212 protein-coding genes and 6 tRNA genes (2 of these 218 running past the window's edge) are annotated in these 230,686 nt (G+C 33.5%); 95 read left to right on the forward strand and 123 right to left on the reverse strand.

What is annotated here, in order from left to right; all coding sequences use genetic code 11:
- From LO744_RS15815 to LO744_RS15870, 12 genes are all read left to right on the forward strand, one after another.
- On the forward strand, positions 1-124 hold the end of the coding sequence (locus tag LO744_RS15815; RefSeq protein ID WP_079464064.1) for a PadR family transcriptional regulator. 206 nt of this gene lie to the left of the window's left edge; only the last 124 of its 330 coding nucleotides appear in the window; its start codon lies off the left edge, out of view; it ends in the stop codon at positions 122-124.
- 11 nt (positions 125-135) lie between these two features.
- Positions 136-1,827 carry a PspC domain-containing protein gene (locus LO744_RS15820; protein WP_230671049.1) on the forward strand — a complete coding sequence of 564 codons (1,692 nt, stop codon included), beginning with the start codon at positions 136-138 and terminating at the stop codon, positions 1,825-1,827.
- Between the two features lie 394 nt (positions 1,828-2,221).
- Positions 2,222-2,821 (forward strand): 1-acyl-sn-glycerol-3-phosphate acyltransferase, encoded by a 600-nt coding sequence (locus tag LO744_RS15825; RefSeq protein WP_230671051.1) that lies wholly within the window; start codon positions 2,222-2,224, stop codon positions 2,819-2,821.
- Positions 2,822-2,920: 99 nt separating this feature from the next.
- Positions 2,921-3,355, forward strand: a complete 435-nt coding sequence (locus LO744_RS15830) for a PaaI family thioesterase (protein WP_230671053.1) — start codon at positions 2,921-2,923, stop codon at positions 3,353-3,355.
- 116 nt (positions 3,356-3,471) lie between these two features.
- Entirely contained in the window at positions 3,472-3,930 is a 459-nt protein-coding gene (locus LO744_RS15835; RefSeq protein ID WP_230671055.1) for a protease complex subunit PrcB family protein, read from the forward strand.
- Positions 3,931-3,993: 63 nt separating this feature from the next.
- On the forward strand, positions 3,994-4,458 hold the full coding sequence (locus LO744_RS15840; RefSeq protein ID WP_230671057.1) for a protease complex subunit PrcB family protein: 465 nt from the start codon (positions 3,994-3,996) through the stop codon (positions 4,456-4,458).
- A 51-nt stretch (positions 4,459-4,509) separates the two neighbouring features.
- The gene (locus tag LO744_RS15845) at positions 4,510-5,538 is read left to right on the forward strand and encodes a hypothetical protein (RefSeq protein WP_230671059.1); all 1,029 of its coding nucleotides are present in this window, start codon (positions 4,510-4,512) and stop codon (positions 5,536-5,538) included.
- 106 nt (positions 5,539-5,644) lie between these two features.
- On the forward strand, positions 5,645-6,709 hold the full coding sequence (locus LO744_RS15850; RefSeq protein WP_230671061.1) for a hypothetical protein: 1,065 nt from the start codon (positions 5,645-5,647) through the stop codon (positions 6,707-6,709).
- Between the two features lie 122 nt (positions 6,710-6,831).
- Positions 6,832-7,869, forward strand: coding sequence for a hypothetical protein (locus tag LO744_RS15855; protein WP_230671064.1), 1,038 nt, complete (start codon positions 6,832-6,834; stop codon positions 7,867-7,869).
- Between the two features lie 2 nt (positions 7,870-7,871).
- Positions 7,872-8,975: an RNA polymerase sigma factor gene (locus LO744_RS15860; protein ID WP_230671066.1), complete on the forward strand. Its 1,104-nt coding sequence runs from the start codon at positions 7,872-7,874 to the stop codon at positions 8,973-8,975.
- A 13-nt stretch (positions 8,976-8,988) separates the two neighbouring features.
- On the forward strand, positions 8,989-9,876 hold the full coding sequence (locus LO744_RS15865) for a hypothetical protein (protein ID WP_230671069.1): 888 nt from the start codon (positions 8,989-8,991) through the stop codon (positions 9,874-9,876).
- Positions 9,877-9,900: 24 nt separating this feature from the next.
- A complete protein-coding gene (locus tag LO744_RS15870) occupies positions 9,901-10,878 on the forward strand; it encodes a chorismate-binding protein (protein ID WP_230671071.1) in 978 nt (325 codons plus the stop codon).
- Between the two features lie 130 nt (positions 10,879-11,008).
- Here LO744_RS15870 and LO744_RS15875 read toward each other — a convergent pair whose 3' ends face one another.
- The 9 genes from LO744_RS15875 to LO744_RS15915 all read right to left on the reverse strand — a co-directional run bounded on the left by LO744_RS15875 (position 11,009) and on the right by LO744_RS15915 (position 19,348).
- Positions 11,009-11,203: a hypothetical protein gene (locus LO744_RS15875; protein WP_230671072.1), complete on the reverse strand. Its 195-nt coding sequence runs from the start codon at positions 11,201-11,203 to the stop codon at positions 11,009-11,011.
- Positions 11,204-11,206: 3 nt separating this feature from the next.
- Complete coding sequence (locus tag LO744_RS15880; protein ID WP_066681434.1) at positions 11,207-11,809, reverse strand: MarC family protein; 603 nt, start codon at positions 11,807-11,809, stop codon at positions 11,207-11,209.
- Positions 11,810-11,852: 43 nt separating this feature from the next.
- Entirely contained in the window at positions 11,853-13,589 is a 1,737-nt protein-coding gene (locus LO744_RS15885; RefSeq protein WP_230671074.1) for a BatD family protein, read from the reverse strand.
- Entirely contained in the window at positions 13,589-14,323 is a 735-nt protein-coding gene (locus tag LO744_RS15890) for a tetratricopeptide repeat protein (protein ID WP_230671076.1), read from the reverse strand. Before LO744_RS15890 ends, LO744_RS15885 begins: the two co-directional genes overlap by 1 nt.
- An 88-nt stretch (positions 14,324-14,411) precedes the next feature.
- Entirely contained in the window at positions 14,412-15,419 is a 1,008-nt protein-coding gene (locus LO744_RS15895; protein ID WP_230671078.1) for a vWA domain-containing protein, read from the reverse strand.
- Positions 15,419-16,411 carry a vWA domain-containing protein gene (locus tag LO744_RS15900; protein WP_230671079.1) on the reverse strand — a complete coding sequence of 331 codons (993 nt, stop codon included), beginning with the start codon at positions 16,409-16,411 and terminating at the stop codon, positions 15,419-15,421. Before LO744_RS15900 ends, LO744_RS15895 begins: the two co-directional genes overlap by 1 nt.
- Positions 16,404-17,300 (reverse strand): BatD family protein, encoded by an 897-nt coding sequence (locus tag LO744_RS15905; RefSeq protein ID WP_230671080.1) that lies wholly within the window; start codon positions 17,298-17,300, stop codon positions 16,404-16,406. Before LO744_RS15905 ends, LO744_RS15900 begins: the two co-directional genes overlap by 8 nt.
- Positions 17,301-17,380: 80 nt before the next feature.
- Positions 17,381-18,244: a DUF58 domain-containing protein gene (locus LO744_RS15910; protein ID WP_230671081.1), complete on the reverse strand. Its 864-nt coding sequence runs from the start codon at positions 18,242-18,244 to the stop codon at positions 17,381-17,383.
- 99 nt (positions 18,245-18,343) lie between these two features.
- Entirely contained in the window at positions 18,344-19,348 is a 1,005-nt protein-coding gene (locus LO744_RS15915) for an AAA family ATPase (protein ID WP_230671083.1), read from the reverse strand.
- Between the two features lie 251 nt (positions 19,349-19,599).
- Between LO744_RS15915 and LO744_RS15920 the strand changes: the two genes are divergently transcribed.
- The 7 genes from LO744_RS15920 to LO744_RS15950 all read left to right on the forward strand — a co-directional run bounded on the left by LO744_RS15920 (position 19,600) and on the right by LO744_RS15950 (position 26,771).
- Complete coding sequence (locus LO744_RS15920) at positions 19,600-20,070, forward strand: DinB family protein (RefSeq protein ID WP_230671085.1); 471 nt, start codon at positions 19,600-19,602, stop codon at positions 20,068-20,070.
- 32 nt (positions 20,071-20,102) lie between these two features.
- Positions 20,103-20,492: a four helix bundle protein gene (locus LO744_RS15925; protein ID WP_230671087.1), complete on the forward strand. Its 390-nt coding sequence runs from the start codon at positions 20,103-20,105 to the stop codon at positions 20,490-20,492.
- Between the two features lie 50 nt (positions 20,493-20,542).
- Positions 20,543-21,283, forward strand: coding sequence for a 23S rRNA (guanosine(2251)-2'-O)-methyltransferase RlmB (rlmB, locus tag LO744_RS15930; protein WP_230671089.1), 741 nt, complete (start codon positions 20,543-20,545; stop codon positions 21,281-21,283).
- 98 nt (positions 21,284-21,381) lie between these two features.
- Positions 21,382-22,428, forward strand: coding sequence for a DUF6263 family protein (locus LO744_RS15935; protein WP_230671091.1), 1,047 nt, complete (start codon positions 21,382-21,384; stop codon positions 22,426-22,428).
- An 88-nt stretch (positions 22,429-22,516) separates the two neighbouring features.
- Positions 22,517-22,744, forward strand: coding sequence for a hypothetical protein (locus tag LO744_RS15940; RefSeq protein WP_262908807.1), 228 nt, complete (start codon positions 22,517-22,519; stop codon positions 22,742-22,744).
- Positions 22,745-22,808: 64 nt separating this feature from the next.
- Entirely contained in the window at positions 22,809-25,355 is a 2,547-nt protein-coding gene (locus LO744_RS15945; RefSeq protein WP_230671093.1) for a YfhO family protein, read from the forward strand.
- A gap of 123 nt (positions 25,356-25,478) precedes the next feature.
- Positions 25,479-26,771: a glycosyltransferase family protein gene (locus LO744_RS15950; protein WP_230671095.1), complete on the forward strand. Its 1,293-nt coding sequence runs from the start codon at positions 25,479-25,481 to the stop codon at positions 26,769-26,771.
- Between the two features lie 36 nt (positions 26,772-26,807).
- On the opposite strand, the gene LO744_RS15955 is transcribed toward LO744_RS15950, so the two are convergent.
- Positions 26,808-27,443: a hypothetical protein gene (locus tag LO744_RS15955; RefSeq protein WP_230671097.1), complete on the reverse strand. Its 636-nt coding sequence runs from the start codon at positions 27,441-27,443 to the stop codon at positions 26,808-26,810.
- 249 nt (positions 27,444-27,692) lie between these two features.
- On the opposite strand from LO744_RS15955, the gene LO744_RS15960 reads away from it, so the two are divergent.
- Both LO744_RS15960 and LO744_RS15965 read left to right on the forward strand, forming a co-directional pair.
- Positions 27,693-28,655, forward strand: a complete 963-nt coding sequence (locus LO744_RS15960) for a YpdA family putative bacillithiol disulfide reductase (protein ID WP_230671099.1) — start codon at positions 27,693-27,695, stop codon at positions 28,653-28,655.
- Positions 28,656-28,658: 3 nt separating this feature from the next.
- The gene (locus LO744_RS15965; RefSeq protein ID WP_230671101.1) at positions 28,659-29,396 is read left to right on the forward strand and encodes a hypothetical protein; all 738 of its coding nucleotides are present in this window, start codon (positions 28,659-28,661) and stop codon (positions 29,394-29,396) included.
- Here LO744_RS15965 and LO744_RS15970 read toward each other — a convergent pair.
- From LO744_RS15970 to fbp, 5 genes are all read right to left on the reverse strand, one after another.
- Complete coding sequence (locus LO744_RS15970; RefSeq protein ID WP_230671103.1) at positions 29,393-29,782, reverse strand: hypothetical protein; 390 nt, start codon at positions 29,780-29,782, stop codon at positions 29,393-29,395. The two genes, LO744_RS15965 and LO744_RS15970, sit on opposite strands and share 4 nt — an antisense overlap.
- A gap of 831 nt (positions 29,783-30,613) precedes the next feature.
- Positions 30,614-31,783 (reverse strand): MFS transporter, encoded by a 1,170-nt coding sequence (locus tag LO744_RS15975; RefSeq protein WP_262908841.1) that lies wholly within the window; start codon positions 31,781-31,783, stop codon positions 30,614-30,616.
- 392 nt (positions 31,784-32,175) lie between these two features.
- Positions 32,176-33,849 (reverse strand): glutamine--tRNA ligase/YqeY domain fusion protein, encoded by a 1,674-nt coding sequence (locus tag LO744_RS15980; RefSeq protein ID WP_230671107.1) that lies wholly within the window; start codon positions 33,847-33,849, stop codon positions 32,176-32,178.
- A gap of 241 nt (positions 33,850-34,090) precedes the next feature.
- A complete protein-coding gene (locus LO744_RS15985; RefSeq protein WP_230671109.1) occupies positions 34,091-35,095 on the reverse strand; it encodes an o-succinylbenzoate synthase in 1,005 nt (334 codons plus the stop codon).
- The gene (gene fbp, locus LO744_RS15990) at positions 35,096-36,112 is read right to left on the reverse strand and encodes a class 1 fructose-bisphosphatase (protein WP_230671111.1); all 1,017 of its coding nucleotides are present in this window, start codon (positions 36,110-36,112) and stop codon (positions 35,096-35,098) included.
- Positions 36,113-36,431: 319 nt separating this feature from the next.
- On the opposite strand from fbp, the gene LO744_RS15995 reads away from it, so the two are divergent.
- From LO744_RS15995 to LO744_RS16025, 7 genes are all read left to right on the forward strand, one after another.
- Positions 36,432-37,670, forward strand: coding sequence for an aspartate kinase (locus LO744_RS15995; protein WP_230671113.1), 1,239 nt, complete (start codon positions 36,432-36,434; stop codon positions 37,668-37,670).
- Positions 37,671-37,691: 21 nt separating this feature from the next.
- Positions 37,692-39,533, forward strand: coding sequence for a lysophospholipid acyltransferase family protein (locus LO744_RS16000; RefSeq protein WP_230671115.1), 1,842 nt, complete (start codon positions 37,692-37,694; stop codon positions 39,531-39,533).
- Positions 39,534-39,641: 108 nt separating this feature from the next.
- A tRNA-Phe gene (locus LO744_RS16005) sits at positions 39,642-39,714 on the forward strand.
- Between the two features lie 101 nt (positions 39,715-39,815).
- Positions 39,816-40,991: a thioredoxin family protein gene (locus LO744_RS16010; RefSeq protein ID WP_230671117.1), complete on the forward strand. Its 1,176-nt coding sequence runs from the start codon at positions 39,816-39,818 to the stop codon at positions 40,989-40,991.
- Positions 40,992-41,000: 9 nt separating this feature from the next.
- Positions 41,001-41,651: a DUF3575 domain-containing protein gene (locus LO744_RS16015; RefSeq protein ID WP_230671119.1), complete on the forward strand. Its 651-nt coding sequence runs from the start codon at positions 41,001-41,003 to the stop codon at positions 41,649-41,651.
- A 12-nt stretch (positions 41,652-41,663) separates the two neighbouring features.
- Positions 41,664-41,870: a hypothetical protein gene (locus LO744_RS16020; protein ID WP_230671121.1), complete on the forward strand. Its 207-nt coding sequence runs from the start codon at positions 41,664-41,666 to the stop codon at positions 41,868-41,870.
- 223 nt (positions 41,871-42,093) lie between these two features.
- Positions 42,094-42,166: transfer RNA gene (locus LO744_RS16025), tRNA-Phe, on the forward strand.
- Positions 42,167-42,259: 93 nt separating this feature from the next.
- Here the strand turns inward: LO744_RS16025 and LO744_RS16030 are convergent.
- The 10 genes from LO744_RS16030 to LO744_RS16075 all read right to left on the reverse strand — a co-directional run bounded on the left by LO744_RS16030 (position 42,260) and on the right by LO744_RS16075 (position 53,736).
- A complete protein-coding gene (locus LO744_RS16030; RefSeq protein ID WP_230671125.1) occupies positions 42,260-43,228 on the reverse strand; it encodes an ISAon1 family transposase in 969 nt (322 codons plus the stop codon).
- A gap of 4 nt (positions 43,229-43,232) precedes the next feature.
- A complete protein-coding gene (locus tag LO744_RS16035; protein WP_230669284.1) occupies positions 43,233-43,586 on the reverse strand; it encodes an ISAon1 family transposase N-terminal region protein in 354 nt (117 codons plus the stop codon).
- A 62-nt stretch (positions 43,587-43,648) separates the two neighbouring features.
- On the reverse strand, positions 43,649-44,257 hold the full coding sequence (locus LO744_RS16040; protein ID WP_230671129.1) for a DUF417 family protein: 609 nt from the start codon (positions 44,255-44,257) through the stop codon (positions 43,649-43,651).
- A gap of 70 nt (positions 44,258-44,327) precedes the next feature.
- Entirely contained in the window at positions 44,328-45,203 is an 876-nt protein-coding gene (locus LO744_RS16045; protein ID WP_230671131.1) for an AraC family transcriptional regulator, read from the reverse strand.
- A gap of 520 nt (positions 45,204-45,723) precedes the next feature.
- Positions 45,724-46,155: a hypothetical protein gene (locus tag LO744_RS16050; protein WP_230671133.1), complete on the reverse strand. Its 432-nt coding sequence runs from the start codon at positions 46,153-46,155 to the stop codon at positions 45,724-45,726.
- A gap of 6 nt (positions 46,156-46,161) precedes the next feature.
- Positions 46,162-47,280: an efflux RND transporter periplasmic adaptor subunit gene (locus LO744_RS16055; RefSeq protein ID WP_230671135.1), complete on the reverse strand. Its 1,119-nt coding sequence runs from the start codon at positions 47,278-47,280 to the stop codon at positions 46,162-46,164.
- Between the two features lie 4 nt (positions 47,281-47,284).
- Positions 47,285-50,443: an efflux RND transporter permease subunit gene (locus LO744_RS16060; RefSeq protein ID WP_230671137.1), complete on the reverse strand. Its 3,159-nt coding sequence runs from the start codon at positions 50,441-50,443 to the stop codon at positions 47,285-47,287.
- 19 nt (positions 50,444-50,462) lie between these two features.
- A complete protein-coding gene (locus LO744_RS16065; protein ID WP_230671139.1) occupies positions 50,463-51,845 on the reverse strand; it encodes a TolC family protein in 1,383 nt (460 codons plus the stop codon).
- Between the two features lie 85 nt (positions 51,846-51,930).
- Positions 51,931-52,359 (reverse strand): HYC_CC_PP family protein, encoded by a 429-nt coding sequence (locus LO744_RS16070; protein WP_230671141.1) that lies wholly within the window; start codon positions 52,357-52,359, stop codon positions 51,931-51,933.
- A gap of 117 nt (positions 52,360-52,476) precedes the next feature.
- The gene (locus tag LO744_RS16075) at positions 52,477-53,736 is read right to left on the reverse strand and encodes an exo-beta-N-acetylmuramidase NamZ family protein (protein WP_230671143.1); all 1,260 of its coding nucleotides are present in this window, start codon (positions 53,734-53,736) and stop codon (positions 52,477-52,479) included.
- Positions 53,737-53,740: 4 nt separating this feature from the next.
- Here LO744_RS16075 and LO744_RS16080 point away from each other — a divergent pair, with 4 nt between their 5' ends.
- A complete protein-coding gene (locus tag LO744_RS16080; RefSeq protein WP_230671145.1) occupies positions 53,741-54,970 on the forward strand; it encodes an ABC transporter permease in 1,230 nt (409 codons plus the stop codon).
- Positions 54,971-55,511: 541 nt separating this feature from the next.
- Positions 55,512-56,495, forward strand: a complete 984-nt coding sequence (locus LO744_RS16085; protein WP_230671147.1) for a PLP-dependent cysteine synthase family protein — start codon at positions 55,512-55,514, stop codon at positions 56,493-56,495.
- 193 nt (positions 56,496-56,688) lie between these two features.
- Here LO744_RS16085 and LO744_RS16090 read toward each other — a convergent pair whose 3' ends face one another.
- The 3 genes from LO744_RS16090 to LO744_RS16100 are packed head-to-tail and all read right to left on the reverse strand — an operon-like array spanning position 56,689 to position 58,481.
- Positions 56,689-57,225, reverse strand: a complete 537-nt coding sequence (locus tag LO744_RS16090; RefSeq protein ID WP_230671149.1) for a hypothetical protein — start codon at positions 57,223-57,225, stop codon at positions 56,689-56,691.
- 32 nt (positions 57,226-57,257) lie between these two features.
- A complete protein-coding gene (locus LO744_RS16095) occupies positions 57,258-57,560 on the reverse strand; it encodes a chaperone modulator CbpM (RefSeq protein WP_230671151.1) in 303 nt (100 codons plus the stop codon).
- A 3-nt stretch (positions 57,561-57,563) separates the two neighbouring features.
- Positions 57,564-58,481 carry a DnaJ C-terminal domain-containing protein gene (locus LO744_RS16100; protein WP_230671153.1) on the reverse strand — a complete coding sequence of 306 codons (918 nt, stop codon included), beginning with the start codon at positions 58,479-58,481 and terminating at the stop codon, positions 57,564-57,566.
- 178 nt (positions 58,482-58,659) lie between these two features.
- Between LO744_RS16100 and LO744_RS16105 the strand changes: the two genes are divergently transcribed.
- Positions 58,660-59,859: a dicarboxylate/amino acid:cation symporter gene (locus tag LO744_RS16105; protein WP_230671155.1), complete on the forward strand. Its 1,200-nt coding sequence runs from the start codon at positions 58,660-58,662 to the stop codon at positions 59,857-59,859.
- A 122-nt stretch (positions 59,860-59,981) separates the two neighbouring features.
- Here LO744_RS16105 and LO744_RS16110 read toward each other — a convergent pair whose 3' ends face one another.
- The 3 genes from LO744_RS16110 to LO744_RS16120 form a co-directional block, all read right to left on the reverse strand.
- Positions 59,982-60,368 carry a DUF779 domain-containing protein gene (locus LO744_RS16110; RefSeq protein ID WP_230671157.1) on the reverse strand — a complete coding sequence of 129 codons (387 nt, stop codon included), beginning with the start codon at positions 60,366-60,368 and terminating at the stop codon, positions 59,982-59,984.
- Positions 60,369-60,635: 267 nt separating this feature from the next.
- The gene (gene adhP / locus LO744_RS16115) at positions 60,636-61,673 is read right to left on the reverse strand and encodes an alcohol dehydrogenase AdhP (protein WP_230671159.1); all 1,038 of its coding nucleotides are present in this window, start codon (positions 61,671-61,673) and stop codon (positions 60,636-60,638) included.
- Between the two features lie 406 nt (positions 61,674-62,079).
- Positions 62,080-63,609: an aldehyde dehydrogenase family protein gene (locus LO744_RS16120; protein WP_230671160.1), complete on the reverse strand. Its 1,530-nt coding sequence runs from the start codon at positions 63,607-63,609 to the stop codon at positions 62,080-62,082.
- A 179-nt stretch (positions 63,610-63,788) separates the two neighbouring features.
- Here LO744_RS16120 and LO744_RS16125 point away from each other — a divergent pair, with 179 nt between their 5' ends.
- Complete coding sequence (locus LO744_RS16125; RefSeq protein ID WP_230671162.1) at positions 63,789-64,709, forward strand: helix-turn-helix domain-containing protein; 921 nt, start codon at positions 63,789-63,791, stop codon at positions 64,707-64,709.
- 238 nt (positions 64,710-64,947) lie between these two features.
- Here the strand turns inward: LO744_RS16125 and LO744_RS20390 are convergent, their stop codons facing one another.
- From LO744_RS20390 to LO744_RS16180, 12 genes are all read right to left on the reverse strand, one after another.
- Positions 64,948-65,079 (reverse strand): hypothetical protein, encoded by a 132-nt coding sequence (locus tag LO744_RS20390; protein ID WP_262908808.1) that lies wholly within the window; start codon positions 65,077-65,079, stop codon positions 64,948-64,950.
- A 140-nt stretch (positions 65,080-65,219) separates the two neighbouring features.
- Positions 65,220-67,730 (reverse strand): M1 family metallopeptidase, encoded by a 2,511-nt coding sequence (locus LO744_RS16130; protein ID WP_230671164.1) that lies wholly within the window; start codon positions 67,728-67,730, stop codon positions 65,220-65,222.
- Between the two features lie 27 nt (positions 67,731-67,757).
- Positions 67,758-67,976, reverse strand: coding sequence for a hypothetical protein (locus tag LO744_RS16135; RefSeq protein WP_079464113.1), 219 nt, complete (start codon positions 67,974-67,976; stop codon positions 67,758-67,760).
- A gap of 63 nt (positions 67,977-68,039) precedes the next feature.
- Positions 68,040-68,342, reverse strand: a complete 303-nt coding sequence (locus tag LO744_RS16140) for a hypothetical protein (protein WP_230671171.1) — start codon at positions 68,340-68,342, stop codon at positions 68,040-68,042.
- Positions 68,339-68,590 carry a hypothetical protein gene (locus LO744_RS16145; protein ID WP_230671173.1) on the reverse strand — a complete coding sequence of 84 codons (252 nt, stop codon included), beginning with the start codon at positions 68,588-68,590 and terminating at the stop codon, positions 68,339-68,341. Before LO744_RS16145 ends, LO744_RS16140 begins: the two co-directional genes overlap by 4 nt.
- Before the next feature lie 45 nt (positions 68,591-68,635).
- Positions 68,636-69,430, reverse strand: a complete 795-nt coding sequence (locus LO744_RS16150) for a thymidylate synthase (protein WP_230671175.1) — start codon at positions 69,428-69,430, stop codon at positions 68,636-68,638.
- A gap of 152 nt (positions 69,431-69,582) precedes the next feature.
- Positions 69,583-70,332 (reverse strand): SDR family NAD(P)-dependent oxidoreductase, encoded by a 750-nt coding sequence (locus tag LO744_RS16155; RefSeq protein WP_230671177.1) that lies wholly within the window; start codon positions 70,330-70,332, stop codon positions 69,583-69,585.
- A gap of 328 nt (positions 70,333-70,660) precedes the next feature.
- Entirely contained in the window at positions 70,661-71,101 is a 441-nt protein-coding gene (locus tag LO744_RS16160) for a GreA/GreB family elongation factor (protein ID WP_230671179.1), read from the reverse strand.
- A 241-nt stretch (positions 71,102-71,342) separates the two neighbouring features.
- Positions 71,343-72,623 (reverse strand): alpha-amylase family glycosyl hydrolase, encoded by a 1,281-nt coding sequence (locus tag LO744_RS16165; protein WP_230671181.1) that lies wholly within the window; start codon positions 72,621-72,623, stop codon positions 71,343-71,345.
- 278 nt (positions 72,624-72,901) lie between these two features.
- On the reverse strand, positions 72,902-73,504 hold the full coding sequence (locus tag LO744_RS16170) for a plasmid pRiA4b ORF-3 family protein (protein ID WP_230671183.1): 603 nt from the start codon (positions 73,502-73,504) through the stop codon (positions 72,902-72,904).
- 132 nt (positions 73,505-73,636) lie between these two features.
- Entirely contained in the window at positions 73,637-74,668 is a 1,032-nt protein-coding gene (locus LO744_RS16175) for a sensor histidine kinase (protein ID WP_230671185.1), read from the reverse strand.
- A 44-nt stretch (positions 74,669-74,712) separates the two neighbouring features.
- Complete coding sequence (locus LO744_RS16180) at positions 74,713-75,390, reverse strand: response regulator (protein ID WP_230671187.1); 678 nt, start codon at positions 75,388-75,390, stop codon at positions 74,713-74,715.
- 188 nt (positions 75,391-75,578) lie between these two features.
- Here LO744_RS16180 and LO744_RS16185 point away from each other — a divergent pair, with 188 nt between their 5' ends.
- From LO744_RS16185 to LO744_RS16200, 4 genes are all read left to right on the forward strand, one after another.
- Positions 75,579-78,152 (forward strand): TonB-dependent receptor domain-containing protein, encoded by a 2,574-nt coding sequence (locus tag LO744_RS16185; protein ID WP_230671189.1) that lies wholly within the window; start codon positions 75,579-75,581, stop codon positions 78,150-78,152.
- A 28-nt stretch (positions 78,153-78,180) separates the two neighbouring features.
- Positions 78,181-79,341 carry a hypothetical protein gene (locus tag LO744_RS16190; RefSeq protein ID WP_230671191.1) on the forward strand — a complete coding sequence of 387 codons (1,161 nt, stop codon included), beginning with the start codon at positions 78,181-78,183 and terminating at the stop codon, positions 79,339-79,341.
- Positions 79,342-79,430: 89 nt separating this feature from the next.
- A complete protein-coding gene (locus LO744_RS16195) occupies positions 79,431-80,459 on the forward strand; it encodes a hypothetical protein (RefSeq protein ID WP_230671193.1) in 1,029 nt (342 codons plus the stop codon).
- A gap of 218 nt (positions 80,460-80,677) precedes the next feature.
- Complete coding sequence (locus LO744_RS16200) at positions 80,678-81,847, forward strand: hypothetical protein (protein WP_230671195.1); 1,170 nt, start codon at positions 80,678-80,680, stop codon at positions 81,845-81,847.
- A 65-nt stretch (positions 81,848-81,912) separates the two neighbouring features.
- Here the strand turns inward: LO744_RS16200 and LO744_RS16205 are convergent, their stop codons facing one another.
- From LO744_RS16205 to LO744_RS16235, 7 genes are all read right to left on the reverse strand, one after another.
- Positions 81,913-82,758, reverse strand: coding sequence for a helix-turn-helix domain-containing protein (locus LO744_RS16205; RefSeq protein ID WP_230671197.1), 846 nt, complete (start codon positions 82,756-82,758; stop codon positions 81,913-81,915).
- 72 nt (positions 82,759-82,830) lie between these two features.
- Positions 82,831-83,496: an ankyrin repeat domain-containing protein gene (locus LO744_RS16210; RefSeq protein ID WP_230671199.1), complete on the reverse strand. Its 666-nt coding sequence runs from the start codon at positions 83,494-83,496 to the stop codon at positions 82,831-82,833.
- A gap of 18 nt (positions 83,497-83,514) precedes the next feature.
- Positions 83,515-84,846 carry an amidohydrolase gene (locus LO744_RS16215; RefSeq protein ID WP_230671201.1) on the reverse strand — a complete coding sequence of 444 codons (1,332 nt, stop codon included), beginning with the start codon at positions 84,844-84,846 and terminating at the stop codon, positions 83,515-83,517.
- 180 nt (positions 84,847-85,026) lie between these two features.
- Complete coding sequence (hemL, locus tag LO744_RS16220; RefSeq protein WP_230671203.1) at positions 85,027-86,310, reverse strand: glutamate-1-semialdehyde 2,1-aminomutase; 1,284 nt, start codon at positions 86,308-86,310, stop codon at positions 85,027-85,029.
- A 79-nt stretch (positions 86,311-86,389) separates the two neighbouring features.
- The gene (locus LO744_RS16225) at positions 86,390-87,448 is read right to left on the reverse strand and encodes a glucosaminidase domain-containing protein (protein ID WP_230671205.1); all 1,059 of its coding nucleotides are present in this window, start codon (positions 87,446-87,448) and stop codon (positions 86,390-86,392) included.
- Between the two features lie 67 nt (positions 87,449-87,515).
- Positions 87,516-88,424, reverse strand: coding sequence for a 1-aminocyclopropane-1-carboxylate deaminase/D-cysteine desulfhydrase (locus LO744_RS16230; RefSeq protein ID WP_230671207.1), 909 nt, complete (start codon positions 88,422-88,424; stop codon positions 87,516-87,518).
- A gap of 224 nt (positions 88,425-88,648) precedes the next feature.
- Positions 88,649-88,975 carry a hypothetical protein gene (locus tag LO744_RS16235; protein WP_230671209.1) on the reverse strand — a complete coding sequence of 109 codons (327 nt, stop codon included), beginning with the start codon at positions 88,973-88,975 and terminating at the stop codon, positions 88,649-88,651.
- A 30-nt stretch (positions 88,976-89,005) separates the two neighbouring features.
- Between LO744_RS16235 and LO744_RS16240 the strand changes: the two genes are divergently transcribed.
- The 3 genes from LO744_RS16240 to LO744_RS16250 all read left to right on the forward strand — a co-directional run bounded on the left by LO744_RS16240 (position 89,006) and on the right by LO744_RS16250 (position 91,708).
- Positions 89,006-89,185, forward strand: a complete 180-nt coding sequence (locus LO744_RS16240; RefSeq protein WP_230671216.1) for a DUF5522 domain-containing protein — start codon at positions 89,006-89,008, stop codon at positions 89,183-89,185.
- Positions 89,186-89,190: 5 nt separating this feature from the next.
- The gene (locus LO744_RS16245) at positions 89,191-89,718 is read left to right on the forward strand and encodes a DUF4136 domain-containing protein (protein ID WP_230671218.1); all 528 of its coding nucleotides are present in this window, start codon (positions 89,191-89,193) and stop codon (positions 89,716-89,718) included.
- Between the two features lie 196 nt (positions 89,719-89,914).
- Entirely contained in the window at positions 89,915-91,708 is a 1,794-nt protein-coding gene (locus tag LO744_RS16250; RefSeq protein ID WP_230671220.1) for an endonuclease, read from the forward strand.
- A 380-nt stretch (positions 91,709-92,088) separates the two neighbouring features.
- Here LO744_RS16250 and LO744_RS16255 read toward each other — a convergent pair whose 3' ends face one another.
- The 11 genes from LO744_RS16255 to tssO (LO744_RS16305) form a co-directional block, all read right to left on the reverse strand.
- Positions 92,089-93,045 carry a hypothetical protein gene (locus LO744_RS16255; RefSeq protein WP_230671222.1) on the reverse strand — a complete coding sequence of 319 codons (957 nt, stop codon included), beginning with the start codon at positions 93,043-93,045 and terminating at the stop codon, positions 92,089-92,091.
- Positions 93,046-93,256: 211 nt separating this feature from the next.
- A complete protein-coding gene (locus LO744_RS16260; RefSeq protein WP_230671224.1) occupies positions 93,257-93,724 on the reverse strand; it encodes a hypothetical protein in 468 nt (155 codons plus the stop codon).
- A 132-nt stretch (positions 93,725-93,856) separates the two neighbouring features.
- A complete protein-coding gene (locus tag LO744_RS16265; protein ID WP_230671226.1) occupies positions 93,857-94,342 on the reverse strand; it encodes a hypothetical protein in 486 nt (161 codons plus the stop codon).
- A gap of 71 nt (positions 94,343-94,413) precedes the next feature.
- Positions 94,414-95,190: a hypothetical protein gene (locus LO744_RS16270; protein ID WP_230671228.1), complete on the reverse strand. Its 777-nt coding sequence runs from the start codon at positions 95,188-95,190 to the stop codon at positions 94,414-94,416.
- Positions 95,191-95,200: 10 nt separating this feature from the next.
- Complete coding sequence (locus LO744_RS16275; protein ID WP_230671230.1) at positions 95,201-96,136, reverse strand: M23 family metallopeptidase; 936 nt, start codon at positions 96,134-96,136, stop codon at positions 95,201-95,203.
- Between the two features lie 16 nt (positions 96,137-96,152).
- On the reverse strand, positions 96,153-98,180 hold the full coding sequence (locus LO744_RS16280; RefSeq protein ID WP_230671232.1) for a hypothetical protein: 2,028 nt from the start codon (positions 98,178-98,180) through the stop codon (positions 96,153-96,155).
- A gap of 18 nt (positions 98,181-98,198) precedes the next feature.
- Positions 98,199-98,702, reverse strand: coding sequence for a DUF4280 domain-containing protein (locus LO744_RS16285; protein WP_230671234.1), 504 nt, complete (start codon positions 98,700-98,702; stop codon positions 98,199-98,201).
- A 93-nt stretch (positions 98,703-98,795) separates the two neighbouring features.
- A complete protein-coding gene (gene tssR / locus LO744_RS16290; RefSeq protein ID WP_230671236.1) occupies positions 98,796-101,195 on the reverse strand; it encodes a type VI secretion system protein TssR domain-containing protein in 2,400 nt (799 codons plus the stop codon).
- A gap of 48 nt (positions 101,196-101,243) precedes the next feature.
- Positions 101,244-102,155, reverse strand: coding sequence for a PKD domain-containing protein (locus tag LO744_RS16295; RefSeq protein ID WP_230671238.1), 912 nt, complete (start codon positions 102,153-102,155; stop codon positions 101,244-101,246).
- 37 nt (positions 102,156-102,192) lie between these two features.
- Positions 102,193-102,711, reverse strand: a complete 519-nt coding sequence (tssO, locus tag LO744_RS16300) for a type VI secretion system TssO (protein WP_230671240.1) — start codon at positions 102,709-102,711, stop codon at positions 102,193-102,195.
- Positions 102,712-102,733: 22 nt separating this feature from the next.
- Positions 102,734-103,264, reverse strand: a complete 531-nt coding sequence (tssO, locus tag LO744_RS16305) for a type VI secretion system TssO (protein WP_230671243.1) — start codon at positions 103,262-103,264, stop codon at positions 102,734-102,736.
- 178 nt (positions 103,265-103,442) lie between these two features.
- On the opposite strand from tssO (LO744_RS16305), the gene LO744_RS16310 reads away from it, so the two are divergent.
- The 7 genes from LO744_RS16310 (at position 103,443) to LO744_RS16340 (ending at position 109,823) form a co-directional block, all read left to right on the forward strand.
- The gene (locus LO744_RS16310) at positions 103,443-104,114 is read left to right on the forward strand and encodes a response regulator transcription factor (protein ID WP_230671245.1); all 672 of its coding nucleotides are present in this window, start codon (positions 103,443-103,445) and stop codon (positions 104,112-104,114) included.
- A 140-nt stretch (positions 104,115-104,254) separates the two neighbouring features.
- Positions 104,255-104,545: an HU family DNA-binding protein gene (locus LO744_RS16315; protein WP_034674127.1), complete on the forward strand. Its 291-nt coding sequence runs from the start codon at positions 104,255-104,257 to the stop codon at positions 104,543-104,545.
- A gap of 297 nt (positions 104,546-104,842) precedes the next feature.
- Entirely contained in the window at positions 104,843-106,402 is a 1,560-nt protein-coding gene (locus LO744_RS16320) for an Rne/Rng family ribonuclease (RefSeq protein ID WP_230671247.1), read from the forward strand.
- A 170-nt stretch (positions 106,403-106,572) separates the two neighbouring features.
- The gene (locus LO744_RS16325) at positions 106,573-107,199 is read left to right on the forward strand and encodes an NUDIX hydrolase (protein WP_230671250.1); all 627 of its coding nucleotides are present in this window, start codon (positions 106,573-106,575) and stop codon (positions 107,197-107,199) included.
- 28 nt (positions 107,200-107,227) lie between these two features.
- Positions 107,228-108,034 (forward strand): lysophospholipid acyltransferase family protein, encoded by an 807-nt coding sequence (locus tag LO744_RS16330; RefSeq protein WP_230671252.1) that lies wholly within the window; start codon positions 107,228-107,230, stop codon positions 108,032-108,034.
- Positions 108,035-108,041: 7 nt separating this feature from the next.
- Positions 108,042-108,476 (forward strand): hypothetical protein, encoded by a 435-nt coding sequence (locus tag LO744_RS16335; RefSeq protein ID WP_230671254.1) that lies wholly within the window; start codon positions 108,042-108,044, stop codon positions 108,474-108,476.
- A gap of 9 nt (positions 108,477-108,485) precedes the next feature.
- Positions 108,486-109,823 (forward strand): UDP-N-acetylmuramate--L-alanine ligase, encoded by a 1,338-nt coding sequence (locus tag LO744_RS16340; RefSeq protein ID WP_230671256.1) that lies wholly within the window; start codon positions 108,486-108,488, stop codon positions 109,821-109,823.
- Positions 109,824-109,911: 88 nt separating this feature from the next.
- On the opposite strand, the gene LO744_RS16345 is transcribed toward LO744_RS16340, so the two are convergent.
- Positions 109,912-110,637, reverse strand: a complete 726-nt coding sequence (locus tag LO744_RS16345; protein ID WP_230671258.1) for a hypothetical protein — start codon at positions 110,635-110,637, stop codon at positions 109,912-109,914.
- Between the two features lie 337 nt (positions 110,638-110,974).
- A complete protein-coding gene (locus LO744_RS16350) occupies positions 110,975-112,030 on the reverse strand; it encodes an NAD(P)H-dependent flavin oxidoreductase (RefSeq protein WP_230671259.1) in 1,056 nt (351 codons plus the stop codon).
- A gap of 107 nt (positions 112,031-112,137) precedes the next feature.
- On the opposite strand from LO744_RS16350, the gene LO744_RS16355 reads away from it, so the two are divergent.
- From LO744_RS16355 to LO744_RS16420, 14 genes are all read left to right on the forward strand, one after another.
- The gene (locus LO744_RS16355; protein ID WP_230671262.1) at positions 112,138-112,575 is read left to right on the forward strand and encodes a GNAT family N-acetyltransferase; all 438 of its coding nucleotides are present in this window, start codon (positions 112,138-112,140) and stop codon (positions 112,573-112,575) included.
- A gap of 70 nt (positions 112,576-112,645) precedes the next feature.
- A complete protein-coding gene (locus tag LO744_RS16360) occupies positions 112,646-115,048 on the forward strand; it encodes an erythromycin esterase family protein (RefSeq protein ID WP_230671263.1) in 2,403 nt (800 codons plus the stop codon).
- 59 nt (positions 115,049-115,107) lie between these two features.
- Positions 115,108-116,511: an MFS transporter gene (locus LO744_RS16365; RefSeq protein WP_230671265.1), complete on the forward strand. Its 1,404-nt coding sequence runs from the start codon at positions 115,108-115,110 to the stop codon at positions 116,509-116,511.
- Positions 116,512-116,649: 138 nt separating this feature from the next.
- Positions 116,650-117,525 carry a pirin family protein gene (locus LO744_RS16370; protein ID WP_230671271.1) on the forward strand — a complete coding sequence of 292 codons (876 nt, stop codon included), beginning with the start codon at positions 116,650-116,652 and terminating at the stop codon, positions 117,523-117,525.
- A gap of 138 nt (positions 117,526-117,663) precedes the next feature.
- Entirely contained in the window at positions 117,664-117,981 is a 318-nt protein-coding gene (locus tag LO744_RS16375; RefSeq protein ID WP_230671274.1) for a GNAT family N-acetyltransferase, read from the forward strand.
- A gap of 75 nt (positions 117,982-118,056) precedes the next feature.
- Entirely contained in the window at positions 118,057-118,956 is a 900-nt protein-coding gene (locus tag LO744_RS16380; RefSeq protein WP_230671276.1) for a pirin family protein, read from the forward strand.
- 33 nt (positions 118,957-118,989) lie between these two features.
- The gene (gene blaCPS, locus LO744_RS16385) at positions 118,990-119,862 is read left to right on the forward strand and encodes a CPS family subclass B3 metallo-beta-lactamase (protein WP_230671278.1); all 873 of its coding nucleotides are present in this window, start codon (positions 118,990-118,992) and stop codon (positions 119,860-119,862) included.
- 40 nt (positions 119,863-119,902) lie between these two features.
- Complete coding sequence (locus LO744_RS16390; RefSeq protein WP_230671280.1) at positions 119,903-120,433, forward strand: NADPH-dependent FMN reductase; 531 nt, start codon at positions 119,903-119,905, stop codon at positions 120,431-120,433.
- A gap of 168 nt (positions 120,434-120,601) precedes the next feature.
- Positions 120,602-121,000: an OsmC family protein gene (locus LO744_RS16395; RefSeq protein WP_230671282.1), complete on the forward strand. Its 399-nt coding sequence runs from the start codon at positions 120,602-120,604 to the stop codon at positions 120,998-121,000.
- A gap of 2 nt (positions 121,001-121,002) precedes the next feature.
- The gene (locus LO744_RS16400) at positions 121,003-121,284 is read left to right on the forward strand and encodes a GNAT family N-acetyltransferase (RefSeq protein WP_185114093.1); all 282 of its coding nucleotides are present in this window, start codon (positions 121,003-121,005) and stop codon (positions 121,282-121,284) included.
- 299 nt (positions 121,285-121,583) lie between these two features.
- Positions 121,584-123,158, forward strand: a complete 1,575-nt coding sequence (locus tag LO744_RS16405; protein ID WP_230671284.1) for a sodium:solute symporter — start codon at positions 121,584-121,586, stop codon at positions 123,156-123,158.
- 26 nt (positions 123,159-123,184) lie between these two features.
- Positions 123,185-124,186 carry a WG repeat-containing protein gene (locus LO744_RS16410; protein ID WP_230671286.1) on the forward strand — a complete coding sequence of 334 codons (1,002 nt, stop codon included), beginning with the start codon at positions 123,185-123,187 and terminating at the stop codon, positions 124,184-124,186.
- 351 nt (positions 124,187-124,537) lie between these two features.
- Complete coding sequence (locus LO744_RS16415) at positions 124,538-125,389, forward strand: transketolase (protein ID WP_230671288.1); 852 nt, start codon at positions 124,538-124,540, stop codon at positions 125,387-125,389.
- Between the two features lie 70 nt (positions 125,390-125,459).
- Complete coding sequence (locus LO744_RS16420) at positions 125,460-126,404, forward strand: transketolase family protein (protein ID WP_230671290.1); 945 nt, start codon at positions 125,460-125,462, stop codon at positions 126,402-126,404.
- A 173-nt stretch (positions 126,405-126,577) separates the two neighbouring features.
- On the opposite strand, the gene LO744_RS16425 is transcribed toward LO744_RS16420, so the two are convergent.
- The 3 genes from LO744_RS16425 to LO744_RS16435 all read right to left on the reverse strand — a co-directional run bounded on the left by LO744_RS16425 (position 126,578) and on the right by LO744_RS16435 (position 132,432).
- A complete protein-coding gene (locus LO744_RS16425) occupies positions 126,578-126,967 on the reverse strand; it encodes a hypothetical protein (RefSeq protein WP_230671292.1) in 390 nt (129 codons plus the stop codon).
- 68 nt (positions 126,968-127,035) lie between these two features.
- Entirely contained in the window at positions 127,036-127,506 is a 471-nt protein-coding gene (locus LO744_RS16430) for an Lrp/AsnC family transcriptional regulator (protein ID WP_066678756.1), read from the reverse strand.
- A 129-nt stretch (positions 127,507-127,635) separates the two neighbouring features.
- Complete coding sequence (locus tag LO744_RS16435) at positions 127,636-132,432, reverse strand: translocation/assembly module TamB domain-containing protein (protein ID WP_230671294.1); 4,797 nt, start codon at positions 132,430-132,432, stop codon at positions 127,636-127,638.
- 4 nt (positions 132,433-132,436) lie between these two features.
- On the opposite strand from LO744_RS16435, the gene tsaD reads away from it, so the two are divergent.
- From tsaD to LO744_RS16450, 3 genes are all read left to right on the forward strand, one after another.
- Positions 132,437-133,453, forward strand: coding sequence for a tRNA (adenosine(37)-N6)-threonylcarbamoyltransferase complex transferase subunit TsaD (gene tsaD, locus LO744_RS16440; protein WP_230671296.1), 1,017 nt, complete (start codon positions 132,437-132,439; stop codon positions 133,451-133,453).
- Positions 133,454-133,648: 195 nt separating this feature from the next.
- A complete protein-coding gene (locus LO744_RS16445; protein ID WP_230671298.1) occupies positions 133,649-134,059 on the forward strand; it encodes a hypothetical protein in 411 nt (136 codons plus the stop codon).
- A gap of 78 nt (positions 134,060-134,137) precedes the next feature.
- The gene (locus tag LO744_RS16450) at positions 134,138-134,836 is read left to right on the forward strand and encodes an RsmE family RNA methyltransferase (protein WP_230671300.1); all 699 of its coding nucleotides are present in this window, start codon (positions 134,138-134,140) and stop codon (positions 134,834-134,836) included.
- Here the strand turns inward: LO744_RS16450 and LO744_RS16455 are convergent.
- Both LO744_RS16455 and LO744_RS16460 read right to left on the reverse strand, forming a co-directional pair.
- Complete coding sequence (locus tag LO744_RS16455; RefSeq protein WP_230671302.1) at positions 134,829-135,365, reverse strand: hypothetical protein; 537 nt, start codon at positions 135,363-135,365, stop codon at positions 134,829-134,831. The two genes, LO744_RS16450 and LO744_RS16455, sit on opposite strands and share 8 nt — an antisense overlap.
- A gap of 27 nt (positions 135,366-135,392) precedes the next feature.
- On the reverse strand, positions 135,393-136,064 hold the full coding sequence (locus tag LO744_RS16460) for a TrmH family RNA methyltransferase (protein ID WP_230671304.1): 672 nt from the start codon (positions 136,062-136,064) through the stop codon (positions 135,393-135,395).
- A gap of 84 nt (positions 136,065-136,148) precedes the next feature.
- Between LO744_RS16460 and LO744_RS16465 the strand changes: the two genes are divergently transcribed.
- The 4 genes from LO744_RS16465 (at position 136,149) to LO744_RS16480 (ending at position 139,677) form a co-directional block, all read left to right on the forward strand.
- A complete protein-coding gene (locus LO744_RS16465) occupies positions 136,149-137,165 on the forward strand; it encodes an asparaginase (RefSeq protein ID WP_230671307.1) in 1,017 nt (338 codons plus the stop codon).
- 61 nt (positions 137,166-137,226) lie between these two features.
- Positions 137,227-137,313: transfer RNA gene (locus LO744_RS16470), tRNA-Ser, on the forward strand.
- A 558-nt stretch (positions 137,314-137,871) separates the two neighbouring features.
- Positions 137,872-138,786 (forward strand): hypothetical protein, encoded by a 915-nt coding sequence (locus tag LO744_RS16475; RefSeq protein WP_230671309.1) that lies wholly within the window; start codon positions 137,872-137,874, stop codon positions 138,784-138,786.
- A 159-nt stretch (positions 138,787-138,945) separates the two neighbouring features.
- Positions 138,946-139,677, forward strand: a complete 732-nt coding sequence (locus tag LO744_RS16480; protein ID WP_230671311.1) for a hypothetical protein — start codon at positions 138,946-138,948, stop codon at positions 139,675-139,677.
- Positions 139,678-139,792: 115 nt separating this feature from the next.
- Here LO744_RS16480 and LO744_RS16485 read toward each other — a convergent pair whose 3' ends face one another.
- Positions 139,793-140,857, reverse strand: coding sequence for an IS110 family RNA-guided transposase (locus tag LO744_RS16485; protein WP_230671313.1), 1,065 nt, complete (start codon positions 140,855-140,857; stop codon positions 139,793-139,795).
- Between the two features lie 268 nt (positions 140,858-141,125).
- On the opposite strand from LO744_RS16485, the gene LO744_RS16490 reads away from it, so the two are divergent.
- The 5 genes from LO744_RS16490 (at position 141,126) to LO744_RS16510 (ending at position 144,690) form a co-directional block, all read left to right on the forward strand.
- Entirely contained in the window at positions 141,126-141,641 is a 516-nt protein-coding gene (locus LO744_RS16490; protein WP_230671315.1) for a hypothetical protein, read from the forward strand.
- Between the two features lie 151 nt (positions 141,642-141,792).
- On the forward strand, positions 141,793-142,446 hold the full coding sequence (locus LO744_RS16495) for a DUF4279 domain-containing protein (RefSeq protein WP_230671317.1): 654 nt from the start codon (positions 141,793-141,795) through the stop codon (positions 142,444-142,446).
- A gap of 191 nt (positions 142,447-142,637) precedes the next feature.
- Positions 142,638-143,159, forward strand: a complete 522-nt coding sequence (locus LO744_RS16500) for a hypothetical protein (RefSeq protein WP_230671319.1) — start codon at positions 142,638-142,640, stop codon at positions 143,157-143,159.
- A 174-nt stretch (positions 143,160-143,333) separates the two neighbouring features.
- On the forward strand, positions 143,334-143,885 hold the full coding sequence (locus LO744_RS16505; RefSeq protein ID WP_230671321.1) for an ASCH domain-containing protein: 552 nt from the start codon (positions 143,334-143,336) through the stop codon (positions 143,883-143,885).
- A gap of 247 nt (positions 143,886-144,132) precedes the next feature.
- Entirely contained in the window at positions 144,133-144,690 is a 558-nt protein-coding gene (locus LO744_RS16510; RefSeq protein ID WP_230671323.1) for a hypothetical protein, read from the forward strand.
- Between the two features lie 377 nt (positions 144,691-145,067).
- Here LO744_RS16510 and LO744_RS16515 read toward each other — a convergent pair whose 3' ends face one another.
- From LO744_RS16515 to LO744_RS16535, 5 genes are all read right to left on the reverse strand, one after another.
- On the reverse strand, positions 145,068-145,766 hold the full coding sequence (locus LO744_RS16515; RefSeq protein WP_230671325.1) for a hypothetical protein: 699 nt from the start codon (positions 145,764-145,766) through the stop codon (positions 145,068-145,070).
- A 905-nt stretch (positions 145,767-146,671) separates the two neighbouring features.
- Entirely contained in the window at positions 146,672-148,114 is a 1,443-nt protein-coding gene (locus LO744_RS16520) for a TolC family protein (RefSeq protein WP_230671327.1), read from the reverse strand.
- On the reverse strand, positions 148,101-151,295 hold the full coding sequence (locus LO744_RS16525; RefSeq protein ID WP_230671329.1) for an efflux RND transporter permease subunit: 3,195 nt from the start codon (positions 151,293-151,295) through the stop codon (positions 148,101-148,103). The genes LO744_RS16520 and LO744_RS16525 overlap by 14 nt, the downstream gene beginning before the upstream one ends.
- Before the next feature lie 87 nt (positions 151,296-151,382).
- On the reverse strand, positions 151,383-152,465 hold the full coding sequence (locus tag LO744_RS16530) for an efflux RND transporter periplasmic adaptor subunit (RefSeq protein ID WP_230672534.1): 1,083 nt from the start codon (positions 152,463-152,465) through the stop codon (positions 151,383-151,385).
- A 144-nt stretch (positions 152,466-152,609) separates the two neighbouring features.
- Entirely contained in the window at positions 152,610-152,999 is a 390-nt protein-coding gene (locus tag LO744_RS16535; RefSeq protein ID WP_230671331.1) for a hypothetical protein, read from the reverse strand.
- A 246-nt stretch (positions 153,000-153,245) separates the two neighbouring features.
- Between LO744_RS16535 and LO744_RS16540 the strand changes: the two genes are divergently transcribed.
- A complete protein-coding gene (locus LO744_RS16540) occupies positions 153,246-153,626 on the forward strand; it encodes a hypothetical protein (RefSeq protein ID WP_230671333.1) in 381 nt (126 codons plus the stop codon).
- Positions 153,627-153,657: 31 nt separating this feature from the next.
- Here LO744_RS16540 and LO744_RS16545 read toward each other — a convergent pair whose 3' ends face one another.
- The 8 genes from LO744_RS16545 to LO744_RS16580 form a co-directional block, all read right to left on the reverse strand.
- A complete protein-coding gene (locus LO744_RS16545) occupies positions 153,658-154,689 on the reverse strand; it encodes an NAD(P)/FAD-dependent oxidoreductase (protein ID WP_230671335.1) in 1,032 nt (343 codons plus the stop codon).
- 188 nt (positions 154,690-154,877) lie between these two features.
- Positions 154,878-155,816, reverse strand: a complete 939-nt coding sequence (gene porN, locus LO744_RS16550) for a type IX secretion system ring subunit PorN/GldN (protein WP_230671338.1) — start codon at positions 155,814-155,816, stop codon at positions 154,878-154,880.
- Between the two features lie 18 nt (positions 155,817-155,834).
- Positions 155,835-157,424, reverse strand: coding sequence for a type IX secretion system motor protein PorM/GldM (gene porM / locus LO744_RS16555; protein ID WP_230671340.1), 1,590 nt, complete (start codon positions 157,422-157,424; stop codon positions 155,835-155,837).
- 41 nt (positions 157,425-157,465) lie between these two features.
- Entirely contained in the window at positions 157,466-158,158 is a 693-nt protein-coding gene (porL, locus tag LO744_RS16560; RefSeq protein ID WP_230671342.1) for a type IX secretion system motor protein PorL/GldL, read from the reverse strand.
- 54 nt (positions 158,159-158,212) lie between these two features.
- Positions 158,213-159,628, reverse strand: coding sequence for a T9SS ring complex lipoprotein PorK/GldK (gene porK / locus LO744_RS16565; protein ID WP_230671344.1), 1,416 nt, complete (start codon positions 159,626-159,628; stop codon positions 158,213-158,215).
- A 108-nt stretch (positions 159,629-159,736) separates the two neighbouring features.
- The gene (glmS, locus tag LO744_RS16570; protein ID WP_230671346.1) at positions 159,737-161,590 is read right to left on the reverse strand and encodes a glutamine--fructose-6-phosphate transaminase (isomerizing); all 1,854 of its coding nucleotides are present in this window, start codon (positions 161,588-161,590) and stop codon (positions 159,737-159,739) included.
- 36 nt (positions 161,591-161,626) lie between these two features.
- On the reverse strand, positions 161,627-163,252 hold the full coding sequence (locus LO744_RS16575; protein WP_230671348.1) for a DUF4270 family protein: 1,626 nt from the start codon (positions 163,250-163,252) through the stop codon (positions 161,627-161,629).
- Between the two features lie 11 nt (positions 163,253-163,263).
- A complete protein-coding gene (locus LO744_RS16580) occupies positions 163,264-164,034 on the reverse strand; it encodes a glycogen/starch synthase (RefSeq protein WP_230671350.1) in 771 nt (256 codons plus the stop codon).
- Between the two features lie 168 nt (positions 164,035-164,202).
- Here LO744_RS16580 and panC point away from each other — a divergent pair, with 168 nt between their 5' ends.
- Entirely contained in the window at positions 164,203-165,051 is an 849-nt protein-coding gene (gene panC, locus LO744_RS16585; RefSeq protein ID WP_230671352.1) for a pantoate--beta-alanine ligase, read from the forward strand.
- A gap of 90 nt (positions 165,052-165,141) precedes the next feature.
- Here the strand turns inward: panC and LO744_RS16590 are convergent.
- The 3 genes from LO744_RS16590 to LO744_RS16600 form a co-directional block, all read right to left on the reverse strand.
- Positions 165,142-165,214, reverse strand: a tRNA-Lys gene (locus LO744_RS16590).
- Positions 165,215-165,293: 79 nt separating this feature from the next.
- Positions 165,294-165,376: transfer RNA gene (locus LO744_RS16595), tRNA-Leu, on the reverse strand.
- Positions 165,377-165,411: 35 nt separating this feature from the next.
- Positions 165,412-165,484, reverse strand: a tRNA-Lys gene (locus LO744_RS16600).
- A 116-nt stretch (positions 165,485-165,600) separates the two neighbouring features.
- On the opposite strand from LO744_RS16600, the gene LO744_RS16605 reads away from it, so the two are divergent.
- Positions 165,601-166,116, forward strand: a complete 516-nt coding sequence (locus LO744_RS16605; RefSeq protein WP_230671354.1) for a shikimate kinase — start codon at positions 165,601-165,603, stop codon at positions 166,114-166,116.
- A 16-nt stretch (positions 166,117-166,132) separates the two neighbouring features.
- Here the strand turns inward: LO744_RS16605 and LO744_RS16610 are convergent, their stop codons facing one another.
- Positions 166,133-166,570, reverse strand: coding sequence for an RNA-binding S4 domain-containing protein (locus tag LO744_RS16610; RefSeq protein ID WP_230671356.1), 438 nt, complete (start codon positions 166,568-166,570; stop codon positions 166,133-166,135).
- A 54-nt stretch (positions 166,571-166,624) separates the two neighbouring features.
- Between LO744_RS16610 and LO744_RS16615 the strand changes: the two genes are divergently transcribed.
- Positions 166,625-167,359 (forward strand): hypothetical protein, encoded by a 735-nt coding sequence (locus LO744_RS16615; RefSeq protein ID WP_230671358.1) that lies wholly within the window; start codon positions 166,625-166,627, stop codon positions 167,357-167,359.
- Between the two features lie 55 nt (positions 167,360-167,414).
- Here the strand turns inward: LO744_RS16615 and LO744_RS16620 are convergent, their stop codons facing one another.
- The 4 genes from LO744_RS16620 to LO744_RS16635 all read right to left on the reverse strand — a co-directional run bounded on the left by LO744_RS16620 (position 167,415) and on the right by LO744_RS16635 (position 171,546).
- Positions 167,415-168,917, reverse strand: coding sequence for an FMN-binding glutamate synthase family protein (locus LO744_RS16620; RefSeq protein ID WP_230671360.1), 1,503 nt, complete (start codon positions 168,915-168,917; stop codon positions 167,415-167,417).
- A gap of 56 nt (positions 168,918-168,973) precedes the next feature.
- Positions 168,974-170,320, reverse strand: a complete 1,347-nt coding sequence (gene mtaB / locus LO744_RS16625; RefSeq protein WP_230671362.1) for a tRNA (N(6)-L-threonylcarbamoyladenosine(37)-C(2))-methylthiotransferase MtaB — start codon at positions 170,318-170,320, stop codon at positions 168,974-168,976.
- A gap of 66 nt (positions 170,321-170,386) precedes the next feature.
- Entirely contained in the window at positions 170,387-171,028 is a 642-nt protein-coding gene (locus LO744_RS16630) for a hypothetical protein (protein ID WP_230671364.1), read from the reverse strand.
- Positions 171,025-171,546, reverse strand: a complete 522-nt coding sequence (locus LO744_RS16635; protein ID WP_230671366.1) for a DUF1572 domain-containing protein — start codon at positions 171,544-171,546, stop codon at positions 171,025-171,027. The genes LO744_RS16630 and LO744_RS16635 overlap by 4 nt, the downstream gene beginning before the upstream one ends.
- 80 nt (positions 171,547-171,626) lie before the next feature.
- Between LO744_RS16635 and LO744_RS16640 the strand changes: the two genes are divergently transcribed.
- On the forward strand, positions 171,627-171,959 hold the full coding sequence (locus tag LO744_RS16640) for a nuclear transport factor 2 family protein (protein WP_230671368.1): 333 nt from the start codon (positions 171,627-171,629) through the stop codon (positions 171,957-171,959).
- 54 nt (positions 171,960-172,013) lie between these two features.
- Here LO744_RS16640 and LO744_RS16645 read toward each other — a convergent pair whose 3' ends face one another.
- Positions 172,014-174,107, reverse strand: a complete 2,094-nt coding sequence (locus LO744_RS16645) for a T9SS type B sorting domain-containing protein (RefSeq protein WP_230671370.1) — start codon at positions 174,105-174,107, stop codon at positions 172,014-172,016.
- Between the two features lie 132 nt (positions 174,108-174,239).
- Positions 174,240-175,037: a hypothetical protein gene (locus tag LO744_RS16650; protein ID WP_230671372.1), complete on the reverse strand. Its 798-nt coding sequence runs from the start codon at positions 175,035-175,037 to the stop codon at positions 174,240-174,242.
- Between the two features lie 198 nt (positions 175,038-175,235).
- On the opposite strand from LO744_RS16650, the gene glgP reads away from it, so the two are divergent.
- Positions 175,236-176,894: an alpha-glucan family phosphorylase gene (gene glgP, locus LO744_RS16655; RefSeq protein WP_230671374.1), complete on the forward strand. Its 1,659-nt coding sequence runs from the start codon at positions 175,236-175,238 to the stop codon at positions 176,892-176,894.
- 258 nt (positions 176,895-177,152) lie between these two features.
- On the opposite strand, the gene LO744_RS16660 is transcribed toward glgP, so the two are convergent.
- On the reverse strand, positions 177,153-177,617 hold the full coding sequence (locus LO744_RS16660) for a hypothetical protein (protein ID WP_230671376.1): 465 nt from the start codon (positions 177,615-177,617) through the stop codon (positions 177,153-177,155).
- A gap of 116 nt (positions 177,618-177,733) precedes the next feature.
- Here LO744_RS16660 and LO744_RS16665 point away from each other — a divergent pair, with 116 nt between their 5' ends.
- Positions 177,734-179,863, forward strand: coding sequence for a S9 family peptidase (locus LO744_RS16665; RefSeq protein WP_230671378.1), 2,130 nt, complete (start codon positions 177,734-177,736; stop codon positions 179,861-179,863).
- A 57-nt stretch (positions 179,864-179,920) separates the two neighbouring features.
- Here the strand turns inward: LO744_RS16665 and LO744_RS16670 are convergent, their stop codons facing one another.
- Together LO744_RS16670 and LO744_RS16675 are read right to left on the reverse strand one after the other, a co-directional pair.
- Positions 179,921-180,226 (reverse strand): type II toxin-antitoxin system RelE/ParE family toxin, encoded by a 306-nt coding sequence (locus tag LO744_RS16670; protein WP_230671380.1) that lies wholly within the window; start codon positions 180,224-180,226, stop codon positions 179,921-179,923.
- The gene (locus tag LO744_RS16675) at positions 180,213-180,458 is read right to left on the reverse strand and encodes a hypothetical protein (protein ID WP_230671382.1); all 246 of its coding nucleotides are present in this window, start codon (positions 180,456-180,458) and stop codon (positions 180,213-180,215) included. Before LO744_RS16675 ends, LO744_RS16670 begins: the two co-directional genes overlap by 14 nt.
- Positions 180,459-180,542: 84 nt before the next feature.
- On the opposite strand from LO744_RS16675, the gene LO744_RS16680 reads away from it, so the two are divergent.
- From LO744_RS16680 to recG, 5 genes are all read left to right on the forward strand, one after another.
- Positions 180,543-182,195, forward strand: coding sequence for a peptide MFS transporter (locus LO744_RS16680; RefSeq protein WP_230671384.1), 1,653 nt, complete (start codon positions 180,543-180,545; stop codon positions 182,193-182,195).
- 134 nt (positions 182,196-182,329) lie between these two features.
- Positions 182,330-183,721, forward strand: coding sequence for a peptide MFS transporter (locus LO744_RS16685; RefSeq protein ID WP_230671386.1), 1,392 nt, complete (start codon positions 182,330-182,332; stop codon positions 183,719-183,721).
- Between the two features lie 152 nt (positions 183,722-183,873).
- Positions 183,874-185,385: a peptide MFS transporter gene (locus LO744_RS16690; RefSeq protein WP_230671388.1), complete on the forward strand. Its 1,512-nt coding sequence runs from the start codon at positions 183,874-183,876 to the stop codon at positions 185,383-185,385.
- A 101-nt stretch (positions 185,386-185,486) separates the two neighbouring features.
- The gene (locus LO744_RS16695) at positions 185,487-186,020 is read left to right on the forward strand and encodes a thioredoxin family protein (protein ID WP_230671390.1); all 534 of its coding nucleotides are present in this window, start codon (positions 185,487-185,489) and stop codon (positions 186,018-186,020) included.
- A gap of 187 nt (positions 186,021-186,207) precedes the next feature.
- Entirely contained in the window at positions 186,208-188,292 is a 2,085-nt protein-coding gene (gene recG, locus LO744_RS16700; RefSeq protein WP_230671392.1) for an ATP-dependent DNA helicase RecG, read from the forward strand.
- Positions 188,293-188,326: 34 nt separating this feature from the next.
- Here recG and LO744_RS16705 read toward each other — a convergent pair whose 3' ends face one another.
- On the reverse strand, positions 188,327-188,824 hold the full coding sequence (locus tag LO744_RS16705) for a GNAT family N-acetyltransferase (RefSeq protein ID WP_230671394.1): 498 nt from the start codon (positions 188,822-188,824) through the stop codon (positions 188,327-188,329).
- A 294-nt stretch (positions 188,825-189,118) separates the two neighbouring features.
- Positions 189,119-189,991 (reverse strand): 4-hydroxy-tetrahydrodipicolinate synthase, encoded by an 873-nt coding sequence (gene dapA, locus LO744_RS16710; protein WP_230671396.1) that lies wholly within the window; start codon positions 189,989-189,991, stop codon positions 189,119-189,121.
- A 107-nt stretch (positions 189,992-190,098) separates the two neighbouring features.
- Here dapA and LO744_RS16715 point away from each other — a divergent pair, with 107 nt between their 5' ends.
- The 4 genes from LO744_RS16715 (at position 190,099) to recO (ending at position 194,827) form a co-directional block, all read left to right on the forward strand.
- On the forward strand, positions 190,099-190,854 hold the full coding sequence (locus LO744_RS16715; protein ID WP_230671398.1) for a 5'-nucleotidase C-terminal domain-containing protein: 756 nt from the start codon (positions 190,099-190,101) through the stop codon (positions 190,852-190,854).
- A complete protein-coding gene (locus tag LO744_RS16720; protein ID WP_230671400.1) occupies positions 190,854-191,804 on the forward strand; it encodes a bifunctional metallophosphatase/5'-nucleotidase in 951 nt (316 codons plus the stop codon). The genes LO744_RS16715 and LO744_RS16720 overlap by 1 nt, the downstream gene beginning before the upstream one ends.
- An 87-nt stretch (positions 191,805-191,891) precedes the next feature.
- Positions 191,892-194,141: a type IX secretion system anionic LPS delivery protein PorZ gene (gene porZ, locus LO744_RS16725; protein WP_230671402.1), complete on the forward strand. Its 2,250-nt coding sequence runs from the start codon at positions 191,892-191,894 to the stop codon at positions 194,139-194,141.
- The gene (gene recO, locus LO744_RS16730; RefSeq protein WP_230671404.1) at positions 194,141-194,827 is read left to right on the forward strand and encodes a DNA repair protein RecO; all 687 of its coding nucleotides are present in this window, start codon (positions 194,141-194,143) and stop codon (positions 194,825-194,827) included. Before porZ ends, recO begins: the two co-directional genes overlap by 1 nt.
- A gap of 1 nt (position 194,828) precedes the next feature.
- Here the strand turns inward: recO and LO744_RS16735 are convergent, their stop codons facing one another.
- The 6 genes from LO744_RS16735 to LO744_RS16760 form a co-directional block, all read right to left on the reverse strand.
- Entirely contained in the window at positions 194,829-195,638 is an 810-nt protein-coding gene (locus LO744_RS16735; protein WP_230671406.1) for a glucose 1-dehydrogenase, read from the reverse strand.
- Between the two features lie 67 nt (positions 195,639-195,705).
- A complete protein-coding gene (locus LO744_RS16740) occupies positions 195,706-196,191 on the reverse strand; it encodes a GNAT family N-acetyltransferase (RefSeq protein ID WP_230671408.1) in 486 nt (161 codons plus the stop codon).
- Between the two features lie 3 nt (positions 196,192-196,194).
- Positions 196,195-196,866 carry a DUF1684 domain-containing protein gene (locus LO744_RS16745; protein ID WP_230671410.1) on the reverse strand — a complete coding sequence of 224 codons (672 nt, stop codon included), beginning with the start codon at positions 196,864-196,866 and terminating at the stop codon, positions 196,195-196,197.
- Positions 196,867-196,884: 18 nt separating this feature from the next.
- Entirely contained in the window at positions 196,885-197,277 is a 393-nt protein-coding gene (locus LO744_RS16750; protein WP_230671412.1) for a hypothetical protein, read from the reverse strand.
- A 75-nt stretch (positions 197,278-197,352) separates the two neighbouring features.
- Positions 197,353-198,858, reverse strand: a complete 1,506-nt coding sequence (gene mqo, locus LO744_RS16755; RefSeq protein ID WP_230671414.1) for a malate dehydrogenase (quinone) — start codon at positions 198,856-198,858, stop codon at positions 197,353-197,355.
- 206 nt (positions 198,859-199,064) lie between these two features.
- Positions 199,065-200,105: an NAD(P)H-dependent glycerol-3-phosphate dehydrogenase gene (locus LO744_RS16760; protein ID WP_230671416.1), complete on the reverse strand. Its 1,041-nt coding sequence runs from the start codon at positions 200,103-200,105 to the stop codon at positions 199,065-199,067.
- 224 nt (positions 200,106-200,329) lie between these two features.
- Here LO744_RS16760 and LO744_RS16765 point away from each other — a divergent pair, with 224 nt between their 5' ends.
- The gene (locus LO744_RS16765; RefSeq protein ID WP_230671418.1) at positions 200,330-201,343 is read left to right on the forward strand and encodes a M23 family metallopeptidase; all 1,014 of its coding nucleotides are present in this window, start codon (positions 200,330-200,332) and stop codon (positions 201,341-201,343) included.
- A gap of 130 nt (positions 201,344-201,473) precedes the next feature.
- Here the strand turns inward: LO744_RS16765 and LO744_RS16770 are convergent, their stop codons facing one another.
- The 6 genes from LO744_RS16770 to LO744_RS16795 all read right to left on the reverse strand — a co-directional run bounded on the left by LO744_RS16770 (position 201,474) and on the right by LO744_RS16795 (position 206,331).
- The gene (locus LO744_RS16770) at positions 201,474-202,124 is read right to left on the reverse strand and encodes an NAD(P)-dependent oxidoreductase (RefSeq protein WP_230671420.1); all 651 of its coding nucleotides are present in this window, start codon (positions 202,122-202,124) and stop codon (positions 201,474-201,476) included.
- A gap of 58 nt (positions 202,125-202,182) precedes the next feature.
- Positions 202,183-202,593 (reverse strand): Rrf2 family transcriptional regulator, encoded by a 411-nt coding sequence (locus LO744_RS16775; RefSeq protein WP_230671422.1) that lies wholly within the window; start codon positions 202,591-202,593, stop codon positions 202,183-202,185.
- 67 nt (positions 202,594-202,660) lie between these two features.
- Positions 202,661-204,127: a class A beta-lactamase-related serine hydrolase gene (locus tag LO744_RS16780; RefSeq protein WP_230671424.1), complete on the reverse strand. Its 1,467-nt coding sequence runs from the start codon at positions 204,125-204,127 to the stop codon at positions 202,661-202,663.
- Positions 204,128-204,212: 85 nt separating this feature from the next.
- Positions 204,213-204,791, reverse strand: coding sequence for a helix-turn-helix domain-containing protein (locus LO744_RS16785; protein ID WP_230671426.1), 579 nt, complete (start codon positions 204,789-204,791; stop codon positions 204,213-204,215).
- A 52-nt stretch (positions 204,792-204,843) separates the two neighbouring features.
- Entirely contained in the window at positions 204,844-205,794 is a 951-nt protein-coding gene (locus LO744_RS16790) for a hypothetical protein (protein WP_230671428.1), read from the reverse strand.
- A 102-nt stretch (positions 205,795-205,896) separates the two neighbouring features.
- The gene (locus LO744_RS16795; protein ID WP_230671430.1) at positions 205,897-206,331 is read right to left on the reverse strand and encodes an FKBP-type peptidyl-prolyl cis-trans isomerase; all 435 of its coding nucleotides are present in this window, start codon (positions 206,329-206,331) and stop codon (positions 205,897-205,899) included.
- 231 nt (positions 206,332-206,562) lie between these two features.
- On the opposite strand from LO744_RS16795, the gene LO744_RS16800 reads away from it, so the two are divergent.
- Positions 206,563-207,564: a catalase family protein gene (locus LO744_RS16800; RefSeq protein WP_230671431.1), complete on the forward strand. Its 1,002-nt coding sequence runs from the start codon at positions 206,563-206,565 to the stop codon at positions 207,562-207,564.
- 96 nt (positions 207,565-207,660) lie between these two features.
- Here the strand turns inward: LO744_RS16800 and LO744_RS16805 are convergent, their stop codons facing one another.
- The 7 genes from LO744_RS16805 to LO744_RS16835 form a co-directional block, all read right to left on the reverse strand.
- Positions 207,661-208,692, reverse strand: a complete 1,032-nt coding sequence (locus LO744_RS16805) for a TerC/Alx family metal homeostasis membrane protein (protein ID WP_230671433.1) — start codon at positions 208,690-208,692, stop codon at positions 207,661-207,663.
- Between the two features lie 105 nt (positions 208,693-208,797).
- Positions 208,798-209,409: a TerD family protein gene (locus LO744_RS16810; RefSeq protein WP_230671435.1), complete on the reverse strand. Its 612-nt coding sequence runs from the start codon at positions 209,407-209,409 to the stop codon at positions 208,798-208,800.
- Positions 209,410-209,615: 206 nt separating this feature from the next.
- On the reverse strand, positions 209,616-210,563 hold the full coding sequence (locus LO744_RS16815; RefSeq protein WP_230671437.1) for a hypothetical protein: 948 nt from the start codon (positions 210,561-210,563) through the stop codon (positions 209,616-209,618).
- 15 nt (positions 210,564-210,578) lie between these two features.
- Positions 210,579-211,745 (reverse strand): toxic anion resistance protein, encoded by a 1,167-nt coding sequence (locus tag LO744_RS16820; RefSeq protein ID WP_230671439.1) that lies wholly within the window; start codon positions 211,743-211,745, stop codon positions 210,579-210,581.
- A 5-nt stretch (positions 211,746-211,750) separates the two neighbouring features.
- A complete protein-coding gene (locus LO744_RS16825) occupies positions 211,751-212,305 on the reverse strand; it encodes a TerD family protein (protein ID WP_230671441.1) in 555 nt (184 codons plus the stop codon).
- Positions 212,295-213,119, reverse strand: a complete 825-nt coding sequence (locus LO744_RS16830; RefSeq protein ID WP_230671443.1) for a phosphoribosyltransferase family protein — start codon at positions 213,117-213,119, stop codon at positions 212,295-212,297. Before LO744_RS16830 ends, LO744_RS16825 begins: the two co-directional genes overlap by 11 nt.
- An 8-nt stretch (positions 213,120-213,127) precedes the next feature.
- Complete coding sequence (locus LO744_RS16835; RefSeq protein ID WP_230671445.1) at positions 213,128-213,796, reverse strand: HAD family hydrolase; 669 nt, start codon at positions 213,794-213,796, stop codon at positions 213,128-213,130.
- A gap of 355 nt (positions 213,797-214,151) precedes the next feature.
- On the opposite strand from LO744_RS16835, the gene LO744_RS16840 reads away from it, so the two are divergent.
- Positions 214,152-214,340 carry a hypothetical protein gene (locus LO744_RS16840; protein ID WP_230671447.1) on the forward strand — a complete coding sequence of 63 codons (189 nt, stop codon included), beginning with the start codon at positions 214,152-214,154 and terminating at the stop codon, positions 214,338-214,340.
- An 88-nt stretch (positions 214,341-214,428) separates the two neighbouring features.
- On the opposite strand, the gene LO744_RS16845 is transcribed toward LO744_RS16840, so the two are convergent.
- Complete coding sequence (locus tag LO744_RS16845; protein ID WP_230671449.1) at positions 214,429-215,964, reverse strand: SulP family inorganic anion transporter; 1,536 nt, start codon at positions 215,962-215,964, stop codon at positions 214,429-214,431.
- Positions 215,965-216,700: 736 nt separating this feature from the next.
- Between LO744_RS16845 and LO744_RS16850 the strand changes: the two genes are divergently transcribed.
- Together LO744_RS16850 and LO744_RS16855 are read left to right on the forward strand one after the other, a co-directional pair.
- Positions 216,701-217,120 (forward strand): transposase, encoded by a 420-nt coding sequence (locus LO744_RS16850; RefSeq protein WP_230671451.1) that lies wholly within the window; start codon positions 216,701-216,703, stop codon positions 217,118-217,120.
- A 23-nt stretch (positions 217,121-217,143) separates the two neighbouring features.
- Positions 217,144-217,476 carry a helix-turn-helix domain-containing protein gene (locus LO744_RS16855; RefSeq protein WP_230671453.1) on the forward strand — a complete coding sequence of 111 codons (333 nt, stop codon included), beginning with the start codon at positions 217,144-217,146 and terminating at the stop codon, positions 217,474-217,476.
- 60 nt (positions 217,477-217,536) lie between these two features.
- On the opposite strand, the gene LO744_RS16860 is transcribed toward LO744_RS16855, so the two are convergent.
- The 3 genes from LO744_RS16860 to LO744_RS16870 all read right to left on the reverse strand — a co-directional run bounded on the left by LO744_RS16860 (position 217,537) and on the right by LO744_RS16870 (position 225,539).
- On the reverse strand, positions 217,537-222,348 hold the full coding sequence (locus tag LO744_RS16860) for a DNA repair ATPase (protein WP_230671455.1): 4,812 nt from the start codon (positions 222,346-222,348) through the stop codon (positions 217,537-217,539).
- 388 nt (positions 222,349-222,736) lie between these two features.
- On the reverse strand, positions 222,737-224,746 hold the full coding sequence (locus tag LO744_RS16865) for a flotillin family protein (RefSeq protein WP_230671457.1): 2,010 nt from the start codon (positions 224,744-224,746) through the stop codon (positions 222,737-222,739).
- Positions 224,747-224,891: 145 nt separating this feature from the next.
- Positions 224,892-225,539: a hypothetical protein gene (locus tag LO744_RS16870; protein ID WP_230671460.1), complete on the reverse strand. Its 648-nt coding sequence runs from the start codon at positions 225,537-225,539 to the stop codon at positions 224,892-224,894.
- A 179-nt stretch (positions 225,540-225,718) separates the two neighbouring features.
- On the opposite strand from LO744_RS16870, the gene LO744_RS16875 reads away from it, so the two are divergent.
- A complete protein-coding gene (locus LO744_RS16875) occupies positions 225,719-226,369 on the forward strand; it encodes a helix-turn-helix domain-containing protein (RefSeq protein ID WP_230671462.1) in 651 nt (216 codons plus the stop codon).
- A 902-nt stretch (positions 226,370-227,271) separates the two neighbouring features.
- On the opposite strand, the gene LO744_RS16880 is transcribed toward LO744_RS16875, so the two are convergent.
- Together LO744_RS16880 and LO744_RS16885 are read right to left on the reverse strand one after the other, a co-directional pair.
- Positions 227,272-227,499: a phosphate ABC transporter substrate-binding protein gene (locus LO744_RS16880; RefSeq protein WP_230671464.1), complete on the reverse strand. Its 228-nt coding sequence runs from the start codon at positions 227,497-227,499 to the stop codon at positions 227,272-227,274.
- 419 nt (positions 227,500-227,918) lie between these two features.
- Complete coding sequence (locus LO744_RS16885) at positions 227,919-229,436, reverse strand: TROVE domain-containing protein (protein WP_230671466.1); 1,518 nt, start codon at positions 229,434-229,436, stop codon at positions 227,919-227,921.
- Between the two features lie 373 nt (positions 229,437-229,809).
- Here LO744_RS16885 and LO744_RS16890 point away from each other — a divergent pair, with 373 nt between their 5' ends.
- Positions 229,810-230,256 carry a VOC family protein gene (locus tag LO744_RS16890; RefSeq protein WP_230671467.1) on the forward strand — a complete coding sequence of 149 codons (447 nt, stop codon included), beginning with the start codon at positions 229,810-229,812 and terminating at the stop codon, positions 230,254-230,256.
- Positions 230,257-230,314: 58 nt separating this feature from the next.
- Here LO744_RS16890 and LO744_RS16895 read toward each other — a convergent pair whose 3' ends face one another.
- Positions 230,315-230,686 carry the 3' portion of a 3'-5' exonuclease gene (locus LO744_RS16895; protein ID WP_230671469.1) on the reverse strand. It continues 174 nt past the right edge of the window, so the window shows 372 of its 546 coding nt (coding positions 175-546); the start codon falls outside the window, past its right edge — the gene reads right to left on this strand; its stop codon occupies positions 230,315-230,317.

Consider the following 230,686-nt stretch of genomic DNA (forward strand, 5'->3'; position numbering starts at 1 on the left):
TACAGGAGGTCCACCCAGAAAATACTATCAGATTACAAAAAAAGGAGAAACTTTTTTATCTGAATTACAAAACACCTGGAAAGAATTGACAGATTCTGTAACCCAAATTACTCAAAAACACTAAAAACAAAAGCTATGAACAAGACACTCTCAATAGGACTCGCAGGTTTTTCTTTCACCATAGAAGAACACGCATACATAAAGCTCAGCGATTATCTTAATGCACTGAGAAGCTCTTTAGACGCTTCTGAAGCTGATGAGGTAATGCATGACATAGAAATAAGAATGGTAGAAATTTTCAGAGATACTTTAGGAAAACGTGAAGTAATAAATGATACCGATGTAGAAAAAGTAATTGCACAAATAGGATCTCCTGAAAAGATTGAAGAGCAGGAAGAAGCCTATTATTCTGAAAAAAACACAAGAACTCAAGCTACAGGAACAAGCTACAGTGACAAAAAACAACTGTTTCGTGATCCTGAAACACAAAAGATTGCAGGAGTTTGCGGAGGTTTAGCCGCCTATTTCGGAATGGATATTACAGGAATGAGACTTCTTTGGATAGGCATATTTGTTATCCTATGTTTCGGAGCGCCATCTATGCTGTTTGTACCTTTACTTTATATTATTCTTTGGGCAGTTTTACCAAAAGCTGAAACCGCTTCAGATTTTTTGAAAATGAAGGGTAAACCTCTCAACTTTGATAATTTAAAGGAAGAATCTGGCAAAATTGTACAATTCGCTAATGAAACTACGACAAGAGCAGGAGAAATCTATAATGAAAACAAACCGAAAATTGGCTCAGCTGGCGACACCATCTTAAAAGTACTTAAATATTGTCTCGCAGTTTGGTTGGTATTAATGGCTGCAGGTTGTTTCATCGGATTATTCGCAATGATGTTTGCTTATAGTTCAGATAAATTTGGTATGAATAATAATCTTGGATTCTATCTTGAAGAAAATAATCTTGGCTATCTGATATTAGCAATTGCTGCATTACCAACGATTATTGTGGGTGTAGCGTCTTTATTACTATCAATTAAATTATTCTCTCCGAAAAGCAAATTCAATTATGTAGGACCTGTTCTTGGAACATTAGGAATTATCTGGATTATTCTGATTGGTGTATTGGCAGCAAGCGCATCAAGATTCAATTTCAGATACAGTGGAGAAAATCAGGATTACGAAAATATTTCTATTATAGCTCCAAATGATACAATCTATCTTGACAGTAAAAAAGTAGCAATTCCTGAAAACTTCAATACTTATTTTAATAACATTTATTCTGATAAAGTAACGATTTACAAAAGAGATTATCCTAGTGTAGAAATTACAAGAAGAGATGATATTAAAACACCATATATCATTATTAAAAAAGAAGCGGAAGGATACAACCAACCTCTAAAAATGAAAATTCCTGTGGAAATCAGAGATAACAGGATTTTTCTTCCAAACTATTTTGAGTATCCTTATGAGTACAGATTCAGAGATTACAGTTTAGACTATGAATTGGTAGTTCCATCAAGAATGAAAATTATCAATGAAAAAGAATATGAAATTTCTGTACGAGGCGATAATGAGAAAGATAAAGAAAATCATGAGAATGACAACACTCTGCAAATCGAGGAAAACAAGATTTCTATTAATGGCTCAACAATAGAATACAGCAATGATGATAAGGACAGCGTTATTATCAACGGAAAAAAGTATCAAAAAAATGAAGCTAAAAAAATAATGGATACGATGAAGATGAATATTGATAAAATGGAAAACGTTGACATCAAAATAAAAGACGGAAAAAAAGAATTCTCCATTAAAACCAAATAATTCAAACCTCAGAGAGTGCGGAAGGTGTGAATGAAAGACAACCGTTTGAAATTCACACTCTTCTTCTTCTCAGGTTTTGAAAATAAATTTAAAAAAACTATTCTATTTCGTAAAAAAGTTTTATATTCGTATATCCAAATTCTATAATAAAAACAAACACAAAAAAGCAAAACCATGGTACAAGTAGTTTTAGAAATTGCAGTAAAAATTGCAGATTTAATCAGCAGTTTATTTTAAGAGCGACAATATTTCAATATATTTGTAAAGTATAACCAAAGTTTGGTTGTACTTTTTTGTTTTAAATATAAAAATTCATGAAATCGCCATGATAAAAAACAAATACTGATAAAGAGGATGCGATAACATATGACCTTTAAAAAAATAAAATCTACATATGAAAAAACTAATAGGTAGTCTGTTACTGAAAATTTTAGGTTGGAAAGTTGTTCTCCAAGGCGATGTCAACAATCTCGACCGTTGTATTCTGGTTGTTGCACCGCATACCCATAATATGGAATATATTTTAGGAAACCTTGCCTATTGGAAATTAGGAAAAAAACTAAAAATCATCATCAAAGATTCACATACTAAAGCTTGGTATGGCGCATTGGTAAGAGGATTAGGCGGCATTGGCATCGATAGAAGTCAGAAAAACGATTTGATTAATTTTGTTGCGAATGAGTTTAAAAAAGAAGATTTCAGTTTAGTGATTACACCGGAAGGAACAAGAAGCTGGGTTCCGAAATGGAGAAAAGGTTTTTATCACATGGCTTTAGCAGCAAAAGTTCCTATCGTTTTGGCAGCCGGAGATTTTAAAAGAAATACGGTTTTCTTAGGATACCAAATTCCTTATGAAAGATTAGAGACAGCAAGTTTTACCGAAATCATGGAGGAAATTCAGGATTATTATATTAAAAACGACATTGGCCCCAAAATTCCTGCCAACTGGAATCCCAATATTATGGGAAATGACGCAGAAGGAGTTAGGAGTTAGGAGTTAGGAGTTAGGAGTTAGGAGTTAGGAGTTAGGAGTTAGGAGCAAAATTACTTTTTACTTTTTACTTAAAAATATTACTTATTACACATAAAAAATATGTACACTAAAGATAAAACGAAAGAAGAGATATTAGAATTCATCAACAACTGGGGTGAAGAAACTTTTGCGAAAACAATTGGTATTCATTTTATCGATATTGACCTTGAAAATGAAACGCTGACTGCTACAATGCCTGTTACACCAAACATTCATCAACCTTTCGGAATTATGCATGGTGGAGCAAGCTGCGTTTTAGCTGAAACAATGGGTTCTAGCCTGTCTAATATTTTCATCGATGGCAGTAAATATTTTGGAGTAGGAACCAATATTAATTCTAACCATTTAAGAAGTAAAAAAGATGGAACGGTAACTGCCGTGGCAAGATTCATCAGAAAAGGCAAAACAATGCACGTTTCTGAGATTGAAATTCGTGATGAGAAAGGTCAACTGATTAATCATACAACAATGACGAATAATATCATCAACCGATAAAAAATACTTTTAAATAAATTGAAGACTCAAATTTTTGAGTCTTTTTTTATGATGTTGCAGCAATTTTTTTAGATTTTCATATTAATATACAATCGAAAACCATAAATTTAACCATCATGAAAAAATATTTAATCATTTTATTATATTCCATGTTATTTATTATGACTTCATGCCATGGTGAGGATGAAAACGTTGAGAATAAAAACCAGATTAACTTTCAATTGATTGGAAAAGGAAATTTGATAGGAAATTATGTGAATCCTCAAAACACCATTATTACAAACTCTATACAATGGAATAATTTTCTAAACCAAATAGACAGTACAACTCATCAAACTTCTGCCAGTTTTATAACAACTTATATTGATTTTAACGAGTTTATAGCTATCATTGTCGTGGATGAAATTTACCCAAGTGGTGGACATTCGATTGATATTACAAAAATGGAAGACCATCCCAAGTATATTACTATCAATGTAGAAAAATCATTAAAAGAAAATGCTACATCCGTTCTTACTCAGCCTTATCATATTGTGAAAATCCCTAAAACGACTAAATCCTTACTATTTAATTAAAGTCTACTGCAACCTTTTTATTTTTTTTCATCTTATATAAAGAAACCCTTAATTTTATACATCATGAAAAAACATTTACTCCTATTATTATGTTCTATCTTATTGATTTTGACTTCATGTCGTGACAATAATGATGAAAATATCGAGAGCAAAAACCAAATTAATTTTCAATTGATTGGAAAAGGAAATTTGATGGGGTCATCTTATGCTCCCCCGCAAAATACAGCCATCACAAATTCTACGCAATGGAACAATTTCCTGAATCAAATAGATAGTTCGAATAATCATCCTTCTTCAACTTTTACGGAGACCAATATCGACTTTAATCAGTTTATGGTTATTCTCGTCGTAGATTCCGTATATCCAAACGGCGGACATTCTGTTGACATTATGACTATTGATGAAAATTCTCAAAACATTGAAGTTGATGTTGAAAAATTACTTCAGGGAGATGTAACAACAGTGATTACTCAACCTTATCATATTGTGAAAATTCCTAAAATTCTAAAACCTGTGATATTTAATTAAAATTTACTGCAACCTTTTTACATTCCCTCATCTTATAAGAAAAGAATAACCATGAAAAACTTAATTTTACCCTTCATCTTATTATTAACACTTGTATTCTCTTGCAGAGAGAATGATATTGATGAAGGATTTGAGAAAAAAACAGGATCGTATGATGTCTATGTTGCAGGAACTAATGACAATAAAGCAAGTTATTGGAAAAATAATGTTTTAAATTATTTAAATGGCGGAAATAATTTAATTGCTCAAAAAATAATTATCGAAAATAATAACACTTATATCTTAGGAAATAACAGCAGTACAACACCACAAGAATACTATTTTTGGAAAAATAATATCAAAGAAGACTTACGTACATATTTAGGAATTTCCACAGCCTATCCCTATCAAATTACAGATATGGCAATAGATAATGGTGACACCTATTTCATTGGTTATTACGACACATTCTCTACAACATTCAGATACGAATTCTGCATTTGGAAAAATGGAGTAAAAACGGTTCTTAATACATCAAATGATAATACTTATTATATATCAAAAATTAATATTTTCAATCATGAAACATATGTTTCTGCAATCACTAATAATATATCAAGTAGCTTTCAATCGGGATATTATGTTGGGACAACTTTTCATTCTATTCCTAATATAAGTTGGGTTTGTAATTTTAGTCAAAATTCAACGGGTATAAACTTCCTTTATATTAGAGATGGCAAATATTATTACAGAAATTTATCTACAAATATTGAAACACTTGTAAGTAATAATAATTACCCAAACCTTGGTGAAGGAAAGATAATTAGTGAAACAAATTCTTCAGATTTATATGTTGCAGGTTATTCGCATTTAGAAAACTATTATTTCAAGAATAACATTCAAACAGCATTTCCTATCGACCCTACATATTCACGCATTAAAGATATGTTTATGCTTGATAATAATCAATATATAATCAAACACCAACCAAATCCTTATTCAAGTAAAGTATATATTAATAATGTTGAAACGCAAAATATTACTAATGCATCAACATCAACCAATAATACATTCAATTCAATTTACGTAGTTCAAAACTAATAAAGGTCAAAAAGAGATTTCAACTGTTCAGTAAAACTTTTGAGTATTTTTTATACACTTGCTGCAACCTTTCTCTATTTCTACATCTTTAAAGAAAATAATAACCATGAGAAACTTAATTTTACCTTTTATTTTATTGTTAACCTTTGTATTTTCTTGTCGGGAAAATGATATAGATGATGGGCTTGAGAAAAAAACAACATCTTATGATCTATACGTTGCAGGAACAGAAAACAACCAAGCCTGTTATTGGAAAAACACGATTAAAACTATTTTACCAGGCGGAACAAATTATGCAGCATCAACCATCTTTTTTGACAATAATAATCTATACATTTTAGGAGTTGATAGGACTGCTTTAAGCAACGGAACCAATTATTCTTTTTGGAAAAATAATGTTAAATTTGATGTAGCTACATATTTAGGAATCTCAGCTAATACTCCAACAATCCAAAATTTTACGATGAGTAATTTTTTTGTTAAAAACGGCGATTTGTATATAGCTGGTTTAATGAAAAATCCGGCTCCAACTTCATCACAAAACTTATATCAATATTGTCATTGGAAAAATGGTGTAAAAACTATTGTATTTGAACAAAATAGTTATCAAACTTCTGCTTCAATGCATTTAATTGGAAATGACATTTATATCCCTTTAGAAAATAATATTACAGTATCTAATACTGTTCCTACAACATGGGATTTAGGATACTATAAAAATAACACCTATCATTTTGTTTCCACTTTATCAAATTTTTTAAATATTTATGAAGATAATGGTTCTTTAAAATTGTTAGTAATGGATCAAAATAATCAAACTGTCTATTATAAAGATCTTTTAACTGGTACTACGTCTCCATCTCCAGCATTTATATCTTACTCAGACTATAGTTATTCACTTCAAACTGATGGTAATGACAAATATTTTGTAGGTCGTGAAAAATACTATAAAAACAATATTCAACATAGTGTGTATTCTCCTGCTAGTAATTTTAAATATCTAAATTCTTTCAAAGTATTAGACAATAATATTTATAAAATTCTTCATACAGATGATATTACTGGAGTTAATTATAATGTGTATATAAATGATGTTATAGTACAATCAGCAACAAACTCAAGTAATAATATTAATACAGAATTTTTTAATTTAACTGTAGTACCACAATAATTAATGCAAAAAAAAACGCAACTGGCAAAAAATCTACCTCCTCCGTTCCCAAAAAATTTTGAATTTTTATACACTGCCTGCAACCTTTTTAAAATTCTACATCTTATAAGAAAAGAATAACCATGAAAAACTTAATTTTACCCTTCATCTTATTATTAACACTTGTATTCTCTTGCAGAGAGAATGATATTGATGAAAGACTTGAGCGAAAAACAGGATCGTATGATGTATATGTAGGAGGAACTGAAAATTTGCAAGTCTGCTATTGGAAAAATAATCAAAAAACTATTTTACCTGGTGGTGATAATCTAAATGGAATACAAATAAATGTTGATAACAATAATGTTTATGTCTTAGCAGTAAATATAGATTCCATAAGTAATATTCCAGCTTGGTATTTTTGGAAAAATGGAGTTAAATATGATGTAGCTCAATATCTAAATACACTACCCAACACTTCAACAAATTTTGACAATATAAGATTATTATCAAAAATGATTGTTAATAATGGAGATATCTATTTTGCTGGATTGGTAAAAATAATTAACCCAACTTCTGGAGTAAATACCTACCAGTTATGCTATTGGAAAAATGGAGTTAAAACTATTATTACAAATGATCCAGATGAAATGATGGGTGATTTCGAAATTTTTAATAATGATATTTATATCTCAACTCGTAAAAATTTTAATTTATCTACTTTGACATGGGATTTAGTTCATTATAAAAATGGTGTACAGTTAACCTCAACAAATACTTCCCATCAAATACCTAAAGGTTATTATAAAACATCTTCCGGTATATTTTTATTAGAAAAAAATACCCAAAACAATATACAATCATACAAAAATGTACATACTAATACTGTTACAAACTTACCAACGAACATCACTCAAGGACCAATTAATTCGATTTATTGGAACGAAAACGAACACTTTTACATAGGCTCTGACTTTTATTATAAAAATAATACTTTAGTTCAGATAAATGATCCAAACGGCTTTAATAGGATAGGTCATTTACTGACTAAAGATCAAAATATTTATATGACTAGAATTAAAGATTCTGCAGTAAAATTCTATATAAACAATGTAGAAACTATGATGATTACCGATATTTCAAAGGGCTGTTTTAATTCAATTTGTGTAGTACAGAACTAAAAATGTCAAAAACAAATCTCAATTGGCAGAAAATCTACCTGGACCATTCCCCAAAACTTTTGGGGATTTGTCGTAGATATATACCAGATCTTCAAAATGCAGAAGATATTGTGCAGGACAGTTTCATCACTGCTATTCAGAAAAATCATCAATTGAAAGATGAAAAAGCAATTTTTGGTTGGTTGAAAAAAATCGTTGTCAATAATGCACTTCAATTTATCCGAAAAACCAGTAAAGACGGCTTTATTACCACAGAAACCTCAGAAATCCCAGATAACACGTTGACCGAAATCACAACATCTGCAATGGACGAAAAAAAACACATTTTAACATATGATTTCACGAGAGAAGAGCTGTTGAGATCTATCGACAGCTTGCCTTCTCACCACAAATCGGTTTTCAATTTATATTATATCGAAAACTATTCTCACGCAGAGATCTCAGGCTTGCTTCAAATTCCGATCAATACTTCAAAGTCGCATTTGATGAGGGCTAAAAAATCGGTGCAAAATTATTTAATGACTCATTTCGTCAACAATGAAACACCAAAAAATAAAACCGCACAGCTTTTAGTTTTTTTTGGATTTGGCGGGTTATTATGGGCTCAGAATTTTCAAAGTAAGTTTTCAGATTTTACTATTTCACCATCTCAAAATTTCGAAATTCCTTCGGATATACGTTCCAATAAAATATCGTTTTCTTCAACTCATCATTTCTGGAAACAGAAAGCAATCATCGGGACTACGTTCTTCATTATTATTGTAGGATCTGTTTTACTTTTCACTCCTAAAAATTATTTAATACAAACATTTAGTCCCAATATTTTAAATTCTAAAGCAGAAGAAAATAAGAGTTCAAATGATGAAAAAAAAATAAATAATGATGAAGAACCACCCTTAATCGAAGGTTTAGAAAATCTAAAAACAAGCCAGAGATCAGTTTCAGAAAACGATAAAGATTTAAAATCAGAAAATCATTTCATTAAAACAAAAAATACTGTATCTTCAAAAATTATTATTCGTCAAGATTCTTCCGAAACCGTTTCTCACAAAGTGATTGTAGTAAAAAAAATCATTCAGCGAGACACTGTTTTTATAGAAAGATAAAAAGAAATCAACCATGTTTTTAAGAAAAATAATCTTACTCTTTTCTGTCATTTTCATTACTTTCGCTTTCGCTCAACGTAAAAAAACAGACACAATCTATGTGTACGAAAAAGTAATTGTGTATGACACTATTTATCGTGAAAAATCAATAAACTTAAAATCTGCAGATTTTAAGTTTTCTTCTTTGAAAATTCAGGAAAGAGAGATCAAATCCATCAATAATCAAAAAATTGATGAACTTGAACTTGAAAAAAAGATAAAAAAACTAAAAACAAAAAGCTTCCAATACGGAATTGAAGCAGGAGTTGGTTTAAAAAATACCACTTGGGCAGAAGCTATATCAGGAAAAAAACAGCAGTTTGGGGAAAATCTTGGAATATGGATTTCTAAAAGTATTATCGACCCGAAATTTTCATTAATGCTTTCCGCCAACGTCTATCATTGGAATTCAACGTTTGATTTGGATGCTAATAAAGAAGAAACTTATCTTGACGGATTTTATTTTTCCAAAGACAATCAACCTTTGCTATTTCAACAGTTTAACAATAAACATTTTGAATATGTTTTACAATTAAAAGCGCTTTATGAATGGAAAAACTTCCGCCCTTTTGTTGGATTTTTAGCCCATAAAAACAGTTATAAAATGCAGTTTTTAGTGCCTGAGAATAATGTTCTTAATAAACTGGATGATTTTAAAAGCAATCAAATCAACTTCGGATTTTCTTTAGGCTTGCAATATCGAATATTCGACCGATTTTTAATTGATGTGGAATATCAACATTTTAAAATCAAAAATATTTCGTTAAAAAACTCTTCATTTGATTTTGACATTTTTAAGACTAATAATACCTTTGCTGAAAGAAAAATCAGTTTAGGAATTTCTTATTTTATTTCTAAATAATGGTTTTCTGAAAGATTCAACATTATGATTTATTTCAAATTTCCTTTTGACGAAAAACTCTATTCTACAGACAAAAACTCAAATACTAATTCAATCCATTTTCATTCGTTTAATAATACAGAAAAAATTGATATTGCAGGAAAAGTTATTGAAAAAGACCTGTCAGAATTTGAAAATTTAGCAATCAGTTCACAAATTCTACCTGAAGATGAAACTCAGTTTATTGCAGAAACTCCAGAAGAATATCTGCAAAAACTGGAAGAAGTCATTGAAATCATTAAAGAAAATAATCTTCCGAAGCTTGTTCTTTCAAGAAGAAAAATAGTAAAAGACTTCAATGAAATTGATTTAAAAAGCAGCTTTAATAATCTTTGTAAGAACTATTCAAATGCATTCAAATATCTTTTTTTTGATGGTCAAACGTCATGGATGGGTGCTTTTTCTGAAGTCTTAGGAAAGTACAATAAATTGACTTACGAATTTGAAACAATGAGTATTGCAGGAACAATTCCTGTGTCTGAAGAATGGACTGAAAAAGAAATCGAAGAACAGAAACCTGTTTCATCTTATATCAGGAATATTTTAGCTAAATACAGCTACTCCAACCCTATTCAGGAGTCTGAAACTTATGACCACATTTCTGGAAACATTAAACATTTAAAAACAGATTTTAAGATAAAAATCAATCCTGAAGATTTAGATGCTATTATTCAGGAGCTTCATCCTACTCCTGCAGTTTGTGGTATTCCTAAAGATTTTTGCAGGGAAATTATCGAAAAAGTTGAAAAATTCCCTCGGGAATTATATGCAGGATATATCAAAATTGAAACTGAAGATTACATTCAGTATTTTGTCAATTTACGCTGTGCAAGACTCTACAAAAATGCTGTACATCTCTTTGTAGGCGGTGGAATAACCGCTCAAAGTAACCCTGAAAAAGAATGGCAGGAAACTGAGCTTAAATCTGAGGCAGTGCTGAAAAATTTAGTCTTTAATCCTTAAAAAAATTGGACAATATCAACTGTTTAATTCATCAGTATAAAATTGAATAAACAGCCAAATACTTGTCTAAATCAACAAAAAACCTCTTTCAAAACGAAAGAGGTTTTATATATTTTAATAGAGGAGAGAATTACTTCTTTGCTCCTATTTTGCTCCAAGTATTAAGGATGAAAAGTAAACCTACACCCAACAATCCGCAAGCGATTGAGATTAAAAATTTAAGATTATCTTCAGTTGTAATCTCTGAATTCCAGTCTATTGCATACGTATTGATAGCAATGATGACAATAAATACGATTAAAAATACTTTATAAAACTTCTGCATGATTTAAAAATTTATATAATTCTGCACCAGCTGCGCAAAATTTGCGGTAAATAATTTAATTGAAATTGCCAGTAGAATAATTCCGAAAACTTTCTGAAGAATTGCCAAAGATGCCTCTCCCATTTTCTTCTCTATCCATTTCGCAGATTTCAGCACCAAATATACGAAAATTGTATTGAGAATGATGCCACAAATAATGTTAATATCATGAAACTCTGCTCTTAAAGATAAAGTTGTCGTTAAAGTTCCGGCTCCCGCTACCAAAGGAAATGCAATAGGGACGATGGAGGCAGATTTTGCTTCCGTTGTTTTGTTGATTTCAATTCCTAAAATCATTTCAAGGGCGATGATAAAAATAACGAAGGCTCCTGCAATGGCAAAAGAATTGACATCTACCCCAATAAATTTTAAGATTTTATTTCCTACAAAAAGAAAAACAATCATAATTACTCCGGCAGTAATAGAAGCTCTTCCTGCTTCTATTTGTCCGAATTTCTGTTGCAAACTCACCACAATAGGCACCGAACCGATGATGTCGATAACGGCGAAAAGTACCATAAAGCTGGTAATAACTTCTTTAAAAGAGAAACTGTTGAAAACCTCCATTTCTTACGATTATTAATTTCGCAAAAATATAAATAAAAAATGATTATTTACTAATAAGAGAGTATAATTTAACAATATCGGTTAATAAGTCATTTAATGAGTCTTCTGTTGTAAGTGGAGAATACTTCTCAATCTGAATCTTTTGCAGTAATTCCTGATACGTTTCAGCAACAGATTTGCCGTTTTGTCTTTCAAGGAATATTTTAAAATCTTCCTTAGAGCTTTGGAAATACTGACTTCTTACTTCTGCATCCATTTCTTCAAAGGTTTCAAAAAATTTAGGATAGTCACCAGAAATTTTCAGATTTTCAAGGTAAGCAAAATAATCACTGATATCAGTTTTTAAACTTTCTCTGATTTCTTTTTCGGTTTCAGCCACAGAACCTAAAGGTTTTGGAGTTGGTTTTTCCTTAATTATTTTTTGTTTTTTTTGCCAATATTTAAACAGCATATAAGCGATAAATAGACCAATTAATATTGCAATATTTACAAAAAGTACGTTCCAGTTGAATTTATTTTTTTCTTTAACTTTAAAAGAAGTCGTTTTTAAAACAGGACTATCAACTGTTTCAAGCAATGTATTTGTATAATCATTTACTTTTTCTACCGTTGATCTTGCTTCTAAAACCTGATCATGCGAAAAAGCAGTTAAGCCCAATTTTTCTTGTCCCAGATTTACATATTCTTTTTCTGCAGGATTGAAGAAAGCAAAAGCTTCTGTTTTCACAATCAATTCACCTGCTTTTTTAGGAATTAAAATATATTTAGCAAAAACTTCACCTTTCATTCCTGTAAGCCCAGCATGTATATGCGAAGTGATTTTTGGTGCAAAAACCTCGTAATCAGGAGACTCTTCAATTTTTGGAAGACTCATATCGGCAAGATTGCCTTCACCAGAAACCTTTACCGTGATATTAACAGGTTTTTTGGCTTCAATTTTTTCTTTTGAAGGGCAGTAAATATCTACTTTAAAATTACCAACAGCATTCTTAAAAGATTCGGGTGAACCTTCAGGAAGTTTTTTTACATTAAGCTTTATTTTATTGGATGCGATATTACTTTTCGTGGAATAGGTATTTACAGAAGCCGAAACCGAAGGTACTTCTACGTAACCAGACTCATTGGGAAATACCATAAAAACAGCCAAAACCTGCGATGCCATATTTGCATACCCGGAAGGATCAATCTCTGATCTTTTTAAATTGATTGCATGTACATTGATATTATCCTGCTCAGGAAGTTTTATATTTTTTACCTTTCTAAGATTGTCGATGTTTTTAGAATAAACACGTAAAACAGCAACCGTAGGCTGATCCTGATAAACCTCGCGGTCTTCTATTTCCATATTAAGATAAACCTCATTGGCAAGATTTGCAATCGGTTTTTTCTCAACAATATCTTTTATGAAAATATCAAAAGGTTCGGTTTTATGGATTTTATTATTGATGTTGACCAATACAGAACCAACTCTGATTTTTCCTTTTTGCTTAGGTTCAAGGGCGATTCGTGTAACGTATTGATCGATTGCAGTATTAGTATCGGGATCATTGACGATTTGATTGAATGACCCACTGCCAATCATATTAAACTTCGACAAATCAGGAAGCATGATTTTACTTTTTTGCTCCAGATTATTTCCGTTTAATTCTAAAATAATAGTGAGATTTACAATTTCTTTACCGTTATAATCTGTTTTATCAGATTTCATCGACAGCTGAACCTGTCCGTAAGAAATTACAGATATAAGGGTAAATAATGTGTAAATAATTTTTTGTGTCATCACCAATCTTTCTCGTTGCTTTGTGGCTTTGAATAAGATTTTTCATCTAAAATTCTTTTGGCAGTTTTTCTTTCTCTACCCTTAATGCTGTCCAGGATGGCTTTTTCTAATTCTTTGGGAAGTTTACCTTCACCACCTTTTCCTTTGGGTTTATTATCCTCTCCTTTATTTTGTTGAGGACCGTTGCCTTGCTCTGGTTTTTGATTTTTAGAATCTCCTTTTTCTCCTTTGTTTTTATTTTCTCCACCTCCGTTTTTACCGGGGTTGTTGTCTTTCTTGCCGTTGCTTCTCTCTTTTTCCTTCTGCTTCAGCTTAGCAATCTCGTAGTTTTTTCTGGTAGCCTCATTATAAGGATCCTGTTTCAGAGATTGTTTATAATAATCAGCGGCTTTATCTGGCTGATTCATCTGCATCATGGTATTTCCCAAATTATGAAGCGTTGCCGCCTTATCTGGTAAAGTCTGAGAAAGTTTTTCCGCTTTTGCATACTCTTCTTTCGCATCCTGATACATTTTTCTTTTATACAGAGCATTTCCTAAATTATAATGAGCTGTAAAGTCACCAGAATTCGACTGTATTGCTTCCATATACTTTGAAGAAGCCCCATCATAATCATTCGCATTAAACTTTTTGTTGCCTTCAAAGACCAAAGTCTTATAACTTTCCTGCCCAAATACTACACCTGAGAACGAAAAAGCAATTATTAACGCTGAAAATACAATTTTAGTATTCATCCCTTGCAAAATTATCCCTTTATATGTTAAGAAACAGTGTCTTATTTGTTAAAGTTGGGTTAAAGTATTTAAAAGAGGTTGATTTATATTAAATATTAAAATCTCTCTTAGGATTAAACAGAAAAATCATTAAAAAGAAGAATATAGAAACCGCTAAAAAGTACTGATAATAATGATTTGCGTTATGAGAGCTAACCGTTACCTTGGTATCTGATGTCTTCTTATTGATTTCGTCAGCAATTCTTTTAGGCGCATCATTCATATTATTTCCGTCGATGTAGCTTCCCCCTGTAGATTCTGCCATTTTTTTTAATGCTCCTGTTTGCCTTTTAGAGATAACGGTTTCGCCATTCTGATCAAATTTATACCCGAGGAGCTGCCCCAATTTATAAACCGGCACTGGCGCCCCTTCATCACTCCCCACTCCTACAGAGGTAATCGTTATGCCTTCTTTATTTGCCAATCGTATTGCGGCATTATCATTCCCTTCATTATCTTCGCCATCACTTATCAAAACCACTTTTCTAGAGCCTTTACTAATATTTTTAAATTTGGTTGCTGTAGTTTTCATTGCCGAAAGAAAATCAGTTCCTTGAATGGTAATATTATCGGTCTGTAAGTCTGAAATATAATTTTCCACTGAGCTGTAATCTGTCGTTAGTGGCATGATAGAAACCGCTTCACCTGCAAAAATTACAATTCCTATTTTATCATTTTTCAACTCATGCATCGTATTAATGATGAGATTTTTTGCCTGCGTAAGACGATCGGGGTTAATGTCTTCGGCGTTCATAGAATTAGAAACATCCAACACAAACATCACATTATTCATCTTTTGATTGGTTTGTACTTTTTCACTTCCACTCAAAAGATCAATGATTGAGAATATCAAAAAAAGTGTCGCCAGAAAATAAAGTGCAGGAAATATTTTTAAAAATCCTGAATTTTTCTCAAACAAGTTTTCATGAAATTTTGACTCTGCAAATAGTTCTCTTTTTCTTTTTTTCCAACGCAGATAACCGATCATAAAGAATGATAAAAGCGGCAGAAGCAGCAATAACAAAAGATACCAGTTATTTCCTAAATACCAATCCATCATCTCAAAATTTTATATAGTACCCAACGTAAAACAGCATCAAAAACTAGCATTCCTAAAGCAATCCAAAGAAAAACTTTAAAATACTCATCATAATTATACATTTTTGAGAGGTTGATATCAGTTTTTTCAAGCTTATTAATTTCAGCATAAATTTCCTGCAATCTTGTTTCAGAATCTGCTCTATAATATTTTCCGTCTGTGGTTGCGGCAATTTCTTTCAGCATATTTTCATCTATAGAAACTTGTCTTTCATCATAGAAATACCCAAATTCATCATAATCATAAGGAGTTAAAGCATATCCATTGGTTCCTATTCCGATACTGTAGACCTTAATATGATTATCTTTGGCAAGAAGAGCTGCAAGCTCAGGCGGAAAAAGATTTCTAACAGAACTGTTTACTCCATCCGTCATCAAAATAATTATTTTACTTTTTGCCTTACTTTTCATCAGGTGATTTACAGCAACAGCCAATCCGTCTCCTACAGAAGTTCCGTCTGCCATTTCACGTTGATTCATATTCACGATTTCCTCTTTTACTGCATCATGGTCAAACGTTAATGGTACTTTCAGAAAAGCTTCCATTTTATATTTCACCAAACCAAATCGGTCATTAGGTCGTTTATTGATAAAATCTACGGCAATATTTTTTAGTACATCGTAGCGATCTGGATCAAAATCTTTAGACAGCATACTCAGCGAAACATCTACGGCCAACATAATATCAATACCTTTGGTTTCATCTCGATCTTGCGAAACAGAAAATGTTCTGGGTCTTGCCATTGCAATAATCAAAGCAGAAAGAATGATATATTTTGATATTTTCAATAAGAAAAGCACCGGCAAAATACCACTATTGCTGTTCATATTTTTGGTAGTAGGAACCTTAATACCTTTTCTTTTCTTCTGACTTAAATCTCTAAATAAAAGCGGAATAAACACCAAGAACAACAGAAAAAACCACGGACTGTAAAATTCAAAATCAAACATCTTTTCTAAGGTTTTCAAATTCTAAATCCTTTGATGACCGCTGCACAAAATCTCTTATTTCGGCAAAATCTTTTTCCATTACTTTTTCATCAGGGAATGTTTTGGCAAATTTCACCAAATCACCTCTTAAGAAAACATCTTCTACAATTTTTTCGTTGTCCTGCGAAATTGTATTATTTTCTTTCATTAAAGCAATCAAATCATCCGTCAGCAAAATATCTGCTGGAATTCTATACTGTTTGGTAATAAATTTTCTCGAAATATCAATCAACTCAACATAAAACGAACGGTAATCTCCGTCTTCGATGTATTTTTTCTTCTTTAAACTATCTAATTCTTTTAAGGTCTGATTAGTCGCTACAGCAGGCGAATCTTTGCTTCGTCTTCCGTACTTCACAAACATTACAATCGCAATAATTAAACAGATAAAAGCAATCGCCGCCAAGACATACAATTTGTAAAGTTGCCAATAATCAGTTGCCTCCAAATCAACTTCTTTATTGCTCATAATGTCATTCATCTTGTCTTCTTTCAAAGCAGTATTGATGACCTCAATTTCGTAAGAAATTGTTTTTAAAAGCTTATCTCCTACTTTAAATTCAAGTTCGGGAATTTTAAAAACACCTTCTTCATAAACAGCAAATTCTATTTTTCTTTCATAGGTATTTGCATTAATACTCACGCTGTCTGAAATTTCTTCAAAATGAAAAGGCAACAACTCATCTTTTGGTGCCGTAATCACTGCACGACTTTTAAGATTATCTATTTTTATGACTAAATGATTAACTTCTCCCAAAGCAAGAGTCTTTTTCTCCAATTTAGAAGAAAGCAGCTGTGAAAAAGCATTTACACAGATAAAAAATGAGAGTAATAAGAATATTTTTTTCAATTTAAATAATACATTTTGACCGAAGCCTATTTTTTTATTTTAACGTTTAAAGCGAACTAAAATCCGCCCTTATTGAATATTTATTTTTTCTGAAAATAATGATATAACATTTTTGAATAATCTTCACCAGTGTTGATATTGAGAAACTCAGCCGAAGAATTAGCAAAATCTTCTTCCAGATTTCTCTGTTTTTGTTTTTGTGCCTCCGCAAAAGTATATCGCCATCTTGCGCTTGATGTATTTGCCCAAACCTGATTTCCTGTTTCGGCATCGTATAACAAAGTATACCCTACATCAGGAATTTCGTTATCTTTTTCGTCATAAATTCTCATGCCCAAAAGCTGATGTTTTTTGGAAGCCACTCTCAGAATTTTAGAATCGTAATCATCTTCAAAATCTGAAAGTAAAAACACAAGAGACTTTCTCTTAAAAATCCCCATCATATATTCTAAAGCTTTATCAATTTTTGATTCTGCAGGAACATATTCAGCAGTCAAAATATGACTGATCATCGATAAAACATGTTTCCTCCCTTTCTGTGGCGGAATTACTTTGTACACTTTATCGGCAAATAAAATCAATCCTACTTTATCATTATTTCCCGCTGCCGAAAATCCTAAACTTGCCGCAATTTCAGCAACATATTCCCTTTTCAGCTGGGTTTTTGTACCGTAATCCATAGATGCAGAAATATCAACCAAAATCATCATGGTCAATTCTCTTTCCTCTTCCATTACTTTGACGAAAGGTTCGCGGAAACGAGCAGTTTTGTTCCAGTCAATTCTACGGATTTCATCGCCAAATTGATAAGGGCGAACTTCCGAAAACGTCATTCCCTGCCCTTTAAAAGCACTGTGATATTGCCCCATCAAAGTAGCCTCCGTTTTCCTTCTGGTACGGATTTCTATTTGCTTGACTTTTTTTACAATGTCTTTTATTTGCATAATTAATTTGAAAATGTGCTAATTTGAAAATTTGAGAATGTAGAAAAGTGTTATTAAATAATTTTCAAATTTTTACATTTTCAAATTCTCAAATTGTAATTAAGGTGCTTGAATTTTCGCTAAAATTCTATTCACAATCTCTTCAGAGGTAATTTCTTCGGCTTCAGCTTCAAATGTTAATCCGATTCTGTGTCTTAAAACATCTTGCGCCAAAGCTTTTACATCTTCAGGAATTACAAAAGCTCTTCCTTTCAAAAATGCATACGCTCTTGAAGCAATCGCTAAGTTGATGGATGCTCTTGGAGACGCTCCAAAACTGATGTAATTTTTCAATTCAGAAAGACCATATTTTTCAGGATAACGGGTTGCAAAAACCATATCCAAAATATATTTTTCAATCTTTTCATCCAGATAAATCTGATTAACAATTGCTTTAGCTTCCACAATATTTTGCAACGAAATTACTTGCTTAATTTCTGGTTGATGAGAGGTAGAAACCATTCTCATCACTTTTCTTTCGTCCTCAAATTCAGGGTAATCGATTTTACATTTCAACATAAAACGATCGCTTTGTGCTTCAGGTAAAAGATAAGTACCTTCCTGATCAATCGGGTTTTGAGTTGCTAAAACCAAAAATGGTTTCGGCAACGGCATCGTTTCATCACCAATGGTCACTTGTTTCTCTTGCATCACCTCCAAAAGAGCAGATTGCACCTTTGCTGGCGCACGATTGATCTCATCTGCCAAAACAAAATTTGCAAAAACAGGACCTTTTTTTATGGAAAAATCATTCTCTTTGATGTTGTAAATCATGGTTCCCACCACATCTGCAGGAAGCAAATCGGGCGTAAACTGAATTCTCGAAAAATCACCATCAACGGCTTCTGCCAAAGTCTTTATCGCTAAAGTTTTTGCCAAACCGGGAACTCCTTCCAGTAGAACATGACCATTTCCTAAAAGTCCTATCAAAAGACGATCAATCATGTAATGTTGACCAATAATGGCTTTATTGATTTCCTGCCTTAGAAGATTAAAAAAATAATTTTGTTCTTTAACCTTTTCGGTCAATTGACGGATGTCTTCTGCTTGATATGAATCTGACATTGGTTTGAATTAAAATAATGGGTAAATTTCTGATAAATACTTGCACTAATCAACACAATTAATGCCATATTTGAGTTAAAGTTTGTTAAAAATTCTTTCTTAAATATAAGGTTAATAATCCGGCTTTAAACAAATTTATCTCAACAAAACCATTAATTTCATAAAAATCTATAAATTTTCAATCATTGCTTCGGTCAAGAATTGTCATTTTCAGTTTATTAAACTATTTTTGACGATTAAAATATTGTAAAATGAATTATCATTTTCAAGCTCACCGACAGGTTAGAAAAAACCTTTTAGATATTCTTCAGGACACTTCTCACGAAGATCTTTTGTTAATTCCGGATGGTTTTAATAACAATATCTATTGGAATATTGCGCATACCGTTGCTACCCAGCAATTGTTGCATTATTACCTGAGTGGAAATCCTTTCAGAATTGATAAATATTGGATTGAAACGTACAAAAAAGGTACGTTACCCAATCTAAATGTTCAAAAATCTGAAGTAGAAGACTTGGAATTTTTACTGACCGAAACTTCAAAAACTTTAATGAAAGATTTCGACAGTGATTTCTTTTCAGATTATACACCTTACACCACGAGTTTTGGGGTTGATTTGAAAAGTATTCAGGATGCTATTATTTTTAACAACATGCACGAAAGTCTGCACTACGGCTATGCAATGGCGCAGAAAAGAGCAATTTTAGGAGAAAAATATTAAGGTTCAAGGTTTGAAGTTCAATGTTTAAGGTTATGGCAACAGTCAATAAATTCGAAGATTTGGAAATATGGAAATTATCCAGAATTTTATGTACTGATATTTTTGAAATTATTGAAACTACGAATCTTAAAAACAACTTTAGGCTAAGCAATCAGATTGACGGCTCATCAGGTTCAATCATGGATAATATTGCTGAAGGATTTGAAAGAAATGGGAATAAAGAATTCATTAACTTCCTTTCAATTGCTAAAGCATCATGTGGAGAAACAAGGTCGCAATTATACCGAATATTTGACAGGAATTTTATAACTCCTGAAAAATTTGAAAAATTAAAAGAACAGACAGAAATATTGAGCAGAAAAATAGGCTCATTTATTAATTATTTAAAGAATACAGACTTAAAAGGGACAAAGTTTAAATGATAGACCTATTTTAACATTAAACTTTAAACCTTAAACGTTGAACTATACATATGAAAGACGATTTTATTTTTGGGCTCCGTCCCGTATTGGAAGCTATTGAAGCTGGAAAAACTATTGACAAAATTTTTGTACAAAATGCATTGCAAGGAGAGATTTATGCGGAGCTGAAAGCTATTTTAGCAAAAAATAAAATACGTCCCAACTACGTTCCTGTAGAAAAACTTAACCGTTTTACAAGGAAAAACCACCAAGGGATCGTGGCTTTTATTTCTGATGTTCCATTTCACAGAATAGAAAATATTGTTCCTGAGTTATTTGAAGAAGGTAAAACACCATTCATCTTAATTTTAGACAGATTAACCGATGTAAGAAACTTCGGGGCGATTTGTAGAACCGCAGAATGTGTAGGAATTGATGCTATTGTAATTCCTGAAAAAGGAGGTGCACCCGTCAATTCTGATGCTATAAAAACTTCAGCTGGAGCGATGTACAATATCAAAATCTGCAAGGAACCAAATTTGGCTCACGTAGTAGATTTCTTACAACAAAGCGGAATTGTAGTATTTTCGGCAACCGAAAAGGCACAAAAATTGATATACGACGTTGATTTTACAGCGCCTTGTGCTGTTGTAATGGGGAATGAGGAGACCGGAATTTCTAAAGAAGTTCTGCATCACTCAGACGAAAAAATAAAACTTCCGATAGAAGGAAAAACACAGTCTCTGAACGTTTCTGTAGCTTGTGGAGCAATTTTATATGAAGCCGTAAGACAGAAAATTACAAAAATTTAATTTACTATTTAAAACAGATTAATGTAATCGCTATTTGATAAATTTTAATGTGAAATCTTATGAAGTAGCGATTTATTTTGACCTTAGAAAATATACGTATGAAAAAAATAGCAGCATTAGCGCTTATCTCAATAGCACTTGTTTCATGTAAAAAAGAAACAGCAACCGTAACCAAAATAGATCCTAAAACAGGAAAAACAATCACTGTAGAAGTTCCTGCAGATTCTATAAAAGAAGTAAAAGCAGATGCTGCCATTAAAGATTCTTTAGGTTTTTTCAAACAAACTTTTAAGCTTGAAAAAGGAAAAACGTATCCTTTAACAACATACCAAAGAGATACGAAAACAATGACCGATCCAAAAGGTCAAACCATGAACGGAACCAGCGAATCTACTGATGAAATGAGCTTCACGGTAAATGATATCAAAGGAAATGTTTATGACATGACCATTAACCTGATTGGAAAAAGAAATTCTCAGTCTTCACAAGGAAAAACAATTGTAATTGATACTAAGCTGCCTCTTCCTAAAGAAGATGATTTGAAAATGATCTGGACTGTAAACAAAGCGCTTACGGGAAACAAGCTGAATATGAAGATGGATACGAAAGGAAATGTAATTTCTATCACCGGATTTGACGCAATTTACTCAAAAATTTCTGACGCACTTAAAAATATCGTTAAAGACACTAACCAAAGAGCTAGTGTTATAGCAAGTCTTAAAGAAAGTTTTAACGAAAAAATACTGAAAGATCAGTTTGAAAAAAACCTTTCAGTAATTCCTAAAAAAGGTGTTAAAATTGGTGAAAAATGGAGCATTTCTGAAAGTGCCGACCAAGCTGGAAAAATTAAAGTAACCTCTAATTATACTTTAAAAAGTGCAGGAAACGGAATTGTAGAAATTTCTGTTACGGGGGGAATTCCTAAAAAAGAAGAGAAAAAAACTCAAGGGCCTATGACGCACAGCATGAGCAGTGAATTGTCTCAAAACGGAACTATTAAGTTTGACCAAAATACAGGTTGGATTAACAATCAGAACATCAGTGTAAAAACAACACAGATAGAAACTATTTCAGACGGAAAACAATCTCAGTCTATGAAAAATGTTTCAAATTCTTCTGTAATGGTCAACCCTTCATCTAAATAAGTTTTAGGGTTTGAGTGTGTGAAAGTTTTAGAGCTGAGATTTAAAACTTTCACACACTTAAACTTTGAATTATTAAATAAAAAATAATATGTCTTTCATTAAAGGTATTTTTGAGATTGTTCTCGCTACGATTGTTATTTTTTTTGTCTGGAATATTTTAAAAAGAATATTCTTCAAAAAGTTTTATAATTTCATGGGCTTCAAACCCAATAACAATCAGCAGCAGGAAACTAAAAGCTCAAAAACAAATATTGAGAAAAAAGTAAAATGGGACGCAGAAACTGTGGACTATGAAGAGATGAAAGAGAAGGAATAATATTATTTAAAAATTATTTTGAATCTTTAAAAGCATCTAAATTAAAATCTACTTAATAACCAAGATGGCAAAAAACAAAAACTTAATATACATTGCAGTTTCTTTAATTGCATTTTTAGTTTTAGCATTTTTATATTCTACTCCTGTTTTTACAGGAAAGCAACTTTTCCAGCATGACATCGTACAGTATCGAGGCGGTGCAAAAGAATTGATTGATTATCGTAACAATTATGATAAAGAAACGTACTGGAGCGACTCTATGTTTGGCGGAATGCCAACTTACCAAATGGGAAGCCGTTTTGAAGGTGATATCATTAAAAAATTAGACAGTTATCTTAATATTTTACCTCGACCGGTTAACTATTTATTCTTATTATTTTCAGGATTTTTCTTTCTGGGAATGGTTGCCGTCAGAAATTGGAAATATGCACTTCTCGGAGCCACATTCTTTGGGCTCTCCACTTATTTTTACATCATTATTGCTGCTGGACACAACGGAAAAGTAAATACCATCGAATATTTTGCACCACTTTTAGCAGGAATATTATTGGTTTATATCAGAAAAAAATATGTCCTCGGGTTTATCGTAACCACTCTTTTCTTCGGATTACAGGTTGCGGCAAACCATCCACAAATGACCTATTATCTATTTTTAGGTTTAGGATTTTTATTTATTTCGGAATTAGTAAGAGTCATCAAAAAGAAAGTTCCTGTAAAACATTTTTTAATTTCATCAGGAATTATTGCGGGAGCATTGGCAATTGGAGTTGGAATGAATTCTCAAAGAATCATGGCAAACTCCGAATACATTAAAGAAACGGTAAGAGGAAAACAGATTCTGAATAACGAAACTCACACCGCTGGAAATTCAGGAATGGATAAAGAAAGTATCCTCAACTGGAGTTACGGTAGACTGGAAACACTAAACCTTTTCATTCCAAGATTGATGGGAGGTGGAAGCCAACAAGGTTTTTCAGATTCTTTTGACAGCAAATTACGAGAATCTTTTGCTGCTCAAACTAACGATGAAGAGCAAATAGAGCAAGCCGTACAAAGTGTTAAAAGCCAAATACCTTCTTATTGGGGAGACCAACCCGGAACTTCCGGACCGGCTTATCAAGGTGCAGTAGTGTGTTTTTTAGCTCTTTTAGGATTCTTTTTTGCTTCAAAAAAATACCGTTATTGGATTTTGGGGGCAACTATTCTCACAATTTTATTAGCTTGGGGAAGCAACTTCATGCCGCTTTCAGACTTCTTTATCGATTACGTTCCTTTTTACAGTAAATTCAGAGCGCCATCATCTATATTGGTAGTTGTTGAACTGCTATTTCCATTAATTGCCATTATTGGATTATATAGGTTTTTTAATAGTGAAACTTTAAAAGAAGATTATAAAAAGAAAATTTTAATCTATGTATCGGGAGGTACATTAGGTCTTACCTTAATTTTAATTATTTTTGGGAAAACATTATTAGGGTTTACAAATGATAATGAAAAAGAAATTCCTAACTACATTCTTGATGTTTTAATTGAAGACAGATTTAAACTCTTCAGAATCGATGCATTCAAAGCATTACTTTATGTCGCAATTACAGCAACTGTTTTATTCTTTGGTTTAAAACAAAAACTAAATCAGAACGTTGCTCTTTTAATTATCGGAATAGTAAGTTTATTCGATTTATGGACCGTCAACAAAAACTACCTTAATGACGATAATTATGTAGATAAAATCTTTGCCGAAAATCCTTTCCAAACAGAAGGTTCTGATTATTTGTCTGAGAAAGTAGGTGATAATCCTAATTTACAATCTATTTTAGCAAGTATTCCAGTAAATAAAACATTGGAAACGATTGCTGAGAAAGATAAAAAACATTACCGAATTTACAATCAGGTTCTGGGAACGACCAGCGAAACTAATACGTCGTATTTCAAAGCTTCAATCGGAGGTTATCACGCCGTGAGATTGAGACGTTACGATGATTTACTTAATGAATATATTTCTAACGTTGACAGCGTAAAAACGCCAAGAATCCTGAATTTGCTCAACACCAAATACATGATTTTTGGAAATCCGGGAGAGCCACAAGTGGTACCAAATCCTAACGCCAATGGAAATGCTTGGTTTGTAAGTGATTTAAAATTTGTAAATACACCAGACGAAGAAATTAAATTGGTTGGAGAAATCGACAGTAAAAAAACAGCTGTTATTAATGTTTCAGACAAGTCATATTTCAATAACAGACCGGTTCAGGCAGATTCTACCGCTACCATTAATTTAACGAAATATGAAGCGAATGAATTAGAGTTTAAATCTCAGTCTAAAACACCACAATTGGCCGTTTTCTCTGAAATTTATTATCCTCATGGCTGGAAAGTTTTTATTGATGAAAAAGAAGTTCCTTACATCAAAGCCGATTATCTGTTGCGTGCAGTACATGTTCCGGCAGGAAATCATCATATTAAAATGATTTTTGAACCGCAAGTCATCGAAACCGGAAAATGGATTTCTTTATTATCATTTGGATTATTTATTATTCTAAGTGGTTTGGGAATTTATTTCATTTACCGCAAAAAAGATAAAAACCAAATTTTGGTTGAAGAAAAACTTTAAAAGCGAAGCTAAACTTAATAATCTTAACCTCTTAATTTTTTCTTAATGGTGAAAAACAAACCATTAAGATTACTGTTAAGGAGTTAAGATTTTTAAGATTTATTCCTTCCGAATTTACTTTTCATGGAAGAAAATAAAATCCTTATCATTACCTATTACTGGCCTCCTGCAGGGGGACCAGGTGTACAGCGTTGGTTGAAATTTTCAAAATATCTTCCTGAATTTGGCTGGAAACCGATTATTTACACGCCAGAAAACCCGAGCTATCCTTTATTGGATGAAAGCTTAATGAAAGATGTTCCTGATGATTTGGAAATTGTAAGAACAAAAATCTGGGAGCCTTATCAATTGGCTGAAAAGCTCAATAAAAGCAATAAAAAATTCAAAGCCGGACAGTTTGATGTAGGTAACAACCAAAGTTGGAAATCGAAGCTTTCAATTTGGGTAAGAGGAAATTTTTTCATTCCTGATGCGCGCGTTTTTTGGGTAAAACCTTCAACAGAATTTCTTGAGCAGTATTTGAAAATTAATAATATTAAAACCATCGTTACGTCTGGGCCACCGCACTCGATGCATTTGATTGGTTTAAACTTAAAAAAGAAATTCCCAGATTTAAAATGGATTGCCGATTTCCGTGATCCATGGACTGAAATTTCTTATTATAAACATTTAAAACTAACCAAAAAGTCTGATAAAAAGCACCGTCAACTGGAATCTGAAGTTTTCAAAAACGCAGATATTACTTTAGCAACAAGCTACACAGACGCAGAAAATTTCCGTAAAAACGGAGCCAATGCCATCTGCATAACCAACGGTTTTGACGAATCAGACTCAAACCCTCAAACCCTCAAACCCTCAAACTCTCAAACCCAATTTACCTTAAGCTACATCGGTGTTTTAGAGCAACTACGAAATCCTGAAAACCTTTGGAAAGCACTGGCAAACTTAGTAAAAACCAATACAGATTTTGCAGAAAGCTTTAAATTAAAATTTGTCGGACGAATTGATGATAAAATTTTAGAAACCCTTCAAAAATTAAGTTTAAAAAATCACATTCAAAATCTTGGCTACGTTTCACACGATAAAGCAGTGGTTGAGATGGGGAAATCTTCTCTTTTATTGATTACCAATTTCCCGAGTGATTCTTCTAAAGGTATTATTCCTGGGAAAATATTTGAATATTTAGCAACCGGAAAACAAATTATTTCTTTTGGTCCCAATGAAGCCGATGTTTCAAAAATTTTAGATGAGACAAAAGCTGGAAAACATTTTGGATATAATGATTCTAAAGAAATTGAGGATTTTATTTTAGAAAAATTTGAACTCTGGAAAAATGGAAACCTTTTAGAAAATACTCAAAGTATTGAACAGTTTTCCAGGAAAAATTTAACGAAACAGCTTTCAGAAATATTATAAAACAATTCCCCATCTATAAAAGAAGGGGAATTTCACTTATATCGTCCATTCGTCATTGATGACGGCAATTACATAATATTTACCTTCAAATTCTTCAAAAACAAATCGGAGCGCCTTCCAATCCATTCCGCCATATTTTTCTGAGCCGGAAATATAGTTTTCTGTAAAGTTGGTATTAGGATATATTTCTTTTAAATTATTAAGCGAGTTTCCTTTACCTAAAAATGTATTAAATGCATAATCTGATTTTGTAAAATCTTTACGAAATACCCAATTTTTAAGGTATTGCTCAAGCGTTGCTTTGTAAATTTCACCTGACCCATCTCTAGAACCCCAGGTAAAAATAGTTTTTGTAGGCAGATACTTTTCAAAATCAGTTTTCGAGAAATGCTTGTCTTCATTTCGGTTAACAAAAGCATACATCGAAAATCTCACGCCTTTTTCAGGGTGAATGTAATTGGCAAAAACATCATAATACCCCACTTTCAATGCCTGTAAAAGCTCATCATTACTTTTCTTCAGTGCCACTTCTTTTGAAAACGCTTCCGGCTCTGTATCGATTCTTTCATTTGTCCTCTTCAAATTGTCTGTGGATACTGTAGGGTTTTTGTCTTGTTTCTTTTCGCACGACAATGCAGCCAAAAGTAAGAATGCTAAAAAAGATTTTCTCATCGTAAAATTTTCGTGGAAAGTTCAAAAGGAATGCCATTTTTAAGTTTTAGTGTTTTAGTGTTTTAGTGTTTTAGTGTTTTAGTGAATTTAATATTTCTATAGTACAAAAAATGAAAATAGGTTTTCTGGAAAAAAAAGATTTAAAAAAGTCAAGTATCTTTAAATTTAATAGAGATTGATAATGATTACTATTGTTTTTAGATTAATGATTAAAGTAGATTCCTGGTCGCTTTTTAGTATTTTTGATGGATGGAAATTTTAGATATTCTGATTATCGGAGCTGGACCAATTGGTTTAAACTGCGCGCTTGAAGCCAATAAAAACAATCTCAATTATTTAATTATTGAAAAAGGAACGATTGTAAATTCGCTTTACAACTACCCTTTATACATGAAGTTTTTTTCAACCGCAGATAAACTTGAAATTGCTGAAATCCCTTTTATTTCGGCTGCTCCAAAACCTGGAAGGCAGGAAGCTCTGGAATATTATCAAGGGATTGCAAGGCAGAAAAACATCAATATCAATCTTTATGAAAAAGTATTGAACGTTTCTAAAAACGGAGAACTCTTTGAAATTGAAACTTCCAAATCAAAATATACAGCCAAGAACGTGATTATCTCAACCGGATTTTATGACATCCCGAATCTGATGAATATTCCTGGAGAAAACCTTGAAAAAGTAAAACATTATTACACCGAACCTTATCCTTACGCAAAACAAAAAATCGTTGTTATTGGCTCAAGTAATTCTTCTGTTGATGCCGCTTTAGAAACGTATAGAAAAGGTGCTGAAGTAACGATGATTATTCGTAATTCTGAAATTTCCGAAAATGTAAAATATTGGGTGAAACCAGATATTGAAAACAGAATCGCCGAAGGAAGTATTAAAGCTCACTTTAATGCTGAACTCATAGAAATTAAAGAGCAATCTGTAATTTTCAAAGACAAAAATGGTAAGGTTGAAGAAATTGAAAATGATTTTGTATTGGCGATGACCGGTTATCTTCCCGATTTTGATTTTCTTAAAAATTCAGGAATTGATTTACAAGGTGAATGTTTAAATCCTGTCTACAACCCTGAAACGATGGAAACAAATATTGACAATTTATATTTGGCAGGCGTAGTTTGTGGTGGAAAAGATACCCATCTTTGGTTTATAGAAAACTCAAGAATTCATGCAGAAATGATTGTGAAAAATATTGTGAAAAATTAAACTGTGAAAAAAATTCTTCTTTTAATAGTTTTGTTTAGTTTCAATTTTATGTTTGGCTGTAGTTGCATATTTACGACACTTGCCAAAGCTTATCAGCAGGCAGATGTTGTTGCTGAAATAACCGTATTAAATGTTTATGGTAACGACTCTGTTCAAAAAACATATAAAGCTGATATAAAATTTGAAAAATTCTTCAAAGGTAAAAGCAATATCAAGACTTTGGATGTTAGGGGAAATATTGGCAATTTTCCTGGTTCAAGCTGTCAATTAAGTTTTCAAACAAAAGCTAAATATCTTATTTTTTTGAGCAATAATAACGAGATAGTCTCATTATGCACACCTCATTATATTCTTGATAACAATTCCTACGAAAGTAAAATTAACGCTGTAGAAAATCTTTTTTCATTTTTACAAGACAATACAACGAAGGACGATGAATTTCTTGTTTACTTTGAGCAAAATAAGAAAGGAAAATCAAGTATCTCAAAATTAAAAAACTTTAAGCCTAAAAATAATTTTGCGGTTTATGAAGTAATTTTAAACAGTAAAAATGTAATTGAAAAGGTAAAAAACATATCAGAATTTGGTGACAGAGATGATAAAATAGCCGAGCTAATACAGAAAAACCTTAATCGTGATTTAACCGCGATTTCAAACAAGAGGCTTCTGATTGCCCTTGTTTATATACCAGAATATATTCCAATCAAATATAGAGATTATATTACTTCAGAATTATATTAAAAATCAACCTTCATTCCCAGAACGAAATTTCTTTTTGCTGCAGGATTATAATATCGGTTTCCAAATGCATTGATATCGAAGCCTAAAACATAATCTTCATTATATAAATTCTGAATTTGCAGATATAAATTCAATCTTGTTTTATCAAAATTTACGGGAAATCTGAATTGAATATTTCCAATTAGATTAGATTCTGACCAAACTGTATTGGCATCATTCAAGGGTATTTTTGAGGTATAAAAATGAGAATAATCTACGGAAAGCTTTTTAAAGAAAGTAAAATTTATTAGACTACTTATTGTTGTTCTCGGAACTCCCGTTACCTCATTTCCAGAAAAATCATTTTCATTGCGAATTGCTATGCAAAAATTATACTGTTTATGCATGGTCATCAATCTAATGAAAAAACCATGTCAAGGTTTTGAACCCTGACATGGTTGAATGAATAAGAGTAGTCTTTTTAGGCTACTCTTTTATCGGACAACAATGATTTTTTATATAATTCTCGCAGATTATACAGATTTATTAGATTAAAAACTGAGAAATTAATCTGCTTAATCAGCAAAATCCGCGAGATAAATTATTTTCATTTAAATTTAAAGAAGCTCTTAAAGAAACTTTAAGTTCTCAACCTCTCCATTTTGGTTATTTATCTAAAATTTGTGGTTGTTTGGGGCATCGATTCGGTTGTGAAGACCTCCGATTGGGTTATTTACCCAAAATTTCCGGTTCATTACCCAAATGATTCGGTTCTGCACCTAAATGATTCGGTTCGGAACCAGAAATTTTAGGTTCGGAACCGGAAGCTTTAGGTTCAAGACCACAACGAACCACTAAACAACCGAATAGATTCGGTGTTGAACCACAAATTTCCGGTTAAAGACCTAAATGTTTTGGTTCAAGACCATAACTGACCACTAAACAACCGAATTGATTAGGTGTTGAACGACAAATTTCTGTTTAAGGCGTAAAAGAAAAACCTTGTCAGGGTTTTGAACCCTGACAAGGTTGATGTGTGTGAAAATTTTGTTTTGACACCTTCTTTTGTTTTATCGGTGCTTTTGCGTGAGGGATACGGCGGGCGGCGACGAAGGAGCCGGTGCGAGTGAGGAACGAACGAGTACGGTTGCGAAGCGAACCCCAGAGCAGCCCGACCCGAAGTTTTTGCGAGGGTTTTAGCCTTGGCAAAACGTAGGGGCACGCCCAAAATAAAACGATTATGCTTCCTGTTTTTTATCCCCAATCATCCACGGAACAACGAAATAGAATGCAATGGCAATGAATGTGGCTAAGACTCCGGTGCCAATCCATAAAACAGTAAATCCTAATTTTTCGGCAATCAAAGTTCCGAAATAGGGTGTCACAATGAGTGCGATGGAAAAGGAAATTCCATTCAGTCCCATATACGCTCCTTTGTTATTTTTCCCAGACCTTAAAGCGGTGATAATCGACATGAAAGGCAACGCCCAAATCTCGCCCACAGACAATAAAGTCATGGAAATTACTAAAGTGATAATGCTATAATCGAAACCTAACATTGCATAAGAAAGTCCGCAAATGAAGGTTCCTAAAAATAGGGTACGAGCCAAGCTTAGGTATTTTTCGGCAACCTGGACCAATCCCATTTCGAGTAACACCACAATAACTCCGCTATAGCCTAACAAATATCCTATATTTTGCTGGCTTAAATGGGCAGTATCTTTATAAAACATTGTCAACGTACTGAATAACTGGAAGAAACAGATTGAAAAAAGCATACACAAGAAACAATAAACCAAGAATTTACCGTCCCGATAAGGCGAGTTTTCTTTTTTAATCTCAATCGCTTCTTTTACTTTTCTGGCTCTTAATTTGGCAAGTTTATTACGTTTTCGAAAGAAAATAATGTATAAAATACCGGCTAATAAAGCTGTCAAGGCATTTGAAAAGAATAAAAATTCATAAGAAATCGCGGACAAAATTCCACCTAACGCCGGGCCAATAGAGAATCCTAAATTGACCGCCATACGGTTTAACGAAAATGCTCTTGTGATATTTTCGGGTTTTGCATATTTGGTTATCGCCACCGAGTTTGCCGGACGAAATGAATCGCTGACAATACTCTGAATTAAAATAATGGCAGCAACTCCCACTTCTGTTTTAAAAAGCGGAATTAAACAAAACAAAGGAACACTGAGCAATAAACTGAGATACTGAACTTTGTATTCCCCAATTTTATCGGTAATAAATCCGCCCAGCCAAGAACCAATTACGGAACCTATCCCGAAAAAGCTAAGTACAATCCCAGTATTTTCTATACTGAAATTTAAATGAGCTGTCATATAAACTCCCAAAAATGGAAGTACCATCGACCCCGCACGGTTGATGAGCATTACCAAAGCGAGCATCCAACTTTCTTGCGAAAGCCCTTTGAATGAGTTGGTGTATAATTGTATTAATTTCACAATTCTAATATTTAAAGTTAACATCGTTACTTCGAGTAGGTTTGAAAAACCATATCGAGAAGTTTTCGAACTTAAGACAAATTTTGTTTGAGCCGTCCTTTGAGGACTTTTATATTTAAACTTTATTTGATAGGATTGCATCCTATCCTTTGATAAGCCTTCCTTTTCAGGATTTCTATGTTTAAATTTTATTTGATAGGATTGCATCCTATCCTTTGATAAGCCGTCCTTTCAGGACTTTAAAGAAGATATTCGTGTATTCGTGGCAATAAAAAAAACAAAAACAGGGCTTAAAAATTAAGCCCTGTTTCATTTATAATGATATAAATAAATTTTTACTCTGGCTTATAAGAGTCTTTTAAAGTCACCGTTCTATTGAACACAAAATTTGTATCGGTAGAATCTTGATCTTTCGTAAAATAGCCAATCCTTTGGAACTGAAGCGGTTCACCCACAGCAACGTCCTTTAAACTAGGCTCAGCAAATCCTTGAATTGTATTGACAGATTCAGGATTGATGAAATTTAAGAAATCTACATCTTTCTCAGCATCAGGCTGTTCTACGGTAAATAGTTTCTCGTAGTTTCTAACTTCTACAGGAATTGCATGCTGTGCAGAAACCCAATGAATCGTCCCTTTTACTTTTCTTAAACTTTCCTCAGTACCGCTTCCCGACTTAGATTTTTCGTCGTAAGATGCGTAAATAGTCGTGATTTCACCATTTTCATCCTTCTCTACTCTTTCACCTTTAATGATGTAAGCAGATTTTAAACGAACTTCTCCGCCTAATCTTAGTCTAAAAAATTTGTTTCCAGCTTCTTCTTTGAAATCTTCACGCTCAATATATAATTCTCTTGAGAACGGAATTTCTCTTGTTCCCGCATCTTCCTGCTCATTGTTATTTTCCGTCGTCAACCATTCATCTTGACCTTCAGGATAGTTTTCTATGATCAATTTAATAGGGTCTACAACCGCCATCACACGTTTTGCGACTTTATTTAAATCTTCACGAACACAGAAATCCAATAACTGAATTTCAATTAAATTTTCTCTTTTTGCAACACCTACTTTATCAATGAAATTTCTGATTGCTTTAGCTGTAAAGCCTTTTCTACGCATCCCCGAAATAGTCGGCATTCTTGGATCATCCCAACCGTTTACTGCATTTTCAGCAATTAACCTTTGGAGTTTCCTTTTGGAAGTAATCATGTAAGAAACGTTCATCCTTGCAAATTCTCTTTGCTTGTTTTTTACCTTTCCTTCTTCATACACCTGATCTAAATACCAATTGTAAAGAGGTCTGTGGTTTTCAAACTCTAAAGAGCAGAGCGAGTGCGAAATTTGCTCAATATAATCAGATTCACCGTGAGCCCAGTCGTACATAGGATAAATCTTCCAGTCTGTACCTGTTCTATGGTGAGGTCTTTTTAAAATTCTGTACATTACAGGATCACGCATATTCATATTTGGCGAAACCATGTCGATTTTTGCACGTAGAGACATTGATCCTTCTTCAAATTCGCCATTTTTCATCCTTTCAAACAAGTCTAAAGACTCTTCAATAGGGCGATTTCTAAATGGAGATTCTACACCTGGCTCAGCAGGATTTTTTCTTTGCTCAGTAATCACCTCAGAAGGCTGCTGATCTATATAAGCTTTTTCTTCTTTGATTAATTGTACTGCCCAATCGTAAAGCTGCTGGAAGTAATCGGAAGCATACAAGACTTTATCCCATTTGAAACCTAACCATTCAACGTCTTTCATAATAGAATCTACGAATTCCTGCTCTTCTTTTTCAGGATTCGTATCGTCGAAACGAAGGTTTACAGGAGCATTGTATTTTTCACCCAAACCGAAGTTGATGCAGATCGCTTTTGTATGACCTACATGCAGATAACCGTTTGGTTCAGGCGGAAAACGGAAACGGAGCTGATCATTTCTTAGGCCGTTTGCCAAATCATCTTCGATAATTTGCTCAATAAAATTGAGTGATTTTTTTTCTTCTTCCATTAAAATTCGCTTTAAAATGTCGTGTTATCCGACAATTTGCAAATTTAAGAAAATTTCAGGGTTTATGAAAATGATAAATTTTAAAAGTAAATTCACAGAAAATTGATTTTTTTTTCAGATATTTACACAACCAACAGTTAACATAATATCAATCATGAAAAAATTAAAAAAACAATTTGCTGTCATTCTTACGTATATTAAGAAAGCAATTTTTGTAAATGGCGTGGTTTAATCAAGCGATTTAACCTTTAAAGAAGAGTTGCTCTCCGTTTAGAAGCAAGCTACTTTCAAAATTATTAGTAAACAAGCTTCCGGTTCCTAAACCCTGAGGCATTTGATTTCCTTTTGTAAAAGTATATTGGGCAATTGCATTCAACCCAATATTACTTTCTAAAGCAGAAGTAACCCACCACCCAATATTCCGCTGCACAACTAGAGATATCCACTCATCACAGCCTGAAAACCCTCCTACTAAAGCTGGTTTCAAAATAATATATTGTGGTTTTATGTGTTCTAGAAGTTTTTTCTTTTCATTAAAATCAATAATTCCTATCAATTCTTCATCAAGAGCAATCGGGGTTGGAGTCTCAGCACACAAATCAGCCATATCGCTCCAATTTCCAGCTTTTATAGGTTGCTCGATAGAATGAATATGTAAATCTGAAAGTTGATGCAATACAATTTTAGCTTCCTCTTTAGAAAATCCGCCATTGGCATCAACACGCAATTCTAATGTATCTTTTGAGAATTTTTGTCTTAGTTTTTTAAGAATCTCGTGTTCCGATTTCCAATCGACACCGATTTTTAATTTAATACAATGAAAGCCCTGCTCAAGTTTTTCAAGGATTTGCTCTTCCATAAAATCTACATCGCCCATCCAGATTAAACCATTAATCATCATCGAATGCTGTCCTTTTGTAAATTCACTTGGGAAATAAAGATTTCCGCCGTGTTCTACATTTAGCATGGCCTGCTCGTATCCGAACCAAATCGATGGAAACTCTTTTAATTCTTCTTTTAAAAATTCAGAATCCTGGTGAATGTTTTCACAGAGCCATTTTAGCTTTTCTTCGTAATCTGGTCGGTCATCATAGCTCAACCCCCTGAATATTGCGCACTCTCCTATTCCTTTATTTTCATTTTGAAAAACTTCGAGAATATAGGTTTCTTTTTCAAGCAAAACGCCGCGAGATGTTCCACTCGGGCGTTTGAATTTTAATAAATATTTGTAATATTTCGCTGTCATTTATTTTACGCTGTCGATTCGCATAAATTCTTCCGCTTTTTCTACCATATCTACACTTCCTGCAAAGAAAGGTATTCTTTGGTGAAGCTCGGTAGGCTCAATTTCCATAATTCTTCTAAAACCATCTGTAGCCTTTCCACCAGCTTGCTCAGCCAAAAATGCCATTGGGTTACATTCGTATAATAATCTTAATTTCCCGTTAGGAGACTGCCCATATGATGGATAGATATAAATTCCTCCTTTCAACATATTTCTGTGGAAATCTGCCACTAATGAACCAATATATCTAGAAGTGTATGGTCTATCACCTTCTTCCATCTGACAATATTTAAGGTAATTTTTAACTCCCTGAGGAAATTTAATATAATTACCCTCGTTGATAGAATAAATTTTACCCGTTTTTGGAAATGTCATATTAGGATGAGAAAGATAATAAGTTCCCAAAGAAGGATCTAAAGTAAATCCGTTTACACCGTTACCCGTTGTGTAAACGATCATCGTAGAAGATCCGTAAATAACATATCCTGCAGCAATCTGATTGATTCCTTTTTGTAAGAAATCTTCTAACTGCACTGGAGTTCCGGGCTCAGTAACTCTTCTGTAAATTGAAAAAATAGTTCCTACAGAAACGTTAACATCAATATTTGAAGATCCGTCTAAAGGATCAATTAAAACTACGTATTTGCTTAAATGTCCGTTTTCGCCACATTTAATATCAATAAAATCGTCATTTTCTTCTGAAGCAATCCCACAGACAACTTCTCTTTGAGAAAGTGCCGTGATAAAGATATCATTTGCAATCACATCAAGCTTTTGCTGCTCTTCGCCCTGAATATTCTGATTTCCGGCTGCGCCAGTGATATCTACAATCCCTGCTTTATTTACTTCTCTGTTTACGACTTTGGATGCCAGCCTTATAGCACTTAGAAGGCGCGAAAATTCACCAGTGGAATACTGAAAATCTTCCTGCTTATCAATTAAAAATTCTCCTAGAGTCTGTAATGGTTGATCTGACATTTTTATGTTTTTACTTTACCGCCAAATTTCGGAAATTTTATCACATTAAAAAACATTTTCTCACAAAAGAGCTTACACACTATTAATCAACATTATAAAAAACAAATCACCCCATATATTGCGTAATTTATTAACACTGTACACTCCCAAATTATGTTCTTAAACGGCAAATATTTCTTATGCATTCCTTCGATTTTAATTAAATCTTAATTCAATCCTGGCTCCATGCTATTTCATATCTCATCGTAATTGCATAATTTTGACGTCCGAAAAAAAATTCAATGTTTTAGTATCTAACAATTTTATTCTTAACAATTTAATGAAAATTTTCAAGTTTGGAGGCGCATCTGTGAAAGATGCAGAGAGTGTAAAAAATGTATCAATGGTTCTTAGCAGCCAGCGTTTTGAAAAATGTCTACTTGTAATTTCAGCAATGGGTAAAACCACTAATGAGCTGGAAAAAGTAGTAGAATTGTATTTCAAAAAAGACAACTACCAAACTGAAATAGAACATATAAAACAGAAACACATTGAAATAGCCAAGGGGCTTTTCTCGGAAGATCATGCAGTTTTTGCAGAAATCAATCTTTTTTTTGATGATATTGTTTCTTTTTTAAGAAGAAATAAATCTCCCAATTATAATTTTGTGTATGACCAAGTTGTAAGTTGCGGAGAAATGATTTCTACTAAAATTGTAAGTGAATATCTAAATGATATACAATTTACCAATCAATGGCTTGATGCAAGAGACTACATAAAAACTGATGACTCTTACAGAGATGGTATTGTGAATTGGCAAAAAACGGAAGAATTTATATCAAATTTAAATCCTGACATTTGCTATGTAACCCAAGGTTTCATAGGTTCTGATGACAACAATTTTACCGTAACCCTAGGAAGAGAAGGTTCAGATTATTCTGCTGCTATTTTTGCATATTGTCTTAATGCTACCGCAATGACCATTTGGAAAGACGTTCCAGGGGTGATGACCGGAGACCCAAGAATCTTTGAAGATGTTACCCTTTTATCTAATATTTCTTACGAAGAGGCTATAGAACTGGCTTATTTTGGAGCAAGTGTTATTCATCCAAAAACATTGCAACCCCTTCAACAAAAAAACATTCCTTTTTATGTAAAATCTTTTGTAGACCCTACAAAAGAAGGAACTAAAGTTGGTGACTCTGAAAAAAATCAAAGTGAAGAATCTTATATTTTAAAAGGCAATCAAACGTTGCTTAAAATTTCTACACGAGATTTCTCTTTCATTGCAGAAGACCACATGAGTTTAATTTTCAATAATTTAGCCAAATATAAAATCAAAGTTTCTTTGATGCAGAATTCTGCAATTTCTTTGGCGTTGTGTCTTGAAGATAAATTCCTTAAAATTGAGGAGCTTAATAATGAGCTTCAGAAAATTTTTAAAACAGATATCATAAAAAATGTATCTTTATTTACTGTAAGAAATGCAAAAATGGAGAACATCGACAAATTTTACCAAGAAAAAAGTGTATTATTGGAACAGATTTCCAAAAACACACTTCAAATGGTAACACTATAAATAAATTCTGAGTAAACACACATGAGCTTAATCTCGAAAAATGATTTAATCAAAGCTTCCGGCTTGCATAAAATAGGATTTCTTAAGAATCCTGTGGCATCTGCTGTAATGAGCATTGCAAAAATAAATGAAGTCAACAGACTTTATGATAAGCTGAAAGACAAAGAGGGTAAAGATTTTTTCGATTCTTTCGTAAGAGAGAGAAACTTGAGCTATGTTGCTTTTGAAGAAGATTTAGCAAAAATACCAAAGACAGGCCCTTTCATATTGGTTTCTAATCATCCATTGGGTGCGATTGATGGTATTTTGATGTGCAAAATCCTTTCAGAAGTGCGTCCGGATTTTAAGGTAATGGGAAATTTTCTTTTAGAAAAAATAAAACCCATGGAACCTTTTGTCATTGCCGTAAATCCTTTTGAAGGAAGGAAAGAAGTACGAAACAGCGCAACCGGAATGCGAGAGACGCTAAAGCATCTTGAAAATGGGGGTTGTGTAGGAATTTTTCCGGCGGGAGAAGTTTCAAACAAAAACAATCCTTACGGAGAAATTTTAGACAGAGAATGGGAGAAACCTGCTTTAAAGCTGATAAAAATGGCAAAAGTACCAGTAGTCCCAATGTATTTCCATGCTAAAAACAGCACTCTTTTTTATCAGGTAGCCAAGATTCATCCTAATTTACAAACCATTATGCTTCCTGCGGAAATGATGAATGACCGCGAAAAGCCAATCCGTATCAGAATAGGAAAACCTATTACGGTAAAGGTAATGGATGAGATGGAAAATATTGAGGAACTGGGAGAGTTTTTGAAACGTAAGGTTTATATGATGAAATCTTATTATGAAAAAAGAAAATCTCTAGCCCAAGCTATTAATCTCAAAAATTTATATGTAAAATTCCCTTTATTAAGAGAGGAAAACATTGTTCAGAATATCATTGACGAAACTCCGAAGGAAGATATCATAAAAGACATCTCTAAGCTTCGTGGAACCGACAAAATGCTATTTAGTAACGGTAACTACGAAATTTATTTTACACCATACGAAGAAATCCCTTCAGTAATGAGGGAAATTGGAAGACAAAGAGAGCTTACTTTCCGTGCCGTGGGTGAAGGAAGTAATCTTCCTTTTGACCTTGATGAGTATGACAAACATTATCATCACTTATTTCTGTGGGACAATGCCGCAGAAAAATTAGCCGGTGCCTACAGAATGGCTTTAGGTAAAGATGTGATGAAAAAATTCGGGATTAAAGGCTTTTATACGAGTTCTCTTTTTGAATTTGAACAAGATATTCATCCGTTTTTCAAAAAAGTAATTGAGATGGGCCGTGCTTATATTTGTGAAGAATATCAGCAAAAACCCCTTCCTCTATTCCTTTTATGGCGTGGTATTGTACATGTTTGCTTAAGAAATCCAGACCATAAGTTCTTGATGGGAGGTGTAAGTATATCTAATAAATTTTCAGAATTTTCTAAATCTTTGATGATTGAGTTTATGCGTTCTAATTATTACGATTCTGCTGTAGCTCAATACATTACCCCACGTAATGACTTTAAAGTAAAACTCAGAGATCGTGATAAACATCTTTTTCTGGATGAAATGGAATCTGATTTAAACAAATTAGATAAAATCATCGATGATCTTGAACCTGAATTGAGAATGCCTGTTTTGATTAAAAAATACATTAAGCAAAATGCAAAAGTTATTGCCTTTAATGTAGACCCTAACTTCAATGACGCCATTGATGGATTGATGTATATCAGAATTAGCGATCTTCCCGAAAGTACGATTAAGCCTGTTTTGGAGGAAATGAGTGAGCAGATAAGAAAAGAACAAGAAAATAATCAGACTGAGAATCAGTAGGTTTTAATTTATTAGCAAAAAAGTTCGATTAATACTTGCTTCATATACGAAAACTTCCTACTTTTGCATCACTTTAAAACAACGAAGTAAATCATACAAACATATAATGGTTTCTTAGCTCAGTTGGTAGAGCAATGGATTGAAAATCCATGTGTCCCTGGTTCGATTCCTGGAGAAACCACAAAACCACCTTTTACAGGTGGTTTTTTGTTTTTACAAAGGTTTCGTTATTCATATAAAATCAAAATTAAGTATCTTCGCTTTTTTAAATTTATATTCAAAATGAAAAAGATTATCTCCGGATTATTTATTTTTATCAATATTATTATTTTAGCGCAAGACGAAATTAAATTTCAAGACATTCCTTTCAAGGATCTTGTTGCTAAGGCAAAAAAGGAAAATAAACTTGTATTCATCGATGCCTACGCTTCTTGGTGCGGACCATGTAAGATGATGGAAAAAAATGTTTTCACCAAAAAATCTGTCGGTGATTTTTACAATAAAAACTTTGTAAACGCAAGAATCGACATGGAAAAAGGTGAAGGACGAGAAATAGCCCAAAAATTCAGCGTACGCTCCTATCCTACCTATTTGTTTTTGAATGGTGATGGCGAATTGGTTTCGCAGAACTATGGCTACATGGAGGAAGGTTTGTTTTTGGCAATGGCCCAAGAAATAAACTCTCCAAATAATAAAAAAGGCTCTTTGAAAGAACGTTTTGCTAATGGAGAAAAAGACAAAGATTTTTTGATTAATATCATGAAGCTCACGTCAAGTTCAGACTACGAATTTGCAAAAAAAGCTTCTGAAAGATATTTTGAAAACAAAAAAAACAATGAAGAGTTCACAAAAGACGATGCCGGACTTTTATTTTACTTTTTAAAATCATCAGAAGATTCAAATTACAAAACTTTTGTTGCCAGAAAATCTGAAATTCTCAAATTTTTACCTGAAGAAAATTATAATGAATTTAACAATCAGCTTTTACTAGGTAAAGTTGTTGAAGAATCTATTGATAGTAAAAATAAAAAAATCAATGATGCCTATTTTCTAAAAACCGCAGAACCTTTGGTTGGAAAAGAAGCTGCTATAACAAAACTTAATCAGACCAAACTAGCGTACTACGAACAAAATGCTAATTTCCCGGAATACGAAAAAGCAGCTTTAGATTATTATAAACACTCAGATTCATTTGAGCCTAATGAGCTATTAAAAGCAGCTTGGATATTCTCTGACCACATCAAGACTCTATCTTCTTTGAAAAAAGCCGCAGAATGGGCTGAAAAATCTGTTATGCGCAGCGAAACATCAGAGAACACTTATATTTTAGCTAAAATTTATTTTAATTTAGGTAATAAAGATTTAGCTAAAAACTTTGCTGAAATGTCTAAAAATATAGCAAATCAATCTGGTAAAGATGCGAATTTAGCTCAGACATTATTAAATCAAATTAAATAAGCTTACATTTTGAAGTATAAAATTTTTATCGCAGTTTTAGGTATATTTTCAAGAATGAATATTAATGCACAGGAGAATCAGAAGCAGGAAATCAACCAGGAATCTGAGAAAAAACTTTATATAAAAGGAAATGCATTACTCATCCCAATTGGCGTAGTGCACGCAGGATTAGAATACCAACTCAACAATAAATTCACTTTGCAAGGTGATGTTTTAATATCTCCTTGGAAGTCTTTTGCAGGACACGAAGCTCAGGTTTACATGGGAACTATTGAAGGAAGATATTATTTCAACGAAGCTTTCAAAGGATGGCATGTAGGCGCCAATATATCTATGGGAGTTTATAATATACAAAAACCAAACTATTGGAATGATGATGTTTATGTAGATGCACAGATAGGGATTCCTAGTAATTACATCAATTCTCAGCTTTACCAAAAAGGATATTCTATTTTATTTGGTGTTGAAGGAGGATATCAATTCAAATTAGCTAAAAATTGGAATATGGATATTTTTGCAGGAATAGGAAGTTCTCAGGATTTTTACAAAGGGTACGTACGTGGTAGTGGAGAAAGATACGACAGCGCAGATGGCTACAACAGAAGCGGCGAATTAATGCCTTACAGAGGAGGCGTAATGATTTCTTACAGATTAAAATAATACAACAACAACATGAAACTATTCGGAAGAAACCACATCATCATATCTATCATTACTTTTACGATACTTTTTCTAATGAATTATCTGGGAAATGAGGAAGCTGATAAAATGGAACGTGCATTAATGACTGCTTTTGCAGGTGTTATCGGATTATCAATCGGACTTTTTATTTTAAATAAAGGAAAGAATGATAAGAATCCGCCGCAGCACTTTGATTAATTCTTTAATCATCAATTGTAAATTTACCATTCATGTGAAAGTATTAAAAAAACAGGCGATAAAAGCAAAATACAATCAATTGATAATCAAACTAGAAATTAAAAAAGTTAATTAAATCGGTATAAAATTACATTTAATTAGGTAAAAAACTTGCATCACATTAAAAAAAAACATATTTTTGCACCCAGTTAAAACAACGAAGTCAATCACACTTAAGATAAATGGTTTCTTAGCTCAGTTGGTAGAGCAATGGATTGAAAATCCATGTGTCCCTGGTTCGATTCCTGGAGAAACCACAAAACCACCTTTTACAGGTGGTTTTTTTTATGCATTCATATTTATTTAGAACGGTTTCTACATTTTCAAGGCTCAATCGCAAAACCTGGGGACTAGGCAAAAAGTTTTGATAATCTGAATAGGAAAAATACTTTATCTCTTACGCCTCGAAGTTGTAACCTGAAGTTTTTTATTTTAGCATTGAAAGATTCTGCTGAAGCATTTGTGCTTCGCTGGTTAAAATAATTGAGAATGCCGTTGTAGTTATGCATAATAGTTTTTGTTAAGGTATTAAAGGATTTAAATCCAGATTCTTCCACTTCTCTAAACCAATGGACTAACTTTAACATAGCGACAGATTTTTGAATGTTCTGATTATAAATTTTCCTGAGCCCATCTGATAAATTGTACGCCTTTTCTAAATCGGGATACTCCTTAAATAGGATTTTTGCTCTTTGTTTTTGTGATAAAGTCCACTTTTCTCTAGTTTTATAAAGCAGGTATCTGCTTCTTGCTAAAAGTTGCTTTCGGGTGTCATCGTTTTCAAAAACTTTAATTATAGGTTTTCGCTTCTTTTGTTTCGCTTCCGTGAGCAAGTTATTTTCTTGCTCAATGGCCTGCCAGCGATGCTTAATCCTTATTTCCTGAAGGGCTTCTGTGGCGAGTTTCTGAACATGGAAGCGATCGATAACCGGTGTTGCATTAGGAAAACATTTTTTGGCAATAAGTTTCATAGACCCAGCCATATCTAAAGTAATTTCCGTTACTTTTATTCTTAATTTTCTGTTGATTTTAAAAAGATGTTCAATTACTGTTTCACTCTGTATTCCTCTGATAATGGCTACAATTGAGCCTTTTCTACCCTTTCCCTTTTTTGAGGTGAGAACGGTATAGAGTTCGCCATCAGAAAGGGCAACTTCATCCAGAGAGAGCTGCTCTGAAATATTTTGAGGATGCAAAATCCAGTCTTCGGCGTGCGGTTTTTGCTCCCAATTTTTAAAATCGCTGAGGGAATGTTTGTACTGTCTTTGAAATTTTCTGCCCTCCACACCGTAAAGCTCTCCAATGGTTTTGCAGGACAAGGCTTTAGCATCGGCAGATTTTTTTTAAGAACTCGGCAAAATCTTGTGTCATGCGTGTTCCTTGGGCAATAAGAGTCCAATCTCTTTGGAGAATATTCCCCGTTTTCGTGTCTGTCCACCTTCTTCGTTTGATGTGGAGTTTTACGGTTTTTCCACGAAGCGGAAAATCATCCACCGTAATTTCTTCTAAAAAACCTTTGGAATACAAGGTTAAAGAAGAAAACTCTTTTGGAATCCTACTTTTCTCTTCGAAATAAAGATGTAAAATTTTGTTTTCTTCTTCAAAATTTATAATATCGAAGTGCTCGATTAAATATTCTGGTAATAATAATTTGAGTAGCCCGGCATCGTTAATCATACCCCAAAATTAAGTATTTTTATTTTTCTCCCCAGGTTTTGCGATTGAGCCATTTTCAGTTATCAATTTACTTTCTGCAGAGCTCTTTTTGCAGCCTCAGAAGCAATGATAAGACCTCCCGCCAACATGATAATATCTTTTAACACTAACCTTCCGGCTCCTGATAAATAAGGAAAACCATAATGGGGTGTTGGAAAATCCCCGCCCAGATTAGGCACATAAACTTCAGGCGTTGTAATAAGGAAAGAAAGAGTAACTAATGACATTCCAGCCGTTAAAAAACCTCCCCAAAAGCCAATTTTAGGAAACCAAATGCCTAATAACACTAAAATCCCAATCATCAGAATAACAAATCCTAATCCGTAGGAAAAAATATAGGTATTGTTTTGCGCGTGCCAGTCTACGTTCTTCTGAACAGTTTTACCTTCCGGATTCTTATAAAGCGTGTATTCTGCAACTTCTTTGCCTTTTTCGTTGGTGGCCTTATTACCGCTGTACTTATAAAAGAAACTCATGAAAGGACTATTAGTAACAAATGGAACAATTCCGTCAGCTTCGTAAGGAAAGGCTTTTAACCCGCCAATCCAGGCCATTACGATAAAAATAGCTATACGCATCAGGTTGATAAATCTGTTTTGAGAACTTACAAATAATCTAAGAAATTTTTCCATTTTTAGTACCTTTTAAATCACCTCAAAAGTACAACCTAATTTCTTCCTTAAAAATGGACAAATGTGGATATTACATAGATTTTTCAGCTACTATAGATATACCTACTTCTCTACGAAAAGTTTTTGGAGAGACTCCGACAGCTTTTTTAAAATATCTGCTGAAATAAAATTCATCTTCAAAACCTAGTTCTGCAGAAACCTCTTTAATGCTTTTATAAGTGAGATGAAGAAGTTTTTTTGATTCTAATATCAAGCGTTCCTGAATAAGTTTTGAGGGAGTTTTCCCATAATATTTCTTCACTTTTTTACTAAATGCGTTCACCGATAAACCATACTGCTCTGCATAGAAAGAAACTGATTTTGATGAAGCAACATACGTATTAAGCATCTCGCTTAAATTTAAAACATCCGATTTATTAACAGTTGTTTCAATGTGCTTATTTTCTATCTGCTTTTCCTTACTGCATAGAGCGAGTATAAGCTGAAGATATGATTTCACAATAGATAAATCATAATCTACTGCTGTATTTTCAAAAGCATCAATCTTATCAAAAAGCGTCATCATTTCATCAAAAAAATCATTTTCAATAGAAATATAAGGCTTATCATAGATGTTATTAAATAATATTCCATTGCATGCAACTTCAGCTTTATGATATTCAATACAATAAAAATCACCATGGAACTGTAAGAAGCGAATACTCTTCAAATTCCCGGAATCCCATTTTAAAAGCTGATACGGGGATAAAAAAAGTATATATTTTCCATTAATATTATATTCATTAAAATCTAATGAAAAAGAAGCACTCCCATCAATTATGGCAATAGAATAATTGGGAACATAGGTACGAACCTCATCTTCAACACTAAAATTGATATCCGTTGATGCTTTTATGGTTTGCAATTGTTGCTTTTTATCAATGATTTTCGTCTCTAATCCTGGCATTGGTTTTTAATGAGTTTAATGGTATAAAATTGAATGTCCTGTAAATATTTTCGTTGTAAACAAATGAAGAAACATAAAAGTACTGATTAAAAATAACAATACAACAAGTAATCAATATCTAAAAATCACTCTTTAAATTTAATGATTAATAACAATTAGCCACAATTTCTTGCAGCTAATTGTAAACTTTTTATTTAACTATAAAAGGCACAAAAGATTTAGATATTTCTATTATAGCTTATTTTTAAAATAAAAAAAGAACATATAAGTTCAAAAAAATATCTGATTTTTATTTTTTTGAGAGCTTTGAATATCTAAATAATTTTAGAGCATGACATTTTTTTTAACCGCAAAAGTGACAAAAGATTTTATAATGGATAAGTCATCCAAAAGCTAACAAAAAAAGTGATAAAGTAAAAAAAACATTTTGTAAACTTTTGAACTTCTCTTTTTCCAATCATTTCTTTTGATGCTTTTGCGGTTAAACAAAAATTAGTTTAATCAGCTTTTGTAAAAAACATTATGAATTTTCTTTTAAAAACTGCTGATAATTACCTTCACTTTCAAAATAAGCGACTTCATTATTATTGCCAATAACCACGATATAAGCATCAGCTTTACTTATTTTTTTCAATGAATGCGGGTCGGTTGCGTAACGAGCACTTTCATCTTTCGGAATTTTTTCTTTACACATATTACAACAGCCGTAGTACATTTTCCCTTCAAAAGGAACTTCAATTTGTTCTTTTCCCATGTAGGCATCATTCACCATACAGACCATATTGCTGGGTACATTTTTTCCTTTTTCAGGATTATTTTTTTGAACAATTTCTTGAGAAACCGCTTTATTTTCTGTGACTGCAGTTGTTGTTTCCGTCTTTTTACTTTCACAACTTGTAACTAGTATCGCAGCCAATGCTACGATACTTAGTGTTTTAAGAATTATTTTCATTTTCAATTATTTTTTAGAATTATTTTTAGCTGGATGAGGAACAGCAGTTCCTTCTACGATTTCTTCTGAAGCCATTTTTAAAATTTTATCTCCTTGCGATAACTCTCCAAAAACTTCTACTTTATCATCCATCATTCTGCCTTTGCTAACAGGAATATTTTTGGTCTTTCCATTTTCTACCCGAATTACATAAATGCCCATTCCGCTTTCTACTACAGCCATTTTGGGAACAAAGAATGTAGCTTCGGTATTTTGTAATGGAATGCTTGTTTCTGCTACCATATAAGGTTTCAACACATTATTTTTATTGATAAAATCAGCTTCCATTTTTTCTGAACGAAGTTTTTCATCCAAACTTCCCGATTTCCTACTTACCAATGCCATATGTTTGATTTGCGGTTGTGAACGTACATAAAACCGAATGGTATCCCCTATTTTAATATAAGGTGTATTCGCTTCCGGCACCGAAAGATTCAATCGTAGTTTCTGATTATTTTCAATTACCAAAAGGGGCAATTTACTCATAGGGCCAACATAAGCTCCCAAATCGATGCTTCTATCGGTAATGATTCCGCTAAAAGGTGCTCTTATAACTAGATAATCATTGATATTTCTAATTTCGTTGTAAGCTGAGCGAGCTGCAGCCAATTGCGACTCGTCAGAAAGTTTACGAGCTTTAATTTGGTCTACCGCATCTCTAGCAACAGCACCTTTGGTTTCATCAGCTTTAAGCATACGATTATAAGTCGCTTTGGTAGATAGATAAATCGCTTCTTGCGCCTGTACTTTTGCCTTTGCATTGGCAATTTGTGAAACAATTTCAGGAGCTTCTAAAACCACCAAAATTTGTCCCTTAGATACTCTATCGCCAATATCAACTTTAATCTGTTTTACATAACTGTTTACTTTTGCAAACAATTCGGTCTGTTCATACGGTTTTAATTCACCGGCTAATTTTAAAGGAACCAACGGATTAGATTTCGAAATCTCAATCGTCTCCATCATATTCATCATTCCCATTCCTTCCATAGCTGGTTTAGATTGATGATTATCTTTATTTTCATTGGTATTGCAAGCTGCTAAAAGCATTAAAGCCGCAAAAGGAATTATATTTTTTAATTGCATTGTTTTATGAATTTGATTTGATAAAATGAATACTGTTTTCGTCTTCAGGATCTAATGAAAGAGAGATGATACTTGATTTTTTCTGCATCCAGCCAAACACCAATGGGAGGATAATTAACACCGAAAATGTAGAAAATAACAATCCACCAATAACTGCTCTTCCCAAAGGCGCAATCTGATCGCCACCTTCACCAAAACCAATCGCCATAGGCAACATACCCGCTATCATGGCTAAAGTGGTCATGATAATTGGACGAATACGCAATCTAGCCGCCTCAATTCCCGAATGGATAGCATCACTGTTTGATTTTCTTAATGTTTCGGCATTGCTGATGAGCAATACAGCATTCGCAATCGACACTCCTACAGACATAATTAAGCCCATGTACGATTGAAGATTTAAAGTAGACCCGGTAATATTTAACATCAACAAAGCCCCCACGACAACAAATGGTACCGTTGATAAAATAACGATGGACACTCGGAACGATTGGAAAGTGGCTGCGAGCATTAAAAAGATAACGAAAACTGCAATCAGCAATCCTGTAGCTAAACTGGATAATGTTTCTTCTAAAACTGGAGCCATTCCTGCAAGCTCAATATTAACCCCTTTAGGCAGTTCACCCAAAGAAGCAATAGCAGATTGTACATCTTTAGACGCTTGTTCTAAATCTTTTTTATACAAATTGGCTGTTACGGTCGTATAGCCCATTGTTCCCAAATTGTAACTCTCACCCAATTCCTTTGTTGGAGTAATAGTCGCTACATCACCTAAAACAGGTCGGTCTGAATTTTTACTCAATGGTAAATTTGCCAACTCATCTTTGCTATTCAGGCTATTTTGTGGGGTTTGCACTTGTACATCATAAGCAATTCCCATCATTCCGCCTACCCAAAAGTTTTTGTTAGTGTAACGTGTAGAAGCAGTAGCCGCCACCAATGACTTCGCAATATCCTGAACGTCTAAACCTAATTGTGCAGCACGTGTACGATCAATATTAATTTGCATCGCGGGATAATCCATTGACTGTGGAATTTGCTGATCCCGTAAATACTCGATTTCTTTGAGCTTTGCCAATAATTTGTTGGCGTACATCCGGTTCATCTTTTTCATCATTCCCGACACCCTAATTTCAATCGGTGTATTGGTACCTTGGCTCAAAATTTTCTCCGTTAATTCTATTGGCTCAAAAGAAATAGACAGCTCGGGCATTTTTTCTTTATAATAAGCTCTCAGCTTATCTTTCAACTCATCCGAATTTCCTTTAAAATCTTTCAAAGCCACTTGCATCAAAGCTTCATGTGGACCAGCGTTGTACAAATAAATCGGGCTCACTGCAAATGTCGATGGATGCTGACCAACAAATACCGATGAAATGGCAATATTATCTTCACCTACATTTTGTTTCAGATGTGATAAAAATGTTTTCACTTTCATTTCCGTCACTTCTATTCGTGTACCTTCAGCAGCTTTTATTCGCACCTGAAATTGTTTTGAATTGGATGTTGGCAACACATCTTTTCCAGTGATTTGATATAAAGCAAATGCAGCGACCAACACCGAAGCCAAACTCAAACTGACAATAATTTTCTTGTATTGAGTAAGCTTTGTCAAAAAATTCACAAAACGATTTCTGAATTTTGAAAACCAATCTTCTTTATGTGCCTGATTATCGCAATGGTCACTATTATGTTTCATCAACCAATTTGCCATTACCGGAACAAACGTTTGGGATAATAAAAACGAAACAATCATAGAAAAACCAATTGCCAACGCCAGTGGCATAAATAAAGAACCCGGAATACCTGTCATCATAAAAGCCGGAGCAAATACCGCCAAAATACACAGCATAATCAACAATTTTGGGAACGCAATTTCTCTACACGCATCCCAAATAGCTTGCGCTTTTGTTTTACCCTTGCCAAAATGTTGATGGATGTTTTCAATGGTTACCGTACTTTCATCTACCAAAATTCCAATTGCTAATGCCAAACCTGAAAGCGACATTATGTTGATGGTTTGTCCGAATAATTTTAAAAATAATACTCCCGAAATAATTGAAATAGGAATCGTCATAATCACAATTAAAGCAGCACGACGGTCATTCAAGAATAAAAGCACCATTAAACCAGTAAGCAAAGCTCCTAAAACACCTTCTACAACCAAACTTTTTAATGCATTCGTAATATAAACCGACTGATCAAATTCGTATGAAATAGTGACATCATCAGGCATATTTCTTTGAATATTAGGCAATTCTTTTTTCAAAGTATTCACGACATCTAAAGTTGAGGCATTTCCGGCTTTGGCAATGTTGATATATACCGAGCGTTTGCCATCAATCAAGGCATAGCCCGTAGCAATATCAGCACCGTCTTTTATCGTGGCTACATCACGGATGTACACATTATCAACAGAACCTTTGAAAATAGGAATATCACCCAATTCGGACACTTCTTTTACCGTATTATTGGTGGGTGTTAAATAATTCTTATCCCCGATATACATATTTCCCGAAGGTGATGTAATATTATTACGACTGATTGCTTCTACAATTTGCTCAGGAGATAAATTATGCGACCGAAGTTTATACGGATCAATATTTACCTCAATAGTACGTGGGCTACCTCCAAAAGGTGGCGCAGTCGTCAATCCCGGAATTTTAATCAAAAACGGACGCGCATTAAAATTGGCAATATCCTGTAATTGATTATTGGTTTTGGTATTACTTCTGAAAACCAATTGACCAACCGGCTGAGATGATGCATCAAAACGAATAATAAATGGTGGCGGTGCTCCAGGAGGTAAAAACACCTGCGAACGGTTTGACAAAGCATTAATCGTAGCAATCGCTTCCCCCATTTCCGTTCCTTCATAAAAGGTAACTTTCATCAGGGTAAGTCCTTGTGTATTTTTAGATTCGATGGTCTTGATACCATTGGTAAAAAGCATCATGTTGACATACATTTTGGTAAAATAACCTTCCATTTGTTGTGGAGTATACCCATTGAAAGAGTGGGCAACATACACCACCGGCAAATCCATTTCGGGTAAAATATCTACCTTGATTTCTTTGATTGCCTTTAAACCAAAAAACAGCAATCCAAGCACCAAAACCATAATCGCTATGGGTTTCCGCAGTGCAAATTTTATCATATTCATATTGAAATTTCTTAATAGATTATCGTGTTAATACCTGAATATCTCCTTGCGCAGAAGCCAATAGTAATAAAGCTTGCCACACATTGTTTTTGGCGATTTCGTAATCAATTTCAGCTCTGTTTAAACCATATAATGCTTGGGTAAAATCAACCAAAGTACTTAAGCCATTTTCATACAAAGCTGTTTGTTGTTTGTGCGCCAAAGCTGCGGCTTCTAACTGAATTTCGGTTTCATCAAAATTGAGATAGGCATTCTTGAGCTGTTCATCAGCTTGTTGAGACAATGCTTTTAGTTCTTTTTGTTGTGCATCAAACGTGTGCTGCAAAGATTGAGTTAAGAATTGCTGCTCTTTTATTTTTGTATTAAAACGGAAAACATTCGTAATATTCCAGCTAAGTGAAACTCCTAATAGGTAATTACCTCGGTCAATTCCTACCCCTTTTAAATAACTTGGAGAATAGGCTGAATTGTCTTGGACATAGTTTGATTCAAAACCAGAACCTCGCCCCTGAATAACACCAAATGCCGATAAATTGGGCTTTTTATGAGACTTTAAAACATTTACATTTTGTTCACTTTCATTAATTTGACTTTGCTGCCACTGCAAATACGGATGTTTTGAACTATTATTTTCTGGCGTTGTCACCAGTTTCTCGGGAAGCGATGTACTATATAAACTATCTAATTGATAGGTTTTAAAATCGTCATTCATCAATACCGCAAGCTGTTTAGACCAATCTAATTCTTTATCATAAGCTTTTATTTGCATAGATTTAGCATTAGACCATTCTGCTTTTGCCAATTGCGCATCAACTTCAGGAATCAATCCACTTTTAGCTCGGGCATGGGTCATTTCGTAAAAAACCTGTGCCCGTTCTGCATTTTTTTCCTGAACAAACTTCATGCGCTGACTCGCCAGTAAATTGAGATAGGCAGCACTTACTTTTATTTGTTGCTGAAAGATTTCTTGTTGCAAATCGGCTTTGGCAGTTAGTTCTTTTTTGCTTCCCAATTCTACCTGATTTTTAATTCTTCCGAATGAAAATACATTCCAATTGATATTTGCGAAGTAAAGTGAACCAAAGGCAGCATTCCAATTTTGTTCTGCTAAAGGCATTGATGTCGCTGCAGAAGCCAATCCTCCATAAGCGTACATGGGACCGTGCTGTACATTGATAGTTCCAAAACTCTGTTGTGCCGAAAGGGTAAAATCGGGTAAATATTGCTGCTTTTGAAAAGCGGTATTTTGAGCCGAAGCGTTAACTAATTGTTGCTTAACTTTTATTTTATCGTATTGATTTTGTGTACGATAAAGGGCATCTTCTAGTTTTAACACCTGACTATAACTATTTGAATAGCAAAATGATACTAAAATAACAGATGCAATGAGTTTTAATTTCATTGTATATAAAATTTAGAAATTAGACATAAAAATGTAGGGCAGAATCGAGAAATCGAAACTGCTTTATTAGATTTTTAGTCTAAAATCAAATTCTATAAACGCAATGTAAAATATAAAGAGGATTGCCCTGAATAGGGACTTTCGAAGAATAAGAATAAGTGTTTTTTTCGGTATCTGATAAGATTGTTTCTACATCGAAAACCGCTCCCAACATTTTATTAGGAATAGCATCACCGAAAAACTTGACCGAAAAATCAAAACTATTTTGCTTTTTTACGCTGTCGTCTACTTTTACAAATTGAGCTTCGTGTTGGCAACAACCTTTCTTTTTTTCTTTTAGGTCTTTATCCTTTTTAGAACAAATAGGACAAGGTTTGTCTTGATTTTGATCCTGAGTATTGGTAAAACTATACATTTTACTCGCCATTTCTTTGCATAAATGCGAATATTGGGTAAAGCCCGAAGCCAATACCAAATAAAACAATGAAAGAAATATGACAAGTGATTTTTTCATTCTGTACAATGCAAATATATACAAACTATTTGTAGAAAATATATTTTAAAATCATGACATTTATACGCATTCGAAATGGCCTAAGTATATCATCACAAAACAACTTTACATTAATAACTAATCTTCATAAACAATATATTTACTTCTGATTTTTGAAAATTTCTCAATATCTGCTTTCCAAGATGACTTAATCTCTTTTTCGGATTTTCCTGAGATAATTTGTTTTCTTAATTCATCGCTTCCTGCTAAAGTATCGAAGAAAAGGTTTTTCAAAAAGAAGTCCTGTTGAGGGTTTTTATAATTTTTATACGCCTTGATTAACCATTCTAAATTGATTTTTCGTAAATCGTGAGAATAGTCTGAAAGATTTTCTCCGTAGCATAATTTACCATTCAGGAAAGGGTCTTTTGCTCCAAAATTGGGCTTTGGCGTAAATTGGTAAGGTAAATCTTTTGTCCATGGTGAACCGTATATCTGAAACGGAAGATTAGTTCCGCGTCCTACAGACACTTGAGTTCCTTCAAAGAAACATAAACTTGGATACAGATTAATCGATTTATCGTTAGGCAAATTCGGAGAAGGCTTATCTAAAATAGCATAGCGCTTTTTCTTATGATATTTCAACATCGGTATCAAAGTATATTTTGCCTGTACTCCATTTTTTAGCCACTTTTCACCGTTGACCATTTTTCCGTACTCACCGATAGTTAAACCGTAAACCACAGGAACTTCGTGCATTCCTACAAAGCTTTCCCATTTTTTCTTTAAAACAGGTCCGTCAATATATCCATCATGAGGATTTGGTCGGTCCAGAACCATTACTTCAACATTATTTTCAGCCGCAGCTTCCATCAAATACGTTAAAGTTGAGATGTATGTATAAAACCTCACGCCAACATCCTGAATATCAAAAACAATGACATCAATTCCTTTTAACTGTTCTGGTTTTGGCTTTTTATTCGGTCCATAAAGAGATACAATCGGAATTCCCGTTTTTACGTCTACTCCATTTTTCACTTTTTCGCCAGCATCAGCATCTCCTCTAAAACCATGTTCGGGTGCGAAAATAGACTTTACATTGATATTATTTTCAACTAAAAAATCGACAATGCTTAAAGTATCTATTTTGATTCCTTTTGCACCACCTGTTGAATTGTTTTGTTTAACATCAGTGTATTTCGCTCTTATTACAAGCCCGGTTTGATTGGTTACAACCGCAACTTTTTTATTTTTCAAAAGCCCAAGATACTTTTCCGGTTGATCTGCACCGGTTTTAAAACCATCATTATCTGATGCCTGAGAATAATATTGATTGAATACTCCTAAAAAAATTAGGCAAATAAGAACTAAAGTTTTAATTTTGAAATTTAAATTCATAAGCTTGAAATTTCCATTATATTTCTCCCGAAAAATAGCGTTTTCCAAAGATAACAAAAATAACCTTTCTCGGGTTATCATCTTCATCGGCAGGCTGTCTGTGGCGTTGGGAATTATCGTCTCCCTCATCACTGTTTCTACGGGATTGGGCTCTAAAAAAGCGATTAAAGAAAGGCTGGGAGATTTCAGCGGTCATATTACAGTAAAATCTACCAAGTCAAATTCTTCTTACAACACTTCGGTTTTAGACAGCCAAGGATTGGATATTAAAAACATCAAAGCACTTCCTGATGTTGCAGCAGTACAAGGATATGCAATGGTAACCGGAATTATGCGTAATGAGAACAGTTTTGCCGGAATTATCTTTAAAGGTGTCGGTAAAGATTTTGACAGTTTGAGATTTAAGAAATTTCTAACAGCCGGAAAAACTCCTTTTCTGAATGGTGAAGGTTATAATAACGGTGTTGTAATTTCAGAAAAAATAGCCAATGACTTGCATCTGAAAGTAAGCGACAGCATTGTTACTGTTTTCTCAAAAGCCGATCAAAAGCCTATTTACAGAAATTTTGAAGTGGTAGGAATCTATAAAACTGACATCAAAATGATTGATGACCAGTTTGTAGTAGGCGATATCAATCATGTGAGAAGAATTCAGGATATGAAGCCTGATGAAATTGGAGGATTGGATGTATTCTTTAAAAACATCAATACTATAGATGAAGATTTCCCATTGGTTGAAAAATATATTGGGTATAAAAATTATGCAGAAAAAGCAACCGATAAATATCCGCAAATCAACGACTGGATTGGCCTTTTCGACACCAACATCGGTATTATTATTTCGATTATGCTTTTGGTAGTCATCATTAATATCATTATGGTTTTGCTGATTCTGATTATCGAAAGAACCAATTCTATTGGCTTGCTTAAAACTTTAGGTGCCACCAACGGACAAATCAGAGCTACTTTTATCAACTATACTTTAATCATCATGGTTCCTGGGCTTTTGTTTGGAAATCTGATTGGTCTTGGACTTTTAATTACACAAAAATACACTGGAATTATTAAGCTAAATCCTACAAATTATTATGTAAGTGTAGTTCCTGTAGATCTTAATCCGTGGATTATTATTTCTATTTCGGTGGGAATTTTAATTATTTCCGGATTGGCTTTGGTGATTCCAAGTTACCTAATTAGTAAAATTTCTCCTGTAAAAGCGATTAAGTATAATTAATTGTTAATTGTTAATTACAAATTCTAAATGTTGTTTTGTGTAAAGTTTGTCATTTCGTAGAATCTAGACAATTATTTTGTTTTTCCGGTGTAGAGATTCTTACAGAATGACAAAGTGAGTGGATATTTTATTGCTCACTAATTTTGCTCGCAATGGTAAATAATTCTAACGAAGACGACTATCTTAGCCCCGCTTTCCGTTACAATCTTTTTTTTCAAAAAAGGATTGTAACGGAAAGCGGGAAAAAGCTCCTGATTAAGTTGAAGTGTAAGAGCGTTGGAGAGTTTTGTTGAAATATTATTAATCCTTCATTTTTAATTATTAATTATCTGAAAAATGTATCTTTGCCACGCAGAAAAAACATTTATGAAATCGCTGTGTAGACTTTTAAATCAAAGAAGCTCACGAAGATAAGCGATAACATATGACTATAAAGAAACAATAAAAGCGACATATGAAATCGCCGTATGCACTTTTAAATCACAAAAGCTCATCATGTTAAGCGATACCATATGACCATAAAAAACAATAAAATCTCCATATGAAATACGCAGAAAATATACTTGAAACCATAGGAAATACCCCTCTTGTAAAGCTTAATAAAGTTTTGGGTGAAGATTTCCCGGCATTGGTTTTGGCAAAAGTAGAAACTTTCAACCCTGGAAACTCTGTAAAAGACAGAATGGCTCTGAAAATGATTGAAGACGCCGAAAAAGACGGAAGACTAAAACCGGGAGGAACTATTATTGAAGGAACTTCAGGAAACACAGGGATGGGATTGGCTTTGGCAGCCATCATCAAAGGCTACAAATGTATTTTTGTAACCAACGCAAAACAGTCAAAAGAAAAATGTGATATTCTTCGTGCCGTTGGAGCTGAAGTGATTGTTTGTCCTACAGACGTAAAACCTACAGACCCACGTTCTTATTATTCAGTTTCTAAGAGATTGGCAAAAGAAACAGAAAACGGATGGTACGTTAATCAATATGATAATTTATCAAACAGAGCGGCTCATTACGAGTCTACAGCGCCTGAAATTTGGGAACAAACGGAAGGAAAACTAACTCATTTTGTGGCTGGAGCCGGAACGGGCGGTACTGTTACAGGTTGTGGAACTTTCTTTAAGGAAAGAAATTCTGATATTAAAGTAATCGGTATCGATACGTATGGTTCTATCTTAAAAGAAATTCACGAAACAGGAGAAATTAATTTAGAAAATGCTTACAGCTACATTACAGAAGGTATTGGTGAAGATATTCTTCCTGAAAATTACGATATGTCTGTGATTGACCATTTCGAAAAAGTAACCGATAAAGACGGTGCTATCTACGCAAGAAAACTGGCAAAAGAAGAAGGTATTTTCTGCGGATATTCTGCAGGAAGCGCAATGGCAGCTTTGGTACAGATGAAAGATCAGTTTACAAAAGATGATATCGTTGTGGTACTTCTTCATGATCACGGTTCAAGATACGTTGGGAAAATCTACAACGACGAATGGATGAAAGAAATGGGTTGGTTAGATTAATCAACTTCTTATTATACAACAAAACTCAGAGTGTTTGCTCTGAGTTTTTTATTTAAATAAAAATATTCGTGTATTCGTGGCAATTTATTTTATTTCCCGCAGATTTACACAGGTTTTATTACCGATCATCTGAAAAAATCTGTACATCTGTGGAAGTTTGAAATCCTATATTTTTGCCACGAATGCACGAATTTTATTTCAAAACATTTTTCTCTACTGCCTGTTTCAGTAATTCGAAGTCTGTTTCCTGCATCGATTTTCTTGGAAACATATAATTGAATTTCCCTTCTAAACCAATAAATTTATCACTGATTTCGGCAGTGGTAAACTCCGTCCAAAGACTGGTTTCTTTATTATCGTTAAGGTTTACTTTAAAAACTTTAGCATTAAACTGAATCTGGTAAATCTTTGTATTTTCAAGGGTTTTAAGATATTTCACCACTTCTTTTTTCCATTTTGAAACCTTATTGATCGCTAAAGATAAGTAGACCGCACAAAGCAGGAAAAGAAAACTCACAAAATATAAAATTCCGAATTTCTCTTTGCTTAAATCATCTTTAAAGTAAAATAAAATCAACAAAATCGCAGCGACAATTACGGTGGTAATCAATTTTCCTTTCACGGTAGGTGAGAAAAAGAGACTTCCTTGGTTTCCATGAAGATAAATTTCTTCAAAATCTTTTTTAGTGATATTTAAATTAATGGTTTTGTCGTCGTTCATTCTAGTCATGGTGATAAGTTGTAAAAGTTTACAAAACTAAATTAAATATCTTCATATTGATTACTTATCGCTGAAAGTTTTTGCATTAATTCACGGTTTATCTGATTTAAATTTTTCATTTTCTGAAGCATGCTGTTGATGACTTCCAAACCGGGAAGGTTTATTTCAAGGTCATAATGCCAATTGGCAAACCGCTCAAATGTAGGAAGATCTTCATACATCAGATAGCGAATTTCATTATCCGTCTCTATATTTAGCAAGCCCGAATCTACCAATTCATCAAAAAAAGTAATTTCTATATTATAAATCTGTACGAGTTCTTCGCGTGATATTCTTTCACTCATAGCTTAGGAATTTTTAAGTTGTTCGAAAAGTTCTTTCTGCTTGTCGGTAAGGTTGGTTGGTAATTTCACATCATAGGTCACAAATAAATCACCAGATTGCCCTTCTTTTTTATAGACCGGAAAGCCTTTTCCTTTTAGTCTTACAGTAGCTCCGTTTTGGGTTCCTTCTTTTACTTTTAGATTAATAATACTTCCCTCTAACGTGTTTATCGTGACTTCTCCACCTAAAACAGCAGTATAAAGATCAATGGTAACTTTCGTTTTCAAATCATCACCTACCCTTTCAAAATTGGAATCAGGAATGATTGTAAAAGTAATATACAAATCTCCGCTTGGGCCACCGTTGAAACCTGGACTTCCATGCCCTTTCAGTTTAATTTGTTGACCGTCATAAACCCCAGCAGGAATTGTAATTCTTACCTTTTTACCATTGATATCGAAAATTTGCTGATGCGTTTTTGCTGCTTCCTTTAAGTTTAAACTTAATTCAGCATGCACATCCTGCCCTTTAAACTTTCCGGAAGCACTTCCGCGCGAACTTCTTTTAGAACCCCCTGCAGCGCCGCCAAACATACTTTGGAAAAAGTCTGAAAAATCTTCGCCTTCACCAAAATCAGCACCAGAAAATCCACCACTGTAGTTTCCGCCTTGATATTGCTGTCTTTGTTGTTGCTGCGCTTTTTCGTATTCTTCACCATGCTTCCAATGTTCACCATATTTATCGTACTTAGCCCGATTTTCGGGATGGCTGAGCACTTCATTGGCTTCATTCAGTTCTTTAAACTTTCTTTCAGCCTCTTTATCGTTTGGATTAAGGTCTGGGTGCAATTTTCTTGCTAGTTTTCGGTACGCTTTTTTAATATCGTCCTGCGTTGCGCTTTTGTCTACGCCTAAAATTTTGTAATAATCTATATAAGCCATAGAAGGGAATGTTTACTCAAATTTAGAAAAATTAAGGCAAATATCTATCTAAGAAATTGTTAAAAATAAATCTATCTTTGATAAAAATTAGCCCTGAAATCATCATTGTCGATTTGAAATTTCGAATCTTAATGGAGATACATGATACCAACTTAAAAAAAACAATAAATATCCACCTATGAAAGAAGTTTTAAAAAACTACTCAGGAATTTTGCTTTTACTTGTGGGAATTACCGTTGGAAGTATTATCGGTATTGTTGCTCCTCAAATCGTTGAGTACATAAAGCCTTTAGGTGATATTTTTCTTAATCTTCTTTTTGTAAGTGTCGTACCGCTTGTATTTTTTGCCGTTTCCAATTCTATTGCTTCTCTTGAGCAGGAATCGAAGTTTGGTAAAATTCTTCTGGTGATGTCTTTCACATTTCTTTTTTTCATATTGATTGCGGCCATTTTTACAATCGGTGCCGTGTATCTTTTCCCAGTTTCATCGATCTCAGGAAGTACAGAATTGATTACTGAAGCCTCCAAAGAAGAAAATTGGGGTGATAGAATTGTAAGTTTCTTTACCGTAGGTGAGTTTACCGAATTGTTTTCACGAAAAAATATGTTGGCTCTTCTTATTTTTGCCTTCCTCACAGGTTTTGCAGCCAGAAAATCCGGTGAAAACGGGAAACCTTTCAGAGTTTTTATTGCTTCAGGGTATGAAGTGATGAAAGAGCTTCTTTTAATGATTATGAAAATTGCACCCATTGGTTTGGGAGCTTACTTCGCCTATCAGGTTGCCACATTAGGACCTCAGCTTTTTGGTTTTTATGCTAAACCGCTTGGTTTATATTACGTCGCAGGGATTATCTACTTCTTTGTATTTTTTACACTCTATGCTTTTATGGCAAACGGACAAACCGGAATAAAAAGTTTCTGGAAAAATGCCATTCTCCCAACTTTAACAGCATTGAGTACCTGCAGCAGTTTTGCAACGATGCCCACCAATTTAGTAGCTGCATCAAAAATAGGAATTCCAAGTTCTATTGCTAATTTAGTCATCCCGATTGGAACGACGTTGCATAAAAATGGTTCGTCAATGTCTTCGATTATTAAAATATATGTCGCTTTTCAGATTATCGGAAGAGATTTTTTCGAGCCCTCTAATCTCTTATTAGCTTTAGGAATTACTGTTTTTGTAAGTATCGTTGCCGGAGGAATTCCAAACGGTGGTTATATTGGTGAAATGCTGATGATTTCGGTGTACAGTTTACCGCAGGAAGCCATTCCTGCAGTCATCATTATCGGAACTTTGGTAGATCCTTTGGCAACAGTTTTAAATGCTGTTGGCGATATTGTAGCGGCAATGTTTGTCAATCGGTTTGTGAAGGTTTGATTTTTTTTAACACGAATTGCACAAATTTTTTAGCACAAATCTTCACTAATGATTTTATAGCTTAATAATCTGCGTGACACTTTTTAATTTCTATCTCGCAGATTCTGCTGATTGAGCAGATATTATTCACTTCGCCTTACCTCTTCCAAGTTTTGAAGTTCTTCAGGAGTAAACAATCGATAATGAACTTTAAACGTTTTACCTAAAGGTGTTTCTAAAGAAAATCCGCCAGGTCCGAAACCGTCTAAAATATCTAATGTAAAATGGGAGTATTGCCAATATTCGAAAAGGTCACGGTCAATCCAAAACTCGTGTCCGTTGATGGTTCCAATCATAGCATCATTCATTCTTGGAAAGTAGCCTCCTTTTTCGAAACATTGTGGCTGTGTACCTTCACAACATCCTCCTGCCTGATAAAACATCAAATCGCCATGTTTTTTCTCTAACTCCCAAATCAACTCGAGGGCTTTTTCTGTAACTGAGAGTCTGGATATTTTTTTTGTTTCCATTATATTTTCATTTTATTGATTGGAATTAAAATTATTTTCATTCAAGTTTAACACAGTTTGTCATTCAGTAAAAATCTAATCTTAATTAAATTAAACAATCGTCCAAAATAGCTTCTTTGGATTTGTAAGTAATTGTTTCAATCCATATTTTTTTGAGATTGCTTCGTCACTTCGCTCTTCGAAATAATAACTATGAGATTGTATTTATAAAGTTAAAAAAACCTGACAACATAAAATTGTCAGGTTCCACTAAACTTCAATATACTCCTAGCTTGCAGAGCCAGCAATGTCTAAAACAATTCTGCCATCAATTTGTCCGGCTTTCATTTTATCGAAAACTTCATTAATATCTTCCAGTTTTGCTGCCGTCACGGTTGCTTTTACCAAACCTTCGTTGGCAAAGTCTAACGCTTCCTGCATATCTTTTCTCGTTCCTACAATTGAGCCTCTTACGGTAATTCTTTTAAGAACGGTTTCAAAAATAGGAAGTTCAAATGAGCCAGGAGGAAGGCCATTGAGCGCAATGGTACCTTTTCTTCTGAGAACATCAATCCCCTGTTTGAAAGCTATAGGAGAGACCGCCGTGATTAATGCCCCGTGCATTCCGCCGACTTCTTTATGTAAATATTTTCCAGGATCTGTGTTTTTTGCATTCACCACGAGGTCTGCTCCTAATTTTTTAGCTAACTCTAATTTATCATCTGCTACATCAATAGCTGCTACATGCATTCCCATTGCTTTTGCATACTGCACTGCAACGTGTCCTAACCCGCCAATTCCTGAGATGGCAACCCATTCTCCGGGTTTTGTTTCAGTTTCTTTTAATCCTTTATAAACGGTTACTCCCGCGCAAAGAATAGGTGCAATTTCCAAGAAATTGGCATCTGATTTTAAGTGACCTACATATCTTGAATCTGCAATCACATATTCTGCGAAACCTCCATCTACACTATAGCCACCATTTTTCTGAGCTTCACACAAAGTTTCCCATCCTGTGATGCAGTAATCACAACATCCACAAGCTGAATACAGCCAAGGAACTCCCACTGCATCACCTTCTTTTACCTGAGCTTCCGGCCCACAAGCCACTACAATTCCTACACCTTCATGTCCAGGGATTAATGGCATTTTGGGTTTTGCAGGCCAGTCTCCGTCTACTGCGTGTAAATCGGTATGGCAAACACCACAAGCGATTACTTTTACCAATACTTCATATCTTCCGGGTTCTCTTACCGGAACTTCCATAATTTTTAACGGTTGTCCGTAGCCTTGAACTACGGCGGCTTTCATTGTTTTTGGAATCATAGTTTTGCTTTTTATTTGGTTAGTTTTAAGTTGCTAATCGTTGTTCTTTTTTAGCGCAAAGATTTACTTTGGAACTGCATACTTTAAATGGGCAAAGAGTGAAGTCAATGAATTGATTCTGATAAAGCTTTTGCTGATTTTTATTTGATATGCTTAATCTTATGAGCCTTGTCAAGATTTTGAACCTTGACAAGGCTCATAAGATTCATAAGAATTCCTGCTCATCTAATTTTGGTAAGATAAGTGAGAAATAAGTCTACTTTGCGTGAGGGATAGTAAGGGTCTCGCTGAAAGCGAGAGTGCGTAGCGAAGCGGAGTACCGAAACGAAGTGTAGCCCTGAATAGCCCGACCGTTTTGCCCCGGCCAAAAGCCAAGGCAAACGGGCACGCCCCTAGTATTTAAAAATTAAAAGAATCCTAATTTGTTTTTGTTGTATGAAATCAACATGTTTTTGGTTTGACGGTAATGATCTAACATCATTTTGTGGTTTTCTCTACCAATACCCGACTGCTTGTACCCTCCAAATGGCGCTCCTGCAGGATATGAATGGTATTGATTGACCCAAACTCTACCCGCCTGAATCTGACGCGGTACATTGTACAGCTGATGCGCATCTCTCGTCCAAACTCCCGCTCCTAATCCATAAATAGTATCATTAGCGATTTTAATTCCCTCTTCTTCGTCTTTAAACGTTGTGAACGCCAAAACAGGTCCGAAAATTTCTTCCTGGAAGATTCTCATTCTGTTGTTTCCTTTGAAAATAGTAGGCTGAATGTAGTATCCATCATCTAAACCTTCCCCAACATGGTTTACATCACCACCCACTAAAACTTCAGCCCCTTCTTCTTTACCCAATTTGATATAAGAAAGAATTTTATCTTTCTGAATTTTTGAAGCCTGAGCTCCCATCATCACCGTTTTATCTAAAGGATTTCCTACTTTGATTGCTTTTACTCTTTCGATAACTTTTGCAATGAAAGCGTCTGCAATATCTTCCTGCACCAATAATCTTGACGGGCAAGTACAAATTTCTCCTTGATTTAAAGCGAAAAGAACAGCTCCTTCAATCGCTTTATCTAAAAACGCATCATCTGCATCCATCACTGAACTGAAGAATACGTTTGGAGATTTCCCTCCTAATTCTAAAGTCACCGGAATAATATTTTCTGTCGCATACTGCATCACCAAACGACCTGTCGCTGTAGAACCTGTAAACGCTGCTTTGTTCACCTTTGGATTGGTTACCAACGCTCTTCCTAATTCGGCTCCGAAACCATTAACGATATTGATAACTCCTGCAGGAAGTAAATCGCCAATTAATTCCATTAAAACTAGGATAGAAATCGGTGTACTTTCTGCCGGTTTTAAAACAACACAGTTTCCTGCTGCCAAAGCGGGAGCTAATTTCCAAACGGCCATAAGAATTGGAAAATTCCACGGGATGATTTGTGCAATAACTCCTAAAGGTTCGTGAACGATTAATGAAACGGTATCTTTATCTAATTCGTTATGAGAACCTTCGTCGGCTCTGATGACTGATGCAAAATATCTGAAATGGTCAACAGCCAAAGGAATATCAGCTGCTAACGTTTCTCTTACTGCTTTCCCATTATCAATGGTCTCAACGGTTGCTATATATTCTAAATTCTGTTCAATTTTATCAGCTATTTTATTGAGGATAATGCTTCTTTCGGTAGAAGAAGTGTCTTTCCACGTTTGAAAAGCTTTCTCTGCGGCATTTACCGCTAATTCTAAATCTTCTTTTGATGAATGTGCAGCCTGTGTAAAAACTTTTCCGTCAACTGGTGAAACCACATCAAAATACTGCCCGTTAACCGGTGCTGTAAACTTTCCGTCAATATAATTATTGTATTGATTTTTAAACTCTGGCCACTGTAAAGTGGTAGATGATTGTTGTTCTGTTACTGTGCTCATATTAGTAAGTTTAATTTTTATCTAAAGCCAAATTACACACAGATAAGAGAATTGAATAGCACAATCCTACAAAAAAGCATTAAAATAATGCAGAGTTCTAATTTTTATCGTTTCATTAACAAATAAATACTCAATTAATCTCTATATTTGAAAGAAGAGGTCTTGAAAAATGTTTAGAAATGAATGATAACAAGTTTTTATTAAATACTCCTGAATTAAAGAAGGAAAACCAGCTTTTAAACTTGGTTGAAAATCAGACATTATTCAATCTCAACAATTGTGAATTTAGTATTTATGAAACACACAAGGCTGCTTACGACGTAAAACTGCATTTTGATAACATTGCATTTACCGCAATGCTGCGTGGTAAAAAGCACATGAAGCTCGAAAATAAGACCAATTATTTTGATTATCATCCCGGAGAAAGTGTTTTGGTCGCTCCCGGAGAAACCATGGTCATTGATTTCCCCGATGCTGATGAAACTCCTTCCCAATGCATTTCTTTAAGTTTGAACCCAGATTTTATTGAAACTTCTTTACATCACCTCAACTATAATTTTCCGAAAGTTGATGAATCCTCAACATGGAATTTACAACTGGATGAATATTTATTGTTTAATAATCAATCTTTGGCTTCTGCCACTAATAATATTATGAGAATTGCGATGGATGATAATTCGCAGAAAGACATTATGGCAGATTTTGCTTTAAAAGAACTATTAATCAGGCTGATGCAAACCCAGGCAAGAACTATGGTAGAAAAAAATATTGCAAAAAATAAATCAAGAATTGGTTTTGTGGTAGATTATATCAAAACCAATATTCACCAAAAACTTTCTATTGACAGCATTGCGAAACTGGCTTATGTAAGCAAATCTAATTTCTTTAAAATGTTTAAAGACGAACTGGGAACTTCGCCTAATGATTTTATTCTTCAGGAGCGCATTAACAGGGCAAAAGAACTTTTAGCATTAAATAACAGCATCAAGGAAACTGCCTTTCAAACCGGTTTTTCTGATACCAATTATTTTACAAGGGTTTTTAAACAATTGGTGGGTGTAACTCCGAAAATTTATCAGAATCAACTTATTAGTTTTTAGTTGTCGGTTGTCGGTTATCGGTTGTCGAAAATTACAAAAAGCATCCCAAATTGAGATGCTTTATTTATTATTTTATCCTTTATAAACGTAATACCTCGCTCCTTTCAACACAGGATTTTTCAATTCTACAGATTCTAAACCAAATCCGTTGTAATCAGGATTTACAGAATGTTCCAATTGTTTTCTATGAAGCTTTTCGTACGTATCAAAATCAATAGCTAAACGATTTTTAAGGTTTTCAAATAAATCCCATTTTGCGACTACGCTTTTCCAGTTTTGCAGGTTCTATTCCTCTTTTTTCTGCTAAATCTCTAATTTCCAAATACAAAGAAGGCACATAATAACTCGCTGCCTCAATTCCAAAACTCATAATCGTCAAATTTTAAACTAATTTATAAAAGATGTTGTAAAAAATAGTGGAGAATCGTCCATTTTTTTGCTGATTACACAAAATTTCACTCATAAAAAAAGCACCTCCGAAGAAGTGCTTAAAATAATCTGAATGCAGATTTATTTAAAATTTTCAATTGCTTTATTAATTGCGTCAATTTGAGGATTGATGCTTGATGCATTTTGTGGATTCTGCTTAAGAAGTTCCATTTTCTTATTGAGACCATCTTTTAACATCTGAGTAATCATCATTTTTACCTGTGGATTGTCGCCCATCTGGTCTTTAGCCTGACCCAAAATTTTAGTAATACTTTCTGTAGCTTTTAAATTATCTGAAGACATAATCCAGTTATACCCTTCTTCTGCCACTTTCCCTAATTCAGGATTCTGGAATTTCACGAAAGGATAAAATGCTGCAATCGAGGCAATATTTGCCATTTGTGAAGTCACTTTATTTTTAACCACAACAGGTAATAACTGAGTCATCATTTCTTCTGAAGCACCATCTAGTTCAATTTTATCAGCTAAACCATTTACTTTTGAAGGGTCAACAGCAATAATTGCTGCCAAAGAATTTACTTTTACAGAATTGGAAACTGCATTTACACCTTTTTCAAAAATCGGCACATATTTTTTATCTTTCGTTTTTGCTAAAGCTGCAATTGCGGCGCCTTGAGCTAAAGTTTTAGGATCGTTAGATGCTAATTTTTCCACTTCACCTCCCAAAGCTTTCATTTGCTCAGAATTACTTAGATCCATTAACTCTAACGCTTTCATTCTTATTCTGAAAAAAGGATCTTTTATCGCTGCTGCCAATAACTTTGTAGCCGCCGGATTTTTACCTACCTGATCTTTTATTGCATTTAAAGCGATGTATTTGCTTTTAAACTCTTTAGAATTGGTAAACTGTAATAAGTTCTGCTCAGGGGTTTTCGAATCGGTAACATCGGCTAGCAAAACTCCGTCTGCATTGATGTTAATTAAATCCGGATTTTTAGACGAATCGAAAGTGAATGTATTTTTTGCGGTAGCATTTGCCCATACATTATATCTTTTTGGCTTCCCATTATCATAAACATCAATCACTAAAGGAAATTCAAAAGGTAAATCCTGAGATTGATTCAAAGTAACCGTAACCTGTTTTTTTACCGGCTCAAAAGTATAAGTATAGTTTAGTTTAGGGTTTCCGCTTCCAAAATACCATTGATTGAAGAACCAATTTAAATCTTTTCCTGAAACTTTTTCAAATGACAATCTCAATTGATGTGCTTCGGCATTTTTGTATTCGTTGGTTTTAAGATAATCTGTAACTCCTGCAAAGAATGCATCATCACCCAGATAATTCCTCAACATATGAAGAATTCCACCTCCTTTCTGATACGTTACCAAATCGAAAACATCTTCACGAGAGCTATAATCAAATCTTACCAAATTCTTTTTAAAATCTGATGGGTTGTGAATATAATGATTTACATCTTCCATCTGATGATAATCTGCTTGGTCTTTGCCATATTTAAACTCATTCCAAAGGTATTCAGAATAGTTGGCAAAAGATTCATTTACCGTAAGATTACTCCAGCTTTCTGCCGTAACCAAATCTCCAAACCAATGGTGAAATAATTCATGAGCAATGGTGTCTTCCCATTTGTTTTCATCAATTAACTGTCCCGGTTTTTGAAGAATATCACTTCCATGAAGCGTTGCTGTGGTATTTTCCATCGCTCCGGAAACGTAATCTCTTCCTGAAATCTGCGCATATTTTGCCCAAGGATAATCGTAACCTAATTTTTTAGAGAAAAAATCAATCATTTCCGGTGTATTACCGTAAATCTGTTTTGCGTATGGTTCGTATGCTTTTTCGATATAATAATCTACAGGAATATTCTTCCATTTGTCTTTCACAACGGCATAATCACCAACTCCCATGAAGAAAAGGTAGGTAGAATGTCTTTTATCCATCACCCAATGGTCGGTTCTTAAATCGTTAGATTCTTTTTTAGATTCTTTTAAAATTCCGTTTGAAAGCGTCACATATTTATCAGGAACCGTCATAAAAATTTCCTGAGTGGTCTTCTGATTTGGTTTATCAATGGTAGGAAACCATGCTGATGAAGATTCAGTTTCACCCTGAGTCCAGATTTGGGTTGGCTTATCTGCATCTTTTCCTTGAGCATTGATAAAATAAAGACCTTTTGCATCATTAATCGCTGCACTTCCCTGTTGTTTCACTTCATTAGGACGAGAAGTATATTTAATGTAAACCGTATAATCCTGATTTCTTGTATACGTTTTATCTAAATTTATCTTTAAAACATCATCTTTATAATCATACTTTAAAGGAGATTTTTTGCCGTTATTATCTAACGCGACTTCGTGAATCAGCATTCCTTTTGCATCGAGAACCAGCTCATTAGAATCATAAAAATACGGAGAAGCTGTTAACCATTCTTCACCGCTCATCTGCTCTTTTTGATAATCAAAATTAACTTTAAGTTTGGTATGTTTAAGCTCTGTTACTTTTGTATGGGTCGCTCTGTATACTTTTTCTCTTCCCGAAGTTTCTGTTTGTGCAGCTACATTTGTGGAGAATAAAACTCCCAGTATTGCAATAGATAAAATGGCTTTTCTCATCCTTTTCTATATTATATTTTTTTAGATTTATTTTTTAATTAGAATATCAAAAATATCATTGACTAATGTTTCGTAATCACCTTTTTTCAGCTGTTCTTTTGTTTTAGCGAACGCTTTTTTAAGTTCACTTTCCGGATTTTCGTCGTCGATAATTTCGATATCATTAATTCCTTTTACCTGAAGCAAAAGTTCTTTTAATTTTTCGACATCCGTATTTTCTTCAATGGTAATTTTAAGTGATTTCATAAGTGATAAGTAGAAATTTTGGGGTGGAAGTTACAAAAAAAGTGAAGTTTTAGGCTTCACTTTTTATCTCAAAATATTCTTTATTGTTGCCGGGTTACTTTTTGAAGGTAAGAATGCAAGAATTTTAATATTATCATCAATTTTCATGTAGTAAATCTTTACTTGCTTTTTAGCAATGAGCGTAAATCTAACTGCAGGAAATTCTGCTAGTGATTGATGAGAAATTAATCTATCACTAATGGTTTGCTCAAATTTCAAAATGTCATTCTTCAAAAATAAAATTTGCTTCTCAGACCAATTAAGCTCAAGAAAGTCAATTATTACATCCAAAGTTTCAAGAGCAATTTCAGAATATAAAATTTTCATTTTTTTCTGAATATCGACTCTATCAATTCTGGAGAATGCTCCACAAATCTTCCCTCCTCAAAATCTTTTTGACTTTTTTTGATTAAAGCATGAAATTCTTCAGAAGATTCTATCTCGTCCCAAGAATATTCTTTAGGCTCTTCAATTTCATTAAAAAATTCAATGCTTTTAATATCTTTTATTTGTGAAAGTAGCTTCTTAATAAATGCAACATCAGCATATTCATTTAAACTTATTTTAATTTCCATAATTTCAGGATTTTATTCAAAGTTAATCAATTTATTTAAAAGAACTTATATCGCTACAGGCGCTTTGATTCCCGGATGTGGATCATAATTTTCTAAAGTAAAATCTTCGAAATTAAAATCGAAAATATCTTTAATTTCAGGATTAATTTTCATCGTCGGTAAAGGTCTCGTTTCTCTCGAAAGTTGCTTATTAACCTGCTCAAAATGGTTGTTATAAATGTGTACATCACCAAAAGTGTGAACATAATCACCAACTTCAAGCCCTGTAACCTGCGCAACCATCATTAATAAAAGTGCATAACTTGCAATATTGAAAGGAACTCCCAAGAAAACATCGGCACTTCTCTGATACAATTGAAGCGACAATTTCCCATCAGCTACATAAAACTGAAATAAAGCATGACAAGGTGCCAAAGCCATATTCGGAATTTCTGCCGCATTCCAAGCAGAGACAATTAATCGTCTGGAATCAGGATTCTTTTTAATTTGCTCGATGACTTCAGAAAACTGGTCAACAACTTTTCCGTCAGCACCATTCCAGCTTCTCCATTGTGCGCCATAAACAGGACCTAAATCTCCGTTTTCATCTGCCCATTCGTTCCAAATAGAAACTCCGTTATCGGTAAGATATTTGATGTTGGTATCTCCTTTTATAAACCAAAGCAATTCATAAATAATAGATTTCAAATGAACCTTTTTAGTCGTAACCATAGGAAATCCTTTTGATAAATCGTAACGCAACTGGTATCCAAAAACACTTCGTGTTCCTGTTCCTGTTCTGTCGGTTTTATCGGTTCCGTTATCTAAAATATGTTGAAGTAAATCGAGGTAGTTTTGCATTGCGAAAAATTATGAGCCTCAAATTTAGAAAAATCTAAGCTTAAAATCTTCATTTGAACCCTAAAGTTATCCATATCAATACGATTTCAATTTTCTATCAAAAAAAAGCATTCACAAAAAATGAACGCTTTAATAATTTATGTTTATGAATATTAAACTGCAGTATAACCACCATCAACCAAATAATAACCTCCTGTCATAAAAGAAGATTTGTCTGAACTTAGAAAAAGTACCAATTCTGCAACTTCTTCAGACTTTCCTAATCTTCCCATGGGATGTTTGGCTATCAATGCTTTTTTATGTTCTTCATCTAGCTGATTTAAAAGAGGAGTATCAATATAACCCGGCCCTACTGCATTACAACGAATGTTTTTCTGACCATATTCTGCACCAATATTTTTTGTTAAACCCACCACAGCGTGTTTTGTAGAAGTATAAGCTGATGAAAGTGGCGCTGCAACCGTTCCGTGAATAGAAGCAATGTTAACAATAACTCCACCTCCATTTTTCTCCATTTGTGTCAATTCATATTTACAACCGTAAAAAACACCATCAAGATTGATATCGATTACTTTTTTCCAACCATCAAGGCTATAATCTCCGGTTTGATTGGCTTCACCACCAATCCCCGCATTGTTACAGGCAATATCTAATCTGCCGTAAGCATCAACCGTTGCTTTTACCAAAGCTTCCACTTGTTCGGGATTTGAAGTATCAGCTTTTACAAACGTTGCTTCACCGCCTGCCGATTTTATGTCTTCAACTGCCGACTTCCCATGTTCTTCATTAATGTCTGAAACGATGACTTTTGCACCCTCTTTAGCGTATAACTTTGCAATAGCAAGCCCAATTCCTGAGCCCGCACCTGTAACCAATGCTACTTTATTGTCTAAAATTTTCATAATAATGATATTTTAATTATGTTATTAAATCAACAAAAATTATGCAAAGTGAGATTTTGAAAAGTTAATAAATTCATAAATGATTCTTTTTGAATCATTAGCTTTTTTCCTTACATTATATCATTTGGCTTTGAAATAAAAAATTGAGTAAAATCTTTAATAACGCAAAGATTTTAATTTTTATCTCATTTATTTTGAGGAGCAAAGAATGGCAACAAAGTTGCTGATGAAGCTTGAATAAAGCAAGTACTTTACAAAATGACACTTGCAAAATTTAAGTCTACAAACAAATCACTACCAACCACTTACAAACAAAATCGAATTCAGATTATTGAATTTCAATAATTTTCTGATTTATATTATTGAGCGAGAAAAAATCGTTTTCCTGTTTTCCGCTCATTGCTTTTGCTAATGGAGATTCTGGAGAGATACAGATGATTTTTTGATTTTCAAGACTAATTTCACCTAAAGAAACCGAAATAAAAAACAAACCTTTCTCTGTTTTTACAATCGCTCCTTTTTCGGCCTTATCCGACTGTTTTGAAAGAATAGTTTTCAAAAAATCTTGCTGTTTCAACACTTCATTTAACTGAACCTGAAGATTATTTATTTCCTGCTGAAGCATTTCTCTTCCTGTTTCATATTTATCGCCCATTGAACTTTTGGTATCGTTGCTTGATGCACGAGTTTCAGAAATCAGCTTCTCAAAATTATGAGCTTTTTCGGATAATTTTGATTTAATGATATCTAAAAGTGAAGATTTATTCATAGTAAGTTTGGCAAAAGCCTTTTTGTTTTATTCATTAAAAAGCGGACAAAAGCCCGCTTTCATTCAGAATATATTTTTAAAGTTATGTATTTTGATTTAATAAGTTGATGAAAGAAAATAGATAAAAGACTTACAATCAGATAAAAATTTTTCGCCATAATAGCTTTAAATTTTCTTTCGCAGCTGGTTTTTCAAGAAAATATTTAAATACCTACCATAAAATCCATAATTATTTGCAGATTTATTTTTCAAAAACAGCGTAATCGGAAACTTTAAAGCTAAAGTTTTTTCCGGTATTAAAATCTCTTTTCGTTCCATCAAAAACATTTTTAAAAACTCCAGATACATTTTCATCCTCAATGGTAAAGTCAACATTTTCTTTTGAAAAATTGAGCACAACTAAAACTTCATTCCACTTATTCTTTCTGATGTAAGCGAAAATTTTATCATTCGCAGAAGTATTTAAAAGATAAGTCACAACATTTGAATCACCGCCTCTTAAAGCAGGATTTGAAGATTTTAAATTTAAAAGGGTTGTATAAAAATCGGCCATTTGGCAATTATTCGTCCACTCAATCGGGTCTTTTTCAAAGAATTCTAATCTTTTCAAATTGGGAAGTTCTTGCCCTGAATATAATAAAGGAATTCCGTTCCAGGTCGCAGAAAAAACTGCCATTGGCTTGGTGATATCGCCGTATTTTTCGTATTCGGTTCCATTCCATGAATTTTCATCATGATTGGTAGTAAACCACGCTCTCATTGTAGAATCTCCTATTTGAGAATATTTTCTAAGCAAATCTACAAGCTCATGAATGGGTTGATTATTTTTATAAAACTCAGCAGATTTGTGCATCCATTTCCAAGAATAGCTCGCATCAAAAACTTTTCCGTATTCCGGGCTTTCTAATTCATCAAACTCACCAATCCAGAAAAGAGGTTTTATTTTTTCAACTTCCGGCCTTGCCTGCTCCCAAAAACCTACCGTCACCCAAGAAGCCAAATCACATCTAAAACCATCAATATCAGTTTCTTCAATCCAGAATTTCATCGCATCAATCATCGCTTCTCGCATTTCTTGATTTTGATAATCGAGCTCGATAATATCATCCATTCCGGAAGCTGTTTTGAAAGTACCATTTTCTTTCAAATAAAATTCGGGATTAGTTTTCGTCCAAGTATGTCCCCAACCAGTATGATTGGCCACCCAGTCGATAATAATATTAAAACCTAAACGATGCGCTTCATTCACCAAATGTTTAAAATCGTCCATCGTTCCAAATTCTGGGTTGATTGAGGTATAATCTGAGGCGGCATAAGGACTTCCGAGGCTTCCTTTTTTATTTTCCTGAGCAATAGGAGTAATTGGCATTAACCATAATGTTTTAACACCCATATTTTTCAGACGTGGCATCTCTTTTTCAAATGCTCTGAATGTACCTTCCTTTGTGTATTGCCTTATATTAACTTCATATATATTGGTGATGTGTTTCCATTCTTGTGGTAAATTCATATTCGTTTTCATTTTTTAAGTAAAGGGAAACATATTCTGTTTCTGAAATCAATTTTAAAAACTCGTTTAAGTTTATTATTTAAAATTTTCAATCAACTTTTTATAAAACTCTCGCTGATTTTGCAGATTTAGCAGATAAAAAAATAGATAGACAATTTCCTTAATGAGAAAAACTGCAAGATAAATTCATTTAAACAAGCTTTAAACTTTTGCAAAAATAAGAAATTGAGTTTTAAATTTTATTTGAAACAAAAAACCCTGAATTTTACTTCAGGGTTATATTTTAATTTTTATCTTTCGTTATCATCGTCTTCATCATCGAAAGCATCATCATTGTAGTCATCTTCTTCATCGTCGTCGAAATTATCGTCGTCTTCATCTGCAAAATTATTGTTTCCACCGCCGAAATCATCTTCAAAACTAAAATCGTCATCCATTAAAGGCATTGCCGATTTTTTATTTTTTGATCCTGCAGCGCTTTTACTTTTGCTTGGAGCTTTTAGAGGAGCATTTCCAAATCTATAAGTAGTAATAGGATAATTAACACTTTTAGTTTCTTCTACCACTTCTACTAATTCGCAGAAAAATTCCCAAAGATCAAGCAAGCCGTATTGAAACTGCGCTTTGTCGCCTGCAGACTCGAATGCTTCATCGATGTATACATCTGACATAATCTCGCCATCACCATCATCACTCATATCTTCTAGAGGTACGCTTTTTACAACAGTACCATCTTCTTCGAGAAGATTAAAAGTAGACAGCTCATCTCCACTAAGGTTGAATGCACTTTTAATTCCCAAATGTAAGTTCCAGAGTGTTTGTTTTCCTTTGATTTCTACATCGCGGAAAATGTCTTCTTTTGTATCTAATATTACACGGATTTTGTAAACCATATCAGTATTTCAATTACTTTTTGCCTTTATTTATTATGCTAAATTCTTACTGCAAATATATAATAAATGAGATTTTACAAAAAATATTTAATAATTTTTTAGAAACTTTTTTTTCCTTACATTTCACAAAAATCATTTGCTTTTCTCGAGCATAAAGCTAAATTTCGTACCTTCTAAGTAAACACTTTCTACTGTAATATTTTCGTTATGAGCCTCCAGTATGTGTTTTACAATGGCTAATCCTAATCCGGAACCACCTTGTCTTCTACTTCTACTGGTTTCTACACGATAGAATCTTTCAAAAATTCTTGGTAACAGTTCGGTTTTTATTCCCATCCCGTTATCAATCACTTCAATGAGCACTCTATTTTTAAGAATACTTGTTTTCACCACGACTCTAGCTTCCTGTCTGTTGGCATAATGAATAGCATTTGAAATCAAATTAATAAAAACCTGAGATATTTTCTGCTTATCTGCTTCTACAAAAATCTGGCTGTGCAAAGTCTGAAGCTGCAAAACAGTATTGTTTTTTTCGGCTTCCAAATCAAGCAGGTCAAAAATTTCTTTAATAAGAATATTAACATCAAATTTTGAAACAGTAAGATTAATTTCTCCTGCTTCTAATCTGTTGATCATATCGAGATCGTTGACAATGGCAATCAATCGTTCTACAGAAATGCCTATTCTTTCTAAATATTTATCCCTAATCGTTAGATTTTCTACTCCACCTTCCACCAAAGTTTCTACGTAACCCTGAATAGAAAAAAGTGGTGTTTTCAGCTCATGCGAGACATTTCCGATATATTCTTTACGGTAGCTTTCCATCTCCTTCATCATATCCATCTCGGTAAGCTGCTGCTGATTAAAATCTGAAAACCTTTCGCCCAATTCTTTCAGCGTAATATTATTCTGATCGCTATAAACAATTTCTTCGGGAAGAATTTTTGAAATTTTTCTGACTTGTTTTTTGGCGTAATAATTAAAAAGCAGTTCTAAAACCGCATAATTAATAATAAACATTAAAATAATGCACAGAAAAAGACCAATCTTAAATTGTGAAGTATGGTAATAAATATCTTTCAGTGAATCAAAAATAATCACTAAAATAAACATCACCAATGTAAGCAGACATGATGATACTAAGGTAAGTCTGTAAAATTTCAATTTTACAAAGTTTTAAGGTTAAATGTAAGGTTCGGAGTTCTTAATTAAACGATTAATTTATATCCTATCCCTTTTAAAGTTTGAATCGTATTGATTCCTAGTTTTTCTCTCAGTCTACGGATATGCACATCGATAGTTCTTTCGCCAACAATCACGTCATTTCCCCAAACTCTTTCAAGAATCTCTTCTCTTTTAAACACTTTTTCGGTGTTTGAAGCCAAAAGATACAATAAATCGAATTCTTTTTTAGGCAATAAAAACTGCTGTCCGCTTTTAGAAACTCTAAAGTTATCTTTGTCGATTATTAAATCACCAATTTCTATCATTTTAGCATTATCAGAAACCTGAGAGGTCAACTGAAGCAATGCATTTACTTTAGAAATAAGAATTTTCGGTTTAATTAGTTTTACAACATAATCATTGGCACCAGCTTGAAAACCGGCTAACTGAGAAAACTCTTCACTTCTTGCAGAAAGAAAAACAATAAGCGTTTTTTGCAGTTCTTTTATTTTACGAAGCTCTTGGCAAGTTTCAATCCCGTCTTTTTCGGGCATCATTACATCTAATAAGATCAAATCGGGAATAATTTCTTTGGCTTTTTCTATACCTTCATTACCATTTGTAGCGGTATAAATATCATAACCTTCTTTTTCCAGATTGTAAGACAGAATCTCTAGAATGTCGAGTTCATCGTCTATTAGAAGAATTTTCTTTTGGCTCATTTTTAAATTTTACGGTTCAAAGTTAATCAATTTTGAATCATGGATTAACACAAAGGTTATCGTTCACATAAAGTTAACAATAATTTCCATTTCGTAATGTTTAGTTAAGAAAAATTTAAATTTTACTAAACCATTTACACCAACAAACTTCTCTTCCTTTGCACCGAAAGTAATTAGTAAAAAAGAAAATGAATTTTAGAAAACTGAGTATCGCTGCATTATTCCTTACCACATCAGGAACTTTAATGTACGCTCAAGAAAAAAATGACACTGTAAAGCACGAAAAGAAAATTGAAGGTGTTATTATACAAGGTACAACCAAAAAAGGAGGTGAGGCAAACATCATCAGTGTACAGAGAAAATCTGTAGAAGTTATTGAACGAGTGGGTTCTGTACAACTTGAAAAACAAGGTGTAGGTGATGTTTCTGTAGCAGTAACTAAAGCCACAGGATCACAGAAACAAGAAGGTAGCGGACAAATTTTCATCCGCGGACTGGGTGATCGTAACAACTCTACAACAATCAACGGCCTTCAGGTTCCTTCAAATGATCCTTTATATAAAAATATCGATTTAAGTATCATTAAAACTGATATGATTGATTTCATCGGTTTGGAAAAAGTATACAATCCAAAACTTTGGGGTGATATGTCTGGAGCCAATGTTGACATCGTAACTAAAGTATATACCGGAAAGCCATACTTCAAAATAAATCTGGGATCTTCTGTTAACTTTAATGCAGTTCAGAAAAACAATTATTTCTTACAGGACGGGCCAAGCTATTTTGGCTTTGCCAAACTAGAGCAACCTTCTAAAAATGCAGTTGCAAACAGAGGGTACGTTTTTAATACGTCTTGGAAAGATCAGGAAGTAAACAATCCTTTCAACTCTAATTTGAGTTTTGATTTTGGAACCAATTTCAAGGTTGGGAGCCAGGGAAAACTAAGTATTTTCGGATACGGAGGTTTTGATAATAGTTACGAATATTTTAATGGAATTACAGGAGGTACCTATAGTGCACAGGATGATGCTCTTAGAATATATACTCAAGCAGAAGAGTTCAAATACACGACCAATACAACTGGTTTAGTAAATATCAATTACAAAATTAATCCTAATCATCAAATTAATCTATCATCAAATTATATACATACTTCTGAACAGAAATTAGGAAATTTCTCAGGATATAACAGAGATTATTATGATAACGACGTTAACCAGACAAGATACACCACTCAGCTAAGAAGAGCCACAACTCGTATTAACGATTTATTGGTAAACCAATTAAGAGGTGAGCATACTTTATCTGAACCATTGAAAATATCTTGGAATGTAGGATATAACAGATTAGACAGTAGAAGACCAGACAGACAACAGAATGTAACTGTTTTAGACAAACAGCAAAACTATAGTTTCTTCGCAAGTAGTAATCCTGGGGCAAACAACAGATATTACGATCAGCTTTTGGAAAATGATTTTGTAGGTGATATTCATGCAGATTACAAATTGGGAGAAAGCGCAAAAATTACTTTAGGGTATAGCGGAAGATATAAAGAGAGTGATTTCAAAGCAACACAATACAACTTTAGAATTTTACCGGTACAAGGAAGTTACTTTGTTGATCCTAAAAATTATGACACATTCTTTAATCTTACCAATTATCAATCGGGAGTTTTCTTTGACGTTGTGACTTTTAGAGGTGATGTGAAATATTCTCCGGAACAAGCACTAATTCCGCAAACATTTACTTCTGAAATGACTAATAATGCAGGTTATGTAAATGTAGATTACAAATTCAGCGATAAGTTTACAGCACAGGTTGGAGTACGATACGAAAATCTAATGCAAAAACTTAAATATAATACTGCAATTCAGGAAGGAAAGCAAGACAGAGATTACAATAAAATCTTACCTGCTTTCAACTTGAAATATAGCTTAAATGATAAGCATAATTTAAGATTAGCAGGATCTAAAACCTATACTTCTCCATTATTACTTGAAATTGCTCCTTTCGAATATGAAGATATTGAAGAAAGTACATTGGGTAACCAATCAAACTACCTTGCAGATAACTACAATGTAGATTTAAAATGGGAATGGTTTCCAAGTAAAAATGAATTGATATCATTATCTGCATTTGGAAAATATATCCAAAATCCTCTTGCAAGAGTAACCATCAATTCATCATCTAACTCTACTTCTGTAATGAACGTAGGAGACACAGGAAGAGTATATGGACTAGAAGCAGAAATCAGAAAAGATATCTACAGCGCTGGAAATACAAGATTATATGCATTCTTAAACGGTACCTATTTAAATACTGAACAAGAACTTAACAACGACAAAGTTGCTAAAGAAAATTCAGGACCTGGACAGTCTAACTACTCTACTAACTTTAATGTTACAAAAGATAAAATGCAAGGTGCTTCAGATTTCTTAGCCAATGCTAATATTGGTTTAGAACAGAAATGGGGTAACAAAAACTCGATGGATTTAGTTGTTTCATATTCTTATATCTCAGACAACATTTACTCTTTAGGTACACAGAACAGAGGAAATATGGTAGACAAGGCATTCAGCACATTAGATGCTACTTTGAAATTTAAATTATCAAATGGAATGGGCTTTTCTTTCACTGGAAGAAATCTAATCAACCCTTATTTCACGAGAGTTCAAGACAATCTATTAACAGGAAACGAGCTTGCTGCAAAAAAATATAAAAGAGGAACAGCTGTAGGAGCAAGCATTTCTTACGAATTCTAAATAAAAAATAAATAAAAAATATTGTAAAATGAAAAAGAACACTTTAAAATTATTAGCTGCTGCATTCATTATGTCGACAACAGCTGTAGTATTCCAATCTTGTAGTAATAATGATGATGAAGAAATCGTCGCTACAGGTATCGCTTCTGATCCTAATAATTTTAAGGGAGAAGTAAAATCTGGTGAAACAGTAACTTTAGACCCAACAAAAGTTTATAAACTTACAGGTGCAGTTGCTGTAAAAGCTGGGGGCACGTTAGTAATTCCTGCAGGAACAAGAATTGAAGCTTCAGGTGGTACTTCGGCTTATATTACAATTGAACAAGATGGTAAAATCTTCGCAAACGGTACAGCTTCTTCTCCAATTGTAATGACTTCACCCAATCCTACACCAGGAAGTTGGGGAGGCTTAGTGATCTGTGGTAAAGCTCCTATCAATAAAGGAACTACTGCAACTGCTGAAGTTGGTAATGCAACATACGGAGGAACTAATGTTTCTGATAATTCTGGAATCTTAAAATTCGTAAGAATTGAATACGCAGGTGCAATCTTTACAGGTGATAAAGAATTTAACGGTCTTTCTCTTTTCGGAGTTGGTAACGGAACTACAATTGATAACATTTCATTAATCAACGGATCTGATGATGGTATCGAGTTTTTTGGAGGAACTGTAAACGTATCAAACATCGTTTCTGTTGCGAATGAAGATGACGCTTTCGACTGGACTGAAGGCTGGAACGGAACTGCAACAAACATTTATACAAAAAGAAGAGCAAACGGCGTTGGTAACAGAGGTATCGAAGCTGATAACAATTCTTTAGACAACAACGCAAATCCAAGATCTAACCCTACCATCAAAAATGCTACTTTCATCGGAGGTACAACAGGTGAAGCTGATGCATTAAAATTAAGAGTAGGTACTTATGGTACTTTTGATAACTTAGTATTATCTAATTGGACTACTGGTATCAATGTAGAGCATGATGCTTCTGTAGCATATTTCAACGGTGGTAATAAGATTACTAACGTTAAATTTGATACAAACATTGCTACCAAAGCTTCTGCTAAAAATACAGCAGGTGCAGCCGTAACAATTTTAGCAAACACTTATTCAGAAAATGCGTCTGCAACCGGTGCAGGAAACGGAATAAACACTCCAACTTGGGCTACAGGCTGGGCTGGATTGTAACATATATAAATTATACAAGGTCGTTCAAATTTTTTATTCAAAATTTGAACGACCTATTTTAAATCACCAAATCATTTAAACTTAATATCATGAAACTAAATTTAGTATTTAGCAAAATAGCATTTGCTTTTATTTTAATCAGTCAATTTGTATTTTCTCAAGATTTTAGTACACAAGCCAATTTTTCTAATTTCAAAGTAAGCTACGTAGGCCCTGATCAATTTATTCATTATAACTACGATGTTCAAGGTAAGTACAGAGGTTACAACTTAGCTATGTACTTTAATACAGTATCAGACGATAAAAGAATTTTCACTAATTCTGTTTTTGATGATTCTAATTATGATCCAATTTACTATCCAACATCAACTACTATTGATACTTGGAATTTAATATGGGATGATTATTCTAAAGTAAAAAATGCTGTGAAATATATTTTGGTTATTAAAACTTGGCCTGTATATAATATTGATGGCAGTATATTGATTCCAGAATTAACAAAAACTTTAGAATATACAGCTCCGACTACAACCCCAAACTTAACAGTAACATCTGTTCAAATTTACAGTAGCTCAAGCGGAGTTAAAATTTTTGATTCCACTACAAGTAGCAACGGAGGACCACAATTGCAAAAAAATGCCAGTTATAAATTTAAAGTTACAGTAACTAAAACAGGTAATGCTGCTATAAATAATTTGAGATTCGATTTATGTCAATATGATGCATTACAAGGAACTTATCCTGGCGTTTCTCCTCAAGCCGTAAAGACTCAATATTTAAATATTGGACAAACTGAAAACAGTACAATAGCAGAAACTGAAACAACTATTGCAAATTTTGGTTCAAATAGTTTTATTGGAATTGCCTTTCATTTAGATAAAGATAATATAATTCCAGAAACAGATAAAAATGATAACATAAAATTATTAACGGCAGCATACCATGGCAGAATAGCAAATCAAGTAGACGTTAGTGTTTATGACATGAGTGGTAATTTTCTTAAAAAACTAAAAACCACTTCAGACGATACAGATTTTATGAATGTTAAATCTCAATTAGGTTCAGGAAAATATATTTTAAGATCTAATGAGAAATCACGTCAGGTCTTAATAAAATAAACTTTTTTTTCTTCATATCAAATTGAAAACCACGCTCGGAATATATTTTCCGGGCGTGGTTATTTTTTGCACTAAACTTAAATTTCATTTTAAATATTTCGGCTAAAATCAATTCATCCTATTTTGAATTGGGATAATAAACAGAAAAATGGTAATTTGGTCTTCTCATTCAAAATACATTGATAAAAATACCGTTGAAAGAGAATAACCTGAGAATTATGAAGAAAAATCGCTTAAAAATACTCTTCGCAGCTTTTATTATAGGCTCGTCATTAATTATTCATTCGTGCAGTAAAGATGAAGACATAACTTCTGAAATTGCAGTAGTAGGAATCGCTCAGGATCCCAACAATTTTAAAGGCGACGTTACCAACGGACAAGTGGTAACCCTTGACCCAATGAAATCTTATAAACTCACAGGTATTGTTACCATAAAAAATGGAGGTACTCTAGTTATTCCCGCCGGAATAAAAATTACCGCCACAGCAGGCGCTGCCTCTTACATTCTTGTCGAGCAGGGTGGTAAAATCTTTGCCAACGGAACAGCCGGTTCACCGGTTTTATTTACATCAGAAACAACCGTTGCCGGAAACTGGGGCGGAATCGTCATTTGTGGTAAAGCTCCGATTAATACAGGAAGTACAGGTTCATCAGAAATAGGAAATTTAATATATGGAGGTACCGAAGCTGATGATAATTCAGGATCTCTGAACTTTGTAAGAATTGAATATGCAGGGGCCGAATTCGCTGCCGGTAAAAAGTTTAACGGTCTTTCTCTTTTCGGAATTGGTAGCGTGACCCGAGTAGAAAGTGTAGCACTTTTAAATAATGCAGACGATGGCATTGAAATTTATGGCGGAACAGTAAATGTTTCAAACATTGTTTCAGCCTCAAATACTAATAATGCTTTCAGCTATAAAGATGGATGGATTGGTAGCGCAACCAATATTTTCACCAAAAGAAAAGCAGACGGAACCGGGAATAACGGAATTAAAGGTATCAATAACAATACAAATCCTACTGCTATACCCATTTCAAAACCGACCATTAAAAACGTAACATTAATCGGCGGAACAAATACCGGAGAATCTAATGCGTTTAAGCTATCTTCCGGAACTCAGGCAGATATTGAAAATATTGTCACTTCAAATTGGCAAACAGGTTTTAACTTTGAAGGTGATGAGACGATCACTTATTTTAATGATCAAAATAAAATAAAAGACATATTATTTAGTACAAATACGACTACTAAAGCCTCAGCAACTTCAACTGCGGGTACAGCTGTAACTATTTCACCAAATACCTACATAGAAAAAACTGATGCAACCGGAGCCGGAAACGGAATTCTAATACCATCTTGGGCCGTTGGTTGGTCTGGTTTACAATAGTAAATGAATTAAAACTTAACAATACAATTCCTTAGAAATTTCTGAGGAATTTTTGTTTCAATAAATCACTCTTTGAATTGAGAAGGCGTCATTCCTGTATGTGATTTGAAAAATTTTGAAAAGCTTGCTTGATCATAAAATCCCAAATCAAAAACAATGTCTTTCACCGATTTTTCTGAAACTTTCAGAAGACGTTTTGCTTCGAGTAAAATTCGGTCTTGGATAAGAGATGAAGCCGAAGAATTGAGACTTTTTTTACAGATGATATTCAAATAATTGGGCGAAATATTAAGTTTTTCAGCATAAAAAGAAACCGAACGTTCATCTTTAAAATGGATATCAATAAGATTTAGAAATTTCGAAAAAACAGGATTTGCATGATAGCGTTCGTCATTTTTAAAAATAAACTCTACCGATTCGCTGATTAACAAACCAATCACCTCAGTCCTTTTTTGTATCATTTCCCAAAATATAGCTTCGCGATTCAACAGTTTTTTAATGGTTTTAAATTCATAAATCAATCCATCAAAACTTACATCCGAAAGATCAATGACCGGATGATTTTGGTAAAACAACTGTGAAAATCTTAAAGCCGGAATTAAACTTTCAAACCATTCCCTGCTGATCATCAATTGATATCCTACCGTTCCTGCTTCAATATTCCAGTGATGCACCTGATCTGAAAATACCAAATGAATCTGATGATTTTTTACGTCATACTCTACAAAATCGATGGTATGACTGCCTTTTGCTTTTTCAAAAATATTAATGATAAAAAAATCGTGCTTGTGCGGATGGTCAATAGAGCGCTCCCCGTAAAGATCATTAAACAGAAGATGTGCTTCCAAAGACTGGTTGTCATTGAAATCCTGAATACCCAAAACCGGAAAATGATCTAAACGACGGCTCATCCCGAATGATTTTTGCTTAAAATTAGTGAAATTTATGCAGGAAATCATGTTCAGAATATAAGTTGAGACCGTTTATGATTCTAAAATTTTCACAATCTCTTCATATGCTAAAGACTTTGCGTGTTCGAGTGCAGTAATTCCATCTTTATCTGCAATATCTTTTGCGCCTTTATCTTTAAGAATCTGAACGATTTTTTGGTATTTTAAACTTCCGTTACCTAAAATTACCGCTTCCATCAAGGCTGTCCATCCCAATCTGTTTACATGATTGATTGGGAAACCTTCTGTATGCGCCAAAACTTTTACTGTTTCTACATGACCTCTTTCGCAAGCAGGAATTAAGGCCGTTCCGTTGTATCTGTTGAAGACATCAAAACGAGCTCCGTTTTTTAGAAATAATTTCACCAATTCGGTCTGCCCATTTGCTCCAGCAAATAAAAACGGACTATCCAACTGCTGATCTTGTAGGTTAACATCTGCTTTATATTCTACAAGAAGTTTTGCAATTTTCATCTTTTTCCCCACTACTGCAAGCAGCAATAAAGATCGCCCTCTTGAATCTTGTGTATTGACATCTGCCCCTTTTTCCAAAGCCATTCTTAAGCCTTCTGCATCATTGTTTTTTACAAGATCAACTACATTTTTATCATCCATCACATTTTGTTTTACAGGCAGAGACACGTTTTTTTCGCAAGCATTAATACTGATAAAAAACAAAAGAAAAAATAAAACTTTCATCGCCTGATTTTTTTTAATTTAAAATACTACATTCCCTCTATAAATAAGAGATTCTACGTTTGAAATTCTGGATACCGCTTCTGCCGAACAACTTGCATTCAGCAAAACAAAATCTGCATTGTCGCCTATTTTCGGCCATTGCTGAACGCCCTTATCGTCTAAAGGAGTTAGATTTGCCGTTGCTAATTTCAAACTTCTCGACAATAAAAACTCTGTCGACTGACCGTAAAGCTGCGCATAAAGATTGGCTTTCTCTAGCACACTTCCTGTTCCATACGTATTCCAATGATCGATAATGCTGTCATTTCCGGTGTATACGATTACATTATGTTTTTGTAAAGTCGGAAGCGGCATTATCAAGTTTCCTATAGGAATTGTTGAAGCAATTCCCAGTTGAGCATTCCCCAATTTCTCAGCAATTTCTTCTTGTTTTGTTTTATCTAATTTTCCTAAAACAAAACAATGACTAAAAAATGTTTTACCTTTCAGAAAAGGATTCTCATTTACTTTATCGATAAGATATTCTATTGTTTTCAGACCCGATTCTCCGGTTTCATGAAGATGAATATCAATTCCTTTTTGATGATCTAAAGCAAGTTGTACGGTAAAATCAATGGTCTTTTCAATCGCTCCGTCAATCGTGTAAGGATCTACTCCACCGATAAAATCAATATCCATCTGAGCCGCTTCTTTAAGATAAGGAACCGAATTTTTGTAGAAAACACCATGCTGGGGAAATGCTACAATTTCAGCTCCAAAGCTTTTCTTTTTACGCTCTAAAGCAATCTGTAAATTCTTCAAAGAATCCAGCTTGGAAGTAGGCTCTACATTCACATGACTTCTTGCAAAAGCAGTTCCTTTAGACTGAATCAACTCAATCATTTTTTCGGCTTTATAAGTAGAGTTTTTAAGTATTTCCGGCATAATTTGCTCTTCCAAAGCAATCATTCCTTTTACTCCGCCTTTTCTTCTTCTTACAGCCTGCCATTTGTCACCATAAAAAGTTTTGTCAAGGTGAATGTGCATATCTTTAAAAGCCGGAAGCATCAAAAACCCTTTTGCATCCACCGCTTTTGCTTTGGGATTATTAGGAGCTATTTTCGTGATTTTTCCGTTTTCAGTTTCTACTAAAAACAAATCTGTCTTTGTAGCAATTACTTCACCTTCTTCATATTCAAAACCTGTTTCAAGGCGCACATTTTTAAGAATTAATGTACCATTTACTGATGAAATTTTATCTTCAGAAAATGTATTTGCACTTACAATTGCAGGCGTTAAAGTAATTCCAGCCATTGCTAAAGCTGAGTTTTTCAAAAAATCTTTTCGCGAAATATTATGAGACCCTTCCATATTCAAATTCTATAGTACAAAGTTAGAAAGAAATGAAGGTTTAGAATTGTATGGTTTATTACATTGCTTGTATGAATTAAATATTTTTCCACAGATTTTTACGGGTGTTTCTGTTTAATTAAAAACAAAAAAAGGATGAAGTTTTAAACCTCATCCTTTATAATTTTATGTCTTATGATTTTAAGAATACTGAAATTTTCTTACTGCTTCTAAAGTCATATCAATCTCTTTATCTTTAATAGCATCGCTAATAAAATACGTTTCGTAGCCACTTGGCGGAAGATAAATTCCGTTGGTCAACATTTGATGAAAGAAATTATTAAACAGTGCATGATTAGCATTTTGAGCCTCATCAAAATTAGAAACCGCATTGATGTGGAAGAAAACCGACATCATCGAACCTTTTCTGTTGATTCTGTGCTCAATTCCTTTTTCACTTAAAATTTTTCCGATTTCTAAGTCTAACGTTTCTGTAGTTTTCGCCAGTCTGTTAAAAAACTCAGGGTCGTTTTTAATGATTTGCAAAGTTTTTAAACCTGCTCTCATTGCCAAAGGATTTCCACTTAAAGTTCCTGCTTGGTAAACACCACCTTTTGGAGCTAAGTGGTCCATAATTTCGTTTCTTCCGGCAAAAGCTCCTACCGGAAGACCGCCTCCGATTACTTTTCCATAAGTTACCAAATCTGCTTTCACATTATATAATTCCTGAGCTCCGCCAAAAGCAAGTCTGAAACCGGTCATTACTTCATCAAAAATCAACAAAGCTCCGTTCTCATCACAGATTTTTCTTAATTTTTGTAAGAAATTATTTTCTGGAAGTACACAACCCATATTTCCGGCAACCGGCTCTATGATGATTGCGGCAATTTCGCCCTGATGATGTCTGAACAAATCTTCAACCTGCTCAAAATCATTATATCTTGCTAATAAAGTATCTTTTGCCGTTCCTGGAGTGACACCTGGAGAATTAGGATTTCCAAAAGTTGCAGCACCACTTCCCGCCTTTATCAAAAATGAATCTGAGTGACCGTGATAACAGCCTTCAAATTTTATAAATTTATCTCTTCCTGTAAAACCTCTTGCCAATCTGATTGCGCTCATGCAAGCCTCCGTTCCTGAAGAAACCATTCTTATCTGGTCGATATTCGGAACATTTTCGGTGATGAATTTTGCGATTTCAGTTTCCAATTCAGTAGGAGCTCCAAAAGAGAAGCCTTTCTCTGCCTGAATTTTTAATTCTTCTAAAACCTCAGGATGAGTATGCCCTAAAATTGCAGGCCCCCAAGAATTAATGTAGTCTACATAGGTATTATCATCAGCATCTGTAAGGTAAGCGCCTTTCGCAGATTTCATAAAAACGGGAACTCCACCCACTGATTTAAACGCACGAACCGGAGAATTTACACCTCCCGGAATATATTTGTAAGCTTCTTCAAATAAAGCTGAACTTCTTTGGTATTTCATTATTTTAGTTGATGGTTGATGGTTGATGGTTGATAGGAATAAGTCATTAAAACTATCAACTAAAACCTAACAACCGATTTTAGTTTCTAGGTTTTTTGTCGATCAGATAAATTAATTGTCCAGCGGATGGTTTTTGCCCCTCATCCATTCTGTTTTTAGCATATAATTTATTGAGTTTGATGCCAAATTTCTGTGCGATATCATACATATCTTCGCCAGATTCGGCTTTGTAAATTGCTGTATTTCCTTCAGAATTTTTAGATTCTAAGAAAACGACTTCATTTTTCACTAATGCTGTTCCTTCCAGCTCATTCCACTTGGTTAATTTGCTTTCGCTAATTTTAAACTTCTTAGCAATATACTGTACATCAGTATCTTCAGGAATCACAATATATTTTAAACCACCATTTGGATGACTTTTAATTAAAATTGAATTAAGAATTTCGGCTTTGGTTTTAATTCTCTCCACTCTTTGCTGTTGCTGTGCGTAAGAAGTCGCTTTGTACGGAACTTTTACAGTAACAGGTGTTGTCGTTTTTTTAGTAGCTTTTGCGGGTTCCATTCTTGCCATGAAAGCACCATCGTCTTTCAGGTCAGGATATTTTTTCAGAACGGCATACAAAACTTCTTTAGAGCCTACCTCATCAAATTCGTAAAGCTTATATTTTTCAATTTTACTGATAAGAATTGATGCATAACGAGGGTTTGTAGCATAACCTGCTTTCTTTAAACCATGCGCCCATGCTCTGTAATCTTTCATATCAAGATCAAAAAGCTTAGTATAATATTTTCTCGTTGCTAAAAATATAGAGTGGTCTTCATAAGATTGTTTAGGATCGTCATACACTCGGAAACATTCATTTGGCGCATCATCGGTGTGCTTCATTGTTTTCCCCGTCCAGTCTTCTTTACATTTTATTCCGAAATGGTTTTTTCCTTCCTGTGCCAAACGGCTTTGTCCGCCACCGGTTTCCAAAAGTCCCTGCGCAAGAGTAATTGAAGCTGGAATTTTATATTTTTCCATTTCTTCTACTGCATATTGAGCAAATTTCTGAATGTATTGATCATCTGTAGCCCAGTTCTGAGCTGAGAATTTTGATAAAACTAAAAGGCTAATTAGTAAGAAAAGTCTTTTCATTTTTCTTGATTTTTTTTAAAGCCAAACCAATAATCAGTTTCACATGACTACATCATGCTTTTTGGCTTTATATTATTAAATTTCTATTTTGTTTTTCTAACAGCAAATTGGCACCTTCTATCCCTTGTAACCCTCCGGTATGAAAACACAGAATTTTACTTCCTTCAGGAAAATAATCAGCATCAATCATTTCAAAAATCTTCTGCATCATCTTTCCTGTGTAAACCGGTTCTAAAGGAATATCAAATTTCGCTTTAAAATCATTGATAAAACGAACATTTTCATCATTTATTTTACCATAGCCACCAAAAGCGGCATCGGTTAGATGAAAATTTCTCTTCGAGGTTAATTCTAAAATTTTGCTTTCTAAAGAAGAATCGTCTACTACCTTACAACCTATAACCTTTTGATTATCTTCACAAAACTCTGAAATCCCCGCCATCGTACCTCCGGTTCCAACTGCCGTGCAAAGATAATCAAAATCTTTTGTATCGTCATTGAGCATCATTTTCACGCCCTGAACAGCGTTTTCATTGGTTCCTCCTTCAGGAATAATTAATGCTTCAGGAAATTCATGCTGCAGAAACTCAGTTAGCTTTTCTTTGTGACGATATTCTTCACGGGAGACAAATTTTAAATTCATCCCATTTCTTTTGGCAATAACCAAAGTGGGATTGTCACGCCATTTATGTTCTAATTCTTCCCCTCTTATAATACCTAATGTCTTGACTTTAGAAAGATTCCCCGTTGCAGAAACAGCAGAGATATGATTAGAATATGCTCCGCCAAACGTTATGATTAAAGGATTTTCAGGCAGTGTTTCTAAATAATTATTGATATTATAAAAAAGTTTCCAATATTTATTTCCCGAAATCTGTGGGTGAATAAGGTCTTCTCTTTTGATGAAAAGCCTCACTTTTTTATTAATCGTTATTTCCTGAATGGGAATGGTTTCTGTCGGAAGTTGCAAGAACATTTTTTAGTTTAAGTAATATTTGTTTTAACAAAATTAGTTTTTTTATTTAAGCCTATAAAAACAATGCAAATTTTCCCGAAAAACCAAGATACTTGTACTGCTTTCTATTTTTAAACCACCTCGTTAAAAATTCTTTGAACTTTAGACACTCCTCAAAAGAAGAAAAATTTCGGAATGTTTACTCGAAAAATAATTGATAATTGATAATTGATAATTGATAATTATTATAAATATTTTCTAAAGCTCCAGAATTTTCTTTTTTTAAGATAATTTAAGTCGTGCTCCATTGCATATGCTTCTCTTTCAAAAGAAATAGCACGATATGCTAAGTGTGCGTTTTTAAGCCTAAAAAAATGATAATAATACTCCGCAATGTACATGACGTAAAAGAAAATCAATAAAAGCTCCAGCTGCTGTCTAAGATGTATTTTTTCATGATTGATAAGTATGCTATTTCTTTTATCTTCAGGATTTTTAATGAAAATAAAAGGATAGAGCGTAATGCCATTTATTTTTGTATTTTTGAGAAAGATTTGGCACACAATTATCATATAACAAATATAAAAGTTTTGATTTAACTTATGGCTCTTTTTGAAATCAAAGAAGGTGAAGACTTTTACTACAACGAGCAAGGCTACAAAGTTTTTACAGAAAAATTCCATCTTAAACGTGGACATTGTTGTAAAAGCGGCTGTAGACACTGTCCTTATGGATACGATAAAAAGACAGACACATTTATAAAAACCAATAAAAAAAAATAAATAAAATGAAGAAATATATTTTTATTTTGCTTGCGGCAAGTTTAGGTTTGTCGTCTTGTAGCCCCTTCAAAGTACGTTCAGATTATGCTCAAAATGCTAATTTTACGACTTATAAGACCTACAAAATCAGAATCGATGATTTAAAATTAAATGATATCGATAAAGAAAGAGTTTTAAATGAATTGTCTAAGCAATTGCAGATGAAAGGCCTTCAACCGGGAGAAAATCCTGATTTGATTGTCAACGTAAAAGCGAATCACAAAAAAATCACTGAAATTAACAGTACCAATCCATATGGAATGTGGGGCTGGGGTGGCGGTTTCGGCTGGGGTATCGGAATGAACAGAACCTGGACGAGTAATTACAACGAAGGTGCCATCATTGTAGACCTTGTAGATTCTCAAAATCAGAAATTGGTTTGGCAAGGAATCGGTAGCGGAATTGATGTAGACAGACCGAAAGCTAAGCAAAAACAAATCCCTCAGATGGTTGCTGAAATTATGGCAAACTATCCTCCAGGAATGAAAAAATAAGATTTTTAAATCAATAATATGAAAGTCAATACAAAATTTGTATTGACTTTTTTTTTGTATGATATTGCCCGCAGAAATTGGCGAAAGATTTCACAAAAATTTAATGTATAGCATAAAAGATAATTGCTTTTAAATTCAATAAAAATGTAATTTTACACCCACCAAAGTATACAAATCTTATCAAAATTATATCAATATGAAAAAACTACTTTTATGTGTGGTATTCGCGCAGCTTGCTAATGCACAGGCTCCTGCAGGATATTACAATTCAGCGAACGGATTGTCTGGAGCTACTTTAAAAACAGCTTTAAGCAATATTATTACAAACGGTCATCAGGACAAGGGTTACGGCGGGCTTTGGACCGCTTACAAAACTACCGACATTGATAAAAATTATGAAAATGACGGTTCGATTCTTGACATTTATTCAGAAAGACCAACTTCTACAGACCCTTACAAATACACTCCGGGAAATAATCAATGTGGCACCTACTCTACCGAAGGAAATTGCTATAACCGCGAACATATCGTTCCTCAAAGTCTTTTTAATGAAGCTTCCCCAATGAAAAATGATATCCACTTTATCAGGGCAACAGATGGAAAAGTAAATGGAATGCGTTCTAATTATCCTTTCGGGAAAGTTGGAAGCGCAAGTTTCACTTCTCAAAACGGGTCTAAACTGGGAAGTTCTACATCCGCAGGATTTTCAGGAACAGTCTTTGAACCGATTGACGAGTTTAAAGGAGACGTTGCAAGAATGGTTTTCTATTTTGTGACGAGGTATCAAAGTAAATTATCAACATTTTCTACCGGAAATATGATTGGAAGCTCAGCTTTTCCAGGATTACAGACTTGGGAACTGAATGTACTTTTAGATTGGCATAACCAAGACCCGGTTTCACAAGCGGAAATCAACAGGAATAATGCTTCTTACACTTTTCAGGGAAACAGAAATCCTTTTATCGATAATCCTAGCTATGTCAATCAAATTTGGGGCGGACAAGCGCCAACAAATGATACTCAAGCTCCAACAACCGTAATGAATTTAGCTGTTTCAGGAAAAACATCAAACTCAGTTTCTCTTACTTGGAATGCTGCAACAGATAATGTAGGAGTAAGTTCTTACGATGTTTACATGAATGGAAGTTTGAAAACGAACGAGACATCAACATCAACGACAGTTACCGGATTAAACCCTTCTACTACCTACAGTTTTTATGTAAAAGCAAAAGATGCAGCAGGAAATTCGTCAACAAACAGCTCAACTGTTTCAGCGACAACCAATGCGGGAACGACTAATCCAAATCCTACAGGCTGTGTGAATGAAACGTTCGAAACAATTCCATCAAGCAGCTCAGCATCCTATTCAACAAGAACATGGACCAGCAACGGAATTACATGGACAGCAACAGATTCCAGAACAGACCAAACGATATCCAACAAAGCAATTACCGTAAGAGATGGTTCTTTGAAATCAAGCAGCTCAGCAAACGGAATTGGTTCATTAACGGTTACCACGCAACTTAAGTTTAGTGGAACTAACGGAACTTTCAATGTCCAAGTCAATGGAACTACAGTTGGAACAGTTCCTTACAGCACGACGGCAACGACGACGACCATTAACAATATCAACGTTTCAGGAAATGTAATAGTAACTTTAGTAAATAATTCATCGAGCAACAGAGTAGCAATCGATAATCTGAGCTGGACTTGCAATAATTCAGCTTCAAGACAAAGCCAAACAGCGAATGCCATTGACGAGCCAAAAGAATTACAAATTTTCCCAAATCCGGTTTCTAATCAGGAGATTTTTGTGAAAGGCGAGACGCAGAGTATCAAAAAAGCGGAAATCTATAACCTTCAGGGAAAAGTGATGCAAACAATTAATAATCCGTTCAAAAACGGAAAATCAATTAAAATAAAAAGTCTTTTGCAAGGAGTTTATATTTTAAAGCTTGATGAAGCTAGTTTGAAATTTGTGATAAAATAAATTTTAAAAAAAATACAAGTAGAAAAGGCTGTTTCAATTTTGAGGCAGTCTTTTTGTTGATTTTTCAGATGATTGAGAATAAACTGTTGGTTTGCCACGAATATTACAAACCATTGGCAATATGCCATTTTGTTTAGATATGAAATTTTAGAAATTCTATTTGTTTATTTTTTTCTTAATACGCTAATGACGAATACATAATTTCAAACCATTAAGGGATTTAAATTTTTAAGATTTTTTAAGCGAAAAATCAAAGATTTTATTTAGCAGAACATTTACAATGAAACTCAACTTAATTTTACTTTAACCTTAATGATTAAATAAAAAATGTAATTCCACAGTTTTTAGTGAAGAACCATTACAATCTACAACGATTGATTTTAAATATTTTCAATAAAAACTTCTGTGGTGTACAAAACTGAAAATTCTTTGTAAGAATGAGCTAGATTCATTGATTTAATCATTCCGTTATTTTTAGAAATCTTTAAATCTCCTTTGAAATCTTCTTGGGTTTCTTCTTTATTTTTTAAGGTTTGATTTAAAAGAATTTCGTCATTGTTATCTGACAATTTTACGGTCTGTTGAATATTTAGTAAAGTTTGGTCTAAGGAAATTTCAAAAAAAGATTTTCCATTTTCAAAAACATTTCGAAAAGACGAAAAGTAGTTTTTCAAAAACCAATCTTCTTTCATTTTTTCATCAAAAACATCGGGATTCAAAACAGCATATTCAAATTCTTCGAGATATATTTTAGCATATTTATCCGGAAAAAAATCTAATAATTTGGCTTTGTTTTGATTAAAGTTTTTTAGAGTTTCTTTTGTAATTCCCACACGTACAATCTTACCTTTAATATTTACAAAAACTTCGATTGGATATAAAAACTTCATACTCTCAATCGCCAAATTTTCCATTTTGGTTTCATTTTGATTGGAAAACTGATTTTTGGTAAAATGAAAAAGATGTTCATCCAATTCATATTTTATCCATTGTAAAGAAGCGACGTAAGAAAAACTGTTTTCGATAATTCGGCCTTCATCATTTGATAATTCTTTAATTTTAATTTTAAATTCTTCATTAAAATCAATCGGATTAAATACAATTTTGGGGTTTAGCTCAGTACTTTTAAAAGGAACGTCATTTTTATCATTGTATCCTTTTATTTTGGCAAAATCTGGAAACAATAATTTTTTTCCTGGAATTAATTCATCCATTATAAAATCGTCATTTGTACAGTGTATATTGTGAAATTCCTTAAGGTAAACGGGATTTTCAAGCTTGATTTTCTCTGCAATATTTTCGAGAGTATCTCCGGGAAGTATAAAATGAATCATCATAAGGTGTTTTTTTCTTCATTATTTTGAATTACTTAGAGCCTGTTTAAGTTTTATTAATTTAAATTCTGTAAGATTGACTTTTGATTTTTTTCAATCATTTTATATAATTCTCGCAGATTGTACAGATTTAGCAGATTAAAAAAAGAGCAATTATCTACTTAATCAGCAAAATCTGCGGGATAAATTATTACCATTTAAATTTAACAAGCTCTTATTCTTTTATCAATTCATACGTCTCATTTTCACCAACCGTTTCATTGATAAAATTGCTTTTCAAAAAATATTTTTTATCCTTTTTTGAAATAATAAAAGTGGAATCTTTCTGATTTTTAAGGGACATAATGATTTCATTTTCAGTCTTATTGATAATTTTTAACTCTCTTTCAAAATTTTCGATATAAGTATCTAAGCCCAATTTTGCAGAATCTTTTTTAATGTTAATTCTAATCATTCCCCATCCTCTCGGGTCTGCAGATTCGTCTTTCATTCTCAAAAAATTACAGGAATAATTTCCAAGCCATGAAGTTGATTTTTGGGGAGTTTTTACCTCAACAGTAGGTTTCAATTTTAAAGAGTCTGACTCTTTTGAAACCACAATTTCCTTTGAAACTGGTTTTTCTTCCTTACAAGCCGCAAGAGATAGTATTGAAAGTACAAAAACTATATAAAATTTGAACATGATTTGTGATAAGTTACTGTGGTTCTATAAATTTAGTAAAGTTTATCTCAATTAATGGAATGATATTTTTTTTACTTGTTTGCATCTTTAGAATTTATAAAAGCCTTTTTAGCTTATATCTTATGATAAATTTTATTCACATTTTTTGAGAATAATTTCTTTGCTATTAGTTTCCTGTTGAAAACTATTTTCTTTGAACTCTCTTTTTTTTGTTTTTTTATTATAAAACCCATACCAATAGAAATGGTATGTTTTATCATCAATCATTTTAAAATAAGCAATCGGTTCATCATTTATATATTCTTTCCAATTTAAATTTCTACCTATATTTCCTATATCTTCAGGTATTTCTTTCAGTTTATACGAAATACCATTCTCAAAATCAAACCTTTTAAGCTCTGTCATATCGATATAAATTTGATTATACAGAAGTATTAATGAAGCATCTTTTCCTTCTATCGTTAAACCACCAACTCCATTTTCACAGCTTACCATCCAGCTTCCATCATTTGAATATTGAATTGTTGAAGTTTTTATATCATCTTTTATAATTGATTTCTTTTGACAATTAAAAAATACAAAAGAAAATAGTATTACTAGAATATTAACTTTTTTCATGGTTTATTTAAGGTTTTCAAAATTCTTCTATCAACTGTAAATAGAATTTAAACTTTAGTCGGGAAAACATTTTAATCTATTAATTTAGTTGATTCAATAATACCTTTATCTTTAGTATGATAAATTTTCAAAATAGTATTTCCACCTTCAGAAGTAATATTGATTGTAATTAAATCTTTTTTTATAGAATATTTAATTTCAGGTGTTGATAAGGTAGAATAAATTGTATCCTTTTTTGGTAATATTCTTAACAAGTCATCTTGTTGAAATTTTTCAGCAATTTGAGAATATAAAAATTTAAAATCTTTTATCCCAGAATATTCGCAGATTTCTTTGAAAGAATAATCATTGTTTTCTTTTCTATAGCATTTTATATTATTTTGATTATTACTATTCGAATTTACATTAAGCAAACCACACAATTTAGAAATATCATTTTTCTCTAAGATTGTACTATCATATTTCAAAAGCTCCTGATTTTCAGGATCATTTGTAATATCTTGCAGCTTTTTTGTCAAAGGAAAAAACTCTAACCATCCTACAGAACTTTCTGAAACTTTTTTTTCAGCAAGATTTTCCGAAATATCATTGGAAACATAAAGTTCTATAGAAATTTTCTCAGTGGTTAAATTATTAATTCTAACCTGTATATTTTTAAAGTTTTTAATAGCTATTGCATTACTGGATTTTACAATATCAGTAATAGCTTCTTCACAGCTCGTGTAAATCTTATTGTCTTGAACTTCTTTTTCTTGAATAGTTTGATTATTAACTAATAATATTTGATTAGACTTCTCTTTACACGCAAAGAAAAATATGATTACAATGAACGTTAATAGTTTTGTCATATTATTTTTATTAATTTCCTGAAATTTCCTGAATAAATCTATCTCTTATACCTCTAAGAGTTGTTCTATATGTGGATCGAGCTGTTTCATCAGTTTTACTAAACCATCGTTCAAAATTGCCATTATATTTAATTATATAATTTATTTTATACCTCATTCCAGAAATAACAGAAGGTAACTGTACAAATTCTTTTTGTTTATTGGTGACCTGCGCGTTACCCCCTTGCCCACTTAATCCAGCGTTTTCGAAAGAACTCCACGTACCAATAGGCTCTTCTGTATATAAACTTCCATCCCAACCATAATGAGGGGCAGAACCAAATACTTCCATTCCCCCAGTACCGCAATGCTTATATTGTTTTGAAGTAAAATGTGTGGTTTCCAAACGATACATTTTTTCTACAATAGTGAGAAGATCTTTACCTGTAACTTGAACTTCAGTGTCAGAGCCATTCCATTTCCAATTCCAAGTACTATTTTTATATTCATTATAAAGCTCACGAAGAGCTTCTTTACCGTCATTTATTGTAAATAAATGATCATTTCCATCACCTATTTCACCAAAAGTATTTCTATATCCTTCTTCCAAAATAGAAAGAGGATCAATTAAATCTTTCCGTCGCATATATGGAGGATTATTACCCATATATATTGGATTATCTTCACCAGCACTACAATCATATATTTCAAAATGACACATGTATAGCGAATATGTTTTTTTCACCTTTCTATTATAGGCTGAAACACCTAAATGGGCTGTTTTACCTAATTCTTGCTTTTGACGAACTTGATTTCCAACTTCTAAACTTACTGAAGATTTAGCCAGCTCACAGTATTTTGCAATAAATTTTCTTCCATCAGGAAGATTATGAAGTATACTTACATACACATCATTAGCCCCAAAATATTTGTTCTTTCCAATTACTTTTCCATCTGCAATAGCCACGATTGTAGTACTGGGATCAGTATATAAATCCCGTGCAGCATGTTTCCGCCCAATATCTTTCTTCCCATTCTAAGCCCGAATCATTTATGGGTTTTTCTAATGTAGGGAAAATAATATATTTAGTTTTTCCTATCTCAAAATATGCCCCATCTGCTTTCAAAAATTCTTTATCATGTTGTTTTTCGCCCTGAGCTTTAGCTTGAAGATAAAGAAGTTCTTTCTCTTTTTTATAAAGTTTAAATTTAATTGTTTGGTCTTTCTGATATGTTTTTATTTCAAGAACTTTTTCAATATCATCAATGTAAGCAGATTTACCATCAGCTATTTTTTCATTGTTGGTATTTCCACTTTTTGCATTTTTCAAAATGGCTTCTGCCACTCTTTTTTTAGAACTTTCATCAGTAACTTTATTTTCACCTCCAAATTTGTAGGTGTATTCTCCATCTTCTTTTCCTTTAGATAGTTTTTCCTTCCATTGCTTTAATTCATCATCAGATTTCGGTCTCAAATGAACAGGAATTTTTACCATCCCGTTTTCTATTTTTCCTGTGAACTCACTTTTTTCAGTTCCCGAAACTTCTCCTGTAGTCGGAGTAGCCTGATCCATTTGAGTTTCAGTAATTTCTAAAATCGGTAAAACAGAGCCTGCAGAACCTTTAATTAATCCATCTTTTTCCTTGATTATAATTGTAACTTGTTTGTCACTGAGACCTGAACCTGCCGTTTTTGCAACCAAATATAATTTTGTATCTAAAGGTGCAGAAGTGATTTTCTTTAATTCAGCTCCAAGTTTAAAAGTTTGGAAACTTATTGTTTCATCTTTATTGTAAACTTCTTTGGAGATAGCCTGCTTAATAGCTTCCAAAGTGGTGTATTCTTTTTTGTCTGTCAATGCTTTTACAGCAGGTTTTCCTAAAATAATTTTCGCTATTTTCTCTTTTTCTGCATCGGTAGCGGTTTTATTTCCGTTACTTCCAAACTTGTATTCTAAAGTTGTGGCAACTTCACCTGTTTGCTTGGTATATTCTTTCTTAGCAAAATAAGCATCCATTAGTTCTTCCACTGATGAATCTTGTACAATACTTACTGTTTTTCCTTCATTAGACTGCGGAGTTGATGGTTGTTCAGCTTCAATTGTACCTTTAGTTTCCTTATAATCATTCAGTTCTTCATCAGGCGAAGTTGTATTTTCACCTACAACTCCCCTTTCTTCCATTTGCGAAGCTGGTTTTTCTGCTGCAGGAGAATTTTCAGCTCTGGGCTGCGTATTATTTGATGGAGTTTCGGGTGTTGATTGAGGCGGAGGTGTAGGATTACTTGTCGGTTGTTGTGGTCTTGGTTGAGGAGTTGGCGCAGGAGTTTGCAAAGGATTATTCACATTTACATTATCTGTTGCGTGCTTTTTATGTGAAAAATATTCTACGGTAACATAAAATTCCAATTGCTTTACATCAAATTCTCCCTGCATTGCTTTTTGCATCAAAGCTCTGGTAAGCACAAACTCAGCGGTCGCAACTCCAGTTCTGTCTACCGTTGCTTCTTTGGTTTCAATCAAAAGATTTTTAGCATTATGACCTTCTCGGGTTTCGTCGTCCTCCCAAAGAGTAAACTTTAATTTTTTCCCGTTTAAATTTACACATTGTGCACGAGCTCTCATTTTTTCTCTAAAACTGAAAACCGTTCCCGGTAAATCATCTACGTATTGAAGTTCTACTTTTTCAATTTTCGGAACAGCTGCAGGTTGAGGATTGATTATAATTGTAGATGCACCACTTCCTTCTGGCTCAAAAAGATAGGCTTCCAATCGATAAGTGTGTTTTTGAGCAACTTCTCCAAAAGTAAAAGTCCCAACACCCTTTTTTTTGATATCTGTGCTTGTAAATCTTCCGTTGGATCTTTTTTTAAATAATTCCCAAGTAACATTTGCCGGATTTCTTTGATTTTGTGGGGTAGAAGGATACCATTCTGTAACGGTATAAGTAACCGCCTCTCCTACTTTAGGAGAAGAATTTCCTGATATTTTTGAAACGCCTTTTTTAGCCATTGTTGGAAAGTTTAAAGATTAATAAGCGTCGATTTTGCTTTCGGTTACCGTTTCTTTAAAATCATTCACATCCACAAGAGGATTTGCATGCCTGATTACTTTTGCATCAGCATTTTTCACATTCTTTTTACTCATTTCACCGCGCTGTCCGTGATCTTTAATGGTAATTTTTCCGCCGGTAGCACATTGAAGTTCCGAAACTTCTGTCACACACTTCTTTCCCATCACCAAAACCTTTTCGTACGTTTTTTGCCATTTTCCGGCAGGGGCGTAAGCGCATGGAAGATAACCACCCGAACTGGGTTTTAATTTACACTTTCCAAAACTTGGACCTGATGGATTAAACTGAAGGTCGTCTTCTGTAACGGCTAAATAATCTGCGCTGCCTGCAGAGTCATTCCAGTAATGTTTATTATGAGCATTGACGATATGCTTAGGAAACTGATCTCCCTGGTTGCACTGGCATGTTCCTTTTTGAACGACGAAATGTTTACCATCATGAGAAGATGATTGAGTAGACATAATGTGATATTTGGTACTCAAAGATAACGAAAAGTATTCTAACATAAAAAAACGGAAAACTAATTCTCCGCTTTTTTATTATGTCATAACTAATTAATGTTGAGTATATTCCGGCTCATCCACAGGAAGCATTGTTGGCATGAAATATTCGTTAAGCCAATAGAATTCCTGTCCGTTTTGCTTAATTTTCACCGCAGGATTATTTCTGTAAGTAAGCATTCTGTCAGCAAGATCTTTGTAATATTTAAAGTAAGTTCTTGCTTCTTCATTGGTAATAATATCAGATTTTTTCCAGCCTGCAAGCATGTATTTCGACATTTTTTCTTCGTCAGAATTATCAAAACCTGTACTTACTCCTACCGCATAAGACATAGGTTGCTTGTACAATTCTCCTTTATCTAAGAATTTCAATGTTGGATTATATTTTTTTAATAATTTCACATATTCCCTTATCGCTCTTCCTTGCTTAAAGTCTGTTCTTGCAGCACCTGTATTTTCATAAACTTCTTTATAGAAAGCTTTCAGCTGATCATATTCAGATTCCGAAACAAGAATTCCTTTTTCCATATTCTGTTTATAATCCATTAATTCTTTAGGAATATATCCTTTCGCCAAAAACGGATTTCCATAATTAATAAGTTGCGCAGCAATACCCGAAGGAACAGGATTGGTTAATCCCGGATACAGATATTTATATTTAAAATCTACTTCGGTTTTGCCTGCGCCTACCGAAGAATGGAAATAATCGTTTAGAGAATTATCAATGGAAGTATTGTCTAAAGTCACCTGAGCAATCAAGCTGTCTAACGATTTTTTAAGATAACCTGGAGCTGCGATATCCCCTTTTTTAGGGAAAATAACAAATCCCTGAGCCATACTTTGTTTTGGGAAGTCTAGAGAGAAATATCCGGCATCACCTTCCACAAGACTAAAGTTATTTTTAGTTAAAACATCATTCTGGCTGATTATTTTCTGCTTTTTCAGCTCGGCCACATTTTTTGCAGTGTTGGTTACGATGTTTTCAGCCATCAACACAAAATCATTGTAAGTATCTGAAGATCTAGCGCTTGTCTGAAACATAATCAATCTCGCCTGAGCCTGAGTAAGAGAATTGATTACTCCATACATATTTCCGCTTCTGTTGGCAGAAGTACCGATGGTAACCACAATATTAGTTTCATCAGAAAGTTCTGAAAGTAAATTTCCAGCACCAATTAAACCTTCATTCAGAGGTTGATTGCCTACATTACTTGGGCAATTCATTTCATTCATTTTTTCATTAATGAAAGTCGTAATCTTATTGTAGTCTTTGTTTAAGGTTGACGCAGCTACATTATCACCACAAGAATTATTTTTGTATAAAACGACTCCATATTTTACAGAATTAAAATAAGAAGGCTTCTCAAATCTCAACTGTAAATCTTGTAACAACGATTTCACAATGGGTGCATAAGGTGCATTGGGAGCGCTAATATCTAAAACAAAAACAATATTTACTCTTTTATTCCGTTCAGTGATTTCTCGGTATCTGTCAAAATAAATAGGCTCACCTAAAACATTATAAATAAAATTTTTACTATAGTCTAAAACATTGGTAAAATATTTCGTTTTAAGGTCAGGTTTCGCTTCCTCATTCAAAGCTAATGTTACGGGAAAAATATTTTCAAGAGGCGGTCTTTTATTAACATCTGTTAGCAAAACTGCAGTTCGATTTTCTTTATCAGAAGCTCCTGAAAAACCTTCATGAATTCCTAAAGTACTTTCTTTAATCCCGGTTGTATTTTTCATTTTCACCGCAGAACGCTCACCCCAAGCTGAGATTACATTAGAACTTACCCAGCCGTATAAGCCTGTACTTATACTGTCCATATCTATACTAGGCTTTTTTCCTACTAAAAAGCGTTTGTTATTTTCTGCTTGTTTATAAACGTAGACCATTTGCCCGTTCGGAATTTTCACATTGGCAGCTTCAATAAGACTTGGCGAATTAAACACCATGATAGAATCGTTCTTATAATATCTCTCGGCACTTTTTATAACGTCGGGATTATTGGGAACGACCGCTACTCTTACCGGATAGCCTGTTTTTTCGCTTTTCAAAGAATTACTCCAAAGCAAAAGGTCAGATTCGGGAATCCAGCCGTATGTTTTTATTGATTTTGACGAAATTTTTTTCATTAAAGCATCAGGAACATATTCTGCCACTTTTACCATTCCGTCTCTGTGTTTTAAAACCATTAAAGGCTCTAAAAACTTCACTTCTTTATATGATTTTTCATCATTTTTATCGAGATAAGCAGTGTTTCTTGACCGATCTGAAATAACAATCCACGGAGCTGATTTTTTTGGAAAACCATTGATTACAGAAGCATTATCTATCTGCCCATACTGTTGTGGTTCAGGAGTTTTTTTTGATGGCAATTTTACCTGACAGCTCGTCAGCAAAACCGAAAGCCCTATATAATATGCCGCTAGAGGAAATTTATTTTTCATCTTAATTTTCTTTATAATTGGTGTGATGTCCGATAAACGAACAATATATTATTTGCTTTGATTGATGTCAACTTTGGTTACACAAGTCATTCCATCATCAAAATTTAATTTTACAGATTGTATTACTGTATTTTTATCAAACTGAAGACCTGCACAATACAGATAAAAATTATTGACTTTGCTGTCGGTAACTTTTACAATTGCATTTTCGTTGTTACACAGATAGGTTTTCAAAAGATAATTATAATGCATATTAAAACTGTTGCCATTCGCAATCTGCTGCAAGTGGTATTTAAAATCATTGTCTTTTTTAGCATACAGCTCGTCTAAAGTAGGCTGTTCATCCTGCATAGAATTATACGCCTGCAAAATTTTTATATGGTGCTGAATAGGCTCTATATCTTTCTCTGTATAAAGCGTTACCACGTAATCTCCAGGTTTTTGAAACGCATAAATAGCCAATTTATCTTTAGCATCAATTTTTCCAGTTTCTCCAAACCTCCAGGTAAACTGTGTAGCATCTGAAAGTGCACGAAACTGTACGTTTTCATACTGCATTGCCTGAGTTTGGGCATCAATCTTAGTCACTGCAGCAGTACTGTCTTTAGGTTTTGGAATTCCTCTTGCGGAAACCATAATCGGAAAAGATTTAGAATATTTATTATCAATAATCAAGGTTACATTATAATAACCCGGTTTATTGTAAAAATGAATTCCTTTGTCTTTATCTGAAGTCTGGCCGTCGCCAAAATCCCATTTTTTAAATTTCGCAAACGGTGTTTTATCTTGAAACGTTAATGTATCACCTGTAGAAAGCGAAGACGGGAAAACTACTCCTTCAATATCATCTGCCGAATGAATGACCTTTTTTTGCAGCCACAATGCGACGAGTGCGGCAATAAGCAATGTGGCAATTACACCAATAATGATGTTTTTCCTATTCTTTTGAAAATAATTCATAGTAATTTTTTTGTGATGTGTTTTGTATTTTATGGTGTTATCTTGGGTTTAAAGCATTGTTCCTATCTCTCAGAGTCTGGCTTTTTTCTTTGTACCCTAGCTGGCAGTCTTCAAATTGTTTTTCAAATGTTTTGGTGGTCTCGTTCATCTTCATGATTCTGTCTTTATCAACCATATTCATTTTCAAGAATTTTCCTATTTGCGGGAAAGCCGTTTTTCGAGAATCATTCACTACAACATTCTGAAACGTATTTGCTAAATCCTGTACTGCATATTCCGCATCGTTCTTTTCTACAGGCTGCTGAATTTCAACAGATAATCTATTTACTCTTGCAGAAGCGGTATCTATTAGTTTTAAACCAATTTTCTGCTGCTGATCAAACTTCACTTTCTGATCTAAAATCTGCAATGCATTGGTGTCAGCCTCAGAAAAAGGCGATGCAAAACCTTTGAGAAAAATAACTCCCAGAAAGAAAAGTGCTACAATAAGCATTAGCACGAGGTAAAAAAACTGATAATGCTTTTCTTTTTTTGATAATGTAATTTGTCCCTGCATAATTTCTAAACTTTAATTATAATTATCTTCTTCGGCCTGTGAAGCTTCTGGTAGGATCTATTTTCATCTTGTTGTTAATCTGATTAGACTTCCCCTGACATTCCTGAACGTTGCGTATGGCAATCTGCTGTTTAAAAGAAACATTAATAATTTGGCTTTTCAGATTAAGCATAGGCTTAATTTTCTGCATCAATATGGCATAATGTTTAAAATTATTAGCGCTATCGGCTCCCATAATCTGTTGAGCTTCGCGAACGTTATCAAGAATATAAGTACGTAAATAGTTGTCGTTATAGGCTTTGTCAGAGTCTAGCAGCTCCATTCTGGCATAGATACTATCAACTTGGGTATGAAGAAGATTATCCCGATACAGTAAATCGCGGTAGGTACGAACTTCGTCATCAACACCCGTAAGCTGCCGATTATAGCTCTTAAAAAAGAAGAATACACTGGTAAATGAAATTGCAGATAAGATAACAAATGAAAGAATAAACTTCCATATACCTAATCTTACATCAGATTTGTTTAATTTTTTTTCTGTGTTAGAAGACATGTTTGTGATTTGATTTGGATTGTGAAAATAGGAAAAAAACATGTATGCACAAAATTAAATTCAATGCATACAATACTATTTACAATTTTTTAATGTGAAGTTTAAGTCTCAGATTCGAAAGATTTTCTTATTTTAGTGAGCAGAATTTTATTTTGCCATACCAAATCACGAAAATAAAATGAGTAAATTACTGACCAATACGGTAAGATTTTCTATTGCGGACAGCGATTTTTATTTTAAAAAAATAATGATCAAAATGCTTCTGGAAAACCCATTTAATATGCTGCTTAATGACTGCAATAATGGTCATGAGTTGATCAATCGAATCTACAGAAAACAAGAAGATGTTTTTATCATAGAGCTATTTATGCCTGTCTTGAGTGGCATTGAAGCGATAAAATTTATCCGCAAAAACAACAGCGAAACCCCCATCATTACCTACTCTGGAACCTATCAGGAAGACATGGCAGATATTTTAGAAAAAATCCCAAACATGTATTATTGCCAGAAAAACAGCAATATTATAAAAGATATCATCAAAGGACAAATCACATCTCAAGAATTTGATTATCAAGCTTATTCTGAAAACTGGCAGCAGCAACCTTTGGCCGTTCAGGAGTATATGAGCCGTCAGAAAAAAAGCCAACAAGAGCTTTCGTCAACAGAAATTCAGCTGATGAAATTCTGCTACGAAGGCTTCAGCAATAAAGAGATTGGTGAGCAGCTGAATTTGAGCACTCGCACCATCGATACGTATATTAATAGACTTACGGAAAAGCTTGGTTTAAAAACAAAACTACACCTCATACGCTTCTGTGTAGAAAACGGATATTACAATTCTAGCATGTAAAAAAGTCTTCCTTATAATGGCACACTATACTAAACACAGAATTCTCAGTAGTTTATGTGAAACATTTTTCGACTGAAATTGTTAATATTCAATTTTTTTGACTAAATTTGCACACCTAAAATTTAAAATTTACAAAGGAAATGACAAAGGCAGAATTGGTAAACACCATCTCAAATAAATTGGGGACCGAAAAGAATGAGACACAGAAAGTTGTAGAAGCTTTTATGCAGGAGATCAGAACTTCTATGTACAATGGAGATAACGTTTATCTAAGAGGTTTTGGATCTTTCATCGTAAAAACAAGAGCAGCAAAAACGGGAAGAAACATCTCTAAGAACACTGCAATAGAAATTCCTGCACACAATATTCCTGCTTTCAAGCCATCAAAATCTTTTGTTGAGAAAGTGAAAACTAAAGTTGCAGTAAAATAAAAAGAGAAATAATTAATATTAACTAGTTACTAAAAAAAATTTAACATTATGCCAAGCGGAAAGAAAAGAAAAAGACACAAGGTTGCAACCCACAAAAGAAAGAAAAGAAGAAGAGCGAACAGACATAAGAAAAAATAATCTCCTTCGGGATTTTTAGTATAATAATATAGTTGGTGTTTTTTAAGTTTTTAATATTCACCAACTATATTTTGTTATGTAAAACAAGTAAGGAATTGAGAAAATGAGCAATCATCATCTCAAATTTCAACATCAATCTTTTTATCTTTAATTTTAAAAATGAAGAAAGAACTAATAGTTTCGCATGAAGATGATCTTACAAAGATTGCTTTGCTGGAGGATGGTAGACTATGTGAACTTCATGAGGAAGAAGACAAAAATGATTTTGTTGTAGGAGATTTGTTTATAGGAAAAGTGAAAAAATTAGCTCCCAATCTTAATGCTGCATTTGTAAATATCGGATACGACAAAGATGCATTCTTGCATTATCAGGACTTGGGACCACAATATCTTACTTACCGAAAATTTTTAAAAGATTCGGTTTCCAACAAACAGACTTCATCAGGTCTCAAAAATTTTGAGATACAGCCTGAAATCGACAAAAATGGTACTGTAGATAAAGTCATCGCTAAAGATGATATCGTTTTATTACAAATTACTAAGGAGCCTATCTCCACAAAAGGACCAAGAATTTCTACCCAAATTTCTTTAACAGGACGTTTTTTAGTTTTGATACCTTTCGACAATAAAGTTTCGATATCAAAAAAAATAAGCAGTTCTGAAGAAAAAATAAGGCTTCGCACCCTGATTGACAGTATAAAACCAGAAGGTTTTGGCGTTATCATCAGAACAGTAGCTGAAGGAAAGAAAGTAGCAGACCTCCACAATGACATGAATCAACTGATTCAAAAATGGGAGAATACTTTTAAGAATATTCAAAAAAACAAAGTACCTTCTAAGGTTCTAAGTGAAGACGATAAAGCATCGTCTATTTTAAGAGATAACTTCAATCAGGATTTTGTAAATATCATTTGTGATAACGAGCAAATGGTAGAAGAAATGAAAATTTATCTGGAAGTCATAGCTCCAGAACGAAAAAATATCGTTCAGTTTTACGACTCCCACGTTCCTCTTCTCGAATATTATAATGTAGAAAAACAGCTTAAACAAAGCTTTGGAAAACATGTAAATATTCCAAGTTCAAAGGGCGCCTATCTGGTGATAGAACACACAGAAGCGCTGCACGTAATCGACGTCAATTCCGGAAATAATATTACCGCCGGAAACACTGCCAATAAAGAACACGCACTGAATGTGAACAAAATGGCAGCTACAGAAATAGCAAGACAATTACGTCTTCGCGATATGGGAGGCATCATCGTTGTAGATTTTATCGACATGACTAACCCCGATCACAGAAGAGATTTGTATGAGCATTTTAAAACAGAAATGAGCCGCGACAAAGCTCGTCACAAGATTTTACCGCCAAGTAAATTTGGATTGATACAAATCACAAGACAGAGAAACCGTCCGGAAAAACAGATCGACACCAAAGAAGAAAACCCCAACAAAGACGGAGAAATAGTAGCTCCAATCGTGATTGTTGAGAAAATGGGAGACACCATCAGAACCATTATGCAGAAGGAAAAAGGAAAACTTTTCCTGCATGTACACCCTTTCGTAGAAGCTTACCTTACTAAAGGTCTTAAAAGCATTCAAATGAAATGGTTTTTGAAATATAAAAAATGGGTGACCATTATCCCTAGGGATTCTTTCAAGTATTTAGAGTACAAAATCTACAATTCTAATAAAGAAGAATTGAGTGGATATTCTAACTAAAAACAATGTAGCCTCCAGTTTTCCTGGAGGTTTTTTATTTTCAGGCATCTTATATTTCAACAAAATCAGTATATTTTTCAATAAAAGACATTAGTTTTTCATAATGAAAATTATCTTTAATTAACATTTTCACCCTTCCTTTCTACAAGATATATTAGTAAATTTGAACTATGAGTTTTGGAAAAGATTTACTACGAAAAATAAAAAACGCTGAGTTGGCTGGTGCAAATGCGCATGGAATTTTCTCACCACCCTCTCGACCTATATTTACATACGATCAGGTTTTAGAAAAAAATCCAAAATTTGCTGCTGTAAATATTGTTTTATATCTGAAAGATAATGAGTGGTATTTTCCTTTAATTGTAAGAAGCACAAACGAAAGAGACCGTCACAGCGGGCAAATCTCTCTTCCCGGCGGAAAACGTGAAGAGCTGGATAAAGATTTTGCCCAAACTGCCATCCGCGAAACTTCCGAAGAAATAGGTATTGAAAGACATTACGTGAGAATTATACGTGAGCTCTCTCCTATTTATATTCCGCCAAGTAATTTTTATGTTTATCCTTTTATTTCTTACACCAAAAAAAATCCTGAATTCATTTTGCAGCAAAGTGAAGCTGTAGAAGTAATAGAATTTCCTATCACTTCATTTTTAAATTTACCGGATAATCCTGAAATCATGGCACTTCCGGGAGCAGGTGGGCATGAGGTTCCGGTCATCAATTTTAACGGATACATTATTTGGGGAGCTACAGCAATGATCTTAAGCGAATTCAGCCAGTTGATTAAAAAAATGTAACTTTGCAACTATTATGTTTAATTGAAAAATGGCGAAGAAGAACATTTTTACCGATTCATTCGGAACACCTTATTTTTTAAAAAGATTAATTATTTTTATTCTGGGAATTATTTCTTACAGAAGATTTAATGGTTTCAACAAGCTTAAAATTACAGGAACAGAAAATCTGGTAGACCTTCCGGATTCTAATGTGCTTTTTGTGTCAAACCACCAAACGTATTTTGCTGATGTTGCCGCGATGTATCATGCATTTTGCGCGGTAAACAACGGCTATCTGAATACGATTAAAAATCCTATTTATCTTTTAAACCCAAGAGTAGATTTTTATTATGTAGCTGCCGAAGAAACTATGAATAAAGGTATTCTTCCAAAAATTTTTAAAATTGCAGGCGCAGTTACCGTAAAAAGAACTTGGAGAGCGGAAGGTAAAAATGTCAACCGAATGGTAGACCTTGGAGAGATTGATAACATTATGAAAGCCCTGGATAACGGTTGGGTAGCTACTTTTCCGCAAGGAACGACTGCTGCTTTTGCTCAAGGAAGAAAAGGAACGGCAAAATTGGTTAAAAACCAGCGCCCGATTGTAATTCCTATTAAAATAAATGGGTTCAGAAGAGCGTTTGATAAAAAAGGACTTCGTGTAAAAGTAACCGGAGTAAAACCAACCATGGAGTTTAAAAAACCTTTGGATATAGACTATGACAAAGAAAATGCACAGCAGATTCTTCTTAAAATAATGACTGCTATTGAGCAAACCGAAGATTTTAATATTCTGCATACTTATGATGAAGAAATTAAGGCTAAAAAATCTGAAGAGCGCAACTCACAAAACTAAAACAACAATGAAGAGGATTTTAGGGGTATTTATAATTATTCTGACTATACTTTCATGTAACAGTCAGAAAATTTATCAGGACTTTGACATCAGTTATTCGAAAAGTGGCGGGTATGCTCCTACTTACGAAAACCTTTTAATTAAAGGCAATGATGCTCATTATTCATTTGAAGGTCAAGGTAAAAAAATCAAGAAAAGCTTTAAGGTTTCTAATGAAGATTTGAAAAATTTGGAAGAAACACTTTCTAAAAATAATTTCAGAAGAATTCAGGAAGACCATAAAAAAGTGTATGATAATGTGACCACATCAATCAACATTAAGAAAGGTGTAAATGAAGGCAGTAAGAATGACGGAAGCATGATTATGCCCAATTATAAAACCAATTGGGAAAATATTACTGCAGAATTTCAGAAGCTCATAAACAATAACGTAAAAAACTAAGAAAATAAGTTGAGAACTCATTTTATTGCTATTGGCGGAAGCGCAATGCACAATCTTGCAATTGCACTTAAAGATAAAGGTTATCAGGTGACTGGCTCGGATGATGCTATTTTTGAACCCTCAAAATCGAGATTAGAAAAGAAAGGGATTTTACCCGAAGAAATGGGTTGGTTTCCTGAAAAAATAACGTCTGATATTGATGCTGTAATTCTCGGAATGCACGCTCATCAAGACAATCCTGAGCTGGCAAAAGCAAAAGAATTAGGTTTAAAAATATATTCTTATCCTGAATTTCTTTACGAACAGTCAAAAAATAAAACCAGAGTTGTTATCGCTGGTTCTCACGGAAAAACAACCATCACTTCGATGATTCTTCATGTTCTGAATTTCCATCAGAAAGATGTAGATTATATGGTGGGTGCACAGTTGGAAGGTTTCGACTGTATGGTAAAACTGACCGAGGATAGCGATTTCATGGTATTGGAAGGTGATGAATATCTTTCCTCTCCTATCGATTTGCGTCCAAAATTCCTTTTATATCAACCCAATATCGCTTTAATGAGCGGAATTGCATGGGATCACATCAATGTTTTTACAACATTTGATGATTATATCGAGCAGTTTAGAAAATTTGTGGCTAGCATTACTCCAGGTGGACTATTAGTATACAATGAAGAAGATGCTGAAGTGGTAAAAGTGGTAGAAAATGCTGAAAATTATTTCAGAAAAGTACCTTATAAAACTCCTGAATACGAAATTACCAACGGAAAAGTACTTCTTAAGACCGAAATGGGTGATATTCCGCTCTCTGTTTTTGGAGCGCACAACTTATTAAATCTTGAAGGAGCCAGACATATTTGCCATACGTTGGGAATTATGGATGAAGACTTCTATGATGCCATTATGAGCTTTAAAGGTGCTTCAAAACGTCTCGAAAAAGTAGAACGTGAAGATAAAGGAATTCTTTATAAAGACTTTGCACACGCACCAAGTAAAGTGAAAGCTGCTGTAAAAGCATTCTGTGAGCAATTTAAAAATGAAAAAAAATACGGCTTTCTTGAACTTCATACCTATTCAAGTTTAAATCCTGCTTTTCTTGAGCAATATGACCACGCAATGGACGGATTAGACGAAGCCATTGTTTTCTATTCTGAAGATGCTTTAAAAATCAAAAGAATGGAGCCTATTTCTCCGGATTTAATCAAAGAGAAATTTAAAAATGAAAACCTTAAAGTATTTACCAACGCCCAAGAACTTCATGCGTATTGGGATTTATTAGATAAAACTCAGGGCGTTTACATGATGATGAGTTCCGGAAATTTCGGAGGCTTAGATTTAACGAAATAAGTCATTGCAAGTAAAGCAATCTCTTAATTTATATACAATAAAATAGCTTTCAGAAGTACTGAAAGCTATTTTTTATTTCTGGTGATTTCTACCAACGTTCCTTATTAAGTTTGTAATCATAAGGAATATTCTGGCTAAAATCTGATACATACCAAACATTTGGCTCAGATTTATACTGCACAAAATCATAAATCACATCGAGCGGCATCTGAATATTTCCCAAATTTCCACGCTCTTTATTAAACGCCGAAACCATTGCCGTAACTCTTACCAATTCATCTTGCGATTGTAATGGTGCATTGTAAGCCGTTCCCATCTGAATATGGGCTTTATATTCGTCTAGAAGTTTACTTACTTCATTTTTATAATGAGTAATAATAGCATTTTGAGCTTCTTCACTGGTTGGTTTATTTTCTGCCAAAATCAGTTTAGAAAAATCCCTTGCCTTATACCTATTAATTTCTGACAAAACCTCATCAGGAATATAATCTTTATTTTTTATCGTATTTTCCCATATCAAGGTATCAATCGGACTTTCCGGAGCAGCACTTGCAACATCAGTTATATTCGAATTGACTGGAGAACTTGCCAAAATCCGCTTGTTGTTTTCATAATTTGCCCAATCTTCTTTGTTGTACGTAAGATGTTGCTGAATTTTATAAAGCGGCGTTTCTTTTTCGTTTCGGTAAATATATTCTGCGATGCCTAAACCGAGGATTAGTATCAAAAATAAAACTCCAATGATTTTAACTATTTTTTTAACCGCAGATTTTTTTGTTGCATTTTTTTCAAAATCTTGTTGTGATGATTTCATTTAATAATTTGTGATGTTGTGATGTTAATATTATAACCAATTTAAGTTTAATTTTTGTAAACTTAAATTACAGATTACCAAAATTTATATTATAAACTTGTTTAAACTTTTTATTAAACCACAAAAGATTTAGATATTTCTATTAAAGCTTATTTTTAAAATGAAAAAAAGAACACATAAGCTTTCAAAAATCTTTGATTTTTATTCTTTTGAGAACTTTGAATATCTAATCATGTACATTTCAAATATCTTTTGCTGCTCTTTTGCGGTTAAACGAAAATTAGTTTAAACAGCTTTTATTTAAAAAATTTGTTAAATCCGTAAAATCTGCGAGAATTTAAAAACATTCCTGAATTAATTTTTCTAAAATATCTTGGGTTGAATCTTCGCTGTAGTTAACAATTGATTGCCCTGCCCAAAGATTAACAAACTCATCATTTTTCACCGTTCTTGCTATTTTCCTCAATTCTCCGGTCAATTTATTTTGATAAGGATAAGGCAAAATATAATCTGAGTTTTCAATCGTTTCAATAAATTTATTTTTAATACCTCTTGCATACCGTCCCGAAAAACTTTTCGTTAAAACAATATCTTTTTCTTTTACGTTTTTCAGCCTTGCCTTTTCAAAATCCAGCAAAGCGCTTTCCTGAGAAGCTAATAAAAGACTTCCTATCTGAAAACCTTGCGCCCCCAATTCTTGTGCCGCTTTTAAAGTTTTCCCGTTATAAATTCCACCTGCATAAATTAATGGAACTTTTAAAGAATCATACACCTGAGAAAGTAAAGAAAAACCTCCAATTTGTAGAATATTTTCCGGAACAAAGCTTCCACGATGACCACCTGCTTCAATTCCCTGAACACAGATAATGTCAATTCCTGATTTTTCAAGAACTAAAGCTTCTTCTACAGAAGTACAGGTTCCGATTAAAATAGTTCCGTTTTCTTTTAATTTTTGAATACTTTTATTATCAAGGTTTCCAAAAGTAAAGCTTAGGATTTTACATTTCTCTTCAACAATTACATCAATTTGCTCATGATAAGAATTGATTTTAAAATCTTCTAAATTGGGAAGCTGAGTGTAAATATTATTTTCCTGAGCTAAATCTTCAAGATATTTTTTCGTTCTAGCATATTGTAATTTTAATTCGTCTGTGATTTCAGGAATTTCGTGAACAAAAATATTAGCAGCAAAAGGCTGATTGGTTAGTTTTTTCGTTCTTCGTATCAATTCAACCGATTTTTCAGCAGTAAGGTCTGCCAATGCTAGCGAACCCAAACATCCTGCTTTTGTTGCTGCTGCAGTCATTTCTGGCGTACTTACGCCAAACATTGGCGCTTGTATAATGGGATATTTTATATTTAAAATTTCGCTGATGGTTTTTGAGAAAAGCATACAATTTCTTTTATTTAAAATTAATCAATTATTCTTTTCCCATATCCTTCAGAAAATATGATTTTCATTTAGCTTATTAATTTTTTACATTTAAACAAAAAAAAGAAATGTCATATACAACTAGAATAGCAACGGTTGAAGATTATCCAAAACTGATTGAAATTTGGGAATCTGCTGTAAAAGCTACTCATGATTTTTTATCGGAAAGTGATTTTGAATATTTCAAAAAAGCAATTCCTGAGCAGTATTTTCCTCAACTCGAGGTTTATATTATTTCTGAAAACAATCATCCGAAAGGTTTCGGTGCAGTTTCAGACGATACTTTAGAAATGCTTTTTATACACAATGACGCTCGTGGAAAAGGTTTAGGAAAAAAACTTTTTCAATATTTACATGATAAAACGGGCTGTACAAAAGTAGATGTGAACGAGCAAAACCCACAAGCAATAGGATTCTATGAAAAAATGGGTTTCAGAAAAACAGGAAGGTCAGAAAAAGATGGCACTGGGAAAGATTATCCATTGATTCATATGAATATAAATTAATCACGCCACAATAAATCAAACATTCTTGAGTTGTATTGAAGTTCCCAAACGATTTTATAATCAAATTTTTATGAAAAAAAATATTTTAGTTGCAATTTTCATCTTTTTATGTTTTCAGTTAAATGCTCAAAATTTTCAGTCTAAATATATTTTGCTCGGAGAACCCACTCATGGCGACGGTACTGTATTTGATGAGAAAGTAAAAATAATCAAGAAATTACACAAGGAAAATCAATTTAAAACAATCTTATTTGAAGCTGGATTTTATGACAACTATAAAGTTTGGGAGTTGCTAAAAATAGCAAAAGATTTCAGTCTTTACAGTCAAAGTATTTTTCCAATATGGTCTGAAACCAAAGCTTTTCAGGAACTTATAGATTATGTACAAAAAAATCCCGACATGAAGATATTAGGTATCGACTGTCAGGAAGGTGAGATTTTTCAAAATTACTACCTCAATGATTTAAAAGGATTTTTAAAACAGAACAATATTTATTTTACTGAAGATGAATTTCAAATTATTGATAAAACTTTAATTTATAAAGATTTAGAATATTTAAAAAATAATAAAACTGAAATTCAAAAATTACATTCTGTTTGTAATAAGTTTCTTACAGCTTTAGCCTCTATTAAAAATAAAGATTTCAAGGGAAAAGTTATTGAGCAGGCTTTCAAAAGCTCAAAAGCAGAAGTAGATTATATGTTGACCATAATTAATGGTGATAAATTTTCTGTTCAAAACCCACGGGACAAACAAATGGCAGAGAACTTTATTTTTCTTCAGAAAGAATTGAAAAATGAAAAACTACTTCTTTGGGCAGCAAATTATCATATCGCCAATGATTTAAGTACATTCAAAATGTCTGATATCAGCCTTGATTATATAAAAAGGATGCATGTTCAGGAGAAAAACCTTACAGGACATAATGAATCTTCATTAGACCAGAATCTTAAAAACATTAATGAATTAAAAGATGCTGTTTCAATGGGGAAAATCCTTAAAGATTACTATAAAGATGAATTATTTTCTCTAGCATTTACGGCATATTCAGGAAATTATTTGGGACAACACGACACTGTAATGCCAATTTTAACACCTCCTTTAAATAGTTTAGAATCTGATTTATTTTCAAAAAATAGTCCTACCGTTTTAGTTGATTTAAAAGAATATCCGAAAAATGAATTTTACTCTTCTACACTCGGATACTTCCCTATTTTAATGAAGTGGAAAAACGTTTATGATGGCATTTTTTATATCCCGAAAATGCACCCTCCTGAAAAAATTACTTATAAAAAAGCTTTACAAGAAGAATTTAAAACCAAGAACAATTCTAAAATAAAAGGCAAAATAATGAGTTTGGAAAACATTCCAATTTCTTATGCTGATGTTTATTATAAATCAAATAAGAAAAGCGTGGTAGCCAATGAAAATGGAGAATTTTATATTTCAAAATCACCTTCATTAGATGATTACCTAGTATTTTCTGCGATGGGTTACCAAAGTGATTCTATTCAGGTTAAAAACTCAAAATCAGAGAATAATATTTATCTGAAGCCTTCTTCCGAAAAAATAATATCTATTGAGGAAGTTATTTTAAAAGGAAAAAAACTTCTATCTGCGAAAGAAATTTTAGAAAAAGCAAAAGATAATGTAACACAAAATTACATTCAAACTCCTTACAATCAAAAATTTTATGTAAGCGAACAACGATATAATGACAAAGATATTTTAAAATATAATGAAGAAGCATTGATTGAAATATTTTATAAAAATGGATTAAACAGCTCAAACAGTCCTGAAAATAATATTTTTGGTGAAATTTTACAATACAAAAGTCAAACAGAAAATTCTGCAAAAAATAAAGAAAGCGGTATCGGAAACTTGTGGACACAGCTGAATCGTGATATTATTTTAAGTAAAGCCAATGTATTGTACAGAACCTCCTCTTACGATTTAACGGAAAATAAAATAGTTGATTATGATGGAAAAAGAGTCTATAAAATCAGTTTTATCAATAATTCACCCGGAGTTTATTCTACTGGCTATGGTTATCCCGCTCCAGAAAGCTCAACCGGAACAATATATATCGACAGCAAAAATTTTGCAGTCATTCGCTATGAACATTGTATTGTAAGAAAAACACATCAATATAAAAATTCTAAATATCCATCCCAAACCTTTCATAAAATCATTCAGACTTACAAAGAATCTGACGGAAAATACTTTCTTAATTTCTACAAACAGATTGATAAAAGCAATTATCTGAATGAGGGTAAAGTAATCTCAACATTTTACGGAAACTTCTACCTCATGTCTGAAGATATTACACTGAATATCGTTAAAAAATATGCTCAACCGATTATGAAGATTAAAAACGATTTTTCACCAAAAACAAATAATGAATTCTGGGAAAACAATAATTTTTATATAGAAGACAAAGATTATAAATTTGAAAATTGTAACTTTAAATAATTAAAAAATTAAGCTAAAGACTTAAGTTTTAAAACCAAGCTTATACAATTTTAATTACAATGCCCGCACAAACCTCTACCCGACAAACTGTAAAAAAAGTTCTTCCGTTAATATTAGCGACTGCTATTTTTATGCAGATGCTCGATTCTACCATTCTAAATACTTCCCTGCCTTCGATTGCCAGAGATTTAAATGAATCTCCGCTGAATATGCAGAATGCAATTATCAGCTATGTTTTGACATTAGCGGTTTTCATGCCTGCAAGCGGATTTTTGGCAGACCGCTTTGGGACGAGAAGAGTTTTTATCTTTGCATTGGTACTTTTTAGTTTAGGTTCTATATTTTGTGCACTTTCTCAAAACCTTACTCATTTGGTTATTTCACGAGTTATTCAGGGAGTTGGTGGAAGCTTGATGACGCCTGTTGGAAAATTAGCTTTAATTAAAACTTTTAATCGAAACGAATTACTCAAAGCAATGAATTTCGCCATCGTTCCCGCTTTGATTGGTCCAGTTCTCGGTCCTTTGGTGGGTGGATATATGGTAGACTATCTTTCATGGCACTGGATTTTTCTCATCAATATTCCCATTGGAATTTTAGGAATTGTTTTAGGCTTAAAATACATGCCCAATTATAATTCAAGAGATACTGATTTCGATTTAAAAGGATTTTTAATTTTTGCAGCAGCTTCACTTTTACTTTCTGTTTCTCTCGAGCTTTTCGGAGACATGCAAAATATCACACCGGTATTGATTGTTTTCATTTTAGGATTTTTATTTCTTTACTATTATTACCGTCATGCAAAAAGGGGCAACAATCCTATTTTTCCTTTAAGTTTATTTCAGGTTCGAACCTTCAGGGTTGGGATTATAGGAAATCTTGCCACACGATTAGGAATCAGCTCGGTTCCACTATTGCTTCCTTTAATGATTCAGATTGCATACGGTCAATCGGCCGTAATTTCAGGCTGGATAATTGCACCAATGGCATTAACAGCGATGTTTGGAAAATCGTCGGTCATTAAAATTTTAAATAAATACGGTTACAAACGAACTTTAATGGTGAATACATTTATCATCGGAATATTAATTTGTTGCCTTGCCATTCCGGATATTCACAGTTCCATATTTTGGTTTGTTCCAGTGATTGCTATTTTAGGATTTTTCAATTCAATCCAATTTACATCGATGAATACCATTTCTATTGCAGATTTACGAAACTTTCATACCAGTAGTGGAAATTCTTTAATTTCTGTTAATCAACAGTTAGCCATCGGATTCGGGATTGCTTTTGGTTTAATTGTCTTAAAAATCTACGAAAACAACCCTGAATTAATCAAACACGAAACCCACAACGCATTCCGTTACACGTTTCTTACCGTAGGAATTCTAACAATTCTATCAAGCTTAGTCTTCAGAAGATTACACACCTCTGATGGCAGAAACATGAAATCTGAAGAATAAACCCTAAACTTGTCACACTCTAAAACTCTCAAACACTAAAGCCCTCCAACTGTAAAACTATAAAATCCGAAATTACCACACATCAATGTAATTCTCTTCCCACTGTTCTAAATTTGTTTAAAATTAAAAACATCTATTATGACAACAAAAAAAGTAGAAATAGTAATTCCTCCAAAGCCTGCTCATTTTGTAGGTGATGGTTTCAGAGTACACAATTTTATTCCGGGAGCTCATCATTTAGATATGAAAAGAATGGATCCGTTTATCATGCTCGATTACAATTCTAAATTTCATTTCAATGGTTCAGAAACACCTCGTGGAGTCGGCGTACACCCGCACAGAGGTTTTGAAACAGTTACGATTGCTTACCAAGGAAAAGTAGAACATCACGACAGCGCAGGAGGTGGTGGTATTATTGGTGAAGGCGACATACAATGGATGACAGCAGCAAGCGGAGTTTTACATAAAGAGTATCACGAAAAAGAATGGTCAAAAAACGGAGGTATTTTCCAGATGGTACAGCTTTGGGTAAATCTTCCCGCAAAAGATAAAATGAGCAAGCCAAAATATCAGGCGATTAAAAACTCAGAAATAAAAAGAGCAGAGTTAGGTGAAAACGGATTTGTGGAAATTATTGCTGGAGAATTTCAGAATATAAAAGGTTCTGCATCTACATTCAGTCCGGTTAATTTGATGAATGCCAAATTAAAATCAGGTGGAAAAGCAGAATTTAATTTTCCTGCTAATTTTAATACCGCAGCATTGGTTATTGAAGGAAACATCTTAGTGAATGGTGAAGAAAAAGTAAAAACTGACCATTTAGTTTTGTTTAAAAATGAAGGCGAAACTTTCACCATCGAAGCAACGGAAGATTCTGTCGTATTAATTCTCAGCGGAGAGCCATTAAATGAGCCTATTTTCCCTCATGGTCCTTTTGTAATGAATAGCAGAGAGGAAATTATGCAGGCTTTTGAAGATTTCAATACCGGAAAATTCGGGTATTTGGAAGATTAATTTTAATAAAATCATATTCATAAAAATTAGAATAGTGTTTGTCATTCCGTAGGAATCTAGCCTTATTTTTAAATATTAAGATACATTCAGGATGACAAACATTATTTTCTTTTATAAAACTTAAAAAATATAAACATCATGAAACCAGAATTTGAAAACATTCCATTAGTAAAAAACGAAGATAAAAAAAGATTTGAAATCGAAGTAAACGGTCATTTTGCCTTTATTGATTACAAAGAAACAAGTCATCAAATCGCTCTTATTCATACCGAAGCCGAACCTGAATTGGCAGGAACCGGAGCGGCAGCGGCAGTGGTTGAAAAAACATTAATCTACATTGAAGAAAGTGGTAAAAAGTTGCTTCCATTTTGTCCGTATGTTTTTGCGTTTATTAAAAAAAATCCAGACTGGAAACGTATTGTAGACCAAAGATTTGAAGGGTACGACAAACTTTAATTTTTATTAATTCGCCTTAAATGGCAGAAATTTTAACTAAATTAGCTTTACACAAAAACTAAAATCACAATATTCATGTCAAATATCGGACTTATAATAGAAGAAAAATCCGCAGATATCGGAAATTTTTTAGTGGGAAGACTATTACCCTTCCGTGAAAAAAGAGCGGTTGGTCCTTTCGTTTTTATCGATCACATGGGGCCTGCAGAATTAAAAGATTATCAGAATCTTGATGTTCCGCCACATCCTCATATTGGTCTTTCTACGTTAACTTATCTTTTAGAAGGATCTATTTTTCACAGAGACAGCATTGGAAGTGCTCTTGAAATAAAACCAGGCGCTATAAACTGGATGACGGCAGGAAAAGGCGTAGTACACTCAGAAAGAACACCTGAATATTTAAGAAATACCGATAAAAAACTCCACGGATTTCAAATTTGGGTAGGTCTTCCAAAACATTTGGAGCAAAGCGAACCTACTTTTCATCATATTGAAGCTGATGAACTTCCTGTTTGGGAAGATGGTGATATTCAATATAAATTAATTGCTGGCGAGGCTTTCGATAAAAAATCTCCCGTTCCGGTTCACAGTAAATTATTTTTTATTGAAATTAAAACTAAAACCGCACAGAAAATCAGCATTGGAAAAGATCTTTACGGAGAAGCTGCGATGTATGTTTTAGACGGAACAGTAAATATTGAAGATAATTCTTACGGTTCAAAACAATTGCTGATTGCCAAAAACACAAAACTTTGTGAGTTTGAAATGAGCGAAAACGGAACTGTTTATCTTTTCGGAGGCGAACCTTTTGATGAAGAACGTTTCATTTTCTGGAATTTTGTAAACTCAGACAAAGAATTAATTGACAAAGCAAAAGTAAACTGGAATGACCAGAACCATGATGCTTTTCCTTTGGTTCCAGGAGATGAAGAGGAATATGTTCCGCTTCCTAAAGCCATTTTAAATAGAAAATAAAAACAAAATTTTATAAACAGTGCGATTTTACAGATGAAAAACCTGACACTTTTATTTTTATTATGCCTATCTTTTTTTGGAACTGCACAAACTGTAACAGAGCCTAAAAATAATCCGGCAGATTGGTCAAAAGACTATCAACCTTTTAAAATTGTAGGTAATCTGTATTATGTAGGGACTTACGACCTTGCATCTTATCTTATCGTGACCGATAAAGGCAATATTCTTATCAACACAGGTTTGGCAGATTCTTATTCTACCATTAAAAAGAATATAGAAAAGCTAGGTTTTAAGTATAAAGACATTAAAATTCTTACCTTAACGCAGGCTCATTATGATCACATGGGGGCGATGGCTCAGATAAAAAAAGACACCGGTGCTAAACTTTATGTGGATGAAAAAGATGCAGAAGAGCTGAAAAGTGGAGGAAAATCTGACTACGAATTGGGAAAATACGGGGTTACTTTTCAGCCCGTAATCCCTGATTTTCTGTTAAAAGATAAAGCTCAAATAAAATTGGGAAATACGGTCTTAACATTACTTCATCATCCCGGCCACACAAAAGGATCATGCAGTTTCTTATTTGAAACCAAAGAAGGAAACAAAAATTACAAAGTGCTAATTGCCAATTTACCGTCGATTATTATTGACCATAAATTCTCGGATGTAAAGAAATACCCTACCATTCAGAAAGATTATGCACAGACTTTTGAAGCGATGAAAAAAATCAATTTCGATGTATGGGTAGCTTCACACGCAAGTCAGTTTGACCTTCATAAAAAGCGAAAAGAAGGAGATGTTTACAACCCTAAATTATTTATGGATAAAGAAAATTATTTTAAAAGACTTAAAAGTCTTGAGGAAGATTATTTCGAAAAAGTAAAAGAAGATTCAAAGAAAAAATAATCAATTCAGGATACTTTTTTAAAATTTAAAACAAATAAACATGAAAATATTAGCATTTGCAGGAAGCACTTCTTCCACATCCATCAATAGAGAGCTGGTAAAGTTTGTTCTGAAAAACTTTCAGGATGATGAAATTAATTTCATTGATTTAAATGATTATGATATGCCCGCTTTTTCTGTAGATCGAGAAAAAAAAGGATTTCCCGATGAAGCACACAACTTTTTAAAGCAAATTGAAGAATGTGATGTTATCATCTGCTCTTTAGCGGAACATAATCGTTCTTATTCGGCAGCTTTTAAAAATGTATTCGACTGGGCTTCTAGAATCAACGTAAAAGTTTTCCAAAATAAATCAATGTTGTTGATGAGTACTTCTCCGGGAGGTTATGGTGGCGGAAATGTAATGAATACTGCCAAAACTTTTTTCCCACAGTTTGCAGCAGAAGTGAAAGAAACTTTTTCATTGCCTAAATTTTACGAAAATTTCGATTTGGAAAGTGGGGTGATTAATCCTGAAATGCTGAAAGATTTAAATGACAAAATAGAGAGTTTTAAAAATCAAATAATCTAAATTCAATATTTCACCACAATAGTCACATTTTTTTTAAAACACATGAGTTACATTAGTTTTAAGTTTAAAATTTACTGCTAATTGAGAACACATAAGTTTTGAAAATCAAAGATTTTCTAACATCTAACATCTAACATCTAACATCTAACATCTAACATCTAAAAATATATGGCTGTAACTGTAAAAGCAAGTTTAGGCAAAACAAAATATTACACAGAAGTTGTGGCAGGCGAAAATACGCTTATCACTGACGAACCCATCGACAAAGGCGGACAAAATAAGGGGTTTAATCCTTTTGAAATCCTCGCAACCTCTTTGGCAAGCTGTACTGCGGCGACACTTAGAATGTATATTGACCGAAAAGAATGGAACGTTGAAAAAATTGACGTAGAAGTTGAATTGGAAAATTTCCCTTTAACAAAATTGGCAGTTTTTAAAAGAAACATTAGTTTTGAAGGAGAAGACCTAAGCGCAGATCAGCTGAAAAGACTTCATACCATTGCCGACGCTTGTCCCGTGCACAAAATATTAAATAACGAAATAGAAATTCAAACCAAATTTTCTTAATTATGATAGACGTAAAACAAAACAACGACGAAAAACACGGAAGCTTTGAAGCATTGATCGATGGAAGAAGAGCTGGATTAATGACCTATACTTGGGCAGGTGAAGACCGATTCATCATCGATCATACCGAGGTGGAAGAAGCCTACAACGGAAAAGGAGTAGGAAAAGAAATGCTGATAAAAGCGGTAGAATTCGCAAGAGAAAATGGTAAGAAAATCATTCCTCTTTGTCCGTTTGCAAAGGCAACATTCCAGAAAAATGAAGATTTGCGAGATGTTTTATAAAGCTGGATGCTAGATGATGGAAGCTGGAGGTAAAACATCCACAGATTTTGAGATATATCATTGCCACATCATCTACTGAAATAAATAAATTGCCACGAATGCACGAATTTTATTAATCAAAAATTAAATTTGTGCATTCGTGGCATTTTTTCACCAAACAATTGCGTAAAGAATCCGTGTAAATCTGCGAAATCTGTGGGAAACCTTAAACACTATTCTACATCCATCATCCTGCTTCCAACATCCTGCATCTTCACTTCTCAAAAAAAACTATATTTGCTAAAATTTAAATTCTAAACATGAATTCCGGAACTATACTTTTGCTATTTGTTTTTGTTTATTTCATTGGTCTTTTGGTGATTTCCTATTTCACTAGCCGAAACTCTGATAACCAGTCTTTTTTCATCGGAAACAAAAAAAGTAAATGGTGGCTCGTTGCCTTCGGAATGATTGGAACCAGTTTAAGTGGCGTGACCTTTATTTCCGTTCCCGGAACAGTAGGGAAAATGACCGGAAGCGAATATATTTTCGGTGGTTTCGAATATTACATGATGGTGATCGGGTTTTTCATCGGATATTTTATTGTGGCTGCGATATTACTCCCACTCTATTATAAGATGAATCTGACATCGATTTACACCTATTTAGGAAAAAGATTCAATGTAGAAGCACATAAAATTGGTTCTGTATTTTTTATTGTTTCAAGAGCGATTGGTGCAACCGCAAGATTATATTTAGTAGTCAACGTTTTACAGATATTTTTATTGGAAGGGTTAGGTGTTCCGTTTTGGGTAACCGCTTTGGTGCTTCTATTAATGGTGCTTTTATACACTTTTGAAGGTGGTGTAAAAACCATTGTTATTACCGACACCTTGCAGACTTCGTTTATGATCATTAGCTTAATTGCATGTATTGTTTACATTTTATCTAATTTAAATTTATCTTTTGGTGAAGCTTACACCATTTTAGAACAGAAAAATTATACTCATTTCATCAATTTTGATCCCAATTCCAAAACATTTTTCCTGAAAACAATTCTAGGTGGAATTTTCATCACCATTGCGATGACCGGACTGGATCAGGAAATGATGCAGAAAAATATTTCGGTTGATAATCTTCAGAACTCAAAGAAAAACATGCTGACTTTCGCAGGAACTTTGCTTTTTGTAAATCTTGCATTCTTATTTTTAGGAGGTCTACTTTATCTTTTTGCCCTACAAAATGGAGCAGAATATTCTCAAATCACGAATATGGTAGAAGGTAAAGAAGTTGTTTCTAATGTTTTTGGGTTCAAAGATGCTGCAGGAAATATCAAAAATGTAATGGGCGACGATTTATTTCCTTCCCTATCACTTCAAGGGCATTTCCCAATGATTATTTCTGTAATTTTTATTATTGGATTGATTTCCGCTTTATTCCCTTCTGCGGATGGAGCTTTAACGGCGGTTACAAGTTCATATTGTGTGGATCTTTTAAATCTTAATGAAGACAAAAGTAAAACTGAAAAAGAAAAAAAACGCCTGAGAATGAAAGTTCATTTGATTTTCACAGTGGTTTTCTTTGTTTTAATTATGGTTTTCAAAGCAATGAATGATAAATCAATTGTTTATTTGATCATGGAGATTGCAGGTTATACGTACGGACCACTTTTAGGTCTTTTTGCCTTCGGAATTTTCACCAAATTTAAAATCTCAAAAAAATATTCAATTCTTACAGTTACACTTTTAGCCCCGATTTTAACTTACATTATCAACATGTTGGTCACCAATTACACAGATTATAGAATCGGTGTAGAACTGATTATCCTGAATGGATTACTAACTTTTATTGGATTGTGGTTGGTGAAGAATAAAAATTATTTGAAGGTTGTTTAATTATTAATCATTTAAACAACTTAAAGATGTTATTAAATAAAACAAGATTATTAATCACAATAATTACATTATTAGTTGTTACAAGTAAAGTTTCTGCCCAAGATTACATGGCTCAATTTTCTGACAAAATAGATTTTAATATTCTTAATGAAATTATTAAAATGTCAGATGATACAGTTTATGTTAGCAACAAAAATCATTTATCAGAAGATAGCCTTTTCTATTTTTATGATAAAAATGGGAATAAAGCAATTGAAATAGGTTATGAAGTTGCTTATCCCTTTACAGGAAAATCGGCAATTGTTAAAAACAACGGCAATTGGGGGCTTATCAATCGTCTCGGTGAATTTATTTATCAGTCACAATTTCCTGTTCCAATAAAGTTATCTTCTTATGAAAAATATGGAATTTTCGATGATGGAGAAATTTTTGATAATGGTAAAGTTATATATAACTTAAGAAGTGGGACACAACAATCCGGATTCATCAACTGCGCAGAGCCTGTAACTCCCGATTATTTTATTCTCAAAACAAAAACAGGAAAATATAAACTGATTTACCGAAAAGAAGAAAAATCTATTTTTAAAACAGAAATGGATTCAATTATTTCACATAACTTTTTAATGTATAACAACAGACCTAATTTACTCATCTTAAAAAAGAAAGATAAATACGGATTATATCTTTCTGATGGTAATGAGATTTTGAAAATTAAACATGAAAAAATTCAGTTCTTAGGAAAGTATATAATGTTACTTGAAAATAAAGTTTGGAAATACTACTTGTTTGAAAACAACAAGTTAAACTTAATTATTTCTTCAGAATTTCAATGTACTAGTCCTACTTATCAAAGCAATGCTATTGGTGTATATTCAAAAGATAAAAAATACAATATATTAAAAATCAATGGTAAAAATTTATCTCAAGAATTCGATTACATTAGTGTTGAGGGAACTTTTGGAATTAAGAATAATTCTGTAATGATATTTAACTCAAAAGCTGATTTTCATATATTTTATAAACAATAGAAAATAAAATACTTACCAAGTTTCTGTTTAAATATTTTTCATCATTTTTTTTAGTATAATTCAGATACAGAGATGACGGAGCGACGACGGAGAAACCATAGAAGAAAATATTCTATCAAAAAGGCATTATTCTGAGTTTGTTTAATTTTTCAGGTAATATAGTTTTAACTTAGCTTTTAATAATTGGGCTAAGGCTCATTTTTTTTTTTAAAAGTATCACTCATAAAAATTTTGTCAAAGATTTTCAACTTTAACAAAGGGTGCATAAAAATCCGGATTTAATGTCCGGATTTTTACATTTCCATAAGCCGACAAAAAATTGTAAATTTGCATGCAAATAAATCCTAATATATGAGTAAAAGTATTGAAGAGCTGAAATCTCTTACAACACAAATCAGAAGAGACATTTTAAGAATGGTTCACGCTGTAAATTCGGGGCATCCAGGTGGAAGTTTGGGCTGTACTGAGTACTTCACAGCATTGTATGGTAAAGTAATGAACTACAATCTTCCATTCACCATGGAAGGTAAAAATGAAGATCACTTCTATCTTTCAAACGGACATATTTCGCCGGTTTTCTATTCTACTTTAGCTAGATTCGACTTCTTTCCAGTTGACGAGTTGAAAACTTTCAGAAAATTAGATTCAAGATTACAGGGTCACCCAACGACTCACGAAGGTCTGGAAGGAGTAAGAATTGCTTCAGGATCTTTGGGACAAGGGCTTTCTGTAGCTTTAGGTGTTGCACAAGGAAAAAAATTAGACGGTGACCAATCTTTGGTATACTCTCTTCACGGAGACGGAGAATTGCAGGAAGGACAAATCTGGGAAGCTTTGATGTACGCTGCTGCCAACAAAGTAGACAACATTATTTCTACGATTGATTATAACGGACAGCAAATTGACGGAAGCACAGAAAATGTACTTTCTTTAGGAAATCTTCATGCAAAATTAGAATCTTTCGGATGGACAGTTTTGGAAGAGAAAAACGGTAACGACCTTGAAGCGGTAATTGCAATTTTAGAATTAGCAAAAACTGAAACAGGAAAAGGAAAACCAGTGGTAATTATCCTTCATACAGAAATGGGAGCTGGTGTAGACTTTATGATGGGAACTCACGCTTGGCATGGTAAAGCTCCAAATGACGAGCAATTGGATACCGCTTTCAAACAATTGTACCTAGAAGCTCCGGCAGATTATTAGTTATTAGTAATGAATAATTGGTAATAAGTAATTTTTCAATCCTTTAAATTTTTTAATCTTTAAATTAATAATGAAATATACATATACAGAAAAAAAAGATACACGTTCAGGTTTTGGGGCTGGTTTAGCAGAATTGGCTGATAAAAACCCTAATGTTGTTGCATTGTGCGCAGACCTTATCGGTTCTTTGAAAATGGAAAAATTCATCGAAAAAGCTCCTGAAAGATTTTACCAAGTGGGTATCGCAGAAGCTAATATGATGGGTCTTGCTGCAGGTTTGAGTATCACAGGAAAAATTCCTTTTACAGGAACTTTTGCTAACTTTTCTACATCAAGAGTGTATGACCAAATTCGTCAGTCAATCGCATATTCAGATAAAAACGTTAAAATTTGTGCTTCTCACGCAGGTCTTACTTTAGGAGAAGACGGAGCAACGCACCAGGTTTTAGAAGACATCGGGATGATGAAAATGCTTCCTGGGATGACGGTAATTAATCCTTGTGATTACAACCAGACAAAAGCTGCTACCTTGGCAATTGCAGATCACCACGGTCCTGTATATTTAAGATTCGGTAGACCAGCAGTTCCTGTTTTTATTCCGGAAGATATGCCTTTCGAGATTGGAAAAGGTATTCTTTTGCAGGAAGGAACTGATGTAACGATTGTTGCAACAGGTCACCTAGTTTGGGAATCTTTGGTTGCTGCTGAAGAACTTGAAAAAGAAGGTATTTCTTGTGAGGTCATCAACATCCACACCATTAAACCTCTAGATGAGGAAATCATCTTAAAATCTGTTGAAAAAACAGGAAAAATTGTAACTGCTGAAGAGCATAACTACTTAGGTGGTTTAGGAGAATCAGTAGCGGGAATGTTGGCAAGAAAAAGACCTACAAGACAGGAGTTCGTTGCGGTAAACGATACTTTCGGAGAGTCTGCTACACCAGCTGAATTAATGAAAAAATATAAGATTGACGCTGCAGCTGTAAAAGAAGCAGTGAAGAGAATTTTAGCATAATCATTTCAATTGAAATCGAGAAAAGCATCCAAATTTTGGATGCTTTTTTTGTTATGCTAAATCTAAACCATTAAGGTAAATTAAGATTTTAAGATTAGTTAAGTTTAATCATATTGATTTTTATGCTTACCATTTTCTTAAATAATTTTTAATGGTAAAAATAAATTTTTAAATTATCTGAAAAACTTCCACTTTGGGATAATTGCCAACATTCCAAATCCTGTAAAAAGAAAAAGGTTGGTCACATCGGTGTATAAAAAGGTTGACAAATAATAGTTATGCATCAGGAAGTGAAAAATCAATAAGACAGGAAAAGCAAACATCCCTATTTTTTTATAAAAAAACATCAGAACAAGGCTTATCGCCATCAACGTATCGATAGAAAAAATTACATAGAAGTACCATCTCGGTATATTGAGGTATTCATGCTGAAGGTATTCGTCAACGTCTATGCCTAGACCCATAACGGTAAATAGCAGCAGAGAAGCCAGTGCTAAAATAAAACCCCATCCTTTCTTCGGATCTGCATCAAAATAACTGTATTCTTTATATTCCTTTTCCATAGTGCAAAAATAAAGAACTTATGAATGACTTCATAAGTTCTTTGGTATTTATATCGTCTAAAATTTGATTAAATCGAGATTGCGTTGATCAATCTGTTTTTATCGCTTAAGAATTCTTCCATAGAGATCATAGATTCAGTTCTCATTACGTCCTGAATGTCATCAATCTGATAGATGATTCTTTTTGCGTCGTTTGTATTTTTAGCTCTTACCTTACAGAAGATGTTGTATTTTCCTGAGATAACACTCGCTTCTATAACATTTGGAATTGTTCCCAACTCTTTCAAAACCTCTTGCGTACGGTTTGATTTTGTTAAAAGAATTCCGATAAAAGCGGTGAAATGGTAATCTAGTTTACCATAATCAAGATTAAGAGATGATCCTAAAATAATACCTGCATCTTCCATTTTCTTCACTCTTACGTGAATTGTACCCGCAGAAACGTCCATCTGCTTAGCAATTTCTGTAAAAGGCATTCTTGTGTTTTCTACTAAGAAATCAAGAATTTTCTTGTCTATTTCGTCCAGTTGATAGTTCATATATAGTGAAATTATATTTTTCGTAAAAAATCCATAAATTTTTTACAAAATTAAAAAAAATAATTAAACTAAAAAAATAATATCAAACATTAACAATAATTAACACGTATGATAAAAATCATTAAAAATTTACGGGTTTTTGCCACTTGATTTTACAGAATCTGTTTTTATTTCAGTTTCAGAAGGAGGTAACTTTTTGTCTTTTTTCTTCTTTTTGAATAAAGAATTGAAGCTTTTACTCCAAACAATACCTCCACCATACGCTTGATTTGCAGAACCATTCGTACCTACAGTTCCTACACCCATCCCGATGTTCGTTGGTTTAGAATAGCCTCTCAAGACCAATGTACCATCATTTTTCTTAGAAATATCATATTCTACCGACCCTTCACCAGAAAGATAGTTATTGCTCGTGCTTTCTGTCTTAGAAAGTGGAATTCCCAAGCCTGTTTTCACCGTAACTCGTGGTGATAAATCAAAGCTAACCCCTGCATTCGCTCGATCTCCGGCATTAGCAAGCTGATCATTTCCTTTTACGTAATTCAAATCAATTTGAAATTCGTTACTCATAGTATTCAAAACTGAGCCAAGCTGTTTCAAAATCAAATTATAACCGGAAGATTCTGCCACATCGGCAGCATTGAAGGTTAGCCCACTCGAGTTGGTTACATTAAACATATTAAGCAAAAGTATTGAGCTAAACTGTAAAACATTTTCACCTTCCGACTGATTAATTTTTGCGGCTAAAGTCTCTTTTACCTGGCTTGAAACATCAAGAGCAGTAACATTTAATGCAATTTTCGGATCGGTAAGTGTATTGGTAATATGGGTTTGAAGAAGAATACTTATAGGTTGCAGCTGCCCCATATTAAGATAATCCCCTGCATTAGAAACCATTCTTACATAGTTTGCAGTGATATCCAATGAAGGCTTCATCGCATCACCATCCCAACGAATACTACTGTTTTTTTGAATTTGGAAAGTTCTGTTTAAGATTGCTTTAGAGATGAAAGTTCCATTATCTACCAAATACGATCCGTTCATGCCGATATTTCCCTGTCTGTTCATTTGGAACCTCAGATTATTTGCCATTCCTTTCACGGTAATATTTCCCACATCATCACCTACCAGAACGTTTACCGTTGTCCCTTTATCAACATCCAGACTAAAATCGATATTCATATTGGCTCCGCTTCGCTTCTTTTCATCTAAAGTTACCAAACCATCTTTTCCTTCTTTTAAAAACCTCAGCATTTTAAACTCTTCAACATTGGAAGTCGAACTTGAATTGAAAGTAAATGTACTCCCATTTAAAGCTTTCATATTAGGCGTAGAAAGATTTAAAGCAGAAACAGGTCCGTCAACATATAAATCACCTTGTCCGTAAACTCTTCCCCAAAACAAATCGTAATCTTTTTGAGTTGTATTAAGCATCAATAAATTATCGGCTCTCATTACGAGGTTGACTCCCATTGATGATAGCGTCTCAAACTGTATCGCCCCAGAAATCGTTCCCTGAGAATTATTTCGTCCATCATGAACGCCAATATTATTTAAAATCGCTAAACCTTTAGAAAGCGGAATTACGGTATCATCAAATGAATAATCTACTCCCGTAAATAATAATTTTAAGCCAAATTCTTTTAAAGCAATATCACCACTGTAATCTAGATTTTTAAGAGTTCCATTAATTTTTAAATCTCCGGTTGCTTTTCCTCTTAGATTCCCAAAAATCGTTTGTACAAATTGTTGGGTAAAAGCCAAATCAAAATCTCGTAATTCTGTAGTTAAATCTATTGTTGGCGATGGTGTATTGTTATTAACCGTTCCGGTAAGATGCAGATTATTATTTCCAATTACTCCAGCTGAAGCTACTCTTACATCTACATCATAAACATTCAGAGAAAAACCATTTACAGCAGAAATCGTCACATCTCCCATATCATTACCATTCATCATGATATTATCAACGGTAAGATCTACCAATGGCTGCAAAGTGCTTTTATCCATTTTTATTTTCACATTACCATTAGCCAAACCTTTGATATCCATTGGGTTTCCACCCGACTGCATTTCTAAAATCTTTTCTATGGCAAAATTCTGAACTTCGGCATCTACATAAAAATCTTTGGCCGATTTAAAAATAGATTCATTAATCAACAATGAACTTTCATCCGAATAAATTTTCAAATTCTTGACTTCAAAATCAGATGTTTTTCTGCGATAACTTATATAATGATCAAGCTCAGGGCTAGTATCTATCGCCCATTTTACGTTATTCAAATCAACTTCAGTAGGTTCAAATCTAAAGATATAATCACCTTCAGGATTGGTAGACTGGTTAAAATTAATTGCATAATTTTTTAGATTGTCATTCAGCTCGTCTTCCGGATTTCCGTGTTTAAAACTGGTTGCGATTCTTAAAACTGAATTATTATCGTTTTTACCCGTAAGTATTACATCTTTCAGGATATTTTTATTGTATTCTAACCTGCTTATTTTTGCGTAAAGTTGCTGTTCGGTATTTGCGGTGTTAATTCTTACCATCACACTATCAACCATTGCGCTATCTCTTGTAACTACTACTCTATCATCAATTTTATAATCAGGATTAGCTTCTGCCAAAGCACGGTCTGCTTCGGTAATCTCCTCCTTTTTTGTCATGATATATTTTAGAGAAGCGGCATCAAGATTTAAAATTAAATTATTTGAATTTCCATCATATTCTCCTTCCACTTTTGCACCTTGCGGAAGTTTCAAATCAGGCATAAAATAAGCAACCAAACCTTGTTCAACGTCAAAATTCATTGCAAAGGTCTGTCCGCCGTATAATTTTCTAGGCTCGGGTCCTACTAAAATTTTCCCTAAACCATTCTCAACCATTCCTGCCAAATCGGCAAGATTATATTTCCCTGAAATTTTTCCGTTTACAGCGCCCGGTGCATCTACCAAAATAGAACGCTCCCCGCCTTCTACAAAGGTTTTTAATTTAGCATTCGGAATATGATATTTTTGTTCTGCCGTTGCAAAATTCACATTAAAAGCCTCTACATCCAAATTCAAATCATTCAGGGTCGACATCGCCATTTTACCATTTACTCTGCCACTTACAACCTGACTTCCGGCTTTGTCGGTAAAATAATTCATATTAAGATAAGCAACATCAGCGTCTACATTGGCAGAAATTCTTGAGGTACTAAAATCGATTAAACCTTTTACAGTCGCTTTTGCCTGCTCATCATTCACTGTAATCAAACCGTTGTATTTTTTATGATCTAAAAGACCATCCAACACCACATTATTGATTTCTTTATTCATGATTTCGATGCTTGAAATCTGAGATTTCGTACTCAAACGCATCGTATTCACATCAAAGCTTTGCCCGCCTAAATTGAATTTACCCGAAATTAAACCCACCGCTTTACTTTTGGTAATAACGGAAGTATTTAAGTCGTTCACTTCAGCGTATCCTTTATATTTAGGTAAAGCGGAGCTATAATCAGTTAAAGAGAAATTAGAGATTTTTGCCTGCCCGATTCCTGTCATCAGATTTCCTGAAGAAACTAAAACCTGTTTTGGGGTAACTTTTGCAGTTCCATTATATTTTAATTTACCAAAATCGTCTGCAAAGTTTTTCATCTTTGAAGAAACGAAATTGGGCATCATTGCTTTTAAATCTTTGTAAGTAAAATCTGCAGAAAGATCATTGGTTTCGATTAAAAAATTACCTTTCAGTAAATCTTTAGCTTTCAGTTTTTTGGTCGCAATATTTACACTCGGATTTCTGATGAGAAAGTTTTCCAAAGTGAAATTATTCAAAGGCCCCGTCATTTTTCCGCTTGCATTAAACGGAATAAAATTATCCCAATTGGTGACAAAATAAGAGATGTCGTAACCACTTATTTGGCTTCCCAATTTCATATTCATATCCCATTTTACTTTGTTGGTAAAATCTGCCCATGAACCTTTATGTAAATTAAATTTAATGTCTCCCTGAAGAAGAGAATGGTCGGTATTTAAAGTCAAATCTCCCAAAGCTAGAAAATCTTCGGTCATCGAAAAGTCTGTAGAAAAGGTTTCTACAAAATGAGATTTCCCCCATCTTTTGGTGATGAATGTAAAATTATCAATCCGTGCATCGATGTTGACTCCGTTTACTTTTACTTTTGGCGCAATAAGGCTAACGTTAGTTGCCGTTAACCATTTTCCAGGTTCTCCCGGTGAGTTTTGATTAATAATAGAAACTTTAGAATTTAAAATCTCCAGACGTGCATTCAGTTGAAAAGGAGGTTTTTTGGGATCTCTCTTTTTTCCACTGTCAAAAAGTTGTGTAAAACGGATGAAATTTGAAATACTGTCACCTTTATACGTAATAACTTTTATATCAGCATCATTAAGCGTCAACCCGTCAAAACTTAAAGAATTGTGTTTTCCAATGTTGGTGGCTAATGAAAACCAGTCAGAATTGGCTTTAAATTCTCTAACCTTAATAAAGTCTAAATTCTTATAATCTTTTATTTTTAAACCTTTAATGATAACATCTCCAAAAAAATCAACCTCAACACTTTCGGTAGACATTTTGGCCTTAAAATCTCTATTTACGATTTGTAAAGCCTGATCAGCAGCCCATCTTTTGGTAACCGGTAGATTAATAGCAATCAAAACAACAACGATGATAGAAAAGAGTGTCCAGAAAAGAAATAATAATAATTTTGCCCACCAAGAATAGCTCACCACGTCTTTTGCAGCCTGTTTACCAAACTCTTGCGCAGTATCTATCGGATGATTTATAGCGTCTGAGGCCAATTCAGAAGCTTCCTTCACTGTCTCCTGAACATTTTCTACGGTCTTCTGCACCTGATCTCCCAGATTTTCAGCTACCGATTTTTTGTTCTCATTTTCGTTATTATTCTCTAACTTTGCCATTATTATGAGCGACTCTATAATTTTAGGTATCGAATCATCTTGTGATGACACTTCAGCAGCTATTATCAAAGGAAATTCTATTCTTTCAAACATTGCAGCCAATCAGGAAATCCACAAAGAATATGGTGGTGTAGTTCCCGAGCTGGCTTCACGTGCCCATCAGCAGAATATCATTCCTGTTGTTGAAAAATCTATACTTAAAGCAAATATACAACAAAATGCAATTTCTGCCATAGGCTTTACGAGAGGTCCCGGACTTTTGGGTTCTCTTCTTGTAGGAACCTCTTTTGCCAAGTCGCTTGCGATGAGTTTAGATGTTCCTTTAATAGAAGTAAATCACCTTCAGGCGCATATTTTAGCGCATTTCATTGACGATGCAAATCCTATGCCGCCAAACTTTCCGTTTTTGTGCCTTACCGTAAGTGGTGGACACACCATGATTGTCTTGGTAAAAGATTATTTCGACATGGAAGTTATTGGTAAAACGATTGACGATGCAGCCGGCGAAGCTTTTGATAAAATCGGGAAAATTTTCAATTTAGACTATCCTGCAGGCCCTATTATTGACCGATTGGCAAAAGAAGGAAATCCCGATGCGTTTAAATTTAATAAACCTAGATTAGACAACTACGATTACTCTTTCAGCGGTATTAAAACTTCAGTTCTTTATTTTATTCAGAAAGAAGTAAGAAAAAACCCTGATTTCATTAAAGAAAATATGAATGATTTGTGTGCTTCGGTTCAGAAATGCATTATCGAAATTTTAATGAATAAATTAGAAAAAGCAGCGAAAGATTTAGAAATAAAAGAAGTGGCGATTGCCGGTGGAGTTTCTGCCAATTCTGCTTTGAGAAAAGCAATGCAGGATAATCACGAAAAACTGGGGTGGAATATTTACATTCCAAAATTTGAATATACAACCGATAATGCAGCGATGATTGCGATGGTTGCTCAATTGAAGTTCGAAAGTGGAGAATTTACAGATTTACGAACTACGGCAACCTCGAAATACGATTTATAATTTTTTTTTCACCGCAAAAGATACAAAAGAAATTATTGAAAACATTAGAAATTCAAAAGTTTACAAAATGTAACTCCCTTGTTTACTAGCTGTTTTGTAAGCTTTTAAATAGCTGAAATTCACGCAAAATCTTTTGTTTCTTTTGCGGTTAATATCATTCCAATAAAAATAACGACTTAACATAAACATCTACAGATGAAAATACTATTAGAAGAAAAAGTACTGGGAACGCAATCTAAAAAGAACTCAAAATATTATTGGGTTTTGGAAACGATTACCGGAAAAAATGAAGTAAGCGAACAATCTGAAGAGGATGATTATCTAATGGTGAGCTCAGAAATTGGATATATTCAAAATATAAAAGAAGAAATTATTGAAAAAATAAATTCTGAAAATGTTTTTAGCTTTGATTTTGAGCCAAAAGAAGGAGATTATTTATCCATCAAAAATAATTTAAGAAAGAATGAGTATCTGAATATGATTTTCATGAATAACGTTTGGGTTGAGGAAGTTTATATGTGTTCTTACCGTGATTGTGAAGGTGATATTTACTCTACAATAAAAACGGGAGTGGCATTTATAAGTGAAAATGAAATATTCTTCTAAAATATTCTTCTAAAAGATTCTGCAACAGTATCAGGTTGTTTACTTTGTAAAACTTAAGCACATTCTAAATATTTATCTATGAAACTTTTTTTTGGAGAAATCAATAACGGAAAAGCAATCATCAACGATGAAGAGCAGCAGCACATTGTAAAAGTTCTTCGTATGAAAGACGGTGAAGAAATTTATGTGACCGATGGAAAAGGAAATCTTGCTTCCGGAACATTAATTATTGAAGGTAAAAAAGCAGGAATTGAAGTTGTAGAAATTAAAACTGAAACTCCAGATTTTAGCCCGAAACTTCACATTGCAATTGCTCCCACCAAAAATATTGACCGAATAGAATTTTTCGTAGAAAAGGCAGTAGAAATGGGAATTTCTGAGATTACCATTCTTCAAACCGAAAAAACAGAGCGTAAAAATATCAGTATCGATAAAATCAGAAAACAGGCAATTGCTGCATCCAAACAAAGTCTAAGATTCTATTTTCCTGTCATTAATGATTTAACGAAAATTCAGGATTTCCTTAAAAATGTTGATTCTGAAACAACTTTTGTGGCACATTGCAACGAAAGTTTAGGAAGAGTGGCTTTAAATGAAATTCCTAAATTAGAAAATTACACTTTCTTGATTGGTCCTGAAGGTGATTTTTCTGATAAAGAAATTTTGTTTTTAGCCGAAAAAGGAATTAAAGCGGTTTCTTTGGGAAATCAACGCTTGAGAACAGAAACTGCGGGAGCTTTTGTTGCCGCTTGGAATTATAATAAGATGATTAAATAGTTTTTTCTTTAAATCTTTTTATAGGCCAAGTAATTCCCACCTGAAGAGTATTAATCGGAAAATTTTCGGCTTTCAGTAATCTGAAATTATAGCCAACAGTCAATTTCCCTCCACTTCCACCGAATCCCAAATATGGCATCATCCGTGGAATTACTTTTTCAAAATTGGTCTGAAACTGTACTTCAGCACCTAAAGCTATTCCCGCACTTGAACTCACCCCAATTTTAGGAGCCATAAAAAAATCATATCGATTATTAAAAATAAAATCACTGCCTGCGTACAAAACTCTTGCAGCCCCGTGATTTCCTCCGAACTCAGTTATTTTTGCAAAAACAACCTCAATAATATGCATCTGTGATGCCCTGAATGTTTCGGTATTATCTTTTGCGTCACCTGCATAATGATACCCCACTAATATAGCAGGAGTAACTGTAGTTTTTAATGTTCTACGAGAGAGCGTATCAAACTTCAATTGAGAAAATACAGTACCATATAAAAGCAAAAATAAAACAGGAAATAATCTCGTCATAATGATTTAAAATTTTAATAAGAACTTTTAAAAGTGAAAATTATTGTCTTTAAAATATTTCTCTAAAATCATCTCCCCACTTTTTATAGAATTTACCGCCCAACGAATCTTCATTCTAAGCAGTTTTTCTTCATTCAGTTTGTAATCAATATTAGATTTTATCAGTTTTTGTTTCAACTCATACATACAAATCGATGCCGCCACCGAAACATTAAAACTTCGGGTAAAACCATACATCGGAATCGCCAAAGTTTCATCTGCAAAATCTAAAATCTCCTGAGAAACGCCTTCCATTTCAGTTCCAAAAACCAAAGCAATCGGTTCTGTAATTTCATATTCAGGCAACATTTTCGCATTATTTTCTAATGAAACGGCGACAATTTTGTAACCTCTATCTTTAATTTTCTGAAAAGATTCCATATTTCGGGGAAGTTTTTCCACTTCAACCCATGTATCTGCGCCTTTTGTTACTCTTAAATTGGGCTCAAAATTATTTTCTTCCTGAAGGGCAACCACTTTATGAAAACCACAGGCTTCCACAGACCTTACAATCGCGGCTGCATTTCTAAACTGATAAACATCTTCCAAAACCGGAAATACAAAATCTGAACTTTCAGGAGCAAAATGCTCTATTTTTCTTAATCTTTCGTCCGTTAAAAACTGTTGTAAATACTTGTAAGTTTTTGCTAAATCTTCCATCTTCTTTCAAATCTTTGCAAATTAACGTAATTTTGGAATTCTGAACCTGAAAAGAAACTCAAAATCTTTAATTTAAATTAAAAAATGAAGCGAAAAGTCCTTCTGATTTATACCGGCGGAACGATTGGTATGGAAAAAGATTACGAAACGGGAAGCCTACGTGCTTTTGATTTCGGAAATATTTTTGAGAAAATGCCCGAAATGCGACTCATGGAATGTGAAGTATTTGTGCATCCTTTTGAAAAACCTCTCGATTCTTCCGATATGGGACCCACAGAATGGAGAATGATTGCCAATTTAGTTTTTTATAATTATAAAAAATATGATGGCTTCTTAATCCTTCACGGAACGGATACTATGTCTTATACAGCTTCTGCATTGAGTTTCATGCTAAAAGGTTTAAGAAAACCGGTTATTTTAACAGGCTCACAACTTCCGATTGGAGATTTAAGAACAGATGCCAAAGAAAATCTTCTGACGAGTTTATATTATGCGAGTCTTTATGAACAAAACGATGCCGTTATTCAGGAGGTTGCGATTTATTTTGAATATAAATTGTTACGTGGAAACCGTACTTTGAAATATTCTGCGGAGTATTTTGATGCTTATGCAAGTCCGAACTACCCTATCCTTGGGCAATCGGGAGTACATTTGAAGATTGAAAAAGACAACCTTTTCCGATGTGACGGCAGAATTGAGTTTCATGTAGATGAGCATATTTCTGAAGACGTTCTTTTCTGGAGAATTTTCCCAGGAATGCAACTGAACCATTTTAAAGAAATCCCTAAAATGAAAGTTTTAATTTTACAAGTTTTCGGCTCAGGAACGATTTTCAGCAGTGAAAAAACATTGGAAACTTTACAGCAAATCAGAAATAACGGAACTGAAATCGTAGTGGTAAGCCAGTGTATTTCAGGTGGAATTTCTTTTGGAAAATATGAAAATTCTAATATATTCTCAAGAATCGGCGCCATCAGCGGAAAAGATATGACTGCAGAAGCTGCGATTACCAAAGCTATGCATCTTATTGACAACCCTAATTACAGCGGAACTTTTGCTGACAATTTTTCAAAGAATCTTTGTGGAGAAATAAGTGAATAATTTTAAAATTAAGAATTTGTTAATTCAATAAAATACTCTATTTTTGCAGTCTTCAAAACATAGAGAGGTGTCCGAGTGGTTGAAGGAGCTACCCTGGAAAGGTAGTATGCGGGTAACTGTATCGAGGGTTCGAATCCCTTCCTCTCTGCAAAAGCGTTGATTTTTCAACGCTTTTTTTTGTTTGAAAATTTGGTATTGTTAAATCATAATACATTTGATTATCTTTTCATTAAACTAATAAATTCTAAAGTATTGATAATCTGTTTTTTTTAAAGATTAAAAACATTAACAAAGTTCTACAAAACTATTTCAAATTAACAATACCAAAAATTTCTTTCTTAATAAAATCTAGCTTTTTTCCAGCCTCTTTTTCTTCACCAACAAATAATATAATTTTCTATCTGTTGTTGTGTAATATCTTTGGGTTTATTTAGCAGAAAGTCTAAAGGAAAGATGAGATGTAAACGTTTTTACACCTCTATCAGCATAACTTTGCATATGGACTATGGTTATAAATTGCTCTATTAATTTTTCGTTCATTATTGCACTGCGTTTATCCAAATATAAATAACAAACTAATTTACAAACCGTTATAAAAACATTAAATAAGATAAGCGCAATTGTATATGTTTAGTATTAACGCAATGCGTAAATTTGGATGTTAGCGGTAATTTTAGCAGACCGAACGAAACAGAATAAGAACAAGATGAAAATATTACTTTTTACACTATTATTATTTCAAAATTTCACATACTCACAAAGGGTAGATTTAAGAAAATTGACTTTAAATAGCAACATCATTCTTTTTGTTGAAAGAAATGACTTTGATTATTATTCAAAAATTAAAAATGACCATTTTAGCGAGAATAAAATAAAAATAAAATCAACACAACAAATATTAAAAAATAATGTAACTGAAAATTTTCTTAACACATACATTCCTGTTCCAAAAGAAGGAAATGATTTTTATGACAACGGGAGAATAAATGGTGAGGACTTTATGGGAGTTGGCGAAATAGCAGAACCAAACAAAAAATATTACAGTATTCTTTTTTTGAAAAAACAAAAATCAAAACTCATTTTGTTAGCACATATAAACAGAAGTGATTTTGATTGGAAAGAACTCATAAAAAAAATTAATGACATTCAAGAAATAGAAAATACAACTTCACAAAAAGAAACTTACAAAAAAAACATAGATTATTACCTTAAATATGATGATTATCCCAGCTATGAATTTATTGAATATTACAAAAATATAAATATTTTGAAATCAGATAGTTTAGTATTGGATAACAACCAATTAATTGTAGCCAAAGAAAAATTTCTAAATGGAATAGAGAGATATTATGACTTAGTATGGAATAAATTTCCAAAAGAAATTTCTAAATATTATATACAGAAAATGAAAAAAATAAGTCAAACCGAAAATGAAGAAGAAATTTCCTTTTACGATTTTCAAGAAGCCTACGAAAGAGCAACTCACACAGGATTTATGGACGATAGTGAAATGGGAAAATTAAAGAATAAGCTTTTTGGCAATGACGAAGCAATATTTGAAGAAAAACAGAAAATAATGAAAACCTTAATCGAAAACGCAGAAAACAAAAACTACCGCTAACAAGGTATTGCCAAAAGCGTGGCTGAACAGCTTCGATTGGGCATTTGTGCAAAATTCAACATTCGTTCGTCGATTGAACTTTAGTGCAAAAAATCCCCGCCTTCGGCAATACCCAGTCCGTTACTGTAATCTCCTCCAAAATCGCGCAATAAACTGAATATGAAAAATTTAATTATCCTTTTCGCACTTTTGATTCCCTTTATAAGTTATGCTCAAAATAAAAAATTAAATTCTGAGACTAGGACAAAACAACTAAAATTGCAAAATCAAGAAAACGCACTGGATTTTAAAAGATTACAAAAGGAATTATCCGAAAAAGACAGCATAAATAAAGGTCCATTTACTTATGGAATTTTCCCTTATCCTGATTATGATAGTATAAGTAAAAAAACATTCTCCGGAATTGGTACAACAGGAAATTTTTACGGAATAAATTTAAACGGAAAAAAAATAGTTTACACAAGTTTTTCTGAGAATAAAAATAGTTTGAATAATTATAGAGTTAAGGAAAATAATAGAATATTCTTTACGATTGTAGTTCTAACAGATTTTATTGATGAAAAAAATTTCAAGTCTATGAAATCTCAAATAGTTTCTAGAAATTTTCCAGATGTAATTGGTCAAGGATATATAAAAACGAAAGAAAACAAAATAGATTTCTCTGCTTTTGTGACCCTTGAAAATGATGAATTCGCTATAATTAATATGAAATTGTACAACCTAAAATATGGCAATATAATTTTAATTGCTCCTCAAAAAGAGGGAAGTTTAAGAAGTATTCAAATTTTAGCAGATGAAAACTTAACAACAGAAAATATAAAAATGAATGTTGAAAAACTTCTTAAAAATCAACAAATAAAATCATTCTTCACAAATGAAAATGTAATTTAAAAAGAGACTACAGTTAACAAGGTATTGTAAAAAGCGGGGCTGATGTGCTTCGATTGCCCCACCATCGCAAAGATTCTGTGTTAACTTCCAAATATTTTTTAATATTTTTACAATCTTAAAGCGACCCAGAGTCAGCTTCTGTAGGGTGAAAATCTTTTGTGGTTTTCGCCCTATTTTCTTCAAAATTGACCTCGTAAAATGTTTTTGTCTTGTATAAAATATACATTAATTCTAATAATTTTCGCTGGACAGCAACCAAACCTTTCATTTTAATCCCCGTTTTGCTCACGATTCGATGAAATAATTCACGATGCTCTTGATTGAGTCTCACCGCTGTCATCGATGGAAAATGAAGCGTTTTACGCAAATTCTTATTCCCCTTTTTGCTGATTCTCGGCTTGCCTTTTACTGATGTTCCTGATTGTTTTTCCCGAATATCTAAGCCTGCATAACTTGTTAACTGTTTCTTGTTTCTAATCAATTCAAATCCATTGGTTTCTGCTAAAACCGCAATGGCGGTAGCTTTTCCAACACCCGGAATGCTACTCAGAAAACCCATACCCAGCGTAGCTTCACTGCTATTCCCCACTTCTTTCAGCATATCGGTATTGATTTCTTTTTCCTGCTTTTCAAGCAAAGTAATTCGTACCTTCAGACGTTTTAATGTTTTGGCATTGGGCAAAGCTTCCACTTTTTCGGCATGAAGCTGATTCATGCACACCACACGCTCGCTGATTACTTGATTTTTCTCCCGACTAAGCTGCTGAAGCTCTTTGTACACCTTGTTGGCAGGTTGCCATTCTTCTAATTTTCTGCTCAATCCAAACTGGGCAATAGCGATGGAACAACTCTTATCGGTAATCGTTTTAATATCTAAAGTCCGCATGAAATTGCTGATCTTATTGGGCAAAACAATAACCACTTTTTCTCCTTTTGAATGAAGATAATAAGCAAATCTTTCGTGATAAACACCTGTAGATTCCATCACAAAAAGAACTTCTACATCGACAGATTTTTTCTTAAAAACCCAATCCAGCAAAGATTTAAATCCTTTTTCAGTATTCCTGAAAACTTGATACTCTTTCGTGCATGTCGTCAAATCGTCTTGCAATTGACCTAAAGAAACCACCAATTCGTCTTGCGCAACATCAACTCCTAAAACCTGTTTTAATACTTTCATATCCTTAAATTTTAAAAAAGCAAAATCTTCCTCCGTTTTGTCTCCTAACTGTTATTCAAGATGTTTCTGAAACTCTTTACATTCTGTTCAAACTCTAAAAGAAGTAAAGGAATGAGGATGTTTCTTTGCGAGAATATATCTTTAAGATTATTGAGCCCCAAATCTTCTCTCATTCCTTTTGCTTTTATTCACAAATTTATTAATTTGCAAACATAGGAGAGCCCCAAACAGTTAATCGACATTTTATCTAAACTCACGTCAATAAAAAATGAAAAAGAAAATTTTATTTTTTTCAGCCTCAATATTTATTTTTATTATTTTTATTTCAACAAAACTAAATTTAAATCCAAATTTTGCCGATTTTGAAATTGAAAAAATATTCTATAAGAATTACTTTCCTGAACCTGCAAATACTAAAACTTACGCGTCTTCTCTTATTTATGAAAATGAGAATAGTCTAACTTTTCCGAGAAACAAACCGCAAAAAATAATTCTTTATTCAAATCATAATTGGCTGAAAAATAAGTATGAACTAAATGATGATGAAAGTTCTAAGCTTTTAAAAATCCTTAATGACAGCACAAAATATAGATGGGGAGAATTAGGTACCCCAGAAGTTCATTACTACTTTAAATACTTTGACGAAAAAAATAATCTGATTGGAATCACAAAAATTGACCAAGAAGGTATGGCATATTCTGAACCATATTTAGCAAAAATGAAATGGTGTGAAATAAAAAATATTAATGAAATAAATAATTTAATAAAAGAAATTGAAAAATAAAAACGTCGCGTAACAAGGATGGGTTTTGCACTAGTGGAGAGAAACTGCAAAGTTCAACGATTCTACTTCGGTTCAACATTTGTGCAAAATTGAAGTTTTGTGCTTATATTGCCTTGCCTTCAGCAATATCCAAAACGTTAACAATAATACTATGACCGACCAACAAGCAATAGAACTTATTGAAAAAGAATTCAAGGAAAGGATACTTGGAGTGACTGAACAATATCTTGAAATCCACAATCCAATCTCTATAGATAATAAACTAAAAATTGACCGTATTGACCGAGACAGAAAAGACGAAATAATTATAGCTTACCTACCAATAGTTGACGAAAGATTTTATTTTGCAGTTTACATTGACACAAAGGCACATGAAATAACAGGTATTGGAACAGAAGCATTTCACAGAGTTTGTTTCAGAGCAACATCGGAAGCTCTAACTGTGGACGACATAAAAGCAATGACACATTTGATGCCAACTGAATTTTGGAACAAAGGAGACTTGAAGCCAAACGGAAAATCAAATCATACGTTTAGCAGTTTTAAAATCCTACCTAATCCTGAACCAGATGAGTTTGAAGACAAACTAAAAAAACTACTTGACTTTTTGGAACAAGATAAAGATGGAATAAAACAACTTACGGAAAAAGCAGAAGGCTATATTCAGGTTACTATGGACATTCATAATGCAAATGGAATGATTGGCGGACACAACATTGACACAAACAACATACGAAGGATGAACGACTTGAAATTATCAATAAATTTTGACCTTTATGTGGGTGGAAAAAGCTTTAAGGAATAGAGAACTACTACAGCTAACATGGTATTGCCAAAAGCAGGGCTGAAGTAATTCTCTATTGAACTTTTTGTTTATATTTAAACTGTGGTATTTCTGTTAATCTTGGATAGAAAAATTTCCGCCTTCAGCAATAGCCGGAACGTTAGCGGTCAGGCTGACAGAACCCAACGAAGAACAACCTTAATAAAAATTGAATGAAATTTTGGATTAGAATAATTTTACTGACAATATTCGATTTTGCAATAATTTGGTTATGGATTAAACAAATGAACCCTGATCCAAGCATTTCAATTGGAATTTTAATACTTGTTCCATTTGTTGTTATCTTGAATTTAATTATTGCTTTGATTTTATACTTTACAAAAAGAGAATTTGTTTCTTTATTTGTAGTCAACTCAATTATTGCTGGAATATTAATGTTCTATTTATTTGGTAAAGGCATTGATAGATATCAAAATGAAAGACTTGAAATTTGGAGCTTTAAATTGCAAAACACGACTTATGTAATTACACATTGGAAACTCGAAAATACTTTTAGTATGAGTGAAACCAATAACCCTGGTTCTTCAACAGTTTTTTTAAACGGAAAATTTATAAAAAAAGGAAATGAATATTATCTGACGACAGATACAACTGAATTTATTATCAAGAACGAATATTTTTATAAATTCAGAACTGAAAATGACAGTATAAAGTTGACAAAAATTGAAAGATAACCGAACAAATAAAAAGCCCGAATCGCTAACAAGGTATTGTTAAAAGAAGGACTTAAGTAATTCTATTGAACTTTTTGTTATATTTAAACTATGGTATTTCTATTGAGCTTGGATGCAAAAATTCCCGTCTTTGGCAGTACCCAAAACGTTAACTGTAACCAAAAAAACTAAACCTTGCTAAAATTAATACTTACTATTGTTTTAATAACTTTTGTGTCTTGTACTCAAAGTGAAAGCTCAACAAAAAAAGACAATAAAAACAAACACGAAATAACAAACACGATGACCGAATATTGGAAAGAATTTCAACAAAAGAATCCTGAATATAGTAATACTCCACAACCCCAATCGTTTTTCTTTTGTGATAATAAAAAAGATGCTGATGAATGTGCCGAATTGGTTGTTAAAAAAATAAAGCAAGCAACTTCACCATCCGTTTGGTGGTTTAAAAAAAACAATGAGTCATTTCCTAAAATTGGAGATTTAGCGATTGTTACCAATTGGAATGGAGAACCTAAAGCAATAATTAGGACAAAAAAAACTGAAGTCGTTAAGTTTAAAGATATAACACCAAAATACGCTTATACTGAAGGAGAAGGAGATAAAACTTTAGAATATTGGAAAAAAACACACTGGGATTACTACACTAATGAAATGAAAGAATTCAATGAATCACCAAGTGAAGATATGGAAATTGTTTGCGAATACTTTGAAACTATTTGGTAAAAACTTGGTTATAGCTAACGAAGATTTTGCAAAAGTAGGCTTAAGTGAGAATTAAAACTAGTCTTCAAATCTTCTCAAAAAACTAATTTCTTTCGCTTTTTTGTTATATTTACTCCATAAGCATTGGCTTTTGCTCAAGTATTGTAAAAATTGAAATTTTATTGATAAACAACAACCGTAATAAAATACGATTTCAATAAATAAACTAAACAAACCTCATTTAAACATTAAATTAAACATAACAAGAATGACAAAAAAAGTAAAATTAGCAATTGTATTATTAACAACAGTTGCAAGTATGAATGTAAATGCTCAAAAAAAAGCAACTATAAAAACCACTAAACCAAAAACAGAAGTAAAGACGGCGCAAACAACGGAAAGCAAAACTTCTGAACCAACCAAACAAGAAACAATGGATTGGATTGGCGGAAAAATGAAAGAAAAACTTGCAGAAAATAGAAATTTTATTTCATATAATAATGGTGTTTTTGTTACAAGCAAAACTTATGTTGGTGATATTACCGTAACTATTTCTATAGATTTAAACAAAGTTACAGGAGTAAGCAATGAATATTCTTCAGATTTTGTTGTTTCGGGGACTAAATTATGGAGTGCTGAAAAATCCAACGATCCCGGTTCATTAAGCTATGGACAAAATCAATTTATCAGCGGACCCAATTATGAAGATAGAGATATCCTTTTCAATTTTACGCCAGACCAGGCTTTAGTAGAAAGATTGAAAAAAGCATTTGCTACACTTAAAGAGTATAACTCAACCCAAAAAAGAGCTGACGAAAAATTTTAGTTTATAAATCCGAAGAAGAAAAACTGTCACCAAAAAGGGCTTTGCAATAGTGGGGCGAAACTACAAAGTTCAATAGCTGTACTTCTGTTCAGCTTTTGTGAAAAATTGAAGTTTTCTGCTCTTGATTAAATGTCGTCTATATTATAATTTTCACTCATCTAAGTCTAAAAAACAAAATCCAAATCGATTGATTTGGATTTTTGCTTGAAATGAACCTTTTAAAAATTCATTTCGACAATATAATGATGTATGAATGGTTGTGTGTTTTGATGAAGGACTTCTTCCCTAGCCCGGATTGCAACGACATCCTTTTTCTGAAATGGATAAAGCGTTGGCGAAAAAGATACAGTGGAAAGCCGGATAAAGCTCCTAAAAAATCAGTTGCAAATCGTTAGAAAACTTTGTCCTCTCATATGGATTTTTATAGACGCTTCAGATTTTAATTCGTGATAGATACTTTGGTCGAAAGCTTCCACTGCTTTCAGTTTGTAATCTATAAAATCGGCAATTCTTACGACAGAAAAATAGAAATTTCTATACAAAGATATATCGACTGTGCCACCGAAATGAGGAAGAAAAGCCTTTAAGAATGGAAGTTTTTTCTGGTGCACATCGTAATCGGGACAGTACCCTGTTTTTTCTTTTGCTGTGATGATTTGATAATGATTGAGGTAATCTAGAATCGTCTCATTTTCTTTCATCGAAGTTTTATTTTTCTGAAAATAGAGGTGAATTCTGTCTAAAATATGTTGAGCATACTCCATCATCGTGATGGTTTTTGTTTCAGAAACATTATTGATTCCCGTTTTGAAATTTTTGGCGTTAGAATGATTCATATTGAACGAAATCCCAAAATTTTCATGGTACGGAAAGAAACAGTTTTTAATTTCAATCACCGCATCTGCCTGCAATCTGTCTTCAGAAAAACTGTAACACAAATACGGTTTATACATCTCTTTCAGATGAAGCAAAAAATCTGTTTCACTGGTATTTTGGTCGCTTTCAAACCATTTTTCGAGATTGTTATAATATTGCTTTTCGAATTCTCTAAAACTTAAATAAAACGGGATTTCCATAGCTCTCAATATTTTATACAGCAAAGCTATAGGTGTATTGCGACAAAACTCGACGTGTTTTATTTTGATGAAAAGAATTATTTTAAATTCTATATGATTGACTTCTGATTTTCTCCCAATCAGTTTTTTTAAAACCTGAGTTTGGGATAAAAAATTGAGCAAAATCTTTTATAACGCAAAGATTTTAATTTTTAGGCTTATTATTTTAAGGTGCAAAGAAGCGCGACAAAGTCGCTGATGAAGCTTGAAGAAAACCAGTAGTGCTTATAAAAAGCAATACGATTATTTTAATGAGATAAATTTATTATGTTGATTAAACAGTTTTTTAAAACCTGAGTTTGGGATAAAAATTGAGCAGAATCTTTTATAATGCAAAGATTTTAATTTTTAACCTTATTATTTTAAGGTGCAAAGAAGCGCGACAAAGTCGCTGATGAAGCTTGAATAAAACCAGTGTTTATAAAAATTAACACTATTGATTTAATGGGTAAAATCTGCACAATCATTGAAAATTTTACATTTTGTAAACTTTTGAATTTCCTTTTTCCCAATCATTTCTTTTGCCGCTTTTGCGGTTAAATAAGAATTAGCTTAGTAACTCACTACCTGAGAACTCCGGAAGTTCCCCGCACTCTGCAGGAGACTTTCGGAGCTCTCCGGAGGGTTCCCACAGATTGCAGGAGACTGTCGGAGGATTCCGGAAGTCACAAACACCCTTGATTTAAACAAACGGAGAACTCCGGAAGTTACAAACAAGGGTGTTTTAAATCTCCGGAGGACTTCTTTGGTTACAAACACTCTTGTTTGAGACTAAAGAAGTTTTAACATATAAAAAAATCCGGCTCTGAAAACAGAACCGGACTCCACACAATTGAAATAATGATATATATGAATAAAAAACTAATTTATTTCCAGCCGCCGCCTAAACTTTTGTAGATATCGACCACGGTGCTTAATTGCTTTTGCTTAGCTTCAATCAACTCCATTTTTGCATCTAAAGCGTCTCTTTGGTTTAAAAGAACTTCCAGATAATCAGCTCTTGAGTTTTTGAAAAGCTGATTAGCAATATCAATAGATTGGTCTAAAGCCTGTGTTTCCTGAGACTTCAGCTGATAATACTGGTCGATATTTTTCACTTTAGACATCAGGTTTGAAATATCCAAATACGCATTCAAAATGGTTTTGTCATATTCATACAAAGCCTGAATTTGCTTTGCATCTGCTGTTTGAAAATTCGCTTTAATCGCACTTTTATTAATCAGCGGACCTGCCAATTCTCCCACCAAATTGTAAGCAATTGACTCTGGCATTTTAACGAGATAAGATGGTTTAAAAGCTTCCAATCCTAAAGTTGCAGAGATTTCTAAAGTAGGATAAAACTCTTTTCTTGCGGCTTCTACATCTAGTTTTGCAGCTTTTAATTCTAATTCAGCCTGTTTGATATCAGGACGGTTTGCTAACAATTGAGACGGAATTCCTGTATAAACCGTTTGCGGAATGGTCGACATAAAGCTTTCCTTTGTTCTCACAATCGGTTGCGGATAACGCCCACACAGTGCATTAATCTGATTTTCCTTTTCCGTAATCTGCTGACGAATGGTATATTCTGTTGCTTTAGATTTAGCCAATTCAGCCTCAAACTTTTTCACTGCCAGTTCTGTTGCAGCAGCAGCTTGTTTTTGAATCTTAGCAATCTCTAAAGCTCTTGTCTGCAACTTAATATACTGCTGAATAATATCCATCTGATTGTCCAGCGCCAATAATTCATAATAATTATCGGCTACTTCCTCAATCAGATTTGAAAGCACAAAATTCTTTCCTTCAACTGTTGAAAGATAATGTGCTACGGCGGCATCTTTCTCTGTTCTGAGTTTTTTCCAAATGTCGATTTCCCAGTTGGCCATCAAACCGCCTTCGAAATTTCCAAGCGGATCTGGCATTTCTTTTCCGGGTTCGATTTCTGTGGAAGCATCACCTGCTCCTTCACTTGTGTAGCGACCTGCTTTTTTTAATCCGGCTCCTAAACCAGCTCTTACTGTTGGAGTAAGCTTTCCTTTTTTAGCAACGACTCCACTTTTAGCAATTTCAATTTCCTGAAGCGTAATCATTAATTCCTGATTATTTTTCAGGGAAGTTTCAATTAAACTCACCAAATTAGGGTCGGTAAAAAACTGTCTCCAAGGCGTTGTTCCGCTATTGTTATTAACATCCTGCTGTTCGTTTTGATTAAAATTCTCAGGAATATTATTTTTCACATCATCCTGAATCACCGTTGCCATCGGAGCTTTACAGCTCGCCAAAACAAGTGATACGGCAATTGCGGCAATATATTTATTATAAATCTTCATGTTTATCATCGTGTTGATAAGGTTCTGTTTGTTCAGTTAAAGGATTTTCTTCTTCGTATTTTGCCAGTCTGGTTTTATCGGCAATTGTTCCGAAAATGTAATATAATCCAGGAATAATCATCAGTCCGAAAACGGTTCCTAAAAGCATTCCTCCTGCAGCTGCAGTTCCGATGGTTCTGTTTCCTACCGCTCCCGGTCCGGTTGCCATTACCAAAGGAATTAATCCGGCAACAAATGCAAACGAAGTCATCAAAATTGGTCTGAAACGTACGGCTGCTCCTTCAATTGCCGCTTTCGCCACAGAAATTCCTTCTTCAGCTTTTTTCTGAACGGCAAATTCGATAATCAATACCGCATTTTTACCTAAAAGCCCGATGAGCATTACCATCGCAACCTGTGCATAAATGTTGTTTTCTAATCCTAAAAGTTTCAGACATAAAAACGCTCCGAAAATACCTGTTGGTAAAGATAAAATTACTGGTAAAGGAAGAATGAAACTTTCATACTGCGCTGAAAGAATTAAATAAACAAACCCTAAACAGATTAAGAAAATATAAACCGCTTCGTTTCCACGACCTACTTCGTCTTTTGAAATCCCTGCCCAGTCGATTCCGAAACCTCTTGGTAACGTTTTATCAGCCACTTCCTGAATGGCTTTAATTGCCTGTCCCGAACTGTAACCAGGAGCCGGAGTTCCGCTCACTTCCGAAGAATTGTACATATTATGACGAGTGATTTCCGAAAGTCCATACACTTTTTCCATGTGCATAAAATCTGAATACGGAACCATTTGGTCTTTATCGTTTTTCACATATAATTTCATCAAGTCACTTGGCAAAGCACGATATTGAGGACCCGCCTGAACAATCACTTTATAAGGTCTGTCGAAACGGATGAAACTCGTTTCGTAGTTTGAACCGATTAACGTTGATAAATTATCCATTGCTTTTTCAATACTCACCCCTTTTTGTTCGGCTAAATCATTGTCGATTTTAAGCATATACTGAGGGAAACTCGCAGAATAGAATGTAAAAGCAGAGCCCAATTCAGGACGTTTTTTCAATTCTTTCACGAAGTCTGTACTCACCTTCTCCATTTTTTGATAATCTCCACTACCGGCTTTATCGAGAAGTCTTAATTCAAATCCACCTGCAGCACCATAACCCGGAATTGATGGCGGCTGGAAAAACTCAATATTCGCACCCGGAATATTTTTAGCTTTTTCTTCGAGCTTTTCAATAATTTCGGCGGCAGATTCTGAACGTTCATCCCAGCTTTTAAGGTTAATCAAACATGTTCCTGAGTTTGAACCTGTTCCTTCCGTTAAGATTTCATAACCAGCTAAAGATGAAACAGACTGTACTCCATCAATATCTTCCGATTCTCTCAATAATTCTTTAGCAATCTGATTCGTTCTTTCCAAAGTAGAACCCGGAGGAGTTTGGATAATCGCATAAATCATTCCCTGGTCTTCACTCGGAATAAATCCTGAAGGAAGTTTATTGCTTAAAAGATAAGTACATGCACAGAAAATTAACAACAAAGGAAGCGTAATGAATTTTTTAGTCACTGTTTTATTCAATAACTTTTCATATTTCCCCGCTCCTTTATTAAACGCATTGTTGAACTTATCTAAAAGAATCGTAATCGGACCTTTTTTCTTAGCTTTTCCGTGATTATTTTTCAGAATTAAAGCACATAAAGCTGGCGTCAAAGTCAATGCAACAACTCCAGAAAGAATAATTGCCGAAGCCATTGTAATCGAAAACTGACGGTAGAAAACTCCAACCGGCCCCGACATAAACGCTACCGGAATAAATACCGCCGCCATGACCAATGTGATGGCGATAATCGCACCACTGATTTCGTGCATTGCTTCTTCCGTAGCCTTTAATGCAGAAAGTCCTTTCTCTTCCATTTTAGCATGAACGGCCTCAATCACAACAATTGCATCATCGACGACGACCCCAATTGCCATTACCAAAGCGAAAAGCGAAATCATATTCAAAGTAATTCCAAATGCGGACATTACGGCAAAAGTTCCCACCAAAGAAACCGGAACGGCAATCGCAGGAATCAACGTTGAACGCCAGTCTCCCAAGAATAAAAATACCACAATCGCCACCAAAATAAAGGCTTCAAACAAGGTATGAACTACTTTCTCAATCGAAGCATCCAAAAATCTTGAAACGTCATAACTGATGTCATAATGCATTCCTTTCGGGAAGTTGGTTTTCTCCAGCTGAGCCATCAACGTTTTTACGTTTTTGATAACATCACTCGCATTCGAACCATAAGATTGTTTTACCGTAATTGCTGCTGAAGGTTTTCCGTTTAATGTAGAATAAATATCATACATTGAAGAACCAAACTCTATATCGGCAACATCTTTTAGCCTTACAAATTCCCCTGCTGATTTAGCTTTAAGAATGATATTTCCGTAATCTTTTTCATTATTAAAACGTCCGGAATATTTCAAAATATATTCAAAAGACTGAGAACGTTTACCAGAACTTTCTCCTGTTTTTCCGGGAGAAGCTTCTAAACTTTGCTGGTTTAAAGCTTCCATTACTTCATCAGCTGAAATATTGTAAGCTGTTAAACGATCGGGTTTCAACCAAATACGCATTGCATATTCACGAGTTCCCAAAATATCGGCAAAACCAACTCCACTTACCCTTCTCAATTCAGACATTACATTGATGTCGGCATAGTTGAAAAGGAATTTCTGGTCAGCTTTCGGATCATCACTGTACAAGTTAATATACATCAACATATTCGGTTCTTCACGGGTAATTTTCACCCCTTCACGCACTACCAAAGGCGGAAGTTTGTTTACCGCAGAAGAAACACGGTTTTGAACATTTACGGCTGCCACATTCGGATCTGTTCCCAAATCGAAAACAACCTGAATAGAAGTTTCACCATCATTTCCGGCATCGGAAGTCATGTATTTCATTCCTGGAACCCCATTTAATGAACGCTCTAGAGGAATTACCACAGCTTTCACCAACAATTCGTTATTCGCTCCGGGATACGTTGCGGTAATATTTACTTTTGGTGGAGAAATAGACGGAAACTGAGTAATCGGAAGTTTCATTAGTGACAAAACTCCCATAAAAACTATAATCAAAGAGATTACAATCGACAGAACGGGTCTGCGTATGAATTTTTTAAACATGTAATTTTATATTTTTTAGACAATAGATAATAGACGAAAAGATGATAGACAGCGAGTCGGCATCATTTATCAATTATCATTTATTCCTTACTCTGCTTTTAATTTTAAAGACTGAAGAACTTTCTTCGGATCTTGTGCTTTCACCTTTACTTTTTGGTCGTCTTTCACTTTTTGTACGCCTTCCAATAAGATTTTATCACCTTCTGATAATCCTGAAGCAACTACATATAAATCTGGAAGTTCATAAGCTATTTTTATATTTTTAGATTTTGCAACTCCATTTTTATCGATTACAAAAACATATTTCTGATCCTGAATTTCATACGTCGCTTTTTGTGGAATGATTAAAGCATTTTTCAACGGTAACGTCATTCTGATTTTTCCTGTTTCGCCGTTTCTTAATAGTTTTTCAGGATTGGGGAACTTCGCTCTGAAAGCAATATTTCCGGTTTCATTATCAAACTGACCTTCAATCGTTTGAATTTCTCCAGTCTGATTAAACAATTCTCCATTTGCCATCACCAAGCTTACATTCTGATTTCCACGGTCCGCAACATTCTTCTGATAATTCAGATATTCAGGTTCCGAAACATTGAAATAAGTATAAATATTGGTATTGTCTGAAAGCGTTGTTAACAAATCACCTTCGTCTACCAAGCTTCCTAATTTCAACGGAATTCTATCGATAATCCCGGAAAACGGAGCTTTAATATCTGTAAATGAAAGATGGATTTGCGCTAACTTCATTTCTGCGTTGGCTGCATCGAGCTTAGCTTTAGCCATTAATCTTTCATTTTTAGAAACAATATTATTGTCGGATAACGTACTTGCATTTCTTAATTCGATGGAAGCCTGTTCTACTTCAGCTTTTGCTTTTAATAATTCAGCTTGGTATAATTGAGGCATAATTCTGAATAAGGTCTGACCTGCTTTTACATACTGACCTTCATCTACATAGATTTTCTCAAGGAAGCCTTTTTCCTGAGCCCGAATCTCGATATTTTTTACCGACTGAACCTGGGCAACAAAATCTTTGTTAATAATCGTATCCATTTTTACTGGGGAAGTCACCGGATACACTGAGTCTTCTTGTTTTTCTTCTTTCTTCTCGTTACAGCTAAACAGCAAGAGAATTGCGCTTAATACAACGCCTGAGACAACTCTTTTCATCATAATTTTAGAGTAATATAAATCGTTAAATGTTTGATTGAATAAATAATGGTGGGGGTTTTACATTGTGGAAATCAGAATAGACCCAACGCAAAAATTTTCGCTCCGGTTTTGGAACAAAAAAGATAATCGAAAAATAGAATTTTAGATTCTGATGGAACGAATCAGAATAAATGTTTTTACAGAATTACAGTGCTGTAAAAAATCGGAAATTGAAGGTTTAAACCTTTTTTTAAATAATAATCCAAATGAAAAAATCAACCCAAATACACTTGCAAAAACAATCATTGCCTGCACTGTATCTGAAAACTGAAAATCGTCTTCAGCCAACTCTATCGAAAAACCATCTGCTGTATCTGCTGTTTGCTGAACAGAAAATTTTGCTGGCGCTTGATTGGTCTGATTAATTTTATTGGGATAATTGTGAGAAATATGACCCGAAAAGTCATTACGCAAAGTTTTAACATTGAGCTTACTTTCCACCATAAAAAGCAGAAAAAGGCTGGTCAAAAAATATACGATATAGTTTCTCATTAGAAGATGCAAATGTATGCTTAGATTTTAATACTCAATTCACTATTAACAAAATTTAACTCTTCTTGAAATCTGCTGAAAAATGAATGAGAGAAACGATTGATTATATTTAACATTAAAATAAACTATTAAAATGCGTTTAAATTCTTTAAATTATTAAAATTTAACACATTTTAAAGAAAAACAATTGTAATTTTACACAACCATAGCAATTCAATATGAAACCCTTAAAAACCACAATTACAAATGAAAAATTTAGTTCTCGGATTCATTATAATCCTCACACTATCAGCGTGTAAACATTCTGCCAAAGATCCAGAAACAACGACTATACAACAAGAAATACCTACTTCTCAGGATGAGATTACCAAGTTGACTGTTTATGATCGCCATGGTGATAATATGGATATCATTACCAATAACACCAAAAATACTGTTGCGGTAAGGCTCAGCGGAAAGACTTATGAGTTGCACAAAAATGCAGAAAACCCAAGTTTTACTACTGCTGATAATAAATATCAATTTACTGAAACCAAATATGAAGTCACATTCTTGCAAAAAGATGTTGATATGGTATTGTTTCACGGAAAAAAAGACCCATCTGCGACCAAGATGGCCTCACAATAACAAAAGACGCTTTTTGAAGCGTCTTTTGTTATTAAAATCTATCTATAGAAATCTCTTGAGGTAATGGAATATTATTTTCTATATATTCAAACAATGTTTTTGAGAAATAGCAACCATTAAGAATTCCACGGGCTCCCAAGCCATTAAAAACATAAAAATTAGAATGCTGAGAATGTCTTCCTACTATGGGTCTTCTATCTTTTACGGTAGGTCTGAAACCAAAATGCACTTCTTTAATTTCAAAATCGCCTGGATAAAATTCTGAAAGTCCTTTTTGTAGTTGTTCGACTGCAGAACTATCGATTTCGTGATGCATTTGTTCACGGTCATACGTTCCGCCATAAAAATAAAGATTATCATTTAACGGAAAAAGAAAGTGTTTTTTCTTAATTGTAATATCTTCTGGAATAGCATCGGAAAGTTTGACCCGAATGTGATGTCCTTTGTTTGGAATTACAGCAATATCTGAAAAAAATGGATTTTCTTTCCCCCCCATCCCTTCACAAAATAAAATATTTTTAAAACTAAAATCTTTATACTCAGAATTTGAGACATCAATTTTAGAATAATCAAACTTTTCCTTGACTAAATTTCCTTTACTTTCCAAATAACTCAATAAACCATTAAAAAATCCACTAACATTCAGTCTCGCTGATTGATTGACCTTTCCGGTCTGAAAGTCGTTTTTTACACCATTTAAATGATCAAATTTTTCGTCTAAAAAGTTTTTTAGCTCTTCATTGCCCGATTTTTTAAGCCAAAGCTTCTGCTCATTCTCATCATGAAAAATTCTATGGATAGGAGAATCTATTAAATAATTTTCTCCTGTGTAAGATTCGATTTCTTTTAACGATGTTTTTAAAAAATCAATCTGCTCCTGTGCTAACCAAAATGTGGTAAACTTTTTCAACACTACTGGGTTGATAATTCCGGCAGAAATCTGTGAAGCGCTTTTTTTACCCTCTGAAAAAACGACAAATGATTTATTATTTAAAAGTAACTGATGTGCAAAAAATAAGGCTGCATAGCCATCACCAACGATGATGTAATCTACATTTTTCATATGAGAAATTTGATTTATTAAAAAGGGGTTTAAATAGGTTAATCGTTTTTTAGGTGTTCGTTAATAGATTATAACTAAACCCTTAAAATTTGATAATATATTTTCTTCAAAACGATGAAGAAAGTGTTTTTAACAATAAAAAAACCTGAGTAAATGTACTCAGGTTTTTTATAAATATCAAGTGAAATTTAGTAATTCCACATATCATTTTCCATTTGAAGAATCTGATCTTTGATTCTTTGGCTTTCAGCCAATTGCTCTTCAGCATTTCTAGGAACATAATCTTTAATAGTACCATCTCCAAGACCGTTGCTTGACTTGTAGATGATTGAAGAAAATCTTCTAGCATTGATAACGTCATCAAAAGATAAATCCGCTGACGAATTTGCTCTGTTGTAGACATAATTATTTGCTAAAATATCTCTTGCTTTAGGATAATAAATCCAAAACAAATCGATTAATTCATCTTTACCAGCAATTGGTTTACCATCAGCATCAAAAACACCTTGTACTGCTGGGTCAGGACCCATTGCTGCAATACCAAGAGGTCTGTACTTCATCATACCATCTCTTTTGTCGATGAACCACATACCCATAATTTTTAAAACTTTAACTTTCTCAGTTGTCGTTTCAAAAATATCAGTATTTTCTTTTATTTCTTGTTCCGTAGGTTTTCTACCAGAAGCTATAATGTCTACTAAGCCATCACCAGTAACTATTTTCTGCAATCTAGCTTTAATTTGCTCAGGAGATAATTTAATTGAAAAATTTTCATCATCATACACCTCTTCAACTTGACCACTCATTGCTGCATCTAACAAAACTTGGTATAAAGATTTTGTCGTTTTAGAAAGCAATCCATTAGGGTTGTCGTAGTAAAGAGGCTGATTAATCTTATCATTAAGGTCAATTACTTCCCATACTGTCATACTTTTTAAGATGTCTTTTTCATCTACAAAGCCATATTCTAAAGGAGTAACTTTATTACTAATAACAGTATCTCCAACTTTTTTCATATTTTCAGCTCTCATCTGTCTGAATTCTTCCGGAGAAGAAGCATTTAGAATAGTCTGAGAGAATGCAAACCCAGAAGCTAAAACTAAAAGACTGCTAATATATTTTTTCATAATAATTGCTTTTTAATCTTATGGAACATTAATAACGATTGGAGTAATTCTCTTCACAGGTCCTTCAAGTCCCTGAGCAGTAGCTTTAATTTCAATAATCGAAACAATATCTCCAGATCTTACATTTTTCAATAAACCTTCTGCATCTGCAAGTGAATTACCTTTCACTAGCATTGCTGCTTTACCAGGAACTCTAATCATAAACTCGGTAACCGTAAATGTTACAGGGAAATCAAAGTCAGGAATTGCTGCCTGTACAGTTTGATTTTTGATTGAGCTAGCTGGCATAGAAAGTGCATTCTGCCCTCTCATCTGACCTTGTGGAGGAGGTACATTTTTAATTCTGTATTCAAATACTTGTGAAACCGATTTTCCAGTTGGATCTGTTCCTGATAATGTTAATTTAACAGTATTTCCACTTTGAGGTTTTACAATCCATTTACCCGAACCAGTATTTCTTACCTGCGCACCTGGAGCTGACAATGATAATTTAGCATTATCTGCACCTAAGATAGAACCTGAAACAGGATTTTCTAATCCTCTATACATTACGTTCATCTTATCAGCAGAAAGTAATAATCCTTGTTCTAGTTTTACTTGTTGAGGACCAGCGATTACGTTATATGTATGCGTGAACGGGAATTGCTGAGCTTTTCCTGTAGCATCTGTTAAAGTAATTACACCACCAATCTTTTTCTCACCAATACCACCAGTATTTAAAGGAAGATACCCTTTACCGTTTTCTTGTCTGCTTACTCCGCTAATGCTAATTTTACTACTGTTTGAATAGTTACCTAACATTACTACAGCTTCAGCTTTTTTACCCACCTGAACATCAGTAGGAGCAGAAACAATTGCCTCGTAGCTTGTAAACTTGATGCTTGCATCTACTTTTTCCTGAAGCATTAACGCCAATGCATCTGATTGTACGTTTCTTGCATCATTCTGAATAATCTCTAGATTTGAAATCGCAGCAATAAGTGGTTGGTGATAGAATTTATTCTGAAACCAAGTCTTACCGTTTGGAGATTTCCCAGCAGGATATTCTGCAATAATAGATTTATTTGCTCTTTCCACTAATTTCAATAACTGTGGGTTACTTCCAAAATTAGCAACAATATAAGATCTTACATCATCTAATTGCTTCTTAAGCTCTAAAGCTTTAGCAGAAGGAGCATTTTCGTCACCTTCTTTAAAGAAATAGTTAGTTGTTGCCTCATTATTATTCAGTGCAGAGAAGTTCTCACTTACGTCAGTTTCTTTTCCTGTTTTAGGATCTTTGTCATGGAAATCTGATTGCTTCTTCAGAATAACTTTAATATCATCAGCCGATTTTACCAAAACATCAATCTTGCTTTTCAGTCCTTTATACTGTTCCCAAGGTGTTGCATAGGTATCTGGTACCTGCTGAGCTTTTGCTTCTAATGTTTTCTCAAAAATATCTTCATTCTTCTGCTCCGTCAAATGTCTTGTATCATTTAAGGCTCTTGTAGAATCATAATATGATCTGATGATTTCAACATCAATGTTGAGGGCCATCATAGCGATGAACACCAAATACATCAGGTTGATCATCTTCTGACGTGGAGTCTGTTTTCCTTTTGCCATTCTTTTTTCTTTAGTTTTTGTTTAAATTAATGGTTAAGGATTTATGACTTCATAGCAGTTAACATACCACCATAAACTCTGTTTAAGCTGTTTAAGTTGGTTGTTAAACCTTGTAATTCTTGATTAAATTTCTCAGACTGTTCTGCTGATTTTTGCATATCTGCAACATATTTTTTAGCAAAATCTGATTGTTTTTGACCGTTTTCTAACTGCATTGCATAAAGAGCATTCATGCTTTCCATGTGTGAAGCAGCTTTGTTTAACTGGTCATTGTATTTGTGTGTAGAAGCAGATACGTCAACAGTTTGGTTGATTTGATCTACTGAGCTTGAAAATTTATCAATTCCTGTTCTCAATCTATCAAACAATTGCACGTCTAGTTTCGCATCCTGAAGCATTTTATCTAACTTCGTTGAAAGTGAATTCTCTAGTTCAGCAAATTGTGCTCCTGCATTTTTAGAAGAAATATTTGAATGTAAAGGATTTGGGTTTGCATGTTTATCTAACAATTCAGGGTAAACATTTTCCCAATGGTAAGATTCTTCCGCAGCTGGAGGGTCGAATGCAAAAATAATAAAGATAATTGCCTCAGTTACAAGCCCTACTGTAAGAGCGATGTTTCCGTTAATAGGTCCAAATGTAATGTGAGTAATTTTAAGCCAAGCTCCAAGAATTACAATTGCAGCACCGAATGAATAGAAGAAATTCATCCAAGCATCTTTAGTCTTAAACATATAAGTTAGTTTTTTTTAAGTGTTATAAATTGAAAATAAATAATTTAAGTGAAATTATCTGTTAACTCTTTTCGCTTTAACAGCAGCTTCAGGAATATCTTGTACCGTTCTGAAACCGATATAACTTCTTGCAGAATCTTTGTTTTCCCAGTCTCTTGCCCCTGTCATCAACATATAACCAACATCTTTCCAAGAACCACCTCTTACAGATTTTTTGTTATCTGCTTTAGATTTAATAGAAGGATTTAAAGTAGAAGAGAACCCGTAAGCAGAATTGTTGTATCCTGAATCAGTCCACTCAGATACGTTACCTGCCATATCAAATAATCCAAAAGTATTTTTCTTGAATTTTTTTACAGGAGCAGCGTAGGTATAAGTACCTTTTTTCTCATCTTCCATATAGCTACCTCTTTTTGGCTTGAAGTTTGCTAAGTAACAACCTCTATCATCCATTAAGTAAGGACCTCCCCAAGGGTAAGTTGCATTTTGTTTTCCACCTCTTGCAGCATATTCCCATTCCATTTCGTTAGGAAGACGGAAACGTAAAGGTCTTTGTTGTTTTCTTTTTAAGCTTTCGTTATAATCAGACTTTAATTTAGTTCTGAAATCACAATATGCTCTAGCTTGATCCCAAGTTACCCCAACAACAGGATAATCTTTGTAAGCTTTGTGCCAGAAATATTGCTCAAATAAAGGCTCATTATAAGTAAAGTGGAAATCATTTACCCAAACTGTTGTATCTGGATAGATAGAAATACTTTCGCTTCTTAAGAAGTTTACTCCTCTTTCGTTATCAGCGATAGCTACATCCATATCTCCCCATCTATAACCATATTTTAATTTACTAACATCAATAAGTCTTTCACTTCCTACTCTAGAAGAAGCAGGTAAATACATAGACTCAAGAACTTCAGCATATTCTACATCAGGATATTTTGATGTATTCCAATGTAATGGAATTTTCCAATCTAATTTTTTGCTTGCATCAAAACCGTCGTCTCTTCCTCCGGCTCCTTCAAGATATTCCTGATATGGTGTTAAGTTTTCTTCTTTTTTAGCAAGATAAGCATAGTCTCCGATGCTTGCGCCTTTACCGCCACCATCGCCACCTTCACCTGCAGCTTCAGCAAGCATTGTTCTAGCGATAGAATCTCTTACGTAATTGATGAAAACTCTGTATTCTGCATTAGTAGTTTCAGCTTCATCCATAAAGAAAGGAGCTACGGTTACCGTTTTCAAAGGTGCAGTTTCACCATTATTGGTAAATGATTCATCGGCCATACCAGCAATAAAAGAACCGCCAGGAATTGCCACCATCCCATAAGGTCTTTGTGCAACAAATGATTTTGTTTTTTCTCTAGGTATCAATTCTCCTTTTGTTCCAGGCTTCCCTACAGAAGAAGATCCACCACCTGAACAAGATACCGATGCTACCGACGCAGACAATAATAAAAGAAATATCCTTTTCATGTTAATTTTTATAATTAAGCCGTAAATATATAATTTTTTTAAGAAACTTTTAAGATTTTTTTCAGAATAACGAAAAAAACCTAAACTTATTTTATTTCCAAGTACTTTTTACTCTACAGTTACAGATTTTGCAAGATTTCTTGGCTGGTCTACATTGGCACCTCTATACACTGCTATGTAATAAGCTAATAATTGTAATGGTACAGAAGCTACTATTGGAGAAAAACATTCTGAGGTTTCAGGGATTTCAATCACATAATCAGCCATTGCACTTACCTGAGTATCTCCTTTGTTTACTACGGCAATTACTTTACCTTTTCTAGCCTTAATTTCCTGTACATTGCTTACAATCTTCTCATAGTGTCCTTTTTTAGGGGCAATGATAACAATTGGCATGTTTTCGTCAATTAGAGCGATTGGGCCATGTTTCATTTCTGCGGCAGGATAACCCTCTGCATGGATATAAGAGATTTCTTTTAATTTAAGAGCGCCTTCCAAAGCCGCAGGATAATTGTACCCTCTTCCTAAGTATAAGAAATTGGTAGCATCGATGAAGTCTTTTGCGATATGCTGAGTAAGCTCATGGGTAGCTTCTAATACTTCTTCGATTTTTTTAGGAATCGCATCAAGTTCTGAGATAAGACTCATAAATTCAGCAGTTCCTAAGTTACCGTTGTGATTTCCTAATTTTAATGCAATTAAAGAAAGAATGGTCAACTGTGCTGTAAATGCTTTTGTAGAAGCAACACCAATTTCTGGCCCTGCGTGAGTATAAGATCCGGCATCTGTAATTCTTGCAATAGAAGAATCTACTACATTACATATACCATATATAAATGCACCTCTTTCTTTTGCTAGTTTTAAAGCAGCCATCGTGTCTGCCGTTTCTCCTGACTGAGAAATTGCAATGACAACGTCTTTATCCGTAATAATAGGGTTTCTGTATCTAAATTCTGATGCATACTCTACTTCTACAGGAATTCTTGCAAACTCTTCGATTAGATATTCACCGATAAGGCCTGCATGCCAAGAAGTACCGCAAGCGATAATGATAATCCTATTAGCGTTTTTGAATTTTTCTACATGATCCCAAATTCCGGCCATTTTAATAACTCCTTCATTTACAATAAGTCTTCCTCTCATTGTATCGTGGATAGATTTTGGCTGTTCAAAGATTTCTTTAAGCATAAAATGCTCATATCCACCTTTTTCTATTTGTTCTAAGCTTAATTTTAATTCTTGAATTTCAGGAATTATTTTAGAATTATCATTGATTGTTCTGATGTCTACGCCTCCTTCCAAAGATATTGTTGCCATATGCCCTTCTTCAAGGTAAATAGCTTCTTTAGTAAACTCAACAAAAGGAGATGCATCAGAAGCGATAAAATATTCTTTATTACCAATTCCAATTGCCAATGGAGAACCTAATCTCGCAACAACTAAAACCCCTGGATGGTCTTCGTGCATTACGGTAATAGCATAGGCTCCATATACTTCGTTTAATGCATATCTTACAGCTTCAGGAAAATCTGTTTCAGAATTAAGATCTGTAAAATACTGAATAAGATTAACTAAAACTTCTGTATCTGTTTCAGATTTAAAAGAAAAACCTTTTTCGGTAAGCATTGTTTTAATGGTGTCATAATTTTCAATAATACCATTATGAACAAGTGCAATTTTTCCGTTATTTGAAACATGAGGATGTGAATTTCTATCACTTGGTACACCGTGAGTTGCCCAACGCGTGTGACCCATTCCTATTTTGGAAGTTCCTTTTAAATTATTTGAAATATTGACCAAATCATCAACCTTGCCTTTCGTTTTTTCAACGCTAAAGCTGTTGGCTGTATTTTCTAAAACAATTCCGGCACTGTCGTACCCTCTATATTCTAATCTTCTAAGACCATTGATAACAATATCATAGGCATCTTGAAAACCTGTATAACCAACTATTCCGCACATAATTTAATCGAGTGTTTTTTTTAATATTTTTAGTTTTTATTTTTTGGTACCATGTGTAACCAATAGCTTAATCTTTTTATCGCTTGAAGAATTAGAACCTACAAAAACAGTTCTTCCCATAGAAAAAGCTCTTGAAGTAGAATTATATCCCGCAATAGCACCGGAAGCGTTTGGTAAAAATTGAGCAAGATCTATCTTGAAATATTTATCTTTATATTTATCATAAGTATCAGTTGACTCTACAATATCTTTTAAAGAACGAGTTACCGTAAACTCATAAGACGCTGGGTTCTTATCTGTATTATAAGCTCTTACAGGAATAAAAGTAGCTCCTAATGAAGTAGGATCTGTCGTAAATGCCGTTGTTTCTTTACCGGCAGAATCTTTATTTCTTTGAACAATAGTAAAATCTTGAGCACCTAGCTTTGGATAAGGGTTTACCCATTCTATTTCATCTGTATAAATTCTGATTTTTGCACTGATAATAGCAGCCTTATCGTCTTGGTAAAGTTTTCTAAGTATATCAATCTCTTCTTTTTTGAATTTTATACCTATAGAATTACCTCCCATTCCTTGGGCGTACAGTTTTTCATCTCCTATTTCTTTATTTCCAAAAGCAAAATCGTTAATTTTAGCATTTGTTCTATTATATTCATAATAAGCAGAATGCATATTTGTAAATTTCACAGCAAACTCATATTTTGTTTGAGGTCTTTTGGGAGGAGCTCCAGCTACAGCTAAATCATTCTTATAATACATAATCAACTCCATATCGTTAGGAGCAAATTGGAATAAGTAACCATCATCTTCAGCTACAGAAACTTTTAAACCTCTGAAATGTCTGATAAAATTCGAAGCATCACTTAGCTCAGGTTGTCCTTTCTTATCAATAATTTTAGATTGAAATAAAGTCGGTGATAACTGGATTCTTATACCAGGTGCTGATGAAGGTGTTATTTGAGAATTATCAGAATCTTTAGTAATGGTTACAGCGCTCACATTCCCCTCTTTAATTTCTTTAGAACCTAAAAGAGGAGTGTATGTGTCAAATTTTTTATCAGAATAAACATAATCATTATACCCATTCATAAATTCTTTTACTTCATGTACCTCTAGAGTAAGTTTCTTTTTGGTTTTTCCGAATTTTGTAATAGGATAAGTACTCACCACTTTTTTAGCATCTATATTAGTACCTACATTTCCATTAGCATCTAGACCTCCGTTCTGATAAACATAATTTTCATCTGTAGTAGTAGCGATAAGCGAATCTATACGATAGCTAGGCTTAAGAACCAAAACTACAGAATCTACGACTGCGTTAGTTCCAAAATCAGGATTATCAGCAGCCAATCTCACCTGAGTAAAATACGAAGCTCTCTGCATTCCAAACTGACTTTCATTAAAAGCGCCTAAAACCGCTGTAGAAGAAGTTGAAGAAGAGCCAATAATATTTAATAATTTATACGCATCTGTTCTTATCGTATCATTATTTTTAAAGTTATAAGCAATAAGATCATAAGAAGACTCTACTCCTTCTGCAGCACCATTTAAAAATAACTGCTCTCCTAGAGAATCTGGTTCCGGCTCGCAGTTATAAACCAATACACCCCCTAAAACCATTACAGAAAGAAGGGTGAAAACTTTTCTAATATTATAAATCATCAAAATGTATATTAATATAATTTACTGATAGAGTCTACATCAAGGTATTCAGATTTTGAAGTAGCCGTTTCATTAAAGCCTTTGTCAAGATCACCGTTCAAAAACTCATCTCCTTTTACGACTTCGTCTACATAATTCATACTTTCAATTACGAAACTCTCGAAGCTCGGTTTATTTAACGCATTTAAATCTGAAATATTATCAAACTGCAGTTTCTCACCTACATTTTCTGCCAAAGCTGCATCTTTCTCATTGTATAATGAAAGTACAATTTTAGCATCTTTGAAGTAAGTATCAGATTTGTAGTAGGTTTTTAGATAAATAGGCACAAAAGAAGACATCCATCCATTTAAGTGAATTACGTCTGGAACCCAGTTTAGTTTTTTAATAGTTTCTATTACACCACGTGCAAAGAATATAGCTCTCTCATCATTATCGTCAAACGCTACACCTGCATCATCAAAATAATATTGTTTTCTTTTGAAGTATTCTTCGTTATCGATAAAATAAACCTGCAACCTTTCTCCTGGAAGTGAAGCCACTTTAATAATTAAAGGTTGATCTAAATCATTGATAATAATATTCATCCCCGAAAGACGAATCACTTCATGAAGTTGAAATTTCCTCTCACTTATCTGTCCGAATCTTGGCATAAAAACTCTTACATCATTGCCTTCTTGGTGCATTTTAAGTGCCATTTTGTTTACCACCGCTGCTAAATTTGTGTCTTCCTGATAAGGGTACATCTCTGTGGTAATGTACAGTATTTTCTGATTGGGCATATAATTTTTTATATAATTTTAAATAACGCTCTAATATGCAAAATTACGAAAAAACATTCAACATTATTCTAATTAACATTTTTTTACGATAGTTATTGAGATAATGCATAAAAACTAAAAACGAATCTCTTAATATTTAGTATTTTTGAATTGTTATTAAAATAAACTATGGAAGTTCTAAAAAACAAAAAAACACTTCAGGATTTTATAGAAAGACAGAAGGAAATGGGCAAAAAAATAGGTTTTGCGCCTACTATGGGCGCTTTACACAATGGTCACTTATCATTGTATGAAGCTGCAAGGAAAGAAAATGACCTGGTCATCTCATCAATTTTTGTAAACCCTACACAATTTAACAATGCTGAAGATTTGGAAAAATACCCTAGAGACACCGATCGCGATATCTCTATTCTCAAAAATTCAGGGCTTGTAGACGCTGTTTACCTTCCTCAAGTTGAAGATATCTATCCTGAAAAAACAGAAAGCCAGCGCTATGATTACGATGGTTTAGAAAATGAAATGGAAGGAAAGTCTAGACCCGGCCATTTTGATGGTGTAGGAACGGTAGTTGAAGAGCTCTTCAAACAAGTAAAAGCGGACAACGCATACTTCGGAGAAAAAGATTTTCAGCAATTGGCAATCATTAAAAAAATGGTTGAAAAAAAACTGCTTCCTATCAAAATAAAAGGAGTCTCTATTTACAGAGCAGAAAACGGCTTAGCTTTAAGCTCAAGAAACCAGCGTCTCACCGAAGCAAGAAAAGAGGAGGCTAAAATTATCTTCGAAACATTAATGAAAGTAAAAAAATCGTTTAAAAACACTTCGGTTTTAAATATTAAGGAAAATGTAAATGAAATCTTTCAGAACCACAAAGACATGGAGCTGGAGTATTTTCTGATTGCTGACGAAAGCACATTGAAAGAAATTGACCAAAGAGAAGAAAATAAATCTTACAGAGCGTTTATTGTAGTTAATGTAGATGGAGTAAGATTAATTGACAATATGCATTTGGATTGACATAAAAAATCAAAGGCTTCCTGAAGGAAGCCTTTGAACACCAAATCACAAAATATTAATATGAAAAAAATTTACTTTTCAGTAAACTTGTGACCCGGCTGGGATTCGAACCCAGGACCCATACATTAAAAGTGTATTGCTCTACCAGCTGAGCTACCGAGTCGGTCACATAAAATTAACGAGGACAAATATAAAATATTTTTTACAAAATATCAAACATTAATTAAATATTTTTTTTGCTGTGCCTGTGACTGGATTCGAACCAGCACATCCTTAGGAAACCACCCCCTCAAGATGGCGTGTCTACCAATTTCACCACACAAGCTATAAAATTACAAAAATCTAGTAATTTTTTTTAAGTGACCCGGCTGGGATTCGAACCCAGGACCCATACATTAAAAGTGTATTGCTCTACCAGCTGAGCTACCGAGTCGGTCACTATATTATCAAGTTTTTACTGTTAAGTAATATCCTTGTTTTCAGTGGTGCAAAGATATAACTTTTTTCGTTATCTCAAAATTTTTTTGCAAATTTGTTTAAAATAATTTCATGATAATTTCACTGGTAGGCTACATGGGGAGTGGTAAATCTCACATTTCCAAAATATTAAGCGACAAAATAAATTTTAAATTAATTGACCTCGACAAAGAGATTTCTAAGCGAAAAAAATTAACCATTCCCGAAATATTCGAAAAAATGGGGGAAATTCACTTTAGAAAATTAGAAAGAGAAATTTTGGAGGAGATCTTAGCCTCTCAAGAAAATATCGTTTTGAGCCTGGGAGGCGGAACTCCGGTTTATTATAATAATATGGAAATTATTAATAATAGCTCGAAGAGTATTTTTTTGAGAGCCTCTATTGCTACTTTGGCAGAAAGAATTTCAAAGCAGAAAGAAAAAAGACCGTTGATTGCAAAAATATCGGATGAAGATCTTCCTGAATTTATTGCCAAACATCTATTTGAACGAAATGTTTTTTACAGTAAAGCTCAGTTTAGCATTAATACAGATTCAAAGACTCCTGAAGATATCATTCAAGAAATAATAGAAAAGCTCTATCTCTAGAGCTTTTTCTTTTAAATTAATCGTTGGTTTCAGAATCACTGCCATCTTCACCAAAAAAATCGTCCCAATCTGTAAAGTCAGAGGCAACATCATTTTCAACATAATCATCCATCTCTCTTCTATCTTTTTTGGTAGGTCTTCCTTCTCCCCTGTTTCGGTAGTATTCCTGAGACATTTTTCGCATCATTAAGATTTCGTATTGATCTTTATCAGTTACATCTTTAATATGAAGCGATACCAATTTAGCCCCTATTCTACTTTTAGGAATTTGTATTACTTTAATTTTATAATCGATTTGATTTTTGCGAATTTTGATAACATCTCCTTCTTTTACTTCTTTGGACGACTTCACAGTCGAGGCTCCAATAGAAACTCTGTTCTTTTTTATTTCATCTGCAGCCACCGATCTTGTTTTATAAAAACGAATGCTCCATAAAAATTTATCTATTCTCATATTTTTTTATACTTTTGTCGTTATATTATTTGTAAAGTAATTAAAGTTTTTGAAATGAAAAAAATATTTTTGTATATCCTTGCAGGATCGTTGTGTTTCGCAGCTTGTAAAAAGGATGATGAAGTGGAGACTTTTGTAGAGCCCGAAGACATCAATGTAAGAAATTCTTATGACGAGCAGGCTATTCAGAAATTTATGGACAACAACTATCTAGATTCGCAGGGAAACATAAAAGCGTTCAGCAGCACAGATGCAGCTGACGACAATGAGAAAAAACTATCTCAGCTAGACCCTAAAACACTTCCTTCCGGAGTTATTTATATCAAAAGAATCGGAGCTCAGCCAGAAGATAGCAATCCCCCTGTAACGGGTGTTACCATAGAAGATTCTACGCAGATTAAAACAATGATAAGAGCGAACTATTATCTTGCTACAAACACGGACGGAAATATTTCGTTAGGAAACGGAGAACCTCTTTTAAACACCATTAACGGAAGTGGCTCTCCTGTAACCGACCCTACGTTTTATTACGTTAAAAAAATCGTTAGAACGGCTTCTGGAAAAGATAGTAATTATTACGAGATTAAAGGCCTTAAAGAAGGTTTAAAATACTTTAAAGGTTTTGAAAACTTAACCTCAGGAAACCCTTATAATCTACAAGGAGTAATTATTGTACCGTCTAAAGCAGCTTTTGCAAGAAACGCCAATTATTACAATCTTCAGAATGCAACTTTTGTTTTTAATTTTCAAATTTACAAAGCAAATGTAAGACCTTCAGCAGATCAATAATAAATGCTAAAAAGATAAAAAAAGCGCTTCAAAATATTTTGAAGCGCTTTTTTATTTACCTTACATTTCCCAAAATATCTGGGAAATACTTATCTGAAAGATGCTCAAACTCATCACCACGCATAAACATACTGGCATCAACTTCTTCATAAGAACTTCTTCCTGCTGCTGCTATTAGCTCATTACACGTATGCAAAGTATTTTTATGGAAATGATACACCCTCTCAGCTTTATCTGTTACATCAAGCCCTTTAATCAACATTTTATCCTGCGTAGCCACACCCGTTGGACAATTGTTGTTATTACACCTTAACGCCTGAATACAGCCAAGAGAAAACATAAATCCTCTCGCATTATTACAGATATCTGCTCCCATTGCAACTGCTCGAAGAATATCTAAACTTGTCAGTACTTTTCCGCTGGCAATGATTCGCAATTTATCTCTAAGATTATAGTTTCTTAATGTACGATTCACAAATATCAAAGCTGGTTCCAGCGGCATTCCTACTCCATCAGAAAATTCAGGGGGTGCAGCTCCGGTACCTCCTTCTGCGCCATCAATGGTAATAAAATCGGGATAAATTTTCAATACATTCATTTGAACACAAATATCTTCAAACTCTTTGGTATCACCGATACACAGCTTAAAACCGACAGGCTTGCCTCCAGAAAGTTCTCTCAAATGCTGTACAAACCTCAACAATCCGGGAGCATCTGAAAAAGAAGAATGCGAAGGTGGCGAAATAATAGTCATTCCCGGTTTTACATGACGAATTTTAGCAATCTCAGGCGTATTTTTCACCCCAGGTAACACTCCACCATGGCCAGGTTTTGCTCCTTGAGATAATTTAATCTCAATCATTTTTACATTAGGAAGAGTAGAATATTTTGCGAACAATTCAGGATTAAACTTACCTTCATCATCTCTGCAACCAAAATATCCGGTTCCTATTTGCCAACATAAATCTCCTCCTTCCAAATGGTAAGGTGAGATACCTCCTTCTCCTGTATTATGATAAAAGTTTCCTTTTTTTGCTCCTTTATTTAAAGAAATCTGAGCCCTGTCACTTAATGCACCAAAACTCATCGCTGAAATATTAAATAACGAAGAATGATAAGGCTGAGTACATTGCTCACCACCTATCCAAACTCTAGGAAGCTCTTCTTGTGGAGATTTAGCATAAATAGAATGCTTAATTCCTTCATACTTTCTATGATTTACTTCTAATTGAGTTCCAAAAGGCACGGTATCGCTTATATTTTTTGAACGCCTATACACCGCAGAACGCTGGTTTCTGGGAAATGGCTTCCCGTCTGTTTCTCTTTCAATAAAATACTGCTGCATTTCAGGCGAAATATCTTCAAAGAAGTACCTAAAATACCCCAAAACAGGAAAATTCCTTAGAATTGCATGTTTTGTTTGGTAAGAGTTATAGACTCCCAATGCATAAATTGCTGTTAACAGCGTAGGAATCCAGTAATGTGCTTTGATTAATAATGCCACAACCCATGTAGCAGCTACCAAAACAATTCCCCAAGATAAGAACTTATCTCTCATAAGAATATAGATTTAAAACGTTAAAGAATAAATTTAGTGGAAATAAAGCAAATAGACTATGCTTTTGCTAAAAAACTTTCGTAAGACGATAGCACAGTGACCGTGCCATCTGACAGGATTTTTTCTAAATTTAGAAATTCAATTTTATTCACTGATCCTTGGTCAAAATCTTTCTGCACTCGCACATAGTTTTCTGTGAAGCCGTACATTTTGCCATCTTTATTTTCGTGTTCCCAAAGAACGGGAAGTGTTTTACCAAGCTGAGTTTGGTAGAATGCCATTTTCTTTTTTTCAGAAAGAATTCTAAGCATTTTGTTGCGTTTTTTTCGTTCCGGAATAGGAACAACGCCAGACATGCCTACAGCTTCTGTATTTTCTCTTTCAGAATAGGTGAAAACATGCAAATAACTGATAGGAAGCTCATTCAGAAAGTTATATGTTTCCATGAATAGCTCTTCGGTTTCCCCAGGAAAACCAACGATTACATCAACGCCAATAGCCGCATCGGGCATTACTTCGCGAATTTTATGAACTCTATCGTTATATAATTTGGTAAGATAACGACGTTTCATTTTTTTCAACAACTCATCGCTTCCTGATTGCAAGGGAATGTGAAAATGCGGAACAAAACTCTTGCTTTTGGAAACCAATTCGATGCTTTCATCTTTTAAAAGATTTGGCTCAATAGAAGAAATACGGATTCTTTCAATTCCTTCCACCTGATTAAGCTCAGAAATTAAATCTAAAAAAGTATGCTCGTGTCTTTTGTTTCCGAATTCACCTTTACCGTAATCACCAATGTTTACGCCAGTTAAAACAATTTCCTTGATATCTCTTTCAGCAATTTCTTTGGCATTTTTCAGAACATTCTCGATAGTATCTGAACGAGAAATTCCTCTTGCTAAAGGAATTGTACAATAAGTACATTTATAATCACAACCGTCCTGTACTTTCAAAAAAGCTCTGGTTCGGTCTCCAATGGAATAACTTCCGATAAAGAAATCTGTTTCTTCAATTTCACAAGAGTGCACCACACCTTCGCTTTCAGACTTTTCTAAATCGTCGAGATAGCTTAAAATGTTGAATTTTTCTTTGGCTCCAAGAACCAAATCGACTCCGTTAATCTGTGAAATTTCTTCAGGTTTCAACTGAGCGTAACATCCAACAATCACCACCAAACCTTCAGGATTGGCTTTCATGGCTCTTTTTACATGAAGTTTACATTCTCTGTCTGCATTTTCGGTAACCGAGCACGTATTGATTACATAAATATCTGCTTTATCATCAAAACTTACTTTATCATAACCTGCATCTGTTAATTGACGGGCAATAGTAGATGTTTCCGCAAAATTTAATTTGCAGCCAAGAGTATGAAATGCGGCCGTTCTATGAAAGTGAGACATTTATTTTCCTGAATTTTCTGGGTGCAAAGGTAATCAAATTTAATATAATTTTTAAATTGATTTAGTCTATAGTTTATAATCGTCTCTTACTTCGGAGGTATTCACAAAACAGACAGAAGAAGAATTCTGAATTTCTACCTCATCATTTTTTTGTAAATCTCTGATGCATTGCTCTCTTATTTCCCAAATTTCATTCAGGCTATAAGGAATATTTTCATCAGAAAGCCATTTTTTAAGAAAATTTTTATGAAACGAAATTTTTTCGGTTACAATCTCATTATGCTCTATTTCCTTTTCAATCAGTAATTTATTTTTAAACTGTGAATATTTTGAGTCCGGTTTTGTAAAATCAAAATATTCATCATTAATCTTGAGATAATTGTGAGCTTCGGGAATATAATTTAAACTAAACTTGCCTAAAGTATTTTTAATTTTAAAAGTATATTCTGCATCCATTTTAAAGATCCCAATAATAAGCTTCACATCAGACTGATGATTTTCAAGTGCCAATTTTCTCAGTGCTGCATGTTTTGTGCTGCAAGTACCACCCAAATCATCAAAAACACATTTAATATTATTTTTATCAGTATTCCTTTTGTAAGGTAATTCTGAAACATATTTGCAGGCAGAATGAAAATCTAAAATACTTCTATTTAAAAATTCTTCGGAAATAATTTCTGTATTTTTATTTATGATAAAATTTTTCATTTTTCAGAGAATTTATCTTTCATATCATGATTAAAGTCTGATGATTTATTTCTTGCAATAGATAGTGTTTTCCAATCTTCATTTTTCACCATTTTAGCAATAAAAACAATCTGACCGATATGATACGGATAATGTGCCAATTGTCTGAAAACCGCGTCAATCACCGAATGCGCTTCGTTTCTGATATAGATTGTAGAATATAAATTTTCATCATTAATTTGATTCAAAGCATCAAAAAGACATTTCCATCCTTTTTCCCAATAATCTAACACTTCTGTTTTGGTTTTAAAAGTATTTACAAATTCTTCATCACGGTTTCGCCAAGATTTTTCGCCATCTTCTGTTAAAAAATTAGTCCATCTTGAAAGCATATTTCCTGCAATATGCTTTACAATAACCGCAATTGAATTGCTCTCTTCGTTGAATTGCCAGAAAATTTGGTCATCTGAAAGCTGTTCAAATGATTTATCACCGAGCATTTTGTAGTACTCGAAACGTTTTATAAATAAATCTTTCATCCTTATAATTTAAAACCAATTTACAGTTTTTTCCGTATATAAATCTAAAGAATATGATGATTTGTAAGATTAGTAATTTCATGAAAGATTTAAACTCACTTAATCCTGAACATCTTGAAAAGTGGTTTACAGATGAAAGCATAATATGGATTCCGCCAACTAAAGAAATATCGGGAAAGAATAGAATTATAGCTTTATTTAGAGCTATTTTCAGACGTTATGAAAAAATCGAGTGGCGTGTTTCTGAAATTTTCCATTTAGGAAATAATAAATATTTTTATCAAACCTCATCTTCAGGAAATATGAATGGTAAAGGGACTTATAATAATGAAATATGTACCGTTGTACAGTTTTCAGAATGTGGAAAAATACTTTATCTCTCAGATTATTTTAAAGATACAAAAGTGTTTTAATCAATAAAAGCCATCTTTTGCAAGACGGCTTTTGTTGTATTTAATAATTTTTAATTATTCTCTATTTTTCAATAACACCCAACCTGAGTATTTAATCGGGGTATTTTTTTTGTCATTTTCATTCCATGATACAGAATACCAGTAATTTCCGGTAGGAACTTTCTTATTCCCTGCAGTACCATCCCATTTGTAATGATTTAGTTTATCTGCCTGGAAAATTTTGTTTCCGTATCTGTCGAAGACATTAAAAATCAAATTCTGTTTATGCGCCAAAGCAGAATAATCTATGACATCGTTGATGCCATCTCCGTTTGGTGTGATAACATTCACAAGATTCGGAACAACAATTTCTATTTCTATTGGCTCACAATCATAAGCATCTTTTACATAGATTTTATGGTCACCTCTTTTCACATTCGCAAATACGTTAGAATCTTGCCAAACACCGCCATCTATTGAATATCTGTAAGGAGCCTTTCCTCCATTTACATTTACCGTTACAGTCGTATTAGAAATATCAACACTTGTAATCACCGGCTGTTCTGAAGCATATACTTTTACGCTTTGCAAAGCAACACAACTACCAGTTTTTAATTTCACCCAGTAAGTTCCTACACCTACACCAGAAATAGTTTGCGTTGTAGCACCAGTACTCCATTCGTACCCATCAAATCCTGCGCCTGCATCCAAAGTGGTTTTATCTTCTATACAAATTATTTTATCTTTTAAAACTGAAGAATACACCGGAGGAATGACTTCTAATTTAATTTTCGCAATTCCATAACAACTATTTCCATCAATAACTTTCACATACACTACCCCATTTGGAGAAATAAAATTGGTGAAGGGTATTATTTCGTTTGTACCATTCGTAGCGTCTGTAAGAGAAGGATAATATTTTTTTGTAGTCGCCTGAGCAGTGACCGAAGCAGTTGTAAGGTCAAAAGAAGCGGTTTTAAGATTAAAATCAAATGTACAAGCTCTTAATGTAGCATCATTTACAACAACTTCAGGGTAAAAGCGCAAAGTGATTACTGCATTATCAGAGCAACCGTCTGTTGTTTGTACATGTGCATAAACAACCCCTTCAGCTGAAACATGCTGGCTCGGGTTAACAATTTGATTTATTCCTGCATTTAGGTCAGCCATGGTTAAGTAATAGGTTATCGCTACACCTCCACCACCAAAAACATTCGCAGTGGTTAAATTAAATGTACCCTGACCTTTTTTGTTATTGTTACAAGCATAAATCGTTGCATTACTAGCTGTAATATTTCCTAATTTAAATTTAAAAGCACCAATTTGTCGGCAAGAATTAAGGTTATTTGTAGGATTCGTTGGATCTTGATAATGAATACTATAATAATACGTCGTCGTTGTATTTACAATCAAAGGTACAGTAATAGGGCTTGCTCCCGAAAGTGCATTATTCTGTGTGGTATGATAAGTCACAACAAAATTCGGATTTCCATTTAAAATCCCGGGAGTAAGTGTCGTGAAATCAAACAAAGCAGGACTTGAACAGATAAGAACTTCACGAGGATTATTTGGGTTAGCCGCAGGAATTCCTGGTGGTAAAAACGGATTCGGTTGCAATGTTGGGTTGGTAAAAGGAGACGCCAAAGTAGCCGTTCCACCCCAAGTCAATGAAAAAGGCGCGGTTGTACTACCACCTGCTCCTACCCAGTTATCTAAATATAAATAATACGTTTCTCCCGCAATTACATCTAGATACCGACAATATGGGGTTGTAGAACCTCCCGCAGCACTTAATAATGTACTCGTCATATTCAATCCAGTAGAAGCGCCTACTCCGATTACCGTTGCGGCATTACATCGAATAGGTGCACCTAAATTTCCGCATGTAACATTGGGGCCATACATTGCCCAATCATAATCTGCATTGGGATTGGTGGGAACCAAATCAAAAGTAAGGGTTCCACTGGTAGCAATCGTTAATTTATACCATATTGAATTGTGTTCTCCCTCTGTGAGACAACCTCCTAATGTTTCATTTACAAGACCAATTCCTGTAGGACTATAGGTAATATTCGAATTTCCACAAACCGCTAAAGCAGTAGCACAATCTGCCTGCGAGTAAAACGTTTGTGAAATACAAAAAAGAATAAATAGTAGAGTTTTTTTCATGTCTTATTTGATTATTAGTTAAAGTATACCAAATGTACTCAAATTTAATTAATATCACCAAATATTGACAAAAAGTAAATTTTAACCAATATAATCGATATAAACTTGTATTATTTACATTGATTTTAAAGACTATTTGATATTAGTCATATTACCACAAAGGTTGTCGAGATGGAAAATTTTATGGAAAGGGCTTTTCACATGATGTAAATGTTCTTTGTCTTGAATAAAAGTATATCGTGATGCAATAGAATTCATATCCGAAACAATCACCAGCCAACATTCATCTACAGAAGTGTCATAATAAGGGAATTTTTCGTTCTTTTTTTCGATGAGCTCAATGATTTTTTCAGAACACAACTCATCAAAAAGGCTCATATTGTATTCATAGGTGATAAAAACATTTCTGCGATGAGAAGATTTTCTTATATTTTTTACACAACCAATCGGTTTACCTTTTTTAATGCTTTTATAAATATTTAAAATAATTTCCTCCTGATTTTCGAGAGAATCAAATTTAATATTTGAATGAAATTCTAAAAAATAAACACCACGATATTTCGTAGTGTCTTCTTGTTCTAGGACTATTTCTGCCTGACGGAAAATTTTATTTAAGTTACTCTCCATCTTTTTCATTTCAAGATGATTGATTACTTCGGTTAATTCTATTCCGATTTTTTTTTCGTTAAGTGTGGCGATAAAGTCTGGGCTTTCGCAGGTGAGATCATCAAAGGTAACTTCAGGAAAATGATGCATAAAAGAATTAAGCAATAAGATTTCTGCTTTTTTCTTGTATTTTTCGCGGTCATGAAGTTTTGATTCATCAATCTTTTGGTGATATTTTTCTATCGGCTTTTTTTTCAAATGTCGATTGAGGTAATACAGGCTGAGATTTTTTATTAAATCTTCATCAGAAAATGGTCTTTTCATGTGTGGTCTTTTAAAAGTTAATAATGACACATGGTTTTCACGTTTTAGACTGAAAGTTTTTGATAATCAAAAATTTACACTTAAAGGTAATTAAAAATAAGATTCAACAGCCTCTTTTTAAATAATTTATCATATTATTAATGTAAAGTTTATTTCCTTAATTATATATTTACTTTTTCTAACACAAACAATGATTTTATGGATTTCAGAAATTTCAAAATGCCTTTCAGCATCAATCCAAAATATTCTAAAAAAGTTGCCTATTTTTCGATGGAGTTTGCTCTAGAGCAGGTTTTAAAAATATATTCCGGCGGTTTAGGATTTTTAGCAGGTTCACATATGAGAAGTGCCTACAATCTTAATCAAGATTTAGTAGGAATCGGAATTTTATGGAAATTCGGTTATTACGACCAGGCGAGAAATCACGATCAGACTTTACAACCTACATGGACGAGAAAAATGTACAGCTTTTTAGAAGATACAGGTATAAAGTTTCAAATCGAAATTCACAGTGCTCCGGTTTGGGTAAAAGTATGGTATCTAGATCCTGAAATATTCAATACGGCGCCGATGTTTTTACTTTCTACCGACGTACCAGAAAATGATCACATTTCTAAAACAATTTGCCACAAACTCTACGATGCCAACGAATCTACAAAACTGGCACAATATATTCTTCTTGGGAAAGGAGGTGCAAAGCTTTTAGACGAAATGAATATCGACAGAGAGGTTTATCACCTTAATGAGGCTCACGGTCTTCCTGCGGCTTTTCATTTATTAAAAAAATACAATGGAGACATTCAGAAAGTAAAAGAAAAACTGGTTTTTACCACACACACTCCCGAGGAAGCTGGCAATGAAAAGCATAATCTCAAATTATGCTATGATATGTCTTATTTTTCAGGCTTGAGTATGGAAGAAGCAAAAATGATAGAAGGCTCTGATGGTGAGCTTTTCAACCACTCGCTTTGTGCCTTAAAAATGGCAAGAATTGCAAATGGTGTTTCAAAACTACATGGTGAAGTATCTAGAGCGATGTGGAGTAAATATCCAGGAATCTGCGAAATAAAATCGATTACCAACGCTCAGGAATTTAAATATTGGGCCGACAAAGAACTATACATTTCGAAAGATGAAAATAACGATATCGTTTTCGACTACCGAAAGAAAATTTTAAAGAAGAGATTATTCAGAATTGTAGCCGATCAAACCGGAAATTTATTTGATCCTAATGTATTCACAATTGTTTGGGCAAGAAGATTCGCAGGGTATAAAAGAGCAGACTTACTGTTGCAAGACAAAGAAAGATTCAGAAAACTACTCAATAATCCTGAATATCCCGTACAGATTATTTGGGCAGGAAAACCCTATCCTATGGATTATTCTTCGATTTCTACCTTCAATGTTTTGGTGGAAGAAAGTAAAAATCACAAAAATATGGCAGTTTTAACGGGGTACGAATTGGCTTTAAGCAAATCTTTAAAGCAAGGTTCAGATTTATGGTTAAATAACCCACGAGTTCCGAGAGAAGCTTCCGGTACATCAGGAATGACTGCTGCAATGAACGGTTCTGTAAATCTTTCTACGGACGACGGCTGGGTTCCTGAGTTTGCTAAACACGGTGAAAATGCTTTTGTTGTTGAGAAAGCTGACTATATGAATATGAGTATTTATGAACAAGACCGATATGATTTCAACAAATTATATGAACTTCTTGAGAACGAAATTATTCCTACTTATTACAACCAACCCGATCAATGGCGAAAAATACAGCAAAATTCGATGAAAGATGTAAAACAAAATTTCAACAGCGATAGAATGGCCGATGAATATTACAGCATCATCTACAATGCATAAATAAAACAACCCCGTGAAACTAGTTTTTCACGGGGTTTATTTTTAAATTTAATTTCTTTAGTACATGACAAAAACTTAAAATCTCTTTTTAACCGCAAAAGCATCAAAAGAAATGATTGGAAAAAGAGAAGTTCAAAAGTTTACAAAATATTTCTTTTACTTTATCACTTGTTTTGTTAGCTTTTGGATGACTTATTCATTATAAAATCTTTTGTCACTTTTGCGGTTAAAAAAAATGTCATGTACTAAATTTAATTTCTACGATTTTAGTTTCGAAACAGCAATTTCATAAACACAAGCGTGTTTCAGATATTTTGATCGTTCTCTTGAAGTCACCGATTCTAAATGCCCATTTTTAATAACAATAATCGGGTCTTCGGTATTTTCGATTTCAAAATTGGCAAAATATCTTTCTTCGGGACCTGTTTTGTCCATACTTGCTTTTATTTTTTGAAGCTCACCTGCATATTGTTTAAAACCGGGATCAGAAGAATGTATAAACTTATATTCAGGCCCTGCTTCTACAAAATAATGGAGTTTTTTTTCAATCATTCCAGCTTCATTCGTAATCTGCGGATTATCATTTCCATCTTTAAAAGCGACCTCTACCAACTCTCCACCTTCTTTTTGCACATAACTTTCAGCCTCATTAAAGTTTGAAAATCCTGTAATTACAACTTGATCTTTTAGATCATAACGATTAAGCTTTCTATTAGTTTCCATAATTATTTTTCTTTGATAATAAAATATATTCAATTCTTTTGCCAAAATACAATCACAAAAGCTTTTTATTATCAAATTAATAAAATTATTATCTTTGAAATTCTTTAAATTAAGCAATGAAAAAACTCTTACTTACCCTTACGGTTATAGCGGCATTTCAAAATGCGACATCGCAGGAAATCACTTTAGATAAAATATATTCAGGATACTACCGTGGCAAAGGCATTGCCGGAATTGCATCTATGAAAAACGGTGAAAATTATTTGGTCATCGAGCAAGGCGAAATTGCAAAATATTCTTACAAAACTTCACAGAAAGAAGGAAATTTAGTTGATGGAAATTTTGAAAGCTACGAGTTTTCTGATGATGAATCTAAAATTCTATTATTAAAACAAAGCCAACCCATTTACAGACATTCTTTTTTAGGAGTTTATGATGTAAAAGATTTAAAATCTGGTAAAATTTTAAGTTTAAATGAAGGAAAACCTGTACAGGAACCAAGATTTTCTCCTGATGCTACCAAGATTGCTTTCATTGTTGATAACAATTTGTTTTATCAGGATTTAAATTCAGGAAAAATCACGCAGATTACTGAGCATGGTGTAAAAAATAAAGTATTAAACGGTTTAGCAGACTGGGTATATGAAGAAGAATTTGGGCACGCAAGATTATATGAATGGACCAAAAACTCAGCAGATATTTTATTTGTAAAATTGGTTGAAACCGATGTTCCGGAAATTTTCATCCCTATTTACGGAAAATCATTGTATCCATCCGAAATGCGTTACAAATATCCCAAAGCTGGAGAAAAAAACTCTGTTGCAACGGCACATATTTATCATTTGGCAGACGGAAAAAAGACAACAGTAAACCTTGAGCAATTTAAAAACTACTACATTCCAAATGTTATTCAGACTGCAAATGCAGATGAAATTGTTTTAATTACTTCACAGAGAACGCAAAATGCGTCTGATGTTTTAAAAGTAAATACCAAAACCGGTGAAGTAAAAAAACTATTCACAGAAACTGATGACAAGTGGATTGATACAGACAATGTAACCTTAGAATTCCTTGAAGACAACAGCTTTCTTTGGGCTTCAGAAAGAGATGGTTTCCGTCATTTATATTGGTTTGACAAAGATGGTAAGCTAAAAAAACAAGTTACAAAAGGAAATTGGGAAGTGACAGAATATTACGGTTACAACCCAAAATCTCAGGAAATTTTCGTTCAGACTACAGAAAAAGGAAGTATTAATAAAGTGGTTTCTAAAATCAATATTCAGAACGGAAAATCGCAGTTAATTTCAAATACAGAAGGAAATAACGCTGCTAATTTTAGTAAAAACTACAATTATTTCATCGAAACTTCTTCTACCGCAGCAAAACCTTACACTTTTGTTTTAAAAGACGGAAACGGAAAGCAGTTGAAAGAACTTCAGAATAATGATGATCAGCTAAAAAAATTACAATCAGATAATTTTTCAGTAAAAGAATTCATTACCATTCCAAACGCTGCGGGAGATCAGATGAATGCTTGGATTATTAAGCCTAAAAACTTTGATCCGAATAAAAAATATCCATTATTTATGTACCAATATTCTGGTCCAGGATCTCAGCAAGTTTCTAATTCTTGGGATAATGGAAATGCACTTTGGTTTGAAATGTTGGCTCAAAAAGGATATATCATTGCTTGTGTAGACGGTCGTGGAACAGGATATAAAGGAGCTAAATTTAAAAAAGTAACCTATAAAAACTTAGGAAAATACGAAATTGAAGACCAGATTGTTGCCGCAAAATGGTTAGGAAACCAAAAATACATCGACAAAACAAGAATCGGAATTTTCGGATGGAGCTTCGGAGGATACATGGCGAGTTTGGCAATGACAAAAGGTGCTGATGTTTTCAAAACAGGAATCGCAGTTGCACCGGTTACCAACTGGAGATATTATGACTCTGTTTACACAGAAAGATTTTTATTAACTCCACAGGAAAATCCAGCTGGATATGATGACAATTCACCAACAACCTATGCTAATTTATTGAAAGGGAAATTTTTAATGATTCACGGAACTGCCGATGACAACGTACATTTCCAAAATTCTATGGAATTTTCTGAAGCATTGATTCAAAACAAAAAACAGTTTGAATTTATGGCTTATCCAGATAAAAACCACGGTATTTATGGCGGACAGACAAGACCGCAACTGTATCAGAAAATGACAGATTTTATTTTGGAGAATTTGTAAATTTTCAAATAATTTTTAGACATAAAAAAACCGAATCTTAATTTCAAGATTCGGTTTTTATTTTCTTTCAATCCAATTTTCCGGATTTCTTGAAGTATGAAATACACCATAAATTTCAACTTCATTTTTAAACTCATCAAATTGATAATGAATCCCGTAAGGAAATTTCCGCAAGAATACAATTCTGCTTACATCATATTTTATTTCTGATGCAAGAGCATTTTCACTGATGAAATTAATTTTCAAATAAAATTCTTTAATAAAAAAGCTCCATATTTTTTTGTCAATTTTGCTATACCACTGATTAATTTCTTTTAAATCAGCTTTCACAAAATGAGTATAAATAATTTTAGCTTTCTGCATCTAATTTTTTTATAAAATCGTTCATCTCAGATTCGGAAACAAAACTTTCAGGATGTTCTTGCGAATATTTTATTCTTCTTCTTACCTCCTCTTTTTGCCATTCAGGAACTTCATATTTATTTTCTTTACAATGTTTGTATCTCAAAAAATCGATATAATCATTCACTTGCCCAAAAAATTCTTTGGGAAGAGATTTTAAATTTTGTTCAATCTCTTTAATGCTGATTTCCATTTCACTAAATTTTACTCAAAGTTAATAAAATTCGAATATTGTTTTTAAAATTTTATATTTGTGAAATTGTAAAAAATCTTATACATGAAAACCAAACATCCTAAAGGGCTTCCCTATTTATTTTTCACAGAAATGTGGGAGCGTTTCGGCTATTATTTAATTCTCGGAATTTTTGTACTCTACATGATAGACAGTGAAAAAGGAGGATTAGCTTTTGACGATAAAAATGCTGACGATATTTTCGGAACTTTTATCGCATTAACTTATTTAACACCATTTTTAGGTGGATTTTTGGCCGACAGACTTTTAGGATACATTAAAGCCATCTATATTGGGGGATTCTTAATGGGGCTAGGCTATCTCGGGATTGGTTTTTTTAAAGAACTCCCTCTGTTTTATGCCTCATTAGCATTAATCATCATCGGAAACGGATTTTTTAAACCTAGTATTTCTACACTTCTAGGAAATTTATACAACGAAGAACCTTATAAAGCCAATAAAGATGCAGGATACAATATTTTCTATATGGGAATCAACATTGGAGCTTTTGTCTGTAATATTATTGCTGCTTTCATGCGTAACAAATACGGATGGGGACCCGCATTTATGACCGCGGGAGTAGGAATGTTTGTAGGACTTTTGGTTTTCTCTATCGGAAGACAGCATATTCTTCAGGCAAATGTTTTGAAACCTGCACAAGAAGGTGACACCAAAATATCTGATGTTTTGGTAAAAGTATTTTTACCAGCCGTAATTTTCGGATTGATTGGATGGTTTATTCCAAACAATATTTTTGGTAGCGACAGTACAGATGCGTTTATTTTCGCATGTATTCCAGTGATTTATTTCTACGTCATGTTGTATGTAAAAGCAAATGCTGAAGACAAAAAACCAATTGGTGCTTTGCTTGCAATTTTTGCAGTAAGTTTAATGTTTTGGGCAGTTTTCAAACAAAACGGAACCGCTTTAACACGTTGGGCGAATTATTATACCGAAAGAACCGTTCCTAAAGCGATAGAAAAACCTTTAGAAGCCATTTATTTGGTGGATAAAAAAGATTATCTAGATAAAGAAGTTTCGGTGTATGATGACCAGTATCAGGTGAAAAAAGACGAAAATGGTAAAGCTTTAAAAGAGCAAGGAAAAGATATTTATTTCAGAAATGTCTCAGAAGCTGAACGAGCAAAGTTAGAAGCAAATCCTTCACAAACAGTTAATCTCTACAACACAGAATTATTCCAATCGATTAATCCTGGTTGGGTAATTTTATTGACGCCGGTTGTGGTTGCATTCTTTATGATGCTTCGTAAAAAAGGGAAAGAACCAAGCACACCTTCAAAAATTGTTTTAGGATTATTTATCTCAGCATTATCATGTTTAGTAATGGTAGGAGCGGTTTACGCCGGACAAAATGGCTTGGTAAAAGTCTCCGCTTTATGGCTAATTGCAGCTTACGGGGTTATTACTGTGGGCGAACTTTGTTTGTCACCCATGGGATTATCTTTAGTTTCAAAACTTTCGCCACCAAGATTAACAGCTTTGATGATGGGTGGGTTCTTCCTTTCAACATCAATCGGAAACAAACTTTCAGGTGTTTTAGCGAGTTTCTGGTATGATTATGACAATAAAGCGAATTTCTTTATCGTTAATTTTGGTCTCTTACTTTTAGCAACTTTACTTGGACTTTCAATTTTGAAAAGACTAAATAAAATAATGAAAGAAAAAGGAGTAAATTAATTACATCTAAATTCTAAAAATACTAAGCTGCGGAGGGTTCCGCAGCTTTTTTCTTTAAAAATAAAATTAAAACCTTGCCAAAAACCCAAAAAAAACTATATTTGTGGGTCTTAACAGAAATTTAACAATCAAATATGGATACAGTACAGAAGAAGGGACATCCTAAAGGCTTGTACCTTTTGTTCTTCACCGAGATGTGGGAGCGTTTTTCTTATTATGGAATGCGTGCAATTTTAATCCTTTATCTTACGAAAAAATTAATCGAAGGAGGATTAGGAATGGATGAGCAGAATGCAACCTTATTATATGGTTACTTCACAGGTCTTGTCTATTTTACACCACTTATCGGAGGTTGGCTTGCTGATAAATTCTTAGGAAAACGTCTGGCAATTACAATCGGAGGTATTACCATGATGATTGGTCAGTTTGTTTTGTTCGGAATGAATTCTACGACAGGTCTCTACATTGGTTTAGCATTACTAATCATTGGAAATGGTTTCTTTAAACCTAATATATCCACGCTAGTAGGTGGTTTATATCCGGATGGTGATGATAGAAGAGACTCTGCATTCTCTATTTTCTATATGGGAATCAACTTAGGAGCTTTATTGGCACCGTTCATTATCGGATATTTTACAGATAACCTTTTTGCAACAACCAACGCAGACGGATCTATTGCTTACGGGTACAGATATGGTTTCCTTGCTGCTGGGGTCGGAATGTTTTTAGGACAGGTTGTATTTAATGTGTTTGCTCAAAAATACTTGGGAGATTTAGGTACAAAACCTATTAAAACCTCTTCTGCGGATGAAAAATCTACAGAAGCAAGCTCAATCAATCCTGTTACAGGAAAGCCATTAACTAAACCTGAAGAAGGACAAAGAATTACAGTAATCTTTATTTTATTCTTATTCGCCGTATTCTTCTGGGCTGGTTTCGAGCAGGCAGGTTCATCTTTATCATTATATACAGATAAATTTATCAACAGAAACGTTTTCGGATTTGAAATTCCTACATCATGGTTTCAGTCGGTTAACCCTATTTTCATTGTAACATTAGCGCCATTATTTGCTATGTTCTGGAGTTCTAAATTAGGTAAAAAGCTTTCTACGCCTGTAAAAATGGGTGTCGGTATGATTATCTTAGGAATCGGTTTCTGGTTTATGCTTGGAGCTGTTGCAGAAAGAAATGCAAACGGTGATATTGCTGACATTGCAAACAAAGCAGGAATTATGTGGTTGATTATGACTTATTTACTACACACCATTGGGGAGCTTTGTCTTTCACCGGTAGGTTTATCTGTAGTAACTAAATTATCTCCTCCAAAATTAGCTTCAATCTTGATGGCTGTTTGGATGTTATCTTCTTCAATTGCCAACTTCATCGGAGGATTCTTGGCTTCAATCGTGGAAACTTTAGGAGCAGGACAAGTATTTACATATATTTCAGGATTTGTAATTGTTTGTGGAGTATTACTTCTTTTATTAAGCAAGTATATCACTAAAATGATGCATGGTGTAAAATAAAAACTATTTTTCAAAATAATAATTAAACCTCTGATTTTTTCAGAGGTTTTTTTTACATTCGTATGATAGAAGATTCTTTATTAAATGTCAATATAAATTTGTGACGCATTGAGTCACAAAATGAATCAATAATCATTCATCAATTATAACTCATGAACTTAACTCTCGACGAAATACAAAATTTCAAAGGAAAATATCCTAAACAAATCTGGTCACTCTTTTTTTCCGAAATGTGGGAACGTTTCTGCTTCTACGGAATGCGCGGAATGCTCGTTTTCTTTATGATTTCTCAACTCAATTTCCACGAAAAAGAAGCCAATCTTCAATATGGAGCAACTCAAGCTTTCGTTTATGCGTTTACTTTTATTGGCGGGCTTTTCGCAGATAAAATTTTAGGTTTCAGAAAATCTCTTTTTTGGGGTGGACTTTTAATGATTATCGGAAGTTTAATTTTAGCAACAGACCCACACCAATTTTTCTTTTTAGGAATTGCTTTTACAGTCGTAGGAACAGGTTTTTTTAAACCTAATATTTCATCAATGGTGGGCCAGCTTTACAAACCAAACGACTCAAGAGCAGATGCTGGATTCTCTCTTTTTTATGCAGGAATTAATCTTGGAGCACTTCTCGGAGGTTATTTATGCATCGCAATAGGAAAGGGAGAATTGCTGTCTCATTTAATCCCAGAAGGTTTACATTGGAATGTTGCTTTCGGATTAGCAGCCATTGTAATGGTTATCAGCTTGATTAATTTTGTTTTCACGCAAAGAAGTTTGGGGACAATTGGTCTTCAACCAGGGCATCCGGAAAATGAAATAAAATCTGCACCCATACCAAAATGGAAAGAATATGGAGTATATGTTTTATCATTAATATTCATTCCTATTATCATGACAATGGTTTCTGTTCCTGAATATACCGATTATTTCATGTGGACTGTTGGACCTTTAACTTTGATTTATTTATTCTTTGAAATGTCTAAAGTTACTACCGCAGAAAGAAAAAAACTTTGGGCAGCTTTGGTATTTATCTTATTCTCAATCTTATTTTGGGGAATTTATGAGCAAAGTGGAGGTTCATTAAGTATTTTTGCTGCGAAAAATTTAAATAAAGACCTTTTAGGATTAGACCCAAATGGGGTCAATAATTCTGGAGGTGCTTTTTTCATTATTTTCTTAGCTCCATTACTCGGTTTATTATGGATTTGGCTGAGTAAAAAAAGAATTGAGCCCAATACTATTATTAAATTTGGTTTAGGATTTATATTTTTAGGATTAGGATATTACGTTTTATTTGCCACAAGATTATTTGCCGATTTACAGGGAATCACTTCGTTAAATTTCTTTACAATAGCATTGCTAGTTATCACTTTGGGAGAATTATGCCTCTCTCCTATCGGATTATCGATTATGACTAAACTTTCCACCAAAAACCTTCAGGGAATGATGATGGGAATGTGGTTTCTCGCTTCAGCTTATGGACAATATGTTGCAGGAATTATTGGAGCTGGTTTAGCCGATGCAAAAGAAGGCTCCACCAATTATGATGCGTTAATTACCTATACAGAAGGTTACAAACAGCTCGGACTTTATGCAGTAATTGCTGGTGTGGTATTGATTTTGATATCTCCATGGGTGAAAAAACTAATGCAGGATGTTCGATAACAATTTAAAAATGTATTGATTATGAAATCGCTTCACTATTTTAGACATAAGCCTTAACTAAGTGCAGCGATTTCATATGACATAAAAAATAAAAACAACAGATGAAAAAGATATTTGCTTTTCTCTTTATTATTCAATCTTTTTTTGCTTTTTCCCAGGTAAAATGGATGACTATTGAAGAAGCTTTGAATGCACAAAAAACTCAACCTAAGAAAATACTCATCGACTTTTATGCAGATTGGTGTGGGCCATGCAAAATCATGGATAAAAAAACCTATGGAAATTCCATAATTTATGAGTTTTTAAATGAAAATTACTATCCTGTAAAATTTGATGCAGAAGACAAAAGAACGATTGAAATTTTTGGAAGAAAATTCTCCAATGAAAATACGTCTCATAAAAGAGGACGGAATTCACTTCATGAGTTTACTCAATTTATGAATGTAAATGCAGTTCCGAGTACTGTTTTTCTTGATGAAAAAGGAAGTCCTATTACCATTTTACAGGGCGAATTATCTGCTAAAGAACTAGAACCGTATCTCGGCTTTATTTCAACCGATTTATTCAAGAAAATCAAAAGTCGTGAAGATTGGGAATCTTATCAAAAGAAATTTAAATCTAAAATACAAGAGTAAATGTTTTATTGCCACGAATAAAATTTTAAATAAAATCAGTCGTGCCATTCGTGGCAAAATAATAATTAATAAAAACCTGCTCAATCAGCATAACCTGTGAGAGTAAATAAAACAGAACCTAAGCTTTCAAACCTGAAAGCTTTTTTTATTGCTGAAATTTCACGAAATTCGTGCCTCAAAATATTTTTTGACTTTAGAAACATCCATAGAATTTGTAAAAGGAATCGGTCCTGAACGAGCCAAACTCATTAAAAATGTGTTGGGAATTTCTACAGTGGATGACCTTCTTAACTTCTACCCGATTCGGTATTTAGATAAAAACAAAATTTACAAAGTCTCACAACTTCAGGAAAGTAATATTGAAATTCAGCTGAAAGGAAAAATTTCAAACGTACAGGAAATTCTTACCGGAAAAGTGAAAAGATTGACGGCAAAATTTAATGATGATACCGGAAGTATGGATTTGGTGTGGTTTCAGTATTCAAAATGGCTGAAAGAACAGATTCCTGTAAATCGTGAGGTTTTTATTTTCGGAAAAATCAATGCGTTTAACAATCAATTTTCAATGCCACATCCGGAAATTGAAGTTGACGAAAACAAAGAAAAAAGCGAGCGTTTAAAACCGATTTACCCAAGTTCTGAAAAACTGACAAAAAGAGGGTTAACCCAAAAGTTTTTTCAGGCTATTCTTAGAAATATATGTCTCGAAATCCCTAGTCTCATTCAGGAAAACCTTCCGGAATCTATCATGAGTTCGATGAAGTTTATTTCAAGACAAAAAACATTTCTGAATATTCATTTTCCAAAGAATTTAGATTATTTTGAAATTGCCAATCAACGGTTAAAGTTTGAAGAATCCTTCTTTTTTCAATTAGGATATGCCTTAAAAAAGCTTCATCATAAAACACAATCTACAGGAAATCCGTTTCCGATTGTAGGTGATCATTTTACCGGATTTTACGAAAAACATCTTCCTTTTGAACTCACCGGCGCTCAAAAAAGGGTGTTGAAGGAAATAAGAATTGATATGAAAAGGCCCATTCAAATGAACAGGCTTTTGCAGGGAGATGTTGGTTCGGGAAAAACAATGGTGGCTCTATTAACGATGTTGATTGCTCTAGATAACGGTTTTCAGAGTTGTTTAATGGCACCTACAGAAATTCTTGCGCAACAACATTACAACGGAATCAAAGATTTATTAAAAGACACCGAGATTAAAGTCAGCCTTTTAACCGGTTCAGTAAAAGCTGCCGCCAGAAAAATCATTCACGAAGAACTCGAAAACGGCCAACTTTCAATTCTAATTGGAACTCATGCTGTTTTGGAAGACAAGGTTAAATTTAAAAATCTTGGATTGGCGATTATCGATGAGCAACATCGATTTGGTGTCGCACAACGAGCAAAACTTTGGGCTAAAAATAAAATCCCACCTCATATTTTGGTGATGACGGCAACGCCAATTCCAAGAACTTTGGCGATGAGTTTTTATTCTGACCTAGATGTTTCGGTGATTGACGAGTTGCCCATTGGAAGAAAAGCGATTATTACAGCGCACAGAAGAGAAAAAGACCGCACTTATGTTTACCATTTCTGTCATGAAGAAATCCGTAAAGGGCGACAAATCTATTTCGTTTATCCTTTGATTGAAGAATCTGAAACCTTAGATTATAAAAATCTGCAGGAAGGTTTGGAGCACATTATGGATAATTTTTCAAACTATAATGTAACGATGCTTCACGGGAAAATGAAACCCGATGAGAAAGATGCCGCCATGAATTATTTTGCATCAGGAAAATCACAAATTATGGTTGCAACAACCGTTATTGAAGTAGGTGTAAATGTTCCGAATGCTTCGGTTATGGTGATTGAAAGTGCCGAAAGATTTGGTCTCTCACAGCTTCATCAGCTTCGTGGCCGTGTCGGAAGAGGTGCCGAACAGAGCTATTGCATTCTGATGACCTCTGATAAACTTTCCAGCGATAGCAGAACCCGTATCAAAACGATGGTGGAGACCAACGATGGTTTTAAGATTTCTGAAGTTGATATGCAATTGCGTGGTCCGGGAGATATTTTAGGAACACAGCAAAGTGGTGTCGTTGATTTTAAAAGACTCGATTTGGTGAATGACTCCCAAATCATTAAAACCACAAAAAAAATGGTCGACAAAATCCTAGAAACCGACCCGCATTTATCCAGAACTGACCATCAGATTATTAAAAATTATTACATCCAAAATTATAAAGGGAAGAATAAGTGGAGTAAGATTTCTTAAAGTTGAGCTGCAACCAATTGAATAAATAGAAAAATTACAAATTTGTTTCCATCAAATAATCATCCATCACATACCCATTTCCAATATCAAAAACGCCATCATCATAGACTTTATAGCCTTGAGATTCGTAAAAACTTTTTGCAGCATTATATTTATTGACATTTAAAATAATTCTGTCGTCACCACTTTCTTTTACTTTTTCATTTAAAAATTCGAGCGTTTTTTTGCCCAAACCTTTTCCTTTACTTTCCGGAACAAGATAAATTCGGTGAAGTTTGGTAGTGCTATCTTCGTAATGATTTTCAAAACCAATAAACCCGTCATAATCATTAGAAGTTTCGTCAAAAACTAAATAATAATGATAATTAGAATTGTCTAAATGCGCTGAAATTTCTGCTTCTGAATACATTGTTTCAAGCATATATCCCATCTGCTCTTGAGAAAGAATTTCTGCATAGGCATTTTCCCAAGACCTCTTGGCTAAATCCTGAATTAAAGGGATGTTTTCTTTTGTTGCTTTGATTAGTTTCATGCTTGATAAATTATAAAAAATCATTTAACACATTAGAACACTTAAGTTTTTTAGTTTAATTACTTTGAAAACATTAAGAACACATAAGACGAAAATCAAAGATTTTCAAAGACTAATGTGTTCTTTTCAACATTCGAATCACTCACTTAAAGGAACTAATGTGTTTTAAAAAATTATAGTTAAGTAGTAAGATTAAAAAAGTGAAAAGCACTACACTTTTCACTTTCAATTTATTCTTTAAATAAATATAAATTTCACTACTGACTTGCATAGCAAAATTCACCATTCACTTTTTTAAATGTTTTTCATTTCAGTCTTAATCTTTCCATGAAGTCCTTCAGAAGCAGGAACTAGAGGAAGTCTTAAGTAATTTTTAATCAATCCCATCTCGGCAAGAATCACTTTAACTCCGCAAGGATTTCCTTCAGCAAAAATTAATCTTGTGATTTCTACCAATTTGTTGTGAATCTCATAAGCTTCATCCACTTTTTTATCAAAAGCCAACTGAACCATTGTAGAAAATTCTTTTGGATATGCCTGTCCGATTACAGAAATCACTCCTGCTCCACCTGCTAAAGTTACCGGAAGTGTATATTCATCATCACCAGAAACCAAATTGAAGCCTTCAGGTTTTTTTCTTAAAATATCAAAATACTGAAGAATATTTGGTGCAGCTTCTTTAATCAAGAATAAATTCGGAAACTCATTTGCTAAACGCAAAGTAGTTTCAGCTTCTAAATTTTGTCCGGTTCTTGAAGGAACGTTATAAATGATAATATTTTTCCCTGTAGAAGCCAAAACTTTATAATGTTGATAAAGCCCTTCTTGATTTGGCTTGTTATAATAAGGAGACACCGATAAAACTGCCGTGAAATCTGACAAATCAGTTTCTTCAATTTGCTGTTTGACTTCCAGAGTATTGTTTCCGCCAATTCCTAAAACCAAAGGAAGACGTTTATTATTAACCTTAATGATGTGCTCAACTACCTGTTTCTTCTCATCTGAAGAAAGTGTAGCAGCTTCTGCTGTAGTTCCCAATACTACCAAATAGTTGGTTCCGTTTTCGATGTTATATTCAACAAGTTTTGTTAAACTTTCGAAATCTACGGATAAATCTTCATTAAAGGGTGTTACCAAAGCAACACCTACTCCTTTTAAAATGCTCATCTGTTCGAATTATTTTCTCCAAATTTAATCAATTCATACAAGAATTTACAATATTTAATCTTATTTTATTATACATATAATTATATTTGCATATACTTAAAGATATTATGCAAAATAAATTCTTATTGCTAGGAATTGCCTTGTTATCACTTACAGCCTGTAAAACGACATCGTTACAGGTTGCCAATGTGCAGACACAAAAGAATATTTCTATTAATAAAGAGCTGAAGGACGATGAAGATTTTGCGAAATTTATCGAGCCTTACACTCTGAAACTCAACAAAGAGATGAATCAAAAAATCTCTTACACCAATGTAGACCTTACAAAAGAAGGCGACAATAGCAATCTGGGAAACCTTTTGGCTGATTATACTTTTGACGGAGCAGATGTTTGGGTAAAAGCAAATCTCAATAAAAATGTAGATGCTGCGTTAATCAATATTGGCGGAATCCGTACCACAATTGGAAAAGGAGATATTCTTCTGAAAAATGTTTTTGAAGTAATGCCTTTTGAAAATGAAGTAATCATTGTAAAAATGAAAGGTTCAGATGTACAGGGATTGTTTGATTACTATGCAAAAACTCAGGTAAACAATCCGGTTTCTCATTTGTATATCGAAACAAATAACGGACAATTAACCAAAAAATTGATTAACGGAAAAGCTGTAAATCCGGCTCAGGATTATTATATTGCTACTTCTGATTATCTTGCTTTGGGTGGTGATAATATGAAATTTTTCAGCAAAGGAGAATCGATTCCCACAGGAATTAAATTAAGAGACTTGTTTGTTGATTATTTTAAGAAAAATGCTGAAATCAATCCGAAAGAAGATATTCGCTTAAATTTTATTGGGAAGAAATAATGAATAGAAAGAGTTTTTTAAAAACGATAGGTGGCGGAACTTTAGCAATGTCTTTAGCTCCCAATTTGATGATGGCGGAAGAATTGAGTTTAAATTCATTTAAATCTGCCCATAAATTAACGATTCTTCACACCAACGACCAACACAGCAGAATAGAACCTTTTGACGAAAGCTATACCAAAAATCCTAATCAGGGAGGTTTTGCAAGAAGAGCAAGTTTAATACAAAAAATAAGAAGTGAGGAAAGCAATCTTTTGTTGCTTGATTCAGGAGATATTTTTCAGGGAACACCCTATTTCAACTTTTTCGGAGGTGAATTGGAATTTAAACTGATGTCGATGATGAAATATGACGCATCAACAATGGGAAATCATGATTTTGACAATGGTCTGGATGGATTTTTAAAAGTTTTGCCTAATGCAGAGTTTCCTTTTATCTGTTCGAATTATGATTTTAAAAATACCATTCTCGACGGAAAAACTTCGCAGTATAAAATATTCAACAAAAACGGCATCAAAGTAGGGATTTTCGGTGTAGGTATTCAGCTTGAAGGTTTAGTAGGCAAGAAACAATACGGAGAAACGGTATGGTCTGCCCCTATTGATGTGGCTCAACATTATTCTAATTTTCTGAAAAATGAGAAAAAATGTGACCTCGTTATTTGCCTTTCTCACATCGGATATGACTACAAAGACGAGCCCGAAAAAATAAGTGATAAAATTTTAGCTTCAAAAACAGAAAATATTGACTTAATTTTGGGAGGTCACACGCATACTTTTTTACCAGAACCTCAGACTTTTAAAAACAGACAGGGGAAAAACGTTTTGGTAAACCAAGTAGGTTGGGCCGGCCTTCTTTTAGGCAGAATAGATTTCTTTTTTGATTCAAATAAAAATATAAAACAGATTTCTTGGAACAACCAGGCAATCGACAGCAGTATAATAGTATAATATGAAATCGCCATGATTTGGAGATCCAAATCATAATAAAGATAAGGCGATTGCATATGACCTTTAAAAAATGTTAGATATCTACATATGAAAAAAATCTCATTACTTTCTTTTGGTATTTTCGCATCGTTGCAGCTTGTAAATGCGCAGAGTATTTCTTCAAAAAAATGGGCAGACTTGTTTTCTTACAACAATGTTTTGGCGATGAAAGAAGATAACGGAAAAATCGTTGCCGCCACAGAAAACGGGATTTTTTATTATACGATTTCTTCAGGAGAAATTACCAAACTGTCAAAAGCCAATGGTCTTCATGATGTAAAAATTTCTGCTTTTGATTACAACCCACAAACTAAGATTGGTTTGGTAGGTTACCAAAACGGAGCTTTAGATATTATTACTCCTCAAGGTGTAACGTATGTGGTAGATATCCCTATTGCTACTGGCTATAATGGAAGCAAAAAAATCAATCACATTTCTATTACCGGAGACAAAGCAGTCGTTTCTGTAGGCTATGGAGTTTCTATTTTTGATTTAAAAAAGAAAGAATTTGCCGATTCTGTATTCTTTATTAACGGAGGTGTTTTTCAAGCCAGTAATGAAGCTACTATTTTAGGAAATAAAGTTTTTGCTGCAACCAATACAGGATTGAAAACCCATGAAATGAATACTACTTTTCCTGTGTTTACAACTTGGGTAACAGAAATGCCCGGAAACTTCACCAATATTGATTCGGAATCAGTTTTAGCATTTTCATCAGCAACTACAACGTATATTTACAATAACGGAACATCAACTCCTATCGCTCAACTCTTTGGAGGCATCAATGATGTGGTTGTAAATTCAAACAATATCATCATTACAGACGGCAGCAGAATTTACACCTACAACACCAATGGAAATTTTGGAGGTAGCACAAGTGTAGGAGAAAGCTGTAATACGGCGACAACAATTGGCTCTAAAGTATATGGCGGGACTAGACTTTCTGGAGTTAAAACCGATGATAATATAGCCTACAAACCAGATGGGCCTTATTTTAACTATGCTTATAAGATTAGATTATTTAATGATAATCAGCTTTTAGTTTCTACAGGAATTAGAGCAAATGGATATAATGAGCCACAAAATAACCCTAGAAATCCTGGTTTTTATTATTTCACAGGTACTGAGTGGATTTATTCATCATACTTTACAGGAAGTACAAATACTTTCAATGTTATAGATGCTTTTTCAGATCCTGCAAATCCTGGAGATGTATTCTTTACAAATTATGTTTTTAGTTCAAATTATGGTGTTTACAAGATGAAATACAATTCATCTTCTAAAGATTTTGACTTTGTAAAACGTTATACAATGGGTTCAGGCACAGGATCCATAAGACGTCCTGTTGGTTTTACATCCGATGATCAAAACAATATATTTGGTACATTAGCTTATTCTGGTCCTATCTCAGCTTTAGCTTTTTACGACAGAGCAACCGATGATTTTTTAGTAAAAGATTTAAGCACTAGTGCAGGGATACAATTTCCTGTATTCAACAGTGATTTACTTTGGATTCCTATTCCAAGAACTGCCAACTTTTTAGTGTACGACACAAAAAAAACGGCAACTTTTACCGATGATACACAATACTATTTAGATCAGACAAATGACCTTCCAGCAAATACAATTTCTTTTGCAATGGATAAATCTGGAGATGCCTGGATAGGAACTGAAGGAGGATTAAGAATTTTGCCTAATGCAGCTGCCGAAATAAAAAACGACCCTACACTAGAACCTATTGTAATTGAACAGGGCGGATTGGCTGAAGAACTTTTCAGAGATGCTACAATTCTACATATTGAAGTAGATGGTGGAAATCAAAAATGGGTATCTGTAGAAGATGGAGGTGTTTATTATCTATCTGCATCAGGTGAACAAACGATTAAACATTTTACAAAAGATAACTCGCCACTTCCTACGAATACCATTACTGACATTAAAGTTGATAAAAAGACTGGTAAGGTTTATTTTGTAACTTTTGACGGAATTGTTACTTACCAAGGCGATGTTGCAGACGTTACCTCAAACTTTGGTAATGTTTTGGTGTATCCTAATCCGGTTGTATATTCACAGTTTAAAGGAAATGTAACTATTAAAGGATTAGCTGAAAAAACAAATATCAGAATTGTAGATGCTGCAGGAAATCTTGTACACTCTGCGATTGCAAGAACAGGATATTATGAATGGAATCTTAACAACCAAAAAGGTAAAAGAGTGGCTTCCGGGATTTATTTTGTATTGATGACCAACGAAGACGGTTCAGATAAAGCTACAGCAAAAATAGCGGTAGTCAATTAATGATTTCACAAAACGGATTTTTACTTTCCTATATAAAATATGGAGAAAACGATGCTGTTCTCCATTGTTTTACCGAAGAAGATGGTTTTCAAACTTATTTCCTCAAAGGAATTTACAGTAAAAAGAATAAGAAAAAAGCTTTTTTAATCCCTTTAAACAAGCTTCATTTTTTAGTCAATTCAGGAAAAAGCAGTGGAATTCAAACGGTTTCAAAATTAGAAATTGTAGAAGCAAATGATGTTTATACAGACATTAAAGCCAATACAGTTATATTTTTCATTGCTGATTTTTTGAATCAAATTTTAAGAAACGAAAATAAAAATCCGAATCTCTTTCAGATCATTGATGAGTTTATCTTTGAGCTTGGTCAGCAAAATTACCGGTCTCATCTTATTTTTTTGGTTAAAATTTTAAAAATCCAGGGTGTTGCTCCACTTTTAACAGAAGGAAATTATCTTAATGCAGAAACTGGTACTTTTTCAAATGAAGGAAGCCATCATTTATTCGACAGTGAAAATTCTTTGTTGTGGAAATTAATTTTATCCTCACAAAATCCTTACGAAATAAAAATTCCGCAGGTTATGAGAAAATCCTTTCTGGATAGTTTGTTAGTGTATTATCATTATCACATTACTGATTTTAAAACACCCAATTCGCTCGAGGTTATTCAGCAGATTTTTGAATAAATCAGCCACCGTTTGAAAAACTTTCCAGACTTGTCATACCGCCGTCAATGAAAATACTCGTTCCCGAAATATAATCGGTTAAGTCGCTTGCTAAAAAAACTGCTAAATTTCCAACATCTTCAGGTTGGCCAATTCTGTTATATGGAATTAATTTCATTAAATCATTCATTGCTTCCGGAGTTTCCCATGCTTCTTTATTGATTGGTGTCTGAATTGCACCCGGACAAATAGAATTAACCCTAATTTTATCTGCGCCATACTCCTGAGCTAAAGTCTGCATCAGCATTTTTATCGCACCTTTACTTGCCGCATAATTTGCATGCCCTGCCCAAGGAATAATTTCGTGTACCGAACTGATATGAATGATTTTGCCACAGGCAACAGAACGTGTTGTATCAATTCCACGGCGAAGAAATTCTTTGATAGCTTCTCTGGAACACAAAAACTGACCGCGAAGATTAACTCCCATCAACGTATCCCACTCTTCAACAGTCATGTCTATAAATTTGGCATCTTTCTGAATTCCGGCATTATTAATTAAAATATCAACCGTTCCATATTCTGAAACAACATCTGCAAACATTTTAACAACTTCAGTTTCTTTAGAAACATCGCATTGATAAACCATTCCGTCGCCGCCATTTTTTTTGATTTCTTCTAAAACTTTTTGAGCTTCATCTTTAGATTTTTCAGATGAATGGTTGATGATGACTTTTGCTCCAGCTGAAGCGATAGATTTTGCAATTCCGGTTCCGATTCCGCTTGATGCGCCAGTGATTATGGCAACCTGATTTCTTAATGAAACTTCCATATTTTGATTTTAATGATGTTTTAAACCAATTGAAAGTATCACGCCAAACTCAAATTATACTTTTAATTTATTCTAAAGTTTTAGACATTACAAATTGTGGTCCGCTTCTTCCAGCTATCTTTTTACCGTCATAAACATATCCCCTTTTTGCATAAATCTGAAATGCAAAATCATTCCTTTCATTGACGGATAAGACAATTTCATTACAATCTTTAAAATGTTCTTTAATAAAATCATCCAATATAATCATCACAGATTTACCAATCCCTTTTCCCTGAAATTCAGGATTTACAGATAATGAACGAAGCAAAACAGAGTCTTGATTATCAGTTAATTCAAATTTATCATTTCCAAAATCTAACACACAAAATCCGGCCGCTTTTTCATCAAAAAAAATAGTAATCGGATAAGCAAAAAAATCGTCATTTTGGTTTCTTATTTCAATTCTCTTTAATGCTTGGTTTGGTAAAGATGAAAACTGCGCCTGAATTTTATCAAGCTCATAATTTAATTCAGATAAATCTTTTGTTTTAAAAAACTGTAAATTAACCATAGTTTAATGATGATAAATATCGTCATACATGACTCCTGCTTTTATTTCAACAGGAAGTTTATTTTCTTCGGGAACAATCGGGCAATTGTAATCATAAGCATTGTAAGCGCAGAAAGGCTGATAAGATTGATTAAAATCTAACACAATCGTATTTCCTTTCGGAATTTTCAAATCCATATACTTTCCACCACCGTAAGTCTCTTTTTGATTGGTTTCATCTCTGAAAGGCAAGAAAAGATGGTCTTTATATTTTTCCATTTTCATTAAATCTAAACTTTGATAAATCGTTAAAGTATAAGATTTTCCGTCGAGTAAAAAAGTAGCTTTTCCATATTCCTGATACAATTTTGATTTTCCTGAAGAAGTTGGTAAATCAAAAGGTTTAGGGTTTTCATTTTTAACAAAATCAGCGGTAACTCGATATTTTAAATCAATAGGAAAGAAAGGATGTTGTTTAAAATTTGTATAATTATCTCCTCGCAAAGGTGTTTCTTTTTTGTCTAGATATTCTTTGTTCAAATCTTTTTGAAATTTCTCAATTTCAAGCTTTACAGAATTTGAATTTTTATCAACAATAGTTTTCGCTTCAGATTTCTTAACATCTGAAAGCTTCTTTTTCTGCGAAAACATAAAAAAAGGGAGAACAACAAAAAGAATAAGAATTATTTTCTTCATTTTAGGTTTAATTTAAATCTAGTCAGAAATTTTGATACGGTAAATATCCGATGAATTTCTTTTAATTGACTTCACAAAAAAACCACCTTCTTCCGGAATTTCTTCTTTAAAATCAAAGCTTTTACAATCTTTTGGTAACCCTGAGAAAACCAACGTAAACCAAAAATCTTTCATAAATGGAACTACCGTCCAATTGGGATAAATGGTGATATTTTCTGCGTGAATCAATTTACTTTTGTGGCTCGAAGTATTATCGATAAGATGAGTTGTATTCCAAATTCTGATTAAATTCCCTAAAAATGGTGATGCCGGAAAACAGCAATGTACAATTACCTGCTTTTCTTCTTCAATTTTTGTTTGAAGAGATTCAAGAATTTCTTTTGCAATTATCGGTTTTGAAATAACTTCCATCTTTTTTATGAGTAATAGGTAATGAGTAATGTGAAACTGCAAAATTACTTATTACCTATTACTTATCACTTATATTTAATGTTTGAGTTCTAATTTTTCTTTGCTATAGGCTCGGGTTTTATTTGCCAATTCAGGATTTTCGGATAATTTTTGTCCATATGAAGGAATCATTTCCAGCAATTTATCTTTCCATTCTCCATTGAATTTTTCAGGAAAACATTTTTCTAACACATTCAACATGGCAAAAACTGCAGTAGATGCTCCCGGAGAAGCTCCTAAAAGAGAAGCAATTGTTCCTTTATCATTCACGACAACCTCGGTTCCAAATTCTAATTTACCTCCTAACTTATCGTCTTTTTTAATAATTTGTACGCGTTGTCCTGCAACTTTTAGTTCCCAGTCTTCTTCTTTTGCATCTTTCACAAACTCTCTCAAATGCTGCATTCTCTGAGCTTTTGTCATTGCTACTTGCTGAACCAGATATTTAGTCAGAGGAATATTATGCCACCAAGCTCCGAATAATGAGCGAAGATTTTTGGTATTGACACTTTCCGGTAAATCCAGATAACTGCCTTCTTTCAAAAATTTAGTAGAGAAACCAGCAAAAGGACCGAAAAGCAAAGCTTTTTCACCATCGATAATTCTTAAATCTAAATGTGGAACAGACATCGGCGGTGCATCCACGGTTGCTTGGGTATACACTTTTGCCTGATGCTGTGCTACCAATTCCTGATTATGGGTAACTAACCATTGTCCGGAAACGGGAAAACCACCATATCCTTCACTTTCTTTAATATCTGAGCTGTCGAGCAACGGCAATGCGTAGCCTCCTGCTCCTATAAAAACAAAATCTGCAATAACTTCCTGTTTATGGTTATTGATACGGTCTTTTACTTTCATTTCCCATGTACCGTCTTCTCTGGGAGAGATGTCTTTTACTTCATGATACAAGAAAACTTCCACATGAGAATCTTCTACAAGATGGCGTCCCATTTTTCGGGTAAGGGTACCAAAATTCACATCGGTTCCGAGTTCCATTTTTGTGGCTGCCAAAACTTCAGACTGATTTCTTTTGCTCATTACCAAAGGCAGCCATTCTCTTAAAGTATCATGATTGTTAGAAAACTCCATTTCGGAAAACAGAGGCGAATTTGTTAATGCCTGATGTCTTTTCTGAAGATATTCTGCATCTTTTTCACCAAAAACCAAGCTCATATGCGCACAAGAATTGATAAATTCCTGAGGATTATGAATATAATTTTTATCAACCAAATAAGACCAAAACTGTTTTGAAATCTCAAACTGTTCTGCGATTTTTTCAGCTTTAGAAATATCTATACTTCCGTCTTCTTTTTCGGGTGTATAATTGAGTTCACAAAATGCAGAATGCCCTGTTCCTGCATTGTTCCATGCAGCGGTACTTTCTTTGGCAAATCTTCCTAATCTTTCAAAAATTGCGATATCCAAATTAGGGTCAAATTCGTGAAGTAAAGTGGCTAGTGTTACACTCATAATTCCGCCTCCTATAAGCACAATATCATATTTTGGCTTGGGCGTTCTATTGGTAATTGCGTGTGGCATTGTGTGAATTTTAATACGAATTTCGGGAAAAGTTTTAGATTAAAATAAGATTTAAGTATTTAATTCAGTGCCGAAAACAAAATTATTACCAGCCCAGTGAAGACGATGGAAATTATCAATTTTAAATAATAGAGGTGATATATTTAACAAAAAAAACACCAATGAAAAATCATTGATGTTTAAGATATTTTTTACTGAATTTATTTTTAATTCAGTTTTGTCGTTAGTTTTTTAAACTGCTTTTCAGCATTTTTACCTTCATACAAGATTCCATAAATGGTATCAATAATTGGTAATTCTAATTTTTTCTGCTTTCCTGTTTTGTAAATAGAATCTGCAGCATAATATCCTTCAGCAACCATATTCATCGATTGAATTGCAGATTTTACGGTATATCCTTTTCCGATAAGGTTTCCTAAGTTTCTGTTTCTTGAGAATAATGAATAAGCCGTAACCAGTAAATCTCCCAAATAAGCACTTTCGTTAACATCTCTCGGAGCTTCATAAATTGCTTCGAGGAAAGTTTCCATCTCTCTAATTGCATTTGAAACAAAAACAGCCGTAAAGTTATCTCCATACCCCAAACCGCTTGCAATACCTGCTCCGATGGCGAAAATATTTTTAAGAATCGCACTGTATTCGTTTCCTAAAATATCTTTACTTGAATTTACTTTAATAAAATCTGAATTGAAAATATTAACTAATTTTTCAGAAACTTCGTCTTCCACAGTGGCTACTGTAAGATAAGAAAGTCTTTCCATTGCAACCTCTTCAGCATGACAAGGTCCTGCAATAACTGCCTGATTTCTAAATCCTATCTGAAATTCTTCTTTCAGGTAATGTGCAACGACATCATTCACTTTCGGAATAATCCCTTTAATTGCCGAAACAAAAATTTTATCTTTATACTCGCATGTCATTTTATCTAAAGTATCTGAAAGATAAATAGATGGAGTCGCCAAAACAATAACATCACAAGCTGTAACCAGCTCATTGACATCAGTCGTTAGTTTTAAATTTTTAAGATTAAAATTAACTGCAGTAAGATAAGTAGGGTTGTGACCGCGCAGTTCAATTGCTCCTTTTACAAACTCATTTCTTACACACCAATGCACTGTTTTGCAATTTTCAACAAGCATTTTTACAATTGCAGTTGCAAAACTTCCGCTCCCTACAACGCCAACTGTAACGTCGTTTTTAGTCTTTTTAGAAGTAGAAGAATCTGAGTTGGTTTTCTTTTTTGCCATAATTGAAATGTGAACTGTAAATATATTAAAACCGAAAGATATCAAAACTTTATCTCACATAATATAAATCATTTTTGAAAACTTTAACATTCTCACACAATTAAATATCTAAAAATACGTTTATTACAAGAATTTATAAATTTTTGTTAAGAATAATGCTGAAAGTTTATTTTTACCTAAATTTGCATCCTTAAAACCTTTTTTAAATTCTAAGAGAAAGAAAAATGAAGAAATTTTTAGGCAGCAAAAAGAAAGTAACCGTTCTCATTGGAGGACTTTCACTTGTAGTTTTTGCACAAAGTATTTTCATTGCCAAATTGTTTTCGGAGAAAGATGACAAAAACTATGAGGTAAATTTGGTGAAAATAAATACAGAAAAAGACAGTGTTGATTATCTGAAAATGAAAACAGACCTAGGTTTAGTAGACCAAACGGTATCTCAATTGAATTCTTTTCTAAAATCAAAAGATATTAAGAACGAAAAATTGATGGTTCTTGATAATGATAGTATTTCAAACTCTATTTACCTGGCAAAACAATCAAACAGATACAGCCAATATCTAATGGACTTGCAGAAAAAACTAATGCAGGTACCTCTGGGAATGCCTACTGAAGGCTATATTTCATCCAACTTCGGAATCAGAAAAAACCCAATTCCTTTTAAAACCGTTTACGCATCTGTAAAACCAATTGCAGCTACTCCTACCGCGGTCGCAGCCACTTCAAAACCTGAAGTAAAAGCTGAACCCGTGGAAAAAATTATAGAAGTAACAGACAGCTACGGAAATAAGAGAGAAATAAAAGTAATGGTGACTCCCAAAACGGCAAGTACACCCTCTTCTGCTCCATTAAATTCTAGTGCTAAAAATGTTGCAGCTTCCAAAGCTCCCAATGAAAAGAACAATGCTCCTGCTGAAGCAGACCAAATGCAGTTTCACAAAGGTTTAGATATTGCAGTTGCTTTTGGCTCTGATGTTGTAGCCACTGCAGCCGGAACTGTAATTTTCTCAGGACAGAAAGGCGGTTACGGAAACTGCGTCATCGTCTCTCACGGAAATGGACTGGCTACCCTTTATGGTCACCTTTCACAATTGGTTGCAAAAAATAACGAAAAAGTAAAGGTTGGGCAAGTAATTGCAAAATCAGGAAATTCCGGGCGTTCTACGGGGCCACATTTACATTATGAAGTACACAAAAACAATGCTCCGGTAAACCCGAAGTTATTTATGAGTCTTTAAAATAATTAATTTATATATAAAAATCGGCAACACGAAATGTGTTGCCGATTTTTTTTGATTTGTTGGGTTGGTTGACATCGGATTTTATCCGATGCTTTGTTAAGTCGTCCCTTTGGGACTCTCTAAAGAATTAATAAGCTGCAGTAAATCTTTCACGGATGTGATTATTCTGCTCTAATTCATCTACCAAAACAACAGCAACATCTTCTACAGAAAGTACACTTCTTCCTTCTTCATTGAATACAGGATTTTCAAGGGCAGTTCTGTATTTTCCGGTTCTGATACCTGCTGTTCCAGGGTGCATTTCAATTGCTGGGCTGAAGAAAGTCCAGTCTAAGGTTGTATTTTCTTTAATTTTATTCAGATAATCTCTTGCAGCCGTAGCTCCTGGTTTAATATCTGCCGGAAAATCGGGTCCGTCAACCAATTGATTTCCATCAATAAATAAACTACCTGCGCCTCCAACAGTAATAAATCTTTTCACCCCTGACTTTTCAACTGCTTTTTCGATATTGATTGACCCATTTAAGAAATCATTGTAAAGATTAGGGTTCGTCCAACCAGCATTGAAAGTATTAATTACGGCATCATTTCCTTTTAGAGCTTCTGCTAAATCATCTACATTGTTTACATCAACGCTTTTTGCTTTTACATTGTCAGTTTCATTTACTTTCGTTACATCTCTAACGATTGCCTCTACTTCAAAACCTCTTTTTGCAAGTTCTTTCACTACTTGTGTTCCCACAAAACCTGTTGCACCGATTACTGCTACTTTTTTCATAATATTTTTATTTAAATTAATTGTAATAAATATTGTTACATTTTAAGTCAAAAAAATTTTAACCGAATTGTTCGGTAAATTCTTTCAAAGACTTATCTCCTAAAAACTTGCTAACCAATAAGTCTGTCTCTATAAAAAGTTGTCCTAACTGAGCATTAATATCTTTTCCAACAGGACAAGCAGGATTAGGATTCTGATTTTTCTTACCTAAAACATCCGAATTTTTTACTGCTGCATAAATTTCAGAAATACTGATTTCAGAAGCGTTTTTTGCCAACTGACTTCCTCCTACTTTACCTTTTCGGCTCATAATCAGCCCGGCTTCCTTTAAGACACCGATTTCTTTACGAACAATAACAGGATTTACATTAATACTACCTGCAAGCCAATCAGAAGTCATCCACTCTTGAGGAAATTTCGACAATAATGTCATAATATGTATTGCCGTAGCAAATCTTGTATTGTTCATAATTACTCTGCAAAGATATAAAAAATTTAATTGTAATAAAATTAATTACAATTAAATTTTATTACAATTATTTTGTCTCAATTGAAATAATCTTCTTTCCTACATTTCCCAAGTAATGGTTAACAAGAGGTTCATAAATTTTATATCCATTTTCAGCATTTGTAAAAATGATCAATCCTTTTTTTGTTTTTGGTAAAAGAAAAACAATAGTATTTACTCCTTTATCAGATCCTCCATGAGATAAGGCAATTTCGTTATTTCCAAGATCATAAATTTCAAATCCTAAACCGAAAAATTTATTTTTTTTGGTTTCAATCTGTTTAGTTTTCATTTCTTCGGCAATCTTTGATGACAACAAATCATTATTCAAAACACCAACTAAAAATTTCCCATAATCTTCTACAGAGGTTACTAAATCATCGGCTGCATTTGGAGTTTTATTTTTTACAATTTCATACGGCTTTCCGGAGTTATTGTAACCAAGTATCATTCTCTCAGAACACGTCTTTTCATTCCAGATATAACTTGTATCTTTCATATCTAAAGGCTGAAAAACAAGTTCTTTTGCCAATTCTTCAAGACTTTTATGAAATTTATTTTCAAGGGCTTTTCTCAGATACTCAAAACCTTCACCGGAATATTGATATTTTGTTCCGGGATCAAATTCGAAACGAAGTTTTTTATCATTATTCATCCATCTCCAATTCGGAAAACCTGTTTGATGGCTTAAAATTAATCTTGTGGTCAATTTTTTATATCTTGGGTCTTTAGCAATATCAGAATCGATAAAATATTTATCAAGCGGCTCATCTAGATTCCATTTTCCAAGACTTACCAAGCGTAAAACTGTTATTGCAGTGATTGGTTTGGTTAAAGAAGCAACATTAAAAAGGCTATTGTAAGAAGCAGAAGTTTTATCATTTAATTTTCCATAAACTTTTATTTCTGTCAATTTTCCATCTTCAATAATTCCTAAACCTAAAGTTGGAATGTTATTACTCTTTAGCAATTGTTCCAAATTATCGGTAAGTTTTGATTGCCTTGAATCTCCGTGATCATAACTTAAAATATCACTCATAATCCAATTACCGTCTTTTTTTGTCCAGACTGTTGTAAATTTCGCTTGCCCGCCTAAAATATCTTCTTTATTTTTTTCACGAATAAAAAACTGGTGTTCTCCAGACTGTATCGCACCGTATAATTCGCCGTTATTGTATAATGGAAAAACTTCCAGACTACTTTCAATAACTTTTCGAATTGGTTTTTGAGCTAGGTTTGAACAGATATTCTGTTTTGTTCTTTCCATGAATAATTTCTTGTCCTGAAACCCGCCATTATCGTGATAGAATTTTAGATTCTCATCTACCGATTTTTCAAGATATGCGAGGTCACAATTATTAAAACCCCGTTCAAAAAAAAGACTATCTTGTTTCTTTAATTCTACAAATAATGGTGAATTTTTATCGATTTGTGCATTGAAATTCCCGAAGAAAAAGAAGAGAATAAAAATGCTGATATTAGGTTTTTTAGGCATTGATTAATTTTTGACAAAGATTCAGAATAAACTGTATTTAAATCAAAAAAAGAACCCGACAAAAACCCGACAATCATCTGTGAATTTATATAATATTGAAATTCAACCTGTAACGAAGACTTCTTCTCTTATCAATTTCGTAAGCATTTCTCAGAATAATGTAAACATTTGCTAGAATTAAAAAAATCATCGTTACCATAACAGATTCCCGGCCTAATTTTAAGAGCACAATAATCATAAAAATAATCGGGGAAATAATGGCTACAAATATTTGAAGAGAAATAATCTGTTTTACAATATAAGACTTTTCTTTTGTGAAAAGCATAATCAATAATGGTGGTAGAAAATTAGCAATCGGAAGCCATGCTAAAGGAAGTGAAGAAAGATTAATTATCTTAATTAAACTAAAATTAAAAGGAGAATCGTTTTCTTTTTCTGTCACCAAAACTACTTCATCAACTGTAATTTCTTCTTTTATCATTTCTGAAATTAATAAATCCTTTTCAGGAACTTCAAGGCTTTTGGCCAAAGTTTTCAACGTATAACCTTTAGGAATTGTTCCAGCTTCAATTCTCTGAATTGTTCTTACTGAAATTCCCGATTTTTCAGCTAATTCTTCCTGAGTTAGATTTTTTGTCTCGCGGATTTTTTTTAATTCAGACATTATTTTGCGACTAGATTACGGCAAATTTACAGATTCAAACTTTTACACTGCTTTACAAAATCAATTTATCCAAATCTAAAAGCAGATAATTAATAGTCTGATTAATCGTACGGGTTGCCGATTGCATCTGATTAAGCATCGCCGCACGATTGTGAAGGTCACCAGCACGGTAAAAACCTCCATCTTTAAAAATCACAGATTGATTTGCTGCATTCTCGTCATCATCAAACTGATAGTGCAGCCACCTTTCTTTCATATTTGAAATAATAGAGTGCTTTTCTTTATTTGAAAACCTTTTTTCAGTATACATATACCAGATAAAAGGTGGAAAATTAGGAGATTCTAACTTCTCGTTCCAAATATCTCTCAATAAGTTTCTTTGATGTATAAATTCTACTTTTTTACCTTTAGGATTTAATGTTGCCAAACCAAAAGCAGCTCCCAAAGTACCTCCGGAAATATCAATCGCATTGCTCCATCCGTTATCACTTACAATCCCGCCAGCAATTGAGGTTACTGCTCCAGCTGCAATTGAGTATAAAATAAGTTTATTATTTCTCGAATCGTTTAGGTTATCTACATAGTTTCCAATTTGTGCAACACGCTCTCCTTCACAGTCAAATTCGGCGGCAACAGCATCTAATTCGGTCAGTGCAATGGTAATTTTACTGTTGATTTTCATCTTCAGCTGTAAAACTTTTACCTGAGAATGTAATGATGAATCTTTTTTTAGTTTTACAATTTCGTTCACTTCATCCAAATTATCCAAAGCATTTAAAACCAAAATACTCTGGTCAGAAAAAATACCTTTCAGTTGTTGATTGGCTGAAATAATAGAGTCAGAATTATAAGAGGGTACTTTATTTTCATAATTATACTTGAAAGGAGCTTTGCAATAGCTGTCTTTCAAAGTAAGAATATTCTGTTTAATGGCCTGGTTTTTCTTTGAAACACAGGATGTCAACACAATAAAAGCGGCAAAAATTGAGTATAGTTTTTTCATTAAAATTCATTTAAAACAAATATGAATCTTAATACTAAGATAGCACAAATAAAAAAATCCACCTGTAAACAGATGAATTTTAATTTATTTTTAATGGTCAGATTATTTAATCCCTAATAACTCCACTTGAAATACCAGTGTAGAATTAGGACCGATTTCTTTGCTAATCTGCTGGTCTCCATACGCTAAATGCGGAGGAATAATCAATCTCCACTTACTTCCTACAGGCATTAACTGAAGCGCTTCTGTCCATCCTTTGATTACTTTATTTAACGGAAATGAAGCTGGTGTTCCTCTCTTTACCGAGCTGTCGAAAACTTTTCCGGCAATTGTTGTTCCGTGGTAATGACACTTTACCATTGATTTTGGGCCAGGTTTAGGACCATCTCCTTCAGTCATGATTTCATACTGTAATCCGCTTGGTAATTGTACTACGCTTTCTCTTTTACCGTATTCAAACATATATTCCTGACCGTCTTTCAGGTTTTTTTCTGCCAATTCCTTTTTTTTCTTAAATAACAAATCTGCTACTCCCATATTTTTTTTACAAAGATAAGGATTAATAGTTGGAAGCGGGATGATGGAAGCCAGAAGTCGATTTTTGACTTGAATGAAGTTGGAAATAAATCAAAACACCCAGCTTCCAGCATCAAACATCCAACATTTGATATCGCTTCAAATTACATCAATAAAAACGTTAAAAAATGTTTAACATTCTCGTAACGTAAAAATAAAAACTTGGCGTTATCATTGAATTTTAAAAACTATATGCCAAAACCGTTACGATATAATAAGAACTTTGAAAAACTCAGCTATGAGGAAAAACAACTCTTGGAAGAAACCAAAAAGAGCATTGTAGATTTTGTGGAATATTCGTCTACGATAAGTGACGTGAATTATGCTACAAGAAACGCCCATGCAAAAACCTATGCTATTCTGAAAGGAGTATTTATCATCAACAAAGATATTCCGCAAGACTTAAAATCTGTTTTTGACAGCGAGCAGTATGAGATTACCGCAAGATTATCTAATGCACATCTGAAAATCAATAAAAGTAAAAAAGAGATTCCTGCTTACGGTTTTTCTATTAAAATAAAAGATGATTCGGGAAAAACGATTTCTAATTATCCGTTAGTCAATTTCCCCTTGTTTCCTGTGAATTCTGTTTCTGTGTTTTTGAAGCTTTTTACTTCGCTCAACCGGTTTTTTATTAAAAAATGGACCCATTTATTTTCAGTTGTAAAGCAGATTTACAAGGTTATTCCTTTCACTTTAAACCCATCATTTTTGAAAAATGTCTGGAAACTTCTTTTAAACAAAAATAATTTCATCCTTTCTTTTGATTTTCATTCTGTGGGAGCATATCGATTTGATGATAAAATGATTAAGATAAAAGTAAGTCCTAAAAACGTGGATAAAAATTTTGGCAAAAAGCAATCTGTAAAAGATGCCGTTGAAGTTTTTTTCAGAACTCGCGACTTTGCAGCAGATGTTTATATTCAGTTTTGCTATAACCTAAAAGACCAACCTATCAATAAGCTGAATGTAGAATGGAAAAACTCACCTTTCATCAAAATCGGAGAAATTAAAATTGAAAAAAACTCACTACTCAATCCTAAAAGTTGCGAGAATGAGCTTCTCTCTTTCAACCCTTTTGATAGTGCTGAAATCTTTCAGCCAGTCGGAAAAATTCAGAAACTCAGAGATGAAGCCTATAAAGTTTCGTTACAGACAAGAAAGAAGATTAATAAGCTGTTGAAATATAAATAAAGTTAATGGTTAATGGTTAATGGTTAATGGTTAAATATAGGAAATAAAAAAGGCTTTACGATTTGTAAAGCCTTATGTGTATTCATTTTATTTTAACTATCCTTTTACTTCATCATCTTTCTTATCTGGAAAAATGACTGAGATAAGTACCGAAAGTAGTAAAACACCACCTACAATCCCTAAAGAAACAGGAGATGAGATATGATACCAAGGTGCAATTAACATCTTAACACCGATAAATGCTAAAATAAATGCTAGACCATATGGTAACTTGCTGAACATGTGAATGAAGTTTGCCAACAAGAAATATAAAGATCTTAATCCTAAAATTGCAAAAATATTTGAGGTATAAAGAATGAAGGGATCTTTTGAAATTGCAAAAATAGCAGGGATAGAATCTACTGCAAAAAGTACATCTGTAAACTCAATTACCGCTACAACTACCAAAAGAGGTGTTGCCATTTTGATTCCGTTTTGAACGGTAAAAAACTTGTCACCATCATAGTTATCTGAAACTTTCCAGAAGCTCTTAATCAATTTTGCACCTGCAGTATCGCTGTAATCTTCATCTTCATCGTCTCCGCCGTCACCCCAAGATTTGATTCCTGCATAAATAAGGAATAAACCAAAAAGTGTCATCACTACATTGATTCTTACTAGATGTCCTAAAATATCCATCTCAGGTAAATACGTTAAATCAATCAATTCAACTCCTGCAAAAATAAAGATAGCTCTGAAAATCAGTGCTCCAATAATTCCCCAGAATAAAACTTTGTGATGTAAGAATTTTGGAACTTTAAAGAAACCAAAAACCAATATAAATACGAAGAGGTTATCTACGGAAAGTGCTTTCTCAATCCAGTATGCTGCCTGATACTGTGTAAATTTCTCTACTGCTATGGCGTGACTTTCTGGCGTACCATCTGTATTGAAAACCCAGTACACAACTCCGGAAAACACCATAGATAGCGAGATCCATACTATAGACCAGATTGTAGCTTCTTTTGACGAAACCTCATGACTTTTTTTATTAAATACTCCCAAATCGAGAAGCAACATGATAACGACCGTTATCGCAAACCCCCACACCAAACCAGGGTGCAGTTCTAAAATATTGTATTTTTCCACTTTAAAATTGTTTATTATATGATAAAAGCAATAGCCGTAAATATACAGCTATTGCTAATGATTGTCGTCTAAAATAATACTATTCCAGACATTATTTTATAATTTTTACAAATATTTCTCTTGAACAGTCTTTACGGTCTGCTCCAGTTTTTTATCTGAAGTAGCATCTCCGATTGCATTGAATTTCCATTCACCGTTTCTCTTGTAGAAAACTCCCATTACCATAGATACATGTCCGCTGAAAGATTTATCATTGGCAATATCATATTTAGCAAAAACTTCTTTTACGTTAGTTGGAGTTCCTTCATAAATTCTGATTGATGCAAAAGGAATCGTTCCGAAATCCTGACCTCTGTAGCTGTGTAAAACCATTGCTACATGCTCAACAGCAGGATCTAAATTAGAAAAATCTACTGTGATTACTTCATTATCTAAGCCATCATCTCCATTCACATCACCAGTTAAATCGTCACCACTATGTTTTACAGAACCGTTTTTAGATTTTAGGTTTCCGAAATAAATTACTTCCGTTGCATTTTTGTTTGAATCATATAAAATACAGCTTCCATCTAAGTCTACTGCCTCTTTTGAAGTTCCACCGAAGAAGTTTTTTTTCTCGATAGCCCCCCAATTGATTCCAACGCAAGCCTGGGAAAGCGTCGTTCCGTTTTCTTTGGTAAGGTTTATTCTCTGACCTTTTTGTAAGTTAATAGCCATTCTTTCTTTTTGTTTAGTTATTTTTTGAATCTTTACAGTAATAAATTTAAACGCAGAGTTCGCAAAGATTTTTTTTAAAATTCTATCTGCATATTTTTCGTTCGCAAAGGCGTTTGACTTCGTCGAATCTAAGATTTCACTCAGCCAAGAAAATTTATATACTTTAAAATATATAGTAGAAAATAAACTTTTTACTTTTTACTTTTTTAATTATTTAAGTTTAAATTAAGCATTGCTCGAAGAATATTTGTTTCTTCGTTTACATCAAATATTTTACTCATAATATCAACGCTTTCAATATTTTTGAGATAATCTTTTAAAACCATTACGACATCTTGTGGAAGTTCTTTTTTCCTAAATTCCATCGTTTCGGTGAGGTCTTCGTTTTTTCTTTTCAGCTGATTGATGATAGAAATCTGACTCGATTCGTTTTCATCAGTATTTAATGATGCTAAATCTTCATCATCAATTAAATACATTTTCTTTTCTTCTACATTAAAGATAAAATGCTCATCAGACTGAAAAATCTTAAACAACTCATATTCATCTCTTTCAACACGATATCCGCAGACAAAACGTACTTTAAAATTCTGAATATTGAGTTTCCCCAACAATTTTTTTTCAATACAATACTCCTGATACTGGTAAAACGGAACAGACTGAGGTTTTAATTTGCTCTCATCAAAATCTGTTCTGTAAAACTCGGCTGCATATTTTTTATGAAAATATAAAACGTCATTCCAGTTGAGTGTTGCTCTATTTTCTGTGAGATCTTTGTAGAGATTTCTCAGATGTTCAGAAAAAATTCCGCTGTAGATTTTTCTGTCGGTTTCAAAACTATCATTCTTTTTTTCTTCGAAAGAAGCAATATATCGGTTGTTGATATTAATTTCGTTAATTACAGCCAGTAAATCGTTTTCCTTTTTCTTTTTTATTTTGGTCAACAATTCGATTAAGCTGTCGGTATATTGCAGATGAAAAAGTTCTAATTTATTGAAATCTAATGTCTGATTTTCGTTGAATAAATTATGTATAATATCTGTCTTGATATAAATCGCAATGATATCAACATTTTCAAAGAAATTAGCCAGAAGTTTAAGCCTTGTTAATCTTCTTTTGCTTTGAGACATTATGATTGCAACCTCCTCATTCACCTTTTTACCGTCTTATTAACCTCTGATGTTTGCTTTTAATTCGCTTTCCAACGTCTGAAGGTCCTGATCAAGCTTTCTTCTGCTTTCAGTACCTTGTTTTTGAATTTGTTTTACCTCATTCAATGTATTGATTAGCATTGCTGTCGTTTCTTTCAAGGTTTCTGCCGAAACAATAGTCTGCTCGTTTGCTCTTGCTACATTTCTTGAATTCTGACCCAAACGTTCCGCATTTTTCTTTAAAATATCTTCTGTTGTTTGCGAAACCTTCTGCTGAATCTCAATATTCTGCTGTTGTCTGTGCATCGCCACCGCCAAAGAAAGCTGATTTTTCCAAACGGGTAGCGTTGTGGTAAGAATCGTTTGTGCTTTTTCGGCAATAGAAACGTTGTTATTCTGTACCAATCTGATTTGCGGAAGAGACTGCATCATAATCAAGCGAACAACTTTCAAGTCTGCTAATCTTCTGTCTAATCTGTTGATAAAATCTCTCTTATCTGCAATTTGGTAATCAGCATAATTCTGAACATTTGCTTCCATGTGCGCCAACTCAGCAGATGCTTTTTCCATTCTTAAATTTCCGGCAATCACCAAATCTTCAATCGCTTTAATTGAATTTACATTACTGTCGAAAATTGTCTGTAAAACGGCATTATCTTTCGTTGAAGTGATAATTCCGGCATTTACTTTATGCGAAATCTGATCGATATTGCTAGTAATTTTATCATATTTGGCGAAAAGATTATCAACTTGGGTCAACATTTTTTTCATAAAAGGAATTTTGCTTAAAAACCCTTTTACACCGCCATTATTGATTTCGTCAACGTCAACGTAGTTTAATTCGATCAATAAATTATTAATCAACTCTCCTACTTCACCAGAATTTGACCGCCTTACATTTCCTAAGAAACTGTCACTCTGATTGGCAAGTGTTTTTTGTAATTCAGAACCAAAATTAACGATAGATCCCGGATTGGTTTCATCAATTGCATTGGCAACCATTTCGTATTTTGCGCGATCTGCATCTTGAATCTGATTCAAATTCACATTACCATCCCTATCCATCAAAACAGGCGGTGCTGCCGGAGCTGACTGGTTGGGTTGAGCCGGCATTGGAGTCGGCTCGAAAGTTTTTAATGGCTCAATCGACTGCAATGGGTCAATGGGCTGATTTTGATTATCCATAATAATTATTGATACATTGATACAAACTTATCCAAACCATCTCTCTGGCCGCTTCCTACTGCTTCAAATTTCCATTCTCCGTTTCTGTTGTAAATTCTTCCGAATTCTACTGCAGTTTCGATAGAAAAATCTTCATCTAGCTCATACTTCAAAATCTCTTCGTTGGTCTCAGTATTAAAAATTCTGATGAAAGAGTTTCTTACCTGTCCAAAATTTTGTCTTCTTGCATCTGCATCATGAATGGTTACTACAACCGTAATTTCCTGTACCGCAGCATCAATTTTAGTTAAATCGATTTTGATTTGCTCATCATCACCATCACCGTCACCTGTTAAATTATCCCCAGAGTGAATTACCGCTTTGTCTGGAGACTCAAGGTTATTGTAAAAAATAAAATGGTTATCAGAAACCAGTTTTTTACTGTCATTCAATAAGAATAAAGAAGCATCTAAATCGAAAGCTCCACCTGTTGATGTGTTATTGGTATCCCATCCTAATCCGATGGTAAATTTTGGTGCATTTATATTTTCTCTTTGCCCTTTTTGTAAGTTAATTGCCATAATAGATTTCTGTTTGTGTTAGCGTGTTTATATTATTTTCGTATTCTTTTATTAAATGATAATTATTGCTGATTGCAAGCTCTAATAAATCATCAAGATGATGTCTTTTTATTTTAGACGTAAGATAATCAAAATTACTTGAATCTAAGCCCAAAATATATTTTACAATTCTCGTATTAAACTGAAAACTCCCTTTAGATATCACCTCTACAATGCCATGAATATCTTTTACGGTGTAATAATTAAAAAAGTTTTCAATTTTAGGATCGATGTCAAAATTGGTCAGTTCGGCATAATACATGAATAGGAAATCTGCATTTACAGCATATTCATTAAGAATTTTATTCACCGTATACTCATGGCTACCTGTAATTTTGATATCATCGATAAAAATGCACAGTTTTCCTCTTAAAAAATCTTTATCTAAGTAATAAGTATCATTCGCAATCAGATTTTTACGGTCTTCAAAACTAAGATTCCCGTAATCTGTAGTGTAGGTATGATTTCTATTGATTTTAGACAATACACTCGATTTTTTTCCTTTCTGAAAAAGATAAAAATCAAGATATTTTTTAAAATAAAAACACAGGAAATTAGATGCCGTAGGAATCGCCATATATGGGCTTGGTAAAACCACAATTTCTTTATTGGTATCTAAAATCTCTTGATGCTGGCTGATAAACCCATCAAAAAGCTCTTTTGCAAATTTTTCTGCATAGGCTTTATCACCATATTTGAAATAGCTGTACTCTGCCGGCGAAAAAGTAAACTTATCCGCAGAATCTATTTTATGTAAACTATAACGCTTGTTCATAATTATATTTAATATTTGAGTAGGTGCGCACTAAAACCAAAATCTTTAGCACCTTTATAATCCGCAATCGGGTTATCGCCAATATGCAAAATCTGCTCCAATTGAAGCTCCTTATTTCTAATCTGATTTTTCACTTCCTGAAAAACGATAGGATTGGGCTTAGAACATTTAATCTCATCAGAATAAATGTGGAAATCGATGTATTGCTCTAGATTTTCGTTGACCAAAAATTTTCGCATTGTTTTTCCTTTAATAAAACCCGTATTACTTAGAATATTGATTGTCTTTCCTTGGCTTTTAATTTCATCAAAAAAATCATGCAGTTTATCAAAAATAAGCACAGGTTTATATTCTAAAAACAAATCTTCGCTTTTTTGGTAAAATGCATTCAGCATCTCTTGATTCACTTGTTTAATATCGAAATTTAATGAGTTTAAAATCAATAAATAAATTTCAAAAGTATCTACATTTCCACCGATTACTTCATTGATTGTATTACACAAGTCATCGTAATATTTTACGGCTTTTGCAACTTCATCAATGGGTTTATTCACATCAAAAAAAGACGAAAAAAGCTCCACTCTTTTTGCTTTAAATTCGGGGTGAGATTTTATTAAAGTAAGCCACAAGTCAAAAGAGAAATGTGAGTGTTTATGGATGTTTATATCTGTTTTCAAAATAATTGAGTTAAAAATTTATTTAGCTTTTTTCTTGAAAAAGATGTTAAAATAATTATTACTTCTGTACATCAGAATGTGTTTACCGTTTCAATTACTCCCAAAGATAGAATTTTTAATGTTATCCTAATTTATTTTAAGATACTTTAAGATTCTCTAGTTCTGTTCAATTTTACGAGCATCAAAAAATGTTCAAAAAAGACAAAATATAAAATAATCAAAAACACTCTTTTTAAGACAATAAATTATTAATAAAACATCGATAATTACGAACTAAAAACAAACAAAAACTGCTTTACACAATAAATACATTAAGAATTATAATTATTATCGAACTACTAAAAATGAATAACTTATGGAAAAAATCTTTCTATTGTCATCAGTATTGATGGCATTATTCGTCAATACCCAAACCCCAACGTATGTACCGTCTTCCGGATTAGTTGCCTGGTGGGGATTCTCTGGAAATTCTAATAACAATAATAATCTTACGGTAACTAGCGTAACACTTACCGGCGACAGCACTGGAACAACTTTGTTTTAATCGCATTTTATACGATTCTATTTTAAATCGTCCTTTCAGGACTCTACCTACATCTACTAAGCTCTTAAACATTCCCACTCTCAAGCTCCTACTTTTCCGGCATTACTTTATACGTAGGATCTTCCAGGATATTGACTTCAATTACCGCTTCAGCATTTTTCAACATTTTCCGACAGTCTTCGCTGAGATATTTTAAATTTAATTTCTTGTTTTGTTGAGCGTATTTTTTTGATAATTTGTCTAAAGCATCAATGGCACTCATATCAACAATTCTGCTTTCTTTGAAATTGATCACCACTTCATCAGGATCATTTTCAGGATCAAATTTATCTGTAAAGGCGGTAACAGAACCGAAAAACAGAGGTCCGAAAATTTCGTAATGTTTTACACCATTTTCATCCACATGTTTTCTTGCCCGAATTCTTTTGGCATTATCCCAAGCAAAAACTAAGGCAGAAATAACCACTCCAATTAAAACCGCTAAAGCCAGATTGTGCAAAACTATCGTAATTAATGCGACCGTAATTCCCACAAAAATATCAGATTTTGGCATTTTGTTGACAATTCTAATCGAAACCCATTGAAATGTACTGATTGCCACCATCATCATTACACCCACCAAAGCCGCCATTGGAATTTTTTCTATAAATGGTGCTCCAATTAAAATGATAATTAAAATGGTAATTGAAGCAATAATCCCGGAAAGTCTGGCCCTTGAACCAGCATTTAGATTAACTAAAGTTTGCGCCACCATTGCACACCCGCCCATCCCGCCAAAAAAGCCGTTTGTAATATTAGCGATACCTTGAGCGACAGATTCTTTATTTGAATTTCCTTTTGAATTGGTAATTTCGTCGACCATGGATAGCGTTAACAAAGATTCTATCAAACCAACACCCGCCATAATCAAAGCATAAGGAAAAATAATCTGCAAAGTTTCTAATGAAAACGGAAGCTCTGGAATATGAAAACTTGGTAAACTTCCACTTATATTGGCAATATCAGCCACTGTTTTTGTATTAATTCCAAAACCTAAAACAACACCAAAGACCACCAATATAGCAACCAGAGAAGCAGGAACGGCTTTTGTAATTTTTGAAAAGAAATAGACAACAGCAATCGTTAAAGCAGTTAAACCTAACATAATATATAGAGAAGAACCCTGCAGCCAACTTACGACTCCATTTGCATCGGTAATTTTAAACTGTTCCACCTGCGCCATAAAAATAATGACCGCTAAACCATTCAAAAAACCATACATGACTGGCTGCGGAATAAGTCTTACAAATTTCCCTAGTTTAAAAATCCCTACAAAAAGCTGTAAAATTCCGGCTAAAATTACGGTGGCAAAAAGATATTCTATTCCGTGAGATTTGATTAAAGCAATCAAAACAACAATCGTTGCTCCTGCGCCACCAGAAACCATCCCGGGACGACCGCCTAAAACAGCGGTAACCAAACCCATTAAAAACGCAGCATAAAGACCTGTCAAAGGAGATAACCCTGCCAAAATAGCAAAAGAAAGCGATTCTGGAATCATAGTCATTGCAACGGTAAAACCAGCTAAAACCTCATTTTTAAGATTTATTTTTTTGGAAAAGTCAAACAAGGCTAACGACGACATAACTAAATATTATAATATTATTGAAAATTGCATAAATTAATTATTAAATATAAAACTAGTGTATTTATGAACTAATTTTATATTTTCAATTTAATTAAATATCAATTTTATTTTTCTTTTTGCAAAAATAAGATTTCTTAATAACTCTTAGATTAACAAAGATCACAACTCATCAATCATTGAATTGTATTGTATTGAGAATGTACAAGAAAGAAGCAATATGGATTTTGATATCCTTTACTTAAACCCCTTTTTAACAATCTCTAATCAACATAAATTAAATTTTATTAACGCATAACAAAAAAAATAATAGTGATTTATTCGTCTTTTTTTTTTAAATTTGAAAAACAAACAAGACAAGTATTAATTATATTTAAACAACATTATGTTAAATCGCCTAGTACAACTGCGATAGAGAATTTTTAATAAATTTAAGTAACATCAAATTTTTATTAAATCACTCTTTAAGTAATTGTTGTAAGATTTGAAATCATTATTCAGATTAAATATATAATTTGACATTTTGTTTGAAACCCAACCACAAAAACACAAATTGCTGAAAATCAATTTTTTACAATTAACCAAACATTAAATATTGTAAAGGAATAAGACAGCTATTTTAAAGAGCAACTCAAAACCACGTAGAAATTGTTTCACAATTTAATTACAGGGCTCTCGAAATCATTTATTTACTCCACAAAATACGATAAATTTAAAAAAAAGCGATTATCAATAAATGTTATACAAAAACATACATATAGGTAAGTACATTAAGGAAATGGTAGACCACAAAAACATTTCTATAGAAAGAATCTGCAATTTTCTTGCAAAAGATGAAGAATTTGTTGAGAAAGTATACGAAAGCAAGTCGATAGAAACAGATATTTTATTGAGGTGGAGCAAACTGCTAGAATATGATTTTTTCAGGTTATACAGCTCACATTTAATACTTTACGCTCCTCCTGCAGCAGTAAATAAAACCGACACCCCAAAATCTGACAAAACACCACAGTTCAGAAAAAACATATACACTCAGGAAATAAAAAATTTCATTTTAAGCAGAATAGAGTCTGGCGAAATGACTCAAGCTGAGGTAATAAGAGAATATTCTATTCCGAAGAGCACACTACACCGCTGGATTCAGAAGAAGATATAAACAACCAAAATCACACTATTTTTATGAGACCAAATTACAACAGGATCTACCAAGATCTTTTAAAACAACAGTACCCGGAAAAGCTGGAATGCCCAAAAATTAAGGAACATTTAAGCAGATTAGATTCCACAGAAGAGATTTTAAAGCTGAATCAGAGACTTTTTAAACAAAATAAGGAGACTTCTAAAACTAACCAACAGCTTAAAACCTATGACAAAAAAACCATGATGAAACTGCTGACTTATCAGAAAAAGCACGATTTCTCTACCAGTTTTATGTCTAGAAAGTACAACATCAGCCGAACCACTTTTTCTAAATGGAAAAAAACACTCGAAAAAGAGCTTCAGCCAATTTAAAAGTATAACAAAAAAACACTACATTTTCAGTAGTGTTTTTTGTTGCTTGTCATCTGTTTTCTAATTTTTATTTAAAACATCTTTTATTCCATCGAGACCTTCGCTAAACTGAGCCAGCAAAGCAATCACCTGTGTCATTCGGTCATTTTCGCCCAACCCTTTTATTGTTTTATTTTTCACAAATGTTTTCTTGATTTCTTCCCAACGCAAAGTTTCATTTTCCGAAAGTATATTCATCAACTCTTTTAGCTTAAGCATATTCGATTCTGTTCCTGTTGTCAATGTTTGAGACTCATTTTGATAATGATTTAAAACAATTTGCACTACTTCTTCTTCTTTTAAAATAGGCTGAATTTGAGTAATCAGCTTATTCATATTTCGGTAAGAACCTTGTAATTTGAAAGACGGCTCATTTCTGTATTCATCAGACATAGCTGCAGAAGCGATGTATTGTTTATTCACTTTCAAAACAATATTTCTTACTTTCAAGATATTCTCAAGCACTTTTCTGAAATCTGAAATTTCGTTTGAACTGAAGTTTCCTACCAAATCTACATTCGGAGAATTAGACTGAATACTTTCATACAGATTATAAAGATTTTCCATTCCAAACTGAGTTAATCGGGTAAGATAATCGTTTGACATCATAGAGTTTTCAATCAAACTCAAATCAAACAAATCCGTTTTACTGCCTGAAATTTCTCCTAAATTATAAGTATCGGAACGGTTTGCCAACATATCCGGAATTCTGAATTTCTCACCACTCTCGGTATAAGGATTTCCAGCCATCACCAAACAGAATCGCTTTGACCTTAAATCATACGTTTTACTTTCACCATTATAAATTCCTTCAATTTTTCGTTGTCCGTCTGCCAAAGAAATAAATTTTTGTAAAAACTCAGGATTACAATGTTGAATATCGTCGAGATACAACATCACATTATCTCCCATTTCCAAAGCTAAATTTAATTTTTCAAGTTCCTGTTTTGCGCCTGCATTTTTTGCTTCGTTCGGGTCTGTAGAAACAATATCGTGACCGATTGACGGACCGTTAATTTTCATAAAAACCAATCCCATTCGGTCTGCCATATATTCCATTAATGTTGTTTTTCCGTAACCCGGAGGTGACACCAGAAGCAACATCCCCATTCTGTCGGTACGTTTATCGTTCCCAACTGTTCCTAATTGTTTGGCTAAATTCGCCCCAATCAAAGGAAAATAAACATCATTAATTAATCTGTTTCTCACAAATGAACTTAAAACCTGAGATTTGAAAGTATCAATTTTCAGCGCTTTCTTTTTATCATTTACCCATTTTACTTTCAGCTCCTGAAGCTGTTTGTATTTCGGAACAACAACCTCATTAAAATTGGATAGACGTGAGGTAAACTCGTAATAATTTAAAGTATAATCAAGGTCTTTTTCTAATGATTTTAAATCTTTAAGAATTGTTTCATACGCAATATGAAGAATATTTTTAGCATCAAATTGTTGCGTTACAAAAAATACAGCGGTCTCTTTTTTAATATCCTCTTCAAAATTAAATTCTGAATTTGACAGAAAGGCATTCAAAGCACTTTCAGCAATAGAAAAACAAGCGGCAGGATATTGCTTCAGTGCATTCAATTGGTCGATAAACTCTAAATCTTTTCCTTTCTCTTTTAAATCTTTTAAAAATGATTCATACAGCAAACCTCCTTTTTCCGAAACCAGAAATGCTGTTTTATTTTCTTTTTTCAGATAAATCGCTGCATTAAAATAATTAGACTCAGCAAAAATACAATTGCTTTGAGCAAATGATTTTATTTCGCCAGACAATTCATCATTCAAATATTGAAAACCTTTATCTGTGGTGAATGATTTTGAAATTAAGTTTGCCGCCTCAAACTGCTTTTGGTAATATTCTTTTCTTTCCTGATTCAAGAAATACCAAAACAATTGTGCTAAAGCTCTTTCTTTCGGTGTAAACTGCATCAAACCCAGTTCATTGTGCATTTGCTGTAGTTTTGAAACAATTACCAACGCATCTTCATCATGAATTCCTTTCACCAAGCCTTCACCAAAATGCTCAGTCATAAATTGTTGAATCGTATTTCGGTTTTGCTCTTCGGTGTTTATATTTTTATTGTTTGAAAAAACATTCCAAGCTAAATATTCGAAGCGTTTTACATTGGAATTCTCAGAAATATATTCCTGATTCCAAACTTCTTTGTAATCTGAAATGGCTTCAAAATTAAGTGGCTCATAAAATGCAGTTCCTGTTAAATGATAGTAATACTGAGCATTTCTCAACACTAAAGTCAAGTCTAATTTCTGACGGTTTACTGCAAATTTATAATCACCCAAAGCAATTACATTATCACCATCTACATAGATTTCTTTTTTATCTTTAAGTTTTCTAACGGCTTCCTGCTGAGAAGTTTTCAGCAAAGTCTGAATTTCTTCCGCTTTTGCAGAATCTTCAAATTCCATCAACTGCCTTGAAATATCACGTACTTTTTCCACCATTAAATCAGTTGCAAAATATCCGTTGATTTCATTTTCCGAATCGAAAGATTCAGATTTGGTCTGTACAGATTTTAAAATACGCTGTGCAGAATCATATAAACTTTGAGTTCGCTTGTTTCTGAATTCGGTTAACTGAACTCTTTTATTCTGAAAATGACCATAAACTTCTTCTCTCTTATCCCCAACTTTTTGGATAAACTCATCGAAATCAACAAATTTCGTTTCCATTTCTTCCAACTGAATGGAGAGTTTGGTCAAATATTCATCACACTTTTCCGGAGTTTGAGAAAGCTCTAAAAAATTAATTACTGATTGGTCAAACAACGTCATTTGCGCCTGAAAATCAGCAGACAATTCTTTACCCGAAATCTCTCGTTTTCGTTTTGAAAGTTCTAATCTTTCCTGATTTAACCTTGCAAAAATGACTGAAATATTTTCAATAATTTGTGTAGACTGTGAAGTATCTTCAATTTTTAAATTATTGACGATATCAACCAAAAGTTCAAGTTGTCCAGATAGATTATTGATTTCTTCCTCAATTGTTTTGGCATCAATTGCTTTCTGTAAATTAATAATATTTTCAGAAATAGCCTGCGCTCTGTTTTGATAAGGCAATAAAGAATCTTCCTGCAATAGAAAATTCACACAGGCATTCGAAAGTTCTTCTGAGCGCTCTGATAGTGACTTTTCCAAAGAATCAAGAATAGCAACATCCACATATTTCAAATCTCTCGCACCGATAATTTCACCGCGCAAAGCTCTGATTTGCGAAAGCATATCGATATATTCCGTTAGTTGAGAATAATTAATTCTTTTGGTATCATCTAAAATTTTCTCACATGCTGTTTTGATTTTATCAACCGCTTCGGAAGTATTTTTTTTCTGCTCGACAACTTTTTCATATTCATTAATGGCAGAATGAGCAATATTTCTGATTTCTTTTAAAGGCAGGTCTAGATTTTCAACCTCATCATCACCGAGAAAATAATAAGCATCCAAAATAGTGGTAGAAAGCTTGACAATATCGTCATACAAACCACTGTAAGAGTCTTTTTTATTTAAAAGGGTAATCAATTCCTGGCTTTCTGCCATTACCCTTACAATATCTTTATTCCCGATTTTATAAAGAAGCGCATCTGACTTTTCAGTATTCAGCAACAATTCTTTTGAATAAGGAGTCTGCCAAATCTGTGCAAGATGATGCTTAGTTGTTTCAAGAGTTTCTCTGAGATAAATTAATTTTCCGTCATTTAAAATAGAAAAGCCACTGCAACGAATCGGTGTTTCAATCGTTTGTGTAATAATATTGTACGAAATCAGCTGATAATTATTCGTTTTATCATCATAAAAAACATACATGAAATTTTCACCGTTCGGCTCAGGAATCGTTTTCAGATAATGAAGTCGGTTCACATCCTGAGAAATCACTTTTAAACCTCCCGTTTGCAACGCATAACCGTTTGAGAATAAGACTCCTTGGTTTTCCGGAAGCAAAACTGCAGAATGCCTCAACGTATCAACTCTCGAAACCGTTTTTTCTTTATGATTGTAAATAAAATACCTTTCCGTTTCCTGATAAGGTTTAATTTTGAATAAAACCAAATTATCCAGATCACAAAAATGGATTTCTGCATCATCTAGATTCTGGTCTTTATGAATGACATCTTCAGAATAAATTCCTTTTCCGGTATCGGTATTGTCTTCGATTTTTATTGTTAAATCTCCACCGATTGATTCCACAAAAACTTTATCAGCTAAAGAAACGTGCGGAAACTTACCGCTTCGCTGCATATCTCTGGTTGCTTTTGTCCATGCAAAACCATGTTGTGGTGGATAAGTGACTTCGGATGCACTTCGAGAATCAATATAAACAAGTTTATCTTCTTTAATGAGCCATTTAAAAGCTTTGATATCGGAAGTACTTTCAGACAACTGAAAAACCATGTACAAATAGTTTTCGGTAAAATGAAAGCGGGCAAAAAAGGTATTTCTGTAATATTTATAGAGATTTTTGAACTCGTCAATGAAAATTTCATCCCCAATCAATAAAGAATTCTGGGGTTCAAAACGGTCGTTATTAATTTTATATATTGAAAAAACATCGCTGATATTAATTTCCGTCTGCAAACCCAAATGCGCATTCGAGCCAAAAATTAAAATATCTTTCAATGAAAAAATATCTTTAGCAACACAGTTGTGCTCGGTAGAAATTCTTTCATTAGCGATGAGGGAAAAGTCTACTCCACCGAAAATTTCTTTACGGTTTTCGTTTAATTTCTGAAGCCTTTGAATAAGGTCATTTTTCTGCTCATTCAAACGGTTCTGTATGATTTCGTATGTCCCTGAATTTAATGTTTCTGACATATATTTTTATTTGATGTTATTCTTTGAAGATTTTCATGTTTTTATTAACGTAAAGTCCGCAAAGATTCTTCTTAAAACTATTGTATTTTCGTTCGCAAGGGTGTTTCACTCAGCTAAGGCTAATTTTTAAATCACCATAGACATAAGTTTTGGCCAAAGCCTGATTGATACCTTTTATTTTAAATGGGTTTCAACCCGTTTCTATTGAATTCATGATTCAATGAAAATACTTTTAGAAAAAACTCTCAGAGTATCATTGAATAATTTTACAATGAGAGTTTTATACTATAGTTCGTGTTATTTGTTTATGAAATCCCAATATTTTATTGATAGGATTTTATCCTATCCTTTGTTAAAACGTCCCTTCGGGACTCTCAGAGAATTTCAATTATCTGATTGGCTTTTGGTCAACACCGAGATGTTTTGCCATATCCATCGCTCTTGATAGAAGACCTTTTTCCTGTTGGTCGGCTACATTGTTCAGTTTAAAAATAAGACTTGCAATGCTCATGTTTTTGATATCTTCAGAAGAAATATTGTATTTATCGACCATGCTCATTACTTTTCCGATGATGTTTTCACCGTCACCCAACAAATTTTCTTTTATCAAAGTAGCGTTTTCACTGTGGCTGATAAATTTATCTAAACCTTTGCCAGCAGAAACCTGACGAATCACGTTATCGAAGAAAGTATTGTCACCACCCACAATATCAATTTTTGCAGACTTAAATGCTTCCGCCAAAACTCCGGCTTGAGCCTGTGCAATATCTTTCTGAATTGAGATTTGCGCCAATTCTACTTCTTTTTCTTTTGCTAAGGTCAATCTGAATTCTTCATGTTCTTTTCCAGCTTCGTTTAGTTTTTTCATAGCTTCTGCTTTTTCGGTAATCCCAGCTGCTTCAGCCAATGCCTTTTCTTTGATAACTTCTGCCTGAGCAATTCCTTCTTTTCTTTCGGCTTCCGCTTTTTTCTCAATGACAATAGATTCTACAATTCCCTGTCTTTCGGCTGCATCAGCTTTTGCATGAAGAACCTGAGCTTCAGATAAACCAACCGTTGCCTCTTCTTTGGCTTTAGCATCAGCAATAATCTTGCGGGCTTCGGCTTCTTTTTCAGCAGCATCTCTTTTCGCCTGAGCTTCGATGACGTATTTCTGAGCATCTTTCTCAGCAGCTAACTTTCTAGACTCGGCAGCTCTTGTTTCCTGAATTAATTTCTTTTCAGCTTCCTGAGTAGCGAAAGTAATTTCAACTTGCTTCGTTCTATCTGCCGTTTTGAATGCTTCTAAATCTTTTATTGTTTGCTGCTCTTCTACCACCGTTTTCTCCATTGTTAAACGCTCACGAATAGCATCCTGAATATTTTTCTTTTCTAATTCGATTGCTTTTTCTTTTTCAATCTGAGCCAAAGAAACAATTCGTTCTCTTTCTGTCGCTTCAAGCATCTGGTCCTTCTGCACTCTTTCAGTTTCTACCAAATCTGCACGCTCTTTATTTTTGGCAGCTATTACAACCTGTCTCAGTTTATTTTCCTCAGCAATCTGAAGTTTTTCCTCTGTTGCAATTCTAACTGTTTCATATTTTAATCTTTCTTCTTCATTCACTTTCAAAATTTCTGCATTTTCGCGCGCTTTGATATTGGCAACTTCTCTTTTTTGAGACTCTTCTTTTTCAGCCAATTGCTTTTCTAATTCTAAAATTGCTTCACGTGCTTCCACATTTTGTTTTGTAATCGTTTTCTCTTCATCTCTGCGAACCTGATTGGCCTTGATATTTTGATTAGCTGTCAATTCAGTAATCTTTTTTATCCCTTCAGAATCCAAGATATTATCTTTATCTAAATTATCAATTGAAGTCTGCTCCAAAAAGTCAATCGCACAATCATCTAAAACATAACCATTCAAATCGGTTCCGATGATATCCAAAATTTCCTGACGGAATTCGCTTCTTGCTTCATATAATTCGATGAATTCAAACTTTTTACCAACCGTTTTTAAGGCTTCAGAAAATTTAGCTTCAAATAATTCTCTCAAAGTATTAATATCAGAAGCTCTCTGACATCCAATCGTCTGGCCAACATTTACAATATCATCCGTCGATTTATTAACCCTGATAAAGAAAGCCACCTGAATATCGGCTCTCATATTATCTTTACAAATCAATCCTGCCTTTCCTTCTCTGGCGATTTCCAGCTTTTTAACTGAAATATCCATAGATTCCATTCGGTGAATGACAGGAATTACGATTCCTGCGTTGAAGAAAACTTTCGTCCCTCCATATCCTGTTCTCAAAATAACAATTCCCTGAACTGTTTTTTTATACATTGATAAAATCCAGAAAATTAATCCTAACGATGCTACCACAACGACAACAATTCCAACAATCAAAGGTGTATTCATATTTTTATAGTTTATTTATTTTAAAATGTGTTTTTAAAGTCTGTTTAAATTTTTAAATCATTAATGAAATATTTAAGAGCGATTTTGTTTAGTTAAATTTTTAATTACTTCAGCTCAATAAGTATCGTCAGCGAGTATTTCTCAATTAAAATTTTATTTCTTCGGCAACGTAGTAGATTCTTTTCTCTCGGTCTTCATCTACAACATATACTATTTTTCCGTGGTCGATTTTCTCACCATCTTTGCTTCTCACCATCAGAATCATAGGGTCTTTTCCTACAAAAACTTCAAGCATTCCGGTTTTTTCTCCATGAATCGTTGATTTCATCCTTCCCTGCCTACCCAAAAAATCGTGTGGAATTTCTCCTTTATGATTAATTTCTCTAAAAAAAGGATTCAAGGGTTTTAGAATTAATTTAGTCACCAGCATACTTATCAAAAACATAGGAATTACAAGCAAAGCAGAAATCCATATTCCGAAAGAAAAAAGAAACTCCACATATAACGAACCCAGCCATGTTAACAAAAGTGAGAGCGTAAGAAAATAAGTAATCGGAACAATATCCAGATTTAGAAATTTTAAAAACTGTAGCCAACCCGAAGCATCATCCGGAATATGAATATGACCATCCGGACTGTTTATATCTGTATCAAAATCAGCATCAATTCCAACATCGATATCCAAACCTGTAATAATGGTAAAAAGCCAATAAATGACAGATAAAATCAGCAGCACACTTAAAACCGTATTGACTGGCGAAAAAGCTGTAGTTAAAAATTCCTGATATGTCATATCTATTTTAATTAAATTAATCAATTCACAACAAACAACACATTAAACAAAGCATTTTAAATACTTTCGTTTAAAAACTTAATTTATTTACTCAATTACAACCGGTTGTTTACAAATATAATAAAAATTCATCAAATTGCAAATATTATTAGCATGTTAATTGAAATTTAATCTTACATTTGCAAAAAATATTAGGAACAATGAGTTTTTTTGGAGCCAATATCAAGACTATAAGACAAGCAAAAGGTTTGAGTCAACAAGCATTCGCAGATTTATTTGATTTAAGCAGAGGTGTTATAGGTGCATATGAAGAAGGAAGGTCTGAGCCTAAAATATCAACACTACTCACTGTCGTTCATCATTTCAACCTTGATTTAGATAAATTTTTAACCGAACCATTACAAGCAGAAGAATTAACAGACCATACAACATCTGAAGAATCAAAACTTATTTTACATCAAGGTAAAAGCACCATACATACAATTGAAAACAATTTTACCCAAGAAAACAATTCACTGCAAAAAGCATTAGCAAATATTGATTTAATCTATGAATTCACGGAAAACACATCGCTTTTACCTAATTATAAGACAGGAGACTTTTTGTTTCTGATGAAATCAACTCTTTTAGAAGAAAATCCCGATACTTTAATATTTTTAGACAACGGAAATCTAAAATACCTCTCTTCAATTTCTAAAGATGAACAATCTAAAAAAGAAGTTTATAAAATTTCAGGATACCTTTCTTTTGATAAAAAAAATATCCTTTCCGCTATTTTGGAAAGGATTGAATTACTAGAACAAAAGGAAAATAAAACACAAAATTTATAATGTTTTTCCACTTAATAAGTTCGTTTTCTAATATTTTTAAATAAAAAAACCTCTCCGAATTTTGGAAAGGATAAGATGTAATAAAAGGTAAAAATCAAGAAAAGAAAAAGCGGGGCACGTCAAGCCGGAGTCGAACCGGATAGCCTTGCCGGAGTTACCGACTTCGCTATTCCTCCCCATCAATGAGACGAAGTATCTTTTCTCTACGACACTTTTATTTTTTTTAAACAAGGCAATAATCAAAAAATGAAGTCGTGCTCTAACCATCTGAGCTACTCTCCCAATAGAAATTGTGCTTTTATTGGTGGAAGAGACGGGACTCGAACCCGCGTCTCCGTCGTAATAAGCGAAGTAACATTTTTCTACGGCACTTGTTTTTATTTTTAAATGAAAAAGAGGCAACCTATTGAAAGACTTCCCAATCTTTTGCAAGATTGTTTGGACTCGAACCAAAATTATACCAAGAAGTAAGTCTTTTCTACGACACTCTTTTATTATAAAATCAAGGTAAATTTCATGTAAACATTCTAGGAGTCCTACGCTGTTAGACGACTGTTTTTTGTTACAGACAGGACTCGAACCTGTGTTACCTATTTGAAACGAAGTATTTTTACACTACGACACTTGATTATTTTATATTTTTAAAAACCGAGCAATTGATAAAAAGAGTTTTTTAGTTCAATGTAAAGTCGAAGGAACTCTTTTTTACGGCATCGATTATTTTAAAGTAAGGTAAAAAATCAAACAGAGACTTACTGACAGAGTGATACCATTACACCATTCCAAATGTTCGGAAACAGGATTGTTCATGAATTTCATATTCTATTTATGGTATTCACGAATACTTCGTATTTTGAACCTGTATTGCTGTCCCTAAACGAAGAAATTCTGTTTTACGACACTTACTTTTTAATTTTAAATTGGGTTTTCCTGTATTTTTTCCAATTTCTTTGAAACTTAGTTTCTTTTGAATTAATCGTTTCAAAGCCATGTGGAAAACACCATGAACATCCCATATCGTTCCCATATAAAATTCTGGAAACTTTTACGTTTGAAACTTTCTTCGGAAAATCAATTAATCCACATTCATTGATTCCGAAAGCTTGTCTTAATGACTTTAATTTTTTCATAAGTATTGAGTATTTAACCTCAATACAATGCTCCCTTAAGAAATGATTTATAATAATTCATAGTTGTTCTTTTTTGTTGAAGCAAAATTATTGCTTTAGTGCGCATTCTTTTTACGCAGTTTAAATTTATTTTGTTTTTTTCTTGTCATTGTGAGGAACGAAGCAATCTATAAAACATTTATGAGATTCTTCACTTCACTGCGTTTCGTTCTGAATGACAAATCTTTTAAATTATTTCAGAACATTTTAAAATCTAGCCCCGATTGCAACGACATCCTTTTTCTGAAATGGCTTGAAAAAAGCGCTGAAGAAAAAGATATAGTGGAAAGCGGGATTAAGCTCCTAAATTACAGTAATATTCAGTATAAAATCATTCATCATTTATCACTTATAATTTATTTTAATTAAAGCAGTGCCTTTTACAGCACTACTTTTTTTATCATTTCTACGGCAGATTTTCGGTCTTCTAAAGCATTCAATACATCGAAAATTTTGTCGGACCAACCAGCGATAAGATAGACGTCGTTTTTTCTGACATCCAACGGTGGTTTTCCGTAACCTGCCAAATCAAAAAGATACAATTTTGCATTTGGATTAATCTTTTTATATCGGCTCCAAGAATTTTCGAAAGCGTTGGTAAATCCACCGGTATCCCACATTTGAGTATCGGTAAACAACATGATTTTATCTACCATTTCTCGCTTGTTGATTAAATCTTCCAGCACCAAATGACCGTTTGTAGAATAACCCACTTCACCTTGTCTTTTATAGAACGTATCTACATTTCTCAAAATACCGTTCTTCGGCATCGGAACTCTCTTCCAGCGGTCACCAAACATACCTGAAATCACATTTTTACATTGTGACTGCAACATCATCGACATCAACAAGCCGATATCATACAACAAAATCTTTGATTTCGGAGAAACCGGCTGTTGCATAGAACCTGAAACATCTGCCGCAATCACCACCGAAGTTTCGAAACCAAAACCTCTGATGTTTTTTGCACTTACCATTACCGCATCTTCCAATGCTTCCAGGATTGATGACAAATAAGGGGAATCGATTGTTTTCAATTCTCTATATGCCGCCAAAAACCTGAATGGCAATTGTTTTGAGTTTTTTACGGCTTTTTCATCCGACAAATAGTTGCATATTTTATACATTGCATCAGAAGAAACGTTGGCTTCCAAGATATTTCTAAGATTTCGCAATGTTGCCATATAACCCAATTTATTGCTGAAAATCAATTCTTCCCATTTGTTTTTGAAAGCTGATTTTCTTTCCGCATCATCAGCAAATTTGGTCTGACCCAACACTGAAAGCTCAACTTCCCAAGTGTATGGAGTTTCCAAAGAATCGTTAGCTATTTTGTTGAAAATAGACTGTTGGTTTTCATCTTTTGCTTTTGGGTGAACCAAAAACAAGGCATCTTTCAAGGTAACTTCTGCTTTTCTGTTGTATTTTGCGAACTGGTATTCATCAAATTTATTGAAAGATTTCACCAAACCTTTTTGGATTTGCTTGGAAAGCCTGTTCAGTTTTTTAACATCCGTTCTTTCGTTTGCCAATTGATAATACGCTAGCAATTCTGTGATTTCATCAGCTCTTTGAATAACTCCGTCAACAGTTTTGCTCACCAAATCTGTACCCGAAGTTTGTTTCGCCAATTCGGTCGTCAAAACCAATGGAATCGAACGCAAGTACATATCTTTTCTTGCATAAACCGCCAATTTCGCAACAAATTCAGGGTCGTTTTTTTGAATCAGAGATTGAATTCTCGCCAATCTGTCATTTCCTTTTTCATAGTTTGCGTTTGATAATCCTGTTGTAACAACAGCACTATATAGTTCTTCTGCAGGTGTCATTTTATAAGCTTTTGCACCTTCGTAATTTGTTACTACGTTATTTGATTTTCTTAAAAAATTAAATTTCATGGTTACTGTTTTTTTATTGTTAAACATTTTGGAGGATTATCTCTTCCTCTCTGATTTCTTATGCAAAGTAAATGCACTATTACGCAGTCTTTTTGCGTAGCATAAATTTTTATGAAAAAGTTTGTATTTTTTATTAATTGCTGAATACTTCTTTAAATCTCATATAATCATAAAGTTGGTCTTTCCGCAGGAATCTAAGCAGTTTTTTAATCGTTGAGATTCCACGCTACACTTCGTTCCGCTCTGAATGACAAAGGCACTTTTATAATTTTTGAAATAATATTTATCTATCATTCATTTTATATAAAGAAATCAACAATTTAATTTTTTTGAAAATCTCTTTTCTAGCTTTGCTTTAATTAAAATTAAAACGATGATAAAAGGATTATACGAAACTCATATTCAAGTAAGCAACTTAGAAACTTCTATACAGTTTTATACAGAAGTTTTAGGTTTACAACTCGCTCACCTTGATGAAAACCGTCCGATTGCCTTTTTATGGATTGGAAAAAATAAAGAATCAATGCTTGGTTTATGGGAGCAAAAAGAAAATTTACAGACCAGACATTTTGCTTTTACGGCTGATAAAGAAGATATTTTAAATTATTCCGTTGAGTTTTTGAAAAATAAAAATTTAAAGCCTTATAATTTTTTAAAAGACGGAATAGAAGAACCAATGGTTTTTGCCTGGATGCCTGCTTTAGCCATTTATTTTAATGACCCTGACGGAAATCAACTGGAATTTATTTCGATTTTGGAAGGTGGCGGAAAACCGGAATTGGGAGTGATTTCTTATGAAGAATGGCTAGAGAGAAAATAAAAAACTCCCTTTTTGAAAGAGAGTTATTATTACATTTTTAATTTGCTAAATTATTACACTACCGCTGCAAACACCAATGCAATATTTTCGCAATATTCTTCACATCGTCAACACCTCTGTGATGTGTGCCTTCCAAAGGGAATTTCAATTCTTTCAACGCTCTGTCCATCCCGACACTTTTTCTTATCGGATGCAACTGAGCAAATAATGTTTTTACGTTAATATGGTCGTCACTCAAAGGATAATCTACACGCAATTTTTCTGTCTGGCGTTTGAGCATGCTCAAGTCATAGTTTCCATAACTTGCCCAGGTAAGATTTTCAGCATCGTAATCTTCTCTCAGAATATCCAAAGCATCTTCAAGTAAAATCCCATCATCATCCAGCATTTGTTGAGTAATGGAAGTCAGTTTCGTACAAAACGGACTTAC

Source organism: Chryseobacterium turcicum (genome assembly GCF_021010565.1).
GTDB lineage: Bacteria > Bacteroidota > Bacteroidia > Flavobacteriales > Weeksellaceae > Chryseobacterium > Chryseobacterium turcicum.

Bases quoted from the DNA above. Each gene is read 5' to 3' on its own strand.
- porN (WP_230671338.1), bottom strand. From the start codon at position 155,816: ATGAAAAAATATATTAGCAGTCTTTTAGTTTTAGCTTCTGGGTTTGCA.
- LO744_RS16060 (WP_230671137.1), bottom strand. From the start codon at position 50,443: ATGAATATGATAAAATTTGCACTGCGGAAACCCATAGCGATTATGGTT.
- mqo (WP_230671414.1), bottom strand. From the start codon at position 198,858: ATGCCACACGCAATTACCAATAGAACGCCCAAGCCAAAATATGATATT.
- tssO (WP_230671240.1), bottom strand. From the start codon at position 102,711: ATGCAGGGACAAATTACATTATCAAAAAAAGAAAAGCATTATCAGTTT.
- LO744_RS16325 (WP_230671250.1), top strand. From the start codon at position 106,573: ATGAGTTTTGGAAAAGATTTACTACGAAAAATAAAAAACGCTGAGTTG.
- LO744_RS15910 (WP_230671081.1), bottom strand. From the start codon at position 18,244: ATGCAAATAAAAGACATTGTAAAAAAAGTCAAGCAAATAGAAATCCGT.
- LO744_RS16075 (WP_230671143.1), bottom strand. From the start codon at position 53,736: ATGAATTTAAATTTCAAAATTAAAACTTTAGTTCTTATTTGCCTAATT.
- LO744_RS16705 (WP_230671394.1), bottom strand. From the start codon at position 188,824: ATGAAACTAATCAAAGCAACAAAAGAAAACATCCCTTTAATTCAGGAT.
- LO744_RS15955 (WP_230671097.1), bottom strand. From the start codon at position 27,443: ATGAGAAAATCTTTTTTAGCATTCTTACTTTTGGCTGCATTGTCGTGC.
- LO744_RS16070 (WP_230671141.1), bottom strand. From the start codon at position 52,359: ATGAAAAAATCACTTGTCATATTTCTTTCATTGTTTTATTTGGTATTG.
- LO744_RS16580 (WP_230671350.1), bottom strand. From the start codon at position 164,034: ATGCCCAATCAGAAAATACTGTACATTACCACAGAGATGTACCCTTAT.
- LO744_RS16040 (WP_230671129.1), bottom strand. From the start codon at position 44,257: ATGGAAAAATTTCTTAGATTATTTGTAAGTTCTCAAAACAGATTTATC.
- LO744_RS16845 (WP_230671449.1), bottom strand. From the start codon at position 215,964: ATGTCGTCGTTAGCCTTGTTTGACTTTTCCAAAAAAATAAATCTTAAA.
- LO744_RS16855 (WP_230671453.1), top strand. From the start codon at position 217,144: ATGAGACCAAATTACAACAGGATCTACCAAGATCTTTTAAAACAACAG.
- LO744_RS16125 (WP_230671162.1), top strand. From the start codon at position 63,789: ATGAATGATAACAAGTTTTTATTAAATACTCCTGAATTAAAGAAGGAA.
- LO744_RS15840 (WP_230671057.1), top strand. From the start codon at position 3,994: ATGAAAAAACATTTACTCCTATTATTATGTTCTATCTTATTGATTTTG.
- LO744_RS16355 (WP_230671262.1), top strand. From the start codon at position 112,138: ATGTCATATACAACTAGAATAGCAACGGTTGAAGATTATCCAAAACTG.
- LO744_RS16465 (WP_230671307.1), top strand. From the start codon at position 136,149: ATGAAGCGAAAAGTCCTTCTGATTTATACCGGCGGAACGATTGGTATG.
- LO744_RS16365 (WP_230671265.1), top strand. From the start codon at position 115,108: ATGCCCGCACAAACCTCTACCCGACAAACTGTAAAAAAAGTTCTTCCG.
- LO744_RS16090 (WP_230671149.1), bottom strand. From the start codon at position 57,225: ATGACTAGAATGAACGACGACAAAACCATTAATTTAAATATCACTAAA.
- LO744_RS16370 (WP_230671271.1), top strand. From the start codon at position 116,650: ATGACAACAAAAAAAGTAGAAATAGTAATTCCTCCAAAGCCTGCTCAT.
- LO744_RS16720 (WP_230671400.1), top strand. From the start codon at position 190,854: ATGAATAGAAAGAGTTTTTTAAAAACGATAGGTGGCGGAACTTTAGCA.
- LO744_RS16215 (WP_230671201.1), bottom strand. From the start codon at position 84,846: ATGGAAGGGTCTCATAATATTTCGCGAAAAGATTTTTTGAAAAACTCA.
- LO744_RS15980 (WP_230671107.1), bottom strand. From the start codon at position 33,849: ATGGAAGAAGAAAAAAAATCACTCAATTTTATTGAGCAAATTATCGAA.
- LO744_RS16435 (WP_230671294.1), bottom strand. From the start codon at position 132,432: ATGGCAAAGTTAGAGAATAATAACGAAAATGAGAACAAAAAATCGGTA.
- LO744_RS16765 (WP_230671418.1), top strand. From the start codon at position 200,330: ATGAAGAAATTTTTAGGCAGCAAAAAGAAAGTAACCGTTCTCATTGGA.
- LO744_RS16840 (WP_230671447.1), top strand. From the start codon at position 214,152: ATGGAAAAAATCTTTCTATTGTCATCAGTATTGATGGCATTATTCGTC.
- LO744_RS16230 (WP_230671207.1), bottom strand. From the start codon at position 88,424: ATGTTCTTGCAACTTCCGACAGAAACCATTCCCATTCAGGAAATAACG.
- LO744_RS16235 (WP_230671209.1), bottom strand. From the start codon at position 88,975: ATGATAATTGTGTGCCAAATCTTTCTCAAAAATACAAAAATAAATGGC.
- LO744_RS16665 (WP_230671378.1), top strand. From the start codon at position 177,734: ATGAAAAAACTCTTACTTACCCTTACGGTTATAGCGGCATTTCAAAAT.
- LO744_RS16335 (WP_230671254.1), top strand. From the start codon at position 108,042: ATGAAGAGGATTTTAGGGGTATTTATAATTATTCTGACTATACTTTCA.
- LO744_RS16770 (WP_230671420.1), bottom strand. From the start codon at position 202,124: ATGAAAAAAGTAGCAGTAATCGGTGCAACAGGTTTTGTGGGAACACAA.
- LO744_RS15985 (WP_230671109.1), bottom strand. From the start codon at position 35,095: ATGACAGCGAAATATTACAAATATTTATTAAAATTCAAACGCCCGAGT.
- LO744_RS16610 (WP_230671356.1), bottom strand. From the start codon at position 166,570: ATGAGAATAGATAAATTTTTATGGAGCATTCGTTTTTATAAAACAAGA.
- LO744_RS16205 (WP_230671197.1), bottom strand. From the start codon at position 82,758: ATGAGCCGTCGTTTAGATCATTTTCCGGTTTTGGGTATTCAGGATTTC.
- LO744_RS15970 (WP_230671103.1), bottom strand. From the start codon at position 29,782: ATGCATAAACAGTATAATTTTTGCATAGCAATTCGCAATGAAAATGAT.
- LO744_RS16745 (WP_230671410.1), bottom strand. From the start codon at position 196,866: ATGAAGAAAATAATTCTTATTCTTTTTGTTGTTCTCCCTTTTTTTATG.
- LO744_RS20390 (WP_262908808.1), bottom strand. From the start codon at position 65,079: ATGAGTTTTGGAATTGAGGCAGCGAGTTATTATGTGCCTTCTTTGTAT.
- LO744_RS16255 (WP_230671222.1), bottom strand. From the start codon at position 93,045: ATGATGATTCATTTTATACTTCCCGGAGATACTCTCGAAAATATTGCA.
- LO744_RS15855 (WP_230671064.1), top strand. From the start codon at position 6,832: ATGAAAAACTTAATTTTACCCTTCATCTTATTATTAACACTTGTATTC.
- LO744_RS16225 (WP_230671205.1), bottom strand. From the start codon at position 87,448: ATGAAAAGACTTTTCTTACTAATTAGCCTTTTAGTTTTATCAAAATTC.
- LO744_RS16095 (WP_230671151.1), bottom strand. From the start codon at position 57,560: ATGAGTGAAAGAATATCACGCGAAGAACTCGTACAGATTTATAATATA.
- LO744_RS15860 (WP_230671066.1), top strand. From the start codon at position 7,872: ATGTCAAAAACAAATCTCAATTGGCAGAAAATCTACCTGGACCATTCC.
- LO744_RS16480 (WP_230671311.1), top strand. From the start codon at position 138,946: ATGAAAAATTTAATTATCCTTTTCGCACTTTTGATTCCCTTTATAAGT.
- porL (WP_230671342.1), bottom strand. From the start codon at position 158,158: ATGTTTAAGACTAAAGATGCTTGGATGAATTTCTTCTATTCATTCGGT.
- LO744_RS15850 (WP_230671061.1), top strand. From the start codon at position 5,645: ATGAGAAACTTAATTTTACCTTTTATTTTATTGTTAACCTTTGTATTT.
- LO744_RS16295 (WP_230671238.1), bottom strand. From the start codon at position 102,155: ATGAATTATTTTCAAAAGAATAGGAAAAACATCATTATTGGTGTAATT.
- LO744_RS16740 (WP_230671408.1), bottom strand. From the start codon at position 196,191: ATGGTTAATTTACAGTTTTTTAAAACAAAAGATTTATCTGAATTAAAT.
- LO744_RS15870 (WP_230671071.1), top strand. From the start codon at position 9,901: ATGATTTATTTCAAATTTCCTTTTGACGAAAAACTCTATTCTACAGAC.
- porZ (WP_230671402.1), top strand. From the start codon at position 191,892: ATGAAAAAAATCTCATTACTTTCTTTTGGTATTTTCGCATCGTTGCAG.
- LO744_RS16780 (WP_230671424.1), bottom strand. From the start codon at position 204,127: ATGCCTAAAAAACCTAATATCAGCATTTTTATTCTCTTCTTTTTCTTC.
- LO744_RS16020 (WP_230671121.1), top strand. From the start codon at position 41,664: ATGAAACTATTCGGAAGAAACCACATCATCATATCTATCATTACTTTT.
- mtaB (WP_230671362.1), bottom strand. From the start codon at position 170,320: ATGTCTCACTTTCATAGAACGGCCGCATTTCATACTCTTGGCTGCAAA.
- LO744_RS16330 (WP_230671252.1), top strand. From the start codon at position 107,228: ATGGCGAAGAAGAACATTTTTACCGATTCATTCGGAACACCTTATTTT.
- LO744_RS15830 (WP_230671053.1), top strand. From the start codon at position 2,921: ATGTACACTAAAGATAAAACGAAAGAAGAGATATTAGAATTCATCAAC.
- LO744_RS16575 (WP_230671348.1), bottom strand. From the start codon at position 163,252: ATGATTTATAATATTAGAAAAGTTTTCACCCTTCTTTCTGTAATGGTT.
- LO744_RS16265 (WP_230671226.1), bottom strand. From the start codon at position 94,342: ATGAAAAAAGTTAATATTCTAGTAATACTATTTTCTTTTGTATTTTTT.
- LO744_RS16880 (WP_230671464.1), bottom strand. From the start codon at position 227,499: ATGAAAAAATTAAAGTCATTAAGACAAGCTTTCGGAATCAATGAATGT.
- LO744_RS16260 (WP_230671224.1), bottom strand. From the start codon at position 93,724: ATGTTCAAATTTTATATAGTTTTTGTACTTTCAATACTATCTCTTGCG.
- LO744_RS16065 (WP_230671139.1), bottom strand. From the start codon at position 51,845: ATGAAATTAAAACTCATTGCATCTGTTATTTTAGTATCATTTTGCTAT.
- LO744_RS15825 (WP_230671051.1), top strand. From the start codon at position 2,222: ATGAAAAAACTAATAGGTAGTCTGTTACTGAAAATTTTAGGTTGGAAA.
- LO744_RS16525 (WP_230671329.1), bottom strand. From the start codon at position 151,295: ATGTTTAAAAAATTCATACGCAGACCCGTTCTGTCGATTGTAATCTCT.
- LO744_RS16605 (WP_230671354.1), top strand. From the start codon at position 165,601: ATGATAATTTCACTGGTAGGCTACATGGGGAGTGGTAAATCTCACATT.
- LO744_RS16785 (WP_230671426.1), bottom strand. From the start codon at position 204,791: ATGTCTGAATTAAAAAAAATCCGCGAGACAAAAAATCTAACTCAGGAA.
- LO744_RS16515 (WP_230671325.1), bottom strand. From the start codon at position 145,766: ATGGAAATCCCGTTTTATTTAAGTTTTAGAGAATTCGAAAAGCAATAT.
- LO744_RS16285 (WP_230671234.1), bottom strand. From the start codon at position 98,702: ATGTCTACTCAATCATCTTCTCATGATGGTAAACATTTCGTCGTTCAA.
- LO744_RS16650 (WP_230671372.1), bottom strand. From the start codon at position 175,037: ATGAAAAGACCATTTTCTGATGAAGATTTAATAAAAAATCTCAGCCTG.
- LO744_RS16675 (WP_230671382.1), bottom strand. From the start codon at position 180,458: ATGGAAATCAGCATTAAAGAGATTGAACAAAATTTAAAATCTCTTCCC.
- LO744_RS15820 (WP_230671049.1), top strand. From the start codon at position 136: ATGAACAAGACACTCTCAATAGGACTCGCAGGTTTTTCTTTCACCATA.
- LO744_RS16185 (WP_230671189.1), top strand. From the start codon at position 75,579: ATGAATTTTAGAAAACTGAGTATCGCTGCATTATTCCTTACCACATCA.
- LO744_RS16010 (WP_230671117.1), top strand. From the start codon at position 39,816: ATGAAAAAGATTATCTCCGGATTATTTATTTTTATCAATATTATTATT.
- adhP (WP_230671159.1), bottom strand. From the start codon at position 61,673: ATGATTCCAAAAACAATGAAAGCCGCCGTAGTTCAAGGCTACGGACAA.
- LO744_RS16530 (WP_230672534.1), bottom strand. From the start codon at position 152,465: ATGAAAAGAGTTGTCTCAGGCGTTGTATTAAGCGCAATTCTCTTGCTG.
- tssO (WP_230671243.1), bottom strand. From the start codon at position 103,264: ATGTCTTCTAACACAGAAAAAAAATTAAACAAATCTGATGTAAGATTA.
- LO744_RS16395 (WP_230671282.1), top strand. From the start codon at position 120,602: ATGGCTGTAACTGTAAAAGCAAGTTTAGGCAAAACAAAATATTACACA.
- LO744_RS16850 (WP_230671451.1), top strand. From the start codon at position 216,701: ATGTTATACAAAAACATACATATAGGTAAGTACATTAAGGAAATGGTA.
- LO744_RS16520 (WP_230671327.1), bottom strand. From the start codon at position 148,114: ATGAAGATTTATAATAAATATATTGCCGCAATTGCCGTATCACTTGTT.
- LO744_RS16510 (WP_230671323.1), top strand. From the start codon at position 144,133: ATGACAAAAAAAGTAAAATTAGCAATTGTATTATTAACAACAGTTGCA.
- LO744_RS16645 (WP_230671370.1), bottom strand. From the start codon at position 174,107: ATGAAAAAAACTCTACTATTTATTCTTTTTTGTATTTCACAAACGTTT.
- LO744_RS16140 (WP_230671171.1), bottom strand. From the start codon at position 68,342: ATGAAAATTTTATATTCTGAAATTGCTCTTGAAACTTTGGATGTAATA.
- LO744_RS16315 (WP_034674127.1), top strand. From the start codon at position 104,255: ATGACAAAGGCAGAATTGGTAAACACCATCTCAAATAAATTGGGGACC.
- glmS (WP_230671346.1), bottom strand. From the start codon at position 161,590: ATGTGCGGAATAGTTGGTTATACAGGTTTTCAAGATGCCTATGATATT.
- LO744_RS16120 (WP_230671160.1), bottom strand. From the start codon at position 63,609: ATGAGCACAGTAACAGAACAACAATCATCTACCACTTTACAGTGGCCA.
- LO744_RS16350 (WP_230671259.1), bottom strand. From the start codon at position 112,030: ATGCTTTTCTCAAAAACCATCAGCGAAATTTTAAATATAAAATATCCC.
- LO744_RS15950 (WP_230671095.1), top strand. From the start codon at position 25,479: ATGGAAGAAAATAAAATCCTTATCATTACCTATTACTGGCCTCCTGCA.
- LO744_RS16345 (WP_230671258.1), bottom strand. From the start codon at position 110,637: ATGAAATCATCACAACAAGATTTTGAAAAAAATGCAACAAAAAAATCT.
- LO744_RS16045 (WP_230671131.1), bottom strand. From the start codon at position 45,203: ATGCCAGGATTAGAGACGAAAATCATTGATAAAAAGCAACAATTGCAA.
- LO744_RS15995 (WP_230671113.1), top strand. From the start codon at position 36,432: ATGAAAATTTTCAAGTTTGGAGGCGCATCTGTGAAAGATGCAGAGAGT.
- LO744_RS16640 (WP_230671368.1), top strand. From the start codon at position 171,627: ATGAAAGATTTAAACTCACTTAATCCTGAACATCTTGAAAAGTGGTTT.
- LO744_RS16750 (WP_230671412.1), bottom strand. From the start codon at position 197,277: ATGGAAGTTATTTCAAAACCGATAATTGCAAAAGAAATTCTTGAATCT.
- LO744_RS16425 (WP_230671292.1), bottom strand. From the start codon at position 126,967: ATGGAAAAGGAATATAAAGAATACAGTTATTTTGATGCAGATCCGAAG.
- LO744_RS16660 (WP_230671376.1), bottom strand. From the start codon at position 177,617: ATGGAAACTAATAGAAAGCTTAATCGTTATGATCTAAAAGATCAAGTT.
- LO744_RS16865 (WP_230671457.1), bottom strand. From the start codon at position 224,746: ATGAATACACCTTTGATTGTTGGAATTGTTGTCGTTGTGGTAGCATCG.
- LO744_RS16085 (WP_230671147.1), top strand. From the start codon at position 55,512: ATGAAATACGCAGAAAATATACTTGAAACCATAGGAAATACCCCTCTT.
- LO744_RS15940 (WP_262908807.1), top strand. From the start codon at position 22,517: ATGTCTTTCATTAAAGGTATTTTTGAGATTGTTCTCGCTACGATTGTT.
- tsaD (WP_230671296.1), top strand. From the start codon at position 132,437: ATGAGCGACTCTATAATTTTAGGTATCGAATCATCTTGTGATGACACT.
- tssR (WP_230671236.1), bottom strand. From the start codon at position 101,195: ATGAAAAATAAATTTCCTCTAGCGGCATATTATATAGGGCTTTCGGTT.
- LO744_RS16390 (WP_230671280.1), top strand. From the start codon at position 119,903: ATGAAAATATTAGCATTTGCAGGAAGCACTTCTTCCACATCCATCAAT.
- LO744_RS15885 (WP_230671074.1), bottom strand. From the start codon at position 13,589: ATGACACAAAAAATTATTTACACATTATTTACCCTTATATCTGTAATT.
- blaCPS (WP_230671278.1), top strand. From the start codon at position 118,990: ATGAAAAACCTGACACTTTTATTTTTATTATGCCTATCTTTTTTTGGA.
- LO744_RS16860 (WP_230671455.1), bottom strand. From the start codon at position 222,348: ATGTCAGAAACATTAAATTCAGGGACATACGAAATCATACAGAACCGT.
- LO744_RS16800 (WP_230671431.1), top strand. From the start codon at position 206,563: ATGCCAAAACCGTTACGATATAATAAGAACTTTGAAAAACTCAGCTAT.
- LO744_RS16825 (WP_230671441.1), bottom strand. From the start codon at position 212,305: ATGGCAATTAACTTACAAAAAGGGCAAAGAGAAAATATAAATGCACCA.
- LO744_RS16170 (WP_230671183.1), bottom strand. From the start codon at position 73,504: ATGGTTTACAAAATCCGTGTAATATTAGATACAAAAGAAGACATTTTC.
- LO744_RS16320 (WP_230671247.1), top strand. From the start codon at position 104,843: ATGAAGAAAGAACTAATAGTTTCGCATGAAGATGATCTTACAAAGATT.
- LO744_RS16190 (WP_230671191.1), top strand. From the start codon at position 78,181: ATGAAAAAGAACACTTTAAAATTATTAGCTGCTGCATTCATTATGTCG.
- LO744_RS16490 (WP_230671315.1), top strand. From the start codon at position 141,126: ATGAAAAAGAAAATTTTATTTTTTTCAGCCTCAATATTTATTTTTATT.
- LO744_RS16360 (WP_230671263.1), top strand. From the start codon at position 112,646: ATGAAAAAAAATATTTTAGTTGCAATTTTCATCTTTTTATGTTTTCAG.
- LO744_RS16460 (WP_230671304.1), bottom strand. From the start codon at position 136,064: ATGGAAGATTTAGCAAAAACTTACAAGTATTTACAACAGTTTTTAACG.
- LO744_RS15895 (WP_230671078.1), bottom strand. From the start codon at position 15,419: ATGGATTGGTATTTAGGAAATAACTGGTATCTTTTGTTATTGCTGCTT.
- LO744_RS16715 (WP_230671398.1), top strand. From the start codon at position 190,099: ATGCAAAATAAATTCTTATTGCTAGGAATTGCCTTGTTATCACTTACA.
- LO744_RS16150 (WP_230671175.1), bottom strand. From the start codon at position 69,430: ATGCAAAACTACCTCGATTTACTTCAACATATTTTAGATAACGGAACC.
- LO744_RS16415 (WP_230671288.1), top strand. From the start codon at position 124,538: ATGAGTAAAAGTATTGAAGAGCTGAAATCTCTTACAACACAAATCAGA.
- LO744_RS16790 (WP_230671428.1), bottom strand. From the start codon at position 205,794: ATGAAAAAACTATACTCAATTTTTGCCGCTTTTATTGTGTTGACATCC.
- LO744_RS16155 (WP_230671177.1), bottom strand. From the start codon at position 70,332: ATGAAAATTTTAGACAATAAAGTAGCATTGGTTACAGGTGCGGGCTCA.
- LO744_RS16775 (WP_230671422.1), bottom strand. From the start codon at position 202,593: ATGAACAATACAAGATTTGCTACGGCAATACATATTATGACATTATTG.
- LO744_RS16430 (WP_066678756.1), bottom strand. From the start codon at position 127,506: ATGAACTATCAACTGGACGAAATAGACAAGAAAATTCTTGATTTCTTA.
- LO744_RS16165 (WP_230671181.1), bottom strand. From the start codon at position 72,623: ATGAAAACGAATATGAATTTACCACAAGAATGGAAACACATCACCAAT.
- LO744_RS16620 (WP_230671360.1), bottom strand. From the start codon at position 168,917: ATGAGAGATAAGTTCTTATCTTGGGGAATTGTTTTGGTAGCTGCTACA.
- LO744_RS16405 (WP_230671284.1), top strand. From the start codon at position 121,584: ATGAATTCCGGAACTATACTTTTGCTATTTGTTTTTGTTTATTTCATT.
- hemL (WP_230671203.1), bottom strand. From the start codon at position 86,310: ATGAAATACCAAAGAAGTTCAGCTTTATTTGAAGAAGCTTACAAATAT.
- LO744_RS16110 (WP_230671157.1), bottom strand. From the start codon at position 60,368: ATGGAAACAAAAAAAATATCCAGACTCTCAGTTACAGAAAAAGCCCTC.
- LO744_RS16680 (WP_230671384.1), top strand. From the start codon at position 180,543: ATGAAAACCAAACATCCTAAAGGGCTTCCCTATTTATTTTTCACAGAA.
- LO744_RS16410 (WP_230671286.1), top strand. From the start codon at position 123,185: ATGTTATTAAATAAAACAAGATTATTAATCACAATAATTACATTATTA.
- LO744_RS15960 (WP_230671099.1), top strand. From the start codon at position 27,693: ATGGAAATTTTAGATATTCTGATTATCGGAGCTGGACCAATTGGTTTA.
- LO744_RS16760 (WP_230671416.1), bottom strand. From the start codon at position 200,105: ATGGCAAAAAAGAAAACCAACTCAGATTCTTCTACTTCTAAAAAGACT.
- LO744_RS16545 (WP_230671335.1), bottom strand. From the start codon at position 154,689: ATGAAAAATGTAGATTACATCATCGTTGGTGATGGCTATGCAGCCTTA.
- LO744_RS16795 (WP_230671430.1), bottom strand. From the start codon at position 206,331: ATGGGAGTAGCAGATTTGTTATTTAAGAAAAAAAAGGAATTGGCAGAA.
- LO744_RS16445 (WP_230671298.1), top strand. From the start codon at position 133,649: ATGAAAATACTATTAGAAGAAAAAGTACTGGGAACGCAATCTAAAAAG.
- LO744_RS16630 (WP_230671364.1), bottom strand. From the start codon at position 171,028: ATGAAAAATTTTATCATAAATAAAAATACAGAAATTATTTCCGAAGAA.
- LO744_RS16690 (WP_230671388.1), top strand. From the start codon at position 183,874: ATGAACTTAACTCTCGACGAAATACAAAATTTCAAAGGAAAATATCCT.
- LO744_RS16870 (WP_230671460.1), bottom strand. From the start codon at position 225,539: ATGACATATCAGGAATTTTTAACTACAGCTTTTTCGCCAGTCAATACG.
- LO744_RS16830 (WP_230671443.1), bottom strand. From the start codon at position 213,119: ATGAACAAGCGTTATAGTTTACATAAAATAGATTCTGCGGATAAGTTT.
- LO744_RS16055 (WP_230671135.1), bottom strand. From the start codon at position 47,280: ATGCAATTAAAAAATATAATTCCTTTTGCGGCTTTAATGCTTTTAGCA.
- LO744_RS16455 (WP_230671302.1), bottom strand. From the start codon at position 135,365: ATGACGAGATTATTTCCTGTTTTATTTTTGCTTTTATATGGTACTGTA.
- LO744_RS15900 (WP_230671079.1), bottom strand. From the start codon at position 16,411: ATGTTTGATTTTGAATTTTACAGTCCGTGGTTTTTTCTGTTGTTCTTG.
- LO744_RS16695 (WP_230671390.1), top strand. From the start codon at position 185,487: ATGAAAAAGATATTTGCTTTTCTCTTTATTATTCAATCTTTTTTTGCT.
- LO744_RS15945 (WP_230671093.1), top strand. From the start codon at position 22,809: ATGGCAAAAAACAAAAACTTAATATACATTGCAGTTTCTTTAATTGCA.
- porK (WP_230671344.1), bottom strand. From the start codon at position 159,628: ATGAAAAGGATATTTCTTTTATTATTGTCTGCGTCGGTAGCATCGGTA.
- LO744_RS15915 (WP_230671083.1), bottom strand. From the start codon at position 19,348: ATGTCAGATTCATATCAAGCAGAAGACATCCGTCAATTGACCGAAAAG.
- LO744_RS16420 (WP_230671290.1), top strand. From the start codon at position 125,460: ATGAAATATACATATACAGAAAAAAAAGATACACGTTCAGGTTTTGGG.
- LO744_RS16280 (WP_230671232.1), bottom strand. From the start codon at position 98,180: ATGGCTAAAAAAGGCGTTTCAAAAATATCAGGAAATTCTTCTCCTAAA.
- LO744_RS16450 (WP_230671300.1), top strand. From the start codon at position 134,138: ATGAAACTTTTTTTTGGAGAAATCAATAACGGAAAAGCAATCATCAAC.
- LO744_RS16195 (WP_230671193.1), top strand. From the start codon at position 79,431: ATGAAACTAAATTTAGTATTTAGCAAAATAGCATTTGCTTTTATTTTA.
- LO744_RS15935 (WP_230671091.1), top strand. From the start codon at position 21,382: ATGAAAAAAATAGCAGCATTAGCGCTTATCTCAATAGCACTTGTTTCA.
- LO744_RS16180 (WP_230671187.1), bottom strand. From the start codon at position 75,390: ATGAGCCAAAAGAAAATTCTTCTAATAGACGATGAACTCGACATTCTA.
- LO744_RS16540 (WP_230671333.1), top strand. From the start codon at position 153,246: ATGAAAAATTTAGTTCTCGGATTCATTATAATCCTCACACTATCAGCG.
- LO744_RS15925 (WP_230671087.1), top strand. From the start codon at position 20,103: ATGGCAACAGTCAATAAATTCGAAGATTTGGAAATATGGAAATTATCC.
- LO744_RS16735 (WP_230671406.1), bottom strand. From the start codon at position 195,638: ATGGAAGTTTCATTAAGAAATCAGGTTGCCATAATCACTGGCGCATCA.
- LO744_RS16270 (WP_230671228.1), bottom strand. From the start codon at position 95,190: ATGACAAAACTATTAACGTTCATTGTAATCATATTTTTCTTTGCGTGT.
- LO744_RS16000 (WP_230671115.1), top strand. From the start codon at position 37,692: ATGAGCTTAATCTCGAAAAATGATTTAATCAAAGCTTCCGGCTTGCAT.
- LO744_RS15880 (WP_066681434.1), bottom strand. From the start codon at position 11,809: ATGGAGGTTTTCAACAGTTTCTCTTTTAAAGAAGTTATTACCAGCTTT.
- LO744_RS16135 (WP_079464113.1), bottom strand. From the start codon at position 67,976: ATGAAATCACTTAAAATTACCATTGAAGAAAATACGGATGTCGAAAAA.
- LO744_RS16485 (WP_230671313.1), bottom strand. From the start codon at position 140,857: ATGAAAGTATTAAAACAGGTTTTAGGAGTTGATGTTGCGCAAGACGAA.
- LO744_RS16105 (WP_230671155.1), top strand. From the start codon at position 58,660: ATGAAAGAAGTTTTAAAAAACTACTCAGGAATTTTGCTTTTACTTGTG.
- LO744_RS16885 (WP_230671466.1), bottom strand. From the start codon at position 229,436: ATGAAATTTAATTTTTTAAGAAAATCAAATAACGTAGTAACAAATTAC.
- LO744_RS16250 (WP_230671220.1), top strand. From the start codon at position 89,915: ATGAAAAAACTACTTTTATGTGTGGTATTCGCGCAGCTTGCTAATGCA.
- LO744_RS16050 (WP_230671133.1), bottom strand. From the start codon at position 46,155: ATGAAAATAATTCTTAAAACACTAAGTATCGTAGCATTGGCTGCGATA.
- rlmB (WP_230671089.1), top strand. From the start codon at position 20,543: ATGAAAGACGATTTTATTTTTGGGCTCCGTCCCGTATTGGAAGCTATT.
- LO744_RS16635 (WP_230671366.1), bottom strand. From the start codon at position 171,546: ATGAAAGATTTATTTATAAAACGTTTCGAGTACTACAAAATGCTCGGT.
- LO744_RS16200 (WP_230671195.1), top strand. From the start codon at position 80,678: ATGAAGAAAAATCGCTTAAAAATACTCTTCGCAGCTTTTATTATAGGC.
- LO744_RS15845 (WP_230671059.1), top strand. From the start codon at position 4,510: ATGAAAAACTTAATTTTACCCTTCATCTTATTATTAACACTTGTATTC.
- LO744_RS16310 (WP_230671245.1), top strand. From the start codon at position 103,443: ATGAGTAAATTACTGACCAATACGGTAAGATTTTCTATTGCGGACAGC.
- porM (WP_230671340.1), bottom strand. From the start codon at position 157,424: ATGGCAAAAGGAAAACAGACTCCACGTCAGAAGATGATCAACCTGATG.
- LO744_RS16130 (WP_230671164.1), bottom strand. From the start codon at position 67,730: ATGAGAAAAGCCATTTTATCTATTGCAATACTGGGAGTTTTATTCTCC.
- LO744_RS16890 (WP_230671467.1), top strand. From the start codon at position 229,810: ATGATAAAAGGATTATACGAAACTCATATTCAAGTAAGCAACTTAGAA.
- LO744_RS16685 (WP_230671386.1), top strand. From the start codon at position 182,330: ATGGATACAGTACAGAAGAAGGGACATCCTAAAGGCTTGTACCTTTTG.
- LO744_RS16210 (WP_230671199.1), bottom strand. From the start codon at position 83,496: ATGAAAGTTTTATTTTTTCTTTTGTTTTTTATCAGTATTAATGCTTGC.
- LO744_RS16145 (WP_230671173.1), bottom strand. From the start codon at position 68,590: ATGGAAATTAAAATAAGTTTAAATGAATATGCTGATGTTGCATTTATT.
- LO744_RS16615 (WP_230671358.1), top strand. From the start codon at position 166,625: ATGAAAAAAATATTTTTGTATATCCTTGCAGGATCGTTGTGTTTCGCA.
- dapA (WP_230671396.1), bottom strand. From the start codon at position 189,991: ATGAGCATTTTAAAAGGAGTAGGTGTTGCTTTGGTAACACCCTTTAAT.
- LO744_RS16240 (WP_230671216.1), top strand. From the start codon at position 89,006: ATGGCTCTTTTTGAAATCAAAGAAGGTGAAGACTTTTACTACAACGAG.
- LO744_RS16495 (WP_230671317.1), top strand. From the start codon at position 141,793: ATGACCGACCAACAAGCAATAGAACTTATTGAAAAAGAATTCAAGGAA.
- fbp (WP_230671111.1), bottom strand. From the start codon at position 36,112: ATGTCAGATCAACCATTACAGACTCTAGGAGAATTTTTAATTGATAAG.
- LO744_RS16535 (WP_230671331.1), bottom strand. From the start codon at position 152,999: ATGAGAAACTATATCGTATATTTTTTGACCAGCCTTTTTCTGCTTTTT.
- LO744_RS16500 (WP_230671319.1), top strand. From the start codon at position 142,638: ATGAAATTTTGGATTAGAATAATTTTACTGACAATATTCGATTTTGCA.
- LO744_RS16160 (WP_230671179.1), bottom strand. From the start codon at position 71,101: ATGAATAAATCTTCACTTTTAGATATCATTAAATCAAAATTATCCGAA.
- LO744_RS16475 (WP_230671309.1), top strand. From the start codon at position 137,872: ATGAAAATATTACTTTTTACACTATTATTATTTCAAAATTTCACATAC.
- LO744_RS15920 (WP_230671085.1), top strand. From the start codon at position 19,600: ATGAATTATCATTTTCAAGCTCACCGACAGGTTAGAAAAAACCTTTTA.
- LO744_RS15890 (WP_230671076.1), bottom strand. From the start codon at position 14,323: ATGAATACTAAAATTGTATTTTCAGCGTTAATAATTGCTTTTTCGTTC.
- LO744_RS16035 (WP_230669284.1), bottom strand. From the start codon at position 43,586: ATGATTAACGATGCCGGGCTACTCAAATTATTATTACCAGAATATTTA.
- LO744_RS15975 (WP_262908841.1), bottom strand. From the start codon at position 31,783: ATGCTCGCTTTGGTAATGCTCATCAACCGTGCGGGGTCGATGGTACTT.
- LO744_RS16100 (WP_230671153.1), bottom strand. From the start codon at position 58,481: ATGGCTTATATAGATTATTACAAAATTTTAGGCGTAGACAAAAGCGCA.
- LO744_RS16820 (WP_230671439.1), bottom strand. From the start codon at position 211,745: ATGGATAATCAAAATCAGCCCATTGACCCATTGCAGTCGATTGAGCCA.
- LO744_RS16245 (WP_230671218.1), top strand. From the start codon at position 89,191: ATGAAGAAATATATTTTTATTTTGCTTGCGGCAAGTTTAGGTTTGTCG.
- LO744_RS16375 (WP_230671274.1), top strand. From the start codon at position 117,664: ATGAAACCAGAATTTGAAAACATTCCATTAGTAAAAAACGAAGATAAA.
- glgP (WP_230671374.1), top strand. From the start codon at position 175,236: ATGGATTTCAGAAATTTCAAAATGCCTTTCAGCATCAATCCAAAATAT.
- LO744_RS16810 (WP_230671435.1), bottom strand. From the start codon at position 209,409: ATGGCTATTAACTTACAAAAAGGTCAGAGAATAAACCTTACCAAAGAA.
- LO744_RS15865 (WP_230671069.1), top strand. From the start codon at position 8,989: ATGTTTTTAAGAAAAATAATCTTACTCTTTTCTGTCATTTTCATTACT.
- LO744_RS16380 (WP_230671276.1), top strand. From the start codon at position 118,057: ATGTCAAATATCGGACTTATAATAGAAGAAAAATCCGCAGATATCGGA.
- LO744_RS15875 (WP_230671072.1), bottom strand. From the start codon at position 11,203: ATGCAGAAGTTTTATAAAGTATTTTTAATCGTATTTATTGTCATCATT.
- LO744_RS16670 (WP_230671380.1), bottom strand. From the start codon at position 180,226: ATGCAGAAAGCTAAAATTATTTATACTCATTTTGTGAAAGCTGATTTA.
- LO744_RS16400 (WP_185114093.1), top strand. From the start codon at position 121,003: ATGATAGACGTAAAACAAAACAACGACGAAAAACACGGAAGCTTTGAA.
- LO744_RS15835 (WP_230671055.1), top strand. From the start codon at position 3,472: ATGAAAAAATATTTAATCATTTTATTATATTCCATGTTATTTATTATG.
- recO (WP_230671404.1), top strand. From the start codon at position 194,141: ATGATTTCACAAAACGGATTTTTACTTTCCTATATAAAATATGGAGAA.
- panC (WP_230671352.1), top strand. From the start codon at position 164,203: ATGGAAGTTCTAAAAAACAAAAAAACACTTCAGGATTTTATAGAAAGA.